The sequence below is a fragment of the Rhodococcus sp. 27YEA6 genome, from assembly GCF_044908235.1.
GTDB lineage: Bacteria > Actinomycetota > Actinomycetes > Mycobacteriales > Mycobacteriaceae > Rhodococcus_F > Rhodococcus_F qingshengii.
In genome coordinates this window covers 282631-511266 of sequence record NZ_JBIYCY010000001.1, presented here as the reverse complement: position 1 = coordinate 511266, position 228636 = coordinate 282631, and the positions used below count along the sequence as shown (strand labels likewise).

228 protein-coding genes and 1 pseudogene (2 of these 229 cut by a window edge) are annotated in these 228636 nt (G+C 62.2%); 97 read left to right on the top strand and 132 right to left on the bottom strand.

The features are described from left to right. Both ABH939_RS02555 and ABH939_RS02550 read right to left on the bottom strand, forming a co-directional pair. Window positions 1-554: the 5' portion of a cytochrome ubiquinol oxidase subunit I gene (locus ABH939_RS02555; RefSeq protein WP_003939875.1), read on the bottom strand. It extends 946 nt beyond the left edge of the window; 554 of the gene's 1500 nt are visible here — the first part of the coding sequence; it begins with the start codon at window positions 552-554; the stop codon falls past the left edge of the window. Window positions 555-708: 154 nt separating this feature from the next. Beyond that, window positions 709-1572, bottom strand: a complete 864-nt coding sequence (locus ABH939_RS02550) for an aminodeoxychorismate lyase (protein ID WP_007733829.1) — start codon at window positions 1570-1572, stop codon at window positions 709-711. 79 nt (window positions 1573-1651) lie between these two features. On the opposite strand from ABH939_RS02550, the gene ABH939_RS02545 reads away from it, so the two are divergent. The 4 genes from ABH939_RS02545 to ABH939_RS02530 all read left to right on the top strand — a co-directional run bounded on the left by ABH939_RS02545 (window position 1652) and on the right by ABH939_RS02530 (window position 4794). Then, window positions 1652-2773, top strand: a complete 1122-nt coding sequence (locus tag ABH939_RS02545) for a folate-binding protein YgfZ (protein ID WP_083056788.1) — start codon at window positions 1652-1654, stop codon at window positions 2771-2773. Next, on the top strand, window positions 2770-3438 hold the full coding sequence (locus ABH939_RS02540; protein ID WP_030535239.1) for an MOSC domain-containing protein: 669 nt from the start codon (window positions 2770-2772) through the stop codon (window positions 3436-3438). The genes ABH939_RS02545 and ABH939_RS02540 overlap by 4 nt, the downstream gene beginning before the upstream one ends. After that, window positions 3435-4388, top strand: coding sequence for an asparaginase (locus tag ABH939_RS02535; RefSeq protein ID WP_404649283.1), 954 nt, complete (start codon window positions 3435-3437; stop codon window positions 4386-4388). The genes ABH939_RS02540 and ABH939_RS02535 overlap by 4 nt, the downstream gene beginning before the upstream one ends. Before the next feature lie 202 nt (window positions 4389-4590). Next, window positions 4591-4794 carry a DUF3073 domain-containing protein gene (locus ABH939_RS02530; RefSeq protein WP_003940337.1) on the top strand — a complete coding sequence of 68 codons (204 nt, stop codon included), beginning with the start codon at window positions 4591-4593 and terminating at the stop codon, window positions 4792-4794. 150 nt (window positions 4795-4944) lie between these two features. Here the strand turns inward: ABH939_RS02530 and purM are convergent, their stop codons facing one another. From purM to purL, 9 genes are all read right to left on the bottom strand, one after another. Beyond that, complete coding sequence (purM, locus tag ABH939_RS02525) at window positions 4945-6024, bottom strand: phosphoribosylformylglycinamidine cyclo-ligase (RefSeq protein ID WP_003940225.1); 1080 nt, start codon at window positions 6022-6024, stop codon at window positions 4945-4947. A gap of 207 nt (window positions 6025-6231) precedes the next feature. Next, window positions 6232-6978, bottom strand: a complete 747-nt coding sequence (locus ABH939_RS02520; RefSeq protein WP_003939813.1) for an AIM24 family protein — start codon at window positions 6976-6978, stop codon at window positions 6232-6234. A 13-nt stretch (window positions 6979-6991) separates the two neighbouring features. Beyond that, the gene (locus tag ABH939_RS02515) at window positions 6992-7669 is read right to left on the bottom strand and encodes an AIM24 family protein (RefSeq protein ID WP_003939918.1); all 678 of its coding nucleotides are present in this window, start codon (window positions 7667-7669) and stop codon (window positions 6992-6994) included. 3 nt (window positions 7670-7672) lie between these two features. Continuing rightward, the gene (locus ABH939_RS02510; RefSeq protein WP_003940441.1) at window positions 7673-8281 is read right to left on the bottom strand and encodes an AIM24 family protein; all 609 of its coding nucleotides are present in this window, start codon (window positions 8279-8281) and stop codon (window positions 7673-7675) included. A 144-nt stretch (window positions 8282-8425) separates the two neighbouring features. Then, window positions 8426-10003, bottom strand: a complete 1578-nt coding sequence (gene purF / locus ABH939_RS02505; RefSeq protein ID WP_003940541.1) for an amidophosphoribosyltransferase — start codon at window positions 10001-10003, stop codon at window positions 8426-8428. Between the two features lie 170 nt (window positions 10004-10173). Beyond that, window positions 10174-10563 carry a sterol carrier family protein gene (locus ABH939_RS02500; protein ID WP_007733822.1) on the bottom strand — a complete coding sequence of 130 codons (390 nt, stop codon included), beginning with the start codon at window positions 10561-10563 and terminating at the stop codon, window positions 10174-10176. Further along, window positions 10563-11219, bottom strand: coding sequence for a CPBP family intramembrane glutamic endopeptidase (locus ABH939_RS02495; protein ID WP_065455262.1), 657 nt, complete (start codon window positions 11217-11219; stop codon window positions 10563-10565). Before ABH939_RS02495 ends, ABH939_RS02500 begins: the two co-directional genes overlap by 1 nt. Then, window positions 11216-13000, bottom strand: coding sequence for an alpha/beta hydrolase (locus ABH939_RS02490; protein ID WP_404649282.1), 1785 nt, complete (start codon window positions 12998-13000; stop codon window positions 11216-11218). Before ABH939_RS02490 ends, ABH939_RS02495 begins: the two co-directional genes overlap by 4 nt. Before the next feature lie 3 nt (window positions 13001-13003). After that, window positions 13004-15292, bottom strand: a complete 2289-nt coding sequence (gene purL / locus ABH939_RS02485) for a phosphoribosylformylglycinamidine synthase subunit PurL (protein ID WP_003940379.1) — start codon at window positions 15290-15292, stop codon at window positions 13004-13006. Between the two features lie 250 nt (window positions 15293-15542). Here purL and ABH939_RS02480 point away from each other — a divergent pair, with 250 nt between their 5' ends. Next, on the top strand, window positions 15543-16520 hold the full coding sequence (locus tag ABH939_RS02480; protein WP_404649281.1) for a Dyp-type peroxidase: 978 nt from the start codon (window positions 15543-15545) through the stop codon (window positions 16518-16520). A 27-nt stretch (window positions 16521-16547) separates the two neighbouring features. On the opposite strand, the gene ABH939_RS02475 is transcribed toward ABH939_RS02480, so the two are convergent. Together ABH939_RS02475 and ABH939_RS02470 are read right to left on the bottom strand one after the other, a co-directional pair. After that, on the bottom strand, window positions 16548-17867 hold the full coding sequence (locus ABH939_RS02475) for a M18 family aminopeptidase (protein WP_404649279.1): 1320 nt from the start codon (window positions 17865-17867) through the stop codon (window positions 16548-16550). Window positions 17868-17940: 73 nt separating this feature from the next. Then, window positions 17941-18294, bottom strand: a complete 354-nt coding sequence (locus tag ABH939_RS02470; RefSeq protein ID WP_020970627.1) for a VOC family protein — start codon at window positions 18292-18294, stop codon at window positions 17941-17943. Window positions 18295-18361: 67 nt separating this feature from the next. Here ABH939_RS02470 and ABH939_RS02465 point away from each other — a divergent pair, with 67 nt between their 5' ends. Next, a complete protein-coding gene (locus ABH939_RS02465) occupies window positions 18362-18529 on the top strand; it encodes a hypothetical protein (RefSeq protein WP_156888943.1) in 168 nt (55 codons plus the stop codon). A 12-nt stretch (window positions 18530-18541) separates the two neighbouring features. Here the strand turns inward: ABH939_RS02465 and ABH939_RS02460 are convergent, their stop codons facing one another. The 3 genes from ABH939_RS02460 to ABH939_RS02450 all read right to left on the bottom strand — a co-directional run bounded on the left by ABH939_RS02460 (window position 18542) and on the right by ABH939_RS02450 (window position 21887). Next, complete coding sequence (locus ABH939_RS02460; protein ID WP_404649278.1) at window positions 18542-19138, bottom strand: CatB-related O-acetyltransferase; 597 nt, start codon at window positions 19136-19138, stop codon at window positions 18542-18544. A 126-nt stretch (window positions 19139-19264) separates the two neighbouring features. Beyond that, window positions 19265-20494 (bottom strand): acyl-CoA dehydrogenase family protein, encoded by a 1230-nt coding sequence (locus ABH939_RS02455; protein WP_007733810.1) that lies wholly within the window; start codon window positions 20492-20494, stop codon window positions 19265-19267. A 91-nt stretch (window positions 20495-20585) separates the two neighbouring features. Continuing rightward, a complete protein-coding gene (locus ABH939_RS02450; RefSeq protein WP_003939993.1) occupies window positions 20586-21887 on the bottom strand; it encodes an esterase family protein in 1302 nt (433 codons plus the stop codon). 69 nt (window positions 21888-21956) lie between these two features. Here ABH939_RS02450 and ABH939_RS02445 point away from each other — a divergent pair, with 69 nt between their 5' ends. After that, complete coding sequence (locus ABH939_RS02445) at window positions 21957-22568, top strand: phosphoribosylanthranilate isomerase (protein WP_404649277.1); 612 nt, start codon at window positions 21957-21959, stop codon at window positions 22566-22568. Here ABH939_RS02445 and ABH939_RS02440 read toward each other — a convergent pair. Beyond that, window positions 22556-23467, bottom strand: a complete 912-nt coding sequence (locus tag ABH939_RS02440) for a hypothetical protein (protein ID WP_404649276.1) — start codon at window positions 23465-23467, stop codon at window positions 22556-22558. The two genes, ABH939_RS02445 and ABH939_RS02440, sit on opposite strands and share 13 nt — an antisense overlap. A gap of 209 nt (window positions 23468-23676) precedes the next feature. On the opposite strand from ABH939_RS02440, the gene ABH939_RS02435 reads away from it, so the two are divergent. Next, window positions 23677-24450: an SDR family oxidoreductase gene (locus ABH939_RS02435; protein ID WP_404649275.1), complete on the top strand. Its 774-nt coding sequence runs from the start codon at window positions 23677-23679 to the stop codon at window positions 24448-24450. 18 nt (window positions 24451-24468) lie between these two features. On the opposite strand, the gene ABH939_RS02430 is transcribed toward ABH939_RS02435, so the two are convergent. Both ABH939_RS02430 and ABH939_RS02425 read right to left on the bottom strand, forming a co-directional pair. Then, complete coding sequence (locus ABH939_RS02430) at window positions 24469-24900, bottom strand: nuclear transport factor 2 family protein (RefSeq protein ID WP_054781585.1); 432 nt, start codon at window positions 24898-24900, stop codon at window positions 24469-24471. Next, window positions 24897-25820 carry an alpha/beta fold hydrolase gene (locus tag ABH939_RS02425; protein ID WP_404649274.1) on the bottom strand — a complete coding sequence of 308 codons (924 nt, stop codon included), beginning with the start codon at window positions 25818-25820 and terminating at the stop codon, window positions 24897-24899. The genes ABH939_RS02430 and ABH939_RS02425 overlap by 4 nt, the downstream gene beginning before the upstream one ends. Before the next feature lie 111 nt (window positions 25821-25931). On the opposite strand from ABH939_RS02425, the gene ABH939_RS02420 reads away from it, so the two are divergent. Then, window positions 25932-26933 (top strand): NADP-dependent oxidoreductase, encoded by a 1002-nt coding sequence (locus ABH939_RS02420; RefSeq protein WP_003939765.1) that lies wholly within the window; start codon window positions 25932-25934, stop codon window positions 26931-26933. Window positions 26934-26987: 54 nt separating this feature from the next. Here the strand turns inward: ABH939_RS02420 and ABH939_RS02415 are convergent, their stop codons facing one another. Then, entirely contained in the window at window positions 26988-28136 is a 1149-nt protein-coding gene (locus ABH939_RS02415; RefSeq protein WP_003939934.1) for a CaiB/BaiF CoA-transferase family protein, read from the bottom strand. Then, on the bottom strand, window positions 28133-29305 hold the full coding sequence (locus ABH939_RS02410; RefSeq protein WP_003939770.1) for an acyl-CoA dehydrogenase family protein: 1173 nt from the start codon (window positions 29303-29305) through the stop codon (window positions 28133-28135). The genes ABH939_RS02415 and ABH939_RS02410 overlap by 4 nt, the downstream gene beginning before the upstream one ends. A gap of 159 nt (window positions 29306-29464) precedes the next feature. Between ABH939_RS02410 and ABH939_RS02405 the strand changes: the two genes are divergently transcribed. After that, window positions 29465-30535, top strand: coding sequence for a LacI family DNA-binding transcriptional regulator (locus tag ABH939_RS02405; protein WP_064073436.1), 1071 nt, complete (start codon window positions 29465-29467; stop codon window positions 30533-30535). Between the two features lie 4 nt (window positions 30536-30539). On the opposite strand, the gene ABH939_RS02400 is transcribed toward ABH939_RS02405, so the two are convergent. From ABH939_RS02400 to ABH939_RS02390, 3 genes are read right to left on the bottom strand one after another with little or no spacing between them, the layout of a single operon-like run. Then, entirely contained in the window at window positions 30540-31091 is a 552-nt protein-coding gene (locus ABH939_RS02400) for an SRPBCC family protein (RefSeq protein WP_003940599.1), read from the bottom strand. Between the two features lie 50 nt (window positions 31092-31141). Next, window positions 31142-31801: an alpha/beta fold hydrolase gene (locus tag ABH939_RS02395; protein WP_058037738.1), complete on the bottom strand. Its 660-nt coding sequence runs from the start codon at window positions 31799-31801 to the stop codon at window positions 31142-31144. After that, window positions 31798-32562 carry an MBL fold metallo-hydrolase gene (locus ABH939_RS02390; RefSeq protein WP_042922301.1) on the bottom strand — a complete coding sequence of 255 codons (765 nt, stop codon included), beginning with the start codon at window positions 32560-32562 and terminating at the stop codon, window positions 31798-31800. The genes ABH939_RS02395 and ABH939_RS02390 overlap by 4 nt, the downstream gene beginning before the upstream one ends. A 19-nt stretch (window positions 32563-32581) precedes the next feature. Here ABH939_RS02390 and ABH939_RS02385 point away from each other — a divergent pair, with 19 nt between their 5' ends. Further along, window positions 32582-33706, top strand: a complete 1125-nt coding sequence (locus tag ABH939_RS02385) for an alpha/beta hydrolase fold domain-containing protein (protein WP_404649272.1) — start codon at window positions 32582-32584, stop codon at window positions 33704-33706. Here the strand turns inward: ABH939_RS02385 and ABH939_RS02380 are convergent. Beyond that, the gene (locus ABH939_RS02380) at window positions 33642-34232 is read right to left on the bottom strand and encodes a TetR/AcrR family transcriptional regulator (protein ID WP_030535226.1); all 591 of its coding nucleotides are present in this window, start codon (window positions 34230-34232) and stop codon (window positions 33642-33644) included. The two genes, ABH939_RS02385 and ABH939_RS02380, sit on opposite strands and share 65 nt — an antisense overlap. A 130-nt stretch (window positions 34233-34362) precedes the next feature. Here ABH939_RS02380 and ABH939_RS02375 point away from each other — a divergent pair, with 130 nt between their 5' ends. From ABH939_RS02375 to ABH939_RS02350, 6 genes are all read left to right on the top strand, one after another. Then, complete coding sequence (locus ABH939_RS02375; RefSeq protein ID WP_042451435.1) at window positions 34363-35367, top strand: patatin-like phospholipase family protein; 1005 nt, start codon at window positions 34363-34365, stop codon at window positions 35365-35367. Between the two features lie 13 nt (window positions 35368-35380). Next, the gene (locus ABH939_RS02370) at window positions 35381-36913 is read left to right on the top strand and encodes an NAD(P)/FAD-dependent oxidoreductase (protein ID WP_054187715.1); all 1533 of its coding nucleotides are present in this window, start codon (window positions 35381-35383) and stop codon (window positions 36911-36913) included. Further along, a complete protein-coding gene (locus ABH939_RS02365; protein ID WP_404649271.1) occupies window positions 36910-37788 on the top strand; it encodes an SDR family oxidoreductase in 879 nt (292 codons plus the stop codon). Before ABH939_RS02370 ends, ABH939_RS02365 begins: the two co-directional genes overlap by 4 nt. Window positions 37789-37807: 19 nt before the next feature. Continuing rightward, complete coding sequence (locus ABH939_RS02360; protein ID WP_003940356.1) at window positions 37808-38326, top strand: GNAT family N-acetyltransferase; 519 nt, start codon at window positions 37808-37810, stop codon at window positions 38324-38326. 90 nt (window positions 38327-38416) lie between these two features. Then, a complete protein-coding gene (locus tag ABH939_RS02355) occupies window positions 38417-38836 on the top strand; it encodes a hypothetical protein (protein WP_404649270.1) in 420 nt (139 codons plus the stop codon). Further along, window positions 38836-39024, top strand: coding sequence for a helix-turn-helix transcriptional regulator (locus ABH939_RS02350; RefSeq protein ID WP_003940277.1), 189 nt, complete (start codon window positions 38836-38838; stop codon window positions 39022-39024). The genes ABH939_RS02355 and ABH939_RS02350 overlap by 1 nt, the downstream gene beginning before the upstream one ends. 57 nt (window positions 39025-39081) lie before the next feature. On the opposite strand, the gene ABH939_RS02345 is transcribed toward ABH939_RS02350, so the two are convergent. From ABH939_RS02345 to ABH939_RS02325, 5 genes are all read right to left on the bottom strand, one after another. Beyond that, window positions 39082-39309 carry a hypothetical protein gene (locus ABH939_RS02345; RefSeq protein WP_007733785.1) on the bottom strand — a complete coding sequence of 76 codons (228 nt, stop codon included), beginning with the start codon at window positions 39307-39309 and terminating at the stop codon, window positions 39082-39084. Between the two features lie 81 nt (window positions 39310-39390). Beyond that, entirely contained in the window at window positions 39391-40218 is an 828-nt protein-coding gene (locus ABH939_RS02340; protein WP_404649269.1) for an ABC transporter ATP-binding protein, read from the bottom strand. Continuing rightward, window positions 40202-41302, bottom strand: a complete 1101-nt coding sequence (locus ABH939_RS02335) for an aliphatic sulfonate ABC transporter substrate-binding protein (protein WP_003939802.1) — start codon at window positions 41300-41302, stop codon at window positions 40202-40204. The genes ABH939_RS02340 and ABH939_RS02335 overlap by 17 nt, the downstream gene beginning before the upstream one ends. Continuing rightward, complete coding sequence (locus ABH939_RS02330; RefSeq protein ID WP_003939782.1) at window positions 41299-42156, bottom strand: ABC transporter permease; 858 nt, start codon at window positions 42154-42156, stop codon at window positions 41299-41301. The genes ABH939_RS02335 and ABH939_RS02330 overlap by 4 nt, the downstream gene beginning before the upstream one ends. A 244-nt stretch (window positions 42157-42400) precedes the next feature. After that, on the bottom strand, window positions 42401-43327 hold the full coding sequence (locus ABH939_RS02325) for a bifunctional 2-polyprenyl-6-hydroxyphenol methylase/3-demethylubiquinol 3-O-methyltransferase UbiG (RefSeq protein WP_007733782.1): 927 nt from the start codon (window positions 43325-43327) through the stop codon (window positions 42401-42403). 88 nt (window positions 43328-43415) lie between these two features. Between ABH939_RS02325 and ABH939_RS02320 the strand changes: the two genes are divergently transcribed. The 4 genes from ABH939_RS02320 (at window position 43416) to ABH939_RS02305 (ending at window position 46820) form a co-directional block, all read left to right on the top strand. Beyond that, complete coding sequence (locus tag ABH939_RS02320; protein ID WP_404649268.1) at window positions 43416-44261, top strand: LLM class F420-dependent oxidoreductase; 846 nt, start codon at window positions 43416-43418, stop codon at window positions 44259-44261. 105 nt (window positions 44262-44366) lie between these two features. Further along, entirely contained in the window at window positions 44367-44939 is a 573-nt protein-coding gene (locus tag ABH939_RS02315) for a flavin reductase family protein (protein ID WP_161120086.1), read from the top strand. Beyond that, a complete protein-coding gene (locus ABH939_RS02310; protein ID WP_030535220.1) occupies window positions 44932-45558 on the top strand; it encodes a superoxide dismutase in 627 nt (208 codons plus the stop codon). The genes ABH939_RS02315 and ABH939_RS02310 overlap by 8 nt, the downstream gene beginning before the upstream one ends. Before the next feature lie 170 nt (window positions 45559-45728). Beyond that, window positions 45729-46820 carry an alpha/beta fold hydrolase gene (locus ABH939_RS02305; RefSeq protein ID WP_404649267.1) on the top strand — a complete coding sequence of 364 codons (1092 nt, stop codon included), beginning with the start codon at window positions 45729-45731 and terminating at the stop codon, window positions 46818-46820. 1 nt (window position 46821) lies between these two features. Here ABH939_RS02305 and ABH939_RS02300 read toward each other — a convergent pair whose 3' ends face one another. Next, the gene (locus ABH939_RS02300; protein ID WP_404649266.1) at window positions 46822-48090 is read right to left on the bottom strand and encodes a VWA domain-containing protein; all 1269 of its coding nucleotides are present in this window, start codon (window positions 48088-48090) and stop codon (window positions 46822-46824) included. A gap of 173 nt (window positions 48091-48263) precedes the next feature. Between ABH939_RS02300 and ABH939_RS02295 the strand changes: the two genes are divergently transcribed. Next, window positions 48264-49226, top strand: coding sequence for a sensor domain-containing diguanylate cyclase (locus tag ABH939_RS02295; RefSeq protein ID WP_058037733.1), 963 nt, complete (start codon window positions 48264-48266; stop codon window positions 49224-49226). A gap of 95 nt (window positions 49227-49321) precedes the next feature. On the opposite strand, the gene ABH939_RS02290 is transcribed toward ABH939_RS02295, so the two are convergent. Then, window positions 49322-50626: a DUF222 domain-containing protein gene (locus tag ABH939_RS02290; protein WP_404649265.1), complete on the bottom strand. Its 1305-nt coding sequence runs from the start codon at window positions 50624-50626 to the stop codon at window positions 49322-49324. A gap of 158 nt (window positions 50627-50784) precedes the next feature. Here ABH939_RS02290 and ABH939_RS02285 point away from each other — a divergent pair, with 158 nt between their 5' ends. The 4 genes from ABH939_RS02285 to ABH939_RS02270 all read left to right on the top strand — a co-directional run bounded on the left by ABH939_RS02285 (window position 50785) and on the right by ABH939_RS02270 (window position 53446). Then, complete coding sequence (locus ABH939_RS02285) at window positions 50785-51288, top strand: MarR family winged helix-turn-helix transcriptional regulator (RefSeq protein WP_007731489.1); 504 nt, start codon at window positions 50785-50787, stop codon at window positions 51286-51288. Between the two features lie 11 nt (window positions 51289-51299). Beyond that, complete coding sequence (locus ABH939_RS02280) at window positions 51300-52358, top strand: LLM class flavin-dependent oxidoreductase (RefSeq protein ID WP_047271106.1); 1059 nt, start codon at window positions 51300-51302, stop codon at window positions 52356-52358. Between the two features lie 8 nt (window positions 52359-52366). Then, window positions 52367-52933 carry an FMN reductase gene (gene msuE, locus ABH939_RS02275; RefSeq protein ID WP_312638902.1) on the top strand — a complete coding sequence of 189 codons (567 nt, stop codon included), beginning with the start codon at window positions 52367-52369 and terminating at the stop codon, window positions 52931-52933. Between the two features lie 180 nt (window positions 52934-53113). Further along, window positions 53114-53446 carry a CD225/dispanin family protein gene (locus ABH939_RS02270; RefSeq protein ID WP_007731480.1) on the top strand — a complete coding sequence of 111 codons (333 nt, stop codon included), beginning with the start codon at window positions 53114-53116 and terminating at the stop codon, window positions 53444-53446. A 33-nt stretch (window positions 53447-53479) separates the two neighbouring features. Here the strand turns inward: ABH939_RS02270 and ABH939_RS02265 are convergent, their stop codons facing one another. Beyond that, on the bottom strand, window positions 53480-54634 hold the full coding sequence (locus ABH939_RS02265; protein ID WP_042922323.1) for a lipase family protein: 1155 nt from the start codon (window positions 54632-54634) through the stop codon (window positions 53480-53482). Between the two features lie 38 nt (window positions 54635-54672). Between ABH939_RS02265 and ABH939_RS02260 the strand changes: the two genes are divergently transcribed. Next, complete coding sequence (locus tag ABH939_RS02260) at window positions 54673-55131, top strand: DUF5990 family protein (protein WP_058037728.1); 459 nt, start codon at window positions 54673-54675, stop codon at window positions 55129-55131. A 76-nt stretch (window positions 55132-55207) separates the two neighbouring features. Further along, complete coding sequence (locus tag ABH939_RS02255) at window positions 55208-56689, top strand: NAD(P)/FAD-dependent oxidoreductase (protein WP_214923758.1); 1482 nt, start codon at window positions 55208-55210, stop codon at window positions 56687-56689. 523 nt (window positions 56690-57212) lie between these two features. Here ABH939_RS02255 and ABH939_RS02250 read toward each other — a convergent pair. Both ABH939_RS02250 and ABH939_RS02245 read right to left on the bottom strand, forming a co-directional pair. Further along, window positions 57213-57983: an ABC transporter permease gene (locus ABH939_RS02250; protein ID WP_042452705.1), complete on the bottom strand. Its 771-nt coding sequence runs from the start codon at window positions 57981-57983 to the stop codon at window positions 57213-57215. A 50-nt stretch (window positions 57984-58033) separates the two neighbouring features. Further along, the gene (locus tag ABH939_RS02245) at window positions 58034-58471 is read right to left on the bottom strand and encodes a GtrA family protein (RefSeq protein WP_020908979.1); all 438 of its coding nucleotides are present in this window, start codon (window positions 58469-58471) and stop codon (window positions 58034-58036) included. A gap of 141 nt (window positions 58472-58612) precedes the next feature. Here ABH939_RS02245 and ABH939_RS02240 point away from each other — a divergent pair, with 141 nt between their 5' ends. Next, entirely contained in the window at window positions 58613-59320 is a 708-nt protein-coding gene (locus ABH939_RS02240; RefSeq protein WP_007731468.1) for a TetR/AcrR family transcriptional regulator, read from the top strand. A gap of 49 nt (window positions 59321-59369) precedes the next feature. On the opposite strand, the gene ABH939_RS02235 is transcribed toward ABH939_RS02240, so the two are convergent. Beyond that, complete coding sequence (locus ABH939_RS02235) at window positions 59370-60866, bottom strand: MFS transporter (RefSeq protein ID WP_404649263.1); 1497 nt, start codon at window positions 60864-60866, stop codon at window positions 59370-59372. A gap of 99 nt (window positions 60867-60965) precedes the next feature. Here ABH939_RS02235 and ABH939_RS02230 point away from each other — a divergent pair, with 99 nt between their 5' ends. Further along, entirely contained in the window at window positions 60966-61625 is a 660-nt protein-coding gene (locus tag ABH939_RS02230) for a TetR/AcrR family transcriptional regulator (RefSeq protein WP_080712681.1), read from the top strand. Window positions 61626-61634: 9 nt separating this feature from the next. Here the strand turns inward: ABH939_RS02230 and ABH939_RS02225 are convergent, their stop codons facing one another. The 6 genes and pseudogenes from ABH939_RS02225 to ABH939_RS02200 form a co-directional block, all read right to left on the bottom strand. Then, entirely contained in the window at window positions 61635-61838 is a 204-nt protein-coding gene (locus ABH939_RS02225) for a PspC domain-containing protein (protein ID WP_003939828.1), read from the bottom strand. A gap of 190 nt (window positions 61839-62028) precedes the next feature. Next, complete coding sequence (locus tag ABH939_RS02220) at window positions 62029-62877, bottom strand: alpha/beta fold hydrolase (protein WP_020970664.1); 849 nt, start codon at window positions 62875-62877, stop codon at window positions 62029-62031. A 543-nt stretch (window positions 62878-63420) separates the two neighbouring features. Beyond that, window positions 63421-64383: a DUF389 domain-containing protein gene (locus ABH939_RS02215; RefSeq protein ID WP_007731461.1), complete on the bottom strand. Its 963-nt coding sequence runs from the start codon at window positions 64381-64383 to the stop codon at window positions 63421-63423. A gap of 174 nt (window positions 64384-64557) precedes the next feature. Beyond that, window positions 64558-64902 (bottom strand): annotated as a pseudogene (locus ABH939_RS02210) (transposase); the annotation flags it as partial. Between the two features lie 23 nt (window positions 64903-64925). Further along, window positions 64926-65093: a hypothetical protein gene (locus ABH939_RS02205; protein WP_155277909.1), complete on the bottom strand. Its 168-nt coding sequence runs from the start codon at window positions 65091-65093 to the stop codon at window positions 64926-64928. A gap of 155 nt (window positions 65094-65248) precedes the next feature. Then, complete coding sequence (locus tag ABH939_RS02200; protein WP_007731459.1) at window positions 65249-65602, bottom strand: helix-turn-helix domain-containing protein; 354 nt, start codon at window positions 65600-65602, stop codon at window positions 65249-65251. A 109-nt stretch (window positions 65603-65711) separates the two neighbouring features. On the opposite strand from ABH939_RS02200, the gene ABH939_RS02195 reads away from it, so the two are divergent. The 5 genes from ABH939_RS02195 to ABH939_RS02175 all read left to right on the top strand — a co-directional run bounded on the left by ABH939_RS02195 (window position 65712) and on the right by ABH939_RS02175 (window position 70301). Next, window positions 65712-66332, top strand: coding sequence for a malonic semialdehyde reductase (locus ABH939_RS02195; protein ID WP_404649262.1), 621 nt, complete (start codon window positions 65712-65714; stop codon window positions 66330-66332). 300 nt (window positions 66333-66632) lie between these two features. Further along, complete coding sequence (locus tag ABH939_RS02190) at window positions 66633-67280, top strand: ABC transporter permease (RefSeq protein WP_019745160.1); 648 nt, start codon at window positions 66633-66635, stop codon at window positions 67278-67280. Beyond that, window positions 67277-68488, top strand: a complete 1212-nt coding sequence (locus ABH939_RS02185; protein ID WP_007731456.1) for an ATP-binding cassette domain-containing protein — start codon at window positions 67277-67279, stop codon at window positions 68486-68488. Before ABH939_RS02190 ends, ABH939_RS02185 begins: the two co-directional genes overlap by 4 nt. 2 nt (window positions 68489-68490) lie before the next feature. Further along, a complete protein-coding gene (locus ABH939_RS02180; RefSeq protein ID WP_003939758.1) occupies window positions 68491-69309 on the top strand; it encodes an ABC transporter permease in 819 nt (272 codons plus the stop codon). Beyond that, the gene (locus ABH939_RS02175) at window positions 69306-70301 is read left to right on the top strand and encodes a glycine betaine ABC transporter substrate-binding protein (RefSeq protein WP_003939988.1); all 996 of its coding nucleotides are present in this window, start codon (window positions 69306-69308) and stop codon (window positions 70299-70301) included. The genes ABH939_RS02180 and ABH939_RS02175 overlap by 4 nt, the downstream gene beginning before the upstream one ends. Window positions 70302-70328: 27 nt before the next feature. Here the strand turns inward: ABH939_RS02175 and ABH939_RS02170 are convergent, their stop codons facing one another. The 5 genes from ABH939_RS02170 to ABH939_RS02150 all read right to left on the bottom strand — a co-directional run bounded on the left by ABH939_RS02170 (window position 70329) and on the right by ABH939_RS02150 (window position 76276). Then, the gene (locus tag ABH939_RS02170; protein ID WP_030535206.1) at window positions 70329-71105 is read right to left on the bottom strand and encodes a trans-aconitate 2-methyltransferase; all 777 of its coding nucleotides are present in this window, start codon (window positions 71103-71105) and stop codon (window positions 70329-70331) included. A 75-nt stretch (window positions 71106-71180) separates the two neighbouring features. After that, complete coding sequence (locus tag ABH939_RS02165) at window positions 71181-72218, bottom strand: phosphatidylinositol-specific phospholipase C domain-containing protein (protein ID WP_037128603.1); 1038 nt, start codon at window positions 72216-72218, stop codon at window positions 71181-71183. Window positions 72219-72285: 67 nt separating this feature from the next. Beyond that, the gene (locus ABH939_RS02160) at window positions 72286-73980 is read right to left on the bottom strand and encodes a class I adenylate-forming enzyme family protein (RefSeq protein ID WP_065455242.1); all 1695 of its coding nucleotides are present in this window, start codon (window positions 73978-73980) and stop codon (window positions 72286-72288) included. 42 nt (window positions 73981-74022) lie between these two features. Further along, window positions 74023-74904, bottom strand: a complete 882-nt coding sequence (locus tag ABH939_RS02155) for an acyl-CoA thioesterase II (RefSeq protein WP_065455241.1) — start codon at window positions 74902-74904, stop codon at window positions 74023-74025. A gap of 10 nt (window positions 74905-74914) precedes the next feature. Further along, on the bottom strand, window positions 74915-76276 hold the full coding sequence (locus ABH939_RS02150) for an MFS transporter (RefSeq protein ID WP_050793956.1): 1362 nt from the start codon (window positions 76274-76276) through the stop codon (window positions 74915-74917). 299 nt (window positions 76277-76575) lie between these two features. Here ABH939_RS02150 and ABH939_RS02145 point away from each other — a divergent pair, with 299 nt between their 5' ends. From ABH939_RS02145 to ABH939_RS02095, 11 genes are all read left to right on the top strand, one after another. Further along, on the top strand, window positions 76576-77742 hold the full coding sequence (locus tag ABH939_RS02145) for a thiolase family protein (RefSeq protein ID WP_065455240.1): 1167 nt from the start codon (window positions 76576-76578) through the stop codon (window positions 77740-77742). A gap of 37 nt (window positions 77743-77779) precedes the next feature. Continuing rightward, window positions 77780-79312 (top strand): long-chain fatty acid--CoA ligase, encoded by a 1533-nt coding sequence (locus ABH939_RS02140; protein ID WP_065455239.1) that lies wholly within the window; start codon window positions 77780-77782, stop codon window positions 79310-79312. A gap of 163 nt (window positions 79313-79475) precedes the next feature. Then, on the top strand, window positions 79476-79928 hold the full coding sequence (locus ABH939_RS02135) for a MaoC family dehydratase N-terminal domain-containing protein (protein ID WP_054827131.1): 453 nt from the start codon (window positions 79476-79478) through the stop codon (window positions 79926-79928). Between the two features lie 36 nt (window positions 79929-79964). After that, window positions 79965-80768 carry an SDR family NAD(P)-dependent oxidoreductase gene (locus tag ABH939_RS02130; RefSeq protein ID WP_404649260.1) on the top strand — a complete coding sequence of 268 codons (804 nt, stop codon included), beginning with the start codon at window positions 79965-79967 and terminating at the stop codon, window positions 80766-80768. Between the two features lie 30 nt (window positions 80769-80798). Then, the gene (locus ABH939_RS02125; RefSeq protein WP_254593719.1) at window positions 80799-81926 is read left to right on the top strand and encodes a CaiB/BaiF CoA-transferase family protein; all 1128 of its coding nucleotides are present in this window, start codon (window positions 80799-80801) and stop codon (window positions 81924-81926) included. Window positions 81927-81945: 19 nt separating this feature from the next. After that, window positions 81946-82749, top strand: a complete 804-nt coding sequence (locus ABH939_RS02120) for an SDR family NAD(P)-dependent oxidoreductase (protein ID WP_003940160.1) — start codon at window positions 81946-81948, stop codon at window positions 82747-82749. 30 nt (window positions 82750-82779) lie between these two features. Beyond that, window positions 82780-83967 (top strand): lipid-transfer protein, encoded by a 1188-nt coding sequence (locus tag ABH939_RS02115; RefSeq protein ID WP_065455237.1) that lies wholly within the window; start codon window positions 82780-82782, stop codon window positions 83965-83967. A 1-nt stretch (window position 83968) separates the two neighbouring features. Next, window positions 83969-84349: a MaoC/PaaZ C-terminal domain-containing protein gene (locus ABH939_RS02110; protein WP_054827133.1), complete on the top strand. Its 381-nt coding sequence runs from the start codon at window positions 83969-83971 to the stop codon at window positions 84347-84349. A gap of 24 nt (window positions 84350-84373) precedes the next feature. After that, a complete protein-coding gene (locus ABH939_RS02105) occupies window positions 84374-85531 on the top strand; it encodes an acyl-CoA dehydrogenase family protein (protein ID WP_054825171.1) in 1158 nt (385 codons plus the stop codon). Window positions 85532-85580: 49 nt separating this feature from the next. Continuing rightward, complete coding sequence (locus ABH939_RS02100) at window positions 85581-86747, top strand: thiolase family protein (protein ID WP_081558385.1); 1167 nt, start codon at window positions 85581-85583, stop codon at window positions 86745-86747. A 1-nt stretch (window position 86748) separates the two neighbouring features. Then, entirely contained in the window at window positions 86749-88449 is a 1701-nt protein-coding gene (locus tag ABH939_RS02095) for a class I adenylate-forming enzyme family protein (RefSeq protein WP_099697566.1), read from the top strand. Between the two features lie 84 nt (window positions 88450-88533). Here the strand turns inward: ABH939_RS02095 and ABH939_RS02090 are convergent, their stop codons facing one another. The 5 genes from ABH939_RS02090 to ABH939_RS02070 form a co-directional block, all read right to left on the bottom strand. Further along, a complete protein-coding gene (locus ABH939_RS02090) occupies window positions 88534-89181 on the bottom strand; it encodes a GntR family transcriptional regulator (RefSeq protein ID WP_404649259.1) in 648 nt (215 codons plus the stop codon). Window positions 89182-89209: 28 nt separating this feature from the next. After that, complete coding sequence (locus tag ABH939_RS02085) at window positions 89210-89977, bottom strand: enoyl-CoA hydratase/isomerase family protein (protein ID WP_003940516.1); 768 nt, start codon at window positions 89975-89977, stop codon at window positions 89210-89212. Further along, window positions 89974-91044: an acyl-CoA dehydrogenase family protein gene (locus tag ABH939_RS02080; protein WP_404649257.1), complete on the bottom strand. Its 1071-nt coding sequence runs from the start codon at window positions 91042-91044 to the stop codon at window positions 89974-89976. Before ABH939_RS02080 ends, ABH939_RS02085 begins: the two co-directional genes overlap by 4 nt. Continuing rightward, entirely contained in the window at window positions 91041-92168 is a 1128-nt protein-coding gene (locus tag ABH939_RS02075) for an acyl-CoA dehydrogenase family protein (RefSeq protein ID WP_404649256.1), read from the bottom strand. The genes ABH939_RS02080 and ABH939_RS02075 overlap by 4 nt, the downstream gene beginning before the upstream one ends. Window positions 92169-92279: 111 nt before the next feature. Next, window positions 92280-93428, bottom strand: a complete 1149-nt coding sequence (locus tag ABH939_RS02070) for a TetR/AcrR family transcriptional regulator (RefSeq protein ID WP_404649255.1) — start codon at window positions 93426-93428, stop codon at window positions 92280-92282. A 200-nt stretch (window positions 93429-93628) separates the two neighbouring features. Here ABH939_RS02070 and ABH939_RS02065 point away from each other — a divergent pair, with 200 nt between their 5' ends. Further along, window positions 93629-94786: an acyl-CoA dehydrogenase family protein gene (locus ABH939_RS02065; RefSeq protein ID WP_404649254.1), complete on the top strand. Its 1158-nt coding sequence runs from the start codon at window positions 93629-93631 to the stop codon at window positions 94784-94786. A 65-nt stretch (window positions 94787-94851) separates the two neighbouring features. Here ABH939_RS02065 and ABH939_RS02060 read toward each other — a convergent pair whose 3' ends face one another. Continuing rightward, the gene (locus ABH939_RS02060) at window positions 94852-96297 is read right to left on the bottom strand and encodes an aldehyde dehydrogenase (protein WP_065455231.1); all 1446 of its coding nucleotides are present in this window, start codon (window positions 96295-96297) and stop codon (window positions 94852-94854) included. A 186-nt stretch (window positions 96298-96483) separates the two neighbouring features. Here ABH939_RS02060 and ABH939_RS02055 point away from each other — a divergent pair, with 186 nt between their 5' ends. Next, window positions 96484-97437, top strand: a complete 954-nt coding sequence (locus ABH939_RS02055) for a TauD/TfdA family dioxygenase (protein WP_081305339.1) — start codon at window positions 96484-96486, stop codon at window positions 97435-97437. 10 nt (window positions 97438-97447) lie between these two features. On the opposite strand, the gene ABH939_RS02050 is transcribed toward ABH939_RS02055, so the two are convergent. Then, entirely contained in the window at window positions 97448-98002 is a 555-nt protein-coding gene (locus ABH939_RS02050; RefSeq protein WP_003940253.1) for a TetR/AcrR family transcriptional regulator, read from the bottom strand. Between the two features lie 185 nt (window positions 98003-98187). Between ABH939_RS02050 and ABH939_RS02045 the strand changes: the two genes are divergently transcribed. Further along, complete coding sequence (locus ABH939_RS02045) at window positions 98188-99429, top strand: cytochrome P450 (RefSeq protein ID WP_404649252.1); 1242 nt, start codon at window positions 98188-98190, stop codon at window positions 99427-99429. Next, on the top strand, window positions 99413-99835 hold the full coding sequence (locus ABH939_RS02040; RefSeq protein WP_404649251.1) for a limonene-1,2-epoxide hydrolase family protein: 423 nt from the start codon (window positions 99413-99415) through the stop codon (window positions 99833-99835). The genes ABH939_RS02045 and ABH939_RS02040 overlap by 17 nt, the downstream gene beginning before the upstream one ends. A 7-nt stretch (window positions 99836-99842) precedes the next feature. Here ABH939_RS02040 and ABH939_RS02035 read toward each other — a convergent pair whose 3' ends face one another. Next, window positions 99843-100097 carry a hypothetical protein gene (locus tag ABH939_RS02035; protein ID WP_225320132.1) on the bottom strand — a complete coding sequence of 85 codons (255 nt, stop codon included), beginning with the start codon at window positions 100095-100097 and terminating at the stop codon, window positions 99843-99845. Between ABH939_RS02035 and ABH939_RS02030 the strand changes: the two genes are divergently transcribed. Beyond that, window positions 100084-100533, top strand: coding sequence for a hypothetical protein (locus tag ABH939_RS02030; RefSeq protein ID WP_225320133.1), 450 nt, complete (start codon window positions 100084-100086; stop codon window positions 100531-100533). The genes ABH939_RS02035 and ABH939_RS02030 overlap by 14 nt on opposite strands. Before the next feature lie 384 nt (window positions 100534-100917). Here ABH939_RS02030 and ABH939_RS02025 read toward each other — a convergent pair whose 3' ends face one another. The 8 genes from ABH939_RS02025 to ABH939_RS01990 all read right to left on the bottom strand — a co-directional run bounded on the left by ABH939_RS02025 (window position 100918) and on the right by ABH939_RS01990 (window position 108381). After that, window positions 100918-101529 carry a signal peptidase I gene (locus ABH939_RS02025; RefSeq protein ID WP_080726729.1) on the bottom strand — a complete coding sequence of 204 codons (612 nt, stop codon included), beginning with the start codon at window positions 101527-101529 and terminating at the stop codon, window positions 100918-100920. Further along, entirely contained in the window at window positions 101526-102131 is a 606-nt protein-coding gene (locus tag ABH939_RS02020) for a SipW-dependent-type signal peptide-containing protein (RefSeq protein WP_404649250.1), read from the bottom strand. Before ABH939_RS02020 ends, ABH939_RS02025 begins: the two co-directional genes overlap by 4 nt. 9 nt (window positions 102132-102140) lie before the next feature. Then, window positions 102141-102812, bottom strand: coding sequence for a signal peptidase I (locus tag ABH939_RS02015; RefSeq protein WP_404649249.1), 672 nt, complete (start codon window positions 102810-102812; stop codon window positions 102141-102143). Between the two features lie 65 nt (window positions 102813-102877). Continuing rightward, entirely contained in the window at window positions 102878-103420 is a 543-nt protein-coding gene (locus ABH939_RS02010) for a hypothetical protein (protein ID WP_019745195.1), read from the bottom strand. 26 nt (window positions 103421-103446) lie between these two features. Then, window positions 103447-103947, bottom strand: a complete 501-nt coding sequence (locus tag ABH939_RS02005; RefSeq protein WP_003939763.1) for an alternate-type signal peptide domain-containing protein — start codon at window positions 103945-103947, stop codon at window positions 103447-103449. A 218-nt stretch (window positions 103948-104165) separates the two neighbouring features. After that, complete coding sequence (locus ABH939_RS02000) at window positions 104166-105107, bottom strand: Ig-like domain-containing protein (RefSeq protein WP_003939877.1); 942 nt, start codon at window positions 105105-105107, stop codon at window positions 104166-104168. 722 nt (window positions 105108-105829) lie between these two features. Then, on the bottom strand, window positions 105830-107425 hold the full coding sequence (locus ABH939_RS01995) for an amidohydrolase (protein ID WP_404649248.1): 1596 nt from the start codon (window positions 107423-107425) through the stop codon (window positions 105830-105832). Further along, on the bottom strand, window positions 107422-108381 hold the full coding sequence (locus tag ABH939_RS01990) for a DMT family transporter (RefSeq protein WP_118606597.1): 960 nt from the start codon (window positions 108379-108381) through the stop codon (window positions 107422-107424). The genes ABH939_RS01995 and ABH939_RS01990 overlap by 4 nt, the downstream gene beginning before the upstream one ends. Before the next feature lie 51 nt (window positions 108382-108432). On the opposite strand from ABH939_RS01990, the gene ABH939_RS01985 reads away from it, so the two are divergent. Together ABH939_RS01985 and ABH939_RS01980 are read left to right on the top strand one after the other, a co-directional pair. Next, entirely contained in the window at window positions 108433-108990 is a 558-nt protein-coding gene (locus tag ABH939_RS01985) for a TetR/AcrR family transcriptional regulator (protein ID WP_021332048.1), read from the top strand. 208 nt (window positions 108991-109198) lie between these two features. Beyond that, on the top strand, window positions 109199-110839 hold the full coding sequence (locus tag ABH939_RS01980) for an ABC-F family ATP-binding cassette domain-containing protein (RefSeq protein WP_030535189.1): 1641 nt from the start codon (window positions 109199-109201) through the stop codon (window positions 110837-110839). Between the two features lie 68 nt (window positions 110840-110907). Here ABH939_RS01980 and ABH939_RS01975 read toward each other — a convergent pair whose 3' ends face one another. The 6 genes from ABH939_RS01975 to ABH939_RS01950 all read right to left on the bottom strand — a co-directional run bounded on the left by ABH939_RS01975 (window position 110908) and on the right by ABH939_RS01950 (window position 116377). Continuing rightward, window positions 110908-111396, bottom strand: a complete 489-nt coding sequence (locus ABH939_RS01975; RefSeq protein ID WP_030535188.1) for a nuclear transport factor 2 family protein — start codon at window positions 111394-111396, stop codon at window positions 110908-110910. Between the two features lie 26 nt (window positions 111397-111422). After that, on the bottom strand, window positions 111423-112736 hold the full coding sequence (locus ABH939_RS01970; RefSeq protein WP_007731424.1) for an MFS transporter: 1314 nt from the start codon (window positions 112734-112736) through the stop codon (window positions 111423-111425). A 76-nt stretch (window positions 112737-112812) separates the two neighbouring features. After that, window positions 112813-114270, bottom strand: a complete 1458-nt coding sequence (locus ABH939_RS01965; RefSeq protein WP_003940616.1) for an FAD-dependent oxidoreductase — start codon at window positions 114268-114270, stop codon at window positions 112813-112815. Next, entirely contained in the window at window positions 114267-115049 is a 783-nt protein-coding gene (locus tag ABH939_RS01960) for an SDR family NAD(P)-dependent oxidoreductase (RefSeq protein WP_404649247.1), read from the bottom strand. The genes ABH939_RS01965 and ABH939_RS01960 overlap by 4 nt, the downstream gene beginning before the upstream one ends. After that, the gene (locus ABH939_RS01955; protein WP_404649246.1) at window positions 115042-115878 is read right to left on the bottom strand and encodes an SDR family NAD(P)-dependent oxidoreductase; all 837 of its coding nucleotides are present in this window, start codon (window positions 115876-115878) and stop codon (window positions 115042-115044) included. The genes ABH939_RS01960 and ABH939_RS01955 overlap by 8 nt, the downstream gene beginning before the upstream one ends. Before the next feature lie 49 nt (window positions 115879-115927). Then, entirely contained in the window at window positions 115928-116377 is a 450-nt protein-coding gene (locus tag ABH939_RS01950; RefSeq protein ID WP_404649245.1) for a nuclear transport factor 2 family protein, read from the bottom strand. A 138-nt stretch (window positions 116378-116515) separates the two neighbouring features. Here ABH939_RS01950 and ABH939_RS01945 point away from each other — a divergent pair, with 138 nt between their 5' ends. The 6 genes from ABH939_RS01945 to ABH939_RS01920 all read left to right on the top strand — a co-directional run bounded on the left by ABH939_RS01945 (window position 116516) and on the right by ABH939_RS01920 (window position 121985). Then, on the top strand, window positions 116516-117238 hold the full coding sequence (locus tag ABH939_RS01945) for an IclR family transcriptional regulator (RefSeq protein ID WP_003939719.1): 723 nt from the start codon (window positions 116516-116518) through the stop codon (window positions 117236-117238). A gap of 114 nt (window positions 117239-117352) precedes the next feature. Then, the gene (locus ABH939_RS01940; RefSeq protein ID WP_209447946.1) at window positions 117353-118318 is read left to right on the top strand and encodes a pirin family protein; all 966 of its coding nucleotides are present in this window, start codon (window positions 117353-117355) and stop codon (window positions 118316-118318) included. Window position 118319: 1 nt separating this feature from the next. Beyond that, window positions 118320-119066 (top strand): pirin family protein, encoded by a 747-nt coding sequence (locus tag ABH939_RS01935; protein ID WP_003939960.1) that lies wholly within the window; start codon window positions 118320-118322, stop codon window positions 119064-119066. Between the two features lie 115 nt (window positions 119067-119181). Continuing rightward, window positions 119182-119964 carry a pirin-like bicupin family protein gene (locus ABH939_RS01930; RefSeq protein ID WP_003940511.1) on the top strand — a complete coding sequence of 261 codons (783 nt, stop codon included), beginning with the start codon at window positions 119182-119184 and terminating at the stop codon, window positions 119962-119964. Between the two features lie 44 nt (window positions 119965-120008). Then, the gene (locus tag ABH939_RS01925; protein ID WP_404649244.1) at window positions 120009-120935 is read left to right on the top strand and encodes a PaaI family thioesterase; all 927 of its coding nucleotides are present in this window, start codon (window positions 120009-120011) and stop codon (window positions 120933-120935) included. Between the two features lie 66 nt (window positions 120936-121001). After that, a complete protein-coding gene (locus tag ABH939_RS01920; protein WP_404649243.1) occupies window positions 121002-121985 on the top strand; it encodes a protocatechuate dioxygenase in 984 nt (327 codons plus the stop codon). A 13-nt stretch (window positions 121986-121998) separates the two neighbouring features. On the opposite strand, the gene ABH939_RS01915 is transcribed toward ABH939_RS01920, so the two are convergent. From ABH939_RS01915 to ABH939_RS01905, 3 genes are read right to left on the bottom strand one after another with little or no spacing between them, the layout of a single operon-like run. Next, window positions 121999-124359, bottom strand: coding sequence for an ATP-binding cassette domain-containing protein (locus tag ABH939_RS01915; RefSeq protein ID WP_404649242.1), 2361 nt, complete (start codon window positions 124357-124359; stop codon window positions 121999-122001). Window positions 124360-124411: 52 nt separating this feature from the next. After that, on the bottom strand, window positions 124412-124822 hold the full coding sequence (locus ABH939_RS01910; RefSeq protein WP_003940539.1) for a VOC family protein: 411 nt from the start codon (window positions 124820-124822) through the stop codon (window positions 124412-124414). Between the two features lie 5 nt (window positions 124823-124827). After that, a complete protein-coding gene (locus ABH939_RS01905; protein WP_030535180.1) occupies window positions 124828-125277 on the bottom strand; it encodes a helix-turn-helix transcriptional regulator in 450 nt (149 codons plus the stop codon). A gap of 112 nt (window positions 125278-125389) precedes the next feature. Between ABH939_RS01905 and ABH939_RS01900 the strand changes: the two genes are divergently transcribed. Next, the gene (locus ABH939_RS01900; protein ID WP_065351378.1) at window positions 125390-127348 is read left to right on the top strand and encodes a M13 family metallopeptidase; all 1959 of its coding nucleotides are present in this window, start codon (window positions 125390-125392) and stop codon (window positions 127346-127348) included. A 67-nt stretch (window positions 127349-127415) separates the two neighbouring features. On the opposite strand, the gene ABH939_RS01895 is transcribed toward ABH939_RS01900, so the two are convergent. The 13 genes from ABH939_RS01895 to ABH939_RS01835 all read right to left on the bottom strand — a co-directional run bounded on the left by ABH939_RS01895 (window position 127416) and on the right by ABH939_RS01835 (window position 140207). Next, window positions 127416-127742 (bottom strand): YnfA family protein, encoded by a 327-nt coding sequence (locus ABH939_RS01895; protein WP_003940244.1) that lies wholly within the window; start codon window positions 127740-127742, stop codon window positions 127416-127418. 16 nt (window positions 127743-127758) lie between these two features. Next, a complete protein-coding gene (locus ABH939_RS01890) occupies window positions 127759-128844 on the bottom strand; it encodes an ABC transporter ATP-binding protein (RefSeq protein ID WP_166502623.1) in 1086 nt (361 codons plus the stop codon). A gap of 15 nt (window positions 128845-128859) precedes the next feature. Further along, window positions 128860-130191 (bottom strand): ABC transporter substrate-binding protein, encoded by a 1332-nt coding sequence (locus tag ABH939_RS01885; RefSeq protein WP_003940485.1) that lies wholly within the window; start codon window positions 130189-130191, stop codon window positions 128860-128862. A gap of 37 nt (window positions 130192-130228) precedes the next feature. Then, entirely contained in the window at window positions 130229-131131 is a 903-nt protein-coding gene (locus ABH939_RS01880; protein WP_003939837.1) for a carbohydrate ABC transporter permease, read from the bottom strand. Then, a complete protein-coding gene (locus tag ABH939_RS01875; RefSeq protein ID WP_020970720.1) occupies window positions 131128-132057 on the bottom strand; it encodes a carbohydrate ABC transporter permease in 930 nt (309 codons plus the stop codon). Before ABH939_RS01875 ends, ABH939_RS01880 begins: the two co-directional genes overlap by 4 nt. A 119-nt stretch (window positions 132058-132176) precedes the next feature. Further along, window positions 132177-133100, bottom strand: coding sequence for an Ig-like domain-containing protein (locus tag ABH939_RS01870; protein ID WP_166502624.1), 924 nt, complete (start codon window positions 133098-133100; stop codon window positions 132177-132179). Window positions 133101-133316: 216 nt separating this feature from the next. Then, the gene (locus tag ABH939_RS01865) at window positions 133317-134999 is read right to left on the bottom strand and encodes an FAD-dependent oxidoreductase (RefSeq protein WP_116057893.1); all 1683 of its coding nucleotides are present in this window, start codon (window positions 134997-134999) and stop codon (window positions 133317-133319) included. Window positions 135000-135080: 81 nt separating this feature from the next. Beyond that, the gene (locus ABH939_RS01860) at window positions 135081-135962 is read right to left on the bottom strand and encodes a hypothetical protein (RefSeq protein ID WP_404649241.1); all 882 of its coding nucleotides are present in this window, start codon (window positions 135960-135962) and stop codon (window positions 135081-135083) included. A gap of 10 nt (window positions 135963-135972) precedes the next feature. Further along, window positions 135973-136191: a dodecin gene (locus ABH939_RS01855; RefSeq protein ID WP_404649239.1), complete on the bottom strand. Its 219-nt coding sequence runs from the start codon at window positions 136189-136191 to the stop codon at window positions 135973-135975. A gap of 15 nt (window positions 136192-136206) precedes the next feature. After that, window positions 136207-137418: a serine hydrolase domain-containing protein gene (locus ABH939_RS01850; RefSeq protein WP_003940004.1), complete on the bottom strand. Its 1212-nt coding sequence runs from the start codon at window positions 137416-137418 to the stop codon at window positions 136207-136209. Window positions 137419-137526: 108 nt separating this feature from the next. Continuing rightward, entirely contained in the window at window positions 137527-138042 is a 516-nt protein-coding gene (locus ABH939_RS01845; RefSeq protein ID WP_037128623.1) for a DUF6764 family protein, read from the bottom strand. A 78-nt stretch (window positions 138043-138120) separates the two neighbouring features. Then, complete coding sequence (ligD, locus tag ABH939_RS01840; RefSeq protein ID WP_003940248.1) at window positions 138121-139161, bottom strand: non-homologous end-joining DNA ligase; 1041 nt, start codon at window positions 139159-139161, stop codon at window positions 138121-138123. Then, on the bottom strand, window positions 139161-140207 hold the full coding sequence (locus ABH939_RS01835) for an ATP-dependent DNA ligase (protein WP_404649238.1): 1047 nt from the start codon (window positions 140205-140207) through the stop codon (window positions 139161-139163). Before ABH939_RS01835 ends, ligD begins: the two co-directional genes overlap by 1 nt. A 109-nt stretch (window positions 140208-140316) precedes the next feature. Here ABH939_RS01835 and ABH939_RS01830 point away from each other — a divergent pair, with 109 nt between their 5' ends. Continuing rightward, a complete protein-coding gene (locus tag ABH939_RS01830) occupies window positions 140317-140934 on the top strand; it encodes a hypothetical protein (protein WP_007731384.1) in 618 nt (205 codons plus the stop codon). Window positions 140935-141021: 87 nt separating this feature from the next. On the opposite strand, the gene ABH939_RS01825 is transcribed toward ABH939_RS01830, so the two are convergent. After that, window positions 141022-142173 (bottom strand): magnesium and cobalt transport protein CorA, encoded by a 1152-nt coding sequence (locus tag ABH939_RS01825; protein WP_007731382.1) that lies wholly within the window; start codon window positions 142171-142173, stop codon window positions 141022-141024. 302 nt (window positions 142174-142475) lie between these two features. Beyond that, window positions 142476-143093 carry a TetR/AcrR family transcriptional regulator gene (locus ABH939_RS01820; RefSeq protein ID WP_007731377.1) on the bottom strand — a complete coding sequence of 206 codons (618 nt, stop codon included), beginning with the start codon at window positions 143091-143093 and terminating at the stop codon, window positions 142476-142478. A 100-nt stretch (window positions 143094-143193) separates the two neighbouring features. On the opposite strand from ABH939_RS01820, the gene ABH939_RS01815 reads away from it, so the two are divergent. From ABH939_RS01815 to ABH939_RS01760, 12 genes are all read left to right on the top strand, one after another. Next, window positions 143194-144108 carry an SDR family NAD(P)-dependent oxidoreductase gene (locus ABH939_RS01815; protein WP_404649237.1) on the top strand — a complete coding sequence of 305 codons (915 nt, stop codon included), beginning with the start codon at window positions 143194-143196 and terminating at the stop codon, window positions 144106-144108. Between the two features lie 49 nt (window positions 144109-144157). Further along, window positions 144158-145759, top strand: a complete 1602-nt coding sequence (locus ABH939_RS01810) for a CdaR family transcriptional regulator (protein ID WP_007731373.1) — start codon at window positions 144158-144160, stop codon at window positions 145757-145759. Window positions 145760-145903: 144 nt separating this feature from the next. After that, the gene (locus ABH939_RS01805) at window positions 145904-147502 is read left to right on the top strand and encodes an ABC transporter substrate-binding protein (protein ID WP_003940579.1); all 1599 of its coding nucleotides are present in this window, start codon (window positions 145904-145906) and stop codon (window positions 147500-147502) included. A gap of 227 nt (window positions 147503-147729) precedes the next feature. Beyond that, entirely contained in the window at window positions 147730-149331 is a 1602-nt protein-coding gene (locus tag ABH939_RS01800; RefSeq protein WP_030535172.1) for an ABC transporter substrate-binding protein, read from the top strand. Between the two features lie 62 nt (window positions 149332-149393). Continuing rightward, entirely contained in the window at window positions 149394-150407 is a 1014-nt protein-coding gene (locus tag ABH939_RS01795; protein WP_003940249.1) for an ABC transporter permease, read from the top strand. A gap of 1 nt (window position 150408) precedes the next feature. Then, window positions 150409-152289 (top strand): dipeptide/oligopeptide/nickel ABC transporter permease/ATP-binding protein, encoded by a 1881-nt coding sequence (locus ABH939_RS01790; RefSeq protein WP_225320135.1) that lies wholly within the window; start codon window positions 150409-150411, stop codon window positions 152287-152289. Continuing rightward, window positions 152286-153077 (top strand): ABC transporter ATP-binding protein, encoded by a 792-nt coding sequence (locus ABH939_RS01785; RefSeq protein WP_003940215.1) that lies wholly within the window; start codon window positions 152286-152288, stop codon window positions 153075-153077. Before ABH939_RS01790 ends, ABH939_RS01785 begins: the two co-directional genes overlap by 4 nt. Then, the gene (locus ABH939_RS01780) at window positions 153074-156433 is read left to right on the top strand and encodes a serine hydrolase (protein ID WP_328599363.1); all 3360 of its coding nucleotides are present in this window, start codon (window positions 153074-153076) and stop codon (window positions 156431-156433) included. The genes ABH939_RS01785 and ABH939_RS01780 overlap by 4 nt, the downstream gene beginning before the upstream one ends. Next, entirely contained in the window at window positions 156430-157593 is a 1164-nt protein-coding gene (locus tag ABH939_RS01775) for a M20/M25/M40 family metallo-hydrolase (RefSeq protein ID WP_404649236.1), read from the top strand. Before ABH939_RS01780 ends, ABH939_RS01775 begins: the two co-directional genes overlap by 4 nt. Then, complete coding sequence (locus tag ABH939_RS01770; protein ID WP_404649235.1) at window positions 157571-158392, top strand: GNAT family N-acetyltransferase; 822 nt, start codon at window positions 157571-157573, stop codon at window positions 158390-158392. The genes ABH939_RS01775 and ABH939_RS01770 overlap by 23 nt, the downstream gene beginning before the upstream one ends. After that, window positions 158382-159515 (top strand): o-succinylbenzoate synthase, encoded by a 1134-nt coding sequence (gene menC / locus ABH939_RS01765; RefSeq protein ID WP_030535169.1) that lies wholly within the window; start codon window positions 158382-158384, stop codon window positions 159513-159515. The genes ABH939_RS01770 and menC overlap by 11 nt, the downstream gene beginning before the upstream one ends. Window positions 159516-159638: 123 nt before the next feature. Beyond that, entirely contained in the window at window positions 159639-160319 is a 681-nt protein-coding gene (locus tag ABH939_RS01760) for a 3'-5' exonuclease (RefSeq protein WP_047271154.1), read from the top strand. Between the two features lie 28 nt (window positions 160320-160347). On the opposite strand, the gene ABH939_RS01755 is transcribed toward ABH939_RS01760, so the two are convergent. After that, a complete protein-coding gene (locus ABH939_RS01755) occupies window positions 160348-161775 on the bottom strand; it encodes an amidase (protein WP_404649234.1) in 1428 nt (475 codons plus the stop codon). 115 nt (window positions 161776-161890) lie between these two features. After that, the gene (locus tag ABH939_RS01750) at window positions 161891-162757 is read right to left on the bottom strand and encodes a response regulator transcription factor (RefSeq protein WP_007731357.1); all 867 of its coding nucleotides are present in this window, start codon (window positions 162755-162757) and stop codon (window positions 161891-161893) included. 131 nt (window positions 162758-162888) lie between these two features. Here ABH939_RS01750 and ABH939_RS01745 point away from each other — a divergent pair, with 131 nt between their 5' ends. From ABH939_RS01745 to ABH939_RS01720, 6 genes are all read left to right on the top strand, one after another. After that, window positions 162889-164493 carry an acyl--CoA ligase family protein gene (locus tag ABH939_RS01745; protein WP_030535166.1) on the top strand — a complete coding sequence of 535 codons (1605 nt, stop codon included), beginning with the start codon at window positions 162889-162891 and terminating at the stop codon, window positions 164491-164493. Window positions 164494-164521: 28 nt separating this feature from the next. Beyond that, window positions 164522-165214: a TetR family transcriptional regulator gene (locus ABH939_RS01740; RefSeq protein ID WP_404649233.1), complete on the top strand. Its 693-nt coding sequence runs from the start codon at window positions 164522-164524 to the stop codon at window positions 165212-165214. Between the two features lie 159 nt (window positions 165215-165373). Then, window positions 165374-166531, top strand: a complete 1158-nt coding sequence (locus tag ABH939_RS01735; protein WP_003939784.1) for an acyl-CoA dehydrogenase — start codon at window positions 165374-165376, stop codon at window positions 166529-166531. 87 nt (window positions 166532-166618) lie between these two features. Further along, window positions 166619-167467, top strand: coding sequence for a 3-hydroxybutyryl-CoA dehydrogenase (locus ABH939_RS01730; protein ID WP_003940434.1), 849 nt, complete (start codon window positions 166619-166621; stop codon window positions 167465-167467). A gap of 164 nt (window positions 167468-167631) precedes the next feature. Further along, window positions 167632-168525 (top strand): oxygenase MpaB family protein, encoded by an 894-nt coding sequence (locus tag ABH939_RS01725; protein WP_054827072.1) that lies wholly within the window; start codon window positions 167632-167634, stop codon window positions 168523-168525. A 24-nt stretch (window positions 168526-168549) separates the two neighbouring features. Next, window positions 168550-168942, top strand: coding sequence for an RNA-binding S4 domain-containing protein (locus ABH939_RS01720; protein ID WP_029256216.1), 393 nt, complete (start codon window positions 168550-168552; stop codon window positions 168940-168942). A gap of 3 nt (window positions 168943-168945) precedes the next feature. Here the strand turns inward: ABH939_RS01720 and ABH939_RS01715 are convergent, their stop codons facing one another. Beyond that, window positions 168946-169575 (bottom strand): GyrI-like domain-containing protein, encoded by a 630-nt coding sequence (locus ABH939_RS01715; protein WP_007731353.1) that lies wholly within the window; start codon window positions 169573-169575, stop codon window positions 168946-168948. Between the two features lie 123 nt (window positions 169576-169698). Here ABH939_RS01715 and ABH939_RS01710 point away from each other — a divergent pair, with 123 nt between their 5' ends. Next, a complete protein-coding gene (locus ABH939_RS01710; RefSeq protein WP_054827071.1) occupies window positions 169699-170883 on the top strand; it encodes a metallophosphoesterase in 1185 nt (394 codons plus the stop codon). A gap of 6 nt (window positions 170884-170889) precedes the next feature. On the opposite strand, the gene ABH939_RS01705 is transcribed toward ABH939_RS01710, so the two are convergent. The 9 genes from ABH939_RS01705 to ABH939_RS01665 all read right to left on the bottom strand — a co-directional run bounded on the left by ABH939_RS01705 (window position 170890) and on the right by ABH939_RS01665 (window position 180546). After that, complete coding sequence (locus ABH939_RS01705; RefSeq protein ID WP_007731351.1) at window positions 170890-171576, bottom strand: TetR/AcrR family transcriptional regulator; 687 nt, start codon at window positions 171574-171576, stop codon at window positions 170890-170892. Window positions 171577-171601: 25 nt separating this feature from the next. Further along, a complete protein-coding gene (locus tag ABH939_RS01700) occupies window positions 171602-172354 on the bottom strand; it encodes a potassium channel family protein (protein WP_099697547.1) in 753 nt (250 codons plus the stop codon). Between the two features lie 46 nt (window positions 172355-172400). Continuing rightward, window positions 172401-173318: a diacylglycerol kinase gene (locus ABH939_RS01695; RefSeq protein ID WP_007731349.1), complete on the bottom strand. Its 918-nt coding sequence runs from the start codon at window positions 173316-173318 to the stop codon at window positions 172401-172403. Continuing rightward, window positions 173315-174895 carry an FAD-binding oxidoreductase gene (locus ABH939_RS01690; protein WP_042452763.1) on the bottom strand — a complete coding sequence of 527 codons (1581 nt, stop codon included), beginning with the start codon at window positions 174893-174895 and terminating at the stop codon, window positions 173315-173317. The genes ABH939_RS01695 and ABH939_RS01690 overlap by 4 nt, the downstream gene beginning before the upstream one ends. A gap of 92 nt (window positions 174896-174987) precedes the next feature. Then, window positions 174988-175527, bottom strand: coding sequence for a DinB family protein (locus tag ABH939_RS01685; protein WP_030535159.1), 540 nt, complete (start codon window positions 175525-175527; stop codon window positions 174988-174990). A 154-nt stretch (window positions 175528-175681) separates the two neighbouring features. After that, window positions 175682-177610, bottom strand: a complete 1929-nt coding sequence (htpG, locus tag ABH939_RS01680) for a molecular chaperone HtpG (RefSeq protein WP_020909088.1) — start codon at window positions 177608-177610, stop codon at window positions 175682-175684. 130 nt (window positions 177611-177740) lie between these two features. Then, window positions 177741-178874 carry an acyl-CoA dehydrogenase family protein gene (locus tag ABH939_RS01675; RefSeq protein WP_204855397.1) on the bottom strand — a complete coding sequence of 378 codons (1134 nt, stop codon included), beginning with the start codon at window positions 178872-178874 and terminating at the stop codon, window positions 177741-177743. 9 nt (window positions 178875-178883) lie between these two features. Then, complete coding sequence (locus ABH939_RS01670; protein ID WP_404649232.1) at window positions 178884-180056, bottom strand: acyl-CoA dehydrogenase family protein; 1173 nt, start codon at window positions 180054-180056, stop codon at window positions 178884-178886. A gap of 28 nt (window positions 180057-180084) precedes the next feature. Further along, window positions 180085-180546, bottom strand: a complete 462-nt coding sequence (locus tag ABH939_RS01665) for a MaoC family dehydratase (protein ID WP_042925055.1) — start codon at window positions 180544-180546, stop codon at window positions 180085-180087. A 93-nt stretch (window positions 180547-180639) separates the two neighbouring features. On the opposite strand from ABH939_RS01665, the gene ABH939_RS01660 reads away from it, so the two are divergent. Next, window positions 180640-181278, top strand: coding sequence for a TetR/AcrR family transcriptional regulator (locus ABH939_RS01660; protein ID WP_042925028.1), 639 nt, complete (start codon window positions 180640-180642; stop codon window positions 181276-181278). Window positions 181279-181299: 21 nt separating this feature from the next. On the opposite strand, the gene ABH939_RS01655 is transcribed toward ABH939_RS01660, so the two are convergent. Both ABH939_RS01655 and ABH939_RS01650 read right to left on the bottom strand, forming a co-directional pair. Then, window positions 181300-181746 carry a MarR family winged helix-turn-helix transcriptional regulator gene (locus ABH939_RS01655; RefSeq protein WP_042925031.1) on the bottom strand — a complete coding sequence of 149 codons (447 nt, stop codon included), beginning with the start codon at window positions 181744-181746 and terminating at the stop codon, window positions 181300-181302. A gap of 62 nt (window positions 181747-181808) precedes the next feature. After that, complete coding sequence (locus tag ABH939_RS01650) at window positions 181809-182162, bottom strand: EVE domain-containing protein (RefSeq protein ID WP_404649230.1); 354 nt, start codon at window positions 182160-182162, stop codon at window positions 181809-181811. A gap of 145 nt (window positions 182163-182307) precedes the next feature. On the opposite strand from ABH939_RS01650, the gene ABH939_RS01645 reads away from it, so the two are divergent. Next, window positions 182308-182985 (top strand): TetR family transcriptional regulator, encoded by a 678-nt coding sequence (locus ABH939_RS01645; RefSeq protein WP_404649229.1) that lies wholly within the window; start codon window positions 182308-182310, stop codon window positions 182983-182985. Then, window positions 182982-183902: a TIGR01777 family oxidoreductase gene (locus ABH939_RS01640; RefSeq protein ID WP_404649228.1), complete on the top strand. Its 921-nt coding sequence runs from the start codon at window positions 182982-182984 to the stop codon at window positions 183900-183902. The genes ABH939_RS01645 and ABH939_RS01640 overlap by 4 nt, the downstream gene beginning before the upstream one ends. On the opposite strand, the gene ABH939_RS01635 is transcribed toward ABH939_RS01640, so the two are convergent. The 6 genes from ABH939_RS01635 to prpD all read right to left on the bottom strand — a co-directional run bounded on the left by ABH939_RS01635 (window position 183899) and on the right by prpD (window position 189816). Then, on the bottom strand, window positions 183899-184375 hold the full coding sequence (locus ABH939_RS01635) for a MerR family transcriptional regulator (RefSeq protein WP_214924391.1): 477 nt from the start codon (window positions 184373-184375) through the stop codon (window positions 183899-183901). The genes ABH939_RS01640 and ABH939_RS01635 overlap by 4 nt on opposite strands. Window positions 184376-184385: 10 nt before the next feature. After that, a complete protein-coding gene (locus tag ABH939_RS01630) occupies window positions 184386-185246 on the bottom strand; it encodes an SDR family NAD(P)-dependent oxidoreductase (protein ID WP_042925046.1) in 861 nt (286 codons plus the stop codon). A 60-nt stretch (window positions 185247-185306) separates the two neighbouring features. Then, a complete protein-coding gene (locus ABH939_RS01625; RefSeq protein ID WP_404649227.1) occupies window positions 185307-186089 on the bottom strand; it encodes an enoyl-CoA hydratase in 783 nt (260 codons plus the stop codon). 189 nt (window positions 186090-186278) lie between these two features. Further along, window positions 186279-187400: a bifunctional 2-methylcitrate synthase/citrate synthase gene (locus ABH939_RS01620; protein WP_047269777.1), complete on the bottom strand. Its 1122-nt coding sequence runs from the start codon at window positions 187398-187400 to the stop codon at window positions 186279-186281. Continuing rightward, complete coding sequence (gene prpB, locus ABH939_RS01615; RefSeq protein WP_404649225.1) at window positions 187397-188314, bottom strand: methylisocitrate lyase; 918 nt, start codon at window positions 188312-188314, stop codon at window positions 187397-187399. The genes ABH939_RS01620 and prpB overlap by 4 nt, the downstream gene beginning before the upstream one ends. Next, window positions 188314-189816, bottom strand: a complete 1503-nt coding sequence (prpD, locus tag ABH939_RS01610; RefSeq protein WP_404649224.1) for a 2-methylcitrate dehydratase PrpD — start codon at window positions 189814-189816, stop codon at window positions 188314-188316. The genes prpB and prpD overlap by 1 nt, the downstream gene beginning before the upstream one ends. Before the next feature lie 167 nt (window positions 189817-189983). Between prpD and ABH939_RS01605 the strand changes: the two genes are divergently transcribed. Next, window positions 189984-191405, top strand: a complete 1422-nt coding sequence (locus ABH939_RS01605; protein WP_404649223.1) for a short-chain fatty acyl-CoA regulator family protein — start codon at window positions 189984-189986, stop codon at window positions 191403-191405. 67 nt (window positions 191406-191472) lie between these two features. After that, window positions 191473-192468 carry an endonuclease/exonuclease/phosphatase family protein gene (locus tag ABH939_RS01600; protein WP_404649222.1) on the top strand — a complete coding sequence of 332 codons (996 nt, stop codon included), beginning with the start codon at window positions 191473-191475 and terminating at the stop codon, window positions 192466-192468. Between the two features lie 70 nt (window positions 192469-192538). Here ABH939_RS01600 and ABH939_RS01595 read toward each other — a convergent pair whose 3' ends face one another. From ABH939_RS01595 to ABH939_RS01570, 6 genes are all read right to left on the bottom strand, one after another. Further along, window positions 192539-193777, bottom strand: a complete 1239-nt coding sequence (locus ABH939_RS01595) for a DUF222 domain-containing protein (RefSeq protein WP_404649221.1) — start codon at window positions 193775-193777, stop codon at window positions 192539-192541. A 114-nt stretch (window positions 193778-193891) separates the two neighbouring features. Further along, window positions 193892-195799 (bottom strand): alkyl/aryl-sulfatase, encoded by a 1908-nt coding sequence (locus ABH939_RS01590; protein ID WP_404649220.1) that lies wholly within the window; start codon window positions 195797-195799, stop codon window positions 193892-193894. Window positions 195800-195862: 63 nt separating this feature from the next. Further along, complete coding sequence (locus ABH939_RS01585; protein WP_003939954.1) at window positions 195863-196189, bottom strand: SHOCT domain-containing protein; 327 nt, start codon at window positions 196187-196189, stop codon at window positions 195863-195865. A 24-nt stretch (window positions 196190-196213) separates the two neighbouring features. After that, on the bottom strand, window positions 196214-196642 hold the full coding sequence (locus ABH939_RS01580) for a DUF6325 family protein (RefSeq protein ID WP_007732604.1): 429 nt from the start codon (window positions 196640-196642) through the stop codon (window positions 196214-196216). A 70-nt stretch (window positions 196643-196712) separates the two neighbouring features. Then, the gene (locus tag ABH939_RS01575; RefSeq protein WP_007732605.1) at window positions 196713-197984 is read right to left on the bottom strand and encodes a nitrate/nitrite transporter; all 1272 of its coding nucleotides are present in this window, start codon (window positions 197982-197984) and stop codon (window positions 196713-196715) included. A gap of 45 nt (window positions 197985-198029) precedes the next feature. Further along, window positions 198030-199025, bottom strand: coding sequence for an aldo/keto reductase (locus tag ABH939_RS01570; RefSeq protein WP_391591179.1), 996 nt, complete (start codon window positions 199023-199025; stop codon window positions 198030-198032). Between the two features lie 101 nt (window positions 199026-199126). Between ABH939_RS01570 and ABH939_RS01565 the strand changes: the two genes are divergently transcribed. Next, on the top strand, window positions 199127-199684 hold the full coding sequence (locus tag ABH939_RS01565; protein WP_007732609.1) for a TIGR03086 family metal-binding protein: 558 nt from the start codon (window positions 199127-199129) through the stop codon (window positions 199682-199684). Here the strand turns inward: ABH939_RS01565 and ABH939_RS01560 are convergent. The 3 genes from ABH939_RS01560 to ABH939_RS01550 all read right to left on the bottom strand — a co-directional run bounded on the left by ABH939_RS01560 (window position 199681) and on the right by ABH939_RS01550 (window position 202977). Continuing rightward, a complete protein-coding gene (locus ABH939_RS01560; RefSeq protein ID WP_404649219.1) occupies window positions 199681-200955 on the bottom strand; it encodes an alkaline phosphatase family protein in 1275 nt (424 codons plus the stop codon). The two genes, ABH939_RS01565 and ABH939_RS01560, sit on opposite strands and share 4 nt — an antisense overlap. Beyond that, entirely contained in the window at window positions 200952-202640 is a 1689-nt protein-coding gene (locus tag ABH939_RS01555; protein WP_064074308.1) for an alkaline phosphatase, read from the bottom strand. Before ABH939_RS01555 ends, ABH939_RS01560 begins: the two co-directional genes overlap by 4 nt. Before the next feature lie 103 nt (window positions 202641-202743). After that, window positions 202744-202977, bottom strand: coding sequence for a hypothetical protein (locus ABH939_RS01550; protein WP_225320137.1), 234 nt, complete (start codon window positions 202975-202977; stop codon window positions 202744-202746). A 75-nt stretch (window positions 202978-203052) separates the two neighbouring features. On the opposite strand from ABH939_RS01550, the gene ilvD reads away from it, so the two are divergent. Next, complete coding sequence (gene ilvD / locus ABH939_RS01545; RefSeq protein WP_003940201.1) at window positions 203053-204747, top strand: dihydroxy-acid dehydratase; 1695 nt, start codon at window positions 203053-203055, stop codon at window positions 204745-204747. Window positions 204748-204760: 13 nt separating this feature from the next. Here ilvD and ABH939_RS01540 read toward each other — a convergent pair whose 3' ends face one another. Together ABH939_RS01540 and ABH939_RS01535 are read right to left on the bottom strand one after the other, a co-directional pair. Continuing rightward, on the bottom strand, window positions 204761-205417 hold the full coding sequence (locus tag ABH939_RS01540) for a S1 family peptidase (RefSeq protein ID WP_007732621.1): 657 nt from the start codon (window positions 205415-205417) through the stop codon (window positions 204761-204763). Window positions 205418-205491: 74 nt separating this feature from the next. Then, window positions 205492-206211 (bottom strand): DUF6319 family protein, encoded by a 720-nt coding sequence (locus ABH939_RS01535; protein ID WP_312638343.1) that lies wholly within the window; start codon window positions 206209-206211, stop codon window positions 205492-205494. A 206-nt stretch (window positions 206212-206417) separates the two neighbouring features. On the opposite strand from ABH939_RS01535, the gene ABH939_RS01530 reads away from it, so the two are divergent. Continuing rightward, window positions 206418-207518: an adenylate/guanylate cyclase domain-containing protein gene (locus ABH939_RS01530; RefSeq protein ID WP_007732623.1), complete on the top strand. Its 1101-nt coding sequence runs from the start codon at window positions 206418-206420 to the stop codon at window positions 207516-207518. A gap of 4 nt (window positions 207519-207522) precedes the next feature. Here the strand turns inward: ABH939_RS01530 and ABH939_RS01525 are convergent, their stop codons facing one another. Further along, the gene (locus ABH939_RS01525) at window positions 207523-208173 is read right to left on the bottom strand and encodes a TetR/AcrR family transcriptional regulator (RefSeq protein WP_404649218.1); all 651 of its coding nucleotides are present in this window, start codon (window positions 208171-208173) and stop codon (window positions 207523-207525) included. 56 nt (window positions 208174-208229) lie between these two features. Between ABH939_RS01525 and ABH939_RS01520 the strand changes: the two genes are divergently transcribed. Further along, complete coding sequence (locus ABH939_RS01520; protein WP_058037678.1) at window positions 208230-209774, top strand: MFS transporter; 1545 nt, start codon at window positions 208230-208232, stop codon at window positions 209772-209774. Here the strand turns inward: ABH939_RS01520 and ABH939_RS01515 are convergent. Then, on the bottom strand, window positions 209762-210274 hold the full coding sequence (locus ABH939_RS01515) for an Lrp/AsnC family transcriptional regulator (protein WP_051649709.1): 513 nt from the start codon (window positions 210272-210274) through the stop codon (window positions 209762-209764). The two genes, ABH939_RS01520 and ABH939_RS01515, sit on opposite strands and share 13 nt — an antisense overlap. A gap of 195 nt (window positions 210275-210469) precedes the next feature. On the opposite strand from ABH939_RS01515, the gene hppD reads away from it, so the two are divergent. Then, window positions 210470-211675, top strand: coding sequence for a 4-hydroxyphenylpyruvate dioxygenase (hppD, locus tag ABH939_RS01510; RefSeq protein ID WP_211920888.1), 1206 nt, complete (start codon window positions 210470-210472; stop codon window positions 211673-211675). Window positions 211676-211681: 6 nt separating this feature from the next. On the opposite strand, the gene ABH939_RS01505 is transcribed toward hppD, so the two are convergent. From ABH939_RS01505 to ABH939_RS01485, 5 genes are all read right to left on the bottom strand, one after another. Beyond that, window positions 211682-212332 (bottom strand): NUDIX hydrolase, encoded by a 651-nt coding sequence (locus tag ABH939_RS01505; RefSeq protein ID WP_211921070.1) that lies wholly within the window; start codon window positions 212330-212332, stop codon window positions 211682-211684. Continuing rightward, window positions 212329-213618: an adenylosuccinate synthetase gene (locus ABH939_RS01500; RefSeq protein ID WP_047270739.1), complete on the bottom strand. Its 1290-nt coding sequence runs from the start codon at window positions 213616-213618 to the stop codon at window positions 212329-212331. The genes ABH939_RS01505 and ABH939_RS01500 overlap by 4 nt, the downstream gene beginning before the upstream one ends. A gap of 9 nt (window positions 213619-213627) precedes the next feature. After that, window positions 213628-214614, bottom strand: coding sequence for a hypothetical protein (locus tag ABH939_RS01495; protein WP_136470823.1), 987 nt, complete (start codon window positions 214612-214614; stop codon window positions 213628-213630). A gap of 5 nt (window positions 214615-214619) precedes the next feature. After that, window positions 214620-215651, bottom strand: coding sequence for a hypothetical protein (locus ABH939_RS01490; protein ID WP_211920890.1), 1032 nt, complete (start codon window positions 215649-215651; stop codon window positions 214620-214622). A gap of 84 nt (window positions 215652-215735) precedes the next feature. Further along, window positions 215736-216635, bottom strand: coding sequence for a LysR family transcriptional regulator (locus ABH939_RS01485; protein WP_054187448.1), 900 nt, complete (start codon window positions 216633-216635; stop codon window positions 215736-215738). 188 nt (window positions 216636-216823) lie between these two features. Here ABH939_RS01485 and ABH939_RS01480 point away from each other — a divergent pair, with 188 nt between their 5' ends. Next, a complete protein-coding gene (locus ABH939_RS01480) occupies window positions 216824-217462 on the top strand; it encodes a hypothetical protein (RefSeq protein ID WP_007732640.1) in 639 nt (212 codons plus the stop codon). Beyond that, the gene (locus ABH939_RS01475) at window positions 217459-218235 is read left to right on the top strand and encodes an SDR family NAD(P)-dependent oxidoreductase (RefSeq protein WP_007732641.1); all 777 of its coding nucleotides are present in this window, start codon (window positions 217459-217461) and stop codon (window positions 218233-218235) included. Before ABH939_RS01480 ends, ABH939_RS01475 begins: the two co-directional genes overlap by 4 nt. 15 nt (window positions 218236-218250) lie before the next feature. Here the strand turns inward: ABH939_RS01475 and ABH939_RS01470 are convergent, their stop codons facing one another. Further along, window positions 218251-219012: an SDR family NAD(P)-dependent oxidoreductase gene (locus ABH939_RS01470; protein WP_058226566.1), complete on the bottom strand. Its 762-nt coding sequence runs from the start codon at window positions 219010-219012 to the stop codon at window positions 218251-218253. A 198-nt stretch (window positions 219013-219210) separates the two neighbouring features. Between ABH939_RS01470 and ABH939_RS01465 the strand changes: the two genes are divergently transcribed. Continuing rightward, entirely contained in the window at window positions 219211-219987 is a 777-nt protein-coding gene (locus tag ABH939_RS01465) for an SDR family oxidoreductase (protein WP_054187449.1), read from the top strand. A 110-nt stretch (window positions 219988-220097) separates the two neighbouring features. Here the strand turns inward: ABH939_RS01465 and ABH939_RS01460 are convergent, their stop codons facing one another. The 6 genes from ABH939_RS01460 to ABH939_RS01435 are packed head-to-tail and all read right to left on the bottom strand — an operon-like array spanning window position 220098 to window position 225762. Then, window positions 220098-220919, bottom strand: a complete 822-nt coding sequence (locus ABH939_RS01460; protein ID WP_007732645.1) for a MaoC/PaaZ C-terminal domain-containing protein — start codon at window positions 220917-220919, stop codon at window positions 220098-220100. A gap of 14 nt (window positions 220920-220933) precedes the next feature. Continuing rightward, window positions 220934-222112, bottom strand: a complete 1179-nt coding sequence (locus ABH939_RS01455; protein WP_003940050.1) for a lipid-transfer protein — start codon at window positions 222110-222112, stop codon at window positions 220934-220936. Next, on the bottom strand, window positions 222112-222540 hold the full coding sequence (locus ABH939_RS01450; RefSeq protein ID WP_003940399.1) for a MaoC family dehydratase: 429 nt from the start codon (window positions 222538-222540) through the stop codon (window positions 222112-222114). Before ABH939_RS01450 ends, ABH939_RS01455 begins: the two co-directional genes overlap by 1 nt. Beyond that, window positions 222537-223652: an acyl-CoA dehydrogenase family protein gene (locus tag ABH939_RS01445; RefSeq protein WP_030537002.1), complete on the bottom strand. Its 1116-nt coding sequence runs from the start codon at window positions 223650-223652 to the stop codon at window positions 222537-222539. Before ABH939_RS01445 ends, ABH939_RS01450 begins: the two co-directional genes overlap by 4 nt. Continuing rightward, a complete protein-coding gene (locus tag ABH939_RS01440; RefSeq protein ID WP_054827060.1) occupies window positions 223652-224599 on the bottom strand; it encodes a bifunctional MaoC family dehydratase N-terminal/OB-fold nucleic acid binding domain-containing protein in 948 nt (315 codons plus the stop codon). The genes ABH939_RS01445 and ABH939_RS01440 overlap by 1 nt, the downstream gene beginning before the upstream one ends. After that, window positions 224596-225762: an acyl-CoA dehydrogenase family protein gene (locus ABH939_RS01435; protein WP_003940442.1), complete on the bottom strand. Its 1167-nt coding sequence runs from the start codon at window positions 225760-225762 to the stop codon at window positions 224596-224598. Before ABH939_RS01435 ends, ABH939_RS01440 begins: the two co-directional genes overlap by 4 nt. Window positions 225763-225892: 130 nt before the next feature. Between ABH939_RS01435 and ABH939_RS01430 the strand changes: the two genes are divergently transcribed. The 4 genes from ABH939_RS01430 to ABH939_RS01415 all read left to right on the top strand — a co-directional run. Beyond that, complete coding sequence (locus tag ABH939_RS01430) at window positions 225893-226351, top strand: nuclear transport factor 2 family protein (protein ID WP_030537000.1); 459 nt, start codon at window positions 225893-225895, stop codon at window positions 226349-226351. A gap of 114 nt (window positions 226352-226465) precedes the next feature. Further along, complete coding sequence (locus ABH939_RS01425; protein ID WP_003940478.1) at window positions 226466-227323, top strand: MetQ/NlpA family ABC transporter substrate-binding protein; 858 nt, start codon at window positions 226466-226468, stop codon at window positions 227321-227323. Between the two features lie 12 nt (window positions 227324-227335). Continuing rightward, window positions 227336-228337 carry a methionine ABC transporter ATP-binding protein gene (locus tag ABH939_RS01420; RefSeq protein WP_007732648.1) on the top strand — a complete coding sequence of 334 codons (1002 nt, stop codon included), beginning with the start codon at window positions 227336-227338 and terminating at the stop codon, window positions 228335-228337. Then, window positions 228334-228636: the 5' portion of a methionine ABC transporter permease gene (locus ABH939_RS01415; RefSeq protein WP_042448389.1), read on the top strand. The gene runs 366 nt beyond the window's last position; 303 of the gene's 669 nt are visible here — the first part of the coding sequence; its start codon is at window positions 228334-228336; the stop codon falls past the right edge of the window. The genes ABH939_RS01420 and ABH939_RS01415 overlap by 4 nt, the downstream gene beginning before the upstream one ends.

Here is a 228636-nt window from a genome sequence, read left to right as displayed (position 1 = left end):
TGCGGGAAGGCAGCGAGAGCGGTGTTGTTGGTCAGCAGCTCCCAGATACTGGTGAGCTCGGCACGACCCGTTTCAGGGTTGTACGTCGCACCGACCGGATGCTGCATGAACGAGTTGGCCGCGATGATGAAGAACGCCGACGCGTTGACGCCGATCGCCACGAGCCAAATGCACGCCAGGTGTACAAGTTTGGGCAGCCTGCCCCAACCGAAGATCCAGAGTCCGATGAAGACGGACTCCATGAAGAAGGCGACAAGGCCTTCCAATGCGAGCGGAGCTCCGAAGACGTCACCGACGAATCGCGAGTACTCGCTCCAGTTCATGCCGAACTGGAACTCCTGCACGATGCCGGTGGCTACACCGAGTGCGAAGTTGATGAGGAAAAGCTTGCCGAAGAACTTGGTGAGCCGATACCAGTGGTCCTTTTTGGTGACCACCCACATCGTCTGCATGATCGCGATCATCGGCGCAAGTCCGATGGTCAGCGGAACAAGGATGAAGTGGTAGACGGTAGTGATACCGAACTGCCACCTGGAGACGTCCAAAGTATCCATTGGCTACTCCGAGAGTAGGGCCCTGGGACAGGCTTCGGGGTTCGAGACGCGGGCAGTCGCTCGGCCCCTGCGGACACGGTACTGCTGTCCGGTTTGGACCGCAGGACTTTGCTACTACCAAATGTAGTAGAGACCTGTCGCGATTCCTATTCGCCTATCGCCCTGCTGAATCCGAATCAATTGCACGTTCAACCAATTCCGCGAATTCCCCGGAGACCTTCGGCTCTGGCAATGTGAGCCCGTCGAGTGTATGGACGCGTGCGGCCAGCGTGACGCTCGAAACCATCCACACTCCGTCGGCCGCAATCAAATCCGCAGGTCGGAGGGTTTCGTATCGGCAATCGAAGCGAGCACTGCCGGCAACGTCGAACAGGGCGCGCTGCGTAGTGCCCATCAAAATGCCCTGTGCGGGAGGCGGTGTGATCAAAGTCCTGTCCCGAACGATCACCACCGTCGAGCGTGGCCCCTCCAACACATTGCCCTCGGAACTGACGAAGATCACATCGTCAGCACCCAAATTCGCCGCATATCGAAGCGCTGCCATGTTGGTTGCGTACGACAACGTCTTCGCGCCCAGTAGCTGCCAGGGTGCCCGGGCAGAGAGATCGACAGAGAAACCTCGCTCGAGAGTCATCACCGACAACCCCGATTCGCGGACCTGTCTGACCCGATCGGCCACCGGACCGACCATCACGAAGGCTGTCGGCTTGTCGCCGCTCTCACGGCCGCGGGTCAGAACGAGACGAAGGGCGCCTTCCTTCTCGGTCCCCCATTCCTCGGCAGCCATCTCGATCGCCAGACGCCAATCATCGAGAACCGGAGCGGGCAGGCCGAGTGCCCGTGCGCTCAGAACCAGTCGACTCAGGTGTCCCTCGACCACCCGGGCGCGGCCGTCGCGTACCAACAGCGTCTCGAAGACTCCGTCGCCGCGCACCACCGCCAGGTCGTCGGCGTGCAGAAACGGTGCGTCAGCATCGAGCACCTCATGGTCGAGAGTCACCAATACGCGATCAGGCATGCCATCAACCCTAACGATCCGCCAAGCCGCCGGGGCCGCCCTGTAACCGCGATCCCGCCCACACTCCTAGACTGGTCTCGTGGTCGACAACGCTCTTGTGCCCAACAGCCCACTTCTGACTTCCCCCGGCGCGGTCACCGCACCGGACGGTTCGGCCGACATCGGTGTCGCGTGGCACTACGGCGATCCTCTCGGCGAACAGCGAACCGCGCAGCGCGCAGCAGTGGTGGTCGACCGCAGTCACAGATTCGTGATCGCCATTCCCGGCGACGAACGCCTCACGTGGCTGCACACGATTTCGAGCCAGCACATCGCCGCGCTCCCCGACGGCAAGAGTGCCGAGAACTTGAGCCTGGACGTCAACGGACGCGTCGAGCACCACTTCGTGCAGACGGACCTGGCAGGTGTCACCTGGATCGACACCGAGGCCGACCGCGGACCCGACCTTCTCTCCTTCTTGAAGAAGATGGTGTTCTGGTCCAAGGCCGAACCTCGAGACGGCAACGAACTCGCGGTCCTGAGCCTGATCGGACCCGAAGCGTCAACTGTCCTCGCCGCACTCGAGGTTCAGACACCCACCGAGGCCTACGACGCTCACGCCTTGGCCGACGGCGGATTTGTCCGCCGCATGCCGTGGCCTACCGAGAACTCTTTCGACCTTCTCGTCCCACGTGAGCAACTGGCAGCGTGGTGGACCAGGCTGACCGATGCCGGCGCCAAGCCCGCCGGCAGTTGGGCCTTCGAGGCACTGCGCGTCGAAGCGACGAGGCCTCGCCTCGGACTGGACACCGACGAACGGACCATCCCGCACGAGGTCCACTGGATCGGTGGGCCGGCCGAGCACGGCGCCGTCCACCTCGACAAGGGGTGCTACCGCGGTCAGGAAACCGTCGCCCGGGTTCACAATCTCGGCAAGCCCCCGCGCCATCTCGTCATGTTGCACCTCGACGGCAGCGCCGAAGCCGTCCCGGAACCGGGTGACCCGATCACGGCGGGCGGACGGGCCGTCGGACGCGTCGGGACCGTCGTCAATCATCACGAGCTCGGCCCCATCGCACTCGCTCTGATCAAGCGCAACATCCCGGTCGACACCGAACTGATGGCCGGCCCCAGCGCTGCGTCCATCGATCCGGATTCGATCGTGGCGGACGACGCACCCCAGGCCGGACGTGAGGCTGTCAACCGATTGCGCGGAAAGTGACGGGCACGGTCGACGCGGTCTGCGTCGTCCACACCGAACGTGACAGTGGCGTCAGGCGAGTCCCCCGTACCGCGATCGACAAGCGTCCCGTCGACGGCCGCGTCGCGGTCGGCCGACTCGGTCTGGGTGGCGACTACGTCTGCGACACCGAGTTCCACGGCGGCGCCTTCCAAGCTGTCTACGCGTATCAGCGCGACGAAGCGCAGCGCTGGTCGGACGAATTGGGCCGACCTCTCGGCCCCGGATGGTTCGGCGAGAATCTTCACATCAGCGGGATGCTCGTCACGGACGCCGTGATCGGCGAGCGTTGGCACATCACCGGAGCCGAGGCGTCGGACGTTCTCGAACTCGAGGTGACTGCTCCCCGCGTCCCGTGCGGCACCTTCGGCATCTGGGCCGCGGAAAAGGGCTGGGTCAAAAGATTCACCGAGCGGACCGACGTCGGCGCCTACCTTCGCGTCAACCGGACCGGCACGATCGCCGCGGGCGATTCGGTCACCCGAGTCCACGTACCGGATCACGGAGTGACTGTTCGAGAGGTCTTCGCCGGAACGGACCCTGAGCGGCTTCGACGGCTGCTCGCAGAACACACCGACCTTGCACCGAACGTCACCGCGCGCGTCCAGAGGTTCATCGAACAAGCAGAAGCGCAGGTGCACTCGTGAGTATCGAATTGGTGGAAGTGGTCCGCTCCGGATTCCGCGAATGCGTGCATCGCGGATCGGCCGTCATTCTCGGCGCCGACGGCGAGGTCGTTGTCGGACTCGGGGAAATTCACACACCCATCTACCCGCGCTCGGCGAACAAGCCGCTGCAAGCCGTCGCTGCGCTTCGTAACGGCTTTGCACCCACCAGTCCGGAAGAGCTGGCCGTCGCGTCGTCCTCACATGCGGGCGAGGCCGATCACATCGAACTGGTCGCAGCGCTTCTCGCTCGCTACCAACTCGGTGTCGACCAGTTGCAGTGCCCCTCCGATCTGCCGGGCAACGAACTGGCCCGAGCCGAACTGATCGCAGCGGGCGAGCTTCCCAGCCCGATCTACATGACCTGCTCGGGCAAGCACTCCGCGATGCTCGCCACGTGCGTCGTGAACGACTGGCCGCTCGAGACGTACATGGAGCCGACTCATCCCCTGCAGCTCGCGATCCAGGAGACGATCTTCGAACTCAGCGGCGAGGAAGAGCAGGAACTCGGCATCGACGGTTGCGGCCTCCCGATCGTGCCGCTCTCGCTCACGAACCTGGCGCGGGCATTCGGACGCCTGCCCTCAGCTGAGCCCGACTCACCCGAACGAGCTGTGGCCGACGCGGTCCGCGAGAACCCTTTCCTCGTCTCGGGCACCGGCCGCAACGATCAGCGCCTGATGTCCGCCGTGCCGGGTCTGTTCTCCAAGACCGGATACGACGGCATCTACGCCGGAGCGCTTCCCGACGGTTCCGCTTTCGCCCTCAAGATCGACGACGGTCACGAGCGGGCGCTCCTGCCCTTGGCGGCAGCTCTGCTCAAGCGGATGAACACCGAGTGGACCGAGGAGTTGGCGGCTCTCGCATCCGCTCCGGTCTTCGGCGGCGACGCCCGAGTGGGGACGATTCGCGCAATTCCCGGAAACTTCTGAGCAGTTCTCACAAAGTTCTGACGAGTTCTTTCAGCATCCTGGCAGCTCGCGGCCATAGTGAGAGCAATCAGACACGGCGGTGAGGCCTTCGTGGAAGCGGAAGCGACTTTTCCACGCTAGAGTGTGTGTCAGGAAACTTACACACTCAAACGGGGCCGCCAAATTCCCCAGGCCGCCCCGCGAAAGCGCGAGGGGGTCAGCCATGGGCCGCGGCCGGGCTAAGGCAAAGCAGACCAAGGTTGCACGCGAATTGAAATACAGCGTACCGACCACGGATTTCGACAGCCTGCAAAGAGAGCTCGCAGGTGGATCGACCAACTCGCATCGGAGCAGTGTCCGATCGGACCAGACTTCCGATAGGGAAGGGCATGCGCGAGAGGACGACTACGACGACTGGCGGCGTTGACCGCGCACTGCCACCGCGCAGACTGTGAAATGAGGAAGAGCTGATCGCTCTTCCTCATTTTTGCGTTCGATTTTCCGCCTCGCGCCTGCTTGTACGGACACACAAAACTGCCCCACCGGATCTCTCCGATGGGGCAGCTGACGTTGCGGTCTAGAAGCGCGGGTGGTCTCCGGCCAGGAACGCACGCTCTGCAGCGGCGTCCGACGCCTTCTTGACGCTACCGAGCGTCCAGCAGTCGATGTGGCGTGCGGTGAGGACGGCAAGTGCACGGTCGACGTCCTCGGGTGCGACGACGGCGACCATGCCGACGCCCATGTTGAACGTCTGCTCCATCTCGGCGCGCTCGACGCGTCCGCGCTGCGCGATCATGGCGAAGACCGGAGCGGGGCTCCAGGTTCCGCGATCGAGTTCGGCGACCAAGCCCTTGGGCATGACGCGCGCGAGGTTGTTGGCGAGGCCGCCACCGGTTACGTGGCAGAACGTGCGCACGTCGGTCTCGGCAGCGAGTGCCAGGCAGTCCTTGGCGTAGATCTTGGTGGGCTCGAGCAGTTCCTCACCGAGCGTGCGGCCGAACTCGTCGACGTGTGCGCTCAGGTTCATGCGGTCGATCTCGAGCAGGACCTTGCGGGCCAGTGAGTATCCGTTGGAGTGCAGTCCCGAAGAACCCATGGCGATGACGACGTCACCGGGGCGAACGCGATCCGGTCCGAGTAGCTTCTCTGCCTCCACGACGCCGACACCGGTGGCGGAAAGGTCGTAGTCACCGTCGGCCATGATGCCGGGGTGCTCGGCGGTCTCGCCGCCGAGGAGAGCGCAGCCGGCCTGGATGCAGCCCTCGGCGATTCCGCTGACCAATTCCGCGACGCGCTCGGGGATGACCCGGCCGACGGCGATGTAGTCCTGGAGGAACAGCGGCTCAGCGCCACAGACGACGAGGTCGTCGACAACCATGGCGACGAGGTCGAGTCCGACCGTGTCGTGCTTGTCCATCGCCTGCGCGACAGCGAGCTTGGTTCCGACGCCGTCAGTCGATGCGGCGAGCAACGGCTCCTTGTAATCACCCTTGAGGGAGAACAAGCCGGCGAAACCACCGAGGCCACCCATGACCTCGGGGCGGCTGGCCTTCTTGGCCAGAGGGGCGAAGAGTTCCACCGCCCGGTCGCCTGCGGCGATATCGACTCCTGCTGCCGCGTAGGAGGCGCCTGCGGTGCGGTGACTGTCCTCGGTCATCGGGTTACTACTCCAGCCTTGTATTTCTCGCGAGCACGTATTGCTCGTGCACAGGTAAGTGGTCTTGCAATGTGAAGTGTTTGCAATCCTCGTGACGCGAGATGGATCGTTCGACTCGAGACCCAGAGCGCGCACACAAATACCGACGATTACGCCCATACGCTACCGGACCGGCCCCCTCGGTGAGACCTCGCGTACCCCGAGACGTCAGTTCTGCAGCCGGGCACCGATCGAGGCGTGCAGTGCGCGCAGACTGTTCTGCCCGAGTGCGACCGTCTCGGATTCGATGTGTTTGAGGAGGTGTCCGTCGTGGACGACCTTCTCGCTCGACTGGATAAGTACCGTCCCGGCTCCGGTGAAATCGAACTGGCGTTCTTCGCCGGTGTTCGCGCCGAACATGCTTCCGCGAACCGCGCCCAGGAAGCTCTGCATCCAGTCGGCATCGAAGTGGTGGGACGGCGACGGGCAGTCGGCCCAACCCACCAACGCCTGCGGGTCGATGCGCAGCGGCGGCTCCGCGAACATGACCGGGCCATTGGACGACGCCAGGAACTTGCCTGTCCCCAGTAGCGTCAAAAAGCCTGGGACGATGGACTGTTTGAGGTCCAGGCTGGTCTCGAAGGCGAGGAGATTGGCCGCGCGAATCGTGAGGTTGCCGTCGTCGAGGTCGTAGGAATTGATGTTGAATCCGCGGTCCCCGAGGATCAACTTGCCCTGTCCCTGAGCGAGCACCCAGTCGTCCGCGTAGAGCGGTGAAGAAAACCTGGCCGCGACGATCGCCGTCATGCTCGTGCGCCCGAGCGGCTCGAAGTTGATGTTTCCGTAGTACGCGATCATCGCGCCCTTGGACGTGAACCACGGTTGTCCGGCCATCTCGACGCAGAAGGCGTAGTCGTTGCCCGGGACGTTGTCGTTGGCGGGCAGAGTTGCCGGATTGTGAATTTCGATACCCATGCTCTGTGCCCTCTCAGAACTTCTGCTCGGACGCCTGGACCCAAACGGTGCCGGCGCCGGTCATCTTCAGCTGGATGGACTCCCCCGAGCCCTTGCCGACGGCCTCGCGCCAGCCGACGTTCGCGGAGATGTCGACGTTGATCTGACCGATGTGGCACACGTATGCCTGCGGGTCGACGACGACCTGAGGATTGTTCGGACCGACCTGCAACGGAATCGCGCCCCCGTGCGAGAGGACCGCGACGCTTCCCTGTCCGTGCAACTGCGTCGTGAACAGCCCTTGACCGGTCATGGCGCCGCGTACTGCTCCGCGCACACCGCCCTGCGACGTGAGAGCGACTATCGAACTCTGGAGGTAACCGTCGTGTGCGAGGAGTCGGTCGGCTTCGACGGTGAGCATTGACGACCCGTCGAGGTGGATGACCTCGACGTACAAGCCGGCATGCCCGTAGAAGACCTCACCGTTTCCCTCGGCCGCCATCATGCGTGCATGCTCGCCGGACATCATGCGGCCGGCCATCCCGGCGATACCGCCCATGTTCGGCATGGCGCCGGGCCCACCGCCCATGCTGTGCGGGATGAAGCGGACGTCACCGGTGTAGTAGAGCATCGACCCGGTGCGGGCGAGCACGTTCTGGCCCGGCGCGAGGGTCGACTTGACGACCTTGCTGTTCACCAATTCCAACGGCATGGTTCAGCGCTCCTCGGGCTGGATGTAGACGACTCCGGATCCGTCGAATCGCAGCGAGAACGCTTCACCGCTGCCACCGCCGATCGCGGAGCGCCAGGTGACGTCGGTGACGAAGCTCTGGTTGAGCTGGCCACGGTGAGCGACGAATGCGTCGGGATCGGCAACCAGCGGATACTGCGGGCTGACTTCGAGCGCGATGATCGGTCCGCCCTTCGACAGCACGGCCACCAGACCGGTGCCGCTGACGACAGTCGTGAACAATCCCTGTCCGGAACCTGCGCCGCGGAGGCCGGCAAATTTCACGTCGGTTCGCAGTTGTCCGACCAATGCGAGCAACTGTGACGCTTCCACGTGCAGAGCGTCGTTGTTGAGCTCGATGATCGTGATGTCCTGGGCATCGACCGCGAAATAGACGGTGCCTTGACCACTGACTTCCATCAGGGACAGTGATTCACCTGCCGCCTTCTGTTTCAGCGCGGCACGCAGCCCGCCACCACCGCCCATTCCGGCGTTCTTGAAGGTGATCGCACCCTCGTACGCCACCATCGAGCCGTTGATCGCTTTGATGGTGTCCCCCACCAGGTCTGCGACCAGGACCCGGTGCCCATCCATTCTCAGTTGCGCCACGGAGGGCACTATGCCAGATGCTCACGACGTATGCCGTGTCGTGGAACAGAAAGTCGTGAACAGAAAATCTGCCGCCCACATGCTGTGGACGGCAGATTCTCGGCTGTCGAATTTCAACGATTCTGATGTTCAGGGGCGGCTGAGCGCGCTCGCATTGTCGTTGTCGCGAGTGGCCGTCGAACCTGCGGTGCTCTCGAGCATCCCCTCGAGGACGTTCTTGCCGATCGACGTTTCCTTGGGAAGCGCGATCGGGTAGGTCCCGTCGAAGCACGCGGCGCACAGACGGCTGGCCGGCTGCTCGGTGGCGGCGATCATGCCCTCGGTGGAGATGTATCCGAGGGTGTCCGCTCCGATGGAACGACGCACACCGTCGAGCATCTCCTCGAACGTCGCATCCTGTCCGCCCGCGCCGTTGGCAATCAATTCGGCCGGTGAGGCGAAGTCGATGCCGTAGAAGCAGGGCCACTTGACCGGCGGCGAGGCGATACGGACGTGAATTTCAAGGGCGCCGGCTTCGCGGAGCATCCGGATGAGCGCACGCTGGGTGTTACCGCGGACGATCGAATCGTCCACCACCACAAGGCGCTTGCCGCGGATGACTTCCTTGAGCGGGTTGAGCTTGAGCCTGATACCGAGCTGACGGATCGTCTGCGACGGCTGGATGAAGGTACGGCCCACGTAGGCGTTCTTCATCAAACCCTGGCCGTAAGGAATGCCTGAGCCCTGTGCGTACCCGACTGCTGCGGGGGTGCCGGACTCGGGAACGGGGATGACCAGGTCACCTTCGGCGGGATGCTCGCTGGCGAGCAGACGGCCGATCTCGACGCGGGTCGAGTGGACCGAACGGCCACCGATGACGCTGTCGGGACGGGCAAGGTAGACGTACTCGAAGACACATCCCTTGGGCGTCGGATTCGCGAAACGTGAGGAGCGAACGCCGTCGGCGTCGATCGCAAGCAGCTCACCGGGTTCGATGTCGCGAACGAACGACGCACCGACGATGTCGAGGGCTGCCGTCTCGCTGGCGACTACCCAACCGCGGTCGAGTCGACCGAGGCAGAGCGGGCGGATGCCGTGCGGATCGCGCGCTGCGTACAGCGTGTGCTCGTCCATGAAGGTGAGGCAGAACGCGCCCTCCAACGTGGGAAGCAATTCCATTGCGGCCTGTTCGATGGTGCTGTCGCCGGCAGCGTGTGCCAGGAGACCACCGATGAGGTCGGAGTCGGAAGTCGCTGCGTTGGGGCGCTTGTCGTTGACCAGGCCGGCTGCACGGGTGCGGCTCGCGAGTTCAGCGGTGTTGACCAGGTTGCCGTTGTGGCCGAGCGCGATGCCGGTTCCGGCAGTGGTGGTACGGAAGATGGGCTGCGCGTTCTCCCACGTCGTGGAACCGGTGGTGGAGTAACGGCAATGTCCGACGGCGACGTGACCTGGCATCGCTGCGAGGGTCTGCTCGTCGAATACCTGGCTGACCAGGCCGAGATCCTTGAACACCAACACCTGGGAGCCGTCGGCTACCGCAATGCCGGCAGCTTCTTGACCACGGTGCTGAAGTGCGTACAGGCCGTAATAAGTGAGCTTCGCCACATCCTCTCCCGGCGCCCAGACGCCGAATACACCGCATTCTTCGCGGGGCTCGTTCTCGTCCTCGTCGGACGGGTTCGAAGCGAGGAGATTTGGACTGTTGACCGACAGATCGGCACGAGTCACCGGGCGCTCCCTTTGTGGGCAGGGGTTGGGGGGCATCCACAGTCTACGGCCATTTTGGGACTCACTTCCCCTGAGGGCTGCCTTGGCTCTCAGATCACGCCGAAGCGAACCGGATGGTCTCTCACTGTTACTGCGTCAACCACTCTGTTGCTGCGCCAACCCCTCTGTTGCTAGGTCAACCGCAGCAGTGGGAGCCAGTGCGCAATTTCGGGAGCGCGGCTACCTGAGGCGTCGACTCTTCCGTCACCTGAGGCCTCGGAGAACTCGAGCAATCCGGTGACCATCTGCAACCACGTCCGAGCGTCCGTCTCGACGACGTTGGGCGGGGTTCCGCGCGTGTGACGCGGACCTTCGATGCATTGCACCGCAACAAACGGTGGGACCCGCACCTCGACGCTCGATCCGGGGGCGATCTGTTCGAGAGTGCGCGCACTCATCTTCACTGCCGCACCGAGTTCACTGCGCGAAGGCTTCGGCAGTTCCGGATCTCGAAGCCACGGGCCGACGGCCAGGACGGCGGCACGAAATTCGGCGGGGTCGACGGCGCGGCGGGGCGGCATCAGTTCACTCCCTGTCTGCGAGTAGCGATACGAACGGCAAGTGCGCCACCGGCATTCGTGGCCAGGTGCAGCAGGGCGGGGGCAAGTACGCTGCCGCCACGGCGGTGCAGCCACTCGAACAGCAATGCCGAAGCGCCGGTGAACGCCACTGCTGCGGGAACGTTGTCGCCGGCACCGCGAGCGGGAGCGACGTGCCACAGCCCGAAGGTCAGTGCGTGAACAGCCTGCGCGGTCGGCCTGTTCAGTTCGCGGCTCCAGACGGCCGACATCGCGCTACGGAACAACAGTTCCTCGGAGAGCACCGTCCCGAACGGGATGTGCAGGATGATCCATTCGAGGAAGTCTTCGCGGCCGTCTGCTCGCTCGTCGGCAGCGAGAGTCGCGCGCAAGGACGGAACGGCCAAAGCGACGCTGTAGCCGGTAAGGACCGCCCCCGCCGCGGCTCCGCCGAACTGAGCACCACCACGAATGCCGGTGTGCGCCAAGCCGAGTTCCTCGCGGGTGTAACCACGTGCGAGTAGGACTCCGATGGCCGACAGACCGGCCGCGGTGTTGACCACGGCGCGGGCTCGGGGCGAAAGACCGAATGCCGGAAGCACGACGTTGCTCCAGGTGATCGCGGTAGCGGAGAGCACGATCGAGGCGACTCCCCTCACTTCTCGGGGCCCTCTGATTTCACGGCGACAACCAATGCCGACCGCACTCGCTCGGTTTCTGCGGCCGTCCACCCCTCGGGCTGGGCAACGCTGATCCAGGCGTCCAGAACGGAGGTTCCGTAATTGTGACCATGGCCGTCCGGAACTCCCGCGGCGTTGCCGAGGTCGGCCGACACCTGCCAGAACGTCACGACCGGGAACCATTTCATCGACGGCGAGCGGTCGAAACCGGGCACTTCCTTGAGCCACTCGGGCCGATTGAACATGAGGTCGGGTGACCACCAAACCACTGGATCGGAAGGGTGCTGGACAAACAGAACCCGCGGCTGCGGCCACGTCATCCCGTCGGTCGGAATGTCTTCGGAGCGATCCGCGAACCGCACGCCGGCCAAGCCGTCCGCGTAGACAGGAGCTACTTCGGGAGTGCCTGGATCGCGCCTCTTCTCGATCGAACGCCACAACTGCGTCGCGTTCGGCGGGCCCACCCACAGAATTCCGTCGGCGGTATCGCGCGCCGCCTGCAGTGTGTCGAAGGCTCCGGCGCCGGCCATGACGCCGAGGCTCTCGCCGTAGACCATGAACTTCGGCCTGGTGGCTTCCGGTTCCTGGAGCCATCTTTCGTGTACCCGCTCGATCAACAGGCGTCCGGCAGCTTGCGCCTTCTCCTGGTCGGCGAGGAACGAGATCCAACTCGGCAAGTACGAGTACTGGCTGGCGACAAGAGCAGTGTCGCCGTCATGCACAAGTTCGATTGCCTGTGCCGCAGTGGGATTGACCCATCCCGTACCCGTCGTCGGAATGACCACGAGGACCTTGCGTTGGAAGGCGCCGGTTCGCTCCAGCTCCTTGATGACCAGATCCATACGCTCTTCGGGATCTTCGGCGCTTTCAAGTCCGGCATATACGCGAATCGGATCCATCGCAGGCTTACCGGTTGCCGCTTCGAGTTCCTGCGCGTCGAGTCCGCGCGAGACGAAGTTTCGTCCCTCGAACCCCAATGTGTCCCAGGGAGCGGCTGATTCGGGGCTACCCGATTTCATCGGATCGTGCGGTTCGACGACGCCGTCGCGAGTGGTCGAGTTCTGCAGACTGAAGATCGAGTTGGTCGCTGCATAGATTCCGCGGACCAGGACGCCGTCGACCAGCATGAAGAACAGGACGGTGACAACCAGGACACCGACGCCATTGGCCACCGACCGTGACCAGTGGAACCGCCGCATCAGCTGTCGGGCAATCAGTTTCACCAGATCATGGAGGACCCGCCAGATCGAGATGAGCAGGCCACCGACGAGCAGGCTCAGTCCGAGGGTTCGGATGTAGCCGGAAGTGGTCGTGCCTTCGGCATCGGTCAGTGCCGCGATTTCACGTTGCCACCCGGCCGCGTAGACCAGCATGATGATCGCCGCGACGATGGACGCGACCGGAACGAAGACCTTGATCGCGGAAGGCACCGGCTCGGGCAGTGGCCACCACCGTCGCCCGCTGAGCAGGTATCGCTCGACAGCCCAACCGATCGCAGTACCGACGCCGTAGCCGATGGCCGAGTTGATTCCGCCGATCAGACCTTGGAAAAGCCAATCGCGCGGCAACAGCGAAGGGGTCAACGACCAGCAGAAGAAGAACGCGGCAAACGCGATGCCGGTGAAGTCGAGTTTGAGGAGCCCCCACGCCCACTCGGTGAAGCGGTTGTCGAGCTTCTCGAGGGGTGCGGGAACAGCCAGCCGCAGGTGGTGTTCCTGCGGCTGGCTGTCAGAAGAAGTCAGTTCTCCGGAATCGACCATCTATCACCCGAACAGTGCGGGCAGCGTTCCCTCGAAGGCCTCACGGAGCTTGGCCATCGTGACGGAGAAGTGTCCCTGGACCTCGACGGAGTCGCTGCCCTCGTCGACGACCCCGATACGCGTCCACGGCAAGCCGCGGGCGGTGCACATACCGGTGAAACGAGTCTCCTCGGTACGCGGAACTGCAACGAGGACGCGTCCCGACGATTCCGAGAACAGGGTCACGAACGGATCTGCGCCCTCGGGAATCAGGATGCGGCAACCGGTTTCGCCGGCCAGCGCGGCTTCGACGACAGCCTGGGCCAGTCCACCCTCGGAGAGGTCGTGGGCTGCGGTGACGAGACCGTCACGCGAAGAGGCGAGCAGAATGTCGGCGAGCAGTTGCTCACGGGCGAGGTCGACCTTCGGCGGCACGCCACCGAGGTGACCGTGCTCGACCTGCGACCAGATGGAGCCGTCGAACTCGTCGTGGGTGTCGCCGAGCAGGATCAGCGTCTCGCCGGGCTCGAGTCCGAGGCCCGTCGGGATGCGGCGGTGAACGTCGTCGATCACACCGAGGACGGCAACCACCGGCGTCGGCAGGATTGCCGTGGATCCGGTCTGGTTGTAGAAGCTGACGTTGCCGCCGGTGACGGGGATGCCGAGGGTGGCGCAGCCGTCGGCAAGGCCGCGAACGGCCTGCTGGAACTGCCACATGACACCCGGGTCCTCGGGAGAACCGAAGTTCAGGCAGTTGGAGACGGCCTTGGGCGTTGCGCCCGTGACTGCCACGTTGCGGAAAGCCTCGGCCAACGCGAGCTGCGCACCGGTGTACGGGTCGAGCGCGGTGTAGCGGCCCGAAGCGTCGGTGGACAGTGCGATCCCGCGTCCGGTCTTCTCGTCGATGCGGATGACACCGCCGTCGGCGTTCTCGGCCAGGACGGTGTTTCCGCGGACGTAGCGGTCGTACTGCTCGGTGATCCACTTGCGGCTGCACAGGGCAGGCGAGGCGATCATCTTCAGCAGGGTCGCTTCGAGCTCGGCGTCGGTTTCGGGACGCTTCAGTCCGGCCGTCGTATTCGCGATCAAGGCATCCTGCGTTGCCGGACGCTCGACGGGGCGGTGGTAAACCGGACCCTCGTGCGCGACGGTGCGCGGGGGAACGTCGACGACGGTCTCGCCGTGCCAGGAGATGGTGAGGTGCTCACCGTCGGTGACCTCGCCGATGTCGGTGGCCAGGACGTCCCACTTCTTGCAGACCTCCATGAACGCATCGACGTTCTCGGGCGTGACCACGGCGCACATGCGCTCCTGCGATTCGCTCGAGAGCACCTCGGCCGGGGTCATTCCGGTGGCGCGCATCGGAACCTTCTCGAGGTTGATGTGCATGCCGCCGTCGCCGGCCGCGGCCAGCTCGGAGGTGGCGCAGGACAGCCCGGCGCCGCCGAGGTCCTGGATGCCGACGACGAGGCCGGCCTTGTAGAGGTCGAGACAGCACTCGATGAGCACCTTCTCGGTGAACGGGTCGCCGACCTGAACCGCGGGCAGCTTCTTACGTCCGCCGGTGTCTCCACCCTCGTCGTCGAACGTCGCCGACGCGAGGACCGAGACGCCGCCGATTCCGTCGAGACCGGTGCGTGCGCCGAACAGGATGATCTTGTTGCCCGCGCCAGAAGCGAAGGCCAGATGCAGATCCTCGACGCGCATGACGCCGGCAGCGAGAGCGTTGACCAGCGGGTTACCTGCATAGGACTCGTCGAAGACCGTCTCGCCGCCGATGTTCGGCAGGCCGAGGGAGTTTCCGTATCCACCGACACCACGCACGACACCGTCGACGACGCGACGGGTATCGGGGGCGTCAGCAGCACCGAACCGAAGCTGATCCATGACGGCGATCGGACGAGCACCCATGGCCATGATGTCGCGGACGATGCCGCCGACACCGGTCGCCGCACCCTGGTAAGGCTCGACGTACGACGGGTGGTTGTGGCTCTCGACCTTGAACGTGACTGCCCAGCCGTCACCGATGTCGACGACGCCGGCGTTCTCACCGATACCGGCCAGCATGTTGGCGCGCATCTCGTCGGTGGTGGTCTTGCCGAAGTATCCGAGGTGGACCTTCGAGGACTTGTACGAGCAGTGCTCGCTCCACATCACCGAGTACATCGCCAGTTCGGCGTCCGTGGGACGGCGGCCCAGGATCTCCTTGATGCGTGCGTATTCGTCGTCCTTGAGACCGAGCTCCTTGAACGGCTGAGCGGCATCGGGATCAGCCGATGCGTGCGTGACGGTATCGACCTGGTGAGCAGACACTGGAGAGTGGTCCCTTCCCTACGGGAGTCAAGAGGCAAGCCGGCGCGGAGCGGGACACCACGAATGTGCCCAACGAAAGAACGTGCCGGGGGACAGTCTATCGGTGTGGGCCGACTACTTCCGCAGACGGCAGCACCCGCAACACCTCCGGGCCTGCGAAGTATCGCCCGTCACACCCGCCCCGGTTGGGTGATCCGGTCGGTTTTCCTAAAGTCAGGGCCGGCCCACTCTCTCCCTCGAAAGGCCTCGCATGCCCCAGGATGTTCGTCAGTCCGACCTCACGGCACAGTCCCAGTCGGTGACCACTCCCCTCACTCCGGCTGCGATTTTCCTGGTCGCGACCGTGAATCCGGGTGGCGAGAACACCACACGAGAACTACTCGCCGACGTCGCCGGCCTGCAGCGCGCCGTGGGGCTGCGCGTCCCCGGATCAGGTTTGGATGTGGTGACAAGCATCGGTTCGTCGGTTTGGGATCGACTGTTCGCCGGTCCGCGCCCCGCGCTACTGCACCCGTTCACCGCTTTGCAGGGCGACGTTCACTCGGCGCCGTCGACTCCCGGCGATCTGCTCTTCCACATCCGCGCGATGAGCATGGATGCGTGTTTCGAGGTGGCTCGGCAGATCACGAAGCGACTGCACGGCGCAGCCACGGTGGTCGACGAGGTTCACGGCTTCCAGTACTTCGAGAACCGCGACCTCATCGGCTTCGTCGACGGCACCGAGAATCCGGTGGGCCGCGACGCCGTCGCCGCCGTGACTGTCGGAGACGAAGATCCTGCGTTCACCGGAGGAAGCTACGTCCATATCCAGCGCTACATCCACAAGATGCGGGACTGGGAAGCAATCACCGTCGACGAGCAGGAACGTGTGATCGGACGCAGCAAGCTCGAAGACATCGAGATGACGTCCGAAGTGAAGCCGGCCAACTCGCACGTAGCCCTCAACGCAATCAAGGACGAGAACGGCAAGGCTCTCGAGATCCTGCGTGCCAACATGCCGTACGGGCGCCTCGGTGACGACGAGATCGGCACCTTTTTCATCGGCTACTGCCGCACGCCGGCGATCACCGAACGGATGCTCGAGAACATGTTTCTCGGCAACCCTCGCGGCAATTACGACCGTCTGCTCGATTTCTCGACGGCCGTGACGGGCTCGATGTTCTTCACTCCGAGCGCCGACTTCTTCGAGGATCTACCGGCTACACCCGCTGGGCTCTCTGCCCGTTAACTGCCCGCTCCCCCAGCTACCCGCCCTCTAACTACGCGGCGTGAGGAACGCACCGAGCGCGTCGGCATACATGCGGACATCTGCCGCGCCCATCAGCTCGCGGGCAGAGTGCATCGCGAGCTGAGGCGCGCCGACGTCGACGGTGGACAGTCCGGTGCGTGATGCCGTGATCGGTCCGATGGTGGAGCCGCACGGCAAATCGGCGCGGTGGACGTAGCGCTGCATCGGCACTCCCGCCTGATCGCACGCGAGCGCGAATTCGCCGGCACCGGCCGCATCGGTGGCGTAGCGCAGGTTCTGGTTCACCTTGAGTACCGGCCCACCGTTGATCTCGATCCGATGAGCGGGCTCGTGGCGGTCCGGGTAATTGGGGTGCGTCGCGTGTGCCATGTCGCCCGACGCGCATACCGAGCCGGCCATCGCCTGCAGGAATTCTTCGCGGCCACCACCGCGTCCCAACACGATCCGCTCGAGCACGGTGTTCAGCAGGTCCGAGAAAGCTCCGCGATCGGACATGCTGCCGACCTCTTCATGATCGAAGAGTGCAAGCACTGGGACCTGCTGACCGGGCGACTCAGCCGCGGCCAGAAGTGCTTGTGTCCCTGCATAACACGTGCCCTGATTGTCGAGCCTGGGGGCGCTGACCAATTCCTTGTCCACCCCCACGACTGCGCTGGGTGCAAGGTCGTGTGTCATCAATTCCCAGCCGAGAACCGACGACGCGGCTACACCCGCACGCTCGGCGACAAAGCCGATGAAAGACTTGGGCTTCGAACCCACGCCCCAGATTCCGTTGACGTGCCTCTGCGGATCCAGCGTCACACCCTTGCGATCTTCGGACAGGTGGATAGCCAGCTGCGGAACACGAAGAATCGGGTCGTCGATGCGAACCAGCTTCTGCTCCACAGTGTTTCCCACCCGGACACTCAATCGTCCGGAGATACCGAGATCGCGGTCGAGCCAGGAGTTCAGCCACGCACCGCCATACGGTTCGAGGCCCACCATCTGCCACCCGGCCGAAGTGAGGTCGGGATGCTGTTTGACCCGCAGGTTGGGGCTGTCGGTATGACCTCCGACAATCCGGAACGGAGCGGCGTTTCCCACGCCCTCGGTGCTCCAGGCGATCAGCGAACCGCCTCGCACGAGGAAGTACCGTCCGGGCTCGGCTGCCCACGACTGCGTTTCGTGGACTTCGACGAACCCGCCGGCCGTCAGCTCGGTCGCCACCGTCGCGCACACATGGAACGGCGACGGTGACGAATCGACGAAGCTGCACAAGCCGTCTGCGTCGGCCCCGGTCAGAGAAGCCGCCCCGGCCCGAGCCGCCCGAGAAGTCTGAGAAGTCATGCCTCTCATCATGCCCGAACAGGTGTCCGGGACATCGGTGGCCACGAATCAGGTGAGCACAGAATCGGTTAGCTCAGGCGTGAGGACCGGATACGCAGAACTGATTCCCATCAGGATCGAGGAGCGTCACCCAGCGGAAACCGTCCATGTTCTCGCGGTGGTGCTCAGTTGCCCCGGCCTCGACGAGCCGCGCCACCTCGGCGTCGAGATCCGGACTCCCCAAATCGAGATGGATGCGATTCTTACCGGCGGTGGGGTCCGGGACCTTCTGGAATGCGAAGTTGGTGGCGCTGTCAGGGACCGCGACGATGTAGAACCAACCGTCGTTCTCCTCGACGATGTTTCCGCCCAACTGCGCCGCCCACCACGTTGCGAGCGGACCGGGATCGAGACTGTCGAAGGTGATCATGCCGAGTGTGAGAGTCATGCGCACACGCTAATGGAAGCCACCGACAAAGACTCTCGATCTCGGGCTGAGATGAGACGATCGTCGAGTGCGACTCACAACGCTGCGCGACCGTGTTGCAGAACCACTCTTCGCCGTTATCCACTTCGACCTCGAGCCGAACCTGATCACCTTCACCGCAACAGGTCTTGCCGTCGGCCTTCTCGCGGCCGCCCTGCTTTATGTCCGGAACTACTCGCTCACACGAACGAACTAGCGGGCGCGGAGATCACTCGACCGCTTCGAGTTCCGCGACACTCCCGTCCGAGATCACCCGGACGTGGCGGGTGATCTTCTCGATCGGCCAGTCCCACCATGCAATTCGCACCAACTTCTCGATGTCTTCGGCACTGAAGCGGCGCTTGATCTCCGTTGCCGGGTTGCCGCCGACAATTGCGTAGTCCGGGACGTCGCGCGTTACGACGGCGCCAGTGGACACGATCGCCCCGTGACCGATCCGGACACCGGGCATGACTGTCACGTTCCCGCCGAACCACACGTCGTTCCCCACGACGGTGTCACCGCGCGACGGCAAATCCTGCACCAAATCCATGTGCCTGACCCAATCGCCGCCCATGATCGGGAACGGGTAGGTGGAGACACCGTTCATACGATGGTTCGCGCCGTTCATGATGAAGGTGACACCGGTGGCCAGGGCGCAGAACTTTCCGATCACCAGTTTGTCGGGACCGTAGTGATGCAACACGTTTCGAGTCTCGAACTCTTCGGCGAACTCCGGATCGTCGTAGTAGGTGTACTCCCCTACCTCGATCAACGGGTTGTCGATCAACGGCCTCAGCAACACCACTCGCGGTTGCCCGGCCATCGGATGAACATTTGTGGGATCCGGCGCGTTCACTGTCTACTCCGATCCGTCGGCGCGGTGTCGCCGACCGCAGCAAGACTATCTGGTTCCTGCTGCGATCGACCGACAAGCGAAAACGTACCCGTGTCAGCCCAGGAGGCCCTTGGCGATATGGGTGACCTGAATTTCGTTGCTGCCCGCATAGATCATGAGCGACTTGGCATCACGCGCCAACTGCTCGACTCGGTACTCGGCCATGTAGCCGTTTCCACCGAACAGCTGCACGGCTTCCATCGCGACCTCGGTCGCTGCGCGCGAGGAGTACAGCTTCATCGCCGACGCCTCCGCCAGGCTCACTTTGTCTCCGGCTGCGGTGCGCTCGATCGCATTGAAGACCATGTTCTGCACGTTGATTCGAGCGACCTCCATCTCGGCGAGCTTGAGCTGGATGAGCTGGAACTGCCCGATCTCGCGTCCCCACAGTTTGCGGGACTTCGCGTATTCGATACTCAGACGGTGGCATTCGTTGATGATGCCGAGAGACAGGGACGCGATGCCGATGCGTTCGGCGGCAAAGCTCTCCTTGGCGCTGGATTTGCCGTCCGACTTTCCGCTGTCCTCGGTCTCGCCGAGCAGACGGTCCTTGGTGATGCGGACGTTGTCGAAGAACAGCTCACCTGTGGGTGAGGAGTTCATGCCCATCTTCTTGAACGGCGGGCTCTGGGTGAGACCCTCCATGCCCTTGTCGAGGATGAAGGCGAGCACCTTGCGATCGCGACGATCAACCGACGCATCGCCCTCGTCGAGCTTTGCGTACACGATCATCACGTCGGCGTACGGACCGTTGGTGATGAAGGTCTTGTTGCCGTTGAGAATGTAGTCGTCGCCGTCGCGGCGTACGTAGGACTTCATGCCGCCGAAGGCATCCGAGCCGGAGTCCGGTTCGGTGATCGCCCAGGCGCCGACGGTCTCGAATGTCACCAGGCCGGGGAGCCAGCGTTCCTTCTGCGCGAGTGTGCCGCGGCTGCGGATAGTTCCGGCGGCCAATCCGAGGCTGACACCCAACGATGCGACCAGGCCGAGGCTGACTCCGGCCAATTCGCTGTTGAGCACGACGCCCATGCTGCCGGCGCCGCTGAAGGCGCTCGACTTCTCACCGTCACCGGAGGGCGCATCGCCGCGCTCGCGTGCCAGCGACTTCTCGAGGCCCTCGCGTGCCATGTCGGCCAGACCGAAGGTCGAGTACAGCTTGCGAATGATGTCGAACGGCGGCAGCGCACCGCTTTCGAGCTCGTCGACGTGAGGTCGCACCTCTTTGTCGATAAAGCCCCGCAAGGCGTCGCGGAACATCAGGTCGGTGTCGGACCACTCGTACATGTGCCTGAACTCCAGTCGGTGAACGATCGAGAGACTGCCGAACGACAGCCACACACCGAATATAGAACACGTTCCAAAACCGGAACAGGATTCAGCTGATCAGTCCCATTCGCTGCGAGATCCACGTCAGCTCCTGCTCGACGCCGGCCGACCACACCGAAAAGCTGTGACCACCGGGAAGCTCGAGATACCTGGCGTCCATTCCGGCCGCTTTGGCCGCTTCGTACACCTTTTGCTGACCGGGCTTGAACTCATTGTCATCTGTTCCGACGACGAACACTCCGCCCGAGTTCGGGAACTTCCGAGTCGCCAGCAGGTCCATCGGATTCACCTTCACGAACGCCGCTTCGTCGCCGCCGAATATCTCGTCGACGGTTCGCTGTCGGTCACCGAGCGAAGGCTCCAATTGACCGGACAGATCGAGGAATGTCGGGTACACCTCGGGGTAATTGGTCGCCATCTGCAGTGAGCAGGTGCCACCGTAGGAGAGCCCGCCGATTGCCCACGCTCGCGGATTCGTGTCGATCTGGAACGCATTCGCCACCGCAGCGGGCAAGTCCTTTGCCAGATACGTGCCGACCTTGCCCTGTGACGAGTCGGTGCACAGCGGATTGGCCATCTGCGACCCTGTTCCATCGGCTATCACGACGACTGGAGCCAACCCCTCGTGATCTCGTGCAAAGGCATCCATTGTCGCGGTCAGCTTTCCGCCCTGGAGCCAGTCCTCGGGCTTGCCAGGCTGACCTGCCATGAGCACGAGCACGGGAAGAAGCGGACGCGGATTGGTGAAGTACGACGGCGGCAGATACACCTGCGCGTCGCGCGCGGAGAATCCTGAAATCGTCCCGGGGACAGGCAAAGTCGTGACCCGTCCGCGAATCGGCATGCCCTCCGGCGCTTTCCACACAGTGTCGGTGGGATCGCCGGTGACAACAGGATCGGTCGGACCGGGAACTTCACTGAGTGAGATGCGGTCGAAATCGTCGTGTCCGAACGCAATTCCCACAGTCGGGTAGGCAGCGAACACCAGGTTGATCTGCGTCGCGGCGGTGACGATGACCAGAACGGTCGCAACGACGGACACCACCGCCTTCGCGATCGTTCCGCCTGCCTTGATTCGCGGCCCGAGAAGTAGCAACGCGTAGATACCGATTCCGATCCACACGTAGATCGACATCTCGATGGGATCGGGGAACGGCACGATCACCTTTTCGACGGTGATCCAGACGGCGATCATGATCACCAGCGCGATCAGCCCCGCGATCGGCACCGCTCTGCGGTAATACCAGCGCACGTTCGAACCGAGCAGCCACACACCACCCAGGACCCCAAGGACAGTCAGGATCACCGGCAGCGGTCCCGAGATCAAACTGATTCGGTAGAGCCAGTCCACGTCAAGCCTCTCGCGCGTAGAAATGTCGCACGCACGAGGCTAGACGACGACGCTAGTACTCTGTATCAGGTGACATTCATCAAGGTCTGTGGCCTACGCGACGTTGACACGGTCGACCTCACGGTGGGCCTGGGCGTCGACGCCATCGGTTTCGTCTTCGCCGAGAGCGTCCGCAAAGTCGACCCCACACTCGCAGTCGCTCTGCTCGCGCGAGTTCCCGAACACATCCGTGCAATCGGAGTCTTTCTCGGCAACCCGATCGATCAGATCCTCGAGATCGCGAAGATCACCGGGCTTCGCACCGTACAGGTTCACGATCTTGTCGACGCCGAGCAAGTGCAGCGGCTGCACGATGCCGGCCTCACCGTCATCCGCGCGGTCGTCTCCAGCAACGTCCGCGACGGTTACAATCTCGACCTCGGCGAGGACGAACTCCTGATCGACGGCGCAGACGCCGGATCAGGGGTGCCGTGGAACTGGGCCCAACAGCAATCGCGCCCGCAAGGCCAGTGGATCCTGGCGGGCGGGCTGTCCCCGGACAACGTTCGCGACGCACTCGATGCCACCGGCGCCTGGGGCGTCGACGTCTCCAGCGGCGTCGAATCCTCCCGCGGCGTCAAGGACCACGCGTTGATCGAGAAGTTCGTGAGCGCTGTCCGCCAGACCGATCACTCGAAATAGGACGCGTAGTCACTGAAAGCGACTTGACCGGTGGGACTCGCTTTCACGGCGTCGGCAACGGCCGGCGGAATGGGAGCCCAGTGTGCAGGCATCGCTGCCGCCAGTGACGGCTTCAAGATGTAGAGCAGTGCGAAGTTCACTATCCAGAGCGGCGGCGCCATCGACATGCCGACTTCCGAACTCACATCGCCTTTGGTGTTGGTCACCAGCTGCGCTGCTCCCGAAATCTGTTGCGCTGCAAATCCGTAGACTGCCTGCACCGTGTATGCCGACTGATAGAGCGCAATCAGAGTGTGCGTCGCACCGTTGTTGCGCAACCAGGTGCCCACGAAACCGCCAGGGGCGATCAGCGTATTCACCTGTCGCGTCGGCGCATCCGCGTTGGCCGGACTCTCCAGCAATCCGTCTGGATTCACGTACAACCCGTAACTGGCCAGAACCGACGGCGTCGTGCCGGAATAGAGGGGCCGCCCGTTCGTATTGGTGAGAATCCGGGCGCATTCGTCGATCACCGCGGCGTCCTCGCGATTTCCGCCGACCCCTCCGCCGGAGATGAGATCGCGATACTGCTCCTCGGTCAAAGCGTCGGCTGGCTCGAGTCCGATCTGCGCGGCAATCTCTTCCGCAGTCTGCTGACCGAGCGGCTGGTTGAGTTGATCCGGAGTAGTCATCTGCGTGGGCGCGACGCTCTCGTAGCCAGGCGCCCCAGCAAATGGGATCACGAACCCGGTATCGACTGTGTCTGCAACGGGTTGCGCGCCGGCCATCTGAGTGGCGGCACACGAAAGTACGCACACCCCAACCAAAGCCAGCACCGACACGGTCCCGCGATGAGACCGTGCTCCACGTCTACAGCCCTCGTTTGAGAAAGCCTTGCCTGCAATTCCCTTGCCGCGCATAGGTCAACCTCCCGGGACACAGTCCGGCGAATCAACTCGAGCTTGCATCTCAGTCAAACGCTGTGACCAGCGCCGTGTCAAGACACTGGTCAGGTCGAGGCACGGCGACAGCTCGCTCGATACAGGCGACAGCTCGCCCGCTACAGTGATGCTTCCATCTGAAGTGACCTCACCCCATTTGAATTGCAGGACATCTCTGGAGGCGAGCAGTGTCTGACAAGCGCGGGACCGTATTGATCACCGGTGTCGGTCGGAGCAAGTCGATCGGAGCGAGCCTCGCATTGGGCCTTGCCGAGGATGGTTGGGATCTGGCTATCGGCTACTGGGAGCCTTACGACGAACGCGTCGGGTTCGGGCGCGGAGCGCACGATCCGCAAGACATTGCCGAGAAGTGTCGCGCGCTCGGAAGCCGTGTCGACCTCGTTCCCGGAGATCTGGCCTCGCCCGACGTGGCCGATCAGCTCGTTGACGCTGCCGCAGCGCGGAACGACCTCCGTGGGATGGTGCTCTCACATTGCGAAAGCGTCGACAGCTCGATCCTCGATACCACCGTCGAGAGCTGGGAACGACATTTCGCTGTCAACGCTCGCGCCTCCTGGCTGCTGATCAAAGCGTTCGCTGAACGGCTTCCGGAACAGCGCGACGTCAGTCAGGTGGCCGGGCGGATAATCGCACTCACCAGCGACCATGCGGCCCACAATCTTCCGTACGGGGCCAGCAAGGGCGCTCTCGACCGCATCGTCATCGCCGCCGCAGTCGAACTTGGATCACGCGGCATACGAGCCAACGTCGTCAACCCAGGACCTATCGACACAGGATGGATGACACCCGAGATCAGACAGGCCACAACCCTCCAGACTCCTGCCGGCCGGCTGGGTACTCCCGGCGACACTGCAAACCTCGTTCGGTTTCTGATGTCCGACGCCGGAGGCTGGATTACGGGACAACTCCTTCACTCCAACGGCGGATTCAGTACGAACTGAGCCTTGGCCGGACTCAATTCAGGCTTTGTAGGTCGGTAGCGTCTGGCCGAGCCTCTTACCCATTTCGGCAGCCAAAGCCGCGAGCCCGCTGGCCGGACGCACCATGACCTCGAAATCGACGATCTTGCCGTCCTCGTCGAATTCGACCATGTCGATTCCCTTGAGACTCTTGTCGCCGATGTTCGCACTGAATTCGAGCACGACCTGCCGACCGTTGGCTCCGGCGAACTGACGGTGGTACTCGAAGTTCTCGAACACCTGGATCACCGTATTGAGGATGAGCACAACGGCATCCGCGGACTGGTACGGCTTGAATCCCGTGGGCGATCGGAACTGCGCGTCGGGCGCGACGATCGTCGGTAGCGCCGACAGATCGCCGGTTTCGATCATGGTGTGCCACAACTTCAGTGCAGCTCCGACTTTCGGTTCGAGCGTCAATTCCGTGCTCATGCTTCTACCCTTCCCTCGACGTTACCTGCCGCTTGTTCTACCGGCACTTGACTTGCGACGGACCACGCACTCAACACAGTTCGCACCCCGGTCACGAGTTGCAACGGCTGATCGATCATGACGTGATGTCCGGCTTCGGGAATCTCCGCCACGATGGCCTCCGGCCCGAACAATCCGCGCATGTGCTCCATGAGTCGATCGGACACGATGCCGTTCTCAGCTCGGAAATAGGCTACGCGGCAACGTGGTTCACTGTCGAGAACATCTTCGGCGCCTACTCGGAGAAAGAAATTCGGATCGAACTTCCAGGACCAACCGCCCTCGACTTCCTCCATCGACGTGGCCGCCACATGGTCACGCACCGCAGGCAGACCCGAATCCTGCGGCGGAACGAAGCGGAACCGGCCCATCGCGTCTTCCCTGGTGGGATAAACCTTCTTGGGGCCGAACGCATTCTGGCGTCGAGCCGCCTCCTCTTCGGGCGTACGCGCCTTGAGCGGAGAATCGATGATGACAACCCCGTCCAACAGTTCGCCATGCAGATGCGAGGCCACGAAAGAAACAATCCCACCCATACTGTGCCCCACCAGAATCGGCTTGCCGTCGATTCCCCCCGCCTCGGCCGCCGCCAGCACCTCGCGAGCCCACTGGGACATCGCGTAGGCGTCGCGAGTGTGACTGTCGCCGTGGCCCGTCAAGTCGAGAGCGACGACGCGGCGCCCCTCGGCGAACTGCGGCGCAATGTGATCCCACCAGCGACTGTGGGCGGCGCCGCCGTGAATCAGCACGATTCCCGGCCCCGCCGGCCCCCAAGCCCGAAAGTGCACCGAGGCACCCTCGACCTCCACCGACCCCGTCTCGACCGGCGCTGCCAACGCCCGAGTGAACCAACCAGGCGCGTCTTCGACCACATTGCTCATCGATCGAACATACATAGTCGTCAATCGGTTCATCCAACTCTTCCCAGTTCGTGATCCATCACCTATATTGAATCCGGCCTCAAGTTCAATTCGTTTCGCCGAAGGGGAGAGATGACCAACCGCCAAGTACGCCTCGCCGCCCGCCCGACAGGACTTCCCGACGCTTCCACCTGGGAATACGTCGATGCCGAGATCCCGTCCGCCGGACCGGGCGAGTTTGTCGTCAAGGTCGAATACCTCTCCCTCGACCCCGCGATGCGCGGTTGGCTCAACGACGTCAAGTCGTACGTTCCGCCGGTCAAGCTCGGTTCCGTCATGCGCGCCCACGGCGTCGGACGCATCACCGAATCACAGCACCCCGATTACCAGGTCGGGGACATCGTGGCCGGATCCTTCGGCGCTTCCGAGTACGGCGTTTCCGACGGTACAGACGTCACTCGGGTCGACGAATCGATCGCTCCCCTGCCGACCTGGCTCGGCGCTCTCGGTTTCCCCGGCGTCACTGCGTATTTCGGATTACTCGACGTCGGAAAGCTGAAAGACGGTGACACCGTCGTCGTGTCCGGTGCCGCGGGTGCGGTCGGCAGTCTGGTCGGCCAGATCGCAAAGCTTCACGGATGCAAGGTCATCGGCATCGCCGGCGGTCCGGAGAAGTGCGCGTGGCTCACCGAGGACCTCGGCTTCGATGTCGCCATCGACTACAAGAACGAATCCGTATACAAGGCGCTCAAGTCCAACGCTCCCGACGGTATCGACGTGTACTTCGACAACGTCGGCGGAGAAATTCTCGACGCCGCTCTCTCCCGTCTGCGCCTCGGAGCTCGGGTGGTCATCTGCGGCGCCATCGCGGGCTACAACGCCACCGAACCTCAGCCAGGCCCTGCTCACTACCTGTCACTTCTCGTCAACCGCGCCACGATGGCCGGCTTCGTGGTCTTCGACTACCTCGATCGCTACGCAGAAGCACAAGAGCAGATCGGAAAGTGGATCAAGAGTGGCGAATTGACTGCTCGCGAGCACGTCGTCGACGGCGGTATCGACGCGTTCGGCGACAGCCTCAATCTTCTCTTCGCCGGAGCGAACACCGGAAAGCTGGTCTTGAAGGTCAGCTGAGTCGGCCACACACGCAGATCGGCCACCGGTATTCCGGTGGCCGATTCGCTTGGGTCAACTGACTCCGGACGGAGTGGGAACGCTGTCCTCCCCCAACCGCGGCGGGGCCGACCGATAGGTTGCCGGCGTGCCGCTCATCCGAATCGGATTGGCTACCTGCCGAGTCGGTGCATCGCGACGCGGGTCGTCGATGGACACCACCGGATCGAGATTCAGCCGTTCCGCCAGCGCTATCGCGTCGGCGATGTCGTTGAGAGGCCCACACGGAACACCTCGCTCGGTCAGTGCCTCGAACCACGAGTCCGCAGAGCCCTTGGCCAATGCAGCAGTGACGGCGTCGAACAGTTCTTCTCGATGCGCAACCCTGTCGCTGTTGGACGCGAAACGCGCATCAGCGGCAAGTTCGGAAACTCCGAGAACCTCTGTCAACGAACTGAATTGCCGATCATTGCCGACCGCGAGGACCAGCGGACGGTCCGCGGTGTCGAATACCTCGTATGGTGCGATGCTCGGATGCCGGTTGCCCATTGCCTGCGGCACCACGCCCGCGGCCACGTAGCCGGACGACTGGTTGGCCAGTGCGGACAGCAACGAGGACAACAGATTGACCTCGACGTGCTGCCCTTCGCCTGTGCGATCGCGATGGCGCAGCGCTGCAAGGATTCCCACGCTGGCATGCAGGCCGGTGATGACGTCGACCACCGCGACACCGACCTTGGTGGGAGTCTTGGGATCGGGTCCGGTGATACTCATCAATCCGCCGACCGCCTGAATCAACAGGTCGTATCCCGGCAGAGAGTTGTTGCCACCGAAGCCGCTGATCGAGCAGTAGACCGCACGCGGATTCATTTCTCGGACAGCGTCGTAGCCCAGCCCCAGACGGTCCATCGTTCCCGGCAGGAAGTTCTGCACCACGACGTCCGCATTGCGAACCAGCTCGCGTGCACTCTCCAGATCCTCGCGCTCGCGCAGGTCCAGAGTGACCGACTTCTTGTTACGGTTCACCGACAGAAAGTAGCTCGACTCGTCCCCCACCCACGGTGGGCCCCAGCTGCGAGTGTCGTCCCCGACACCCGGCCGCTCGATCTTGACGACCTCGGCACCCAGGTCGGCGAGAATCATCGTGGCGTACGGACCGGCGAGGACGCGGCCGAAATCAGCGATCACCAACCCGTCGAGCGCTCCGACAGCGTCTGCCGTCACCGGAAAGCTTCTTCACCGGTGAGAGCTCGGCCGATCACGAGTTGGTGAACCTCGGAGGTGCCCTCGTAGGTGAGAACGGATTCGAGGTTGTTGGCGTGCCGGATCACGGGGTACTCGAGCGTGATGCCGTTGGCGCCCAGAATGGTTCGGCATTCACGGGCGATCTTGATGGCCTCGCGGACATTGTTGAGCTTGCCGGTGCTGACCTGCTCGGGGCGAACCGTCCCGGCGTCCTTGAGGCGCCCGAGGTGGATGGCGAGCAACTGCCCCTTGCCCAATTCGACTGCCATGTCGGCGATCTTGGCCTGGGTGATCTGATACGCGGCGAGCGACTTGTCGAAGACCTTGCGATCACGTGCATATGAGATCGCAGTCTCGAGGCAGTCACGTGCTGCACCCATTGCCCCGAAGATGATGCCGAAGCGTGCCTCGTTGAGGCAGCCGAGCGGGCCGGACAGTCCGCGAGCCTTGGGCAGCATCGCCGAGGCAGGCAGACGCACGTCCTCGAGCACCAGCTCCGAGGTGACCGACGCCCGGAGCGACATCTTGTTCTTGATCTCGGGGGCGGAGAATCCCGGAGTGTCGGTGGGAACGACAAATCCGCGCACGCCGTCGTCGGTTCGAGCCCAGACCACGGCGACGTCCGCGATGGAGCCGTTGGTGATCCACATCTTGGTGCCGTTGAGGATCCAGTCGTCCCCGTCGCGCTTGGCGTTGGTTCGCATACCGCCGGGGTTGGATCCGAAATCGGGTTCCGTGAGACCGAAGCAGCCGATGGCTTCACCCGCCGCCATTCGCGGGAGCCATTCTTCCTTCTGCTCTTCACTTCCGTTGTGGTGGATCGCGAACATGGCGAGCGAGCCCTGGACCGAGACGAGGCTGCGAATGCCCGAATCGACAGCTTCGAGTTCCTGGCAGGCCAACCCGTACGCCGTGGCGCTCATCCCGGCACAGCCGTAGCCCTCGAGGTGCATGCCCAGTACGCCGAGCGCGCCCAGTTCCTTGGCCAGCTCACGAGCCGGCAGTGCTGCCGCTTCGAACCATTCACCTACGTGCGGGCGAATGCGATCGTCGACCATCTTGCGGACCGTGTCGCGGATCGCGATCTCCTCTGCGTCCAGCAGGGTGTCGATGGCAAAAAGCTCGGACAGGGACTGCGGCGTGGTCACGGGGCCTCCAGTGTTCTCGGGCGCAATCCTTTGCGAGAACGATTGCGCAATCGTTTGCATCGCCTAGAGTAGAGCCCGGTTGCGCACCCGTCAATCCCCGAACTGCCGACCGACACCGAACCAACTCAGAACCGACGCACACCAGGAGCCACGACGCAGATGACGCCCGATCCGTCGAACCGCAGCAACGGCCGTCCGCCGACGCTGCGCGAAATCGCCGACCAGGCCGGGGTCCACATCTCGACGGCGTCGCGGGTCCTCCGTCAGCCCGAGCCCGCCGACGGCTGGTCCGACTCCGCACTCCGGGTTCGTCAGGTTGCCGAGGAACTCGGTTACCAACCGAACCTGTGGGCAGCCAGCCTGCGTACCCGCAAGACCACCACCATCGGCGTCGTGATGCCGAGACTGACAGACGTTGTAGTGGCCACCATGTTCCAAGGCATCGAGGAAGCCGCCACCGCAGCCGGGTACTCCGTCTTGCTCTCCAGCCCGCCCGACGATCTGGAAGCGCAACGCAAAGCGGTCGAGTTCCTGGTGAGCCGACAGGTCGACGGTCTCATGCTGAGCAGCATCCACCTGCCGGGTACCGATTTCGTCGACTCGCTCCCCCTGCGCTCACTGCCGATCCTGCTGCTGAACCGGCACATCGACTCGGCGACGTCATCCGTCAACCGAAGCCTTCCCTTTGTCAGCGGCGACGACCGCCTCGGCGGCTACCTCGCGGGGAAGCATCTACTGGACTGCGGCTATCGCGATCTCGGAGTGATCGCGGGGCCGGATCACGCCAGCACGTCGAGGGAACGCGTCGCGGGTTTCCGCGATGCCCTGGCCGAAGCCGGTCTGGAACTGCCGCCGAACCGAATAGTGGCGTCCGAGTTCGAAGTTCAAGGGGGTGTCGATGCGGCGGCCACACTGCTCAGCGGGAACACGCGCCCTGACGCCGTTTTCACGGTGAGCGACACCATCGCGATCGGCGTACTCGGTGTGGCCCGTGATCTCGGGTTGAGCATTCCCGACGATCTTGCGTTGGTCGGCTACAACGACATTCCGGTTGTCTCCCAACTCCCGGTGCCCCTGACGACGGTCAGGTCCCCCGCCCGAAAGATCGGTGCGACCGGGCTCGAGCACCTACTCGCACTGATCTCCGGCAAGAACGTCGAATCCGTGAAGCTTCCCGTCGAACTGATCGCGCGAGCCTCCACCAGAAAGCCTGCCAGTCACAAACTCTGAGCAGCTACCAGACCTGAGATTCGTCGATGCCCAACTGTCGCGCGTAACCGGAGTTGAGTGCGTCCCAGCCGTACTCGCGCGCCCGTTCACCCACGATCGGCCCGAAGGGCTCGCCTGCCAGAAGGGCATCGAGTACGTCGAAGCACAGATGCCACCCCGCAGCGAGCGCCGACGCCATCCCCTCGGCGCGCGACCTCTGCGTCAGCACGACGCGGGTACCGCCTTCGATCGGGGTCAGGTCCCACACCAATTCGTCCGGGCCCCACTCGTGTTCGAGCCGCCGAGTGGTCTCCACGACGTGAACGGTGACCGGCAGCGACATTTCGGGGGCGCCGTCCTCGGTGAGCATGGTGATCACCGCATCACCGGTACGGCTCAGGTTCCGATCGGCGGTGTACGGCGTCCATTGCGCCAACATCTCCGGGTCGGTGATCGCCTCCCACACCTTCTCGACGGAATACGGCAGCACCCGAGGAAAGCTGACGACTGTGTCGTCACCGTCGACGCTCACCGTGACGTCGGACAGGGCACTGGGCTGATACGGCTGGGCACTCATGGTTCGATCTCACCAGGAACCACCGACACGGGCAACCGCCCGCTCGGCGTTCAGAACGCAAACACCGCCGATGCGGCCGCGACTGTCTCCTCCACCACCGGAAATTTCACCACGGACAAGTCGTGTCGAGCTCCTTCGAACTCCACCAGACGCGTCGCGGCGGGAATCAAGGCGAGTGCTGCCCGCATCTCCTCCGTTGTCGCAAACTCGTCCTTCGAACCGTGGACGACAACGGTCGGTGTGTTCAGTTCGGGCAGGTGTTCGGTTCTGAGCTTCTCGGGCTTCTTCGGTGGATGCAGTGGATAGGAGAGAAGGACCAGGCCGTCGACAAGTCCCGGGTTCTCCGCCGCAAGCATCGACGCCTGCCGACCGCCGTACGAATGTCCGCCGAGCAGAACGGGTCCGGGCACCGAGTAGTCCTTGCGAAGAGCAGCAATCACCTCGGCAATGCCCGCGCGATCCTCCGCAGCACGCGACGGATGCGGAGGCCCCGAAGCTCGACGCACCCGAAACGCGAGATCGAAGCGCAGAACTTGCGCTCCTGCCGCAGCAAAGCCGTCGGCAACAGCACGCAACAGCACGGTGTCGCAGTTACTTCCCGCGCCGTGAGTCAGTGCAAGCGTGGCGACGGGCGACGCGAAGGACACAGAAGCAGGTCGATGAAGGAAACCGTGCACCGCACCTTCGTCGACCGTTTCGACAGTAGTCATGGACGCATCCTTGTCCGACCCGCTCGGGCCTGTTCGACCGCGGCAGTCATGCTGCCCTCGTAAACCGGACCGTGTCCGGGAAACAGCACGCCGGCAGGTGCACCGGCGATATTGTCCAACGCCTGGTCGGTCGCTTCACGGTCATGATTGAAGGGGCACACCAGAAATTGTGGTCCGGCGACACTCGACGTCGCGTGTCCGGTCACCAGAGCGTCACCCGACGCGATCACTCCTGCGTCGGGAACAAGGTAAGCGCTGTGGCCGTCGGTATGCCCATGAGTGGGAATCGGCACGATCCGACCGGGAACGTCCAGCGCACCACCGGACGCAAAGGACTGTGCCCGAGGCAGTTCCGCACCTTTCAACGCGCCGACTCCGATCACGTCGCGAAGCCATTTCGGAGCACCTCGCCGCCACAACAGCAACGGAACTCCGGCCGGCGACAACTGTTGCAGATACTCCCTCTTCGCATGCGGCACTTCCAACGGATCCATCAGGACCGGAACCTCGAGCCGAGTCACGATGTCCGCGATCCCACCGATGTGATCGATGTGCGCGTGCGTGACGAGAATTGCCCGAACATCCCCGAGCTGGTGACCGATCTGTTCGATCGAGCGTTCGACGTCGGTGCCGTTGGCCGGATATCCGCCGTCGATCAAGGTCAGATCGGACCCCTCTTCGACCAGGACCCAATTGGCGTGACCGCACCGAACCAGATGTGTGTTCTCGATCTGCGTGATCGACAGTGCCGCAGTAGTCATGCTTGGTAGTCTGCGCCACGTGTCGGAATCCGTGAAGCAGGCCAGCAGCCGCAGCATTCGAGATCGCGCCGAAGCATCCTTGGTGGCAGCCGCATTCGCACTGCCCAGCGCGGTGAAACGTCGAATCACCGGACCACCCGTCGTCATCGAGGGCAACACGCTCGACGCCGACGCACACCTTCTGCTCACGCTCGCGAAGACGCGGCCACTCCCCTCGCATTCAACCGATCCCCAGTCACTCGCCGCTGCTCGCGCCAATCTCACCCGAACCGCGATCATGATGGGCGGCAGGCCCACGCCCGTCCACACCGAGGAGATCTCCGTTTCGGGTGCCGACGGCCCGCTTCGCGCCCGGCTCTACGTCCCGACAGCCGACACCGGCGCTCTGCTCGTCTACTTCCACGGCGGCGGGTGGGTACAGGGCAGCATCGAATCCCACGATGCCCCGTGCCGCCTGTTGGCCGAAACCTCCGGCGCACGGGTCATCTCGGTCGACTACCGGCTCTCACCCGAATTCGCTTTCCCCACACCGGTACACGATGCCTACGCCGCCTACCTCGATATCGTCGACCGCGCCGACGAGTTCTGCGCAGACCCGACGCGCATCGCTGTCGGGGGCGACAGCGCTGGCGGGCATCTTTCCGCAACGGTCGCGCTGCGTGCCCGCGACGACGGCAAGACCCCACCGGCGGCGCAGCTGTTGATCTACCCCGCGACCGACTTTCACGAGAAGGCCCCCTCGCGAACGACGTTCGGTGAAGGTTTCTTCCTGACCGAGGCCAACATGAACTTCTACGAGTCCAGCTTCCTCGGCAGCAATGCCGATCGACTCGATCCGATGGTGTCGCCGCTACGCGCCCCCGACGCGACCGGACTGCCGCCGGCCATCGTGATCACGGCGGGATTCGATCCACTCCAGGACGAAGGCGAAGCCTACGCAGCTCGATTGCGCGACAACGGTGTTCACGTGACCGATCGACGCTATCGCGGGTTCATCCACGGCTTCGTCAACGTTCTGGGACCGAGCGTGAGTTCGCGCACCGCCGTCGCCGAGATCGGCGGAATGCTCCGCGTTCTACTCACCCACCCAGCAAAATCTCCCGCAACGTATCCACCAGCGGATCAACCGGCAGCTCAGGGCTGATCGCACGCTGTAGCCCCAAACCGATTCCGACGCTGAGTATGCGCAGTGCCGCGGCGTTCGGGTCCAGTGCCGGCGTCACGCCGTTGGACTCGGCAAGATGTTGCACCACTCCGGCAATCAATCCGCGCACCTGATCGGCACCCGTCGCGATCTTTTCGCGGATCTCTTCGCTGTGCCGCGATCGCACCGAGAACTCGACTTCGAGCAACGTCCATCTCTTGTCCCCGATGGTTCGCTCGGCCCATCGCGCGAACTCGGCCACCGCGTCGTCGAGCGTCGAATTGGCTCCGAGCTGTGAGGTGATCTCGCCGACCTTGGTCAACCTGATTCGGCCGAGCACCTCGGCGCACAACTCGTCCTTGTTCTTGAAGTTCGAGTACACCGCACCTTTGGAATAACCGGCATCCTCAGCGATCTGATCGAGCGACGCGGCGGCGTACCCGCGATCGAGGAAATGTTCGACGGCCGTCGCCAACAAGGTCTCGCGGGTCATCGCCTGCGCTTCCTGCCTGGTCAATCGCGCCATCGGAACCTCCTCGCGGTTCTGAGTATCGAGATTCCAACGGTAGCCGAATACCGGAAGCGCACCGCAGGCGCACTCCCGAAACCCAAATTTGGGGTACCCACGTTATTCAGATACTGATAGTCTCCGAAATATGACTTCAGAAGTGACCGGCACCACCGCGCCCGGGTCCGGACGACACAGCGCGCCTAGACGGGGATTGGCAATCGGATGCGGCGGCACCCTCGGCTTCGCCTGGACCGTTGCTGCCCTCGCCTCGGTTCGGGACGCCCTCGACTGGGATCCCCGCGAAGCCACCGCCATCATCGGCACGTCCGCCGGAGCCGAGTTCGTGACAATGCTCGGCAGCGGAGTCGGCGTCGACGAGTTGGTAGCCATGCAACTCGGAGAGCCCGCCGCACGTCCCGAACTCCTCGCCCACACAGCATCGGCGCCCGGAAGAATCCCGCCACTTCCGAGTTTGGGGATCGGCAATCCACGACTGGTGACGCGTCGAGATCTTCCCGTTCTGAGCCGGATGAGCGGTATCGCACCGCGTGGTGGCGGCGACCCGTCCTGGCTCACCACGCTCGCCGAATCTCTCGCCCCTGGCGATTCGTGGCTCCCACATCCGTGCGCGTACATGGTATCCATGGACTACAGAACCGGGCGACGGGTCGCGTTCGGGGCACAGGGGGCTCCGAAAGCGACAGTCGGTGAAGCGCTTCGAGCGTCTTGGGCGATTCCCGGCTGGTTCCCACCTGTCACCATCGACGGCGTCAGGTACATCGACGGCGGCGCGGCGTCCACGGCATCGGTAGACCTCCTGCTCCCCCTCGAACTCGACGAGCTGGTTGTACTGGCGCCCATGGCATCTCGAACATTGAAGCCGGCGCGCGGCGCCGCCCGTATCGAACGCGGCGCCCTGCGGAACTCCATGTCCAAGGGCCTCGACCGGGAAATCGAACTGGTGCGCGCTGCGGGAACCAGGGTCTTGCGCATAGACGCCACCGACGACGATCTCGCCGTCATGGGCGCCAACTTCATGGACGGCCGACGGCGGCTCGCCACCTTCGAATCATCCCTACGTACAACACGTGCGAGCGTGAAACGCGAACTCGATGCGCGCCCGTTCCACTCCACCCCGTCCCACCAGTGAAAGCGCAGACTCAGTGAACAACAGAACTGACCACTTCGAGGTCGTGATCATCGGTGGCGGGATCTCCGGGATCGGTGCCGCAATTCACCTGCAGCGCCTCGGGATCGACAATTTTGTCCTGCTCGAGAAAGCGGACTCCCTCGGCGGCACCTGGCGCGCCAACACCTATCCCGGTTGTGCCTGCGACGTCCCGTCCGGCCTGTACTCGTATTCCTTTGCCGCCAATCCGGATTGGACCCGACTGTTCGCGGAGCAGCCGGAGATCCGCGAGTACATCGAGGACACGGCCGTCCGCCACGGGGTCGACAAGCACGTTCGCTTCGGGGTAGAAATGCTCTCCGCACAGTGGGACGCATCGCAATCACTCTGGAAGATAACAACTTCCAGCGGTGAACTCACTGCTCGTTTCGTGATAGCCGCCGCCGGCCCGTGGAACGAACCCCTGACGCCGGCGATTCCCGGGCTGGAAACGTTCGAGGGCGAGGTGTTTCATTCCTCGCAGTGGAATCACGACTACGACTTGACCGGAAAGCGCGTCGCCGTCGTAGGTACCGGCGCTTCCGCAGTCCAATTCGTGCCGCGCATCGTCTCCGACGTGTCCGCCCTTCACCTTTACCAACGCACCGCTCAATGGGTCCTTCCCAAACCCGATCACTACGTACCGCGGATCGAAAGGTCCGTCATGCGATTCGTACCGGGAGCGCACAAGGCTCTACGCAGCATCGAATACGGAATCATGGAAGCGCTTGGATTGGGGTTCCGCAATCCGTGGATCCTGCGTATCGTGCAGAAACTCGGGTCGGCCCAATTGCGCTTGCAGGTGCGCGATCCGAAGCTACGCAAGGCGCTGACTCCCGACTACACCCTCGGTTGCAAGCGACTACTCATGTCGAACTCGTACTACCCGGCCCTCGGCAGACCCAACGTGACCGTCCATGCCAACGCAGTCGAAGAGATCCACGGCAACACCGTGATCGGAGCCGACGGAGTGGAATCGGAAGTGGACGCGATCATCTTCGGAACGGGCTTCCACATCCTCGACATGCCCATTGCATCAAAGGTATTCGACGGAGAAGGTCGATCACTCGACGATCATTGGCAGGGAAGCCCGCGGGCGTACTTCGGTTCCGCCGTCAGCGGATTCCCCAACGCGTTCATTCTGCTGGGCCCGAGCCTCGGCACCGGACACACGTCGGCCTTCATGATTCTGGAAGCCCAACTGAACTATGTGGCACAGGCGATCGGCCACGCTCGTCGGCACGGCTGGAAAACCATCGACGTGCGCCCGGAAGTACAGGCAGCCTTCAACTCTCAAGTTCAGGAGGCATTGGGTACCACAGTCTACAACGCCGGTGGTTGCGAAAGCTATTTCTTCGACGTCAACGGCCGCAACAGCTTCAACTGGCCGTGGTCGTCAGGAGCCATGCGTCGACGGCTACGGGCCTTCGATCCATACGCCTACAACCACACGCTGTCCGACAACCCTGCGTCAGACGACACCCCCGCTGAGCCCACCACCACCCCCGAACCGGAGTACACCACATGAGCCTTTTCGGCACCACCTACCCGCCGATCGATCTCGACGGAGCAGTCGTCGTCATCTCCGGAGGTGGCCGCGGAATCGGCCGGGCCACAGCGGAGTTGTTCGCAGCTCGCGGCGCACTCGTCTGCGTCGGCGACCTCGACGAGGAGACGGCCGTCGACACCGCCGCATCCATCGGCGCACGGGTCCGCGGGTACGCTCTGGACGTCACCTCACGCGAATCCTGGGATGTGTTCGTCTCCACAGTGATCGGCGAATTCGGTCACATCGACATTCTGGTCAACAATGCGGGCGTGATGCCGCTCGGCAGCTTCCTCGACGAGTCCGACGCCACCAGTCGAGTAACCCTCGACGTCAATGTCTGGGGCCCGATTCACGGGATGCGCACCGTGCTGCCCGGCATGGTGGATCGGCGACGCGGCCACGTCGTCAACATCGCATCCATGGCAGGCAAGCTACCGGTGCCAGGAATGGCCGTGTACAACGCAAGCAAGTTCGGTGCGGTGGGCCTTTCCGCCTCTGCTCGTGTCGAATTCGCAGATTCCGGCGTCAGCGTCAGCGCCATCCTGCCCAGCGCGGTGCGCACCGGGCTCTCCTCCGGTGTGCCACTCGGAAAGGGCATGCCGACGGTTGAACCCGAGGTCGTGGCCGAAGCTGTCGTCGACACGGTCGCGCACCGGCGAGCCGAAACTACTGTTCCGCGTTACCTTGCGGGCTGGGACCTCATCGACGCTGTAGTACCCGAATGGATGATAAACATCGGACGCCGGGTGATCGACGATCGCCGCGCGCTGACATCGGTAGATCCGAACGGGCGTGCGGACTACGAAAAGCGAGTGGCACGTCAGGCCGAAAACGAGGAGCACGATCGGAGATGAAGCGGGTAGTTTCGTGGCCATGTACATCCGCCGCGAAACTTCTTCCGACCGTGACGCAATCTATTCACTGCTCGGGGCGGCGTTTGCCGACCAAGCGCCGCCCGGCGAGTCTCCCTACGAGATCGAACTGACACGTCAGCTCTTCGCCTCGAACGACTACTTACCGAAGTTGTCCCTTGTCGCCGTCGCCGGTGATGAGATCGTTGGTTTCGTAATCGGAACACGCGGATGGGTCGGTCCCGTTGAGGCGGTTGGCCTCGGCCCGTTGGCAGTCACACCGGACAACCAACGCAGCGGCGTCGGTTCGGCGCTGATGCACGCGGTGATCGGTGCGTCCGACGCTCTGGACGTGCCACTGCTCGCCCTCCTGGGCAGCACCGAGTACTACCCGCAGTTCGGGTTCGTCACCAGCACGGACGCCGGGATCGAGTCTCCGGAAGCCGAGTGGGGCGAGCACTTTCAGATCAGGACCCTCACCACGCACCGCCCCGATCAGACGGGGAAGTTTTCATACGCAGCGCCTTTCGGGGTCGCTTGACCCTCAGCGCGATGTAAGAGTTCTTTGACATCCAGCGCACGTAGACCTACGCTCAGGCATGTCAAAGAACTCTTACACCTGGGAGGCTTCATGAGCACCACGGCACGGTGGAGCCTGATCATCGGTATCGGCGTCGCAGCAACGCTAGCCTTCAGCTTTTTTGCAGCATTGACCGCCGATGATCGGAAGACGTTGGCCTTCATCGTCTTCGCAATCGTCCTGGCACCGGCTTGTATCGGGTCGGCGTGGGCCCTTTTTCCATCGGAGAACGACAAGGCCCCCGCCTACCCCGAGGACACCGTCGAAACAGAATGGAGTCGCAAGGCCGGCTTCGGCGCGTTCACCGACTTGATCACTGCCATGGGGATCGCGCTGATCGCGCACAATGTCTTCGGCGCTCCCGAACTGCCGCTCGTAATGTTTACAGCCCTCGGTCTGGCCGACTTCGGAATCCGGTACTGGGCAGTGTCGAGGGACCGCACCCCACATTCGAGATCTGACGAGATCTGATGCGCAACAACCTTCAAGAACTTCGTACGGCAGCCGGATTGTCACAGCAAGCGTGCGCCGACGCGCTCGGCATCACACGCCAGACCGTCATCTCGATCGAGAAGGGACACTTCGACCCACGCCTGTCACTGGCGTTCCGAATCGCCGAATACTTCGACAAACGCGTAGACGACATTTTCTCCAGCTGACGCCGTCTCGAACTGACGGAAGATCAGTCGAGCTGCGGTTTCAGTCGAGCTGCGGTTTCAGTCGAACAGAGTTGGCGATCCGTTTTCGTCGTTCCCGTCTTCGACGGCCGTTGCCTTCTTGCCCGAGCCCTTGCGGACGACGGTCAACGTCGTCGTTCGACGCGACAACCTGTGCCCGTCACTGTGTTCGAGCAGCGCCATCCCCTGGCGAACTTCGACTACCGTCCACGGACCAGCATGGCCGGCTGCCTGCACGAGGTCACCGGACTCCACCTCAGTTGCCATGACCACTCCTTGTTCGTCGTGTCCTGCACGTTCTCCTTCCTATTATCGACGCGGCCACCTGGTAGTCGACGCGCAGGGTACCTACGCTGCAGCTGCAACCTTGACCGCATGGCCGACTTCGGCTCGGAATGCCGCGTATTCGGGTGAGCCTCGGAGATCGTCGGGATCGACGCCGGTTCGTGGCAGATCGATTTTCAGGTCGAGCGCGACCTTGCCCGGTCGGCTTGTCAGAACTACGACGCGGGAGCCGAGAAAGGCCGCCTCGTCGGCACTGTGAGTGACGAAGACACTTGTTCGCCCCGATTCGGCACTGACACTGCGCAGGTCCTCCTGCAGACGCTCGCGAGTGAGGGCGTCCAGCGCGGCAAAGGGTTCGTCCAACAGGAGCAACGACGTTTCGGCCGCCAAGGCACGAGCAATTGCCACCCGCTGCTGCTGCCCGCCGGAGATTTCCCAGATACGCCGGTCCGCAGTGCCGACCAGACCGACGCGGTCGAGAAGCTCGTCGCGCCTTCGCCCGCGCTCGCTCTTTGCAACGCCGGCGTATTTGAGTGCCAGATCGATGTTGCCGCCCACCGATTTCCACGGAAAGAGCCGTGGCTGCTGAAACACCACTCCCGCACTCGACCCGGGAATCGGGTCGGATCCGGAGACCTGAACCGTTCCACTGGAAGGACTTTCGAAACCCGCGATCAGCCGCAGCAATGTGCTCTTGCCGCAACCCGACGCTCCGACGAGAACCAGAAACTCACCAGGTGTGACGTCGATCGATACGGGCCCGAGTGCCGTGACGGACTCTCGACCGTGGCCGTACCTGTGCGAGACGGTGTCGATTCGGATCGCGCCCGGGCGGTCGGCAGCGAATCCACCCGAGGCCTGCTGTGCGGTCACGCTACTGGTCAAGGACATCGGGAAGCCCCTTCACATAGAGGGCATTCTGAAAGACCGCCAGATCAGGCACACTGTCGATCTGCTTCTGCTCGGCCAGGAATTGCGCTGCACTCTGCAGGTTCACTGCCAGATTCCCGGGAGCGCCCTCGGTGCCCAACCATTCCGGCGAGGAGATCTGCTCCGGAGTGAGGAACACACCCTGTTTCAACTGCGCTGCCGCGTCTTCCTTCGAGGCGCCTAATTGTGCGGCAACAGCTTCCGCTGCCGCGTTCGGATCAGTGGCGATCGTCGTGAGCGCGCGGGCCTGAACCTGGCGCCAGGTGTCGACGATCTCGGGGTGATCCTTGGCAAACGCAGTCGACACCACACCAAGATCGAGTGTCGGCTTTCCTGCTGTCGCGAGCTCACGGCTGGCGATCAACTGTGTTCCGTCCTTACGGAGTTCGTCGAGCGTGGGCAGCCAGGTGTAGACGGCATCGATGTCACCGCGCTGCCAGGCTGCGAGGGATGCTTGCGGCTGGAGATCCACCAATTGGACGTCGTCGGCACTGAGTCCGGCCTGGTTCAGCGCTGCCAGCAGACTGTAGTGCGCGGTCGAGGCGAATGCCGTGGCCACTTTCTTGCCGCGCAGATCTGCGACGGTCTTGATTCCGGTTGCGTTGCGCGCCACCAGGGCTTCGTTGTCGCCGGCCACGTCCAGAACAAACGCGACCTGATACGGAATGTTCAGCGGTGCCGAGAGTCCACGAGCAACCGGACTCGAACCGATTGCGCCGAAATCGATTTCACCGGCGATGAAGGCGGTGTTGATGTCGGCTCCCGAATCGAACTTCGTCCACTTCACGTTGTACTCGGGCAGTGCGTCTTCGAGCCAGCGATTGTTCTTGACTATCAAGTCGCCGCTCGGGAACGACTGGTAAGCGATACGGATCGTTTCCTTGGACGAATCCTGGCCCGAATGATCAACCGAGCACGCACCGAGAACAAGGGCAAGGACGCCGATCAGCACCGTGAACGCCGTCCGGGCAGCCCTTCCTTCATTGCGCGTCGAATTACTGCTGCGCTTCAGATTGCTGCTGGCGTGTTTCTGATTGTCAGTCATACTTTTCCCCTCCAGGGAACGGCGCGGCGCTCTGCAGCCCGCAGCAGTCCGTCGATGATCAGGCCGGAGAATCCGATGGCAAAGATCCCCACCAGCACGACCGGTGTGTTGTTGTAATTGCTTGCATCCTTGACCATTCCGCCGATTCCGGGGATGCCGTTGAACAGTTCGGCCGCGACCACCGACGAGTACGCCATACCCACCGACAGCCGAATGCCCGTGAAAGTTTCCGGTAAGGCCGACGGGACGACGACGTCCCGGATCACCTGCGCCCGTGAGGCTCCCAGGGCCCTGGCCGCTTCGACCAGTCCGACCGGCGCCGCGACCACAGCAGCTGTGGTGGCCACCGCTGCCGGCGGAAGAGCAGCGAGCGCCAGCAATGTAATCTTCGGCGCCTCGTCGATTCCCAGCCAGATCACCAGCAGGAAGAAATACGCCAGGGGCGGCAGTGCGCGCAGGAACGTCAACCACGGTTCGAGCAGGCTCCGCAGCCATGTCACCGATCCCATGGCCAAACCGAGGATCACGCCCAATCCGACGCCGATGATCACACCGACCAGTACCCGTCGCAGCGTCATGTAGAGGTGCTCCCAGAGCAGGTAGCCCTGGTAGCCGCGCACTCCGTCGTGCGTGGTCATCGTGTTGACGAAGGCATGCCAGACCGTGCTCGGGAACGGCACGAAGGTCTCACTCCAGGTGCCGCTCGCGGCAGCGACCTGCCACAGGGCCAAGAATGCGATCACGGAAAGCACCGGCAGTCCGACAGTGGTCGCACTCGAAGTCCACGGCCGACGCGGCTCACGGTTCGGTTCCGTGACTGATGTTGGTTCTATTGCTTCGACAGGAGTCGACATCGCTGTTCTTCCTCGACGTACGGAAAATTCCGGCACACATGCAGCAACGGGCGCATATGCAGGGGCGAAGGCGCACAGAGCGGCGCCATTCTCACTCAGGAGAGTCGGAAGGAATCAACAGCAACAGCAGTTGGCACCAAGACGGCACAGGTCGACGGCGATGCGTCGTGTCAGTGGCGTCGAGGGCATGGGGGTAATTACTACCTGTGTCTGCAATTACCCGCAAATGCGGGGGAAATAGGCGTCAGTCGGCCAAGCGAACCGACAGCGAATACATGAGCGGGATCTCGGGTCGTCCGGCCGGGACTCCCCAACGCTTGCCGCCGAGTTCAGCCATCTCCTCGAATCCTTGCCAACCGTTGGCGTACGGGTACTCGTCGAAGGACTCGAGCGTCAATCCGGCGCGCCGCAAAGCTCCTAGCACCTCGGAAATGGACCAGTTGAATTCACATGAGGGGAAAGGATTTTCGAAGTTCTCGACTCCGTTTCCCTCAGCGCCTGGCAAGATGAGATCGGCCGAATCTGCCACGTAGTCGCCCACGCCACGGGGTTCGGTCACGGGAGTCCCGCCTCCGTACGGGTATGTCAGCGACCACTTCTCGTCGAAACACATGGCAAACGGATGAAACTCCACCAGAACGAATCGACCGTTCGGCGCGAGAACACCGGCAATCCCCTCGGCCCACTCGTCGAGATCGGGTAACCAGATCACCGTTCCGTACGAAGAAAAGACTCGGTCGAACTTTCTCTGGCCAGCGGCAGCAGCGCGGAGCCACGCAGATACATCGGCACGCTCGAAATCGGCGGCAATTCCGGATTCCGCGGACAAGGTTCGGGCGAAGTCGATCGCGGAATCCGCGATGTCGACGCCGGTCACCGCGGCACCGAGAGCGGCCAAACTCAACGAATCCTGACCGGAATTGCACTGCAGATGAAGAATCGAGGAGCCGTCGATCTCGCCGAGCAGCGCCAGTTCTTCCGGATACAAGGTCGACCCGCCGTTGCGAAAGAACTGTGCCTGGTCTCCTTTGTGACTGTTGTGAGCGACGGTCGCCGCATTCCACGACAACCGATTCATCTCCGCTGCATCCATCACTACTGCATCCACCTCTACTGCATCCACTTCTCGACCCACAACAAGTCCGCCCGAGTTCACCACGTCCCCGGTCACGTCGGCAATCGATTTACTGGGCTGGAAACCTATCCGAACGAAGATGCAACAGGTTACAGTTTTTCGACGGACCATCGAAGGAGAACCAGTGCGCTACGGACTCAGCCTGTTCACCAGTGATCGCGGCATCCGCCCTGCCGATGCAGCAAAGGCTGCGGAGGCGAATGGATTCGACGCCTTTTACGTTCCGGAGCACACTCACATCCCCGTCTCGAGGGATTCCGATCACCCCGGAACCCAGTCGGCCGAATTGCCCGACGACCGTTACATGCGCACACTCGACCCCTGGGTTGCCCTCGGCACCGCCGCGTCGGTCACGAACACCATCCGATTGGGCACCTCCGTGGCCCTCCCCCTCGAACACGATCCGATCACTCTCGCGAAAACCATCGCATCGCTGGACCATCTTTCCGGCGGACGCGTGGTCTTCGGCGTCGGATTCGGCTGGAATGCAGAGGAACTCGCCGACCACGGCGTACCGCCCAACAAACGCCGGACCGCACTCCGCGAGTATCTCGAAGCCATGGGCGAACTGTGGTCGAAGGAAGAAGCGTCGTACGACGGCCAATTCGTGAAGTACGGACCCAGCTGGGCGTGGCCCAAACCAGTTCAGAAGCCCCGTCCTCCCATCCTCTTGGGCGGCGGCGGCAACGAGAAGACTTTCAAGTGGATCGCAAAGTCTGCCGACGGGTGGATCACCACACCCATCGAGCAGGAGATCGACGGAAACGTGGAACTGCTCCGAAAGATCTGGGCCGAAGCAGGTAGAGTCGGCGAGCCTGAAATAACCGTCCTGGCAGGCAAACCCGATTCGGAGAAGCTCGCCCACTGGGCAGACATCGGTGTCACCGAAGCAATGTTCGGCACTCCGGACAAGAGCCCCGAAGAGGTTGTCGGATACATGGAACGTCTGGCAGCCAAGCTCGGACGGTGAGGTCCGCCACAGCATCTTGACCTCAACTGCACTCGAGGTTTTAACGTCGGTATTGCACAAGACAGTGCAACGGCAGCAAAACCCGAGACAGAAGAGGGGCGAGGAGTGACCACAAAACTGGTTGGCACCCAATCTGTTTCGGACGACTCTGTTGATGCGGAGCCGTCCATCCGAAACTCCTTCGTCGATGCGTTCCGGAACCATCCCGCCGGCGTCTCGATCATCACCGCAACGGGCGATGACGGCCCGGCCGGCATCACGTCGTCGTCGGTGATCTCGATCAGCGCCGATCCTGCAGTTCTGGCGTTTTCACTGCAGTCGTTGCGAGGCTCTGCGAGCGTCATCGCTTCCGCCCGCAGTTTTGTTGTTCACCTGGCAAATTCGGCGAACGAACGACTGGCTTCCACGTTCGCAACCCGCGGCGCTGTGCGCTTCGGAGACGATATGCCCTGGTCGTTTCTCTCGACGGGTGAACCGTTCCTACATGGGACAGGCCACGCCCTGCGTGCGGTTCCCTTGAATGCCACTACATGTGGCGCCGCAGTGATCGTCACTGCACGCGTCGTCGACGTCATCGATCCGCAGCACATGTCAGCGCCGCTCGTCTATCACAATCGAACCTATCGAAATCTCTCGACTCACAACATTTCCTCAAAGGAAGGCATGTCACATGACTGAATACGTTCTCCCCGAACTGGATTACGACTACGCCGCTCTCGAACCGCACATCTCCGGCGAGATCATGGAACTGCACCACAGCAAGCACCACGCCACGTACGTGGCGGGCGCCAACAGCGCAATCGAGCAGTTGGCTGCTGCGCGCGAAGACGGCACGATCACCGCGAAGGCGCCGCTGCTCAGCAAGAACCTCGCCTTCCACCTCGGCGGCCACACCAATCACTCCATCTTCTGGAAGAACCTCTCCCCCAACGGCGGTGAGCGGCCAGAGGGCGAGTTGGCAGCCGCAATCGACGAGCACTTCGGCACCTTCGACGCATTCGTCAACCACTTCTCCGCTGTAGCAACCACTTTGCAGGGGTCCGGCTGGGCGGTACTGGCCTACGACACGGTCGGGCAGCGCCTGGTCATCGAGCAGCTCACCGACCAGCAAGGCAACATCAGCATCGGTATCGTTCCGTTGCTCATGCTCGACATGTGGGAGCACGCTTTCTACCTGCAGTACAAGAACGTCAAGGCCGACTACGTGAAGGCCTACTGGAACGTCATCAACTGGGAAGACGTTGCACAGCGATACGCGACGGCCACAGCGGCGACGGGCTTGATCGTCCCCGCCTGATCGTCCCCACCCGATCACTGCCATATCACCCCGATCAGCCCAGCTCGGCACGGTGGCTCCGTTGCCGAGCTGGGTTTTTACACCCCCGAGATCGATGTATGTGAAGGCAGGTAACATACACCGAGCGCGGCTGACTCGGCCGTCCGCCGATTCGACTCCGAGGGGAACCAGTGCTCGATATCAGTGGTTTGATCGCGACGTGGCGTCCGACGCTGGACACCGCAGCACGCAATGCATGGGGACTCTCGTTCGGCGACGGTGTCGAGAAGACCGAACGCACCCCGTCCGTACTGATCAGCGAAGGTCCACACCGCGATCTGTATCGCTTCGGCGCATTGTGGAGGCCAAGAGGTAATCCGGTTCTCCTCGTACCGCCCCTCGCGGTTTCAGCCGACTGTTACGACCTTCGTGCGGGCCAAAGCCTCGCCGCGCACCTACTGGATGGGGCGAACACGCCCTACCTCCTCGACTACGGGACCATGCGGTACTCCGACCGCGGGATGGGTTTCGAGGCCTGGGTCGACGACATCATCCCGAAAGCGATCCGTACGATCTCGGACCTACATGACGGCGCACCGGTTTCGCTGATCGGGTGGAGCCTCGGCGGGACCATGTCTCTGCTCACGGGCTCCGCTCACTCCGACCTGCCGATCGCATCGATCACGGCAATCGGAACGCCAATCGATTACACGAAGATTCCCGCTATCAGCCCCTTGAGGCTGATCGGCAAATACACGGGCGACACCCCACTCACGTCCGCGACCAATCTTGTCGGCGGACTACCTGCTCCACTCGTTCAGGCGAGTTACAAGGTGACGGCGTTGCAGCGCGAAGTTCTCAAGCCATGGTTCATCATGCGCAACCTCCACAACACCGAGACACTGGCTCGCATGGAATCGATAGACAAGTTCATGGCAGCCATGCCTGGATACCCTGGCAAGGCTTTTCAGCAGATCTGCGAACAACTCATGCTCGGCAACAATCTCTACAACGACGCCGTCACGCTTGCCGGACGCGAGATCAAACTGTCAGCTCTGAGCGTTCCCGTTCTCGCGATCGGCGGCACCACTGACGTGATTGCACCCATCGCTTCGGTGGAAGCGATCACGTCGGTCCTCACCGGAGCGCCGTCGGTCCGGTTCGAGAAGGCGCCGGGAAGTCACCTCGGGCTCGTTGCCGGCCCCACCGCGAGAGACTCCACCTGGGCGCACATCGACGAATTCTTGAAAGAGAATGCACCGCAGTTGGTTTCGACCAGCTAAATCACGGCGTTGTGATGCCCGCGGCTACAGCTGCCTTGTGCCAATCCGGGAATTCACTCAGCAAACGGGTGTACAACTGGGCGTCGTCGACGGTGTCGATGTCGTCCAGCGCGAAGAATCCGGCATTGTCGACCACCCTGCCGTCGAGGTCGTCGAGCTTCTCCAGCACTCCGTAGTTGGCCTTGCCGATTCCGACGAACTGCCAAAAGGCCGGGAGCCCAGACGCTTCGCGCATCAATTTCGTGATTTCCTTGCGCTCGCTGAAGCCACCGTCGGTGAAGAACAGGACGAGCGTCGGCGCCGAACCACGTGTCAGGCCGGAAAGAATCTCAGTCATGATCGGCACTTCACGATTTGCGGCGCCGATCTTGTCGTAGTTGAATCCGCCGTGCGAGCCGCGCAAGTACAGGTAGGTATCCGACCACTCTTCCGCGTCATGGACAGAGATCTCGGGGAGTTTGACGAAGCTGACTGCATACAAGTACGGCTCCAGCTTGCCGTCGTCATCGAGTTGGATCGCAACGGGAATCATGCGTTCGACAACACGATGCACCACTCTGGTGCGGTACTGCTTGGCCATACTTCCGGTTTTGTCGATCACCAGGACCACCCGTGCCCGAATTCCGTTGCCACCCTTCGTCAGCAGGACCTTGGCCACTTCGCGCTTTCGGAGGTCCAGCTTCTCCCGCTTCACCATGGAGAGTTTGGCTTCGTCGGGCACGGTCCGAATGCCGTCTGTCGTTTCAGCAGAGCCGGCGGGTCGAGCCGGCGGTTCCTCGTCGACCGACACTCCGAATGCTGTTACCAGGTCCGCCAATCCGCTGTCCCAGCCAGCTGACACGTTTCGCAGCTTCCAGCCCGCGCCGCGGCGATAGATCTCGACGAGAACCGCTGCCCTCTCACTCGTCAACCCCAAAGCCTGAGCCACGATGGCGGTGGAACCAACCTGCTCCACCACGACACCAAGGCCCCCGACAGCAGACAGGGTTCCGTTTGCCGCCGCATCAAGTGCCACGGCAACACTCAGCTGATGGATGTCAGCGGGCAACCTCGCAATGTCGATTTCGATGACGCCGCCGGACTCCAAGCGCACCGCGCCTTCGGGTGAGACCGGCTGATTGAAGAAGACAAAATCTGCGTCGTCCCGTACTTTGTTCCGTTCGTCGAGCTGGAACACCATCAGGTCTACCGTGCCCGGGGCGCTACCGTTCACCGCCACCTTCAGCGAAGTTCCCTCAACGACTGTGTTCGCTCCACGCGCCAGCTCCATACCGGAAGATTAGCTGGCCACCAAAGAATCAACGGCCCCGCGGTCGGAAGAATCACAGCACACTTTCAGCAATCGCGAGGATTCTCGAGGCAGACTGTTCGTGGAAGATTTGTCGCACGCGGGACCAAGAGCCTGAACATCGACAGAATCCTAGGGTCGATCAGGAGGTCAAAATGCCGCACGGCCAGACGCGCACCATCCCGATGTTGCCACTCTTGCCACCTCTGACGAATTTCGACGACGCAAGTCGCTCGGTCGTGTCCTACCTCGACGAATATCTTCCGCTGGCACTGTGGTCGATCACGCGGTTCGACGGGTCCAATCAAATCTTTCTCACCGTCTCACCCAACCCACTTCACATCGAAGTCGGCGAGACCCGGGCTTGGCCAAACACCATGTGCAGCGAGGTGGTACTCGGAAATGCGCCGCCAGTCTCATCGAATCGCGCGCTCGTGCGCGCACTGTCCCGTGATGGCAGGTGGGAAGGCATTGGCGCATACGTCAGCATCCCAATCCTCCACAACGACGGCAGTCTCTTCGGCACTCTGTGTGGCGCCGACCCGAGTGCGGGCGACTCCGCACTCGAGGACAACCTGGCCCTCCTCAATCTCCTGTGCCGACTTCTCGGAACCATTCTCGATGTCGACTATCAGCGCGCGCAGTCAGTCCGACTGGCCGAAACTGCGCAACTCGATGCCGAGACCGACCCGTTGACAGGTCTTCTCAATCGGCGCGGGTGGAATCGCATCCTCGAGGCCGAGCAAACTCGGTACCGCCAATTCGCCGATCCGGGAGCTATCATCATCGTCGATCTGGACGGCATGAAGACCATCAACGACGAACTCGGCCACGCCGCGGGCGACGAATACGTTCAAAGGGCCGGCAAGATCTTGGCAGCGTGCGCGCACCCTGGTGCGGTGGTTTCACGGTTGGGCGGAGACGAGTTCGGAATCGCTCTGCCCGATACACAGCCGCGCGCCGTCGACTACCTGCTCGAGTGTTTGGAGAAGGCGTTCCGGAATGCCGACGTCTGTTGTTCGATCGGTCGAGCCGACTTTTCCATGACCCAAAGCCTTTCCGAGACTTGGGATACGGCCGATGCGGAGATGTACCGCCACAAGCGCTCGAAGCACTGATTCGACTCCTCCACGGCCGGTTGGCACCGCATCGGAGGATCCCTTCGATGCGGTGCTCGGTCCGTGTTCTGTTGTCGCCAAAGAGGTTTGACCTCTCAGGTTTTGAAGGTGGTGTTCGCCGGCCTGGGTTGCTGTCCGGGGTCGATCGAGGGCGGCGGGATGAACCAGGGTTTGTTGTCGACTCCGATTCGGATTTCCCATTTCCCGACGAACCCTGATTTTCGGTGCATCAGCCGGTGGTGTGAACGGCACAGCAGGACCAGGTTGTTCATCACCGTCGGGCCGCCGTTCGCCCAGTGCCGGATATGGTGCGCATCGGTCCAGGCGGGCACGCATGTGCAACCCGGGAAGGCGCAGCCTTTGTCCCGGGCGATCAACGCCACTCGCTGTTCGGCGGTGACCAATCGTTTTCCTGGTTGCGCATCCAAGGGCGCGCCGTGATCGTCGAGCAGAACGGTCGACAGGAAACAATCACACCCGAGAAGCCTGGTCTGCGATACGGACAGTGGTCCGAGCCAGGGCATGTGCCCGACATCAAGATCCGACACAGCCATTCCGTCATCAGCAGTGGAGGGTGTTGCGGCGCAGTCCCGATGCTCCGCGAGATCCCGAGCATTGATGTGCACATTCACGTGCGGACGCTGACCACCATCGGTTCCGGTCTTAGCGCAATCGAGATACCGGCGGATTAGTTCCGTGAACCCGTCCGCCGTCCGTTTCGCCGCCGACCGAGAATCCGGCGTCCCATCCGGTGCCGGGGTGGGCATCGTCAGATTCGACAACGCCGACAACAACATTTCACCGGTGAGGGCATCGAAATCCCCACGCACCACCACCCGACCGTTCAACGTCGACGCGATCCGCAACTCATTCCGATCCACATCCTCGGCGGGCGGAATCTCATCCGATTCGAAAATGCGCTCTAACGTCGCGATCACGTTCCGCACTTTCGTGGTTGTCGCTTCCACTCCGGACGCGGCAGCCAACAACAAATCGATACAGCGAGGGAGCGCTTCCTCCGGCATGCCCTTCGGTGGTGATTCACAGAACGCCACGATCAACACGGCATGATCGAACGAACAATCCCCGCCATCGAACCGAGCCGCCACCGCAGGAAACGGCCGCAACGCCGCACCCAACGCGGCGATCTTCTTCCCGTCCCGAACCTGCAGCATCGTGTTCGCCGCCAACCACGCACCCACCCCGCGGCTCGCAATCACCTGATCATCCGGCCGCATCGACAACTCGTCCACCACAGCCACTCGAACGGCTTCCAGGCGCAGAATCTCCGCACTCGCCTCGACAGCAGCAGCACGCAACTCGGCAGCAGTCAACCGCCACAGGCGTCCGCGTAACCCCACCGCAGAACCCGACACCACGTCCGACAACAAGACACTCATTGAATCCCCCGATCCCCTCCCCAAACAATACTCGAACATGCGTTCGAGTCAATACCTCGCTACCAGCGCAAATAAGAGCAGGGAATAGTTCGACGGTCGCACGCGTATTATTTGAGTAAGCAATACTTGCGGTCGCAAATAAATGGAGGGCGTCACCGATGACAACTGATGAACACGTACGTGGTCGTGTGTGGCGCGACCTCGTCGTCTCCCACAGCGTCATCCTCGGCAAGATGGAGGCGGATCTTCGAACCACCACCGGGCTCACCCTTGGCCAGTACGACGTTCTGCTCCGACTGCACGAAGCTCCGGGAAACACGATCCGAATGGGCGATCTGGCCGAACTGGTCCTGGTCACCACCAGTGGCGTGACGCGCGTCGTCGATCGATTGGTCGAGGCCGGATTAGTGGAGCGCGTTAGACCGGACAACGATCGACGCGTCGTGACGGTATCGATGACGCCTGCGGGCAAGAAGACGCTTCGAAAAGCGTCCGCCATACACACGCGAGGGATCGCCGAATACTTCTCCGATCTCATTGAAACCGAGGAGCTTCCGGTGCTCGAACGCTTCTTCTCCCGACTTGCCACACATCACACGAATCAAGGCGGCGCATGCGATGCGCACGTAGAACAGCTTTCCATCACCCCCACGAACAGATAGCGAGAAACAACATGGCTTTCGAATTGGGCGTCTACCATTTCGGTGAACTCACCCCAGATCCCACCACCGGCGCGATGATGAATCCCGGTGTCCACCTTCGTCATTTGGTGGAGCAGGCAACAGTTGCCGATCAGGTTGGACTCGATGTCTTCGGCGTCGGCGAGCACCATCGCACCGACTTCGCAGTCTCAGCCCCTGCCGTTGTGCTCGCGGCAATGGCTCAGGCTACCGACAACATCAAGCTGTCCAGCGCCGTAACCGTACTCAGTTCCGACGATCCCGTACGTGTGTTCCAACAGTTCGCGACAGTCGACCTGCTTTCCGAAGGCCGTGCCGAGATCATTGCCGGCCGAGGTTCGTACACGGAGTCATTTCCGCTTTTCGGGTACGACCTGTCCCAGTACAACGAACTCTTCGCCGAAAAGCTCGATCTACTACTGAAACTGCGCGACGAGAACCCGATCAACTGGGAAGGACAACTTCGCCCACCACTGATCGACGGTGACGTGACGCCCCGCCCGGACCGTCAGATTCCGGTGTGGATCGCAGTCGGAGGTACTCCGGCCTCTGTCGTCCGTGCCGCGAAACTGGGCCTGCCCCTCTCACTGGCCATCATCGGTGGAAGTTACCAACAGTTCGAACCGTTCGTCGATCTATACCGCAGGGCTGCAGCGGAGTTCGGACACGATCCGAAGAAACTGGCTGTCTCGATTGCTTCGCCAGGATTTGTCGATACCTCGAAGCAAACAGCACTCGACACGTCGTACCCGTACTTCCAGGCCGGGTGGATGCAGAATCATCATCAGCGCGGAAACGGAGTTCCCATGCCCCGCAGGGCATATGAAGCGCAGGCAACCACCGCGGGTGCGTTCTTCCTCGGCGGCCCGCAGGAAATCATCGACAAGACGATGGCGCAGTACGAACTGTTCCATCATGACCGCATCATGATCCAGATGGGGTTCGGCAACGTGCCACAGAAGGACATGCTGCGTGCGATCGAGATCCTCGGCACCGAAGTAGCCCCCGTTGTGCGTAAGGAAATCGAATCACTGAAGTCGTCCCAAGAATAGGAGTTTCGATGAGCACACCGCTCAAAATTGTTGCCGTTGTCGGCAATCTCCAAAAACCCTCCAAGACTCGTGCCCTCGTCGACCTGATCGTCGAAACCTTGGGAGACTTCGAGCAGATCGACACACGAGTTTTCGAGATCGTGGATCTGATTCCAGGTCTTGCAACTGCTCTGGATCGCGATCACGTCGACTCAGTGACCGCCGAAGCGCTGGCAGCAGTCGAGTCTGCCGATATCGTCATCGCGGCGTCACCGGTGTTCCGCGGTTCGTACACGGGAATGTTCAAGCATTTTTTCGATCTCGTCGACCAGTACGCGCTTGCCAACACTCCGGTGATTCTTGCCGCTACAGGTGGTAGCGACCGCCATGCTCTCGTGTTGGAGCATGCCCTGCGGCCACTGTTCGCTTTCTTCCAAGCGCTGACCGCTCCGGTCGGGATCTATCTCAGCTCAGGTGATTTCGACGGAACGACCATCCTCAATCCCGAGGTATTCGAACGTATCGAGATGGCAGCAAAGGACGTCCTGCCGGTAGCGAGGATGCTCGCGGAGCGGCATCGAGTTGCGCTGACGTGAACGCCCCTCGTCTGCACAACAATGACCCGGAACCACCACCAGCGGTCACGACTGGCAATGCGGCTGATCCAGCACACTTACGCCGCTGATCCACATCGCATCACCGAACACCGTTTTTCAGTGATTCTTCAGCTCCATCGCAGTAGCGTCGAAAGGGCCACCTCATGTCAGGAGCCCCCCATGACCACCCCGGATCAACCCACTGTCCAGCAATCCGTTCCTCAGCACCCGATTCGACCACCCGTCAATGCGGGCTGGGCAGTGGTCTCGCTGCTGTTCTTCTGGCCGCTTTCCTTCTCCGCTTTCACGCACGCCTTCAACGTGTATCCGCTGTGGGCTGACGGCGATGTGGCCGGGTCGCGGTATGCGTCCGATCGAGTGAAACGGCTCGGTCAGATCTCGCTGTGGATCGCAGGCGGCCTACTACTCCTGGTCTGCATCCTGTACGCGATTGCGGCAATCGTGTGGTTCGCCAACGGTGGCCACGATTACGGTCCGCGGCGTATGCGCTGAACAGCCACCCTGGACAACCACACCACCAGGACATCACCTCATCAATCGATCGACGAACTCCATGGTCTGGTCCATCGAAGCGACCGTCGTTTGACCGTGGCTGATTCCGGCGAGTTCTTGATACTCGAACTGCGTTCCCCGCGAACGCATGTCGACCAGTTGCGCCCAGGTAAGGGCGACAGGAACCGTTGTGTCCGACACGCTCTGCACCACGCGCAGTGGACGGTCGTAGCCGTCGACCGGCACCTGCATCATCTCGCGGAACAGGTCGTACATGCGCGGCGTCCATACCGACCGAGAAAACAACGAGCTCAACTGGATTCGTTCGGCTCGAATGTGTCGGCCGAGATCTCCGGCGCACAGTGTCCGAGCCTTTTCCATCCACTCGATCCCCTGCGGCGAGAGAACCTCGCGAATGTTCTCTTCGGGTCGTTGATCGTCGATCCCGGCCAGGACGTACAGCGCATATCCCACCAGCCCGGTGATACCGATGTCGGGAAACAGCGGGCCGCCCAACGGAAACAGCCCTTCCATGTGTGTGGGGCCTGCGACGACAACCGAGCCACGGAAATCCAATTCCGGTGCACGAGTGGTGGCATCGTGTCCCGCGAAGTACGCCGCATGACCACCTTCGGACAAACCCGCGACCATCCACCGCGGACTCAGCACATTGCCGTACAACTCGTGCGCGGCCCGCACGATGTCGACGGCATTCGCCCCGGCGGCATGTCCGTCGAGATAGGCCAGCACCCCGTCGGTACCAACTCCCGAGTAGTCGGTAGCGACCACCGCGTACCCCTGCTCCAACCAGCGTTCGATCGGTTCGATCTCGCCCGGACCGAATCCGGTCGACGAGGGTGCACACTGATCCGCACTGCCCAAAGTTCCGTGGGCATAGGAGATGACGGGCCAACCGCCCGCCGGTGGGGCGCCTTCCGGCAGAAACACGGACCCTGACGACTCTCCCCATCTGTCAGCGGTACGCAGAGTTCGATAAACGACCCGCTGCGTCTCACCGGCGCCGACCGGAAACACTGCGGCCGAGAGTTCGCCATAGGACTCCAGCGCGCCCGCGACTTCCGGTTCGTCCGCCGTCGCCACTGCAACACCTGACCCCCACCCGAGACCCGACAACAGAATGCTCGCCACCACGGCCGCAACAGAGGTTCTACCCGAACGACTCACCACGCCAACCCCTCCCGACCTGTGCAGAGCATGATGTCGATATGCAGATCATCATCACCGGTCACAGCCTGCCCGGACGTGAGTGTTCCGAAACCGCAACCTTCGAAGAGCGCAGCAACATCCACGTCGGCGTTCAGCGCCGAGGCAAGCCACACGAAATCCTCGACCTCGTACCGGGAGATACCGAGACAGTGCGATGGGAACTGACAGCGAGTCTGGAGCGAAAGTCCGGTGCCTGGGACTTACTCGGTCCATACATCCAGGGTCCACCTCGCGGACGCTTCATCTACCTGTCCTGGGTGACGGTATCCGATGACCAGACGTTCGAGATGTTTCGGCGCGCAAAGCTGATGCTCGACGCGATCCCCGAGCACATCGCCGAAGAGGCCGACGCTTCCGGCATGCTCCACGGAGACCTCGGCCTCACCGACGCCGCAGGTAAACCACTGTGTGCGGCTATCCGACCGCCGACGATCACATGGTCACCCTCGCCTTACTGAGCATCGTTCAGTAGTGTGGAGATCGAACACTTAGTCTGCCCGGTGGCCCCACACGATCGATACGGAGTCCGAACTGATGAGCACCGAACACCTCGATGTCCTGATCGTCGGCGCCGGCTTGTCCGGCATCGGTGCTGCGTATCGACTCCAGACCGAGCTTCCCGGCAAGTCGTACGCAATCCTCGAGGCCCGTGCGAACAGTGGCGGAACCTGGGACCTCTTCAAATACCCTGGCATCCGATCGGATTCCGACATGTTCACGCTCGGCTACCCGTTTCGGCCGTGGACAGATGCCAAAGCAATCGCCGACGGTGATTCGATCCTCCGGTACGTGCGCGACACCGCGCGAGAGAACGGGATCGACAAGAAGATTCGGTACAACCGGAAGGTGACGGCCGCATCATGGTCGTCAGCGGACTCGACGTGGTCAGTCACGGTCACGACCGGCGACGAAGACGAAACATTGACCTGCAACTTCCTCTATCTCTGCAGCGGTTACTACAGCTACGAGGGCGGATACACCCCCGACTTCCCCGGACGTGAATCGTTTGCCGGCGAGGTTGTGCACCCGCAGTTCTGGCCCGAAGAACTCGATTACTCCGACAAGAAGGTCGTTGTGATCGGAAGCGGCGCCACCGCAGTCACATTGGTCCCCACGATGTCACGGGACGCAAGCCACGTCACGATGCTCCAGCGATCACCGACATACATTCTGGCTCTGCCGTCCAGCGACAAATTATCGGACACCATTCGCGCAGTACTGCCGAATCAACTCGCGCACAGCATCGCTCGATGGAAGAGCATCGTAGTGAACCTGAGTTTCTACCAACTGTGCCGGCGCAGTCCTGCGCGCGCAAAGCGGTTGCTGAACCTCGCGATCAGTCGCCAACTCCCGGAAGAGATCCCACTCGATCCTCACTTCACACCCACCTACGATCCCTGGGATCAACGCTTGTGCGTCGTACCGGACGGCGATTTGTTCAAAGCCCTCCGATCCGGCAAGGCCTCGATCGAGACCGATCGCATCGACACTTTCACCGAGACCGGAATTCGTCTCGCGTCAGGTCGCGAACTCGAAGCTGACATCATCGTCACTGCAACAGGATTGAAGATGGAAGCGTGCGGCGGGATGTCGATCGAAGTGGACGGCGAACCCGTCACCCTCGGTGATCGTTACGTCTACAAGGGCATGATGATCAGCGACGTACCGAACTTCGCGATGTGCGTCGGCTACACCAACGCCTCGTGGACTCTGCGAGCAGATCTCACGTCGATGTACGTCTGCCGACTGCTGACGGAGATGGACAAGCGCGGCTATTCGAAGTGCGTGCCGCACGCGAGCGAAGAGATGGACCAGCGGCCGATCCTGGACCTGGCGTCGGGGTACGTCATGCGTGCTGTGGAACAGTTCCCGAAGCAGGGATCGAAGTCACCGTGGAACATGCGTCAGAACTACATCCTTGATCGTCTTCACTCGACGTTCGGGAGCATCAACGACCACATGACGTTCTCGAAGGCGCCAGCTCGACATTCGACACCGGTACCGAGCAAGAGTTGAGCGGACCACGAACAACCAGGTAGAGCAATCGGGCGAAGCCACCAATCGATCCGACGACAAAGAACACACCCGAACCTGCGACTACTGCACAGAGCGCACCGAGAACGATGATCGCCGACGCCTCTACCATTCGACCGGCGGACTCCGATCCGAGAACGTGTATTTCATCAACTCCTTCGTCCATAAAACTATTTTCAGCCAACCGTCCAGCCGGTTTGTAGGGACTTTAGTCGCGAGTCGGATCAAAATGGACTCATAATTGCAGGTCAAGCGTTCAGTTGGCCATTCCGGCCGGATGATCTCCAGTCCGTTCCGTTGTGATGGTCGGCAACAGAGTGCTGGTCGAATACATGGACGATTCACGAATCGACACGGTCGTATCAAATCTCCGTGCCTCTCCACCCACTCTTACGCAGGGTGTGGCCCAGCAGCGTGACCACCAGTGAAAACATCGGCAGGGCAATGATCACCCTCGCGGCAAACACCCCCGATCTTCCCGGCCGCGTCCTTCGCAGCGACAAGATCAACGAACTCGCGCAGGCCTGACAGCTTGACCTCGAAAGACGAAACCGCGGGCGACGAGTTCCAACGCCACGGCCACCGAGCAGGTTTGTGCCAACAACAACCCTGCCAATACAAGAATTTGCACAGCACCGGCCTGAACGGCCGATCCCGTCGCGAGCAACACACCGACAAAGGCTCCGGGCAATGTCACGAGGCCGACGGTGCGCGTCTGGTCGACTCCAGGCAGCAGAGCATCGGAGGCAGCGGTGCGGGCTACCTCCCACCGCGCATCGCGTTGGGAAAATCCAAGGCTCAGTGCTGCTTCCACTTCCCCGTACCGGTCGTCGACGGCGTCGAGTCCGCGTTTGGCTGCCATCGATGTTGCAGTCATCGCGCCACCCAGAACAATGCCGCCGATCGGCACCAGAGCGACGCCTTGCAGCGGAACCACTCCGGACAGCAGCATCAGTGGCAGAACCACACCGATTCCCGACGCCAACGCGATGGTCAGCCAAACTCCGGACGTCCCCGCGTTCGAGCGTCGTGCCGCGGTGAAAGACGCTGCAACGAACATGCCGACGAGCACGAGGAGCGCCGACCAGATGTGGGCCAAGGCGGCGGCAAGGATCAACGAAATCGCAGCCAACTGAAGAGCGCCACGAGCGAGGGCACCGGGGACCACCCGAACGCTACCGAGATAGGTGAATCGGTAGACGAGCGTGGCGACAAGTGCCATGACGATGCAGAGCACAGCCAGACGGATGCCGGAGTCGGCTATCGAAAGGCTCATGGGTCTCAGTGTTCCCTACGAGCCGAGTCCGATCCGAATTCGAGAACCGCTCAGAACACCCAACCGCGAAGGGCGACGAATCGCAGGCCACCGACAATTCCGCTCACGGCGATCACAAGCCCGGCTTGAAGAAGCCCGTCGGCGCCCGGGAGAAGGAAGCCGAGCGCACTGATGGCGGCAGAACTGGCGATCAACCCGACCAGTGCGAGTCCACCACCTTCCCACTGCGCGGTGAACCAGTTGACGCGATCCGCGGCATGGAAGGTGAGCCGGCGATGCAGCTCATTGGCCAGAATGGTGCTCAAGACCGCACCAACTGCGTTGGCGACCAGCGCTCCGTCACCGCGCAGCGCCAGAAAAGCGGCAAAGTACAAGATGTTGCTGGCTCCGCCGACGAGGGCAAAACGAACGAGCTGAGCAAAGGCGCCGTCGCCAGCAAGGGCGCGAAGCCTCGTTGCCGCGAAACCTGCACTCCGCGTACCCACCATCGAGATCGGATTGCTCCCGACCCAGATGTCAGACGTGCTCATATCGGCTTCTCTCATACGGACAATCGGAACCACACGTTCCGCTTAGTAATATAGCACTAACGGAATCGATCATTCCGCTTAGTGCCGTAGACTGTGAGGATGCCGACAACACACCCCGACGCTTCTCATGCGGGGACCTCGGCCGACTGCTCACAGCCGCGCCTTCGGTCCGACGCCAAGGCCAACCTCGAGCGCATCCTCAACTCCGCTCGCGAGGTGTTCGCTGCCCAAGGACTCGACGCCACGCTGGCAGACGTCGCGAAGCACGCCGGCGTCGGCGTCGGCACCGTCTATCGCCGCTTCGCCAGCAAGGACGAACTGATCCAGGCACTGTTCGACACGCGGTGTTCCGAGATCGAAACGATCGCCGCCACCGCCCGAGAGATGCCCGACGCCTGGGAAGGTCTTGTCTACTTTCTCGACGTGATCTCTCTGCGCATGGCAGACAACCGCGGATTCGGCGATCTCCTGATGGACGGACGCTTCACGTCCGACACCTTCGCTCGCGCGCGCGCCGGGATCGCTCGACACACTGCGGTACTTGTCAATCGCGCCAAGGAACAGGGCACCCTGCGCAGCGACTTCGAAGTCAACGACATTCCACTTCTCATGCAGGTCGTCAAGATGGCCCAGAAGTTCGGTGGCGACGAGGCCCCTCAGGCTTACCGCCGCGCACTCGGGTTCATGATCGACGGACTCTGCGCGTCCCGCACCGACCATCGGGAACTGCCCGTGCCGGCGCTGTCCTCCGAGCAACTCGATCACGTCCTTCATCGGTTTCAGGCAACGCCCGGGAAGAACTGCTGAGTCGATTTCGGGGTCGACGCCGTTGCGGCGTCGACCCCGAAATTTGCTGTCAGTGGGCGATTACCGGTTCACCTTCCGGCGAATCCGGAAGCAGTCCACTCCGAAGAACCAGTCCGGTCAAGACCGCACCGACCACGAATATGCCTGCGGCCCAATAGAACGTCGTGGTGTAACTCTCGACGGCGGCCTGCGCCTGAGTCAGCGGATTCATCTCGCGGCCCACCAGGTAGTTGGTGGAAGCCGAGGCGGCAATCGTGCTGAGCAGTGCAGTTCCGATCGAGCCGCCCACCTGCTGCATCGTGTTGACCGTGGCAGATGCGACGCCGGCATCTTCGTGATGCACGCCTGAAGTTGCTCCCTGCATCGACGGGGCGAAAATGCTGCCCATGCCGAGTCCGGTGACGACGAGCCCCGGCAGAATGTGGACTGCATAGGTGCTGTCCACCGAGATCTGGGCCAGCAGAGTCATTCCGATCGCCGCGATGACCATTCCGCTCACGATCAGCACTCGCGGACCGACGCGCGGCAGCAAAACCGCTGTCGAAAGCGTTGCCGCTGTCACGATTCCGAACACCATCGGCATGAATGCGAGGCCGGTCATGATCGGGCTGTACCCGAGGATCAGCTGCATGTAGTACGTCAGGAACAGGAAGACTGCGAACATGCCTGCGCCGGAAAGGAAGATCGCCAGGTACGAGCCCGCCCGGATTCGGTCGAGGACCACCCGCAGCGGAAGAAGTGGGTGCTCGGACTTGGTCTGCCAGTAGATGAACGCCGCCATGAACACGACGCCGGCAACGAGCCACGAGATAGTGGGAGTTGCACTCCACCCGTCCGACTCGGCCTTCGAGAATCCGAAGACGATGCTGAACAAGCTGATCGACACCAGGATCGTTCCGGGGATGTCGAGCTTGGGTCGCGAGTCACTGGTGTGCGGCGCGAGCAACAGGACTGCTCCGACCAGAGCGATCGCCGCGAAGAAGAGATTCACGAAGAGGCACCAGCGCCAGTCGACCCACTCGGTGAGTGCGCCGCCGAGCAGCAGTCCGATGGCGCCACCACCGCCGGCAACGGCACCGAAGATACCGAACGCCTTGGCACGCTCACCTGGATCCGTGAATGTCACGGACAGCAGCGACAGGGCTGCCGGGGCAAGGAGCGCACCGAATACGCCTTGGCCGGCACGAGCGGCAACAAGCATTTCGAAGTTGACGGCTGCGCCACCGATGGCGGAAGCGACTGCGAAGCCGATCAGGCCGACGATGAAAGTTCGCCTGCGCCCGAACAAGTCGCTCAATCGACCGCCGAGTAGCAGCAAACTGCCGAACGCCAATGCGTATGCCGTGATGATCCACTGGCGGTCCGAATCACCGAACTCCAGTGAGCGCTGCGCAGCAGGCAGCGCGATGTTGACGATGGTGGCATCCAAGACCACCATCAGCTGCGCAATTCCCAGAACCGCGAGAACCAGCCACCGCTTTGCGTGGTTGTCCCCTGAAGGCGCTGAGGACTGCTCGAATTCAGTCCGTTCAGCAATGTCTGACATAGTCCCTCGCCCAACCTATGCGGAGATGGCTTCTCCGGTTAGCAAAAACGCTACACGAAAACGGAGAGGCTGTCTCCACTTGGCGGGTAGAGTGGGGACATGAGTACCGCAATGGAGCGCCCCCTTCGCGCCGATGCTGCACGTAATCGGCAGTTGATCATCGACGCCGCACGTGAATTGTTCGCCGAAGAAGGGATCGACGTCACACTCGACGACGTCGCCCGGCGCGCGGGGGTCGGCGTCGGAACGGTCTATCGGCGGTTCGCCAGCAAGGAAGAATTGATCGACGGAGTCTTCCAGCAGAACTTCGCCGACATGGCAGCGGCCGCGGACGCGTCACTTGCCAATCCGGATCCGTGGGACGGACTTGTCACCTTTGCCGAATTTGCCTGCAGCCGTATGTCGGTCAACCGCGGACTCAAAGACGTCCTGAACGGAACCGACGAGGGATGCGAGCAAGTCGCATGCCAACGATCCATCATCGAACCGTCGGTCGAGAGGATCTTCTACCGGGCCCAGGAGGCCGGGATGCTGCGCACCGACGCCGTACCGACGGACCTGTTCGGCCTCATCTTCATGGTGGGCGCAGTCACCGAATTTGCTCAGCCCGTCAACCCGACCGTGTGGCGTCGATACCTCTCGGTAATGCTCGACGGCCTACGCACGGAGGGCTTGCACCGTGACGCACTGCCCCTTCCTCCACTGAGTTCGGAGGAATTGCACGAGGCCAAGCAATGCCTGAAAGACCGCCGCCGTTGAGCGGTTCGGTCAGATCTGCTCACGAGGAATGAAAATCCACATCACGATGTAGATCAGAAACTGCGGGCCGGGCAGCAGGCACGAGAGTACGAACAGCAAGCGGACAGTCGACGACTTCCAACCGAAGTACCGAGCGATTCCGGCGCACACCCCACCGAACATTGCTCCCGAGCGGGCGCGGGTGAGCTTGCGGGTATTCATCGGGGAGGTCATGTGTTGTTTCCTTTCAACGGAACTCGCGGTTCATCCGCGTCGACCTCCACTATCCGCTGCCGATCCACCTGTGCGCATCAGGCCATGGACCCATCTTTTCCGACGCGGTGTGTCCTCAGGTACGAGTCCGTCCCCGCGTCTGACTCAGGGTTCTCCCCCACACCCCGGCCTCGGACCTCAGCCTCGCACCTCAGCAGGGAAACATGCGTCGAAGCCGTTTCGGAGCCGCAAAAGGTTGCCAGTTGTCGACGTCCTGTGCCAGACGATCGGCAACGGTCCACAACGCCGACGGGTTGTGGGTCAACCCCATGTGACTGCCTTGCACCGCAATGCTTTCCGACAGGCCTGCCGAGGTTTCACAGCACGCTTGCCATGGAACGATACCGTCGTGCCTGGAGTAGACCGACGTGGCGGGAACAGAAATAGGCGATCCCTGTTCGGATTCGATGCCGTCGACCGGAGGCAGTATCGCGTGATTGCCGGACAAACGAGCGTAGAGAGATCCGACTCTCGTCTGCTCCAGACTGGTGAGACCGAAAGGACTTCCGAGTGTCACTACCTGACGCACCGAATCCGGCAGGTCCCTCGCCAGCTTTCGAGCGTAGATACCGCCCAGACTCCAGCCGATTACCGACACCTTCTGCTCGTATCGATCTGCTACCTCGGCCAATGCGGCAGGCAGTCCGTCGACCACCGTCGCCGTCGGACCGGTGTTCAGACCCAGATTCCAACCGTGAACCCGGTATCCGAGAAAGCTCAGGTATGTCCTCAAGGCGAGAGTCGACACGTCCGAAGTCAGCAATCCGGGGAGAACGAGGACCGGGTGCCCGTCCCCACGCGGCGATCGAAGCAACCAAGGAGCCGCGAGAAGCAGTGAAGCGATGTCGACCAGTCCGCGCGTCGGTTCGCTCAGACACATCGCCAAGGATGGTGGCCCCGGAACGAGTGGGTCGACTTCACGAATCAGCGTCGATCGCTGCGCCCAATCGAATTCGGTCTCCGCGAAATCGATCGCCGAGACTTCCGCAACTACGGACACCTGAACTCCTGTCGGCCGGTGCCCTCGTCGGGGCGTGTGGTTGGGCGGTTCCGCGAGCTGTGTGCTCAACCCGCGGAACCTTGTCCTCATCCACCACCGGTAGCGAACCAGGACCCGTTCTGCCCACAGATCCGTGACCAAAGGCCTCTCGACCACACGAACGCTGTGTGATCCAGAACACTAGTTTTGGTTACGTTGCATCTACGTTGCGTAGATGTTTCGTCGCTACCAAGGAGAACCTCGACAGGTCTTGTCAAGCACTGCGGCAGGCCGTTTCCTCCGGCAGAGCCGTCGGCGCTGCAGGTCCGAAGGGTCTGAGTGAAGTCACGCTGCCAATCGGTTGCGGCTCGATTGATCCCCTTTTCCAGTCGCTGCAACCAGCCTGGAAGCCACGATCGGTACAGACAGCGGTACCCAGATCCGACAGTTCGCATGCCGGATCTGTTTGTCGCGGCGTTTGTCGGCGCAGACATTCCCACCGATCCGCAAGACAGCTGTCAGCCTGAAGCCTCGAAAGTCCAGTTCCGGCAGTGGGTCAGGCGCCTACGGCGATGTGCCAGGCCTGGCGTCCCGGCGCGTGACTGATTTCCATTGGCGACCGGATCGGGGCAACGAGAACAGCAGCAGCACAACTACTCCAGCGAGCACGATACCGATCAGATTGACACCGAGCTGAGCCAGCGAACTCAGCACGACATTCCACTTACCTGCGAAGACCGCAACGACCGCCAATCCCGCAGCTGGCACCGTCGTCACCGAGATGAACACCCCCACCAGGACCGTAGAGGTAGAGGTGACCGTTGCCAGCATGCCAGCCGCTCCCGCCAGCAGTGCTACCACCAGTGAGAACGGCCCCACCTCGTAGATGAAGTCGAATGCGCGGGCGTTCTCGACATCGCCGATTCCGACCCAGCCCAGACGAATCCACAGCATGGTAGCCAGGCCGGTGAGGGCCATCGCGGCCGGAAACGAGATCGCGAGGGTACGAATCGAATTTCGCACGAGATCTTTGTCTCGACGTACCAGACCCACTGAAAGCGCTGCCAGCGGCCGGAACTCCGGCCCCACCACCATTGCACCGACCAGGGTCAGCGGCGACGCCGTGGCAACACCGACTGCCGAGAGCAAAAACGCGATCACCAGGAAGGCCAGGAACGCCGGAGTCAGTCGGGCACCTTCGCGCACCTGACCGAGCAACTGCTCCCACACCACTGTCTCGTCGGGTCTTCTCGGGGCCGCAGTGTCCGCCCGTTCTGCGGAGAAGGACAGCATGGTTCCCGCCGGCTCGAACGAAATACCGCCAGCCCTCACCAGGTCCAGAGCAGTCAACGCGGCAAGCACGTCGTTCGCGCATGCGCGGGCTACATCGGCCTCGATCACATCTCCCGGCGGATCGACAGCGGCTCTGAGTGCGAGTGTCACATGAGTAGCCCCAGGTTCGGCGGCCAACATGTTCAGCACATCTCCTGTCCGCTCACTCGGCGAGATGACACGCAGATGCAGCACAGTATTGTCTCCTTCAGCCGGCGGTGGCCTCGGGTGCAGGCAGCATCGACGGCCGGTCCATCACCGGAAACCATAGCGGGCTCGGACTGTCACAACACCGTGGATTCTCAGCGCTACGAGCCACACTCCCCCGGCGCACATACATCTACCGCACTGCGTCAGTCGCTAGGGCGCTCACGCAGCCGCGGCGGTAGTCGGTCCAAGTTGATAGATCGCGTTATCGCGGAGGAGCGCCCACCACACGTTCAGTCTCCGCCTCCCAACGCAAGAACCGCCTGCGTATGACACTGCTCCTCGGCCCGTTTGCGGGTACAAAAAGCCTACGACTGAGCGTTGTGCCGGATACTGTGCTGCGCGGACAGATAGAAGGCCCGCAACAGCCTGCGGTCGTACCTGCGCGGCCGGCGCAGATTTCCACTGACTCGGCCCGAATCTCGCGGCACAGGTGCTAGACCCTGAGATGCCGGCCAATCTGTCTGCGCTTCCGAACGCAGACACGTCACCACCCGTGGCGGCGACATCTGCCCAGCCACCCGCACCAACTACCCGTTTGCGGCCTCGACCGCGGCGTCGTCAATCCGAGAGGCGTTGTATGCCTTCTTGTTCCGGAACCACACTTCCGACTTCGTCCGGCCGAATTTTCGAAGTCCGTCAGGCGATTGATAGGTCGAGTCGTCGAGAACACCGGGCGGCCGTTCTCCTTCAGCCATGCGAACAGCAGCACAAAAAGAGCCATACCCGGCGTCCCCAGGCAGCCCCGAACCGACAAATGTTCGGCCAGTATCGCCCGCGAAAAACGGTAAGGAAATAACAACTGGCAGAAACAGGACCCGCGCAGTCGCTGAACTGCCGTTCGAGCTAGCGCTCAGTTCGAGCAACTCTCGGGTGGCAGATTTTCGGCGGCCCACGTTGTCAGTTCACTGAGAGCGGGGAGCAGCGCCTGCCCCGACGCTGTGAGTTCGTACTCCACGGCGATGGGCGGACCTGCATCGACGCTCCTCGTCACCAGGCCTGCCCCTGCCAACTCCGTCAGGCGTTCCGAGAGCACCGAATCACTGATCCCGCCCACCGCGCGCTTGAGTTCGGAGAATCCCGCCGGCCCGTTCAGCAGCGTGCCGAGAATGACGCCGTTCCACCGTTTGCCCAGGAAGCCGAACGCGCGGGCCAGAGCCCCGTCACATGCGCGGGGCTCGTGTCCCGCTTCGCTCTTGCTTGCCACCCCACCATCCTAGCCACAGTGCTAACGTATCCGTAGGCACTATTTTTTTACTAGCAACTAGCTTTACCGGGTGATGCTCGGTCGAGCTACCACGGAACGGAAACCCCCGATGTCTCTCGACGCAGCCACCCCATTCACCGCCCAGCAACTCGACGAAGCCGGCCGCGAACTCCTCTTCACTGCGGCTCGCACCGCCAACTCCTTCTCGAACGAACCTGTGACCGACGACGAACTGACTGCGATCTGGGAGCTCGCGAAGTGGGCACCGACCGCGGCCAACACCAATCCGCTACGTGTGCTGTTCGTCCGTACCGAGGAAGGCAAAGCACGCCTCGTCGAGCACATGGCAGACGGCAACAAAGCCAAGACCGAGGCCGCTCCTGCAGTTGCCGTTCTGGCGGTGGACACCGAGTTCTACAAGCACATCCCCAACCTGTTCCCCATTCGCCCGGAGATGAAGGACTACTTCGAATCCGACGAGGCTGCCGCCAGTTCGACGAGTCGGTTCAATGCCGCACTTCAGGCCGGCTACGTGATCCTCGCGATTCGCGCACAGGGTCTGGTCGCCGGCCCGATGGCCGGGTTCGACGCCGACGGCATCGACGGCGAATTCTTCGCAGACGGACGTTTCAAGACGATCCTCGTGGTGAACATCGGCCATCCCGGTGAGAACCCCTGGTGCGATCGTCTGCCGCGCCTCTCCGATGAGGATGCGCTCAGCTGGGCCTGAGGACAATTCGGACAAATCAAGCAATGCGGGAGAGTTCTGCGGAACTCTCCCGCTTTGCCATCTCCAGCGCGTTTCAACTCTGCCCGCAGTGGGTACATACCCGCGTCTCGCAAAATCTCACGTCCAGAACAACATCCGACACGCTGCAATCGGAATTAGTTGCAGTATCTCAGTTTTTGGACGACAGTCGAGGGAAACCCCTCGGCCTACGGAGGCTGCGGGGAAAGCCCTTGTGCGCCGGTCGGTGTCGAGGGAAGACGTTCGAGCGAGCAGAAGTCCGAAGAAAGTGGGTTCGGAAATATGGGCGCCCTATGGGATTTTGTCGTTGCACGACGACAACAATTGATGACCGACTCGTACCTACATGTTTCAGCAGTTATCCAGTCCGTGATCATCGCGACGATTGCCGCCGTGATCATCGGCATTCTCGTCTACCGGAGCCCGGCGGGATCCTCCATCGCTACGGCGTTGGCCAGCACGATCCTGACGGTTCCTTCATTCGCCCTCCTCGGACTGCTCATTCCGATTCTCGGTCTCGGCGTCGCTCCCACGATCACCGCGTTGATCTTGTATGCCCTGCTCCCGATCATTCGGAACACGATCATCGGTCTGGATGCAGTCAACCCGGCGATCACGGACGCAGCCCGCGGTGTCGGAATGAATCGTATGCACGTACTGAGTCGAATCGAGCTACCGATCGCGTGGCCGTCGATCCTCACCGGCATGCGGGTCAGTACACAGATGCTCATGGGCATCCTCGCCATCGCGGCGTACGCCAAAGGTCCTGGTCTGGGAAACCTGATCTTCTCCGGACTCTCGCGTGTCGGTAGCCCGAATGCTGTTCCGCAAGCGCTGGTCGGCACCGTACTGATCGTCATTCTCGCTCTGATTCTCGACGGAATCTACGTCGTCATCGGTCGTCTCACTACTTCGAAGGGGCTGCAATGACTGAAACCATTCCGTCTGACGTATCCACAGATCAGAAGGTATCCGGGGTCGAGATCGTCCTGGAGTCCGTCACCAAGCGGTACCCGGGCCAGAAAGCTGCAGCGGTGGACAATGTTTCGCTGACTGTTCCGGCTGGTGAGATCGTGGTCTTCGTCGGACCTTCGGGTTGCGGCAAAACAACGACGATGCGCATGATCAACCGCCTGATCGAACCTACCTCCGGCAAGATCACCATCGACGGCAAGGACGCGCTGTCGATCGACCCGGACAAGCTCCGCCGTGGCATCGGGTACTCGATCCAGCAGGCAGGCTTGTTCCCGCACTTCACGATTGCGAAGAACGTCGCGACCGTCCCGGGTCTGATCGGTTGGGACAAGAAACGTATCGCAGCGCGCACCGACGAGATGCTCGACCTCGTAGGCCTCGATCCCGATACCTATCGCGACCGCTACCCTCGCCAATTGTCCGGTGGGCAGCAACAGCGTGTGGGCGTGGCGCGGGCGCTGGCTGCCGATCCTCCGGTGCTGTTGATGGACGAACCTTTCGGTGCCGTCGATCCGATCACCCGCGGCCTGCTCCAGGACGAACTGATGCGTCTGCAGTCGGAGTTGGGTAAGACCATCGTCTTCGTCACGCACGATTTCAACGAGGCAGTCAAACTCGGTGACCGTATTGCCGTGCTGGGCAATCAATCCAGCATCATGCAGTACGACACTCCAGAAGCGATTCTCGCCAATCCCGCAAACGACATGGTCGCCGGATTTGTCGGGGCGGACGCCTCGCTCAAGCAGCTGACCCTGACACGCGTGCGCCAGATCAAACTCAAGCAGTGCCTCACCGCCCGCGAAACCGATTCGGTCGATGATTTGAGAACCGCACTCGCAGCGCGTAAGTGGAAGTGGGCCCTGATTCTCGATCAGCGCGGACGGCCGCTTCGCTGGGTCTCGCCCGGCCACCTCGCCCATGCGTCGACTCTTCGAGGTGTCGGTAACGAGATCGGCGAAGCCGTGTCCATCCAGTCCACCCTGCAGGATGCGTTGGAAGCTCTTCTCGCAGAGAGCAATGCGTCCACCGTGGTCACCGGACGGCGTGGCGAGTACGTCGGTCTCATCACCATCGACACACTGGTCAGCCATCTCTCCGAAATGCGCGAGGAGCATGCGCACGACCACGACGAAGAGCCAGACACCGAGAACGTCGAGGGTTGAACATGACTGCCACGACAGAGGAGCGCGTCTCCGCGCCTGAGATGGAACCGGACGCCCCCGATCTGGGTGCGGCCGAGAACGCCGCCACGCGCCGTGCGGAACGGATGCGACTGTATGTGCAGCCGGTCATCGTCCTGATCCTGGTTGCGGGCGTGTTGATCTGGGCATTCAGCCGAGATCTCAACGCGACGCAGAAGGCGAGCATCAACCTCGACAACATCGTCACTCTGACCTGGCAGCACGTACTGATCACCGCCGCCGTGGTCATCATCGTCGTCGCCATCGCGGTTCCACTCGGAACCCTGCTGACCAGGCCGAAATTCACCCGCCTGGCACCGTTCTTCGTGGGAATAGCCAACATCGGAGCCGCAGCGCCTGCCATCGGCCTGCTCGTGCTGTTCTATCTCGCGACAAGAACGACCGGCTTCTGGATCGGCGTGTTTCCCATCGCGTTCTATTCGTTGCTTCCGGTGCTGCGCAACACCATCCTCGGCTACCAGCAAGTGGACAAGACCTTGATCGATGCGGGGCGCGGGCAGGGAATGTCTTCGCTCACGGTCCTACGTCAACTCGAGTTCCCGATGGCCGTCCCGTACATCCTTGCAGGACTGCGTACTTCGCTCGTTCTGGCCGTCGGTACCGCGACGCTGTGCTTCCTGGTCAGTGCCGGCGGACTCGGCATTCTGATCGACACCGGATACAAGCTCCGCGACAACGTCACCCTCGTTGTCGGTGCCGTACTGGCGGTGTCGTTGGCCTTGCTGATCGACTGGCTCGGCGCGCTCGCCGAAACCTATCTCGGGCCCAAGGGATTGCGATGACCAAGACTTCGATCACCAGAACGTGGGGCTGGAAACTCGCGGTTGCCACGATCGGCCTCACACTTGTCGCTTCATGTGGTCTCGAGTCCGGTGGCGCACTGCCCCTGGCCGTCGGCCCCGGCAGCATCGAGCCGGTTCCGGAGCTCGAGGGTGTGAAGATGACCGTCGGCTCCAAGGACTTCACCGAGCAGATCGTGCTCGGGTACGTCATCGAATTCGCGATGGCCGCTGCGGGCGCGGATGTTCGAGACCTCACGAACATCCAGGGCTCGAACAGCACCCGTGACGCACAGTTGAACGGCCAGATCGATCTTGCGTACGAATACACCGGAACCGGCTGGATCAACTACCTCGGCAACGAGACACCGCTTCCCGATTCGCAGGCGCAGTTCGAGGCCGTCCGCGATGCGGACCTTGCTGCGAACGACATGGTGTGGACCGATCCGGCGCCGATGAACAATACGTATGCATTGGCGATGAGCAAGGAGACCGCTGAGAAGACCGGTGTCAAGACCGTTTCCGACTACGCGAAGTTGGTCGAATCCGATCCCGGAGCTGCGGTGACATGCGTCGAGACCGAGTTCAACGTCCGCCAGGACGGATATCCCGGCCTGGCAGCGAAATACGGTTTCGACGCCTCTCGTGCCCAACGCCAGATCCTGCAGACCGGCATCATCTACCAGGCGACAGCCGATGGCGATCAGTGCAAGTTCGGCGAGGTGTTCACCACCGACGGTCGCATCATCGCACTCGATCTCGTTCTGCTCGACGACGATCTCCAGTTCTTCCCGAAATACAATCCGGCACTGGTGATGAAAAAGGACTTCGCGGAAGCACATCCGCAGGTAGCAGAAGTCATGGCACCGATCTCGGAGCGACTGACCAACGAGGTGATGACCGAGCTCAACCGGCAGGTCGACGTCGACGGCAAGGAGCCGGCGGACGTGGCCCGCGACTGGCTGGTCTCGGAAGGCTTTGTCACGGCGCAGTGATCGGCTGACCGCAACCCAGCCGAGTAGTTACCGTTTGCGTCCGACGCAGAACACCCGCCGGAACGGAAAGAGCGTTCCGGCGGCTGTTGCGGGGTAGGCCTCCCGCAGCAGATCGGAATACTGACGCTCGAACTCCGGAGCGTCAGCTTCGCCGAGAACGTCGAGCACGGGCCGTAACCCCGTCCCCCGTACCCATCCGAGCACCGGGTCGGCACCTGCCAGCACGTGTACGTACGTCGTCTCCCAGGCGTCGACGTCGAATCCGTGTTCTTGGAGACGCTGCGCGTACTGAACTGGACTGTCGACGCCTTCCGGGCCGCGTAGGACGCCACCCAGTCGCTCACTCCATTCCGCTGATTCCGCGAGATCTCGCATGAGCGCATGGGACGGAGCATCGAAGTTACCCGGCACCTGCCACGCCAGCCACGATCCGGATTCCAGGGTGTCCGCCCACTGGTCGATCAGCTCGCGATGGCTCGGAACCCACTGCAATGCAGCGTTACTGACGACCACGTCGTAACCGGTGGCGTCGAAGGACATGATGTCCCCCAACTCGACGGTGACGTTTCCCGGTAGGTCTGTAGGGGCCTGCGCGACCATTTCGGGAGACGAGTCGAATCCGGATACCGAGGCGTCCGGCCATCTTTCCCCGAGCATCGCGGTCAGGGTGCCTGATCCGCAGCCGAGGTCGGCTACCCGCGTCGGGTCTTCGGTGGCCACCCGTGACACCAGGTCCACGAACGGGCGTGACCGCTCACCCGAATAGCGGCCGTAGACTTCGGGATTCCACGTGACAGTGCGCATGAACCCATCCTGCACCCTGTTCCTGAGAATTGCCGCCCGTCAGATCTCGCTCTTCACGATCCGGCCATTCGAAAATCACCGACGCGGCACCACGGTGGACAGTACGTTCGGCAACCTCGACCAGTCCGCGGTGATGTAACTTGCGTGCTGCCCGGCCAACAGGTCGAGACGCTCGCTCGCCTCGGTTTCGGTGGCATGGGTTCCGTCGATCTGCGGAGCGACCTTGTGCGCGTCGGTCATGACGAGCAGGTAGCCGCGATCGTGGTACCAACTCGGATCCACGACTCCGGCGGTGTAGTCGAGAGCGTCGCCGTCGAAAATCACGAACCACGGACGGATCCCCGGGTCGGTATAGCGGTCGAGACGTGGGTCTCCCGGTGATGCACGGTGAACAGCGGGAAAGGCGGCGCCGAGTTCGACGAGCCCGGCGGAGGACAGATCTCGCAGGTGCGTCGCATACTGCCGGTCCGTCCACTCCGTATCGAGAGGGTTTCCCTCCTCGATCGTTCCCGGTATCAGCTCGAACAGAAATTTCCCGGTCATTTCGGAATTGCTCGGCCATCCACGCTCGGTGACGGCGGCATCCGGGGTGGAGTAGGACTCCCCCATCAAATCGGCCGGCGTGAAAACCGCGTCTCCGAGTGTCCCGAGAATCAGGGCGTCGAGATCCGCGGGCCCACGCCCGTACCCGGCAGTGAACCCGTCCTTGATTTCCAACTTGATCATCACCGGCGGGTGCTCGGGATTGGCCTCGTGCCACGCCCGCATATCTGCCAGGCATCCACGGAATCCCTGATCTCGTAGACCGCTTCGCAACCCGGATGCGTCCTGAGCGCCGACGCAGTTGCTGTCGCTCACCACCGGATTCATGTGCGACACACGCCAGTCCGGACCGCCCCCGTTGGTCCACAGGTCCAGCTCGAGCAACGACGCCCCGGAATCCAAAGCGTCGGCGAAGTACGGAAACGTCGCCTTCTCGTAGGAATTGTGGACCCCGACTGACGTGGTCTCGGAAAACGAGCGCACTTGGTTCGTAGTCGTCTCGGCGCCGGCAGAGGGCGCCGAGACGACCGCCACGAACGCACTCATACCGGCTACCAGGATTGCTCGCATGTTCGACACTCTCGCAGAAATCACCCCGCGGCAGGATGGAATCGTCAGAGTTAACTGGACGATCGTCCTAGATTGCGTCGGCGGCGAGACTTTTCCGCAGCTCGTTCTTCTGTATCTTTCCCGTTGCGGTGACGGGTAGCCGCTCGACGAACCTGATCGAACGCACCTTCTGATACGGGGCCACCTTCGCAGCCACGTAGTCCGTCAATTCCCGTTCCAGCAATTGCAAGTCCGACGCAGATTCGGACGCGAAGTCGCGGTTCAATTGAACGAAGGCCGTCACACGCTCGCCGACCACCGGCACCGTTTCGCCGACGACGGCCGCCTGCGCAACAGCGGGGTGCGAACACAGAATCTCTTCGAGCGGCTGCGGATAGACGTTGTAGCCCTTGTAGATGATCATGTCCTTCGACCGCCCCACCAGGAAAAGGTGCCCCGCCTCGTCCAGTCGCCCCATGTCGCCGGTCGCGAGCCAACCACCGCGGAACTGAACCGCAGTCAGTTCCGGCTGATTCTGGTACCCGTCGGTGATCTGCGGCCCGCGAGCCCAGACCTCACCGACCTCGCCGGGCTCGAGGACCGCCGAATTCTCGTCTCGGATCTCGAGTTCGGTGTCGAAGATCGCGACGCCGACGCTGTCCGGCGGCGTCGCGACAAGACTGTTCAAAGGCGCACCGGTCAGGCCCATCGTCGCTTCGCTCAAGCCGTAGCCCTCTGTGACCCAGGCATTGCCGAAAATCGATTGCAGGCTCCGCAGCGAAGTCGTGTCGAACGGGGCTGCACCGGAATTGATCGCACGCACGGAGGACAAATCGTGCGCTCCGATCTTGCTGCTCGCCAACAACGCGTAGTACATCGCGGGCGAGCCGGTGATGTGCGTGACGCCGAGGCGCTCGATGTCTGCCAACATCCGGTCCGGATCGAAGCGCCCGGTGAAGACAACGGTCGAACCGAGCAGTGTGCTGACGTTCTGTCCGACCAAGCCCAGACCGTGAAAGAGTGGCGCCACTGCGATGTTGACGCCTTCGCCCGGGACCAGCGCATGCGGACCCCGATCCGCGGCCGACTGCATTCGAAGCCCACCGAGTTCGTCGAGTTCGGTGAGTAGCCCGGATCGCCAGGACGCCATCTGGATCACATTCGAAACGAGGTTACGATTCAGTACGCGAACAGCTTTGGAGCGTCCGGTCGTACCACCGGTCAGCTGCAGATGAGCGACGAGTTCCGGATCCACGCGGTACGACGCCAACGGTTGCGCTTGCAGTAAATCGTCGAATGCAAGGACTCGCTCCGGCAGAGCCGTTTCAGTCGCCGGCGCTGAGGGTGTCGTGGATACACACACCACTTCATCGACACACTGTGTATCCGCCGCCAGAACGATGCCGACGGATTCGGGATGCGAGATGACCATCCGCGCCTTCACATCATCCAACTGATCGTGGAGACCGGCGGGCGGGAGAGTCGGATTGACCGGCGCCACAGCAGCACCCGCGCACAGCACCCCGTAGTACGCCACGACATACCACAGGTTGTTCTGCATATGGAGCGCCACGACGTCTCCCGGTTGTACTCCCAGTGCACGCAATCCCCCGGCCGCTCGTCGTGCTTGGTCGTGTAACTCGGCGAAGGTTAGTGCAAGATCGCCGTCTTGCAGCGCAATTCGGTCAGGGTAGGCGCGAGCAGCTCCTGCCAGAACTGCGTCGATCCCCACCGTCGGATAGTCGAGGCATCGAGGCATATCGGTCGGCCAGGCGAGCGTCATGAGTAGAACCTCCAGCTGTTCGGTATGGATGGAATGAATCTTCTAGTCGATCCGGCGGACCAGCGACTCTTGAACGACAGTGGCTACCAAATCTCCTTGCCTACTCCAGAAGTGCCCACTCGACAGCCCCCGACCGTCACAGGACGATGGGCTGCTCTGAGAGAAGAGCATCCAGTCGTCAGCACGGAAGGGTCGATGGAACCACACAGCGTGATCGAGGGAAGTCACGATCGCCCTGGATTGCCCCTTGAGCATCGAGCGATGCGGTTGGATGTCCAATGACGCTGTCGACGCCAATGTCATGTCAGAGCCGTACGTGAGGGCGCAGACGTGAAGCAACGGATTGTCGGGCAAGGCCTGAGCGGGTTTGAGCCACACCGTCTGCTCTGAAAGTCCCTGTACTGCACGGTGGTCCGATATCCGATCCTGCGGAACGAAGCGCAGGGACATCACTCGCACTGTTGTCGCGGCGTGGTACTCCTCAGGCCGCTCTTGCGCCCAGTGCTCGTACGGATCCGGAAGTTCCTCGGGTGGCGGCACTTCGGGCATCTCCAACTGCCGATCCGCGCCGCCTTCGGGCAGTTTGAAGGAGGCCGACAACGTGAAGATCGGTTCGCCATCTTGTCTCGCAGTGACTCGACGGGAGCGATACGATCGCCCGTCTCGGAGTCGCTCCACCTCGTAGACGATCGGTTTGGTGGGATCGCCCGCGCTGAGGAAATAACCGTGCAGCGAGTGCGCAAGATTCTCTGCTGGAACGGTACTGCCCGCGGCGGTCAGCGCCTGAGCTGCCACCTGCCCGCCGAACGCCCTCCTCGGATGCCCGGCATGGCAGTAGCCGCGAAACTCGTTGCTGCTCAATTCTTCCAAAGTGAGTAGGCTCTCGAAGTCAGGCGATACATGATGATCGAGTACGAAGGTCATCGCGATCGGCCTATCTGGCAGCAACAACGGGAGCGTTGGGGCGCACCAAGTTCTTGTCACGGGCAGGGTCGATGATGACGATGCCGACAACGGCCACGACGAGCGCAACCCCACCGAGGATCTGGAAGGCGGTTGCGTAGCCGTCGCCACCGTCGCCGGCCGCGTCGACGATGCGTCCCATCATGTACGGCGCGATGAAACCACCGAATGCCATGAGCGACAAGAACACCCCGAGTACCCCGGAAATTTGCTTCGGCGGGCACAATTCGCTCACACAGGCATTGAGAAGCGGTAGTACCGGAGTGCATATCGCGTAGCCCAAGGACACCATGAACACAGCCATGACAGGCGTACTGACGAACGGCAGGAAGACCAACATCGTACCGCCGATCAGCATGCCGACCGCAGGAAAGACCACCCGAGCAGCCCGCATGCTGACGCCTTTGGTGATGAGCCTGTCGCTGAGCCACGTGCTGCTCAACATGATCGCAAGGCCGATGAGGCTGGGGATGGAGAACATCGATCCAGCCTGGAGGCGCGAATAACCGAGGCCCAGTTCGAAGTACGACGGCAACCAGGTGAGGACTACCGCTGCCAGTGCATAGGCGGCTGCAATGAGCAGAACACCGCCGATGAAGGTGCGGGTGCGGAAGATGTGCAACCAAGGCACAGCCGGCTCAGCGTCAGTCACGGGCGCCGATGCCGTTTCGCGATCCGAGCCGTCAGGGCTCGAGTCGGCATCATCGGCCTTACCCGAGTTGCCAGTTCGTCCGTACGGACCCTCCTTCCACACCGCCAGCCACAGCGCAGCCCACAAGACCCCCGCGATCGCCAATGCGACCAGCGCAGAGCGCCAGCCCCAGGTGACCGCGACGTACGCGAGAATGGGCGCGATCGCAATCTTCGCGATCGATGCCGAGCAAGTCAGAACTGCTCCTGGCAGCCCGCGCCGCGCCGGCGCATGCCAGGAGTACGCGGCGGAGAACAGCAGGGGCGAGTTCGGCCCTTCGGCGAAGCCGAGAATCATTCGACTCACCAGCAGGGTCACGAAGCTGGCCGAAAGAATGAGCGGCAACATCGCCACGGACCACAGGACCACCAGCAGGACGAGCGCCCAGCGCAGTCCGAGCCACTTGTCGAGAGCGCCCGAGAACAAGCCACCGAGCGAGAGCATCAGAAAAAAGGCACTACCGGTCAGACCGATGTCGGAGGCGGAGAGTCCCAACTCCTTGGCCAAGGGCTGAGCGATGATGCCGAGGACTGCTTTGTCGGCAAAGTTGATGACATACATGGCGACCAGCACGCTGGTCATCCCCCAGGCCACTGTCCTGGATTCGCCTGCTTCTCCGAGCTTGGCCCGAGGCCGGTTCACCTGCTGTTCGAGTACCACTAAATCTCCTTGAACTGGTAAGGGAAGATTCGCCACGGCTTTGCCTTCGACTCCCGAGACGACCGGGTCGGTGATGGGCATCACATCGTGAACTGAGCAGAATTCAACCACTGAAATCGCTTCCCAGCAAGCAATTCGGTAGATAATGTGAATTTGCCATAACTTGATGAAATGGCAAGTATCAAATCTGGTCGCTATCGATTCCATAGTTAGCGCATATTCACTTACGCACATCCCACACGAAGATGCCGACCTCGAAGTCGGTAACGAAGGAGCACGCCATGAACGACGCCGTCATCGTCGACGCAGTTCGCACACCGGTCGGAAAGCGGAACGGAGGGCTGTCCGGGGTCCACCCGGTCGACCTGTCCGCACATGTCCTTCGCGCCCTCACCGAACGCAACGACCTCGACCCGAGCACAGTCGACGACGTCTTGTGGGGCTGCGTCAGCCAGGTCGGTGAGCAAGCCGGCGGCGTCGGCCGATACGCCGTACTGGCCGCGGGCTGGCCCGAATCGGTCACCGGTGTGACGGTGGATCGGGCATGCGGATCCTCGCAGCAGTCCTTGCATTTCGCTGCGGCCGGAATCATCAGTGGCCACTACGACATCGCCGTCGCCGGCGGCGTCGAAAGCATGAGCCGCGTCCCCATCGGCTCCGCACGCAGCGCCACCCAGTTCGGCAAGCCGTTCGGCCCGCTGGTCCGCCAGCGATACAACGGAGTGGAGTTCAACCAGGGTGTGGGCGCAGAAATGATCGCCGAGAACTTCGGGTTGACCAGAACCCAACTGGATCAGCATGCACTCGACTCTCACGAGCGAGCAGCCGCCGCCATCGACTCGGGCGCCTTCGAGAATCAGATCAGCCCGGTCAAGACGACGGCCGAGGACGGCACGGTATCCGTCGTCGACACCGATGAGGGCGTCCGGCGCGGGTCGACTCTCGCGCGATTGGGCGCACTCCCCACACCGTTCAAGGACGAGGGACGTATCACCGCTGCCAACTCGTCACAGATCTCCGACGGCGCCGCTGCGCTGTTGGTCACCAGTAGCGCATTGGCGGCACGCAGAGGGTGGAAGCCGATCGCCCGAGTCCACACCGTGGCATTAGCAGGCGTCGATCCCATAACCATGGCTACCGGCCCCATCCCGGCCACCGCCAAGGCGCTCGAGCGTGCGGGACTGTCACTGTCCGACATCGGGGCATTCGAGATCAACGAGGCTTTCGCTTCGGTCACTCTGGCTTGGCTGCAGGCGACCGGCGCCGACTATGCCAAGCTCAACCCTCTCGGCGGCGCGATGGCACTCGGTCATCCTCTCGGCGGTTCGGGCGCACGTCTGACGACGACCCTCGTACACCACATGCGCGACAACGGCATTCGGTACGGATTGCAGTCGATGTGCGAGGCTGGCGGTCAGGCCAATGCCATGATCCTGGAACTGATCTGAATCAGGCCACGCGCCCCGGACTCCTTGGAGGAAGCACATGCAACTAACTCAATTCGTTCACCGATCCATGCGAGCAGCCCCGGAAACCCCGATGACAGTGTTCGGAGATCGAGTCCGAAGCTGCCGACAATCGGTCGAACGAATCACGAAGCTGGCGGGCGGAATGCAGGCGATGGGTTTGCAACCCGGCGATCGCGTCGCGATTCTGGCATTGAACTCGGACTGGTACCACGAGGCGCTGATCGCCTGTTGGTGGTCGGGAGCAGTGGCCAGTCCCGTCAATACTCGTTGGAGCCCATCGGAAATCACGTACGCGCTCGAGGATTCCGGCTCGACCTTCCTACTGGTCGACGACAACTTCGCTTCCATCGCGATCGCCCTTCGCGAATCGTGCTCGAGTCTGGCAACCGTGATCTACTGCGGCGAAGGACAGGTTCCCGAAGGAATGCTCGACTACGAACTGGTGATCTCGGAATCGACTCCCGTTGCCGATCTACGCGTCGGTGGCGAGACCTTGGCGCTTCTTCTCTACACCGGCGGCACGACGGGCGTGCCGAAGGGTGTGATGGTCAGCCATCAATCTCTGATCACTTCGGCTCTGGGCACACTCGCCGCGGGAAATGTCGCCGTCAGCGGCGGAGTGAACCTCGCGGTCAACCCTCTGTTCCACATCGCCGGGATAGTCGGATGGTTGGCCCAGTCGTTGATGGGCGGCACTCAGGTCTTCCTGTCGCGATTCAGTCCGGGCGTATTCCTCGAAGCAGTCGACCGCCATCGGCCGACGACTGTCGGCCTGGTCCCGACGATGCTCCAGATGTTGATCTCGCACGAGGACACGACTTCCTACGATCTGACCAGTGTTCGGGTCCTGAGATACGGTGCATCCCCCATTTCTCCGACGCTCCTGCGGCAAGTCATGCACATGTTCCCCAACAGCGCCTTCGCGCAGGGCTACGGGATGACGGAAACCGCCCACATCAGTGTTCTCAGCCCCGCCGACCACCTCGAAGGCGGCGAGTTGCTCCGAAGCGCCGGTCGCATTCTCCCGCACTGCGAAGTCCGGATCGTCGATCCGACCGGAACGGAACTGTCTCCGGGAGAGATTGGCGAAATCGTCACGTTCGGCAGTCACATCATGCTCGGATACTGGAACAAACCGACCGAGACCGCCGAGGTACTACGCGACGGATGGATGCATACAGGCGATGCTGGATACCTCGACGAGCGTGGTTACCTGTTCATCGTCGATCGCATCAAGGACATGATCGTCACCGGCGGCGAGAACGTGTACTCCACCGAGGTCGAAAACGCCTTGGCTCGGCACGAATCCGTGGCAGCGTGCTCTGTCATCGGATTACCCGATTCCCGATGGGGAGAACGCGTGCACGCCGTAGTAGTTCTTCGAGCGGAATCGAACGTCGACGCCGACGCACTGCGCGCACATGTGAAGACCCTCATCGCCGGGTACAAAGTTCCTCGCACCTTCCAGTTTGTCGACGCGTTGCCGGTCAACGGTGCCGGCAAGGTACTCAAACGCGATCTGCGCGCGTTGGCCGCAGCGCCGGAGTAGCCAATCTCCCAGTCAGGCTCGGGAACCATCCATCACTTGCAGGGAATTTTCAAATTCCTTGACAACTGCACCTATCTCGGCCAAAGTGAATATGCGCTAACCGCGATTCGAAACTCATTCATCAGCTGGCGGACACTTTCGCCCAGATTCCGAGGAGTTTGTCATGACCAGCCTCGACGCCGGAGTCATCGGCACCCGAATTCCCGAACACTCGGTGGAGGTCGAGCGCGGACGGCTCGCCTTCTTCGCCCGTGCCACCGGTCAGGACGACCCGATCTACACCGATCGGAGCGCCGCCGAGCAGGCCGGACACCGCGACATCCCCGTCCCGCCGACGTTCTTGTTCTGCCTCGACATGGAGCGGCCGAATCCGTCCACGTTCTACGCAGATCTCGGAATCGACATCCGGACGATCCTGCACGGCGAGCAGGAGTTCACCTATCTCCAGACCGCTTACGCAGGTGACACCCTCCATTTCTCCACTGCGGTCACGGATTGCTACGCGAAAAAGGGTGGTGCACTGCAGTTCCTGGTTCGCACCACCGAGGTGTCACGTGACGGAGAAGCGATAGCAACCCTTCGCTCCACCACGGTCATCCGTGATCCCCGAGCTTGAAACACTCATTCAACCTAGACTGCAAGGACATTGAACATGGGCACTCTCGACGGCAAGGTCGCCATCGTATCCGGTTCCGGCCGCGGTATCGGCCGTGACATCGCACTCCGCCTCGCTTCCGAAGGCGCATCCGTAGTGGTCAACGACCTCGATCCCGAACCTGCCCACGAAACGGTCGAAGACATCAAGGCCGCCGGTGGACACGCAATCGCTTGCGTCGGATCTGTGACGGACGACGATTTCGCAGAACGTTTTGTCGGCACCGCGATCGATGCATTCGACGGACTGGACATCATTGTCAACAATGCCGGATACACCTGGGACACCGTCATCCAGAAGATGACCGACGAGCAGTGGGACACCATTCTCGACGTCCATCTGAAGGCGCCTTTCCGCATTCTTCGGGCCGCCCAGCCTTACATCAAGGCCAACCCTACCGACTACCACCGCAAGGTCGTCAACGTCTCTTCGGTGGCCGGCCTCTACGGAAACCCCGGACAGTCCAACTACGCAGCTGCCAAGGCCGGAATCGTCGGTCTGACAAAGACTCTCGCCAAAGAGTGGGGTCGATACAAGGTCAACGTCAACGCGGTTGCCTACGGGTTCATCCTGACTCGCATGACCGAAGCGGTTGCCGGCGACGATTCGTTTGTCGAGATCGGTGGCCGCAATATCAAGGCCGGTGTCAGCGCCGCTGTCATGGAACGAGTCAAGACGTCCAACCCGCTCGGCCGTCCAGGTACTCCCACAGAAGCTGCCGGCGCTGTGTACGTGCTCTGCACGCAGGACACCGACTACGTCAGCGGACAGTGTCTGACCGTCGATGCCGGCTCACGCTAGCCTCCCAACCAGCGAAAGATGCTTACTTCCATGACGACTGACGCCAGTCCAAGCGGCCCACTCGCGGGCCTTCGCATCGTCGAACTCGGCGGTATCGGTCCCGGACCGTTCTGCGGAATGATCCTTGCAGATCAAGGCGCCGACGTGATTCGGATCGACCGAAGCACCGAGGCTGGAAACCAGTCCGGACATCCTGTCCTGCATCGCAACCGGCGTTCGGTAGCTCTGAACCTCAAGGATCCGTACGACGTCGACACCGTCTTGAAGCTCATCGACACCGCCGACGCGGTCATCGAGGGGTTCCGGCCGGGAGTCACCGAGCGTCTGGGGTTCGGCCCGGACACTTGCCTGGCCAGGAACCCGAAACTCGTGTACGGCCGGATGACCGGGTGGGGCCAGGATGGGCCGCTGGCGCATGAACCAGGCCACGATCTCAACTACATCGCTCTTACCGGCGCACTCGGGGCCATGGGAGCCCCCGGGGATGTCCCTCCGGTTCCGCTCAATCTGGTCGGAGACATGGGCGGTGGCGGAATGCTGCTGGCACTCGGTATCACGACCGCCATGCTGCGAGCACGAATCGACGGCCGCGGACAAGTGGTCGACGCGGCGATGACCGACGGCACCGCCCTCCAGTTGGCCTTGATCCACGGGCTACTCGCGCGTGATCGCTGGGTTGACGAGCGGGCATCGAACATGTTCGACGGCGGCGCTCCCTTCTACCGGAACTATCGTTGCGCCGACGGCGGATTCATGGCTGTGGGTTGCGTGGAGCCACAGTTCTACGCCGCAACCATGAGAGTGCTCGGTCTGACCGAGGATCCACTGTTCGCACAACAGCACAACAGAGATGCGTGGCCGGCAATGGCTGACCGACTCGCCGAATTGTTCGCGACCCGTACCCGCGACGAATGGGACTCTGCATTCGACATGCAGGGTGCCTGCGTCTCCCCGGTGTTGAATTTCAACGAAGCAGCGGCACACCCGCACAACGCCTTCCGTGCCACGTTCGGCAAGTTCGGCGACGGGCACATCCAACCGAATCCAGCTCCTCGCTACTCCGATACACCGGCCGATGACCCGCGTCCCGCACCCGTCATCGGTCAACACACCGACGAAGTGCTCGCCGAAATCGGCGTAGTCACCGCCACACGCTGAAACCGAAAAGGATCGCATCATGGGAACACTCGACGGCAAGGTTGCCATCGTCTCGGGCTCGGGCCGCGGCATCGGCCGCGAAATCGCTCTCAAGCTCGCCTCCGAAGGCGCCTCGGTAGTGGTCAACGACCTCGATCCCGAGCCCGCCGCTCAGACTGAACATGACATCAAGGCCGCAGGCGGACAGGCCGTCTCGTGCATCGGCTCCGTTGCCGAGGACGGATTTGCAGAACGCTTCGTGGACACTGCTGTCGAATCGTTCGGTGGACTCGACGTCATCGTCAACAACGCCGGTTACACCTGGGACAGTGTGATCCAGAAGATGACCGACGAGCAGTGGGACACCATCCTCGACGTCAACCTCAAGGCACCGTTCCGGATCCTGCGTGCCGCTCAGCCGTTCGTCAAAGCCAATCCCACCGGCTACCACCGCAAGGTCGTCAACGTTTCGTCCACCTCGGGTGTCTTCGGCAATGCAGGACAATCCAATTACGGCAGTGCAAAAGCCGCCGTCGTCGGTCTCACCAAAACGCTGGCCAAGGAGTGGGGCCGTTACAAGGTCAACGTCAACGCTGTCGCCTTCGGCTTCGTCGTCACCCGAATGACCGAGGTGACTGCCGATTCCGACACCAAGATCACGATCGACGGCCGCGACATCCGTGTCGGAGTCAATCCCGACCGCATGGCAGCCATGGCAACCACCATCCCCTTCGGCCGTGGAGCAACTCCGGTTGAAGCCGCAGGCGCCGTTTACCTGCTCTGCACACCGGAGTCCGACTACGTCAACAGCCAGTGCCTGGTTGTCGACGGCGGACGAGTCTGACACCGCTCCCCTCGATCATTCGGAGAAACTATGAGCCGCAGAGCATTTGTAGCCGGGGTCGGCATGATCCCGTTCACCAAACCAGGTAAGAGTGACGACTACGACGTCATGGGCGCAAGAGCGGCCACAGCGGCGTTGAAGGATGCGGGCCTCGAGTACTCGAAGGTTCAGCAGGCCTATGTCGGGTATGTGTACGGCGATTCCACGAGCGGCCAGCGAGCGCTGTACAACCTCGGCGAGACCGGCATCCCGGTGATCAATGTCAACAACAACTGCGCCACCGGTTCGACTGCACTCTGGCTGGCCCGTCAGGCAGTCGAAAGTGGCGCAGTGGAATGTGCTCTGGCGCTTGGCTTCGAGCAGATGCAGCCCGGAGCCCTCAAAGGCGCCTGGACTGATCGCCCGCGTCCGCTCGGCCGCTTCGACGAGGTCCTCGAGGCTGCCGCCGGGATCGACACATCAGTTCCGCGGGCTGCGCAGTACTTCGGTGTGGCGGGTATCGAATACATGGAGAAGTTCGGCATGAGGGCCGAAACCTTCGCCAAGGTCCAGGTCAAGGCACGCAAGCACTCGGCCGACAACCCGTACTCGGTGTTCCGCACACAACTCACCGAAGAAGAAGTGATGGCAGCGCCGACACTCTTCGGCCCGGTCACTCGATACCAGGCGTGCCCACCCACATGTGGCGCCGCAGCAGCGATCATTTGCTCCGAAGAGTTCGCCCGCGCCAACGGACTTCGCACAGACGTCGCGATCAAGGCGCAGTCGATGACGTCCGATCTACCCAGCACTTTCAACGAAGGAAGCATGATCAAGGCCGTCGGCTACGACGTCACCGCTTCGGCGGCTCACAACGTCTACGAGGCCTCGGGCGTCGACCCCCGCGATATCAAGGTCGTCGAGCTTCACGACTGCTTCACGGTGAACGAGGTGCTCTGCTACGAGGCTCTCGGACTCGTGGAAGAGGGCGGCGCAGAGCAGTTCATCCTCAGCGGCGACAACACCTACGGCGGACGAGTGGTGGTCAACCCGTCCGGCGGCCTTCTGTCCAAGGGCCACCCACTCGGTGCCACCGGTCTCGCCCAATGCACGGAGTTGGTATGGCAGCTTCGCGGCGACGCCGGTCCACGTCAGGTGGACGGTGCAACCCTCGCTCTGCAGCACAACCTCGGCCTCGGCGGTGCCGGAGTCGTCACCCTCTACGAAAAGGTGAGCTGAGATGGATACCGGAGACACCCTGGACCTGACGGTCCCGAAGATCACTCGCACCACACTGGCTCTGTACGCCGGGGCTTCGGGTGACCACAATCCCGTCCATATCGACATGGATGCCTGTGCGGCAGTTGGTATTCCCGACGTCTTCGCCCACGGCATGTTGTCCATGGCGTACCTCGGACGACTTCTCACCGATAACTACGAGCAGGAGCGCATCCGTTCCTTCTCTGTCCGGTTTTCCGCGATCACCCCGGTGAACTCGACGCCGCAGTGCACCGGCACGGTCGTCAAGGTCGAAGACGGCCTCGGTCACCTCGATCTCACCATGACGCTGCCCGACGGCACCGTGACACTGCGCGGTTCCGCAGTCGTCGCGGTCAACTAACCCTCCACGAGAAAGCAGAACGAGATGAAGCGCAACCTCTTCACCCAAGAGCACGAGGACTTCCGCGAAACGATCCGCACGTTCATCGCCAAGGAGGTCACTCCGTTCTACGCAGACTGGGAACGTGACAACCGCGTCCCACGAGAGTTGTTCAACAAGCTCGGCGATCTCGGTGTCATGGGTTTCGACATCCCCGAGGAGTACGGCGGAACCGGCACGATCAGCTACAAGTTCCAAGCGGTGATGGACGAGGAAACCTCGCGCGCGGCGGTGAGCTTCGGCCACTACACGGTCAGTACAGGCATCGTCCTGCCGTACCTCTTGCGTCTGGCGAACGAAGAACAGAAGCAGCGCTGGCTCCCGTCGATCGCCACCGGCGAGAAGACGCTGTGCATCGCCATGACCGAACCCGGCACCGGTTCCGATCTGGCCGGCATCCGTACCACTGCCAAGCTCTCCGAAGACGGCACGCACTACGTGCTGAACGGGGCGAAGACATTCATCACGGGAGCGGTCAATTCCGAACTGTGCGTGGTGGTTGCACGCACGTCCGCGCCTGCAGAGGACGACCGCCGCTTCGGCCTGAGCTTGATGGTGGTTCCCACCGACGCACCCGGCTTCGAATACGGTCGCAAACTCGAGAAACTCGGCCTGCGCGCCAGTGACACCAGCGAGCTTTCATTCACCGACGTCAAGGTTCCGGTTGCCGATCTCCTCGGCGAGCAGGACAAGGGGTTCTCGTACCTGGGGCAGAACCTGCCGCGTGAGCGCCTCTCGATCGGCAGTCGTGGCGTGGCATCTGCCCGTGCTGCAATCGAATTCGCGAAGGCATACGTCCAGGAACGCCAGGTGTTCGGCAAGCCCGTCGCAGCGTTCCAGAACACCAAGTTCGTTCTCGCCGAGTGCTCTGCCGAGGTCGAGGCCGCGCAAGCACTCGCCGATCGCGGCATCGAACTCGACGATTCAGGCGAACTCACTGCCGCCGACGCGGCGCGCATCAAGCTGTTCGGTACCGAGGTCGCCGCGCGCGTGATCGACAAGTGCCTGCAATTGCACGGCGGCTACGGCTACATGCTCGAGTACCCGATCGCACGCCTGTACGCGGACACTCGTGTGAGCCGCATCTACGGCGGTACAAGCGAAGTCATGAAGACGATCATCGCCAAGGACATGGGTCTGTAGAGACCAGAGCCAAATCTTCCCAGTCACACGAACGATCGAAGGAGTTCCCATGCGTGACGCAGTCATCGTCGACGCCGTCCGGACCGCAGTCGGTAAACGAAACGGTGCACTTTCCCGAATGCATGCAGTCTCACTGTCTGCACATGTTCTCGAGGCCTTGGCCGATCGAGTAGATCTCGATCCGGCGCTCGTGGACGACGTGATCTGGGGCTGCGTCGGCACGCTCGGGATGCAGTCCGGTTGCATCGCCCGGTCTTCGGTCCTGGCGGCCGGTTGGCCCGAACATGTGCCCGGGGTTACCGTCGATCGCCAGTGCGGGTCGTCTCAGCAGGCAGTTCACCAGGCGGCTGCCGGCGTGATCTCCGGCCAGTACGACGTCGCGATCGCGGGCGGCGTCGAGATGATGAGCGCTGTACCGATGGGCTCCGCGCGTGCGGACGCACGTTTCGGTGAGCCGCACGGGCCGCTTGTCTGGGAGCGCTACAACGGTATCCGATTCAACCAGGGCGTGGGCGCCCAGATGATTGCCGAAAAGTACGGCATCTCGCGAGCCGAACTGGATCAGCATGCGCTGGATTCGCACGAGCGCGCCGCCGCCGCCGTCGACGAAGGTCGCTTCAAGGATCAGATCACTGCTGTGACGGTGACCGACGCCGACGGCCGCAGCAGTGTCTTCGAGAAGGACGAGGGTGTGCGCCGCGGTGGCACCCTCGAAAAACTCGGATCGCTCAAACCTGCTTTTTCCGAGGATGGTTCGATTACCGCTGGTAATTCGTCGCAGATCTCCGACGGTTCCGGCGCGCTGCTCGTGACCACCAGCGAGTTCGCGAAGTCTCAGGGTTGGACACCCATCGCGCGTATTCACACCGCGGTGGTCACCGGTACGGATCCGGTCACCATGCTCGAGGGTCCGATTCCGGCTACGGCGAAAGCTCTTGCAAAGTCCGGTCTCTCGATCGGTGACATCGGCGCATTCGAGATCAACGAGGCTTTTGCCTCGGTGTCGCTCGCGTGGCTCCGTGAGACCGGCGCCGATTACGAACGCATGAACCCAAACGGTGGCGCGATGGCACTGGGTCATCCGATCGGCGGTTCCGGCGCACGTCTGATGACCACTCTGGTACATCACATGCGAGAGAACGGCATCCGCTACGGATTGCAGTCCATGTGCGAAGGCGGCGGAATGGCCAATGCGACGATTCTCGAGCTGATCTGAGATGACGGCTACAGAGATCCAGAGCCCTGACATGAGTTCGAGTTGGCCACTCGGGCTGCCCCGCAGCTTGGAATATCCCGACTGTGGTGCCGATGCGATCCTGGCCGGAGCGGCCCGCTCGTACCCGGACCGCCTCGCGCTCGTCGACGGCGACACGTCACTGACCTACTCGCAATTGCGTGATCAAGCGCTGCGCGTAGCGCAGGGCCTGCGGGAGCGCGGTGTCCAGCCGGGTGACGCCGTGGGACTGCACATGCCGAACTCGATCTGGTTCATTGTCGCGTACTACGGCGCACTGTGCGCCGGAGCAGCAGTGGCTCCGATAAATCCGGCCCAGCCCGTGGCCGAATTGAAGCGCCAACTCGACGACGTCGACGCCAAGGTCGTCTTCACCCATCCATCTTGTGCTGCAACGGCAATCGAGGTCAACGCACTGTCCACACCGCCTCGCATCCTGGTACTGGTTCCGGGAGCCGGCGCGCAGTCCGGCCATTGCGAAGGTCTCACCTCCATCACAGACCTCGCCTCGTCGAAACCGCTGGCCGACTACCGGGTGGATCCCGAACTTGTTGCTCACCTGCAATTGACCGGCGGCACGACCGGAAAGTCCAAGGCCGTACGAGTGCTGCACCGGAATCTCGTGGCCAACGTGCTCCAATCCGCCTGTTGGCGCTCCGGTCATCGAACCGAACTAGTCGACGGGGCACTTCTCGTTCGGCCGATCGACGGCGCGTTGACGCGTTACTCCATCGTTCCGGGTGAGGGCGCGTCGATCTCGATCGCGCCGCTGTTTCACGGACTCGGTCTGGTCAGTCACAACTTCACCACCTTGCTCGGTGGCACGGTGGTACTCGGGACGCGCTTCGATCCGGACCGATTTCTCGCCGACGTCGACAGGTATCGAGTGACGTACATCGGCGGGTCTCCCACCATGTACTACGCGTTGCTACGCGCACGAACCCTGCGTGAGCACGATCTGGGTTCGGTTCGGATTCTCGGATCCGGAGCAGCCCCACTCGACACGACGGCGATCCGTACACTGCGAGGGGTCTTTCCGAACGCACTCGTCACCGAAGGCTACGGGCTCAGCGAAGCAACAATGGGTCTGACGATGGGTTCACCGTGCGAAGAACGCCCCACCCCGTTGGGGAGCGTCGGCCTCCCCTTCCCCGACACCGAGATTCAGATCCGCGACGAAGTCACCGAAGCTGTACTGGCAGCGGGCGAGACCGGTCAGATCTGGGCCCGAGGTCCGCAGATCGCCGACGGATATCACAACGAACCGGAACTCAGCGCCGGCCAGTTCATCGGCGGTTGGCTTCATACCGGAGACATGGGTTGGCGTGACGAGCAGGGCAACCTGTTCATCGGTGGGCGCTCCAAGGACTTGATCATCTACAAGGGGTACAACGTCTACCCGCAGCCACTCGAAGAGTTGGTGTGCTCGCACCCCGACGTATTGCAGGCGGCTGTAGTCGGCGCCCCCGACCAACTGGCCGGGGAGATTCCGGTGGCCTTCGTCGTGGTCGACTCGGAGTCAGTCGATCGGGTCGAGCAGATTGCCACCGAGATCATGGAGCACGTTGCCACGCAGGTTGCTCCGTACCAGAAGATACGTGACGTATACGTACTCGACGAGTTGCCGTCGACCCAGACGGGGAAGATCCGTAAGAACGAACTTCGTGACAGTCTGGCGCCCTGAGCGTTCGTCCCTCACACGACTACAGTTGCGCGGTATCCGAGAGTTCTACGGATACCGCGCAACTGTTCGCTCTTTCGTCAGGGTTCAGCCAGGTTGGCCACGGCCGAGCCTTCTCACTACCAGAGCTTCGGTAGCAGATCGGTGTTCGTCGCTGGCGCGAATCAGTTCGGCCGAATCCTGATCCCGGACGGCCTGGAGAATCCTGCCGTGGTCCTCGGAAACCTGCCGCCTCGACGACGGTTCGTGAATGTACAGGGCGCGGTAGAAGTCCGACATATACCAGAGCCGATCCACTTCCTGCAGCACGCGCTTCAGGGGCGAATACGAGAACAGGCGGAAGTGGAACTGACGGTTGGCTTCCTGAAACTCGGGTCCCTCCTCGCTCGGTTCGGCCTGGTCGACCCGCTCCTGGATTCCTTCCAACTCGGCGACGTCGACGCCACCGAGATCGATCGACGCCAGGATCTCCGTTTCGAGCAGACGTCGCATCAGGTAGAGCTCTGAAAGATCTTCACTGCTGAATCTGGCGACGGTGTACCCGGTGTTGGACTTGTGTTCGAGGACCCCCTCTGCCTGCAGGGTCGAAAGTGCCTCGCGGACCGGAATTCTGCTCACGTTCAACCGCTCGGCGAGCTCGCTTTGGTGAACCTTCTGTCCAGGCAACAGCTCGCCCGAGACGATCATCTGCCGGATCTGTTGCAGGCAGCGTTGTGCACCGGTTGGTTCCTTCACGGTGGACACGATAGTGGTCGCGTCGACCTCACCTCGCTTTGAACTGCGGTTGCACTCGTGCGAGGTTGGCCTCGATGCCGGCGACGCAGTCTTCGGTCCCCCACAGAACAACCTGCTCCGCCAACTCTCGCTCGAGCACAGTGGCGACCTCGTCCCGCAGCCCTGCGCGCAACGTCGCCTTCATGGAGCGGACGGCCAACGGTGCGCTCGAGGCAATTTCGTGTGCGTACGCGAGCGCCTCCTGCCGAATGTTCGCATCCTCGGCCAGACGGTCCACCAAGCCGAGTTCGTGCGCCTGTGTGCCGGTCAGCCGCCGCGCCGTGTACAGCAGATCGGCTGCGCATTGTGCCGAGACGATTCGGGGCAAGGTGACGCTGAGCCCGAATCCCTGATGAAACCCCAACGCAGCGAAGTTCGCGTGCAAACGCGTCGAGGGCCCGGCAACGCGAAAGTCCGCCGCGCAGGCGAGGCCGAGCCCACCACCCACCGCGGATCCCTGCACTGCCGCAATCACGGGAACCGGAATCTCGAACAACCGCAATGCCTCTGTGTAGATCGTGCGTACCGTGTCGGCACGATCGGGCCCCAGTCCGCCCTCACCGAAGTTCGCGCCGGCGCAGAAGTGTTTGCCTGCCGATGCGAGAACGATCGCTCGAATATCTCCACCGTTGACGAGATCGTCTGCCGCATCGGCGATCTGCTGCAGGAGTGCCTGATCGAAGTAATTGGCGGGCGGACGTGAGAACTCGATGGTTCCTACGTGTCCGTCGATTTCCAGGTACACGGCGTCGGTCATGATTTCAGCTCCAAGGTCGGTTGAGGGTCGGTGATCAAGCGGGGCAGGGAAGGCATTGCCGCGACGGCCGTTCCGAGTTGCTTCGCAAGCGCGATCTCGTCCCCGAACTCCGATCTCCAGGCATGCAGTCGACGCGTGAGTTGTTGCAAGCGGTATTCGCGGGTCATGCCGATCGCACCGTGCGCCTGGTGGGCGGCGCGCACGCTCGCGAGCGCATTTTGCGAAACCACCAATTTGGTTGCACACACTTCGAAGTCGGCGTCGCGACTGGTGAGCGCATACGCAGTGCGATCCACGGCCAGCGTGGACATCGATGCCATCTGAGCGAGGGTGACGATGTGCTGCTGGACGGCTTGGAATTGCGCGATGGGCCTGCCGAACTGCACCCGCTCCGACACGTAGCGCCGGGTCAGCGTCGACACCGCCTCCATGGCTCCCGCCATCTGCACCGATCGCAGGAAGGCGCCGAGTCTACCGAGAATCCGGGGATCGACCGGGTTGTCACCGTCGACGGTCCGCGCTTCGGAGAACGTCAGGCTCTGACGCGGTTGCCCCGCAAAGTCCGTCCCGGAACCGATCTCGGCGTCAGAGATGTTCAGGAGTACAACTCGATCACCGAGAACTGCCGCCAGCACTGACGCGGCGCTCCCCCACGGCACATCGTGAAAGGTTCCCGATACCAGGCCGTCGCTGGTCCGACGCGCATCGTCGTGCTGCGATCTCGGCGCGACGGTTGCGATTCCGGAGGGCACCGGTAGCCCAGCCGCTGCTGCCAGTCTGCCGGCAAGGTACGTCTCGGCGAGGGGCAACGGCGCAGCGTGCCTCGCGGCAGCGCGCTGCACAGTCACGGCGTCGAGGAGCGAGCCACCGGAACCACCTGCAGATTCGGGAAGACCGACCAGTGGCAACCCCAGTTCCACTGCCGCGTCCCATAATCCGGTTGGCAGACCGTCGATCTCGGCCTCCGCTACCACCTCGGTGCCGGACTTCTCGGCGAAAAATTGCTCGACCATCGCTTCGAGGTCGGCGTCGAATGTGTACGCGTTGATCTCTGACCCCGAATTCATCGGTTCAACCCTTTCATGATCACGGTGCGGAGAATTTCGTTGGTGCCGCCGCGAATCGACCACGACGGCGCCACCAGCACGGCCCGGGCGAGCAGTGACTCGTACGGATCGTCGGATGCAAGGTCGGGAGCCCGGCCGAGGTGCCGCGCGACGGTCGCAACACAGTCCTGTTCGAAGCGTGTTGCCATCTCCTTGATCAGCGCGGCCGCTGTGACCGGCGAGCGACCGGCGTCAACCATCCGTGCGATGGACAGCGACATCCCGCGAAAAGCCCAGCAGCGTGCGGTAATCGAGCCCAGATCGGCGAGGGCACCTGGACCGCCTTGCGCTGCTTGGTTGGCCGCCCAGTTCTCGAGGACCGGCATCAGCGACATCCAACGGTCGACGCCACCTCGCTCGAGTGCGAGTTCGCCGGTGTTTTGTCCCCAGCCCGCTCCGACGTCTCCGAGGCGACGCGAATCCGGCACGAAAACGTCCTGGAACGACACCTCGCAGAAGTCCTCACTACCGTCGATGAACGGAATGGGTGAGACGGTCAGGCCCTCGCTGTCGCGATCGACGATCAGCTGAGTGAGTCCGTTGTGCTTGTCTGCCGAGGTTCGAAGCAGGGCGAGTATGTGTGTGGCGTGGAAGGCGCCGGTGGTCCAGATCTTGGTGCCGTTGACTTTCCAGCCACCATCGACACGTTCGGCGCGAGTGCGCACTGATGCCAGGTCCGACCCCGAGTCGGGCTCACTCATCCCGATCGAGAACGAGAACTCACCGCTCGCGATACCGGGAAGGAAGTACCGCTTCTGTTCTTCCGTGCCGTTGGCGGCGATGCTCGGACCCGACTGTCTGTCCCCGATCCAGTGATACCCGACCGGTGCTCCCCGCGCGAGAAGTTCTTCCACGACGACCAATCGATCCACTGCTGACCGTCCGCCCCCACCGTATTCCTTCGGCAGCGACATGCCGAGCCACCCACGGCTACCGAGATCTCGCGAGAACACCGGATCCACCGCCCCCGACATCCCGAGTCCGAGTGGATAGCTACCGGGGGTGAGCCGCTTGTCGAGGTATTCCCGTACTTCTGCCTGAAGTTCGAGTTCCTCGATCGTCAGCTCTGTTGCGTCGAAACGCATGGACGTCTCCGATCAGTTGAATTCATCGACTAGGTTCTTGAGGAACGTATGCAAAAATGTATACAATCTTGAATATGACTGTCTGCCAACAGTACCCGGCTGATTGTGCGGCTAACTGGCCAGCAAGACGGCGGAGCCGATCTCGAACAGGCGCTCAGGCAGATCGTCACGACGACGTAGTCGGCCGATACGCACGGCGTTCTCCACAACCGTCAGAGCAGCATTGACGGTGATTCTGGCCGTCGCGGGTTCCAGTCCCGGACGAACGGCGTCGAGCATCTTGACCCACAACGCGACGTACTCACGCTGATTCTGTTCACACGTGCGGCGGAACTTGTCCGGCAATTGGTCGAGTTCACTGATCAACAACCCGATCAGATGACGCTCGTTGATCGCGAAATCGATATGTGCCGCAAGCAATCCGGACAACGCGTCCTCCGGCCCGGTTGCCGCAGCGAGCGCCTGCGCGACACCGATCCGGCGCCGCTCGCCGCCTCTCGAGACCGCCGCGATCAGTAGGTCGATCTTGGCATCGAAGTGGTTGTACACATTGGGGCCCGTGGTTCCGGCAGCCTCACCGATGTCCTCGGTGTTGACCGCCTGATACCCGCGCTCATCGAACAGACGAATGGCTTCGGTCAACAAGAGTTCACGTCTCGGCATCGCCACCGGAACGTGACCGGTCGGCGTCTCCATCTTCCCCTCGGAGTGACCGAGTTCCGTATGCACCGCCCGCTCCGCCAACTCTGCCAGCAGCAGTTCCATCTGACGTCTCGGTAGTGACACCCGATGCGAGGACACGCTGTTGAAGACGGCAATGAGAGCCCAGGCGAGCAGATAGCTGTCTTCTTCGTCGAGCTCGGGACGTTCCGTTCTGATCAGCGCAGCATCGCGTGCGGCAGCGCTCTTGAGCGTCGCGCGCATTTCCTCCCGTTGCTCGTCGGGTAGGTAGCGAGCTTCGCGTTGCCACAGGAGAGAGAGCCCTCGACGACGAGATACCGACGCCGCAAGCTCCGCGATCAGCGATTTCAGATCCTCGGACCCGGCGACTCGATCGTAGAGAGATTCGATACCTGCGTTGACCGCTGCGTAAAGCAGATCCGGCTTGTTCTTGAAGTGCCGATAGAGGGCCGGGGCCGTGATTCCGACTGCCGCAGCGACCTGCGCAACGGACACATTGTGATACCCGTGCTCACGGAAAAGTTCGCCTGCAGCAGCAAGAATTTGCTGCTTACGGTCGTGGGGCCTACGTACGACCATCGTGACTCTCTCCTTCGCGACAACCGGAACTCGAACAACCTGGGTTGCATCGTCAAACGCATACCTATGAGTTATTATTCACTTATTGCTGTAAAACAACAGCTCATTCCGCAATTTTCTCTCAACATCTGGTTAGAGAACCTTACCTCACCGCAGAACCGGATACCTGACTTCAGGGTACCGAGCCCAAGGAGAATCGCGTGCAACGAACCGTCTACAACAGCGATCACGATACGTTCCGTCACATGATTCGGACGTTCATCGCCCGTGAGGTCGTCCCACACTTTCCAGAATGGGAGGAAGCCGGCATGGTTCCTCGATCACTGTATCGACAGTTGGGTGACCTCGGAATATTCGGAATCGAACTGCCCGAGGAGTACGGCGGCGGCGGCGAGGCGAGCTTCAAGTATCAGGCCGTGATCCGCGAGGAGACCGCACGGGCAGGGGTCACGTTCGGCGCCGACGTCGTCCATACGTGCCTGGTCCTGCCTTATCTGGTGGAGTACGGCAACGACGAACAGAAAGCGCGATGGCTTCCCGGTTTCCTCTCCGGCGAACTGATGACCGCCATCGCGATGACCGAGCCTGGCGCCGGTTCAGACCTTGCCGGGATCAAAACAACGGCGCGACTGTCCGGCGACGGCAGCCACTACGTCGTCAACGGATCCAAGACGTTCATTACCGGCGGAGTACAGGCTGACCTGATTCTCGTGGTCGCTCGCACCAGTCCGCCGAGCGAAGTGAACCGCCGCGCCGGTCTGTCGATTCTCTGTGTCGACACCACGTCGGACGGCTTCGGCGTCGGTCGCAAGCTCGAGAAGTTGGGGCTGAGAGCGCAGGACACCGCCGAACTCTCGTTCACCGACGTCCGCGTGCCTATCGAGAACCTCCTCGGCGAGGAGGGTGCTGGTTTCGGCTACCTCACCCGAAATCTCGTCCGGGAACGACTCGGCGCCGCCGTGGGGTCCTACGCGAATGCCAGCGCAGCAATCGAGTTCACGACCGAATATGTCAAAGAGCGCGAGGTCTTCGGTGCCCCCGTGGCTCAGTTCCAGAACACGAAATTCGTATTGGCCGAATGCTCGGCAGAAGTCGCGGCCGCGCAAGCTGCGGTCGACCGCGCACTCGATCTGGACGAGATCCGTGAGTTGACCGTCGCGGACGCCGCGAGGATCAAGCTCTTCTGCACCGAGATGGCCGGCCGCGTCATCGACAAATGTCTGCAACTACACGGTGGATACGGCTACATGCGTGAGTACCCGATCTCTCGCCTGTATGCGGACACACGGGTCAACCGAATCTATGCGGGCTCGAGTGAAGTGATGAAGACGATCATCGCTAAGGACATCGGCATTTGACACGAGCTGATTCGGCCCCACCTCGACAATCGAAGTGGGGCTGAATCTTTTGCGACTTCGCCGGGTCAGGCGGGGAGGAAGATGCTCTTGGCTTCGAGGTACGCCGCCAGACCTTCAGGGCCGAATTCGCGCCCCACACCGGAATTCTTGTAACCGCCGAAGGGACCAACGACGTCGAATCGTTGGCAGTTCACCGAGAAGGTACCGGTCCGGATCTGCCGTGCCACCTCGATGCCGCGCGCAGTGTCCGCAGTCCAGACCGCTCCCGAGAGTCCGAGGTCGGAATCGTTGGCAATCGCGATCGCGTGAGCTTCGTCCTCGAACGCAATCAGGCAGACGACCGGCCCGAAGATTTCCTCGCGAGCAATCCGCATGGAGTTGTCGACGTTGCCGAAGACCGTGGGTTCGACGTACCAGCCTGTCGAAAGCCCCTCCGGCACAGACCCTCCCGTCAAGATCTTCGCACCCTCTGCCTCACCGATTCCGATGTAGTCAAGCACTCGTTGCTGCTGCGCCGCACTGGTCATCGGGCCGATCACAGTCGCCGGATCGGTCGGATCACCAACTTTCATCACCGCGACCGCAGCCGCAAACTTCTCCGCAATCTCGTCATACCTACTGACCGGCAACAGAATACGCGTCAACGCGACGCAAGCTTGACCACTGTTGGCAAAGGATCCCGCCAGGATGTTGGGCAGCGCCTGATCGATATCTGCGTCTTCGAGAACTATCGCAGCCGACTTGCCACCGAGTTCGAGTGTCACTCGTGTGAGATTCGTGGCTGCAGCAGCCATGATCGCCTTACCTGCTACCACCGACCCGGTGAAGGCCACCTTGTCGATTCCGGGGTGGGACACGAGATGAGCGCTCACGTCCCGGTCGGCAGGCAAGACGCTGAGCACTCCCTTCGGAAGTCCTGCCTGTGAACATATTTCGGCCAGCAAGTTCGAATCGAGCGGCGTCTCCGGAGCCGGTTTCAAGATCACCGCACATCCGCTCAGAAGTGCCGGAGCAAGTTTCGCAGCGATCACTAACTGCGGCACATTCCACGGAACGATTGCTGCGACGACACCCACCGGTTCGTGACGGATCAACATCGGGCCGCCGACGCCCGCACGCGACTCTTCGAACGGAAACTGCGCCGCAACGGCACACGCCGTGCCGTATGCCGCAACGGCTCCCAATACCTGCGTGCGCATCGCCGAACTGGCCGGAGCACCGTTCTGCCGCGAGATCAGCGCTGCGAATTCCTCACTCCTGGCGAGGATCGCGTCCTTGATGCGGGTGACCACCGCAATGCGGTCAGTGAGGGGCGTCTGCGCCCACACTCCGGAATCGAATGCCGCCCTCGCGATCTCCACTGCGCGGTCGACATCTGCCGTCGACGCGGCTGGAACCGAACCGATCACGCTCTCCGTATGCGGCGATATCACCTCGATGACGCCGCTACCGGACGGTGTCACCCATTCTCCGCCGATGAATAGTTCCGTGTACTCGACACGTGCTTCCATGCTCGCCCACTCCTCAGGTTTAGTGTTCAACCGATCAGGACCCTGATCACGTGAATCTTCCTTCGACCATCTGATTCAGATCATAAAGTTAATTTGCAATAACGCAACCACGCGTCTTGCCAACCCTTGACACAGTTAAGGATTGAGCCTTACCGTAGCGGAAGACCCCCACCCGAACGAGTAAGGATGACGGACATGACGGCATTCGTGAGCGGACAGATCTACCCGGTAGCAACCGATCCACTCGCTGCTTACGGGCCACTCGTGGCCTCACGCACCGCCGAGGGATTCGACGTATTGCCGTACACGCGTTTCACACTCACTCCGACGACGCCCACCATCGGTGCGGAGATCTCGGGAATCAGCCTGAGCGGACAACTCTCGGACGAGACGATGTCGGAACTTCGCCGAGCGCTACTCGAATGGAAAGTACTCTTCTTCCGCGATCAAACTATCGAACGCAGCGAACACCGAGATTTCGCGAGCCGATGGGGCTCACTGGAGCAACATCCGTTTTTCAAGTACACCCAACCAGGCCAGAGTGAAGCCGACATTGTCACTCTCGCCAAAGACGCGATGACCGGCGGTGTGGAGAACAACTGGCACAACGACGTCAGCTGGCACGAATTCCCCTCGTTCGCAGCGGTCTTGCGTGCAGTCGAGGTTCCGTCAGTCGGCGGCGATACCTTGTGGGCCGATACCGGAGCGGCATACGAACTACTCCCGGAGGGCATCAAAGAACGTATCGATAACCTTGTTGCCGAGCACGATTGGATCAATTCGTTCGGCAAGCACATGGATCCGTCAACAGTGGCGAAGTTACGCCCACAGTTCCCTGCCGTTCGACATCCGGTGGTGCGGGTGATCCCCGAGACCGGGCGGAAGGTACTCTTCGTCAATCTCAGCTTCACTCAGAGGATCGTCGGGGTGCCCGAAGCCGAGTCCAACGAGCTACTCACCCTGCTCTACCGACACGTGCATCGCCCCGAATTCCAAGTACGACTCAAATGGCGGACGGATACGATTGCGTTCTGGGACAACCGAACTTGTCAGCACTATGCGGCCAGCGACTACTTTCCCGCTCGCAGAGTGATGGATCGAATCTCGATCGTCGGCGACAGGCCCGTGGGCACTCGCTGACGCGGGAGCCTCAGGAGCTGACGAACGACTCGACCATCCGTCGTTCGGCGGCCCTGTCTGCGAGAGGCCACGCCAAGAGCATCAACACGATCCGAACCACCCACTGCGACTCTTGACCTTCAGGATCCAAGCCCGCAAGTTCCAGCGCAGTACGCGGCAGCAACGGCGAGGACACGAGATACTCGTCGATTCCGTTGGCCCGCGCCGCCGCAAGGCCGTGGCTCATGGCAGCGTCGGATCTGATCGCGTCGACGGCGACGAGGATCGACTCCACGATGCGCTCGTCGCCGTGCAGTGATTCGACGGCAGTCGCGACCTGGCTCGCCACGGATGCCGCGCCTCGTGACAACAACCCCTCGCGGATCGCGGACTTGCCACCTACGTAGCGGTAGAGCGTTGCCCTCGAACAGCCTGCGCGGGCAGCGACGTCGTCGGCATTGAACCGATCGAATCCCTGTTCTCGAATCAGCTCCGCCGCAGCCGCGAAGATGCGCTCGGTTGCGAGTTCACTGCGGTTACCGCCGGCCAACCAGTCGGCGGCGCGACGCTCGTTTGCACCGGTCACTCTCCGTCACCTCGTCTCACTCTGAGACAGATTCAATCAGAAATCTCTATGCCAAGGAAGGCGGTGGGCCTCTGACCAGGGAGAAGCCTTGAAGGCCCAACGGGCGTGAGATTTTCACAAAATACCAGTTCAGAGGCCTTTTCCACCTGTTGACTTCTCCTTCCTGGCCGTGAAATCTTCCCTTCGTGACACCATCGACGCTCGACATCAACCCTTTCCTGCCGTCGAACATCGACGACCCGTACCCGCTATACGACGTACTCCGGCGCGAGCACCCCGTGTACCGAATTCCTGATACCGACTTCTATCTGGTGTCCACGTGGGAATTGGTCACCGAAGCCGTTTCCCGTACCGACGACTTCTCCAACAACCTCACCGGCGTGCTGGTTCGAACACCGGACGGTTCGGCAATGACCTTCGACATGAACGGCGGCGGCCAAGCTGTTCACGTTCTCGCGACTGCCGACGAGCCCGACCATCAACACCAGCGCAAACTTGTCTTGCCGACACTGGTCGCCAAACGTATACGAGCACTCGAGCCGGTGATGACCGAGTACACGCAGCAGTTGTGGGACAACGGCTTCGACGGTCGACGGATCGAATGGGTCACGTCGGTAGCGGACACGCTGCCGCTACAGATGGTTGCCACGCTGATCGGCCTGCCGGCACACGACGTCCCCCAATTGCTGGCGTGGTCGTACGACAACACCGAACTTCTCAGCGGCATCGTGACGTCGGAGCGTTTGACAGGCGTCGTCACCTCGGCGGCCGAACTCACCGGGTACCTCTACAGCAAGTTTCGTGACGCACGGGCTCACCCGGTGGATGATCTCCTCGGAGACCTCGTCCGTTGCTGTGACGCAGGCGAACTCAGCGAAGACGTGGCCGTGCTGATGTTGGTGCAACTCGTCGGTGCGGGTGGCGAATCGACCGCCGGACTGATCGCCAACTCTGCGCGGTTGCTCGCCGAGCGCCCTGAGATTCAGACGCAGCTGCGCGAGGACCCTCTACTCGTGGGCGCGTTCCTGGAAGAAACGCTCAGGCTCGAGTCACCCTTTCGCGGACATCACCGACATGTCAACGCGGACACGACACTCGGTGGCATGACACTGGCCGCCGGCAGTCATCTCATACTGCTGTGGGGTTCGGCGAACCGCGATCCTGAGTCATTCACCGAACCACAGGTGATGAACCTCGACAGGGTCAATCCCCGAGCGCATTTCGCCTTCGGTAAAGGAGCACATTTCTGTGTCGGGGCCGCGCTGGCTCGTCTGGAAGCAAAGACCGCGATCGCAGTCCTTCTCGAAAACAGTTCGCACGTCACAATCGATTCCGAATCCCCACCACGTTGGGTCCCCAGCATGTTCGTGCGCCGCCATCAAAGCTTGCACCTGAACGTCTCACCCTGTCGTGAGGTCACACCATGAGCCCGAAGAACTGGTCACTGCCTTCTGCGCCGAGTGGAAGCTCGGTAGTGCCGAGACAATCGCATCGTATTTCAGTGAAGATGCTGTTTACCATAATATTCCGATGGAACCGATCGTCGGACGCGTCGAGATCCTGACTTTCCTGGAAGGCTTCATCTCGGCCTTCGGTGGGATCGAATTCACGATTCATCACCAGTCCGCCAACGGTGCGACCGTACTCAACGAACGGACCGACCGATTCGACCTCGGCGACAAACACGTAGTCCTGCCGGTCATGGGAATCTTCGAGATCATGGACTCGAAAATTGTGGCATGGCGTGACTATTTCGATCTCGCACCGATCAACAAACTGTTGGCCGTGCCCCCGGGTCCGGAGATCCGGGGGCACAGTCGAGAGGTCGAGTGATGAGCCGCTACCCGAAGTCAGGCATGTTCTGCCCGCTGTCCTTGTAGAACTTCCACGTGCCGTCCTGCGGCGACTCCATGATGCGGTAGACCTCGGTTGCCCCCACAATCCACAACTGGCCGTTGTACCAGTGCAGAGTGGAACCCGATTCGACACGGCCGCTTGCGAGTTCGTTGCCGTCGGCGTCGACGACCGCAACCTTGTTTCCACCCGCGGTCCAGCCTCCGGTGAGACCACCATTCTCGACTGTGTCAGTAAGCACCGGCTTCGGGTCCGCTGTCGGAGAAGTCTCCGGCGACGTGGTTCCCGGCGTAGTCGGTGCCGAGGTTGTCGTGTTCGGTGTCGTCGTGTTCGGTGTCGTCGTGGTGGTCGGGGCCTCGGTTGTGCTCGTCGGCTCGGTAGGCGTTGTCGGAGAGGCGGTCTCGCTCGTCGACGGAGCTTGTGAGGTGGTCGATTCCGACTCGACAGCTTCCGGCTCGGTCGCAACCATCGCTTCGGCCTGCATCCTGCTCAGAGGGTTCGCGCCGTTCGGCGCCGGGGTGCTCGGATCCCAGGTGGAGACGTTCTCCCAAGCCTGGTTTGGCTTGCTTGTGCTCGAACTACCCTCGCACGCGGTGCGACCACTAACCCAGTCTTTGAAAGACATGCCGGCGCCGGTTGTATATCCCGACGAGGTCATCGGGCCATTTATGGTGTAGACCCTGATGTAAAGTCCCGAGCGATCCGAGTCAGATACGCTCGACCACTGAAGTTGCGTAGCGGTGAAGGTCCTTGTGTCCTTGACGGTGTTGTTACTTCTGTTCATCAGTTCGACCTTGTAACCCGTTGCCCCGGGTACAGCGCTCCAATAGGGGTTTCCACGCTGGCTCGTGACAGAACCTGAGGTCGAGCACCCGATACTTGCGGTCAGCGGCGTCGGATAGAAGTTGCCCGTCGCCACCTGTGCGCCAGTCGAATTGACCACGTCAGTTGGATTTGCCAACGTCCCAGTGGCCTGAGCCAGACCGAAAGCCATTGCAGCAGCGCCGCCGACAGCGATCAACGACCGCAGCGACTTCATGCGGGTGCTAGCCCGTCGCATTTCAATCATTATGAGCCTCCTGAAGCTCCCCGCAGGTTTCGTCAGCATCGACGCGGGCGTCATTTGTAGTGGCGGCGCGGGCATTCTCCAGACGCCGGTCTTTAGTTCGTCCAAATGCGATGACCAGCACCGCGCCTACCAATCCGCCGCCAAGGAAGGTTGCGAGCGGGCTGGAAAGCCAAGCAACGACATAGCCGAGCCCGCCGACGCTGATGAACACTCGGTCGGCCTCGGTGATGGTGTAGGGCAGTCGATCAGCCACATTGTTGGCATCGCCCTTGAGCGTGGCGAGCACGGTGTCCGCTCCTGCCGATTCGAGTTCGACCACGCGGTGGGTGATGCGCACGCCTTGGTCGTTGTCGACGCTGATCACGTCGCCGACAGCCAATTCAGTTGCAGGCACGGTCTTCGCCAGCGCCAGCGCACCGGTGGAAATTGCAGGTTCCATCGAACCCGAGCGAAACACCAGTGGTTTGATCCCGAATATCAGGGACGCGAGAGTGGCGATTATGCAGATGAGCCCGGCGACCGCAGCCACATTCAAGGCAATTTCCTTGCCACGACTGCGTCCCACGCTCACCTCCTCATCGGTGCTGTCCATCGCGATGATCACTGCCCCGTTGCGGTGAAGTTGAAGCCCAGATCGGCGATCTTGAACTGCTCCGTCTGACCCGCGGTCGAATCGACGGTCACCTTGATGCACACCTGCTCCGAAACACCGGCAGCGAGTGATCGGCCAGAGACGAGTGTCGGGTTCCCGGAGAACGCTTGCTGCGTCCCGATGATCGGTCCTGAACAGGTACTGCCGTCGTTGGCGCCGGTCTGATGTAGGGAAACCTTGAGCTTCCCGATCAGCGCGGACGAACCCGTGGCCGTTGCCGATACCGCCCACTGGAAGTTGGCAGTTCCGGTGTTCTGAACCGTCAATGCCCCGGCCTCACTCTGGCCTGGCAGCATGCTGCTGCGCTTGAGTTCGGTGAATTGGTGTGCGGGCCGCTGGTTGTCGACTTTCAGCTGGACCGACGAAGTGCTGAACATGCCGGTGGTCGCAGTAGCGCTGTCGGACCACGCCGCCATCGTGCCGACCGCTCCGAGGCCCAGGACCATGCCCAGTGAGAGCACGGCCCGGGTCCGTATCCAACCGGTCTCGCCCAGACGGCTTCGCATCCGCGCCCCGAGACGCGCGTCGCCGCCCGATTTCTGTTCTGTAGACATTCTGCTGTCCTATTTCGATTCGGAGGTTGGTGCCGATGGATCGGCGGGCAATACCGGCGCGCCGAGTTCAGGGCCGGAAAGAGTCGGGTCTGTGCCACTTTCGTCGTCACCGGCCTTGCCCCGCTTGTCGCGGATGCCACTGACGACCATCCACACGGCATATACAGCCAGGCCCGCAGCTACGCCTGTGGTGAGAATCGAACGCGATTGCCCTTTGATCACCGAGTTCACCCGGCCCAGATACGGCGCCGAGTAGATGACCCGACCACGGATCTGCTCGGGCACCAGCGACCACGAGTCGGCGACGGGGTTGTTGTCGCCGCGAGTGTGGATGCGACGCTCCCCTTCCCCCGTGTAATAGATGCCTTCGATGCGGTGGGTGACCACCGCTGGATCGCCGGAGACGGGCTGGAACGTGATCACCTCCCCGGTGGTCAGATCCTCGTTGGGGGTCGGCTTGACCACGATGAGCGTGCCAGGGGGCATGGTCGGTTCCATCGAACCGGTGAGAACCGTGTACGCGGTGGAGCCGGTGAGTCGAGGGATAACGACCATCACCGCGAGAATGCCGACCATCAGCAGCAGCAGTACCCACGAGACGATGGTGCGAGTCCACCACCATAGGGTGGTCTTGTCGTCTCCGCCTTGTTCGGGATCATGTTGCCGCTCAGATGTTTCCACGTGTGCGCTGTGCCGGGGTCGATACTCGGCACGTTCGCCTGCACGCCGGCTTCTCGCGGTGACGGTCATGACTGGCTCACTGAGCTTGCGTCGAAAGTGAACGTCGCGTTGGACTGCTGGCTCGCTGCCGCGCCCTGGCCCAACGTGGCCCGCAGGCACAACACCTGCATCTGCCCGGCCGGAACCAGCTGTTCGGAAAAGGCCGCGCCGTCCATGGCACCGTTGTAGAGCTCAGTGCCCACGTCGCCAGTGGCGGTGCAGGCCGCCTCGTTGGCTACCTTGGCCACGCGCAGGCTCAGCGGCGGTGGGGTCGCGCCGTTGAGTACAACATCGGAAAGCACGTAGTTCATTTGCACGTTGCCGGAGTTGATCACCGGCAGAGGCATCTGAATGCTGTCGCCCGGGCCCTTGTTGTCCAACTTGAACCCATCGAGGTTGAACTGCTTGACCCCTTCACCGCCGGCAGAGATATCGAGCATGCCTGCCTGGATAGTGCCGCCGGTCGATTCTGCGGTATCGCGCCACAGCGCGCCGGTCTGCTGCACCGAGACGAACCCGATGAGCAGAACCGACGACGCTGCGATCGCCCATTTGTATTGGGTCTTCACGTGACCTTCTTCTGGTTACGGATTAACTACGGGGTGAGCGTCTGCTCGAGGGTGACCGAGGCTCCCGACAGCGTGGCTGCCTGGCCAGCGCCGTCCGTGTTGGTGGTGTCCGGCTTGAACGTGATCGTCGTGGTGATATCGCGCGTGCCAGTGCCCGCGGAGACGCTCGCGTTCTGACCACCGGCAGTCGCGACCTCCAGCTTGCTCGCGAGAGCCCCGGAGATTCCGCCGACGGTAGGTGTCAGCGTCGCCTTCAGGTTGGTGCCGACGAGGGTGTAGTTGTACGTGGCGGTGTAGGTGAGTACGTCACCGGGGACAATTTTGTCGCTGGCCGGGTTGAACGTGTTCGCGCCGAGCTTCCATACGCCGGAGCCGGCCGCTTCGCTGATCGTCATCGAGCCGGCATTGACGGTCTGGCTTCCGCCAGCGCCGGTCGACGCGTTCCACGCAGCCATGGTTCCGGCACCACCTGCGAGCAGAACAGCAGCCGCACCTGCGGCGATGGCACCCTTTGTGGTCTTGTTCATCTGGTATTCCTCCTGTGCAGTTCGCGGCGGGACATCCGACGCGCTTGGTTGAGCCCGGGCCGTGCGGATGTGCACTCCGGTGAAACAGCCCCAGGAAGGGGCATGGGAAATGAAGCCGCCGAATTGAATTCGGTGACCGAGAAGGTTGGCGATGCGCGGAGATGGTCGAGATCGCCCCGCGCATCGCGAGGTCTAAGTGGCCGGTTGGGCCGGAGTGGTTATCCGCCGAGGCTGCCGAACAGGTCGAGACTTCCGAGCGAACCGGTGCTACTTCCGAGCGAACCGCTACTGCTGCCACCTGGATCGGTGGTTTTCGCCGTGACCTTCACCGTCACCGCGGTAGAGGCCGGGCTGGTCCCACCCTCATTTGTCGCAGTGGCGGTGATCGGATGACTGCCGGGCGTGGTGATCGTCAGGTTGCAGCTGAAGTTCCCACTCGTATCCGCGGTGGCGGTGCAGGTGGCGCCGCCTCCGGTCACGGTGACGGTACTGTTCGGCTCTGCCTTGCCGGAGACCTTGACGGGTGTGCCCGCCTCTACTTCGGCCGAACCCAGAGTCAAACCGGTCGGCGCACTGGGAGCAACAACGACGGGCTCGCCCTCCACCAGGACGAGACCCCAGCCGGGGTTGATCTCGTATCCCTGCAAAACTTCGCCGGCAGGGATGCCGATCATGAAACCAGCCATCACGTTGGCGTTCTGTGCGAGAGGCGTTTTCACCAGCTCGATCCGCGTCGACGAATTCGCATTCGGCCCGATCACGAACTGCTGGCCGACCTGACCGTCGAGCTTGCCCCGCACTGTCGCAGTGCCGCCGCCCGAGACGGACCAGCTCTCACTGAAAAGAGTGAGCGTGGCAGGAAGGTCGCAGACATTACGAACATTGAAGGCCAACTGCGTGCCCTCGTCACCGGGGATCGGGATGTAGTCGGTTCCACTGGGATCGAAGGCCGCCGGCTTCACCCAGGGTCCACCGTTCTGGGACATCTCCAGGCACTGGTCGGTGATGTCGTCGCCCGGGGCGGCCGCGGCGCTACCAGGTGCAAGCAGCGCACCCGAGGTCGCGAGGAGCAGTGCAGCCGGCAGAGCCGCCAACACAGCAGTGGCGCGCCGGGGGAGACGGGATTCTCGTCCGTCCCCGACCGGGAAAAATCGAGGCATGTGAAGACTCATTTCGTCTGTCCCGTTGCCGGGCATTGGGTGAAGAGATGGCGGAACGAGGTACATCCGCCATCGGTGCCAAACATGTTGCAGAAAGCTTGCGAGCCGAACCGTGACGCTGTGCATGCCCTCGCTCATACATAGCAACCGCTCCGCTTCGGATCAATTTTTATCACACGTATCAGCTTTTGTGGCGGTTTTACTGGTCAAACGTTCAGAAGGAATTTCGACATCCCTCAAGGGCTAATTCTGCACCCTGACCAGTACCGTTAGAAATAGTTAGCTGTGCATCACAACTATTTACCAAAAAGTGTTCTGCGATCGAACGGGCGATTCATTCCGATCCAAACAAGAACAAGTTCTAGATACTCTTGGTATGTCCGGGAATCCACGAACGAACTCGCCGAGAACAGCGACCCTCGAGCAAACAGAAGGATCGAGCCGTTTCGAGACCCCCGCATTTCGTCCACTAGCGCCACGGACACGGGCGCCATCGATCGCTGCGCCCCGCCGGATCGGCCGGCCAGGACAAACTCTCGCGCGCTCCGAAACCAGCACTCCACCAATAACTTTGTCCGACCATCGAATCGCGACTGCCCGTTCTGCATCCAAAGCTGTGGGCCGGGAAGCAAATTCGCTCCCCGGCCCACGTGCATCTACAGTTGCGAAGCCGGTAAGGATTTGACTACCGGCACCCAATCCCAAGGTAAAACGACGAGCATCTACGCCCCGAAGACGGTCTCACCTCCGACAACCGTGCGCAGGACCGACAGTTCATTCAAGTCTGTCGAATCGCTGCGCAGCGGATCTCCGTCGAGCACAACAAAATCCGCCAAAAGTCCCACCGCTATCCGACCTTTGTCCGATGACTCACCGGTGAGACGAGCGGCTGCGCTTGTGTAGCCGGCCAGCGCCTCGGACGCGGAAACCCGTTGCTCCGCACCCAGAACGCGACCTTCTCGCGTCACACGATGTACGGCGGTGTTCATCGTGAAGAGCGGGTTCACTGGAGTGACAGGGCAGTCGCAATGCAGCGCGTAGGCAAGCCCCGCCGCCACGACCGACGCCACGGGGCTGATACGCTCGCCGCGACCCGGTCCGAGAAAACGATCGCGGTGCCGGTCACCCCAGTAGTAGACGTGGTTCACGAAGATCGACGCCACCACCCCGAGTTCGACCATCCGCGCGATCTGATCTTCCCGCAACGTCTGAACGTGCTCGAGTCGATGCGAAACTTCGATGTCCGGGTGCGCCGTCCGTGCCGCTGCAATTGCGTCCAATGCAAAATCGATGGCCTGATCACCGTTGGTATGAATCGCAACCTGTCGGCCGACAGCGTGATGTTCCTCGACGAGTGCCCCGAGCGCGCCTGCCGGGATTGCCATTCCGCCGCAGTGGCATCCGCCCAGATCGTGGTACGGCGCGGTCAGCGCAGCGGTGTGCAACTGAATCGACCCGTCCGAAATGAGTTTGACGCCGCCCACACGAACTCGCTCGGTCGGATCGGCGAGTTCACCCAACTGATCGTGCACCCCGTGGCCGAGATAGAGGCGCGCACGCAGCCTCAAGTCACCATCGGCGTCGAGTTGCCGGTACGCCTCGTACATCTCGGCCGTGACGTACATGTCGTGGAAACTCGTCACGCCCACCGACGCCATGACTTCCTGCGCGCGCAGCATCGCGATCTTGGACGCGTTCGGGTTCATATCCGGAACAAGTCCGTGCACCAGAGACATTGCCGGAACCTCGCACAGTTCACCGGTGGGTACACCGTCGCTGTCCCGAACGATGACACCACCTTCCGGATCGACCGTGGTGGCATCGATTCCGGCCTTCTCCAGTGCGACCGAGTTGACATAGATCCCGTGAGCAGACAAGTGCCGCACCAGAATCGGATGATCGGTGGAGGCTTTGTCCAGATCAGCTACGGTCAGGCCTCGATCTTCCGCCACGAGGCTGTCGTCGAAGCCCCACGCTTCGATGGGCTCGCCAACTGGTGTGATCGCGGCCCGCGCGGCCAACGCCGTGATCAACTTCTCGATGGTCGGGCACGTATTCGTCGTTGCGTCGACCCCACTGAGCATCAAACCCCACATCATCGGATGAAGGTGCGTCTCGATGAACCCCGGAACAACCACCGCTCCGGCGAGATCGACAACGGAGGTTTCGGAATCGGTCAGCGCCGAGATCTCGGCGTCAGTTCCGAGGGCGACAAATCTGCCGTCCTTGACTGCCACAGCGGTCGCGTTGTCGCCGACCGCACCGTCCATGGCCCTGATTTCGCCGTTGATGTAGATGTGGTCAGCCGCCATGGTCATACGCTTGTCTCCATTCGTTTTCCGACAACAGTCGTCGAGGATTTCTTCGCGGGTATCCGCGTCGCCACAACCACTCCGGCCAAAATCATTCCGGCACCTGCAAGTTGGACGAGAGTTGGGGTCTGCGCAAGCATCACCGCGCCGAACAACAGTGCTGACGCCGATTGCAACACGAGGCTGGCGGCGACTGCACTGGCAGGCAGACGCTGACTGGCGCTGGCTACCAGCAGCCACCCGATCACCTGAGATACCAACGCGAGCAGCACAAGCCAGCCTTGAGCTACGAGCGAAGGGGTCAGATCCAAAGTTCCACTCACGAGGCCGTATGCACCTGCCGTGAGGGCAGTGGCTCCCGTCGAGACGAACATCGGCAACGCCGTTCTGCCCGCCGCCCGAGTAGCCAGACCCATGAGGAAGATGTAGACCGCGTACGCGCCTGCGGCGATCACGGCAAACGACACTCCGACAGCAGGATTCGACCCGGTGAGCGTTGTGCTCGTCCCGGCTACCAGAGCAACTCCGACAAAGAGCAACGGAAGGCTGGCGACCAGTTCCCGGCCGATCCGTTGGCGCAGGACAACGTAGCCGAGGATTGCGACGAACAGCACCTGCAAATTCAGGATCACAGTCGAAAGACCTGCCCCGATCGAATGAATCGACTCGTGCCAGAGCACCAGATCGATTCCGAGGAACGCGCCGGCAAGTAGAGACTTCACGATCCAGGGCGCCGAGACCGAAGGCCGGGGTGACCGACGACGCTGAACGAGCACGAGCATGCCGAGAGGGATGAGCGCATAGAGACACCGAAAGAATGCACCCGTCGACGGAGACACTCCTGAGAGTTCGTAGAGCACCGAGGTCAACCCGAGGATGCATGCACCGGTGACGACTACGCGCAGGTCACGACGGCGTAGTTGATCGCCGGACAGCTCGCGTGGCGATACTTCATCACTCATGGTGATAATGTATCACCGACGCGAAGCCTGTCATACAGGGAAGATGCGTGCATGAGAACTCCGGTTACCCGTGAACGCGTGATCGCTGCCGCAGCCGATCTGGTCGACAGCAAAGGCGCCGACGCTCTGGTACTGAGTCAACTCGCCGAGACCCTCGACGTCCGGCAGTCAGCGCTGTACAAACACGTCGACGGGGTCGACGACGTCCACCATCAACTCAGCCTCCTCGCACGCAGCCTTCTCGCCGAACAACTGCGTGCCGCCGCGGTCGGTCTCTCGCGCGACGACGCCGTCATGGCGCTCGCGGACGCATGGCGTGCGTTCGTCCGAGTACACCCCGGGCTCTACGCCATCACCGACCGCTACCCCACTGCTCCGCATCCCGATCTGGTCTCCGCCGTCGGCGAGGTGGTCGACGTCATCAACAAGGTGATCGCGGGATACGGTCTGAGCCCGGATGATTCGGAGCAGGCGGCGTGGTCTCTTCGCAGTGCGCTGCACGGCTTCTGCATCCTCGAATCGGTAGAGGGACAACCGGCCGGCACCGACCCGGATCGGGTGTATCGACGACTGGTCGAACTTCTCTGCGCCGGTATTGCTCGTATGTAGATACCGGCTCCTGTTATCGTCGGATGAAACAACACAGACCAAAAAGGATCAGACATGGTTGGTGAACTCGACATCTCCGGATAAAACCGGGCATGACGGCCACCGGCAGACGCCTCGGAGCGCTGCCGTCGTGGCCATGTTGTCGTTCACTTACCCGACTCTTCGCGGAGCAGCGTTGCCGCGCCCGCACAACACCTGAGGTCTATTCATGTCCGATACCTACATCGTTTGCTCGAATCTGTCTTTTGCCTGGCCGGACGACACTCCGGTCTTCGACGAATTGTCATTCACCGTGCCCGGCGGCCGAACCGGGCTGGTGGCCCAGAACGGCGTCGGGAAAAGCACTCTGCTCAGATTGATCGCCGGCCAGTTGCGGCCGCGCGCCGGCAGTGTGTCCGTCGACGGCGTTCTCGGATACCTTCCGCAGGACCTGCCACTGACGGGCGATCTGACCATTGCCGAGGTCTTGGGCATCGCCCCGACGCTCGCTGCGTTGGACGCAGTCGAATCCGGGGACACACGAGAAGAACACTTCACGACAATCGGGTCCGACTGGGATATCGAGGAACGAACGCGAGCCCAACTCGGTCGACTCGGTTTGGCCGACATGACGTTCGATCGTCGCCTCGACACTCTGAGCGGCGGGCAGGTCGTCTCGCTCGGACTGGCGGCGCAACTCCTGCGACGCCCCGATGTCCTTCTCCTCGACGAACCCACCAACAACCTCGACCTGGACGCGCGCCGCAGGCTTTACGACGTTCTCGACGACTGGAGTGGTTGTCTGTTGGTGGTCAGTCACGATCGAGGACTACTCGACCGCATGGACCGCATCGCCGAACTTCACAGCGGCGAGATCAGCTTCTACGGTGGCAATTTCACCGACTACGAAGCCGCGGCACGCTCGGCTCGCGAAGTGGCGGAGAAGAACATCCGCAACGCCGAGCAAGAGGTCAAGCGCGAGAAGCGCGAACTGCAGCAGGCCCGAGAACGTGCTTCGCGACGCGCAAGTAACGCTGCCCGCAATCTCGGGAACGCGGGCTTGCCCAAGATCTTTGCGGGGACCATGAAGCGCAATGCTCAGGAGTCGGCAGGCAAGGCCAACGAGACACACCTCGCCCGGGTCGACGCGGCGAAGGACCGACTCGACAAAGCGGGCCGCGCTCTTCGAGACGACCAGACGATTTCACTCGAATTGCCTGGCACACATGTACCCGCCGGCCGGACGGTGTTCCTCGGTGAGCGAATGCAATTCGCGTTCGGTGATCATGCGATCTTCGCCGACTCCGGAATCGACCTGGCCATTCGAGGACCGGAGCGTATCGCGTTGACCGGGCCGAACGGCGTCGGAAAGTCGACGTTGCTACGCATCGTCAACGGGGATGTGGCGCCGACTTCCGGTGAGATCACGCGAGCCGACGGTCGAGTGGCATACCTGTCGCAGAGGCTCGACCTACTCGACCCCGCACGCACCGTCGCAGAGAACTTTGCCTTGTCTGCTCCAGGCCTACCGGCACCGGAACGCATGAACATCCTGGCGCGCTTCCTCTTTCGGGGTGCGGGTGCTCATCTTCCCGTCGCTGCACTCTCGGGCGGTGAACGACTGCGGGCTACATTGGCGTGCGTTCTCTTCGCCGATCCGGCCCCGCAGCTGCTTCTTCTCGACGAGCCGACCAACAACCTCGACTTGGTGAGCGTTGCTCAACTCGAAAGTGCCCTGAATGCATATCAGGGGGCGTTCGTGGTGGTCAGCCACGACGAGAGATTCCTGGCCGAGGTCAAGGTCGAACGCTGGCTCAGGCTCTCGGACGGCCGTTTGACCGAGGTCGCCGCACCAGGCGCAGTGGGCTGACACGAGAAGTGAACAGGCGAAAGGCCTTCACACACGATGTGTGTGAAGGCCTTCGTCTGCACTACTGGTCAAGGCGTCCTGGTGTACACCGGATCGTCGAAGGATCGACGTTGCGTCACCCAGTCCGTGGACAGGATGTTCTCGATCACGTCTTCACGGGATTCGTCGAACACGACAATCCGATCGGCGATTCGCCATTCACCGTGGCGCCTTTCGAACCTGTCGACGTAACGGCATTTGATCGTCGCAAGCGTCTGCACCGTATCCGTACCGGAACGCTCTTGCCGCAGAAAGCACAAACAGTACGACTCGCACTGAGCGACATCGCCGTTGACGTCGATCAGTATGTTGGAAATGCAGTGAATCGACGAGTCGATCGTCTTGTGTCTGAGCTTCATGTCTTCGATCAGCCCGTCGACGGTTCCGATGTAACCACCGTGGTTGTCTATCGCGTCGTCGAAGTAGCAGAGGGCCACGCTGTCGAAATCCTTCCGATCGACGGCCCGAGCGTAGCGATACAGAACTTCGGTGATTTCTTGCTTGTCAGCGAGGGACACGGTCAGGCTCCTGTTCTACCCGATGATCAATCAACCTGCAGTTCAACACCCTTGGTCTCCTTGATGAAGAAGACCGTGACGAGGGTGATCACCGCACAGAAGACGAAGTATCCAGCCGGAGCGAGAGAGTTACCGGTCAGGCTGATGAGATAGGTGGCGATGAAAGGCGCGGTGCCACCGAGGAACATGTTGGTGACGTTGTTACCCAATGCCAGACCGCTGTACCGCACAGATGCTTTCAGCATTTCGACATAGGTCACGTACGAAGCACCGTTGACAACGGAAACGCAGATGAAGAGCACTGACTGACCGACAACCGCCTGCCAGATGCCAGAACCGGCCATCATCATGAACATCGGGATTCCGAGAACCACTGCGGCGGCACTACCGGCGAACAGCACCGGCCGACGCCCGTACTTGTCTGCCATGTATCCCGAGATCGGCAACGTGATGACGCCGAGAACCAGTGCAAGAGAGGTGGAAAGGAAAGCAACGCGCGACGAATGACCGCCGGTGGTCTGCAGGTACGTCGCGGCATACACCGAGGCGATGTAGTAACCGCCGGTGATGAGTGCGCCCAGCAGGATGATCTTGACGACGCTGCCACCGGAGGTGCTGAGCAACTCACGGATGGGAAGCTTCTTGGTCTCACCCTTGTCCTGCAGTTCTTCGAACTGAGGAGTGTCTTCCATCTGGCTGCGGATCCAGATACCGATGCCACCGATCAGCAGGCTGAGCAGGAACGGGATACGCCAAGCCCATTCGAGGATCTGCTCTTGCGAGAACACCGACGTCAGGCCGAGGGCCATGAGCGAAGCTGCCAGCGAACCCAGGTAGGTGCCGGTATTGACCATCGAGGTCTGCGTCGCACGCCACCGTTTGGGAGCGGACTCGGAGACGAACGCGTTGGCGCCGCCGAGTTCACCGCCGGCCGCGAAGCCCTGCAGGCAACGAGCCAGAACCAGGATGGACGTCGCCCACACACCCAACGTGGCGTAAGTCGGCAGCAGGCCCATTCCGGCTGTCGCGAGAACCATCAGGAGGATGGTCCAGGACAGCGCGTTCTTGCGGCCGTACTTGTCGCCGATGTGGCCGAAGAAGATGCCGCCGGGCACGCGTAGGAAGAAGGCCACGGCGAATGCTGCAAAGGTACCGAGCAGTGCTGCGTTCGGGTCATGGGAAACGAAGAACAGCGCGGCGATCGTCGTGGCCATGTATCCGTAGATACCGAAGTCGTAGTACTCGACGACTGTACCGACGATGGCCGCGCGAATTACCTTCGTCGTCGACTGTCGTTCGGTTGCCACGCTGCTGCCCTCGGTGGATTCGGCTCTCGCCATGGTCTCATTCTCTGACATGTTGTTCCCTGCCTGGATTGGATACTGACTGGATTCGGTGCCGCGCAGACGTCGGACGTCAGGAGTGCGCGATGGAATGGACCGGTGCGCTCTCAGCGCTGGTCCTGGTGTAATTCGCCGCATTACGTCCCGCTACGCGGCCCATGGTCAAAGCGTTGGCAACCGCATTGCCGCCGCCCACGTATCTCAGTCCGAGGATTCCGGCGCCGGCCTCACCTGCGGCGTACAGACCCTCGATAGGTACTCCGGTGCTGCCGAGCACGGCCGCATCGGTGTTGATCTCCATTCCCGCATGCGTACAGACGAGCTCTGCCGGAAGGATTTTCGCGGCATAGAACGGAGCTGTCGCAATAGGATCCGGATTGCCGACGGCACCCTTGTTCCGCAACGTGCGATGGCGGAGGAAGTCGTCGTCGTGACCGCTGGGCAGTTGGTCGTTCCATCGACGCAGGGTTTGCGCCAACGTCGCAACCGGAACACCCGTAGCCACTGCGAGGTCTTCGATCGTGTCCGCACGAATCGTGCCACCGGCGGCAACTTCTTCCTCGATGCGTTCGGGATTCCAATCCGCATATCCTGGAGCCAGATTCACGCGAGCGTTCTCGTCGAAGATCATCCAACCGTATCCACCCTGATGGTCGATGATGCCGGTCGAGACCGCGTACGAGCTGTCCTCGTCCATGAAACGACGGCCGTCCTGGTTGACGTAGATCCGCGACTTCGGCGGAAAGCCGGCCTGCCAGTGGTGGAATCGCTGGAAGTAGACGGTGGGCAGCATCAGACCCCAGCCGTCGCCCGCCAGGGAAGCACCGAGGTCTTCGGCAAAACGAAGATGGTCTCCGCGGCTCCCCTCGGCTGCGACGACGAACAAGGCCTCTCCGGCCTTGTTCGCGTCCGGGAAGTGGCGTTCCACCAAACCCGGATCTTGCGCGAATCCACCGGAGGCAACAACGACGGCGCCCGCAGGCACCTCGATGTCGTCGGCGACAACACCGACAACCCGACCGTCTTCCTCGATCAGCTTCTGCACCCGTGTTCCGAAGATGACCTCGATCCCGTGCTTACGACGAGCCTTGTCCAGCACCTGAATCAGTCCGTATCCCTGATCCTTGGGCACGTGGCCGCGCCAGACGTCCTCGACGCCGGCTTGGGCGAGTCCCGGCTGGTGAGCGTTACCTGAGATCGCCGCGGGAATCTCGACGCCGAGTCCGATGAGCCATTCCAGTGTCGGACCGGCGTTTTCGCAGAATGCACGAATCAATCCGGGTGAGAGCATCCACTGGTTGAGGTCCATGTAGTGCTGGAAGAACTTCTCTGCCGAGTCGTCGACTCCGAGGCCGGCCTGCACGCTCGTTCCGGCGGCCGTGAAGATACCGGCCGACAGCGCGGTGGATCCACCGAGTTCGGTTTCGGATTCGAACAGCAGAACGGATGCGCCTTCTTCAGCTGCCGACACCGCAGCGGCGAGACCTGCTCCGCCGCCACCGATGACAACGACGTCCCAGTGTTCGGTCATGAAAGTTCTCCAGTCTCCGCGATGATGCGGTGGTAAAGACCGTTCGACACCAACCCGCCGTCGACAGTGAGTTCCGTACCGGTGGTGTAGGTCGAACTGTTCGAGAGCAGGAACAGCACTGCTTCGGTGATCTCGTCGAGAGTTCCCATGCGTCCGAAGGGAACCGACTTCAGTGACGCGGCGACGAAGTCGTTCGCGCCGCCGAGCAGCGCCGTACCGACCAGTCCCGGGTGCACCGAGTTGACGCGAATCCCCCACTGCGCGAAGTTACCTGCGGCCGACTTCGACAGACCGGTCAGACCCCACTTGCTCGACGAGTAAGCCGGAGAGAAGTATCCGATCTGACCGGCGATGGACGAGATGTTGACGATCGATCCGCCACCACTCTCGCGCATCAGCGGCGCCACCGCCTTCATACCGTAGAACGGGCCGAAGAGGTTGATCTTCATGGTCAGCTCCCAGATGTCGTTCGGGGTGTCCATGAATTCGAGCCGACGCGAGATACCGGCATTGTTGACCAGTCCGCCGAGTTCCCCACGGGTGGTCCGAATTTCGTCGACAACCCGGTCCCAGGCCTCGGCATCGGTGACGTCGAGAATATGAGCGGATGCCGATCCGTCTGCGGCGACGATGTCGTCGACCACGCCGGATGAATCCGAAACATCGGCAATGCAGACATGCGAACCGCGCGCGGCGAGAGTGCGCGCGTGATGCGCCCCCATCCCGGCAGCACCGCCGGTAACGAGAACGACGCCGGGATATGTCGTGGACTCAGACATGCCGCGAACCACCGTCCACCGCAATGCTGTGCCCGGTGACGTAACGCGCGCTGTCCGAGAGCAGGAACAGCAGCGGGCCGAAGACCTCTTCGGGCGAGCCCAGACGATGCAGCGGTACCGAGTCGAGTGCGTTCGCGAGCGCGATCGGATCTTCCTGGACCCACTTCGTCATCGCCGTGTCGATGTAGCCGGGTGCAATGGAGTTGACCCGAATACCCTTGTCGCCGAACTCCACTGCGAGAGACTCCGTGAGGTGCGCAACGGCAGCTTTCGACGTGCAGTATGCGCCCCTCCCCTTCCGCACACGCAGCGCAGACACCGAAGACATGTTGACGATGGCGCCGCCGGGACCGAGGTGACGTGCCGCCGCCTGAGCACCGTAGAGCACTCCCTCGACATTGACACTCAGCGTTGCGCCGATCTGCTCCGGGGTGATCTCCTCGGCCAGCGCAAACGGGAAGATACCCGCATTGTTGATCCAGAAATCAACCCGGCCGAACTCCTTCAACGCCAACTGCGCAAGCAATTCATGCTCGTCGGGCTTGGTGACGTCGACCCGAGCTCCGACGACGCGACCCGGCTTGTCCGCCAGTGCATTCGATTCGAGGTCCGTGTTGATTCGTGCGGCCGTGGCGAGCATCTGCTCTTCGTTGATGTCGGCGCCGACGACATGTACGCCGCGCGTTGCCAGTCCTTCGACGAACGTCGCACCCATACCCTGAGCCGCGCCGGTCACCACTGCGACCTTGCCTGCCAACTCCGGGTACACCGCCGACATCTGCGTCACAACGGTACGGCCCGGGTTCGTCTGGTCAGAGCTTTCGGTCATGATGTACTTCTCCTACTGAATATTGTTGTGCAAGAAACATTTCGGTACTTCAAGCTTGTTCGGACGCTCGGGGCGCGTCGTCGCGGGAAACGGTGCGGCGGGCGATCTTCAACTCCTCACCGACCCGAACCACGTGATCTGTGACAGTTGTCATCCGCACCAGTCGCGAGTCTCCGCCGCGAGCGGTGGCAACGATCTGCAGGTACCCGTGCACTGTGAGAGCACTCTCGTCCACCGCCTCGACGACGAGATTGGTCAGAACGTGGCGATGCACCTCGTCGGCAGCTTCCGCCGCCGCGAAGAAGCGAGCAGCAAAAGCCGCAAGGTCGTCGAAACCGACCACGGGTTCCGGATAACTGGGGGAATGAAACTCACCGCCATCGGTGAATGTCTGCGCCCAATCCTGCTGGCGCCCAGAGTCTATGCAATGACTCTGGTGGCCGTACAGCTGGTGGATTGCGGCAACGTCCTCCGTTGCCACGACGCTGTAGTTGCTCATGAAGGTTCTCTCCGAACACGCTGCGCTGCATCCACCCGAAGGTTGTGCAGCTTCGTAAAGTGTGCGATAATCGCACACACTGTGCGATATGTTCAAAGCGTAGGTGGCATACCTCACAAACGTCAAGAAAGGGATTTGATGTCAGAGCTGAGCGAGGAACACCGACCGCGCAAAAGTGCAGTTCAAGTGGACTCCAGCATGTCGAAAACGCTGCACCACGGACTCGAGATCCTGGAACTCCTGACGTCCTATCCGCACGGCTTGTCGGTCACCGACATCGCCGACGGAGTGGGAGTCCACCGAACCGTCGCACATCGGTTGATCCGCACGCTCGAGGCTCATCACCTGTGCCGCAAGGACTCCTTCAAGCGCGTCACTCTCGGCGCCGGCCTGGTCACCCTTGCCGAACCGGTGGAACAGGATTTGCGCACTCTCGCTCGCCCGATACTTCAAGAACTTGCCGAGGCCACCGAGGCGACAGCGCACCTGGTGGTCCGCGAGAGCGATACCGAAGTGCGCGCGCTGATGGTGGTCGAACCGCGCAGCGCCAAGGTTCACGTCGCGTTTCATCCAGGGCAGGTCGATCCGATCGACCGCGGCTCCGCCGGGCTTTCCATCCTTGCCTCACTCCCGCCGACGAGCGGGGAACGAGAGGAAGTGACGGCGGCACGCGCACGCGGCTACGCAGTGACCGTCGGCGAGGTCATCCCGTCCGTCCTGGGAATCTCGGCGGTGATCCCCGGCCGACGCCGCGACGCCATCTCCAGCCTCGGAATTTCGGTCTTCGACTCCGAGGACCAAGCAGCGCTGGGCGCCGAGGTCATGGCAGCGGCAAAAACCCTCGGCAGCATGTTGCGCTGATCCGAACACCAGTCGAGCCCCGGGAATACCCGGGGCTCGACTTTGTTGACTCCGAATGAGATAGTTGAACAATCAACTACCTGACATCAGCTTCACGGATACAAGGAGTACGACATGCCTGCTGTGACAGTCGAGAACATCTTGGCCCTGCCCCGTCTCGACGAGCCGGCAGAGTCAGCAGTCGACCGCCCCGTCAAGAGCATCACCACCGCACCGGTCGGATACGAAGGTGAAGGCTTTCCCGTTCACCGCGCCTTCGCCGGCATCGACCTCTCCGCCCTCGATCCCTTCATACACATGGACCAGATGGGCGAGGTCAACTACGCACCCGGAGAACCCAAAGGCACACCGTGGCACCCGCACCGCGGCTTCGAAACCGTGACCTACATGATCGACGGCATCATGGAGCACCAGGACTCCAACGGTGGCGGTGGCATTATCGGCGGCGGCGACACCCAGTGGATGACCGCGGGTGGCGGCATCCTCCACATCGAAACTCCGCCGGAGCACCTCGTCCTCAGCGGCGGCCTTTTCCACGGCGTCCAACTGTGGGTCAACCTGCCTCGCGACAACAAGATGGCATCTCCGCGGTACCAGGACATCACCGGTAACAAGGTGGCCCTGCTTTCCTCGCCGGACGGCGGAGCCTTGGTACGCGTCATCGCCGGAGACATCGCCGGCCACGCCGGACCTGGTTCGACGTACACACCGATCGCGCTCTCCCACACGACTGTGGCCCCGGGTGCGAGCCTGACGCTTCCGTGGAACCCCGAGTTCAACGCGATCGTCTACGTCCTCGCCGGCGAAGGCACGGTCGGGGCCGAGCGTCGGCCCATTCGTGTCGGACAGACAGCTGTCTTCGGACGCGGTGACTCCATCACCGTCGCCGCTTCCGATCGCCAGGATTCACGGACCGAATCTCTCGAGGTATTCGTCCTCGGCGGCAAACCGATTCGTGAGCCCATCGCGATGGCCGGGCCGTTCGTCATGAACACCAAGTCCGAGGTCATGCAGGCCTTCGAGGACTTCCAGGCCGGACGCCTGGGATCCATCCCGGCGGCACACGAGACGCTGAGCTGACATGTCGTCGGTAGTCGTCCAGCGAGCTGACGAACGTGCGCATCTCAACTACGGCTGGCTCACGGCGCGTCACAGTTTCCCCTTCGCCGGAAACTTCGATCACGCCGCGTACGCGCACGGACTTCTGTTGGTGAACAACGACGACATCATCGAAGCCGACTACGGTTTCGACACTCATCAGCACCGCGACACCGAGATCGTGACGTGGGTGCTCAGCGGATCTCTGGTTCACCAGGATTCCGCTGGGCACTCCGGAGTCATCCATCGCGGACTCGCGCAGAGAATGAGCGCCGGTACCGGAATCCTGCACTCCGAGCGCAACGATCGCTTCCGGGCCGACGGCTCACGTGTCACCGAGCCCGTTCACCTCGTCCAGATGTGGATACCCCCGGACGAATCCGGAGTGACTCCGAGCTATCAGGAACTCGACATCAACTCCGAACTCGACGGCGGTGGCCTGATCACCCTCGCGTCGGGGATGCCCGCGCATCGCGATCACAGCGCGATCAGCTTGCACAACAAACATGCGGCACTGCATGTTGCTCGCCTCGAGACCGGTGGGTCGGTATCTCTCCCGGATGCGCCGTACGTGCACGGCTTCATCGCCGGTGGCACTGTCGACGTCGAGGGAGTCGGATTGCTCGGTCCGGGAGATTCGTTGCGACTCAAGGATACTGGCGGTCAACGAGTCGAGGGAATCGGCGATGCGGAGATACTCGTGTGGGAGATGCACGCGTCGACGAACTGACGACACCACCGAGTACGCCCAATGTTCGGACTACACAGCAGGTTCGTCGTAGGGTGGATGCCGGTAGTGGCGGATCCCGATTGTGGTGGATCCCGGTGGTACAGAAGGAGGAGCCATGGCATCTGGTCGAGCACAGGCCCCACGGACGACACCGCACATCGATGTGCACCGCTCCGGCGATCGCTTGAAATCCCGCGTCTCCTGGCTGGATTCGAAACATTCGTTCTCGTTCGGACAGCACTACGATCCGGACAACACTCATCACGGATTGCTGCTCGTCAACAACGACGACACCGTACTGGCGGGAACCGGTTTCGACACCCATCCGCACAAGGACATGGAAATCGTGACCTGGGTGCTTCGCGGTTCGCTCGTGCACCAGGATTCCATCGGCCACACCGGCGTCATCTATCCGGGACTCGCCCAGCGCATGAGCGCCGGTACCGGAATCATGCACAGTGAGAAGAACGATTCGTGGCGTATCGGCGGCGAACAGCATTCCGACCCCGTGCATTTCATCCAGATGTGGGTGGTACCGGACGAAGGTGGACTGACCCCCGGTTACGAACAGCTCGAGATCGACGACGAGTTGCTGCGCGGCGGTCTGATCCCGGTTGCCTCCGGGATGGAGCGCTACAAGGATCATTCGGCGATTCGCATCAACAACAAGAACGCCGCCATGCATGTCGCACGCATTCTGCCGGGCACCTCCGTGAATCTTCCGGGCGCACGGTTCCTGCACGTCTTCGTCGCGCAGGGCACTGCCGAGATGGAGGGCGTCGGCACACTGTACGAAGGCGATGCTGTCCGGTTGAGCGATTCGGGTGGCCAGCAGCTGACCTCCGACGCCGGGGCCGAAGTCCTCGTCTGGGAGATGCATTCACGTATCGGTGGTTGAGACCCGGTCTCGGCAGGACTCGGCGCGCTGGAGATACTCGACAGATGAGCATCGACAACTCCGCCGCGCCCGTCAAGAAGCTTGACCCACTCAACACATTGATGGGTGTGCGCGCCGTTTCGGTCGAGCCCGGGGACCTGGCCTTCGCGCAGGCCGTCGGCGAGCGATTCCACGATCACCGTGGCAAGACCGTGCTCGGTTCCATCGGAGTCATGATCGACGGTGCCATGGGTGGCGCGGTGTACTCGGGACTGACCTCGGGCCATCAGTCCGTGCTCGCGCAGGTCACGGTCAGTGCGGGCGCCGACATCCCCGACATCGCGGACGTCGGTGCCACCGGAACACTCGTGCATCTCGACGACGGCGTCGGACTCGCATCCGGGCAACTTCGCGACGAGAACGGCACCCTTCTGGCAGTGATGGCCGGTCGCGCCATGGTGGTCTCGCGTCCCCCCGTCGTGGGAATCGACGACTACGTAGAGGGCGAGCCGCTGCCCGTCCCGACGCCGGAGAAGACAAGCAACCTGAGCGGGTTGTCCGGGTCCGACGTCGTCGAAGGAATCCGCGACGGCAAACTCGAACGCGGTCCACTCGCCGGTCTCCTCGATCTTGCTGTCGTCGACGTGACCCCGGGTTCCGTCGTCGGTGAGTTCGCAACCGTGGCCTGGATGGCCAACCCGTTGGGCGCCGTTCAGGGCGGTGTCCTCATCTCGGCAGTCGACGCCATCACTGGCCTGTCTGCCCAGACCCTGACCAGCGTCGACCAGGACTATCGCGTCCTCGACCACAAGATCGACTTCCTGCGCTCACCCGACATCGGCGGGCCGGTCTTGCGCGCCGAGGCCTCCGTGATTCGTGCCGGGCGCAGGCTCGCGCTGATCGAAACTCGCATCGTCGACGCCGGCGGACAGGTCTATGTGCGGGCCACTTCGAGCGTTCAGATGCTCTCCCAGCAAGTTCACAGCGGATAACCAGTTCCGCACCAGGTCGCCCGTCCACCATTGAGACAACAGCCCACACAATGGAGGTACAGCGGCGTGAACAAAGACATCGAAGCGAGCAGGTTGCGCGTGAGCCGTCGGCGGGCTCTCGCCCTCGGCGGAACCATCAGTCTCGGCGGGCTCATCGCAGCGTGCTCCGGCAACAGTGGCACCGCCACGACGACTTCGGCTGCGGCTGCGTCGACGACAACGACTTCCGGCACTTCCGCCGCGGCCACGTCCGGCGACGCTGTCACCGCACTTCTGGCCAAAGCACCGCAGTGTGTCATGAGCAAGGAAGAGACACAGGGCCCCTACTGGTTCGACGTCGACTCCATTCGCGGCGACATCCGCGAAGACCGTCCGGGCACCACGCTGCAGGTTGCGATGCGCGTGCAGGACAACAGCCAGTGCAACGTCGACGGCAGCATCGGCGCGGTCAGTAACGCCGTCGTCGAGATCTGGCACTGCGACGCCGGCGGCGTGTACTCCGGCTTCGAATCCGGTTCGCTGAGCGCCAACGGCGGCGGTGGCGGCGGAACTCCCCCGGCCGGCGGGATGGGTGAACCTCCGTCAGGTGCACCCGGAGGCGGAATGGGCGAACCACCGTCAGGCGCCCCCGGCGGAATGGGCGGCGGCATGGGAGGGTCCGGTGAGACCTCCGACGGTTCGTACAGCGTCGGCGACACCGAAGCCACCACCACCGACGACGGTACCTATCTGCGCGGGGCGCAGACCACCGATGCAAACGGCATCGCACAGTTCACCACGATCTTCCCCGGCTGGTACATGGGCCGCACCACCCACATCCACGTCAAGGTTCACATCGACAAGAAGACGGTCCTCACGTCGCAGACCTTCTTCGACGAGACCCTTCTCGACGAGGTGTACTCGCAGTCCCCGTACAGCGAGCACACCGGTCGTGAGAACAACACGAACAACGCCAGTGACAGCATCTACGACGACACCGGCCTCATGACCGTCGAAAAGCAATCGGACGGGTCCTACCTCGCCGTCATCAACCTGGGTATCGACGCCTGAGGTAGGAGCCCGGTCAGTTGCCGACGTATGCCGCGAGGTGCTTTCCGGTGAGTGTGGAGCCGTCGGCGACGAGCTCCTCGGGAGTGCCTTCGAAGACGATCCGACCGCCGTCGTGACCGGCTCCAGGGCCGAGGTCGATGATCCAGTCGGCGTGCGCCATCACGGCCTGGTGGTGCTCGATGACAATAACGGACTTACCGGAATCGACGAGTCGATCGAGCAGGCCGAGCAACTGCTCGACGTCGGCCAGGTGCAGTCCGGTGGTCGGCTCGTCGAGGACGTACACGCCGCCCTTCTCACCCAGGTGGGTTGCCAGCTTGATGCGCTGACGCTCACCGCCCGACAGCGTCGTCAACGGCTGGCCGATCGTGAGGTATCCGAGCCCCACGTCGACCAGTCGGACGAGGATCTTGTGCGCAGCGAGGGTCTTGGCCTCACCCTCGCCGAAGAACTCCTCGGCCTCGGCCACCGACATCGTGAGAACCTCGTTGATGTCCTTGCCACCGAATTTGTATTCGAGTACCTCGGCTTGGAAGCGCTTGCCCTCGCACTCCTCGCAGAGAGTGGCAACGCCGGCCATCATCGCCAGGTCGCTGTAGATGACGCCGTTGCCGTTGCACGTCGGGCAGGCGCCCTCGGAGTTGGCACTGAACAGCGCCGGCTTCACGCCGTTGGCCTTGGCGAATGCCTTGCGAATCGGGTCGAGCAGCCCCGTGTACGTCGCCGGGTTGCTCCGACGCGAGCCGCGGATCGCGCTCTGATCGACCGACACCACGTCTTCGCGTTTCGCGAGCGAGCCGTGGATCAGCGAACTCTTGCCCGACCCTGCCACACCGGTCACCACGACCAGTACGCCGAGCGGTACGTCGACGTCTACATCTTGGAGGTTGTGTGAGTTCGCTCCACGAATCTCGATTGCTCCGGTGGACTCCCGCACGGTCTCTTTGATTGCGGCCCGGTCGTCGAAGTGACGGCCGGTGACGGTGTCGCTGGCACGCAAACCGTCGACGGTGCCCTCGAAGCAGACGTTTCCGCCGGCGCTACCCGCACCCGGACCGAGGTCGACGATGTGGTCGGCGATCACGATCGTCTCCGGCTTGTGCTCGACCACGAGCACGGTGTTGCCCTTGTCCCGCAGGCGCAGCAGTAGGTCGTTCATCCTCGCGATGTCGTGCGGATGCAGGCCGGTGGTGGGCTCGTCGAAAACATACGTGATGTCGGTGAGCGAGGAACCCAGGTGACGAATCATCTTGGTGCGCTGAGCTTCACCGCCGGAGAGGGTTCCCGACGGCCGATCGAGACTGAGGTAGCCGAGTCCGATCTCCACGAACGAGTCGAGCGTTTCACCGAGCGTCGTGAGCAACGGCGCGACCGAAGGCTCCTTCAGTCCGCTGACCCATTCCGCGAGATCGCTGATCTGCATCGAGCAGGCGTCGGCGATGTTGACGCCCTTGATCTTCGACGACCGCGCCCCCTCGCTCAGTCGCGTCCCGTCGCATTCGGGGCAGGTGGTGAACGTGATCGCCCGCTCGACGAACGCCCGGATGTGGGGCTGCATCGCGTCGACGTCCTTGGCCAGGAACGACTTCTGAATCTGCGGAATCAGACCCGTGTACGTCAGGTTGATGCCTTCGACCTTGATCTTGGTCGGCTCTTTGTAGAGCAGATCGTTCAGTTCTTTCTTGGTGTACTTCTTGATCGGCTTGTCGGGATCGAAGAAGCCGCAGCCTCGATAGATCCGGCCGTACCAACCCTCCATGCTGTAGCCGGGGACCGTGATCGCACTCTCGTTGAGCGACTTGGTGTCGTCGTACAACGCGGTCAGATCGAAATCGTTGACCGCCCCTCGTCCCTCACACCGCGGACACATGCCGCCGGTGATCTTGAAGCTGCGACGCTCTTTCGTCTGGCGGCCACCACGTTCCATGGTGACCGCGCCCGCACCGGAGATGGAGGCGACGTTGAACGAAAACGCCTGGGGCGAACCGATGTGAGGCTTTCCGAGACGGCTGAACAGGATGCGAAGCATCGCGTTGGCGTCGGTTGCGGTTCCGACGGTCGAGCGAGGGTCGACGCCCATCCGCTGCTGATCGACGATGATCGCGGTGGTCAGGCCGTCGAGAACGTCGACGTCCGGCCGCGCGAGCGTCGGCATGAATCCTTGAACGAAAGCGCTGTAGGTCTCGTTGATCATCCGCTGCGATTCCGCGGCGATCGTACTGAACACCAGCGAACTCTTCCCCGAACCGGAGACGCCGGTGAATACCGTCAGCCTCCGCTTCGGGATCTCGACACTGATGTCTTCGAGGTTGTTCACCCGCGCGCCTTGCACGCGGATCAAATCGTGGCTGTCTGCGGTGTGCAAGGCAGTCATCGTGTCTCCATCTGTCAGTCGATCGCCGACGGTCTCAGCGCAGTTGACGGGCTCAGCGCAGTTCTTGAATACGGATCAGGTTTCCCGCTGGGTCCCGGACGGCGCAATCGCGAACGCCGTACGGCTGCTCGGTCGGTTCCTGGACGACGTCGATGTCGCCGGCCTGAAGCCGCTCGAACGTGTCGTCCAGATCTTTGGTGGCCAGGAGAAGTCCGCCGTAGGTGCCCTTGGCCATCATCTCGATGATGGTGCGGCGCTCCTCGTCGGTGATTCCGGGATCGACGGCCGGCGGATGCAGCACGATGGAGGTGCCGGGCTGGCCGGGCGGCCCCACCGTGATCCAACGCATCCCGTCGTAGCCGACGTCGTTGCGAACCTCGAAGCCGAGCGTGTCGCGATAGAAGTTCAGGGCGGCTTCAGGGTCGTCCTGCGGAAGGAAACTCGAGTGAATGGTGATGTCCATGGCGATCACGTTAATTGCGGCTGCGCGGTCTGCGCTTCTCGATTCCTGATCGGTCTGGTGACTTGTTTGGACACGCAGGACGGCATTCCTGCCGTCGACTGCTCGGCCTCGCGCCGATAGACACTGGGCGGAACCCCCACCAATTCGGTGAACTTGCTGCTGAAAGTGCCGAGAGAGCTGCAACCGACCTCGAAGCAGACGTCCGTGACACTGAGGTCTCCGCGCCGCAGTAACGCCATCGCTCGCTCGATTCGCCTGGTCATCAGGTAGGCGTACGGCGGTTCTCCGTATGCCTGACGGAATTGGCGACTGAGATGCCCCGCAGACATGTTCACTCCCCGCGCGAGCGCCTCCACGTCCAGAGGCCGCGCGTACTCCCGGTCGATACGGTCTCGCACACGTCGTAGTCGCGCGAGGTCCTGCAGGTGCGGATCTGCGGCAGGTCTGCTGGTCACGTATTCGATCGTGCCATGCCATACCGACGTTGCCCAGCACAAGAGATGAACTCGGCGTGGAGCGATCGCGCACACACCGAGCAGTTCGTCATGATCGTGTAAGGATGGAGAAATGACCACGGCTCATCGCTCAGGCATCGACCTCACCCACCTCGACGGCGACACACGGGCGCAGGACGATCTGTTCGTCCACGTCAACGGAAAATGGCTCGCCGAATACGAGATTCCGGCAGACCGCGCAGTCGACGGGGCCTTCCGGACGCTCTACGACAAGGCCGAAGAAGACGTACAGACCATCATCACCGAAGCCGCGGAGTCCAACTCGGCCGCCGGTACCGATGCACAGCGCATCGGCGACCTGTACTCGAGCTTCATGGACGCCGACGCCGTGGAGGCCGCAGGCCTCGGCCCCATCGACGACGAGCTCGACGCCGTCGCCGATGCGCCGGACCGGTCGTCGCTGGCCACCGTGATCGGACGCCACCAGCGCGTCGGCGTCGGCGGTGCCATCTCGCATTACGTCGACACCGATGCCAAGAACTCCGAGCGGTACCTGATCCACTTCAGCCAGTCGGGAATCAGCCTCCCCGACGAGTCGTACTACCGCGAGGACAACTACGCGGAGATCCGCGAGAAGTACGTCGCGCACATCGACAAGATGTTCACCCTCGCCGGCGTCGGCTACGACGCCCAGCGTGTGTTCGAGCTCGAGAAGAAGATCGCGGCCGGGCATTGGGACGTCGTCAAGCGTCGTGACGCAGATTTGAGTTACAACCTGGTGGGCTTCGAGGAACTGACCGAGCAGAACCCCGGTTTGGACTGGGCGGCATGGCTGTCCGGTCTCGGCGCCGATTCGGAGAAGTTCGCCGAGATCGTGGTCCGCCAGCCCGAATTCCTGCACACCTTCACCGCACTCTGGGCGTCGGAGTCACTGGACGACTGGAAGGCATGGGCGGCGTGGAAGGTGCTTCATGCCCGCTCCCCTTACCTGCATTCGGCCCTGGTCGACGAGACTTTCGCTTTCTACGGCACCACACTGTCCGGGACCGAAGAGAACCGTGAGCGCTGGAAGCGCGGGGTAAGCCTGGTCCAGGATCTGCTCGGCGAGGCCGTCGGCAAGCTCTACGTCGATCGACACTTCCCCGCAGAGGCGAAGACCCGCATGCTGGAACTGGTCGCAAACCTGCAGGAGGCGTACCGCCGCAACATCTCCGACCTCGAGTGGATGAGCCCGCAGACTCGTGAGGCTGCATTGGCCAAGCTCGAGAAGTTCACCCCGAAGATCGGTTACCCCGACAAGTGGCGCGACTACGCCGGACTCGAGATCTCGGCAACCGACCTGGTGGGCAACTACCGTCGCGGATACGCCGCCGAGTACGACCGTGACCTGGCCAAGCTGGGCGGCCCCGTCGACCGTGACGAGTGGTTCATGACGCCGCAGACCGTCAACGCCTACTACAACCCGGGCATGAACGAAATCGTGTTCCCCGCAGCCATTCTCCAGCCGCCGTTCTTCGACGCGGCAGCCGACGACGCTGCCAACTACGGCGGCATCGGCGCCGTCATCGGCCACGAGATCGGTCACGGGTTCGACGATCAGGGCGCCAAGTACGACGGCGACGGCAACATGGTCGACTGGTGGACCGACGAGGACCGCAGCGAATTCGGCAAGCGCACAAAGGCTCTCATCGAGCAGTACAACGAGTTCGAGCCCAAGGAACTGCCGGGCCACCACGTCAACGGCGAGTTCACGATCGGCGAGAACATCGGCGACCTCGGCGGCCTGTCGATCGCGATCGCGGCGTACAAGATCGCGACCGAGGGTATCGAACCTCCGGTCATCGACGGACTCACCGGCTTGCAGCGCGTGTTCTTCGGGTGGGCGCAGGTATGGCGCACGAAGGCCCGTGAGGCCGAAGCGCTTCGCCGTCTGGCCGTCGACCCGCACTCGCCGCCGGAGTTCCGGTGCAACGGCGTCGTCCGCAACCTCGACACGTTCCACGAGGAGTTCGACGTCAAGCCCGGTGACGCACTGTATTTGGAGCCGGAGAAGCGTGTGAAGATCTGGTAGCAGGGGCAAGCCCCTGTGCGCGCTTAGGGACCCCCTGGACTCCCTGAGCGCGCACGGGGCCGAAGGCCTACCGGGCGTACATGATCACCCCGACGCCGACCAGACAGATCAGCGCACCGGCGATGTCGAAACGATCCGGGCGGAATCCGTCCATCACCACCGCCCACAGCAGTGAACCTGCGACGAAGATCCCGCCGTACGCGGCGAGGATGCGCCCGAAGTTCGCATCGGGTTGCATGGTGGCGACCAGACCGTAGAGGCCGAGCGAGATGACGCCGAGCCCTACCCAGATCCATCCCTTGTGTTCGCGAATTCCCTGCCACACCAACCACGCGCCCCCGATTTCGAGCAGCGCGGCGAGTACGAACAGCAAGAGCGAACGTGCGACGGTCATGCCGCACACAGTATCGCTACAGACGTACTCCGGTCTCCGCGGAAAAGAAGTACACCTCGCCGGCCTTGGGCAGCAGATGAAGCGACTCCCCCGGTGCCACCGACATCTTCCGGTCGACGCGAATGACGATTCGACCGGATCGGCTCTGCCACTGGCAATCCGGTGAGCCTTTCGCGTACACGAACGATTCGGCTCCCAACTCTTCGAGCAGGTCGGCATCCACGGCCAGCGAGCCCTTTCGCCACGCGCCCACCAGATCCCACGACTCCGGGCGCACTCCCACGACGACCCGCTCCCGCTCGGACGCCCCGGTGGGCAGCGGAATCCGCAGGTCACCGAGCACTGCGACGGTACCCTCGACCGGCGCTTCGATCAGGTTCATGCCGGGCGATCCGATGAAGGCGGCCACAAAGGTGTTGACGGGGTTGTCGTAGAGTTCGCGCGGCTTCGCCACCTGCTGCAAGCGACCGTCCAGCATCACCGCCACTCGGTCCCCCATCGTCATCGCCTCGACCTGATCGTGGGTGACGTAGACCGTCGTGGTGCCGAGTCGACGCTGTAGGGCGGCGATCTGCGACCGTGTGCTGACGCGTAGTTTGGCATCCAGATTGCTGAGCGGCTCATCCATGCAGAACACCTTGGGATGGCGAACGATGGCTCTACCCATGGCGACTCGCTGGCGTTGCCCACCGGACAGCTTGGCCGGTTTACGTCCGAGCAGCGGTTCGAGCTCGAGCATCCGCGCGGCCTCGAGTACCCGCTCCCGGCGCTCGGCCTTTCCTACTCCGGCATTCTGCAGCGCGAAGCCCATGTTCTGCTCGACGGTCATGTTCGGGTACAGCGCGTAACTCTGAAACACCATGGCGACGTCACGTGCTCGCGGAGCGAGGTGCGTGACGTCCGTGCCGCCGATCTCGATCCGACCGTCCGACGCGGACTCGAGACCGGCGAGCATTCGCAGGCTGGTGGACTTACCGCAACCGGAAGGTCCTACGAGTACCAGGAACTCACCATCGGCGATGTCGAGGTCGAGACGGTCGACTGCCGGTCGATCGGTTCCTTCGTAGCGGTGCGTGACTCCCGCGAATTGCACGTTGGCCATGAGTGTTCTCTCCTACTACTTCGGCAGCTTGGGGGTGATCTGCCGGTCGATGATCTGCTGCAACTGCGTGGCAACGCCGGCGAATGTCGATGCGACGTCGGCCTTCTGGAGAGCGATCTGCTCGAGTCCGGTGCCGATGATCTGATCCCCACCCGGGACGAACACGCGTGCGTAGTCCTGCGAGCGCGTACGCGAGAGCTGATCCACAGCGGTACGGGAGTTGGGGTTCGCGTCGAGGAACGCCTTCATGCTCGGCTCCGAGGTTGCCGACTTGCGGACCGGCATGTAGCCGACGTTCTGCGAGAAGTACGCCGTGTTCTCACCATTGGTGATGAAGTCGATGAACTTGAGCGCGTTCTTCTTACGCTGATCGGAGATCTTGGACGGGATGGCAAGCCCGGCACCGCCGGTGGGGCAACCGGGAGTTCCGTCCACTGCCGGGAGGAAAGCGGTGCCGAAGTCGAAGTTGGCAGTCTTCTTGATGCCGGACAGATCGCCCGTCGACGCGATGGTCGACGCCAGAATGCCGGTACCGAATTCGTTTGCGATGTCAGTGGAGACCGCGGCGTACTTCTTGTCGTGAATCATGCTGGAGAGGAACTGCCCTGCGGCAATGGTCTTCTCGTTGTCGAGCTGCAGATTCCACTGGTCGGAGTACGAGCCGCCGAACGTCCAGATTGGGCCTTCGTAGGTCCAGCCGAGGTAATCCTTCGCGTTGCCCCACCCGTGTGCCAACTTGCCGTTGCCCACGACCTTCTGCAGCTCGGGTCCCCACTCGTCGAACTCCTGCCATGTCGCCGGCCCACGGTCGGGAAGACCTGCCTGCGACCAGACCGCCTTGTTGTAGTAGAACAACGGCGTCGACCGCGCGTAGGGAAGCGCATAGTGCTTGCCCTGGAACAGGTAGTCGGCGAGCAGTGAATCGACGTAGTCGGCCGAGTCGACCCCCACCTCGGAGAAGAGTCCGTCGAGCGGCTCGATTGCCCCGGCCAGTGCATAGTTGAACCACCAGACATCCGACAGCACAACCACATCGGGCACATCTCCACCGGAGAGGGCAGCGTTGAACTTCTGTGCCACCTCTTCGTAGTTCTTGCCGCCGTCCACCAAGTTGACCTTCAGGTCCGGGTACTTGGTCTGGAAGCGGTTGATCAGTTCCTTCTCCACGTCGGTGGACTTACCCGGATGGTTCGACCAGAAGGTGATGGTGTTGGAATCACCCGACGCACCGGATGTTCCCGCAGCATCAGCGCTCGACCCGCCGGATCCCGCGCACGCGGTCAGTGCGGCTCCGGCGGCGATTGCACCGCCGAGGCTCAAGAATCCGCGCCTGTTCATGTTTGCCATTACTGCTCCTCGAGAAAGAAATGTGACGGGAAAGCTGTCAGCCCTTGACCGCACCGGAGGTGAGGCCCTTGATCATGTGTCGTTGCAGCAGAAGGAAAATCACCAGGATTGGTAGCATCGTCAGCACCGTTCCTGCCATGACCGGACCCCAGTTGGTAAGTCCGTCGTTGTTCTGCAGTTGGGTCAATCCGATCGGCAGCGGCGCTACCGAGGAATCGTCGGACATGAGGAACGGCCACAGGTACTCGTTCCATTCGTTGACCACCGTGATGATGCCGAACGCCACCATCGTGGGTCCGGAAACGGGGAGCACCACGCGCCAGAGCAACCGCCAGTGGCCGGCTCCGTCCATCCGCGCCGCCTCGACGATCTCCGAAGGGATCGAGAGGAAGTGGTTGCGCATGAGGAACGTACCGAAGGCTACACCCGCGAGCGGAACTATGATGCCCTGGAACGTGTTACGCCAGCCCCACTCTGCCACGAGCGCGTAATTCGAGATCACGGTGATCTGGTTCGGAACCATCAATGCGGCGATGATTCCGAGAAAGACGAAGTTCTTCCCCGGGAAGCGCAGGAAAACAAGCCCATAGGCGCTGAGAGTCCCCAGAACGAACTTCGCCGCCGACAGAATCGTCGTGATCACTATCGAGTTCCGCAAGAACATCCAGAACGGGACCGATGTGGTTGCTTCCGAATAGTTTTCGGGATGCAGCGACGACGGCCACCACGTTGCCGGCTGCGTGTAGATCTCCGGGCGCTCCTTGAACGAGGTCATCACGATCCAGTAGAGCGGCAGGACGATGATGACCAACGCGATCACCATTGCCGCATAGCCGAGGATCTTCACACCGACCTCACGCCGGTCCACGTTCTTGCGGTCCGGCCCCGGCCTAACGACGGAAGTCGGAGCAGCGCTTTTCTTTTCCTCTACCGCTGTCATTTCTCTTCTCCCCGATCCATGGCACGAACCTGGTAGACGGTGATGATCAGCAGGATCAGGAACATGATGGTGGCAACCGTCGCACCGTAGCCCGCCCGGAAGTTTCGGAACGTCTCGTTGTACACCTGGTAGACCATCGTCGTCGTCCCCGTACCCAGCGGGCCACCACGGGTCATGACGTTGATGATGTCGAAGACCTGGAGCGAGTTGAGCATGACGGTGATGGAGAGGAAGAACGTCGTCGGGCGCAACTGAGGTAGGAGAACCCGGCGGAACTTGGTCCACGGCTTGGCACCGTCGATTTCGGCGGCTTCGTTCAACTCTTGCCGAACTCCTTGCAGCGCAGCGAGATAGATGACAAACGTGTAGCCGAGGTTCTTCCACATGTATGTCACCGTCACCATGAACAGCGCCCAGTGGGGGTCCTGATAGAAGTCGGGCGATTGGAGTCCGACGCGGTGCAGGAGATCCTGGATCAGACCGAAGTTGGGGTCGAAGACGAACTGAAACGCGACACCGATCGCTGCACCGGAGATGACGAACGGAGCGAAGATGGCCGACCGGACCAGGTTTCGCCCGACGAGCTTGCGATCGAGAAGCATGGCCAACGCCAAACCGATGACCATCGAACCCACCACTGTGACCAATGTGAATACCACTGTGTTGGTGACGATCTGCCAGGTGTCGCTTCGTCCGAACCACTCGCGGTAATTGCTCAGCCCGATGAACGTCGCCTTCGGGTCCGCAATGTTCCAGTCGAAGAACGAAAGTCGGATGTTGTCCACCAGCGGGCGATAGGTGAACAAGATCAGCAACGCGAGATTGGGACCTACCAAGAGCGCGAACAGCGCGTAATCACGCCATGGTCTGCCCCACAGACCTGGCTTGCCTGAAGTGGGCAGCGTTCTTTCCGGACTCGATCTCACTGAGGCAGTCTGACCGCCCGCAACGAATGAATGGTGAACGTAAAAGACACTCGAGCTGAACGCGACACGAAAAAGGCCCTGCGCGAATACTTCTCGCGCAGGGCCTTCCTCGTCGATGTCTAGCGGTTCCAGTCACCCAATCCGTCGGCGCCGCTGAGGACTCCACCTGCGGTGTTCTGCACGATCACCGGGTCGCCCTTGCCAGCGTTCTCGAAGAACCACTTGGCATCCTCGGTGCTGACATTGAGGCAGCCGTGGCTGACGTTGGTGAAACCCTGTTGCGCAACCGACCACGGAGCTGCATGGACGAAGATGCCACTGTAGGAAATTCGTGTCGCGTACTCGACGTAGGTGCGGTAACCCTCGGGAGAATCGATCGGGACGCCGTACGTGGACGAATCCATGTACATGTCGCGCAGCTGCTCGCCGACGATGTACGTGCCGTTCGGTGTTTCGTGACCCGGCTTGCCGAACGACGTCGGCATGGTGCGCACGACCTCACCGTTGCGGGTGACGGTGACCTGCTTGGTGTTGTCGTCCGCGACGGTGACGAGTGCGTCACCGATGTTGAACGTGGAGTGCGAATCACCGGCGTCGACGGTCACGGAGATGTTCGCCGGCCAGAACTGTGCCGGCTTCCAACGGACCTGGCTGTCGTTGATCCAGTAGAAGCTGCCCTCGACCGGAGGATCGGTGGTCACGCGAATCGCGCGCTCGGCCGTAGCACGGTCGCCGACGGCCTCGTTGAAACGAATGATGATCGGCTGCGCGATGCCGACTGTCTCACCCGCGGACGGATTGAGCGACGGCGCGGAGAAGTTGGGGACGCCGATGGGCGCCTGGATCGGCGTACCCGGGATGCCCGGAACCGGAATTGCCGGGTCGAGGTACGGAACGCCGGGGATCACGGGCAACGGAATGTCGGGTCCACCGGGAAAGAGCGGAACAGCCGCGGAGGGTCCGGCCAGAGCGAGGCCGGCGGCCACTGCTCCGACGATTGCCACGGCAACCCGTGACGTCCGACGACCCTGTTTGCTGCCCATGTCACTACCTTCGCTCGACTGACCACGTACTCACGTGGATCGTGCGCGGCCGGCATCGATACCCGCCTGGTACCGATGCCGATGCACCATTCGGACGCACCCGCTCGGAGCACACCTACACACCCGAGCACGCCGAAGAGAGCAAACCGCACATTTCCATAGTCATTAACACACAAAAGCGGCAATCGAGCAATTCGGATGTTCGCCCAAACGTTGCTATCCCTCGCTCCGGGCAGCCGCCAACATGGATTCGATGGAGATGAGTTTGGTTCGCGGCCGTCCGGTTGCGGCACCGGATGCGCGTTCTGCCTTGTCGATCCGCTGCCAACCTTGATAGTCCACCTGATCCGGCGACCGGTCTGCCAACAAAACCTGCAACTTGTCGGCATCCTCGGTCGGGGTGGCGAGGCGCCCACCAGCGAAGTCGTCGAAGATCATCGACACGGTCTCGGCGGAGCAGTACTTGTTGGTGCCGATCACGCCAGTCGGTCCGCGCTTGATCCAACCCGCGACGTAGACACCCGGGATCGGCGTGCCGGTCTCGGTGTCGATTACTCTGCCGTTCTCGTTGGGGATCACGCCGCGAGCGTCGTCGAAGGGCAAGTCGGCCATCGGTGTGCCGCGGTATCCGACCGACCGAAGCACCAGTGAAGTGTCGATCGTCTCCTCGGTTTCGGTAGGCCGGGCGGAGAGCTGACCGGTCGGCGTTGCCACCAATTCGTTTTTCACGATCCGCACCTGTGAGACTGCACCGTCGCCGAGGACCTCGACGGGAGAGGTGAGGAACCGGAGAACGATCCGCTTTCGAGAAGGATCTGCGGTACGCGAAGCAAATTCCTGCGCCTGCTTGACCTTGAGCAGGACGGACGGCTCGGCGGCATCGCTGTCCACGAACGCCTGACTGGCCTCGTCGAGTTCGGCTTCGATCGGGTCGACGACTACGTCCACGTTCGCCATCTGTCCGAGCGCCAACAGTTCGGGATTGGTGTACGCGGCCTGCGCCGGCCCACGACGCCCGAGAATGACCACCTCACGAATCTTGCTGTTCCGCAGCGCTTCCAATGCATGCTCGGCGAGGTCCGTCTTCGCAAGCTGGTCAGGGTCGGTCACCAGGATGCGTGCGACGTCGAGTGCGACGTTGCCGTTTCCGACGATCACCGCTCGCTCGCCGGACAGATCGAAAGTCCGATCGGCATATCCCGGGTGGCCGTTGTACCAGGCGACGAACTCGGTGGCGGCGTGACTTCCCGGCAGATCCTCGCCCGGGATCTCGAGCTTGCGATCCCCGGCAGCGCCCACCGCGTAGATCACTGCGTGGTGATGGTCCAAGAGTTCCGAATGCGAGATGTGGGTGCCCACCTCGACGTTGAAGTGGCAGCGCACAGTCTTCTTCGCGACGACGGCGCGGAACTGATCGGTGACCCCCTTGGTTCCGGGATGGTCTGGCGCCACGCCGGCGCGCACCAAACCGTATGGAGTGGGAAGTCGATCGAACATGTCGACCTCGACGCGAGGCTTGCCGGTCAGTTCCATCGCCGCATAGCAGGCAGCCGGGCCGGAGCCGACGATCGCCACTTTCAGCGTTCCCAGTTCGGGATCGATCTTGGCCATCGTGATCGGCTCGGGCCAATCCGGGCCCATCGGATGCTTCTCGAAGTACGAAGCGTTCATCTGCAGGTACGGCGCGTCGTCCTCGTCGAGTTCGTTGTCCGGGAAGATCGCCTCGACCGGGCATTCGTCCACACACGCACCACAATCGATGCAGGTGTCGGGATCGATGTAGAGCATTTCGGTGGTCGCGAACTGAGCTTCGTCCGGTGTCGGGTGAATGCAATTGACCGGACACACGTCAACACACGAGGCGTCGTTGCAGCACGGCTGCGTGATCACATACGCCATGACATTCCCCTATCCCTGAAACACGAAGCTCGAACTGGTTCCCAGACTATAACGTGTTCCAATTTGGCGCGAGAATCGTTTTCAGATCACCCCATTGCGCTTCAGCAGCCATACCGCCTGCACGGTGGCGTGACCTCGCCATTCCAACGCCGCGGCGGGTGAATAGCTGTCGAAATCCACCGCCCAACCGCCGTCGCCATGTTGTCGCGCAGCGAGCGCAGACAGTTCGGACTCGATCACTGATGCGTCGAACAACGCGCGGGTCGGGCCGCCGGGAAGCGGTGAGAAATCGAGGGGCCGCATGAATTCGCCCTCGGCTCCCCCGTCCACGTGAACCAAGCCGTCAGCCGGGACACGCGAACCAAGAGTGCTCACCAACGACGACGCTTCGGGACTGTTCCGGTGAACCGCGTCGAGAAACTGCAAGGCAAAGGCCAGCTCGAGGGCATGGAGAGAATCCGCCCCGTCGATCGCGTCGAGGCAATATCGAACGGCAGAGGCGAACCACGGATGTTCGGCGACGGCCTCGTCGTATTCGGCAACGCGAGCCGCTGCAGCACACACGATGCTGGTGATCTGCAACGACGGCGCCAACGGATCCGCATCCACCCAGAAGGGCGCACAACCGGCCGGGTCGGCGATCGGGAAGGCGAACGGCAAACCGCCGTCTGCCAGCGACTTGGTCTGCAACCAGTCGCACAGCTCGATGGCTCTGGGCGTCGGCGTTCCGATGTCGGCAAAGGCTTCGAAGGCGTGCAGCGCGCCGCCAGGTTGGCTCGATGCCGAGCGAAGATCCGGTTCGAGTCCCCAGCCGTACCCACCGTCCGGGTTGCGATAACCGTCCACGGCCGCACAAACCGCGGTCCGGTCACCCTGTCCGAGAATCAAATTCAGTCGATGCCGATCGAGAGTTCTGGCATGTCCCGCCATGAACCCGACGGCCGCCCTGAGATCAACACTCATGAACGACGACTCAAGAGTCGTCGCCGTCGAGCCGGAAGCCGACCTTCAACGTGACCTGGAAATGCGCCACGGCGCCGTTCTCGATGTGACCGCGAGTTTCCACCACCTCGAACCATTCGAGGTTGCGCACCGTCTCGTTCGCCCGGGCGATGGCGGTGCGAATTGCCGCGTCACTGCTCTCGGTGGACGAGCCGACGATCTCGGTCACCCGGTACACGTTGCTGCTCATGGCATTCCCTTCGTGTCAGATTCGACGAACCAACTCCTGCGCCTCGGCGCCGAGCCTCGCAAGGCGAAGATCACCGAGAGCTGTCACAGCACTACCCAACCTGTTGGTGGTGAAACCGAGCGAGAGTCCGCTGGACAGGTCCGCATACGCGCCTGAACCGCCGACTCCGTAGTGGCCTATCGCATTCCGCGGCTGCCGCCGCGCGGCAATGATCGGCGGGTGGTAACCGAGAGTCCAGTTGGGCCGCACCGCCAGCACGTAATCCCGATCGCGAGTCTGGATGGTCGACATCTGGTCGATGGTCGATTCCTTCAGGAACCGCTTCCCGTCGATCACGCCGCCGTTCGCGATGGCGCCGTACATCTTCGCGAGAGCACGCGCGCTGAACACTCCGTTCCAGCCCGGCATGACGGCGTCGTGGACAGCCGGGTTGCGCACCATGACGTCGAAACCGTCCGGCATCGCGGCCTCCGCGAGTCCGCGAGTCGGACCGACGTGTGAGAGCACGGTCGACGCGAAGGCCCAGTTCAAGCCGGCAGGGTTGATATGTGGGAACAGCTTCGCGATCCGTGGACGTTCGGTTTCGGGTACGCGGTACCAGAATTCGTCGACTCCGAGGGGCTTCGCTATCTCCGCTTGTACGACGTCGATGAACGGCTGACCGGACACCCTGGCCACAAGTTCGGCTACCAACCAGCCGTAGGTCACAGCGTGATAGCCGGGGCCTCGAAGCCGACGCGGATCCGGTTTCTCGGCAGCCAGGGCGGCAACGACCGCGTCGTAGTCCATCAGGTCGAGAGGATGCGGCATCAAGCCGCGAACTCGGTGAAGGCCCGCGCGATGTGACATCAGTTCGCGGACGGTGATCTTGTCCTTGCCGGCCGCCGCGAATTCAGGCCAGTACCGAGCAACCGGGGCGTCGTAGTCGATCAACCCACGTTCGGCGAGTCGGTGAACGACGGTGCTGGCGACGCCTTTGCCGGTCGAGAACGACAGCGACACCGTGTCGTGGTCCCAGCGCCGATCACGATCGGCATTGCCGGCCCAGATGTCGAGCACTTTCTCGCCGCCCAGGTACACGACCAGCGCGCCGCCGCCTTGTTGCGGTTGGCGATACATCGCGAAGAAGCGGTCGGCCAAGGGAAGGAATCGCCGGTCCACGTACAGCTCGGTGCGCGAAGGCACCTCCACCCGGGCGAGTGAACCCCGTCGTGCACTGGGAGTCATCGCGTCCTCCGATCCCCGCTGATCAAGTTGCCCGGTCACCCGATCGGTGGCAGGAGCTTGACACCATTGTGACCACTGTCACGCAAGAGGCTCAGGGCCGGGGTGCCCTCACGGGGTGACCCACGTCGAAGTGCCGTCGCTGAAACATCCCTGACCTGTGGCGATATTGAAAACAAGGGTGGGACCACCTGAGCAGATCGCCCCGACGTCCGCGTCACCCACTGCCGCTCTGCCGCCAGGTCCGCTGAGCACCACGGCAAAGGGTGAGGAGTCGGTGCGACCGAGTGCGAGCGAACCCGGGCCGTACGCGACCGCGGCAAGTAACCCACCGCGCGACTCCGCCGCAGCAACGCCGCCGAAGAGTCCGACGCCCGCCGACCTGCCACCGTCTCGAGAATCCGCGACGCCGACACCGTCGCCCTCGACGTGTGAAATCGCGTAACTGGAGGGATCTGCCACCGCTCGGCATGCGGATGACCCGTCGACGATCGTCTGATCTTGCCCGCGCGCCGAACAATCCAACGTCGCGGCTGACGCTGTTCCGCTACCGAGTGACAATCCGAAGGCGGCAAGAATCACACCGCCCGCCGCTAAGCTTGCTGCTCGCATTTTCCGGCGATCCATATCCAACCCCCACAGTGCATTCGACGTGACCGTACATTCGACGTCTGATCGAATTACCCGATATGTCCGCCTCTGACGCTACCCGTCTTTGTTCTTCCGATCGCGGTCCTTGCTCGGTTGAACACGTTTGGGTTCACCGGGCATTTTGGGATAGTTCGGCGGGTACGGCAGATCGCCCAGTCCTGCCGCCAGATCCTTCTCCCACATCTCCAACAGAACATCGAGGGCAAAGGCCTTGTCGTGCATGGCTTCCATCGGATCACCACGATCGGCGAGCAAGCCGGGAACCGTGGCGATGGTGCAGTCGTCTGGATGCACGTCGCGCAGTTCGTCCCAGGTCACCGGCGTCGACACAGTTGCGATCGGCGTCTTACGAGCGGAATACGCCGCCGCGATCGTCCGGTCACGGGCATTCTGATTGAAGTCGATGAAGATCCGTTCACCCCGCTCTTCCTTCCACCACGCGGTTGTGGCGCGATCGGCACTACGACGCTCGACTTCACGAGCAAGGGCGATACCCGCGTGACGGACCTCGACAAAATCCCAGCGCGCCTCGAGCGGGATGTAGACGTGAAGGCCTCGGCCACCGGACGTCTTGGGAAATCCTTCCAATCCCAACTCGGCGAGCAGAGGGCGAAGGACCTCGTCCGCGATGGCAACGGCCTCGTCGAACCCGGTCCCCGGTTGCGGATCGAGATCGATGCGCAGTTCGTCCGGGTGGTCGGTGTCCGGGCACCGCACGGCCCAGGGATGAAACGTGACAGTCCCGAGATTGGCGGCCCACACGATGTTCGCAGCACTTCGCACTCGAAGGACGTCGGCCTTGCGACCCGACGGGAACGTGACCTCGCAGGATTCGACGTGCTCGGGCCGTTTTGCCGGCAGCCGCTTCTGGTAAACCTCTTCGCCCTCGATGCCGTCGGGGAATCGCTGAAGATGCGTGGGCCGATCTTGGAGCGCCCGCAACGCTGCACCCTGCAGCGCCACCGTTCGGTAGTACTCGACAAGATGCCGTTTGGTTCCGCCGTCCTCACCCAACTGCGGATAGTAGATCTTGTCCGGGCTCGACAATCGGACCGCGATCCCGTCGACGTCCAGTTCCTCTGCCGGGCTCGCCATCACTTACCGCCTGCAAGAACATCCGCGAAGTCGTATCGCACCGGAACCTCCAACTGATCGAATGTGCATTCGTCGGGCACCCTGTCCGGACGCCAGCGCAGGAATCGTGCAGCGTGCCGAAAGCGTTCCCCTTCCATCTGGTCGTACGCCACTTCGAGCACCCGCTCAGGACGAAGCGGAATCCAGGAGCGGTCTGCGGCCGATCTCCACCGGCTGGCCTCTCCCTCGGCTACAACGTCGTCCCCGAGGCGCAAAGGTTCGAGTTCGGCCAACAACTCGATCCGCCGCGCCGCGGTGAAAGCAGAAGCGCCACCGACCATCTTCAATTCGGAACCGTCGTACAGACCAAGAAGCATCGACCCGATACCTGGCTGACTCTTGTGGGGACGGTAGCCCAGCAGTACGACATCCGCGGTCCTGGCGTGTTTCACCTTGATCATCTCGCGCTTGTTCGGCAGGTACGGTCCCGCCAGCTTCTTGGCGACAACCCCGTCGAGACCCGCGCCTTCGAAGGTTTCGAACCAGGCCATTGCTTCGGCGCTGTCGGCCGTCGCTGCCGTGACGTGGCAACTCGGCCCGCCACCGATGCAACCGAGGAGCAGCGCACGTCGGACCCCGAAGTCCTCGATCGAGACGTCGCGATCGCCGAGCGCCAGTAAATCGAACCCGACAAATTGCGCTGGCGTCTGTTCCGACAACAATGCGACGCGGCTCGCGGCGGGATGAATCCGCTCGGAGAGCGCTTCCCAACTCAGACGCGTCACACCGTCGATCTCACGGGGAACCACCAGTTCTCCGTCCACGACACATTTTTCGGGCAATTCAGACTTGACAGCTTCCACCGCTTCGGGAAAGTACCGCGCCAGGTCCTTTCCTCCTCGCGACCCGAGCACCACTTCGTCACCGTCACGAAAGATGATTGCTCGAAATCCGTCCCATTTCGGCTCGTACGACCACGTCGGGTCACCGGACTCGGGCTGAGGCGGCACAGTGGCCGCGGCCTTCGCGAGCATCGGGGCAAGCGGCGGCATCAGGGGTAGCTCCACCTACCCATACTGACAGTCCGGTTGGCAATTCGACTACCGATGTATTGGAATAGGTCCCGAACAATCCACGAACCAACAGAATTATCCAAGAATCAACAAAGGGGTCCTTATGTCCGGAATCGTCCGGCGACTTTGCACTGCGGTGATCGCAACTTCTGCAATCGCCGCCTTCACCGTCGGTTGCGGTTCCGACATCGAGCCGAAAGCCATTGCGGAATCATCTTCCTCGGTTGCCGATTCGACCACTACCTCCGCGGCCCCGACCACCTCGAAGATCACCGGCCAGGAGGGTTCGGACGACGGCGGCGACGTCGACATCGACGTGTCGATCGGTGATTGCGTCAAGCTCGGAGGCACCACGACGGCCGCAGAAATCGACAACGCGGACTGCGGTAGCAAGGATTCCAACTACAAGGTGGTCGCCAAGGTTCCCACCTCTGATCTGTGTGCCTCCGACGTCGACTCGTACTACTACGAGACCCTCGCGGGTGACGAGCAGGGCGCTGTCTGTCTCGACGTCGACTGGGTAGTCGGCGGATGCATGGACCTCGGCAGCGGAATGGATGAACCCGCCCGCATCGAATGCTCGGATACCAGCGGCACCAACGTCGTCGAGGTCGTCGAAATCCTGCAGAACTCCACGTCGATCGACGAATGCGGTTCGGGGGCAGACTCGGGATTCGAGCACCCGGAACGTAAGTTCACGGTCTGCGTCGCAACGCTCTGATTCGAGCGCCCTCCCGAAAAACACCTGTGCGCCTTGACAACCGATCTCGGTTGGCAAGGCGCACAGCGCTTTCTACACCAATGCTTTCTACAACCAGCCCCGACGTTTGAAGATCGTGTAGAGACTTCCACACGTCAGGAACATCATCGAGAGCGCAAACGGATAGCCCAAGTGCCAGTGCAGTTCCGGCATGTCGTCGAAGTTCATCCCGTACACGGTTCCGATGAGCGTCGGCGCGAAGAGAATTGCCGCCCACGCCGAGACCTTCTTGATCTCCTCGTTCTGCGCGTAGCTTGCCTGCGTCAGATTGCGCATCTCCTCGTTCTGGTTCTGCGACACCAGAGTTGCGTTCACCGTGAGGATGTTTCCGAGCAACTGACGAAAGCCGTCGGCCCGCTCCACCACAGTCGTCGCATGGTCGGTGACGTCGCGCAGGTATCGCTGGAGTTCCTCGTCCGTGTGGTACTTGTCGAACCCTGCCGACAACCCACGCAGCATTCCCAGCAGCGGACGCGTCGCCCGCTGGAATTCGATCACCTCACGGGTCAGTTCGTAGATGCGACGCGAAACTCCGGGATCGCCACTGAATACTTCGGTTTCGATCTCGTCGATGTCGTTCTGCAGTCCGGCCACCACCGGGGCGTACCCGTCGACGACTGCGTCGAGAATGGCATAGAGAACGGCCTCGGTACCCAACCGCAACAGGTCAGGATCGTTCTCCATGCGAGTCCGCACCGCCGACAGATCCGGCGATTCACTGTGACGGACGGTCAGAATGAAGTTCGGACCACAGAAGATGTGCAACTCGCCGAATTCGACCCGCTCGGTCTCGTCGCGGTACCGCGCAGCACGCAGCACCACGAACAGTGTCTTGCCGTAGCGCTCGAGCTTGGGGCGCTGGTGCGCGACGATCGCATCCTCGACCGCCAGTTCGTGGAGGTCGAAATGTTGTGCAGCGGCATACAACTGGGCGTCGTCGGGCCGGTACATGCCGATCCACGCCATCGACTGCGAATCCGGAAGGCATGACAGCGCTTCCGCCAGCGTGGACGGTGACGCTATCCGCTCGCCGTCGCGGTACACGCCGCTGTTGACGACGGTCGATTCGACGGGCGCCACCGCCTCGGGCGGGGCAGCCTTGACGACGGTGCGTGCGGCACGCGAGTGTCCGGGATGTGAGTCACCGAGCCCCGCGGAACGACGCGGCAGTACCGAACGTGAACGACGAAATTCGCGCATGCTGAACAGCTTTCGAGGGAAGAGTGAACGACGACGCTTGCTTCACAGCAAAGCCGAAGCCGATGAACACACGATGAAGCTGCAGCAAAATACCGGATCAACCCGGGCGGCTACAGCTTCAGTTGGTACTCGGAGGTTGGCCACGCATTACAGCCACACCTCCTCTTCCCTGAATTCCTACGCAAGTCCGCGCACGACGCCAACATGCTACCCCGACTGTCAGAGCACGACAAACCGAACGACAAGCCGCAGGACAGCACGAACCGGTCGGAGAAAACCCGCTCGACGAATGCAGCTTTCAGTCAGTTCGCAGCGCGCAATCCGCCGATCAACAGTTCGACGATCTGGTCCGCCAACGACTCCGTCTCCGCCAACGTCTGCCCTTCACGCCTTCGGTACCAGAGGTCGATGCCGTTGAGACTGCTGAGGAGGACTTTTGCCGCCATTCGAGGTGAGCCCGCACGAATGGAACCATCCGCGACACCTTCGGTCATCACGTCGACGAACAGATTCTCGTAGTCGAGTCGCAGCGAATTCAGTTCCACGAGGACTTGCTGTTGCCTCGGCTTGAGCGCGGAGTTCATCTGACCCCGGACACCTTGGTGGATCGTGTGGTGGTACCCGAGATGTGTCATGAGATTGACCAGGTGGGCGTGCGACATCGCTTCGAGACGGGCGAGGCCGCTTTCTGCCCCGCCCATCCGAGACTCGACCTCAGCGCGGAGCAGGCTCATCCCGCGCTCGTAGATTGCCAGGTAGATGTCGAACTTCGAACGAAAGTGGTAGTAGACAAGACCTTTGGTGGCGCCGATTCGATCGGCCAGTAAATCTACAGTCGTGGCTGCGTAACCGTCTTCGGCAAAGGCGTCGGCGGCGCTGGTGATGATCGCGGATCGCACGTCCGGAAGATCACTACTCATTCGACTTCCACTCCCATTCACACTGCCTGCCGGCCCTTGACTGTTTCCACGCCATCGCATAGTAATACTGAGTAGTATCCCAGATCAGAGAGGTTTTCCAATGTCGTTGGATTTTTCCGGCAAGGTAGCGATCATCACGGGCGCAGGCGGCGGACTCGGCCGTTCACACGCATTGGCCCTCGCCGCACGCGGCGCACGCGTCGTCGTCAACGACATGGGTGGCTCGGTCAACGGCAGTGGCGGCGCTGATACCGCAGCAGCCAAAGTAGTGGCGGAAATCGTCGAGCTGGGCGGCGAGGCCATCGCGGACCACTGCGACATCACCGACGTCGACGCCGTTGCCGCCATGGTCGCGACGGCCGTGGACAAGTGGGGCCGCGTGGACATCCTGATCAACAACGCCGGAATCCTGCGCGACAAGTCGTTCATCAAGGCCGAGCTCGACGACTTCCGCAAAGTCATCGACGTGCATCTGATGGGTTCCGTCATCTGTTCCAAGGCAGTCTGGCCGCACATGGTCGAACAGAACTACGGACGCATCCTCATGACTACGTCAGCATCGGGAATTTACGGCAACTTCGGCCAGGCGAACTACGGCGCCGCGAAGTCCGGCGTCGTCGGCCTGATGAACGTTCTCGCCATCGAGGGCGAACGCAAGGGCATCCGCGTCAACTCGCTGGCCCCGACCGCCGCGACCCGCATGACCGAAGACCTCCTCGACGAGAAGACTCTCGCTCTGCTTGCACCCGAATCGATTTCACCCGGCGCACTGTTCATGGTCTCCGATGACGCACCGACGAAGACCATCCTCAGCGCCGGCGCCGGCGTCTTCGCGATCGCTCGCATGGAGGAGTCGCAGGGCGTCTACATCCCCGAAGGCGCACTCTCCCCCGAGGTCGTCGCCGAACGGTGGTCCGAGATCAGTGACATGACCGATTCCGTCCAGGTGCCCGCGGCGTTCGATCAGACCCGCCGGTTCGTCGAGAAGGCCGTGTCGGAACAGCCCAGCAACTGAGCAGGGCAACCAGACAACTGATCGACCCCGCTCCCCCTAAGGTGTGGTGGTGACCACACCTACGGGAGTATCGATCGTCGACATCGTCGACAGACTGGGAATGACGTTCCTCAGCGGTGGCGACACCGTCGACGGCGCCCGCACTGTCAGCCGCGTGACCCTGCACGAAGGGTCCGAAGCTACCCAGGACAGTGCGGGCGCCGTCGTACTCGGCGCAGGTCTCGCAGGTTCGGCCGATATCGCAACGGCGGTAAGAGAATACGGCTCGGCAGGTGCGGTAGCGCTGATCGTCAAAGAGCCCCTGGACTTCGACGGCCTCGTCGAGAAGGCGGTGGCCGACACCGACGTCGCACTCCTCGGAATGGTCAAGGATGCAAGCTGGCTGCAAAGCGCGTCGTTGATCAACGAGATCCTCGAATCCGGCAACAACGGGGACCGCACGTCGGCCGCCGACGCCGACCTGTTCGATCTTGCCAACTCGATCGCTCAGGTATTGAACGGCCCGGTCACCATCGAGAATCAGTCGAGCCGGATCCTCGCGTTCTCGGCGGATCAAGCCTTCGGCGACGAGGCACGTAAGCAGAGTGTCCTCGGACATCAAGTGCCGCAGCACTATTCCGATCGGCTCAGGTCAATGGGGTATTTCAACAAGATCTACGGCTCTACCCTGCCGGTATTTCTACCGGGTATCGGGCCGGGCATCAGGCCCCGCGTCGGCATGCGAATACATGCGGCATCGCAGATCCTCGGTTCGATCTGGGTGATCCTGGACGAGGAGCCGAACGAATTGCAGGTCAAAACGCTCGTCGAGGCGGCGGGCGTGGCCGCGATGAGTTTGCTTCGCGCCAAGCTGGCAGCCGATTCCGCACGACGGCTGAGGTTGGGCGAGGTGATCACGTTACTGAGTGGCGGCACTTCAGCGAAGGAAGCGGCCGAGCGACTGGGCTACGGCCGCTCGAAGGCAAACGTACTTGCGGCCGGCTTCCGTAGCGGCGCCGGTGCATCGTTGGAGGCCGAAGCCGATGTCGATCAACTGGCCCTGACACTCAATACCTATCTCGACCAAGTATTTCCGCTGTCGGTGGCGGCAGCGATCGGCGGCACCGTCTACGCCGTCATCCCACACACCCGGCACCAGACCGACGACGACTACGTGCGTCGGATCGCGTCGGAGTTTGCAGACCGTTCCCGTTCGGAAAAGTCGGTGGTCATCGGAATCGGTGCGACAGTGGCCGACGTGATGACGCTGGAGAAGTCACGCGACGAAGCCGACCGAGCACTTCGCGTTCTGAGGTCGACGTGGAATTCTTCGGGCCGGACCGTCGCGCGCGCCGACGACGTGCAGATCAATTCCCTACTTCTGCGCCTCTCCGACGCCCTTGCGGACGAGAACGAGACCGCATCGGGTCCGCTCGCGGTACTGCGTGAGTACGACCGCAGTCACGACATCAACCTTGTCGACACTCTCCGCGCCTGGCTCGACACGTTCGGCGACATTCCGGCTGCTGCGTCCTTGGTTCACATCCACGTCAACACGTTCCGGTACCGCCTCAAGAAGCTTGCCGGGATTGCCGGCATCGATCTCGATGATCCGGAAACTCGATTCAGCCTGATGCTCCAGCTTCGTCTCTTCCATCCGACAATGTTGTAGCGATCTACCAAGTCTCACGAAACATTCGTAAATCCGGACGATGTTCTCGTTCTTTTGTTGGGTGAAGATTCAAGCAATCGTCTTTTGCTCCTGACCCGACAGACCTCGCGTCACTCGGGCGGGACCACACCTTCCGGAGGCACCATGAAACAACGGTCCTACGCACTACTGGCCGCGGCAACCGGCACTGTCCTTGCCCTGACCGCATGCTCGTCGGGTGGATCATCAGGTTCGGGTGGGGGTGAGCCGCTCACCGACGGCACCTTCAAGTTTGCACTCGTGGCCGACCCCGGCGCTCTGAATCCGCTGATGACTGCCGCTTCACCGGCACACGCACTGGCACGTCTGAGCTACGACTATCTGCTCAACCCAGATCCCGATACCGGCGTCACCAAGCCGTGGCTCGCCGAAAAATGGGAAGAGACAACTACTTCCGCGTCGTTCACCATTCGCGACGGCGTCACCTGTACCGACGGATCCGCCCTGACTGCTCAGACTGTCGCAGACACCGTCAACTTCATCACGAACGCCGCAAACAAATCCGCTCTCCGCGGGGTGTACGCACCGGCAACTGCAACTGCCAACGCCGACCTGGCAACACGGACAGTGACTGTTACGACTCCGGAGCCCTCGCCCTTCCTGCTCCTCAATCTGGCGCGGATTCCGATCATGTGCGAGGCAGGGTTGAAGGATCCGACGGCGGCAAACAAGACGACCTTCGGATCGGGCATGTTCCAGATGACCGAGGCAGTCGCCAACGATCATTACTCCTACGTTCGGCGCGACGGATACAACTGGGGACCTGACGACACCACCTCCGACACTGCCGGAGTGCCCAAGAATGTCGTCGCGTCCATCGTGACCAATACGAGTACGTCTGCGAATCAGCTGTTGTCCGGTGATCTGAATGCCGCCGCCGTCTCCGGCGCCGATCAGGACCGATTGAATGCCGCGAACCTGAACACGGTCAAGCAGCCGGCTCCGGCAGGCGAGATGTTCTTCAATCACAGCCCGGGTAATCCGACCAGCGATCCGGCCGTGCGCAAAGCCCTTGTCCAGGCGCTCAATCTCGACGACCTCGCCGAGATCTTCACCGCCGGCCGCGGAACCCGGTCTACCACGATGGTGTCCATCGAACCGAGGGCCTGCATCTACGACTCTGTCGCCGGAAACCTGCCGGCCTTCGATCCCAGCGCAGCCGCAGAAACTCTCGAATCAGCGGGCTGGAAAATCGGTGCCGACGGTAAGCGCAGCAAGGACGGCACACCGCTCCGACTTCGGATGGTCTACGAAACGTTCGGTGACTCGACCGATGCTGCCGCCGACGTCGCACTCAACGCTTGGAACAATCTGGGCGCAACTGTCGAACTCACCAGCGGAGACTCGAACAAGATCCTCGATGTAGCACTCAGCGGCAAGGACAACACCGCGTGGGATGTTGCGTGGGAGCCGATCAACGTCGCGCTGCCCAGCATGCTCGTACCCTTCCTCTCCGGTCCGGTGCCAGCTGCGGGACTCAATTTCTCGTCGATCTCCAACCCTGCCTACGACGCAGCCGTCGCCAAGGCTTCGGGACTGACCGGCGAGGATGCTTGTGCCGCTTGGGCAGACGCCGAATCAGAGATCATCAAAGCAAACTCCGCGGTACCTTTTGCCGACAAGATCACGACTCTCTACTTCAACAATGCGGGTCTCGCATTCGGCCGTAATTTCACCGGTTCGGCCCTGCGCCTGTACCAGTAGACCGCCGGTAGCGACCGGGGAAATCGTCGTGTTTCGCCGGTCGCTGTCGGTATACGGACAGGTATTCACTGATCCTGACGGTTTTCGTGGGAGCGGACGAAAATCGACCCGATTTTCGTGAGGATCGACAGAGATGCGCGTCACGTCATGCGCCAAGATTTAGCAGTCAACACTCAACCGCGCCCTCACGTTTTTCGCTCGGGCCCCTGCTCCATCACGGAGGCACCATGAAACACCGCTTCTATCCAACACTTGCGGCAGCCGCAGGGCTCACGCTTGTGTTGTCTGCTTGTGGCTCGGGAGGCACGTCCTCGGGCGCCAGTGGCGGTGAACCGGCCACCGACGGGACCTTCCGTTTCGCCCTGCAGGCCGATCCGGGTGCACTCAACCCGATCATGTCGGCCGCCTCGGCGACCGCCGAGTTGTCTCGTTTGGCGTACGACTACCTGATCTACCAGGATCCCGATACCAGTGAAGTCGGACCGTGGTTGGCGGAGAAGTGGGAGGAGACCCCGACCTCGGCGTCCTTCACCATCCGTGACGGGGTGACCTGTACCGACGGATCGACGCTGACACCGCAGACCGTCGCGGACAATATCAACTTCGTGGCCAACCCGGACAACGGTTCACAGTTGCGCGGGTCCTCCGTACCGACCGGCGCCACTGCGACTGCCGATCCGGCAACGCGCACTGTCACGGTGACCACTCCGGCGCCGAGCCCGTTCCTTCTTCTCAACGTCGGTCGCCTGCCGATCCTGTGCGAGGCCGGATTGAAAGATCCGACAGCGTCGAACAAGAAGTCGCTCGGCACCGGCATGTTCGAAGTCACCGAAGTTGCCGCCAACGACCACTACACGTTCCAGCGTCGCGAGGGCTACAACTGGGGCCCCGACGGCACGACCTCCGACACCCCGGGCGTCCCCAAGACGGTCGTCGCCGCCATGTCGCCGAACGTGAGCACCGCCGCAAATCAGCTGCTCTCGGGTGAACTCAACGCAGCTCCGATCGCCGGTCCGGACAAGGACCGCGTCGCGGCAGCCAATCTGGACTCCGTCGGTCGGCCACTGCCGGCAGGCCAGATGTACTTCAACCAGATCGCGAGTAATCCCACCAGCGATCCCGCAGTGCGCAAGGCCCTGATCCAAGCGGTCGATCTCGACGACCTCACTCAGGTCATCACCGCCGGACACGGGGTCCGGGCAACCAGCCTCGTCGCCGTCGAACCGCGCGCCTGCGTTTACGACTCTGTCGCAGGCAACATTCCGGACTTCGACCTCACTGCCGCCAAGGCAACACTGGACGGCGCTGGTTGGACCGCCGGCGCTGACGGCAAGCGAAGCAAGGATGGCAAGCCGCTCAATCTCCGTCTCGTGTACGACGGCACCGACGATCCGCGCAACGCGGCGGCCGAACTTGCTCAGTCGGCGTGGTCCGAACTCGGCGCAAACGTCGAGGTGACCGGGGGCGACTCGAACAAGATCATCGACGTCATTCTGAGCGGCAAGGACAACTCTGCCTGGGACATCGCCTGGGTCCAGGTCAACTCCTCGCTGCCCAGCACCTTCACTGCGTACTTTGCCGGGCCGGTTCCCGCAGCAGGCAAGAACTTCGGATCGGTCAGCAACCCCGCCTACGAAGCAGCAGCCACCAAGGCTTCCGGTCTGACCGGTAGCGACGCTTGTGACGCCTGGGCCGACGCCGAGTCGGAGCTCACCAAGACGATCGCGGCCGTGCCCTTCGCAGACTCCGTCATGAACGTGTACTTCAACAAGGCCGGACTCTCATTCGGCAAGTCGCTCAACGGTTCTGCGCTGCGTCTCTACCAGTAGGCCGTCCGCCCACTCTGAAATATCTTCCCGCCCCAGCATCCCGCCCTCCGGAAAGACAGCCCATGAGTCAAACTATTGAAGCCGCGAAACCAGAAGCGGCGCCTCAGGCTCGAGCAAAGTGGCTCGAGTCCGACAGCTGGCCCGCATATCTTCTGCGTCGTTTCGGCACCTTCGTGATTTCACTCTGGGCGCTGGTGACTGCGGCGTTCCTGATGCTCCAACTGATTCCGGGAGACCCGGTTCGGTTGGCACTGGGAATGAACGCACCGGTCGAACTGGTCGAGACAACGAGGTCTCAGCTCGGTTACGACCTTCCCTTGTGGCAGCAGTACTTCCGATTCGTCGGCGGGTTGCTGAGCGGGAATCCCGGTGACTCGATCACCTTGAGGACTCCGGTCTTCGAGGTGATCGCGTCCCGCCTACCGGCAACACTCGAACTGGCTGTACTCACAGTCGTCACGGTGCTGCTAGTGGGCATTCCGATCGGCCTCATCTTCGCTGCACTGACCCGCAACGGTCGACGACGCGGAGTCGAGATCGGTTACACCGCAACGTCGGGCACCATCGCCGTGATCCCCGAGTTCATGTTCGGTACGGCGCTGGTCTACCTCTTTGCCGTCACGTTCCCTGTTCTGCCCGTCGCCGGCCGAGGTGGACCGGAAAGCTACATCCTCCCGGTCGCGGCCATGTCGATCGGTGCCATCGCCTCGATGTCGCGCATCGTCCGTGCAGAGGCGCTCGGCGTGTTGGACATGGACTATATCCGTACGGCGCGCGCCAAGCGAATGCCCGTGGCACGAATCTACTTCCGTCATGCAATGCCCAACCTCATGACGTCGACGCTGACGCTCGCCGGACTCCTCCTGGGTGGTCTGATTGCCGGCACCGTGCTCATCGAGAGCATCTTCGCCTGGCCCGGCATGGGCATGGCGCTAGTCAAGTCCATCACCGAGAAGGACTACCCGCTCGCCCAGACACTGGTCGTGATCTACGGCGCCATCGTCCTTCTCATCAATTTCATCGTCGACGTGGTGCTCGCTCTCATCGACCCACGATCCACAATTCGGGAGAACTGAGTTGAGCACCTCACCTACGGCCCCCACTGCGGCCCCCAAGACGCCCCCGCGACGACACTGGATCGTCGGAACGTTCCGCACCCCATTGGGAATCCTGGCCCTCACCTTCCTGACCGCTCTGATCGCCCTCGTCATCTTCGGACCGATGATCTGGGGTGACGCCGCTGTCGCAGCCAACCCGAAGGCACTCTCTCAGGGACCGAGTTCCGAGCACATCTTCGGCACCGACGCCGGCGGGCGTGACGTCTTCGCCCGCACGATGACCGCCGCGAGACTGTCGGTGCTCATGGCTCTCGGAGCCGTCGCACTCGGTGTCACAATTGGCCTGATACTCGGTACGCTCCCGACGCTCGCTCCCCGCTGGGTCGGACGAATGGTCGTGGCATTCCTCAACTTCGCCATCGCATTCCCCGGACTGCTCCTCGCGATCTTCCTGTTGGTCGTTCTCGGACAGGGTGCTGGCAGCGCGGTGATCGCCATCGGTCTCGCCCTGGCCTCGCCGTTCGCGAGGTTGACGTACGCACTGGCTTCGTCGGTCAACGGACGCGACTTCATCGACGCAGCACGCATCCTCGGGGTTACCAAGCCGGGGCTGCTGTTCCGCCACATTCTCCCCAATATCCGTGAACCACTCATCGTCAATGCCAGCATCGCTGTCGGCAGCGGCCTGGTGGTCTTCGCCGGACTCTCGTTCCTCGGCTTGGGCATTCAGCCGCCTGCATTCGACTGGGGCCGGATGCTCAACGAAGGTCTGTCGAAGATCTTCGTCAACCCGGCCACCGCACTCGCCCCCGGCATCGCCGTCGTGCTCGCCGGCTTGACCTTCACGCTGCTCGGCGAGGCCATTGCTCGCGGCGCGGGAGTTCGCAGCCCGATCAGCAGTCGCCTGCCGAAGTGGAAGCCGATCAACCGGAAAACTGCCCAGGCCGATTCGGCGCCCACCGACGAAGACGCGGTACTGACCGTCCGTAACATGTCCGTCGCAGTCCCCGCGGGTGACGACTGGCGTCGCCCCGTCGACAACATCAGTTTTACAGTTCACCGCGGCGAAACCGTGGGCATCGTCGGTGAATCCGGGTCCGGAAAGTCACTGAGTTGCATGGCAATCGCGCAGCTGACCGACCACCCCACCGTGGTCGACGCCGGGCTCATCGAGTTCGACGGCACCGTGCTGATGAAGGACGGCAAGCGGCCGGACGACGCGGCTTCGCGCAAGGTTGCCCGCCAACTCGGCACACGTATGGCGATGGTGTTCCAGGATCCGATGTCGTCCATGAATCCGTCTCTCAAGGTCGGATACCAGGTCGCCGAGATCGGTTGGCTCCACGAAGGTATGAGCAAGGCCGACGCGAAGAAGGCGGCAGTCGAGCGACTGAACGCCGTCAAGATCCCCGACGCGCCCAGGCGTGCGAAGCAGTACCCCCACGAGTTCTCCGGCGGTATGCGTCAGCGCGCGATGATCGCCATGGGTCTGATGGGTAAGCCCGCTCTGATCATCGCGGACGAACCCACCACTGCGCTCGACGTGACCGTTCAGCGTGAGGTCCTCGGGCTGCTCCACGAGGTTCGCGAAGAAACCGGCGCCGCAATCCTTCTCATCTCGCACGACATGGCCGTCATCACCGGCATGTGCACCCGTGTCCTGGTCATGTTTGCCGGCGAAATCGTCGAAGACATCGCAGTAGACGATCTGATTGCCGGCCGTGCAAAGCATCCGTACACCCGCGCGCTGATCGCCGCGGTCCCCACCATGAGCACCGATCGCGACAAGCCGCTTGCCACCGTCGACGAAGCCTGGCAGGTGGAGAGCCTCGACGCCGAGGAGAGCACCGCCGACATCGAGTTGGAAGAACTGTTGGCTGTTGCAGAGGAGATCCGATGAGCAGACTCGAATTCCGTGACGTCAACGTCCACCTCGGTAGCGGTTCGAAAAAATTCCACGCCGTCAAGAACATCAATCTCGACATCCCCTCCGGATCGGTGGTCGGTCTCGTCGGTGAATCGGGTTCCGGAAAGTCGACACTGGCGCGAGCAACTGTCGGCCTGGCCGAGCCCAGTTCCGGCCAGATCCTTCTCGACGGTGTGGACGTCGCTCACGCCCGCGGCGCGACGGCTCGTCTGCGCCACCGGATCCAGATGGTCTTCCAAGATCCGTACTCGTGCCTCGACCCGCGAATGACCATCGGCCAGTCACTCGCCGAGGCGCTGCGGTCCACCGAGCGTCGTGACAAAGCTCGGCGCAGCCGCGGCGACCGCGCTGCCGAGGTCGCTCGACTCCTCACCACCGTCCAACTGCCGGTGGAGAAGGCGCACGAATACCCATCGTCGTTGTCGGGTGGTCAGCGCCAACGCGTTGCCCTCGCGCGGGCTTTGGCAGCCGCACCGGCAGTTCTGCTTGCCGACGAAATCACCTCCGCTCTGGACGTGTCCGTGCAGGGCGCGGTTCTGAATCTGTTGGTGGATCTGCAGAAGCAGCTTGGTCTGACGGTTCTGTTCGTCAGTCACAACCTGGCGGTGATCCGCTACGTCTGTGACCACGTCGCAGTCATGCTCGGCGGCGAGATCGTCGAGCACGGGCCGGTTCTCGACGTGATCGATTCGCCGAAGGAGCCGTACACGGCAAAGCTGTTGTCCGCGATCCCGACATTCGGGGAGCCGATGTTCCAATGACAACGCCGACCACTCTCGACTCCCCCGCTGCCGTAGCCCGTGCCGAAGAACGTCGTTCGGCGAGAATCCAGGATTACGCGTCCGTGGTTACACCGACCAGCATCGCCGTATCGGCGTCGGGACGCATTGCATACGTACGTACCGAATCGAATCCGGCTGCGGATACCAACGAGCACTCGATCTGGTTGGCTTCCCCGCAACTACAGCTCACCGCGGGACCTGCCGACACCTCGCCGGCTTGGCATCCCGTTTCGACGCTGTTGGTCTTCGTTCGGCCGGATTCCTCGGGCACACCACAACTGTGGAAGGTCGACGCCACCGGGGGCCCGGCAACACAGCTGACCACCACGGCGCAGCTCCCGCTCGGCGCGGGGGCACCGGTGTTCTCTCCCGACGGCGCTCGGATCGCCTTCAGCGCCCCCGTCGACCGCACTGCCGCCGGATCGTCATGCCTCTTGGTGGCGAAGCGCCTCAACTACAAGGTCGACGGATCCGGTGTCCGGGGCAGCGTTCGGGCGCACTTGTTCGAGTTCGATCTGGCCGCCGGCTCGCTTCGGCAGCTGACGGACGGCGATTGGGACGCTTCGCATCCCGCGTACAGTCCCGACGGCACCGAACTGGCTTTCACCGCGGCGATGGACGGCGACGCCGATCTGACGCGGGCGAGTTCCGCCTGGACCGTATCGCTGACTGATCTCGCCTCCACTCCGCGGATGTTGGGGCACGCACGCGGCATCGCAGGACCACTTGCATGGACACCTGCCGGCGACGCGGTCGTAGCCGTCGGTTGGCACACACCGATCATTCACAACAACGAACTTCTTGTCCTGCACCGCGACCAGCGAGTGGAAGACCGCAGCCTGACGTCCGGACTCGACCGAAACGTCATGCCGGGCGGAACCGGTTATCCCGGTGGCGCACCGAGTTTCACCGCCGACGGCGACATCGTCTTCTGCATCCGCAACCACGGCTCCACCGAACTGCACAAGGTCGATTTCGGATCAGGCTCCGTCTCACCACTTCTCACCGGCGAGCAGACAGTGGTCTCAGGCCTTGCCCTGACGTCCGGGCGAGCCGTCGTCGCGCTGGCAACGGCGACATCCTTCGGCGAGGTCGCCGTCATCGACCTCGAGACTCGTGCAGTCGAAACGGTCACCGAATTGAACACGGAACTGACAACTTCCGTCGCGTTTCCAGTCGCCTCCGAGCGTTGGTTCGACATCAGCGACGGCACCCGTGTTCAGGGTTGGATCCTGCGCGACCCGAACGTCACGGGCGCCGGTCCGCTGGTTCTGGACGTCCACGGCGGACCACACAATGCCTGGACCGGAACGCCCACCGTGATGCACGCATACCACGCGGAACTGGTCGCGCTGGGATTCACGGTCTTGATGATCAATCCGCGCGGAAGTGACGGCTACGGAAACGACTTCTTCGACGGTGTGCGGGACGGCTGGGGTGAGGCGGATCGTGCCGACCTGCTCGAACCGGTCGAAACCCTTGTCGCCGAGGGGATGGCCGATCCGAAGCAACTGGTACTCACGGGCTACAGCTACGGCGGATTCATGACGTGCGCCCTGACGTCCGTCACCGATCGGTTTGCCGTAGCGGTCGCCGGTGGTCTCGTTTGCGACATCGCGAACACAGCCGGCCCCTCGGACGAGGGCATCTTGCTGCAGACGGTCGAATTCGACCCGCAGTCATCTCGGGTACGGGAACTTTCGCCGCTGGGGCGAGTCTCCCAGGTGACGACACCGACGCTTATCCTTCACGGCGGCAGCGACGTCCGTTGCCCGGTCAACCAGGCCGAACAGTGGTTCGGTGGACTGCGTTTGGCCGGCACCCCGACCGAGTTGGTGGTTTTCCCGGACGCGTCACATGCCTTCGTGTTGACGGGTCGGCCGTCCCACCGACTGGAGTACAGCACTCGTCTCGTCGACTGGATCGAACGGCACCTCTCCCCCAAGCCCGCACTGACCACGGTCGATCCCGACTACTGGCAGTACCGACTCGACACCCTGAGTGCGAAGTACGGGGTGCCCGGCGCCTCACTGGGAATTCTGACCACAACCCGCAGCGGATTCTCCCGCACCGTGGTCACGTCCGGTGTCGTCAGTACCCGCACCGGCGTCGCGGCTACGCCCGACACGCTGTTCCAGATGGGTTCGATCAGCAAGGTCTGGACGGCCACCCTGATCATGCAGCTCGTCGAAGAAGGATTGCTGGATCTCGACTCACCTGTCCGGAACATCCTGCCGGACTTCGCAGTTGCCGACGCGGTAGCCACCGAAACGGTCACGACTCGCCACCTGTTGACTCACACCAGTGGCATCGACGGTGACGTTTTCATCGACGGCGGGCGCGGCGACGACTGCGTCGAGCGATACGTCGCATCACTGAAATCAACGGTGCAGCTCTTCGCCCCCGGCACCGATTGGTCGTACTGCAACACCGGCTTCGTGATCGCCGGACGAATCATCGAGGTTCTCCGAGGTAAGAGTTGGGACGCGGTTCTGCGCGAGCGGATCATCGAACCGCTCGGCCTGACCAAAACCACGACCCTGCCTGAGGAGACGGCACTGCACCGCGCTGCAGTCGGGCACGTCGGCGCTGCCGACGACCTCGAGCAAACACCACAATTCCTCATCCCTCGCTCGATGGGCCCCGCCGGTCTCATCAACAGCACCGCCGAGGACCTTCTTCTGTTCGCGCAGGATTCGATGCGCGAGGATCCGATTCTGCTTCAGCGGTCCACCCATCTGGCGATGCTCGAGGAGCGCCGCCAGATCGGTGACGTGTCGTCAGCGGACATCATGGGAACCACGTGGCTGCTGCATAATTGGGGCGGGGTACTGGCTCATGGCCACAATGGCGGAACTCTCGGCCAGCAGTCGTTCTTGCGAGTGGTGCCGTCGTGCGGTCTAGCCGTGGTCCTGATGGCCAACGGTGGAGCAATGGACGCTCTCTCCGGCGATCTTCTGGCTGAAGTAATCGGTTCCATAGGCGGCGTCAGTGTGACACCGGCATTCTCGCCTGGTGACCCCCACACCCGCGTCACGTCCTCACCTGAAGAACTCGATGCGCTGTGCGGCCTGTACCGCGATGCCGCAGCCGATTTCGTCTTGGAAAGGACCGGCGGTTCCCTGACCGCCCGCCGCACCGATCACATCGACCCTTCGGTCACCGCCGAAAGCGCAGAGTCCGTCTCTCTCAGCCTGATCGAAGTTCACCCTGGAGTATTCGCGACCCAACTACCTCAATCAGCGGGTTGGATCCGGATCACTTTCTCCGACAACGGGAGTACACAATTGCTACACGTCGGAAGCCGCGCGTATCCGCGAGTGAACAACCGATGACCATTCTCCGCGATCTGGCCGAGCGCCAACTTCCTCAGATCCTCGAGGACGCCATCGCGCTCATCGAAGTCGAGTCGCCGTCACACGATCTCGAAGCTGTTGCCCGCAGCGCGAAGTGGACGTCAGACCTTGTCCACGAACGACTCGGCGTGACACCGGAGTCGATAGTGACGGAAGGCCGTACCCATCTGGTGACCCGTTTCGGCAGCTCACCGACGCGGCTGATGCTGCTCGGTCATCATGACACCGTGTGGCCGATCGGCACCCTGACACGCCTGCCCGCAGCCGTCACCGACGGAGCGCTCCGAGGTCCGGGCGGACTCGACATGAAACTTGGTGTCGTTCAGGCAATCCACGCCCTCGCTATCGTCCGGGAGCTGCACGGCGACGATGCACTCGACGGAATCACACTCCTCGTGACCGGTGACGAAGAAATCGGTTCACCCACGTCGCGGTCCCTCATCGAGGAACTTGCGGCAGGCGCGGTACTGGTTCTCGAGGCCGGCGGTGACGGTGGCGAACTGAAGACTGTCCGCAAGGGGGTGTCGCTGTATCGGATCCATGTTGCCGGTCGCGCCGCCCACGCCGGGCTGGAGCCGGAAAAAGGCATCAACGCTGCAGTAGAACTGGCTCGTCTCGTGATCGCGATCAACGACTTGTCCTCGCCGGCACAGGCAACCACCGTCACCCCGACTGTCATTTCAGCCGGAACCACAACCAACACCGTTCCGGCAGAAGCCTTCGTCGACGTGGACGTGCGCGCAACCAGCGCCGCCGAGCAGGAGCGCGTCGATGCGAATATCCGAGCCCTGCAGGCAATCCACCCCGAAGCCGTAGTCACGGTCTCGGGTGGTGTCAACCGTCCACCTCTCGAAGGGACGATGTCCGCACCGTTGCTGGCGTTGGCGGAACGCGTTGCGCTCGAGCATGATCTGACTCCGCTCGTCGGCCTCGCCGTAGGCGGAGCCTCGGACGGAAACTTCACTGCCGGTATCGGTATCCCCACCCTCGACGGCCTCGGTGGCGTCGGCGGCGGTGCACACGCCGAGACCGAGCATGCGCTCGTGTCCGCAATCGCTCCGAGGACGGCGTTGGTTGCGGGCCTTATTCGTTCGATCACGTCTGAAGGGGGCCCTCGTGTCGAAAAGCAAAGCGGTTGAGTTTCGAGAACTGGTCGATACCCGCGAAATAGCCGATCTATCCGCCGTTTTCGACGAGATCTGGGCTACCAGTCCCGGACCGGCTCATTTCGGCACTGCGATGTTGGTTGCGCTTCACCACGGTGGTCACTACGTGGTGGGAGCCTTTTCCGAAGGCGAAATGATCGGTGGTTGCGTCGGATTCTTCGTCGAGCCTCTCGGCGAGGTTCTGCACTCACACATCGCCGGAGTACTACCGGGACACGCAGGCAAGGGAATCGGCCGCGCCCTCAAGCATCATCAGCGAGACTGGTGCATCGAGCGCGGCGTCAGGACGATCCGGTGGACCTTCGATCCACTGGTCGCACGAAATGCCTATTTCAACATTCAGCGTCTCGGAGCCGAACCGGCCGAATACAACCCGGATTTCTACGGGTCGATGGCAGACGGAATCAATGCAGGCGACGCCAGCGATCGTATGCTCGTCAGTTGGGACCTCGACGTCGGTGGATCTCCGAGTTCTACTGTGGCCGTGAATGATACATTCAAGGTGCTTCAACCCACCGAAGACGGTACGCCTCGAATGCTCCCGATCCCACCCGACTGCGTCGATATCGCAGTCGGAATACCCAGAGACATCGAGCATCTGAGAACAGTCGACCGCGCCTCTGCCTTTGCCTGGCGACACGCGCTTCGCGAGTACCTCGAACCACTGATCGCCTCGAAGGAATGGCAATCGACCGGCTTCGACCCCAGCGGCTATTACATGTTCACGAAAATCTGCGAGACAACCGGAGAAGAGCAAGTCCATGCACATTGAGTCCGTCGAATTGCGCGAACTGCGCATCCCTCTCGTCTCCCCCTTCACCACGTCATTCAGCACCCAGCTCGAGCGCAACACCCTCGTCCTGAAAGTGAGCGGCACCACCGACGGCCCCAACGGTCCGGTGGAGACCGTCGGCTGGGGCGAGTGCGGCTCGCTCAGCGATCCGTACTACAACTCCGAATACACCGCTGGTGCGCGGGCGATGCTTCGCGAGTATCTCGTTCCGACGCTGCGTAAGTCGCAGTCGGATCAGCCGCTCTCGGCCGAGACGGTCGGCAGCGTACTTCACCACGTCGTGGGTCACCAGATGTCGAAGTCGGCTATCGAAATGGCAATCCTCGATGCTGAATTGCGGGCTCGTGGACAGTCTTTCGCTCGGTACCTCGGTGCCACTCGCACTCGGGTGCCCTCGGGAGTGTCCGTCGGCATCCAGGACAGCATTCCGCAGCTACTCGAAACCGTCGGCAACTATCTGTCGCAGGGTTACGTGCGAATCAAGCTGAAGATCAAGCCGGGCTGGGACATCGCTCCCGTGGCTGCGGTGCGCAAGGAGTTCGGCTACGACGTTCCTCTGCAGGTCGACGCGAATGCCGCGTACACCCTCGTCGACGCGCAGTTGCTGCGCCGCCTGGACGAATTCGCATTGCTCCTCATCGAACAGCCGCTGGCCGAGGACGATTTGGTGCAGCACGCCAAGCTCGCCCAGTCCCTCTCGACTCCGATCTGCCTCGACGAGTCGGTCGAGTCGGCCAAGGATGCGGCGGATGCCATCACGCTCGGTGCCGCTTCGGTCATCAACATCAAGCCGAGCCGTGTCGGTGGATATCTGGAAGCCAAGCGCATTCACGATCTCGCCTCGGCACACGGTATTGCGGTGTGGTGCGGCGGAATGCTCGAGACCGGAATCGGCCGCGCCGCCAACGCGGCCCTCGCGGCGCTGGACGGGTTCACGCTGCCCGGCGACATCTCGGCTTCCGATCGCTTCTACAAGGAGGACATCACCGAACCGTTTGTCATCGAGGACGGCCACATCGCTGTGCCGCAGGGACCGGGCTTCGGTGTGACTCCGCGCGAAGACGTCATGGATCGCTTCACGGTCGGAACCGAGATTCTGTAGGTCCGTCACACAGTCACGCAGCAGCCACCTCCACCTTCACCCCGGAGGTGGCTGTTCGTCGTTTGTGTCGGTAGGGAGGTGCATAGTGATTCGGACATGACGTTCTGCACCGAAAGGCCCCCGATGAGTAGCTGGTCCGATCGCCCGATCTGCGCGTTCGACCTCGAGACCACGGGGCGGGATCCGTCGACCGCTCGTATCGTCAGTGCCTGCGTCGCGGTGATCGACGGTTCGAGTGTCGAAACACGCACGTGGCTACTCGATCCCGGCGTCGAGATCCCCGCCGGCGCCTCGGCTGTTCACGGCATCAGCACCGAGTTCGCGGCGCAACACGGCCAGGATTATTCCGAGGGCTACGAAGAGATTCGCGAGGCTCTGCACAATTCCTGGGCGCGCGATCACGCCGTCGTGGCGTTCAATGCCTCCTATGATCTGACGGTCATGCATGCCGAGGGTCTGCGCATCGGCAAGCCTGCATTCGTTCCGGGGTTGGTGATCGATCCGTACGTGATCGATCGGGCGATGGATACGTTCCGCAAGGGCAAGCGAACGCTTGCGGCCGTGTGCGAGCACTACGGAATTTCATTGGAGTCGGCGCACGAAGCCGAGGCCGATGCCAAAGCTGCGGCAGCGTTGGCCCGCGAGTTGGCCGTGCGGTTCCCCGACATCCTGGGGCTCGATCTCATGGTCGATCAAGCCGATTGGCACGCAGAGCGGCAACGCGATTTCGCCGAGTACCTTCTCAGCCAAGGGAGGGACGTGGCAGATGTGAACGGCCAGTGGCCGATTCGCATCATCGCCTGACGTCCTCCCCGGCTCGGACGACCGCGCGCTACGCCGGGACCGGCGGCCACACCGGCGCAATGGACCACGGACGGGCTGTTTCGAGCTGCGACGCAACCTGAATCAGCAGATCTTCACGGCCGAACGCGCCGACCAACTGCACGCCTATCGGAACGCCGGCCGAGTCATGACCCATCGGCAAGGAAATCGCCGGCTGACCTGAACTGTTGAACGGACTGGTCAAGCCGCTGTACCCGGCCGAATGCTCCCAGATCGACATAGGATTCGCCGTATCGAGCAGACCGAGCGGAGCTGCCGGCCGAGCCATCGTCGGAGTCAGCAACAGGTCGTGATCGACAAAGAACGCACCGATCACCTGGGCGGCCCGCTCGAGTTCCTGCAATGCCTTGACGACGTTCGTCGCACTTTCGGACTTCGCGCGGTCGTAGATCATCCGCGCCATCGGCTCGAGGTCGTCGTCGCGGATCGCGCGATTCAGGGCGGCGAGTCGTTCGTCGACCTCGATCGTCATCGGAATGCCCATCAACACCGAAAGCCCGGCAGTGAGCGCATCGAGCGGAAAGTTCGGGGCACCCTCGGTGACATCGTGACCGAGTTCTTCGAGCAGGCCGCCAACACCGGTCGCGACGGCCGAGCACTCCGGGTCCACCGGGGTGCCGTCAGGAAGAGCGTTACTCAAACCGATCCGCAACCGTCCGGGATCGGCACCCACTTCCTCGATGTACGGCCGCTTCGGCGCCAGGATCACGTAAGGATCGCCCACTGTCGGCCCGGCGGACAGATCGAGAAGCAACGCAGTGTCGCGGACACTTCGGGTGAGCGCGTGATGAGCACTCATCGGCGACGAGAAGAGCGTGCGCGCCGGTGCCGTCGGAGTACGTCCTCGGCTCGGCTTGAGGCCTACCAGGCCGCAGGCCGATGCGGGAATACGGATCGATCCACCACCGTCGCTGGCATGCCCGCCTGGCACAATCCCGACGGCAACAGCTACAGCCGTGCCACCCGAAGATCCGCCGGGCGAACGATCAAGGGCGTAAGGGTTACGGGTGGGTCCGAACAGCGCAGGTTCGGTACTCGCGTTCTTGCCGAACTCCGGGGTGTTCGTCTTGCCGATGACAACCAGACCAGCCTGGCGGTAGCGCTCGACGAGCGTCGAATCTTTTTCTGCCACAGCGTCGGCGAACAATCGAGATCCATTGGTGCTCGGCAATCCTGCGACGTCCATGCCGAGGTCTTTGATCACGAACGGGACGCCCTGCAGTGGACCATCCGGCAGGCCGCCTGATACCTCGTTGCGCGCTTCCTCTCGGCGCTCACTGATCACCGCGTTGACTGCCGGGTTGCGCTCGTCGAGCCTGTCCAGACTGAACTCGAGGACTTCCTTGGCGGAGACGTCGCCGCTCTTGATCGCTTCGGCCAGGCCGGTCATGTCGTTGTTGTCGAACAAATCCTGCATCGATGCCCTCATCACTCGTGTCGAACTCTGCCGATAGTGAGGTCCGTCATATCAACCGGAGTGGCGACGCAGTTCCGAAATTCCGCTTGGCGGGACCGATCAGAGAATCAAGCCCTCACAGAATCAAACCTTGCCGCCGCGCTTCCACGACCGCTTCGTGACGACTGCGGACGTCGAGCTTTCCCATCAGATTCCTCATGTACGTCTTGATCGTTTCGACGCTCAGGGACAACCTCTCGGCGATCTCGGCATTGCGCAGTCCGAGAGCGACGTACCCCATCACCTCCCGCTCGCGTGGCGACAGGACAACGGTGTTCGCGACTGGAGTGTTCGCGGAAGGTTTCGGCGACGCCAACGCCCGCAACTTTGCCTCGACCGCGAGGACCTGCGCGCTGAGAGCCATGTCCTCGAGGTTCGCCGCGATCTCGCCGAGCGCCAGGACGCTCTCGGTCAACCCTTCGGATATCTGGGCATCGCGGTTCGAACCATGTTCCACCGCAGCGGTATCGAGCATCGCCACCCGACGATCCACTTCGTCGCGAATCTCGAATTCTCGGGCCAACGCGTACGACGATCGCATCATCGTCTCTGCGATCACGTCGCCGATCGGCAGGTTGGCACGCAGTCCTCCGTAGATCGCTCCGCGAGTAACCCCGCGTACGACGATGGGGACTGCCATCAAGGATTCGATCGCTTCGGTGCCCACTTCGTAGTCGTAGTCGTGAGTGATGTGCGACGAGTTCGCGTAGTCCTGGACCGCGCCCGGTCGTTGTTCTGCGATCGCCCGACCGCCGAGTCCGCATTCGGCGTCGATCCGCAGGTTTCGCAGGATGTTGCTGCGCGTGCCGACGTGACCGGTGATGGTCAGCGACCGATCGCTGACGCAGCCGCCGAACAGAACCGGCAACTCGGTTTTGGGGTGCAGCCGACGCAGTTCGGCGCGCAACGCGTCGTCGTCGCTCGGTCTCAGTACCCTGTTCACTCTCACCTCCACGTACCCAATTCAGAGGGTAGCGGCACCTTTGGCTGGGCAATAGCGTGCATCCAGGCCATTTGTAGTGCCGATCACACTTATCGTGATACCAACCGTGCCACGTCGCCTTCGGAGGAACCGTGTCTGTCCCGACAGCTGTTGCAGCCAACAACACCCCGCTCAGTCCGCTGCGTTTTCTCGAGCGCAGCGCCGCGGTGTTCCCCGAGCGCACCGCCGTCGTTCACGGCGACCGGACCTACTCGTACCGAGAGTTCGGTGACGAGGTCGCGGCTCTGGCCCGCGTCCTGCGTGAACGCATTCAGCCCGGTGACCGCGTTGCATACCTGGCGCCGAACGTACCCGAGATGCTGTTCGCGCATTTTGCCGTTCCCCTCGCCGGCGGGGTCCTGATCGCCCTGAACTCACGCCTCGCCGGTCCCGAACTCGAATACATTCTCGATCACTCGGGAACCACGATCCTGTTCGTGGACTCCGAATTCGTCGGTTCGGTCACCTCGTCCAAGGCAAACGTGGGGAGCCTGCGTGAGATCGTCGAGATCCCGGACTCCACCGTCCCCTATCCGGACGTTCCCACCGGAATCGTCACCGGGCAGTACGCCGATCTGATTGCCGAAGGCGAAGCTCTCTCCGATCAGCCACTGCACTGGGGCGTCGACGACGAGCAGCAGTGTATCGCCATCAACTACACCTCGGGTACCACCGGAAAACCCAAGGGCGTCATGTACTCCCACCGCGGGGCGTACCTGAACTCGCTCGGCGAGACATTCCACAACGGCTTCGACGGAGCGACGAAGTATCTGTGGACACTGCCGATGTTCCACTGCAACGGGTGGTGCACGCCGTGGGCCGTCACTCAGGCCGCGGGCACACATATCTGCCTGCGAGCGGTCCGCGCCGATGCGATCTGGGACGCCATCGACAATCTGGGCGTGACACATCTGTGCGGCGCTCCTACCGTCTGCTCCACCATCGCCGACGCAGACCAGGCCCACAAGGTCGACGCCTTGCGCATCACCACCGCCGGCGCTCCCCCGTCACCGACGATCATCGGAAAACTCGAAGACATCGGTGTCACCGTCGTTCACGTCTACGGCCTCACCGAGGTATACGGCCCCTACACGATCTGCGAATACCAGGAAGCCTGGGACGACAAGCCGCAGTCCGAGCGCGCCGCACTTCTCTCGCGTCAGGGAGTCGGCATGGTGCAGGCCGAAAATGCTCGCGTTGTCGATGCCGAGATGAACGACGTCCCCGCCGACGGCCAGACCATGGGTGAGATCGTGCTCCGCGGCAACAACGTGATGCTCGGGTACTACCGCGACGAGGCCGCGACAGCCGAAGCATTTGCCGGTGGTTGGTTCCATTCCGGCGACCTCGGCGTCATGCATCCCGACGGATACATCCAGCTCAAGGACCGCGCGAAGGACATCATCATCTCAGGCGGCGAGAACATCTCCACCGTCGAGGTCGAGCAGGCGATCATGAGTCACCCCGCGGTGATCGACGTGGCAGTCGTCGGCGTTCCGGACGAGAAGTGGGGCGAGCGCCCGAAGGCATTCGTGGTGCTGGGCAAGGGATTACAGGCATCCGCCGAAGACATCGTCGAGCACACCCGCACTTTGCTGGCCGGGTACAAGGTTCCCCGCGACATCGTCTTCCCGCTCGACCTTCCTCGCACCCCCACCGGCAAGGTTCTCAAGTTCCAGCTACGCGCCGACAACTGACGCCGACGAAACCTGGATACTTGCATCCATGACCGAGCGCTCCGATGTACCCGGAACTGACCCCGCACAGTTTCGGGTACACGTCGCGTCTCAAGCGATCCGGTTGTTCTCGGAGAACGGGTACGAAGCCACCACCGTCGAGCAGATCGCCGCTGCCGCCGGTGTGTCGCGTCGGACGTTCTTCCGGCAGTTCCGCTCCAAGGAAGACGTGATCTTCGCCGATCACGAGTCCCTCCTCGAACACGTCGCAGAGTTCCTCGCGTCCGATTCCGCCGACCCCTGGGCGTCCGTGTGCGAGGCCGCGGGACTGGTGTTCGATTTCTTCCGCAGGAACCGAGACCTGTCGATGCGGCGATACCGCGTCGTACAGCATGTTCCGGCTCTTCGCGACCGCGAACTCGTCACCGGATTCCGCTACGAGCGCCTCTTCGTCGACTACCTGCGCAGCGCTGTGCCCCGCGAACCTGTCCTCGAGGTTGTCGGTTTTGCCGCAGCTGTCACCGCGTGCCACAACTACCTCTTGCGAAGCATGATCAAAGGCGACGAGGACGCCACAGCTGATGCACTAAGTCAGGCATTGCTCGACGTTCGGCGGACGTACGGCGTGGCACCCGGGTACAAGACCAGCACGCCAGAATCGAAGTCCGTGCTGGTAGTAGCCTTTCCCCCGGGCACGTCCGCTGATGAGATCACCAGAAAAATCCACGAACAACTCGGCTGACACTGCTCGTGCACCGAAACTTCACACACCCATCCCTTGACCTGGCACTCAGTGCCGTGTTTGACTGGGGTCATGGGCACCGGTCTGTCCGCGAATCTCGCTGGTAACGCCGGAGCCGCACCGACCGCCTTCAAGCCACCTTCACCAAGGAGCGTTCCCATGGCAGGAAACCCGGATTTCAATCTCTTCGCACTGAACGAAGAGCACGACGAACTGCGGGCTGCTATCCGCGGACTCTCCGAGAAGGAAATCGCGCCGTACGCCAAGGACGTCGACGAGAACGCACGTTTCCCCGAGGAAGCGCTCACCGCTCTCAACGCGTCCGGCTTCAACGCCATCCACGTTCCCGAGGCTTACGACGGCCAGGGCGCCGATTCCGTCGCCACCTGCATCGTCATCGAGGAAGTCGCCCGCGTCTGTGGATCCTCCTCGCTGATCCCCGCTGTGAACAAGCTCGGCACCATGGGCCTGATCCTCAAGGGTTCCGAAGAGCTCAAGTCCAAGGTGCTCCCAGACCTCGTCAACGGCGGAATGGCGTCGTACGCACTGTCCGAGCGTGAAGCCGGATCCGACGCCGCTTCGATGCGTACCCGCGCAAAGGCTGACGGCGACGACTGGATCCTCAACGGCTCCAAGTGCTGGATCACCAACGGCGGCAAGTCCACCTGGTACACCGTCATGGCTGTCACCGATCCCGACAAGGGCGCCAACGGCATCTCCTCCTTCATGGTCCACAAGGACGACGAGGGCTTTGTCGTCGGACCGAAGGAAAAGAAGCTCGGCATCAAGGGCTCCCCCACCGCCGAGCTGTACTTCGAGAACTGCCGCATCCCCGGGGACCGCATCATCGGCGAACCGGGCACCGGCTTCAAGACGGCACTCGAGACCCTCGACCACACGCGTCCCACCATCGGTGCTCAGGCTGTCGGCTTGGCCCAGGGCGCACTCGACGCGGCGCTGGCGTACACCAAGGACCGCAAGCAGTTCGGCAAGTCCATCAGCGACTTCCAGGCTGTTCAGTTCATGCTCGCGGACATGGCGATGAAGGTCGAAGCCGCACGTCTGATGGTCTACACCTCCGCTGCTCGCGCCGAGCGCGGCGAGAAGAACCTCGGTTTCATCTCCGCTGCGGCGAAGTGCTTCGCTTCGGACGTTGCCATGGAGGTCACCACCGACGCCGTGCAGCTGTTCGGTGGCGCCGGCTACACCACCGACTTCCCGGTCGAGCGCATGATGCGCGACGCCAAGATCACGCAGATCTACGAAGGCACGAACCAGATTCAGCGCGTCGTGATGTCGCGTGCGCTGTTGAAGTAAGGCACTTCGCGCCCCTGTGCGCCTTTCTGGTAGTTCTGACTACCGGAACGGCGCACAGGGGCTTGCCCCTAATTTTTGAGGAGAATTGTGGAACTCGTAGGCGTAATCGGCGGCGGCACCATGGGTGCCGGCATTGCCGAAGTTTGTGCAAAAGCCGGTAGCTCGGTACTGGTGCTCGAAACCAAAGAAGAATTTGCCGCCGCTGCCCGCGAACGGATCGCCAAGTCGATCAACCGCGGCGTCGCCAAGGGCAAGATCACCCAGGAAGAAGCCGACGCCGCGATCGCACGCGTCCGCGTCACCTTGGACATGGAAGAGTTCGCCGATCGCGATCTGGTGATCGAAGCTGCTCCCGAGATCGAAGCTCTCAAGTACGAGATCTTCGGCAAGCTCGACAAGATCGTCAAGCCTGCAGGCATTCTGGCGACCAACACGTCGTCGATCCCCGTCATCAAGATCGCCAAGGCCACCTCGCGCCCCGGCCAGGTTGTCGGCGTTCACTTCTTCAACCCCGTGCCGGTCATGCCGCTCGTGGAGATCGTGGTCAGCCTGACGACGTCCGAAGAGACCGTTCTCGCCGTCACCGACTACGCCAAGAACACCTTGCGTAAGAAGACGGTTCGCGCGGGCGACCGTTCGGGCTTCATCGTCAACGCTCTGCTCATCCCGTACCTGTGCCAGGCTGTCCGGATGCTCGAATCCGGCTACGCCACAGCAGAAGACATCGACGAGGCCATGAAGGGCGGCTGCGGCTACCCGATGGGCCCGCTGACGCTGCTCGACACCGTCGGTCTCGACATCGCTCTCGCAGCAGCGGAGTCGCTGTACGCGGAATTCGCAGAACCGCACTACGCTCCGCCGGCGCTGCTTCGCCGCATGGTCGACGCCGGTCGCCTCGGCAAGAAGACCGGTCGCGGCTTCTACGAATACGCCTGAGTCCGACCGCTTCACTCTTCCGGCCCCTCACCTGTTGCAGGTGAGGGGCCGGAGTTGTTTTCGGGCAGATCTAGCCGAATCCATTGACAAATTCGCGCGGCGCAGCAAAAGTCATCATTTGACAACAACCGTTGTCACATGAGCGCAGGCGGAGGGTCAACCAGATGAGCAGCGATCCGGACACCGATACTCGTCGACCTAAGCCCCAGGCGCGACCAGAGCCCCGGGAACTACGAGCCGATCCGATCGGCCCCGGTTCCCTGACGTGGACACACTTCGGCGACGTTCGCGGTCTGCTGTATCTCGGACGCGCAGGCACGCTGCAGAACATGCATCCCGCGGTAAGTGGAGCGCTGCAGGACCATTCGAATTTTTTCGACAACCCGCTCGACCGCCTGTTCCGCTCACTGCCGCCCATCTACGGCGTCGTGTACGACCGGACCGAAGAGGGCACAGGCACGCTCGTTCGCAACTTCCACACCGATCTCAAAGGAATCGACGAAACCGGCGGGCGCTACCACGCCCTCGCTCCTGACACTTTCTGGTGGACACACGTCACGTTCTTCGAGGTGATACTCGATTTCAACGAGCGATTCGCGTACAAGAAGTTCACGGCGGAGCAGAAGGACCAACTTGTCCGTGAGGCCGTAACTTGGTGGCGCTGTTACGGACTCACCGATCGACCGGCTTTCGACGACTACGTCAGCTTCCGCACGTATTGGGAAGACATGCTCGACAACCACCTGATCAACACCCACACCACAAAATGGTCGACGCGCATCGCCGAGCACGACATCGCACCGGCTCCGAAGGTTCCGACGTGGCTGTGGCGTCTTAGCTCTCGCCCCACGATGGCCGTGGCGAACTGGATCGGCAAGGCACTGATGCCGGAGAAGGCACGCAAGACCCTTGAATGGGAATGGACGCCGCGCGACGAACGGATGTACTTCTGGTTCGCCCGCTTCCTGACATTGACAGATCGGTTCTGGCATCTGCTGCCGCTACGACTGCGGTATGCGCCGCGCGCCTACTCGGGCATCCGCGCGCAGGGTCTGTGAGCACTCGTCGGTAGGCTGGAGTGCGTGCCAGCCCAACTCCCCTCCGACGCGATCAGTGTCCGCGTGGACAGCTGGACGTGGGCGGTTCGGCTGTTCAAGACACGCTCGCAGGCGGCGACGGCCTGCCGATCGGGACACGTTCGGGTCAATGGAACGTCGGCAAAGGCGGCTCAGCAGGTGAAAGCCGGCGACGAGGTGCGGGTGCGTGTATCCGGCATCGAACGCATTGTCGTCGTGGTCAAGCCGATCACGAAACGAGTCAGCGCGGTGCTGGCCGCCGATTGCCTGCAGGACAATTCGCCGCCCCCACCACCGCCCGAACTGATCGCGTCCATTCCGCGACGTGATCGTGGCGCCGGCAGACCGACCAAACGCGAGCGACGCGACCTCGAGAAGTTGCGCGGCCTCGAGCCCTGATTGCTACCTCGAAACAGGCTGACGCAGAACCGTCTTCAGTTTCTCGGGCGGTGTACGGCGAGCGTCGCTGAGATAGATCTCGTGATGATCGCCGTTGAAGCTCAGGCCGTTCGACGGGATGAACGTGTTGTGCAGCCGGTCCAGGGTAGGAGCTTCGTCGTCGTACGAGCCGACGTGAAGAATCTGGACGGACAGACCTTCCTCCAACTCGAGAAACCTGACCTTGTCGAGAGCGGCAATCTCCTTCTTGGCCCGCACTGCCTTGGCCCGGACTGCGTCAATCGACGCAGACAGTTCGGTCTCCGTGATCCACTCCGGTTGCGAGATCATCATCGTCCAATCCCACGACGACTTGTCCCGCGTCACGAACACCTCGGGGTCATCTGCCCGCCACAACCCTTCCAGCGGGCCCACGACGAAGTCGCGATCCAGTTCCTTCTTGCTCGCGAATTTGGTCGCGTAGGACACCGAATACAGCGCTTCGAGCGCCTCGGAGTACTCGGTGGCAGTGTTGGGATCACCGTGACCGTCGACGGCGAAGTAGCCGAAGCGCGGGACGGTCACGAGGGCAAAATCGCGGCGCCCGGGGGAATAGAGATCCTTGTATGCCTTCTTGACGTCGTACTTCTCCATACGCCACCCACCTGATCACTGGCCGAGTTTCAACGTTCGGAAACCTATCCGAGAACACCGACATTCCGATAGCGGACCACCGTCCCCTTGTTAATAGACCAGTGGACCTTTACTCTGGACGGGGTGACTACACCCCAGGCGACCGACGTCGCTCGAGTTCCGCGCCGCAGACCGTTGCGGATCGTTGCCATATCCGCGATTGTCGCGTCGATCTTGGCTCTGTTGTTCGTGTACCCGTGGTGGAGCTTGTTCGTCCGGCCGGACTGGCCGACAGCGGTGGCAGTTTTCGGCACCGTTCTATTTGCCGCCCTCCTGATCACCCTGCCTGCCACCATGATGCTCAGCCACGGACACACTGACCGCGATCCAGTTCGCCTGGTCGGCGACGCCCTCCTCGGAATCATCTGGGTCGTGTTCGTGTGGACCCTGCTCGGTGAAGTCCTGAGGCTCGGACTGCTCGTCGGCGGCGTGGATGACCCGCTTCGATCGAGGATCGTCGCCGTTGCGGCACTGATCACCTCGGCCGTTCTGCTGATCTGGGGCTATCGGGAAGCCATGAGACTGCCACGGATCAAGCAGGTCGACGTCACCATCCCCCGCCTTGGTGCGGGGATGGACAAACTTCGGGTAGTCGCGATCACCGACACTCACTTCGGGCCGATCAATCGCGAGAAGTGGTCCGAGCGCGTGATCGCGGCAGTCAACGATCTCGACGCCGACATCGTGGCCCACGTCGGTGACATTGCCGACGGAACAGTGGAGCAGCGCCTCGGCCAAGCCACCCCACTCGCGTCGGTGGAAGCCAGACTCGCTCGTGTCTACGTCACCGGGAATCACGAGTACTTCCACGAGGCTCAGGAGTGGCTCGACTACATGACCTCGATCGGCTGGGATGCCCTGCACAACCGGCACCTCGTCGTCACCAAGGGCGGCGACAACCTGGTCATCGCCGGAGTCGACGACGCCACCGCTCTGGGATCGAAGCTCGACGGTCACGGCGCGAACTTCGATATGGCCCTTGCCGGCACCGACCCCGATTTGCCGATCCTGATGCTCGCCCATCAACCGAAGCAGGTAACTCAGTCCGCTTCCGCGGGAGTGGATCTGCAGCTCGCCGGTCATACCCACGGCGGACAGATCTGGCCGTTCAACCTTCTGGTCAAACTCGATCAACCGTCGGTGCACGGGCTCACCCGTCACGGCGACCGCACGCAGTTGTACACAAGCCGCGGAACCGGGTTCTGGGGTCCACCATTCCGCGTGTTCGCACCGAGCGAGATCACCGTCCTGACGCTGCACAGCGCCTGAACGGGCTCAGCTCGTTCGGGTTGCCGCTCGCGCCGACAGCCCGACGAGCTGATTGATCAGACCTTCACGTAGGCCGGTTGCGAACATGTCGGCAGCAGGGGGCGCCTGCATCTCGTTCAGTACGACGACCATGGATTCGGCAGGCTCGGCAGTCGGCCACAAGCCTGCAACAATCACCAGGGTTACCTTGGCGAATTGAGCCGCGTCGCCCTCCGAGAGGTGAGGCAATTGCGAATGAATCAGCGACGCAAACCTTCCCGAGTTGACCGTTGCCCGCTTCTTGAAGTCACGGGCGAAGTCGACGGAGATGTTTCTTTCGAGGACACCTGCCATGACGCTCATCAACTCACACAGTAAACGCTGTGCGACAAGCGATTCCGCAACCGTCGATGCCACATGGATTTCAGTGGCGAACGGCGAGTCGTCACCGGTCGGGGTCAACGACTCGGACAACCCGTCCAACCACGCAACCCAGTTCTCGTCGAGCACTTCGAGAAAGATGGCTTCGCGACTGTCGAAGTAGCGAAGCACGTTGGATTTCGCCAGTCCGACGCTCTCACTGAGCTCACGCAGGCTGATGTCGGCGACAGGCCTGGACCCGAGCATCGCGCGGGCCGCATCGAGAATCGCGCACCGACGTGCTTCGATCTGCTCAGGCCTGCGCGCGCGCTGAAATCCGTGGGTCGCCACCATCACGCAAGATTATCAGACTATCGTTCTATTGTTCGCTGCGATGCATGTCAGTTGTCCGAAGACGCGTGCTGCGCCACGACAGGTCCGCCACCTGCTTACGCGTCGCGGCCTGGGATGCCTCGTCCTGTTCCGCCACGCGCTCGACCAACCAGGAAGCGAGTGTGGCAGTCACGATGCCCAGCAACGCAATTCCGCCGATCATCAATGCTCCGGCGATCATGCGCCCGGTCGTGGTAACGGGCGCCATGTCTCCGTAACCGACGGTCGTGACCGTCTCCATCGCCCACCACAATGCCGTTCCGTACGACGTGATGGCAGCGCCCTGCGCGTGACGCTCGGCATCGAGCATGGCCAGCGCCGCGACACCGATCAGCAAGGCCGTGGCACCAGTGGCGTAAATAACCACCCGTCCACGCAAGCTTTGCCCGCTCGAGCGGTGAACTATCGCAAGCAGTGTGACCAACCGAAGTAGGCGCAGCGGACGCAGCATGGGCAACACCACCATCGCCAAGTCCAAGAGATGCCTGACGAACCAGCGACCGCGGGCAGGTGCCAACCACAGGCGAACTGCGTAGTCGACGGCAAAAACGACCCACGCAGCCCACATCGTCCATTCGGTCAGACGATGTGGAAGGCCCGTCGGTTGCGCCAGCACTTGGTACGCGTACGCCACCAAGAACAGGCAGGCCGCAGCGGTCAACGGGATGTCGATGGCTAGCTGCCATTTCTCCAACGTCCACGCAGCGCGGCGGTGCGCCGACTTCGTCGATTCGTTCATCCGAGAAGTCTGACACCACCGCTACCTAGTGCCCGGCAGAACCGACTCAGATCCGAGTGTGCGTCAAGATGTTGAGCGCCGTGGGAACTGCCTCGATCGTGATGGGCAACGGCCCCACCCGATCACCGTCCGCGTAGGCGATGATGCCCTCGGAGACCAACCGCACCTTCTTCGACCGATACGTCTGCACCGCATCCAAGGAGACGTGAGTTCCCTTGTACACCCGCGGAAACAGGCGCACCAGACGCAACCTCGAACCGTGCCCGACGACGGTCAGATCCAGCAACCCATCAGACTTCGACGCGCCCGGAGTGATGAGCATGCCGCCACCGTACGAGCGGCCGTTGCCGACAGCCACGAGCGTCGCGTCCACCGTGATGACCTCGTCGTCGAGTTCGATCCGGTACGGCAGCGGCTTCATCTTCGCCAACTCGGCGAGCATCGCCAAGTTGTAGCGCATCGGTCCCTTGGGCCACGACATCCGATTGGCCCGTTCACTGACCAGCGAATCGAATCCGCTCGCGATGATCGTTCCCGACCAGACGACGGAACCGTCGGCCAGCGTGATCTTCGCCAGGTCGGACTGCTGCACGACGCCGTCGGCGATCACATCGGCGGCTGCCTCGGGATCGCCTGTGGGAATGCCGAACTCACGGGCGTGATCGTTACCGGTGCCCGCCGGGATGAGCCCGATAGGAGTATCGGTCAACGCGGCAGCCTGCAATCCGATGCTGATGGCACCGTCACCGCCGACCACCACCAGCGCGTCGGTACCCTCCTCGATCGCACGACGGGCCAATTTCTTGGCGTCGTCGGCGTCGGTTCCGATGATCTCGGTGACGGCAACTCCCCGAGCGCGCAGTCGCGCAACACCTTTGCGTCCTGCCGCAGGCGCGTGACCATGTCCCGCCATCGGATTGATCAGGACGGTAACCTTCTCGATCTGACTGCGGGTTTCGGTCACGGAATCAGCTTTCCAGGATTGAGGATGCCGGCAGGGTCCACTGCATTCTTCACTGCGCGAAGGATGTTCGCGCCCAGTTCACCGATCTCGTCCTTCATCCATGGGCGGTGATCGGCGCCGACAGCGTGGTGATGGGTGATCGTGCCACCGGCGGCGATGATCGCATCGCCAGCGGCAGTTTTCGCCTTGTGCCACTGAGCGATCGGATCCTCGGTCTGCGCGCTGACGACGGTGAAGTACAGCGAAGCACCGGTCTTGTAGGTGTGCGAAATGTGGCACATCACGAGCGGCTGAGTCCCCTGCTCGACGAGAGCCTTGGTCAGCGCCTCGGTGACCGAGGAGCGCAGGTTCGCGAGGTTACCCCAGGTGGTTGCCGTCTCGAGGGTTTCGCACAGTGCGCCGACGTCGAGCAGAGCGTCACGCAGATACGGCGCATCGAATCGCCCGTGTTCCCAGCTGTTTCCGGGCTCCTCACCGAGCGACGTGCCGCCGTGAGCGGTGAGAATTGCGCGGGCCTCCGCCATCCGTTCAGCGGTGTGCGAAGCGGTGCCCTCGTAGGTAGTGATGCCGAGGCAACCACCGGTGAAGGCGTTCTCGCCGATCTTGTCGGTGGTCGCCAAATTCACGCCACTCTCGGCCTCGTCGGACAACCGCAGCACGGTCGGAGCCGATCCTTCCTGGACAAGCTCACGCAATGCAGCTGCGCCGGTGGCGAAGTCGGGGAAGCTCCACCCTTCGCGCACGGTGGTCTCGGGCAGACGGTGAACCCGCACACGCACGTGCGTGATGACGCCGAAGGTGCCCTCGGAGCCGACAAAGAGCTCACCCAGATCGGGGCCTGCAGCGGATGCCGGCGCACGCCCGGTCTCGATCACTCCACTCGGGGTGACAACGGTGAGGCCCTGAACCATGTCCTCGAAGCGCCCGTATCCAGCCGACGCCTGCCCCGAAGACCGGGTGGCGGCAAACCCGCCCAGAGTGGCGAACAGGAAGCTCTGCGGGAAGTGCCCGACCGAGAAACCGTGCTCACGCAGAAGCTCCTCGGCCCGTGGGCCGGTAGTTCCGCCGCCGAACGTCGCAATGCCCGATTCCTCGTCCAACCCGACAAGCTGATCGAACCTGCGCAGATCGAGAGAAAGAACTGCGTCGAACCCGTCACGAATGGGATCGAGCCCGCCGACGACGCTGGTGCCACCACCGAACGGGACCACTGCGATCCGGTTGGCAGAGCAGTATCGGAGAACCTGCTCGACCTCTGCGTCTGTCCCTGGAGTGACGACTGCGTCCGGTGCGTCCTGCGGCTCGACGCTACGACGGCGAAGCAGATCCGGGGTGCTCTTGCCACCGGCCCGAAGGATTCGATCGGAATCCTTGGTACTGACGTACTCGGCCCCGACCAGCCCGGACAGCGCTTCGACATGCGACTGGGCCATAGCGGACGGAGCCACCTGGACGTCTTCGATGGCGAGACGCGATCGAGTCGGTGCGGAGACACCGAGAAATCCGGTCAACAATGATGTGACTGCGTCCGACAGTTCACGCTTCTTGGCCGGATCGCCCCAGGCGTCCCACTGCATCGGCGGTTGCAAGGCAGACTTTTCGGTGCTCATAGACACTAGTGTTACATATTTGTGTGATGTGTAAACATCTCGGTGGATCAATCCATCCATCAACCCATCGTCTTGGAACCGTCGATGGCTTCGCGAAGCATGTCCGCGTGGCCCGCATGCTGGGCCGTCTCGGCGATGATGTGCAGCAATGCGCGCCGCGCTGACCAGCGAGCTCCCGCTTCGAACCACGGCGCCGACGGCAGTGGATGCGAGATGTCGAGGCTGTCCAGCGAGGCCACCAACTCGTCGGTCCTGGCCGCGATCCCCTCGTACTCGGAAACGATGCCTGCCAAGGTTTCACCCTCGACCATGGCGAATTCGTTCGCCCGTTCCTGTTGCATCTCTTCCGACCACTGGGTCGGGTCGAAGTCCCCACCAAGTCCGGCCGGCCCTTCCAGAATGAAGTCGACCCATCCCTTTTCCGCCTGACCCACATGCTTGATCAATCCGCCGAGGCACAGTTCACTCACGGTCGGCCTCGAAGCGGCCTGCTCGTCGGTGAGGTCCTTGACGGTGAAGAGAAGGAATTCACGATGCCGACGCAGGCTCTGGAGGAGATCCGCGCGCTCGCCGGTGACGGTGGTGATCGGTGCATTCATGATGTTTTCCTTCGCTCGTGGGTTCGTGCCCTGTGAGAACTACGTTAGAAGTTATTGCGGACAGAAACGGTCCTCATTAGAAAACGATCAAGAAAAAACTCCCGGCACCCACCGATGAAGGTGAGTGCCGGGAGTTCGAGCGAGCTAGACGAGATCAGACTGTGCGAGCCAAACGATCGGCCAGCAGGCGCGTGAAGTGCGCCGGATCGCTCAGTTCACCGCCCTCGGCAAGCAACGCCATGCCGTAGAGCAACTGAGCCGTCTCCGTCAGGTTCTCTGCATTGTCATTGGCGGCCTGCGCCTCCCGCAGACCCGAGACAAGCGGATGCTCCGGGTTGAGCTCGAGAATGCGCTTGCTGTGTGGAACAGGCTGACCCGAAGCCTTGTACATCTTCTCGAGCGTCGGAGACATGCTGAACGCGTCGCCGACGATGCAGGCAGCCGACGTGGTCAGGCGCGTCGAGAGACGCGTTTCCTTGATGTCGTCGGACAGGGTTTCGGTCAGCCACGTCAGCAGCTCGCCGAATTCCTTCTCCTTCTCTTCGCGCTCGGCCTCGGCCGCCTTCTTCTCGTCCTCGGTGTCGAGGTCGACCTCGCCCTTGGCGATCGACTGGAAGGTCTTGCCGTCGAAGTCCGAGACAGCGTCGACCCACATCTCGTCCACCGGGTCGGTGAGAACCAGAACCTCGAGGCCCTTGGCCTTGAAAGCCTCCATGTGCGGAGAGCTTTCGATCAGGTGACGAGATTCGCCCGTCATGAAGTAGATCTGTTCCTGACCGTCCTTCATGCGCTCCACGTACTCGGCGAGAGTGGTCACGCCCTCTTCGCTGTTGGTCGAGGCAAACGACGAGATGTCGAGCAGCGTCTTGCGGTTGTCGGCATCGGCCATCAGGCCTTCCTTGAGCGCGCGTCCGAACTCGGTCCAGAAGGTCGAGTACTTCTCGGGCTCGTTCGCCTTCATGTCCTTGATGGTCGAGAGGACCTTCTTGGTCAGACGACGACGGATGGCAGCGATCTGCCGGTCCTGCTGCAGAATTTCACGAGAGACGTTGAGCGAGAGGTCTTGTGCGTCGACGACACCCTTGACGAAACGCAGGTAATCGGGCACCAACTCTTCACAGTCGTCCATGATGAAGACGCGCTTGACGTAGAGGTGGATGCCGGCCTTGCGCTCACGCATGAAGAGATCGAACGGCGCCGTCGACGGAATGAACAGCAGCGCTTGGTATTCGAAAGTACCTTCGGCCTTCATCGGGATGACCTCGAGAGGCTCGTCCCAGGCGTGGCTGACGTGCTTGTAGAACTCCTTGTACTCGTCCTCGGACACCTCGTCCTTGGAACGAGTCCACAGAGCCTTCATCGAGTTGATCGTCTCGGTCTCGATGGTGACCTCGGGCTCCTCGCCCTCGGCCGGCGTCGACGTACGAGCGACATCCATGCGGATAGGCCACGCGATGAAGTCGGAGTACTTCTTGACCAGTTCCTTGATCTTCCATTCCGACGTGTAGTCGTGCAGGCCGTTCTCGGAATCCTCGGGCATCAGGTGCAGGGTCACGGAGCTACCCTGAGGCGCCTCGTTCACATGCTCGAGCGTGTACGTGCCTTCGCCGGTCGATTCCCAGCGCGTCGCGTGATCTTCACCGGCGCGGCGGGTCAGCAGCGTGACCTTGTCCGCGACCATGAACGTGGAGTAGAAGCCGATGCCGAACTGACCGATCAGTTCTTCGGATGCCGCTGCATCCTTGGCTTCCTTGAGCTTGCGACGGACCTCGGCGGTGCCGGACTTGGCGAGCGTGCCGATCAGGTCGACGACCTCGTCACGCGACATGCCGATGCCGTTGTCGCGGATGGTCAGGGTGCGTGCTGCCTTGTCGATGTCGATCTCGATATGCAGATCGGAGACGTCGACGTTGAGGTCTTTGTCCTGGTAAGACTCGAGGCGGAGCTTGTCCAGCGCGTCCGAAGCGTTGGAGATCAACTCACGAAGGAAGCTGTCCTTGTTCGTATAGATTGAATGAACCATCAGATCCAGCAGCTGACGTGTTTCTGCTTGGAACTCGAGCTGCTCGGTATGCGCGGTCACTTCGATCCCTTTCTCTTCTCGGACTGATCACAGGAATTTTACTTGACCGCGAATACCGCGGGTCGGCCCCCGCACAGACAAGGGAGGCCACGCGACCTGCGCGTGACCTCCCGTTATCTTCACCACCGATCTACTCGGTGACGTTCACCATCGAATAGTTCGAGACGCCGGCGGCCAGCACCCTGAGGTGATCGTCAGATGCGCCCAAAGTGTGTTCGATGGCCACCAGCCGCGAGACGTAGTGCCCGACCGGATACTCGGCTGTCATACCGATACCACCGTGCATCTGAATTGCTTCCTGACCGATCTGATGCGCGGCGCGACCGACAGACAGCTTCGCTCGCGACGCGATGGTCGGATCGATCACTCCGTCGGCGATGGCCATGGTGGCGTACAGACTCATGCTGCTCGCCAGTTCGAGCGCCACGTACATGTCGGCCGCACGATGAGTCAGCGTCTGGAACTTCGCGAGCGGAACACCGAACTGCTTGCGCTGCTTCAGGTATTCCGTCGTCAGTCGCAGAGCTTCGGTCATGATCCCGATCGACTCGGCGCACAGAGCTGCCTGCGCCCGAACCTCTGCTTCGACGATCGCGGCCGTGACATCGCCGCCCTCACCAAGTGGTTCGGCCGCGGCATCGGTGAACGTGAACTGCGCACCGCGACGGCCGTCGTGGGTGGCGTACGTGCTCCGTGTGACACCTGGGCCCTCCGCATCCACCAGGAAGAGCCCGGGGCCGCCGCCTGGAAGTGTGGCGCTGACGATCACGACGTGCGCGCTGTCGCCCTGCAGAACTGGGTTCTTGACGCCGGTGATCGTCCACCCCGATCCCTCCTGCGATGCATTGGTCGTGACAGTGGCGACCGGCCAGCGCGTGCCGGGTTCCGTATGCGCGAAGGCCGACAGAGTGGTCCCGTCGCTGAGCGCCGGCAGGAGCCGCGCCCGCTGATCTGCCGAACCAACAGCCGCGATCAAACCGCCGGGGATCAGAACACCACCCAGATACGGCTCGGGTGCAAGCGCGCGGCCCAGTTCGGTCATCACGACCATGGTCTCGACCGGCCCAGCGCCCATCCCGCCGTCGGCCTCCGCGAATGGCAGGCCGAGCAGCCCGAGCTCGGCGAACTGCTTCCACACCGAGGCATTCCATCCCTCGTCAGTGGCCGAGGTGGCGTTACGCTTCTCCGCGTCGTAGCTGCGGTTGAGCAATTCGCGCGTCGTGTCGCGAAGCATCGTCTGCTCGTCATCGAGTTCGAAATTCATGTCAGATGCTCACAATCCGAGAATCGAGGAGGCAATGATGGAGCGCTGCACCTCACTTGATCCGCTGTAGATGGAAACCTTCCGGTAGTTCAGGTAGCGCGGCGCCGCTTGCTGCGCCCACTCCGGCGAGTCGATCTCGACCGTATTCACCGGCAACGAGTCCGGACCCGCAACATCCATCAGCAATTCCGTTGCTGCCTGCTGCAATTCGGAGCCGCGGAGCTTGAGCAGCGAGGACGCCGGGTTCGGCTTGCCGTCTGCCGAACTCGCCACAACTCGCAGTTGAGTCAGATCCAGTGCAAGCAGTTCGTTTTCCAACTCAGCCAACCGAGCCGCGAACAACGGATCCTCGAGGAGTGTGCCTTTTCCGACGCGGACCTCCCGCGCCTTCTCTTTTGCCGTGGCGACAAGGGTTTTGGAGAACCCGACCCGTGTGACCCCCGTGCGTTCGTTGCCGAGCAGGAACTTGGCGTAGTCCCAGCCCTTGTTCTCCTCGCCGACAAGATTCTCCGCAGGTACGCGGACGTTGTCGAAGAACACCTCGTTGACCTCGACGCTGCCGTCGATCAGTTTGATGGGGCGAACCGTGATGCCGGGAGTTGCCAGATCGATGAGCAAGAACGAAATTCCGGCCTGCCGCTTCTGGGCACTGGCATCTGTGCGAACCAGACAGAAGATCCACTCGGCGTGCTGAGCGAGAGTAGTCCACGTCTTCTGACCGTTGACGATGTAATCCGCGCCGTCACGGACAGCGGCCGTCTTGAGTGAAGCGAGATCCGAACCGGCTTCTGGTTCCGAAAAACCCTGGCACCACCAGATATCGGCGTTGGCCGTAGCGGGGAGAAATTTCTCCTTCTGCTCCTGCGAACCGAAGGCAGCGATAACGGGCCCAACCATGCTCACGTTGAACGGCAACGGGTTGGGTACCGACGCCAACTGCATTTCCTCGGAATAGATGTGGCGCTGAACCGGAGTCCAGTCCTTGCCACCCCATTCGACCGGCCAGTGTGGAACCGCCAACCCGTGTGCGTTCAGAATCTGTTGACCCGCAACGATGTCCTCACGAGTCAGCTTTCCGAATCCGGCTGCACGTGCTCGAAGTTCGGGCGAGAATTCGGTGGTGAAGAACTTTCGCATCTCCTCGCGGAACGCAACTTCCTCAGTGGTCAGTTCGAGATTCATGTGGAGTCTGCTTTCTTCTTGCAGGATTTCAGAACAAGATTCGCGCGACGGTCTGCGCAACGACGGCAGGTTTGCCCACGCCTTCGATCTCGACGGTGTTGGTGATCTGACTCTGTAGTGAACCGTTCGGCAACTCTTCAATCGCGGAGAGCACTGCAGTGTTTCGAACCTTGGCTCCGACCGGCACCGGACTCGGGAATCGAACCTTGTCGGACCCGTAGTTGACGACCATCTTCGCCCCATCGATGCGGTACACGGACTTCGACAGAAGCGGCAGGAGCGAGAGAGTCAGATACCCGTGGGCAATCGGACCGCCGAAAGGTGATTCACGCTTTGCCCTTTCGTCGTCGACGTGAATCCACTGATGGTCACCGGTCGCGTCGGCAAATTGATGGACCATCTCGCGGGTGACCTCGACCCACTCGCTCGAGCCCAGCGTTTCACCGACCGCCCCCAGGAGATCGGCCTTGTTCTCGAACACCCGCGTCATCTGATCCTCCACGTTCCCGAACACTGTTAGGTTAATTGGATAATAAACTCACGGTGTAAGGTTGTCCAGTACTTTCACACGAAAGGGTGTGCGATGGCGCGACCGCGGATTCCACTACTGAGCAAGCCGATCATCAGGGACACCGCCCTGAAATTGGTCGACGAGCACGGTTTGACCGACTTCTCGATGCGCAAACTCGCCACCGTTCTCGGCGTGCAAGCACCATCGCTGTACAGCCATTACGCCAACAAGGACGAGCTACTCGACGACGTCGCGAACGTCATCATGGAGTCCGTCGACGTGAGCGGCTTCGACTCTGACGATTGGCGCGGTGCGCTTCGCACGTGGGCGCGGTCCTACCACGCTGCCCTGGGCAAGCATCCCAATATCGTTCCCTACTTGGCCTACGGTCCGAGCGTCAGGCCCATCGCCCTTGACCGCGCCAACGCCATCCACGGCGGGCTGGTGCGCGCCGGATGGCCGCAGCGCACGGCAACGCTGATCGGCGCTTCCGTCAAGTACGTGGTCATGGGCGCTGCGACAGCGACGTTCTCTGGCGGATTCGTGGACGATCCGGCGATCTACGCCGAGCGTTACCCGCACCTCACGCGAGCACATCTGTTGCGCGAGCGTGCTACGGAAATCGATGGTGCCAGTTTCGAACTCGCGCTGGAATCCCTATTGGACGGGCTGGAAGCCAAATATGCACTGCTGCAGACCACTTCAGAGTAATCCCCTGAAAACTGTAGGTCGCTACTTTCGGTCAAGCACGCCGAGCATCGCAACAAAGGCCGCCTGACGATCCCCGAGAGCGGCAAAGAATTCCCGATCCGATGCTTCGACCGCACGATTTGCCTTGCCTGCCAGGGCCGCACCCGCCTGGGTCACCACCACCGAGCGTGCCCGAGCGTCCGTCGGGTGTGGACGTCGTTCGACCAATTTCTTGGATTCGAGGGTCCGAATCACCTGTGACGTCATCATCGCGTCGGTGCGCGCATACTCGGCAAGATCGCGTTGAGTTATCGGCGTCTCTGCATCCAGCCAGGTCAGTGCTGCGAGCAGAACGAACTGCACGTGAGTCAGGTCGAAAGGCCGCAGCGCCGCGCGAATCGAGGCCTGCCACGCGTTGGTGACACGCCACAACATCAGACCCGGACTGTCGCCAGCATCCTCGAAGTCGGTTTCCAGTTTCTTCACCACAGCGTCAGTGTGTCAGCTCGTTGTCGAGCGCAGAATCTCGACGTCGTTGCCATCCAACGGAATCAAGCCTCGGCGGAGCTGATACCCCCAGTCGGTGTCGAGGTCAATGCCAATCGACTCCGTACGTCGCCGAGAGGAACGGGCGTGAACGGCTCGTATCGCACTCGACGCCGAAACGGCTTGAAGCACCCCTCGTCCGCCTGCCAGATCTCACCCTCTTCGATCACACCGAGGGCTGTGAACTCGCGCAACGGATCTCGATCACCAATGGACTCGACCGGCGAATAGTAGACAAGCACATCGCCCGCCTTCATCCGCGCCAATCCGGACCTCTTCCCGTGCCCGATCTGCGCGATCCCAAGATCCACTGCGCGACGCACATGTTCGGCAGAGACAACCCCTAACCAGGCGTTCATCGCCGACCACCAGGCGAACCGAGCGCAAGTTCAATCATGATTTTAGTATGCGCGCTTATTATATTCCTCGCAACAGATCGACTCTTGAACGTGTTCAACTTCAAGGCGTACGCTGAACTTGAACACGTTCAAAGGAAGGGAGCCCATGAGCAGTCGCGGGATCGAAACCAGGGAAAAGCTGGTGGCAACAGCTTTGCGGCTCTTCCGCGACGAAGGCTTCGCAGCGACGACCATGCGCAAGATCGCGACCGAAGCGGAGATCTCCCTCGGGAATGCCTACTACTACTTCGCCAGCAAGGACGAACTGGTTCACGAGCTGTATCTCGTCATCCAACGTGATCACCGAGAGCGTGCGCTTCCACTCCTGCGGCAGGGTGCCTCACTCGCGGAAAATCTCGCGATCGTTCTGCACACCGGACTCGATGTCATGGGGCCATATCACGGGTTCGGTGGCGCGTTTCTGCACGTTGCCCTACCAACCGCATCGCCGTCCAGCCCGTTCTCGGCCGAGTCGAGCGATGCGAGATCGATGGCCGTCGAATTGATGCGCGAAGCACTGGCGGCGTCGAAGCAGAAGACGCCGGCGTCCTTGGAGACCCAGCTCCCAACACTCTTGTGGCTTAGCTATCTGGGCGTGACGCTGCACTGGGTCACCGACTCGTCTCCGGGGCAAACTCGTACCCGATCCCTCGTCGACGGCCTGGTACCGATCATCGCCAAAGCGCTCACACTCGCCCAGCTGCCAGTGGCACGAGGTCTGGTCGGCGATGTCGCCGCCCTGATGACAAAAGTCGTTTCTGCAGAGGGGAACACAAAACCATGAAGACCGTTGTTGTCTGTGGTGCGTCGGGTTACGTAGGCCAACACCTTCTTCGAACGCTCGAATCCAACGGGGTCGACGTTCGGACGATCGGCCGGGGAGGAACGAGCGATGCCACGTGGTCCGACGAGCACGGCGTCGCCGATGTACTCAGCGGCACGGATCTGCTCGTCAACCTCGCCGGCCGCTCCGTGAGCTGCCGCTACAACAAGTGCAATGCCGACGACATCTTCTCCTCCCGAGTGGAAACGACTGCACTGTTGGGTCGTGCGCTGACCCGCACGCCGCAGCCACCCTCACTCTGGGCGAATGCCAGTACCGGCACGATCTACCGAGACGCACGAGATCGACCGATGGACGAGAAGAACGGAGAGCTGGGTAAGGGATTCTCCGTAGCGGTCGCGCGAGCGTGGGAACACGAATTGTTCTCAGCCCCGACGCCTGTTCGCAAAGTGGCACTTCGGATGTCGATCGTCCTCGGAGCCGGCGGTGGGGCGATCAATCCGTTCGTCAACCTCGCCCGAATGGGCTTCGGCGGACGAATGGGCGACGGCCGACAGATGTTCAGCTGGATTCACATCGCCGACGTCATTCGCGCGATCATCCACGTCTACGAGAATCCGGAGATCTCAGGCCCGGTCAATATCGCATCCCCGTATCCCGTAACCAACACCGACATGATGCGGATGGTACGAGCGAAACTTGGCCGACAATATGGGTTTCCGACGCCGGGCTGGATGCTCGAGTTCGGCGCACGAATCATCCGCACCGAGGCTGAACTGGTAACGAAGAGTCGCTGGGTTTCACCAGGGGTGCTCGCGGACAGCGGCTTCCAGTATCAATTTCCGACGTTGGAGTCTGCGCTGAACCAGATCGCTCAAGAGATCCCGCGAGGGTTGCTTCCGGTTTCACTCGGCTAAATATCCTGCTCTCCGGTCCGCCCGCCGTACGTCGCAATCTTGTACTCCGTCGCAGCCAAAGACAACGTGAGCTCCTTGATCTGCCGACGAACGGTGTCCCGGTGTTCGAGCAGCATGTCGAGCCTCTCCGGAACTGTCCCTTCACCGGCGTCGACCAGTTCGACGTAGTGCTGCAGGTCGCGAATCGCCATACCCGAGATGCGCATGCGGGTCAGAAACACCAGCCTGCGAACAGATTCCGGACCGTACACACGATGTCCGCTCGAGTCACGATCGACCTCGACCAGACCGATCTTCTCGTAGTAGCGCAGCGTATGTGCCGAGACATCCAGCAGGTCCGAGACTTCGGCGATCGACATCGGCTCCTGAACGTCCCCTGCATCGACGAGTCGGTGAATCACCTCGATCGACATTGGCCCGTCCACTTCCCCAAGTGCCTCGAGTGCCTTACGCATCAAGTCTTCCGTAGCCATGACTCTCAGCCTAGAACGGGCGGACGGGTCCGGCAGCATCCGCGAAGTCTGCACTGCGAGCCAGGTCGGCCCAGACGCATACCTCGGCGAGATTCTTCCGATACGACGCGGAGACACGCTCCACGGCTTCCTTTCCGAGTGGCAGACGAAGTGGCACATTCTCGCTGTGCACAAGCGAGGTGATGATCTCTGCTGCTTTCTCCGGATCACCCTCCTGAACACCGTCTGCGGCCGCCATGTCCCGCAGAACGGGATCCAGCAAATCACGGTATTCCGATGATGATTCGGCGAAGCTCAGAACGCCAGGCGTGTTGAATGCTGTACGGAATCGGCTGGGCTCGACGATCATCACCCGAACGCCGAACTGCGCGACCTCACCGGCGAGAGCCTCCGACCAACCCTCGAGAGCGAACTTCGACGCCGAGTACGCCCCGACACCGGGAAACGACATACGGCCGCCTTGACTGCTCATCTGCACGATCGTCCCGCTGCCCTGCACTCGCATCGACGGGAGGACGGCGCGCACCAACGCGGCGGGTCCGATCAGGTGCAGTTCCATGAGATCCCGCAAGGTCGAATCGTCCACCATCTCCGCCGCGCCGACCATCCCACGACCGGCATTGTTGACCAGCACGTCGATGCGACCGAAGCGCTCGAGCGCATATTCGACGACGCCCGGAGCCGCTGCGGTGTCTCTGACGTCGAACGTCACCGCCGAGAACCGATCCGGATTCGCCGACGCAATATCTGCAACGGACTCGGGACGACGAACTGCAGCGACTACCGCGTCCCCCGATCGAAGTGCAGACAGTGCGAGTTCACGGCCGAAACCCTGAGAAACTCCGGTGATGATCCAGGTCTTTGTTGTCATGGTCGGCAACGCTAGGGGTTAGAGCGCGCTCCAACGCAAGCCTGTGGTTCTACCGCCGAACTACACGCCGGCCCACACCGGTCGTTCCCCGCGAAGGAAACCGTCGACGCCGGCTTTGAAGTCGTCACTGCTGTAGATCATGCTCATCAGATCATCGTTGTCGGCAATCACTCGGGTTCTGATGCGTCGCAGGGACTCCCGAATAGTCCAGACGGTCATCGGGGCGGCGGCAAGTAGATCGCGAGATACCTGGGCAGTCAGGGGCGCGAACTCGGACTCTGTTGCACAGTCGCTGAGGAAGCCGCTCCGCAGAGCCTCGCCACTCGACATCACCCCAGCCCGAGCGATCAACGACATCAGACGCGAACTGCCGATCCTGTCCGCCAGCAACGCCACGGAATGGATCGACAACGAGTTTCCGAGTGTGCGCGCGATCGGTAGGCAGAAGCGTGACCCCTGCGTCGCGATCCGCACATCGCACGCTGCCGACAGCAACAGCCCTGCTCCCGCGCACACACCGTCGATGACCGCGAGGGTGGGAACCCTCACTTTCTCGAGTTCGGTCAGTACGCCGACGAACCGGCTTTCGTAGTCGAGCCCGTCCTGAAAGCTCGAGAAGGTTTGAAAGTGGCCAATGTCGGAGCCCGCCGAGAACGCCTCTCCCCCAGCACCTCGGAGAGTGAGTAACCGAATCTCGCGGTCGGAGTCGGCGCGCCGGCAGGCTCCGGCAATGGCGTCGTACATCTGCGGGGTCAATGCGTTGCGCTTTTCCGGCCGGTTGAACACGACGTCGAGGGTCTCGCCACGACGGATGATCAAGATTTCTTCGTGCGTTTCAGTCATGACACTCACGTTATTTCCGGTAGAGAAGAGTCGAAACACATTGCACTTGAATATCTTTGCGAATTCTCGATGCAAAGTTGCAGATAGTGCGAACGGAGAAGCGTCGACGAGGCCAGGAGACGGTGATGCCAGAACCGAACCTCGCCGACGCAGTATCAAAGGGGCGTCATGCCACGACAGCAAAAAGTGTCATGCCACGACAGTGCGCTGCGGCACGCCCGAATACTGGCTCAGCGGCCTGATCAGTGCATTCGACTGCCCCTGCTCGATGATGTGCGCCGTCCATCCGGTGATGCGGCTCATCACGAAGATCGGCGTGAACATCTCGACGTCGAAGCCCATGAGGAAATATGCAGGGCCCGTGGGGAAATCGAGATTTGGCTTGATTCCGGTGGCACTGACCATGGTCTTCTCGAGGATCTCGTACATCTGCACCCACTTCTCGCCGTCGGTCGCTGCCGCGACGTCGAGGAGGGCCTGCTTCATGGTCGGAACACGCGAATCACCGTTCTTGTAGACGCGGTGCCCGAAGCCCATGACCTTCTCCTTGGCAGCCAACTTCTCCGACATCCAGGCTTCGGCGCGGTCGGGGTCGTCGATCTCGAGCATGTCGTGCATGACAGCTTCGTTTGCACCGCCGTGCAACGGGCCCTTGAGCGTGCCGATAGCAGCGGTCACTGCGCTGTAGATATCCGAAAGTGTGGACGTCACAACACGAGCGGCGAACGTCGAGGCGTTGAAGGAGTGCTCTGCGTACAGGATCAGCGAGACCTCGAAGGCCTTCACGATCGCCGACTCCGGAACAGCACCGAAGCACATGTTCAAGAAGTTTTCGGCGAAACCCAGGTCCGACTGCGGCGCGATGGGATCCTGACCGCGCCGGCGGCGGAAATCGGCTGCGACGATGGTCGGCAGCACAGCCGTCATCCGCAGCGCCTTGGCCAGATTGGCCTTCTCCGAGTTGTCGTCCTCCGCCGGATCCTCGGCGCCGAGGTAGCTGATCGCCGTGCGGACAACATCCATGGGGTGGCAGTTGTCCGGCATCTTGGTCAGGAGTGAGAGCAGTGAGCGGTCGGCACGACGGGCCGCACGCTCACGCAGGCAGAGTAATTCGAGCTGCTCGGGAGTCGGCAGTTCGCCGTACCAGAGCAGGTGCGCAACTTCTTCGAAGCTGCAGTTCGCGGCAAGGTCCTGCACTGCGTAACCGCGATACGTCAACGAATTCGTCTCGGGCACTACCTTGGAGATAGCCGTCGTATCGACGACAACTCCGGCCAAGCCCTTGTAGATCGTCGGAATCTGTTCGGTCATGTCCTACTCCCCTCCAAGCTGAAATTGAAAATGCCACTGTCGAATTCGTTGTAGCGCTCGTACTCGAGAATCTCGTACAACCTGCTGCGATGCTGCATTTCGCCGAGCAGTCCTTCTTGCGTGCCCTCCGCAAAAATCTCGCGCAGACCCTTTTCGATAGCGAACATCGCCAGCCGAAGGGTGGTCACGGGGTAGATGACGGCGTTGAAACCGATCTCTTCCAATGTCTTCGCCGAAATGAGGTTCGACTTCCCGAACTCGGTCATGTTGGCGAGGAGCGGAGTGTCGACTGCTGCGCGGAACTTCTCGAAGTCTGCTTCGGTGGCAAGAGCTTCGGTGAAGATCAAATCAGCACCGGCATCCGCGTAGGCCTTTGCTCGCTCGATCGCCGCGTCGATACCGTCGATTCCGGCAGCATCGGTGCGCGCGCAGATGACGAAGTTCGGATCACGGCGCGCCGACACTGCAGCACGAACACGGCGAACCATGTCTTCGGTGGGCACAATCGCTTTGCCGTCGAGGTGCCCGCAGCGCTTCGGGTTGATCTGGTCCTCGAGATGCAGACCGGCTATGCCGTCGTCCTCGAAGATCGTGACCGTGCGGGCCGCGCTCATGGGTTCACCGAATCCGGTGTCGGCGTCGATGAGCGTCGGGAGGTCCGTGACGCGCGCGATCTGCTTGCTGTGGCCGGCGACCTCGGTCAAGGTGGTCAGTCCGATGTCGGGAAGCGCCAATCCGGCGGAGTACGCACCACCTGAAACGTAGACACCCTCGAACCCGATTTCCTGAATCAGTCTGGCTGTCAGCGGATTGATCGCACCCGGGAGTCGTTGAATCTTTCCGGACGTCAGCCCCGCCCGGAAGGCAATCCGCTTGTCGGCTGCAGACGTCGCTGCTGCGATGAGGCCCGACATCAGAAAAGTCCCTTGGCGACCTTGGGAGCCCGAGCGAGAACGTCTTCGGAAACGGTGAAGGTCAGCTGATCGAGTTCGCCTGCCTTCAATTCGGCGGTGCGCTGAGCCGCATCGAGGAAGCGGTCCTGTTCGCTCGGCTCGATGACGCCCTCGGCGAGGGTGCGGAATTTCGCGACGTACTGATCGCGAGCGAACGGACGTGCGCCGAGCGGGTGCGCATCGGCCACCGCAAGCTCGTCGACGATGACTTCGCCGCTCTTCAAGGTGATCTCGGCGCGAGCACCGAAAGCCTTCTCGTCCGGATCCGTCGAGTGGTAACGGCGTGTCCATTCGGGATCTTCGCGCGTGGAGATCTTGTTCCACAGCTCGATCGTGTCCGCGCGCTGTGCACGCTCGGACGCGTAGGAATGTTCGTGGTGCCACGTACCGTCCTGTAGCGCAACGGCAAAGATGTACATCACCGAGTGGTCGAGGGTTTCACGCGAGGCGGTCGGGTCGAACTTCTGCGGATCGCCGGAACCGGTGCCGATGACGACGTGGGTGTGGTGACTGGTATGCAGGACGATCGACGCGATCTGGTCGAGATCACCGACACGAGAACGCATTCGGCGAGCGAGGTCGATCGGCGCCTGGCTCTGGTACTCCGCGGAGTGTTCTTTGGTGTACGAGTCGAGGATGGCGCGCTTCGCCTCACCCGAACCGGGCAGCGGAACGTGGTACTCCTTGTCCGGGCCACCGAGTAGCCAGGCGATGACGCCGTCTTCGCCTTCCCAGATCGGTGACGGTGCGCCCTCACCGCGCATCGCGCGGTCGACCGCCTCTACGGCAACCTTGCCTGCCAGCGCAGGCGCGTACGCCTTCCAACTGGAGATCTCGCCCTTGCGGGACTGACGTGTCGCCGTCGTGAGGTGCAGCGCCTGGCCGATTGCCTGGTAGACCGTCTCGGTGTCCAGGCCCAGCAAAGTTCCGATACCTGCCGCAGCCGAGGGGCCGAGGTGTGCGACGTGGTCGATCTTGTGCTCGTGCAGGCAGATAGCCCGAACCAGGTCGATCTGGATCTCGTAGCCGGTCGCCAGACCACGAATCAGGTCTCGACCGTCACGGCTGGTGTGCTGAGCGACGGCGAGGATCGGCGGGATGTTGTCTCCGGGGTGCGAGTACTCGGCGGCGAGGAACGTGTCGTGGAAATCGAGTTCACGAACCGCGACACCGTTGGCCCAGGCGGCCCATTCAGGCGAGAACGTACCGGGGATACCGAACACGGTGGAGCCCGGCGTATACGGATGCGACTGTGCTTGCGCCCGCGCATTCACCACGGGACGGCGCACCAGGGAAGCTGCGGCAACTGCCGCGTTGTCGATGATCCGGTTGACGATCATGTCGGATGTGGCGTCGGTGACGTCGACGGAATCCGTCGCAACTTCCGCGATCTTCCACGCGAGGTGGTCTTCCTTGGGGAACTCTTCGGCAGAGCGGTGAGTGCGTACGAGATGCGTCTTCATCGGTCCTCTTCTCACGTTCTTCGGTATCTATTTGCACGCTACGCAGCTCATTCACCTCGGGATAGGCCCTCGCAATTGCCTATTTGTGCAATGACAATGCTGCAATGTTGCGAATGTTGCGAATAGCTTCTCGGTAGGGTGAACGCGATCGGCACCGAGGAGATTCGATGAAGAAGATGTACGCGGGAGCGCGGCTGCGACGGCTGCGGGAGGAACGAAACCTGTCACAGTCCGCACTGGCGAAGGCACTCGAACTCTCCCCCAGCTATGTCAATCAACTGGAGAACGATCAACGACCGCTGACGGTGCCCGTCCTTCTCAAGCTCAACGCCGAGTTCGATCTCGACGTGCAATTCTTCGCCTCCGATTCCGACGCACGCCTGGTTGCGGACGTTCATCACGCCTTGGCCGAAACTTCGGAATCTGGAGACGTATCTCTGGCCGAGGTGGACGAATTGGTGGCCCGCATGCCGGCGGTCGGACGCACCCTCGTGATGTTGCACCGCCGCCTTCACGCCGCGACAGAGCAGTTGGACCAGTTCTCGACGCAGTTGTCCGGCGAACCAGCGTCCGATGTGTCACTCGTACCGATGCCCTACGAGGAAGTTCGGGACTTCTTCTACGACCGAAAGAATCACATCACCGTTCTGGACGACGCTGCCGAGCAGATGTTTCTGGACAACGGATTGTCCGTGGGCGCAGTGGATTTGCAACTGGCACGACTACTTCGCGATCAGCACGGCGTCACCGTGACGATCCGTACCGACGAACCCGACAAGCTCGGCCCCAAGCGTTACTACGATCCGAACAAGTCGGTCCTCACACTCGCCCGTCGTCTGTCGGCAGGACAACGCGCGTTCCAGATCGCAATGCAGTTGGCCTTCTTCACGCAGGCCGACGTAATCGATTCCCTTGTCGCCGAGGATGAATCATTGAGCGCCGAGTCCGCAGCGCTGGCTCGCGTCGGACTCGCACACTACTTTGCCGGCGCACTACTACTCCCGTACACCCAATTCCTGCAATCCGCTGAGGCCTTGCGGTACGACATCGACCTGCTCAGCCTCAAGTTCGAGGTCGGCTTCGAGACAGTCTGCCACCGGTTGTCCACTCTCCAACGACACGGCCAACGCGGCATCCCTTTCTTCTTCGTCCGAACCGATCGCGCCGGAAACATCTCGAAGCGTCAGTCTGCTACCGCCTTTCACTTCTCCAGAGTCGGAGGCAGCTGCCCGCTGTGGGTCATCCACGAGGCATTCGCGAGCCCAGGTCGCATCCTCACTCAGGTCGCGAAGATGCCCGACGGCCGGACATACCTCTGGGTGGCGCGCACTACCCACAGCGGCGGACTCGGGTACCTCGCACCCGAGCGCAACTTCGCCGTCGGACTCGGTTGCGACATCGGCTACGCCGATCGCATGGTCTACTCACACGGAATTCAGACGGACGACCCCGCGACCATCGTGCCGATCGGCGCGGGGTGCAAAGTCTGTGACAGGCCAGCGTGCTCTCAACGCGCCTTCCCCCAACTCGGCCGCTCGATCTCCGTCAGTGAGAACAGCAGCAGCCACCTTCCGTATCCGCAACAATAGGGCGCAAACAATAGGGCGCACCGACTCCACCTGCAGTTTCCCGGAGCTATGACGCTCTTCTGCTTCCATGGACGTCATGCAACCCGATGCCGTGACCCCTCGTCGACTGGTTCTTCGCCGCCTTTCGGCCGTGGCCGGTGTGGCCGGCATCGTGACTGGTTTGGTTGCCTTGATCGCAACTCAGTTGGACGTCGATCACAACATCGTGATCGTTCTGGCGTCAGTGGCGCCCTTGTTGATGATTGCTCCGCTGATCGGTGCCGTCGTCTCGGGTATCGGGCGTCAGTGGATCGTGTGCGCCGCCTCGATCCTCGTCCTTGGGTTGTTCGGATGGTCTGTGAGCCCGCTGTACATCGGCGGAACTGGGGAGTCGACGTCTGCGAACGGTCCATCGATTCGAATCATGCAGGCCAACTTGATGGTCGGTGCAGCGGATCCGGAGTCGCTTGTGGCGATGGTCCGCGAACGCGAGGTCGACGTGGTGACGGTCCAGGAGTTGACGTACCAGGAAGCCGACGCGCTCGAAGCCGCCGGGCTTGACGAGGTTCTGAGCCACCAATTCCTCGTCCCGTACACCGACGGTGGTGGCGGGGCAGGAATCTACAGTCGCTTTCCACTCTCCAATCCGCGTAGCCTCGACGGATTCTCACCCGAAACGCTGTCCGCAGAACTGAATGTCGGCTTGGCGCAGCCAGTCACATTGTTCGCCGTGCATCCGGCACCGGCGTACATCTCACCGGCCTCGGTGTGGGCGGACGAGCAGCGAAGGCTCGGGTCTTACATGGACAAAGTCGCCGGGCGGGACAACGTGATAGTGAGCGGCGACTTCAACGCGTCGTACTCGAACAAACAGTTCCGGAATCTTCTCACGAACGGATACACCAGCGCCGCCGACCAATTGGGTTCCGGCCTGATCCCGACCTATCCGACCGACAAGCGGTATCCGGCGGTGGTCGGTATCGACCACATCATCACGAAAGGCGCCGTGGCGACATCCTTGGAACGGATCGAGATCAAGGGATCCGATCACCACGGCCTGATTGCCGACATCACGTTGTCTTGAGTAAATACTGGATTGAGCAAGCACCAGGGCATGGTTGTGCCCCGGTGCTCACGTCTTCAGTTGTCGCGATTCACGCCGCGGTGGGCGGACTGTTCCCGCCGATCGGCTGCTGATACGGATCAACCGACATCGGTGGATAGAACACCGATTTCCGATCCGGTCCGATCTCCACCCGCCACTCGGTGTGATGCAGCGTCCGATGATGATGACCGCACAACAGAATCAGATTATCGAGATCCGTTGGGCCACCATCGTTCCAGTGAACAATATGATGGGCATCGCACCACCCCGACGGAGTCCCACATCCCGGAAACGCACACCCACCATCCCGAACCGCAAGAGCCCGCCGCTGCGGCACCGTCGCCGTTCTCGCTTCCTTACCGCAGTCGAGCGGAACACCACTCTCATCCAACAAAATCCGCGTGACCGTGCAATCGCACGCCAACATCCGGGCAGTGTCGATACTGATCGGGCCCACCCAATCCGCCCACGCGAAACCCAGTTCTTCGGTAGACGGCAACAAATCCTTGAGCGCCTGCATATCCGTCAGGTCTTTCGCGCTGGCCGTGACCGTGACGTGCGGTTTCACCCCGCCCTCGATCGGACCCAACCCCGCCCGCTCGTACCGCCGCAGTAGTTCGCAGAACCCGTCCGCCCGTCGTAGCGCCGGCGTACGGATGTCTTTGACGCCGTCCTTCTCCGGCGTCGGCGCCGACAGGCTCGACAACAACGTGATCAGACGCGCCCCGTTCACAGCATCCAGATCACCCTTCACCGTCACGCGCCCGTACAAGCCTTTCGAGGCGTAGAACTCGTTACGCTCCGAATCCTCACCGACCGGAACGCCGTCCTCACGCTTGCCGTACTGCTTCTCGATCCGCCGGATCGCCGCCCGCACCGCATCACAATCCGCGATGTTCTTCGACGCCAGGCCAAGCAAGATCCCGCGGGCCTTGTCCACATCCGCCAGGGTCATGTTCTTGGGCGGATGCTGACAAAACGACGCAACCTGCCGGGCTTTCAACGCATCCACGTCACCGCGATGAAACGCATCGCCCACCACGGGTTCGAGCATCAACAACCGCGCCAACCCGACCAGCAGACTGCACTCACCGATCTCCAAATTCGTCGAACCATGCAACCACAGCGCGATCGCCCGAAAACCCTTCCCGCCAAGAACCTCACGGGAAAACATCTCCACGATCAACAACACCAACCGCGACTGCAACTCGTGCCGGACACGCACCAGATCGAGAACCTCACTCTTGAGGTCCTCGCCATCCAGCTGCCACGCTCCCCGACTATCCATGCCGAAAGTTTAATCGAACATACTTTCGAGAACCAGAGACAAAACGGACAACTTCAAAAAGGTGCGCGACTCGAGACCTGTTGAATTACAGGCTCGTTCACGACTGATACAGCGCTAGGTCGGAGTGACTATCGCAAAGTTCGGATCCGGCTCGTCGAGGTATCCGGCAAGTTCTGCGAGCTTCGCCGGGTCGCCGGAAACCGAGATGGTTCCATTCGCAATCTCGGCACCCAAGTCCACACCACCGAGCAGCACACCGAGTAAGTCGCGCCGACTCAAACTGAACATCGCATCCACAGACCCAGCATCTGCAGACCCACCTTTCACGTCGAAATGGATCAGAACTCCGTTGCTGAGTTCCGTTCGGTGAACGATGTTTTCGTCAGTGATGTTCCAATCGACGACGATGTGCGAGCCCGCTGCGCGCACTCCATCCACGCGCAGCGATACTGCATCGAAGACTTGACTTACCGACAGCGCTGCGGTGATGTCGGGCGCCGCGGCAACCGTGGGCGTCCCCACTGAGCCGTTGCGCAGTTCGTATGCACCGGTGAGGTAGAAGTTCCGCCAGGTGCCGTTCTCGGCGCCGTACCCGAGTTGCTCGAAGGTATCGGCCTGCAGATTCTTGGCCTCGACGTTGTCCGGTTCAGCGAAGACCACGTAGTTCACCACCTGCGCAACCCAGCGAAAGTCGCCGCGCTCGTACGATTCCCGAGCTTTCCGTAACAATTCTGCTGATCCGCCCATGAACTCCACGTGACGCTTGGCCGATTCGACGGGTGGATGCTCCCACAGATGCGCAGGGTTACCGTCGAACCAACCCATGTATCGCTGGTAGATGGCTTTGACGTTGTGACTGACGGAACCGTAGTACCCGTGCGTGTGCCACGCTTGCGCCAATGCAGGTGGCAGCTCGATCGATTCGGCGATCTCGAGACCGGTCCACCCCTGATTGATTCGACGAAGTGTCTGATCGTGAAGGTACCCGTAGAGGTCGCGCTGCAATGACAGGAACTCGGTGAGCCGTTCGGTCCCCCACGTCGGCCAGTGGTGGGACGCAAATAGAACGTCGGATCGTGAGGCGTAACGATTGATCGATTCCGTCAGGTACGCAGACCAGACGTGAGGATCTCGTACCAGGGCACCGCGAAGCGTGAGCAGGTTGTGGAGAGTATGAGTTGCGTTCTCCGCCATACACAGTGCGCGCAAATCCGGGAAGTAGAAGTTCATCTCGGACGGGGCCTCGGTTCCGGGCGTCATCTGGAATTCGATCCGAACGCCGTCGATCGTCTCCGTGTGACCTGTCTTCGAGATCGACACCGTCGGCGAAATGAGCGTCGGTGTGCCGGTTGAGGTGGTCTGCCCCAACCCGGCTCCGACGCTACCTCGGGGACCTCGGGGTAAGGCCGCTCCGTACATGTAGGCCGCACGTCGAGCCATTGCCGTTCCCGCATAGACGTTTTCCTCGACCGCGTGCTCCACGAGCCCGGTGGGTGCGACGATCACGCATCGCCCGGCGGCGACGTCGTCGTCGGTGGTCACACCTTTGACCCCGCCGAAGTGGTCGATGTGCGAATGTGTGTAGATCACCGCGACTACTGGTCGATCACCACGGTGTTCCCGGTACAACGCGAGCCCGGCAGCAGCGGTTTCCCGGGAGATCAGTGGATCGATGACGATGATTCCGGTATCTCCCTCGATCAACGTCATGTTCGACAGATCAAGTCCGCGAATCTGATAGATCGAATCCGTCACCGCAAAGAGTCCCTGCTTGGCGACCAACTTCGACTGACGCCACAAGCTCGGATTGACCGTTGGCGGGCAGTCCTCGTCAAGGAAGGCGTAGGAATCGTTGTTCCACAGGACTTTCCCGTCCGAATCGGCAACCAGCCCCGGATCGAGCGCGGCGACGAAACCCCGCTTCGCCTCGGTGAAGTCGGCGTCGTCGGAGAACGGTAGAGTCTCGGCGACTCGGGCGTTCGCGGCTTCGATTGCGGCCGATGCCGCACGTGGGTCGATCATAAGTCAGCCTTTCACGCCGAATTGCGGCAATGCGCATTGCCGCAATTGAAGAGAACAGCAGGGCTAGCTCAGCAACTGCGCCTTTGCCGCCGCGAACTCGGCATCGGTCAACACGCCGGACTGATGAAGCTGTCCCAACTCCTGCAGCTTGGAGACCAGATCGTCCGCGCCTGAAGGGGGAACGGACTGCACGGGGGCGACCTGCTGCTGCGGCGGCGGCTGTTGCTGCTGGTACTCCTGCTGATATTCCTGCTGCTGCTCGCTGGCCTTTCGTTGACTCCGTCGATCCATGGCGTTGGACGTCGCCTTTGCGGTTCCAGCCACTACCGCCGTGCGCGCCACCGTGCCGAGCAACCCCGGCCGCCCTCTGCGTCCACCTCGAAAAACCATGCCGAACTCCTTGGGTAATTGTCGCTACTGAAATGCTGCTTCGACCGCTGCGACGACTACCTCGCGCGGTATCTGAACGTGAAGGACTACGTCGCCGCCGCCACCGCGAACCGTCGACGCGAGCTCACGCGCCCACGTCTGCTCGTAGACGATGACTGCGGCGGACGTTCCTGGTTCGAGTGACTCACGGACCACGTCCAGGTCCTCGTCACTGATCAATGCCTTGGCTTCGATGGACAGAATCGCCAGTCCGATGTCGGTGAGATCTTCGTCGACATCGATCTGCGACACCTGTCCGTCCGCGTCCTTGGCGATGTACACGAGGTCGAGCAGAGTGACAAAACCTCGTTCCACCACGTTCTGCAGCGCGGCGACAGCTTCAGGATCCACAGTTGAACCTGGGAATGCCAGCACCACGAGCTCGACCGGTCCGATGTTCATTGCGTCGTTCATCCATCAAGCCTGGTGGCTCGGACGCTTGGGAACCTCACCCGCAGGGGATGAATTACCCGATGCGATCGAGTTATTTGTTGCGACGAATGACTTCGCGAATCGGCCGTACGTGTACGCCTTCTGCTGCGAGGGCTCGCCGGGCTTTGCCTCGGGTGACGAGCACACCGACGATACCGAGAATCCAAACCGGATATTGCACCATCCAGGCGACACGGAATCCGTCGAACGTGTACCCGCCCATGTGTCCGAGGATGACGCCCATCACTTGAATCACGATGAGGGAAGCGAGGAATCCCCCGATGTTGACCATGCCTTGCGCGGTGCCCATCGCCGAACTCGGGTTCGACGTACGCGCGTAGTCGAAGCCGATCACCGAACCCGGTCCACCCACCGAGATGACGACCACCAGGATCGTCAACAACCAGAGCGGAGACGGTTCGCTTCGTGAAAGCACGATCGTCCACATGAGCGCGCTGGCGACCATGATGGTGAGAACCAACCACGATCGACGCATGGGATAGCGACCGGTGAGAATACCGAGGATCGGGCCGGCCACGATTGCCGAGATGACTGACAGCGTCAGCAGCGAGCCGACCGTCGTGGAGTCGAGGCCTTGAGCCGATTTCAGGTACGGCACACCCCACAGCAGCGCGAACGTCGTGATCGAGAACTGAGTCCCCATGTGGCTGAAGAACCCGAGTCGGGTGCCGGGCCGCATCCACACCGTCTTGATCTGTCGCCCGATCTCCTTGGCGCCGGCCGGCACGGCGACCACGTCGGCACCGGGAGGCGCGTCGCGGATGACACTCAACGCCAGCGCAAACGCCAACAGTCCGACAGCGGCAGCGCTGCCGTAGGCAAAAGTCCAGCCCGGTCCGGACAACAGCAACATGAACGGAAGCGCAGACATCACCTGGCCCAGCTGACCGAGGATGCCCGTGAACTGCGAGACCAACGGCACCTGCCGGGGCGGGAACCACTGCGGTACCAACCGCAACACCGAGATGAAGGTGAGTGCATCCCCGGCACCGACGGCAATACGTGCACCGATCGCGACGGGCAGCGATTCGGTGAAGGCGAGAGCCAACTGCGCGGACATCATGATGAACGCACCGACTGCGATCATGATCCGCGAACCGTAGCGGTCGAGGAGGACTCCCGCCGGAATCTGCATGCCGGCGTACACGACGATCTGCAGCACGACGAAGCTCGACAGAACGCTGGGCGAGATCGAGAACCGATCAGCAGCAGACAGACCCGAGACGCCGAACGAAGTGCGGTGAAGCACGGCGATCACGTAGGCAAAAACACCGACACCCCAGACCAACCACACTTTTTTCATCGGGTCTGTATGTTACTCCTGTCTTTCGCAAGGCTCAGGACATGATTATTCGCGGCCCTGAGAGACCCAATTCAAATCAGCCGAACGGAAGCCTTCGGTAATCGCGGCGAGGGAGTCGAGGCGAGCGATCTGGTCTTCGCTCAGAACGATGTCCAACGCTCCGGCGTTTTCCGTGACTCGTGCAGCGAACCGCGTGCCGGGAATCGAAACGGAAGGCAACCCGTGCTGACGGCCCTTGGCATCGAGCCATGCCAGGGAAACCTGTGCAGGCGTCGCGCCGAGCTCCTCACCGACGGCGCGGACCACGTCGAGAACCTTCTGATTGGCAGGAAGTGCTGAGTCCGAGAAGCGGGGGAAGCGTCGGCGTAGGTCGTTGTCACTGAGCGTCGCCGCATCGAACGATCCCGCCAGGAAGCCTCGGCCCACAGGTGAAAAGGGCACGAACCCGACTCCGAGTTCCGCCGCGGTGGGTACTACCTTGTTCTCGACGTCACGGCTCCAGATGCTCCATTCCGACTGGATCGCCGCGATCGGATGTACCCCGTACGCACGACGCAGTTCGTCACCGGTCGCCTCGGACAGTCCGATGTTGCGGACCTTGCCCGCCTTCACCTGCTCCGCGATCGCGCCGACGGTGTCTTCGATCGGCACGTTCGGGTCGACCCGGTGCAAGTAGTAGAGGTCGACATGATCGACGCCGAGTCGTCCCAGAGACTCGTCGAGTGCCCGCGGCACGTAAGCCGGGTCTCCGTTGATCCCGCGCTGACCGTTGGCGATGTTGCCGACCAGACCGAACTTGGTCGCCAACTGCACTTCGTCCCGGCGGTCTTTGAGAAGCTCTCCCACTGCCCGCTCACTCGAGCCCTCGCCGTACACGTTGGCGGTGTCGATGAACGTGATCCCGATGTCCACCGCATGGTGCAGCGTGGCGAGCGCCTCGGCCGGATCCACCGGGCCGTAGACCGGGGCGACGGACATCGCGCCGTATCCCTGGGCGCTGACAGTGAGACCTTCGGCCAGAGTGACGGTGGGCACGGTCATGAAAACTCCTCGATTCGACTGAGCGACAACCCCGACAGTCTTCACCGAATCGAAGCCTCACGCACCGATTAACGTCACGCTGATCGGGTTACCCTCGAGTGATGGCATTCGATTGGCTCGAACTCGTACTCACCGCCCACCGCGAATTCGGTTCACGACTCGCTGCGGTCGAGGACTGGAACGCACCCACGCCCGACTCCGACTGGCACGTCGAACACCTCGTCCGCCACGTCATCGAGGAGCAGCAGTGGGTACCGCCGCTCCTGGCCGGACTGACGGTCGGCGAGGCGACACCGGACATCGTTCCCGTCGGGGACGACCTGTGGACCGAATGGCAGAAGTACTCCGATGCCGCAATCAAAGCGTGGAAATCGACGGACCTCAGTGCCCACGTTCACCTCTCGTACGGCACGGTGAAGGTGGAACCCTATCTGCGCCAGCAGACCTCGGACGTCACGATCCACACCTGGGACCTTGCGCGAGCGGTCGGAGCAGACGAGCGGCTCGATCCAGACCTCGTCGAGGCCGTCTGGTCCGACCTCGACGGGCAGCGCGACATGCTCGCCGAGAGCGGACTCTTCTCCGATCCCGTCGACCTCCCGGACGATGCGTCGTTGCAGGACAAGCTGATTGCCCTGACCGGTCGCGATCCTCGTTAGACGTTCAGCGACACACCCGTCGTGCGAGCGACGCCGTCCCAGCCGCCGGCAGGTGCACCGAGGCCGAGCAGAGCCGCAACCGTCGGCGCGACGTCGATCGTGCGAGCCTGCGTGTCGATCTTCCGTCCACCGTCCAGAGCGGGATGTCCGCCGCTGAGGAAGAACGGAATGGGCAGTGTCACGAAGTGGCCGTGGTTGCCGGGAATCGGGTTGGACAGTGGAGTCGGATCACTGAACCGCCAGCCCTGAGCGCAAAACGCAACGACGTCACCGGCATTGGTGCCGAGATCGAATTCGGCGGGGAGGTGGCTGGATTCGACGCCGTCCACACCATCCACGATCTGCTGAATCCGGCTGACGGCTTCCGCCCGTTCGCCATCGGGTCCGATGAAGTAGATCAGGTCTGCGCCACCGTTCTGGGCGATTCGAATCTTGCCTGCCAGCAACGGGTCCGCGTTCAGCGGTCGATCCAAGCCGATGAGCCGCGCGGGCTCCGACCAGTCCATGGAGTGGTCGGCCAACACGATCAGAATGCTCCGATTCCAGCGACCCGTGTCATGAAGGAAGTCGACGAAACGGCGAACCTGGTTGTCGGTGTTCTGAAGTGCAGCCGTGCGGGCGATACGGATGGACGGACCGGACAGATCCAGGTGCCCGACCCGATCGACGTCACCGAGGTTGGTGAACGAGAGCCGCGGCGAGTTCCCGCCGACGATACGGATCAAGGCGTCGATCGTGAAGTTGTCCGGCGCATGCTCGGTACCGGGAACGAGCGGCTGAGGATCCCACACCAATGAGGCGCGGTCACCGAACAACCCGTGCAGGTAGCGCTTCGACAGCACACTCGCAGTGGTCAATCCGAGTTCGGTGCGTACCCGATCCAGGACCGTCGATGCCTGCAGGTCGGAAGGCCGATCGAGGTCCCGCTTCTTGTCGATGGACGAATCGTAGACGGAGTTGGCGGGTACACCCGAACGCGCCGGCAGCACTCCCGTCATCATCGCCGTGTGGTTCGGCAGCGTCTCTGCGATCGTGATGGCACTGGCGTCCGGGTAGTGGATACCGCCGGCCGCAAGCCCGGTCAGCGTCGGGGTGAGCTCCGATCGCAGCTCGTCCGGCCGCATGCCGTCTACGACTATGACATGCACGTCCAGGTCTGGGATTCCGGCGCTGGTGGGAACACTCGCGCGAGCGGGCGTTCCGAGCAATGCCGTTCCGGCGACAACACTTCCACCGATCAGAACGCTACGACGCGAAACTTCGATACTCACTGGTCGACTCCTGGTCGGTACGAGGCCTGATCGAGGGCGGCCGAGGTGGGTGAGACTCTACTGCCCGCGCCTGCCGGCAGACGGTAGCTCACGGCGTAGTGCGCATTGCTCTGCGGATTGGTGAGATCGTCGACGTAGTACCAGTCCATCTGAGTACCTTCGCGGGCGATTTCGAATACGCCGTAGCCGTGCGAATCCAGTTCGACGTACCGCACGTGGCGGTTCACGGCCTTGAATGCTTCTTCTGCCGCAACGGTTACCGTGCGCGGTGGCACTTTCAGCATGTCGTCGATATTGGGCGACGTCACCGACGGGACGACGAACTCGGCGCCGACGGTCGGCCCACCCGGATAGTTGGCGGCGTTGGTCGGTAGGTCGCAGGCCCATGACGTGTGGATGTCACCGGTGATGAAGACGGTGTTGTCCACACCGTTCGAGGTGATCGCGTCGAAAAGCCTGGTGCGGTCGGCGGTGTACCCGTCCCACTGATCCGTGTTGTACGGGACACCGGCCTGCGGCACACCCACCAGTTCGGTCAACGCCGCGGTGGTCGCCGGTTCCAGCGGCGGGAACACGCAGGGCGTGATCATGACCGGATTGCCGACGACCTTCCACTGCGTCGGGGAGGTGACGATTCCGTTGGTCAACCAATCCATCTGTGCGCGTCCGGTAATGGTGCGCGACGGATCGTCGACCTGCTTCATGGTCGGTTGCTCGTCGCGGTAGGTACGCAGATCGAGCATCGAGATCTCGGCCAGATTCCCGAAGCGGAACCGACGATACAGCTGAACGCTCGAACCATTACCCGACGGGCGGACGGGCATCCACTCGAAATATGCCTTGGCCGAGTTGGCCTTTCGATCTGCCCAGTCACCTTCGACACCGGGAGTGTGGTTTTCGGCGCCGTCCCGGTACGCGTTGTCGGCCGATTCGTGATCGTCCCACGTGGTGATGAACGGGAGCTTCAGGTGCAGAGCTGCCAGATCCGGGTCTGTCTTGTACTGCGCGTGCCGAATTCGGTAGTCGGCCAGCGAAATGATCTCGTGGGCCGGCTCGTGAAGGCGAACGGATCCGTTTCTCGCGCCGTACTCCCCCTGCCCGTACTCGTAGATGTAGTCACCGAGGTGGATGATCGCGTCGAGGTCTTCGCGGAATGCGAGGTGACGATAGGCACCGAAATACCCCGCCTCCCAGTTGGAGCAGGACACCACGCCGAAGCGGAGACGATCGAGATCTGCCGAGTTCGACGGAGCCGTGCGGGTGCGGCCCACCGGAGAAACAGCCGAACCCGCAGTGAATCGGTACCAGTACGTCGTCGACGAATCGAGTCCGGTGACGTCGACCTTCGCGGTGTGATCGGAATCCGCCGAAGCAGCAACACTTCCGGACGCAACGACGCTCGCGAACCCCTCATCGGTCGCGACCTGCCAGTTGAGAGTCACCGCCGGCCCGACGCCGGAACCGGGCGTCGCGTCTGCCGTCGGGGTGATGCGGGTCCAGATGATCACCGCATCCGGCAACGGGTCACCGGATGCCACGCCGTGCGCGAAGCCCGGGCTGCCACCCGGAACCTCGGCACCGGCGTGACTCGCCGAAGCGACACCGAGACCTACTGCGCCGGCGAGGGCCGCCGATCCCTGCAGCAGGCCACGTCTGGATATTCGATCGAAGGCATTCGTGTGCACGCTAGGAGTGAACCCGCACCTGAACGGGCGTTCAAGAGAGCTTCGGGATGTTCACCCAGGCTTCGCCTGCGCTTCTCTGGAAGTTTGATCGAGTCGATCCCGATTACAACCGGTAATCGAGGGCCGAGCCTCGAACCACACCGACCTTGACTCCGATGTAACCGCCGAGTGCACCCCCGGCCGCGATCAGGATCCAGAACGCCGGCGGAAGCAGAGCCTCGGACCCGTCGACCTCGGAGAACGCGGAATAGCCTGCGATCAACGCGCCGAACAGGATGGGCAGTATCAGCAGAGCGGCAAAGAAAGTCACCCACACCGATACGACGAGTCTATTCACGACGGACGGCGTTTGTCGGCAAGTCGAGTCGCTCGTCTGCCGGAAACACACCCCGCTGACGCCTATGCTTGGAAAATGACCGAACCCGACATCAAGCCCAGAAGTCGTGACGTCACCGACGGACTCGAAAAGACCGCAGCGCGCGGCATGTTGCGTGCAGTAGGAATGGGCGACGACGACTGGGTCAAGTCGCAGATCGGCGTCGCCTCGTCCTGGAACGAAATCACGCCATGCAACCTGTCCCTCGATCGCCTGGCCAAGGCCGTCAAGGAGGGCGTACGGGAAGCCGGCGGGTTCCCTCTCGAATTCGGCACTATCTCCGTCTCCGACGGCATTTCGATGGGGCACGAGGGCATGCACTTCTCCCTCGTCTCCCGTGAAGTGATCGCGGACAGCGTCGAGACCGTCATGCAGGCCGAGCGTCTCGACGGATCGGTCCTTCTCGCCGGCTGCGACAAGTCGTTGCCCGGCATGATGATGGCGGCGGCCCGCCTCGACCTCGCCAGCGTGTTCCTCTACGCCGGCTCCACCCTCCCCGGCGTCGCCAAACTTTCCGACGGCAGTGAGCGGGAAGTCACCGTCATCGACGCGTTCGAGGCGGTTGGCGCCTGCTCGCGTGGGCTGATGAGCCGCGCCGACGTCGACACCATCGAACGGGCGATCTGCCCGGGCGAAGGCGCGTGCGGCGGCATGTACACGGCAAACACGATGGCCAGCGCCGCCGAGGCCATGGGAATGTCGCTGCCCGGCAGCGCTTCACCGCCCGCACCGGATCGTCGCCGCGACGGCTTCGCCCGCGAGAGCGGCAAAGCCGTTGTCGAGCTCCTGCGTCGAGGCATCACCGCCAGGGACATCCTCACCAAGGAAGCATTCGAGAACGCCATTGCAGTCGTCATGGCATTCGGCGGATCCACCAATGCGGTGCTCCATCTCCTCGCGATCGCGCACGAAGCGTACGTCCCGCTGACGCTCGACGACTTCGCTCGCGTCGGCGCGAAGGTCCCGCACCTCGCCGACGTCAAGCCTTTCGGAAAGCACGTCATGACGGACGTCGACCGTATCGGCGGCGTCCCCGTGATCATGAAGGCATTGCTCGACGCGGGACTCATGCACGGAGATTGCCTGACCGTCACCGGTAAGACCGTGGCGGAGAATCTCGCGCACATCACCCCGCCCGATCCGGACGGCAAGGTCCTGCGGGCGATGAACAAGCCCATTCACCCCACCGGAGGCATCACGATCTTGAAGGGGTCACTCGCGCCCGGCGGCGCGGTGGTCAAGTCGGCAGGATTCGAGTCTGATGTATTCGTCGGCACTGCACGGGTTTTCGAACGCGAGCGCGCCGCGATGGATGCTCTCGAGGACGGCACCATCACCGGCGGTGACGTTGTCGTCATCCGCTACGAAGGCCCGAAGGGTGGTCCCGGCATGCGCGAGATGCTGGCCATCACGGGCGCGATCAAGGGCGCGGGTCTCGGCAAGGACGTCCTGCTGCTGACGGACGGACGATTCTCGGGCGGCACCACCGGCCTGTGTGTCGGACACGTTGCGCCCGAGGCCGTCGACGGCGGTCCCATCGCGTTCGTTCGCGACGGCGATCAGATCCGGCTCGACGTGGGTACCGGACAACTCGAATTGTTGGTCGACGACTCCGAATTGGAAGCCCGCAAGAAGGGCTGGGAGCCGTTGCCGCCTCGCTACACACGTGGTGTGTTGGCCAAGTACTCCAAGCTCGTGGGATCAGCCTCGGGTGGAGCAGTGTGCGGCTGATCCCAGCCCGCCGCTAGATCGGCCGGTACCCGGCGCCGACACCTCCGTGGGCATTGATCGTGTCCACGATGGAGGTCATGTTGGTGCCGAGTTCCGGCCCCAGGCACGGCACCCAGAGGTAGGCGTTGACCATCGCGACCAGCGTCGTCCCGACCGTGACCGGGGCTCCCGAATCACCGTGGTCGACGCAGATCTGAGTCCAGGTGGATGCGTCGGCGCTCAGGTCTCCCCAGACGACGCCGCAGGTCGTGCCCGTCGTACGGCCTTCCTTGCAGGCTGTAGCCGGGAAGCTGGCTGGAGCGCCGATCGAGGTGATGGTTGCCGCGCCCACCGTTCGAACTGGTGTGACCTTGCCCGGATCGAACTGGATGACCCCGTAGTCCAGGTCCGGGTTCGACTCGACGAACGTGCCGACCACGCCTGCGTCCTCGTTGCTTTCCGGGATCACGAACGATCCAGGACCACCGCAGTGACCTGCGGTGATACCTACGAGTCTGCCGCCGTTGTCGTGACCGATAGTGGTCAACGTACAGACCAGCTGATTGTCGATGATGATGCCCGAACCACCACCCATGGGCGTGGGTGCAGCAACCGCATTGCTGCTGACGATGAACCCGAGTCCGAGTGCCAAGACCAACGCTGCCAGAGCCGAAACAATTCGCTGCAACATCACAATCTCTCCGCCGGTAATCTCCCCGCTGCAAAAAACGCATACCCCGGAAAGTGCGGACCTACGCAGCGTTTCTAGTCGGTAGCTCCGAGCGCTTCGAGCATCTTGCGTGCCTCCTCGAGCTGACGACTCAACTCGTCGACTCGCGCTGCAGCCATGTCCCGTGCAGCGACGATGATGGACTCGACAGCCTCGATTGCGGTGGGCTCACCCAACTCGCGGACAGCTCGCTCGACCGCATCGGGTGCGACCGGAACTGCTTTGCCCGGACGCTTGGCGCCCTGTGTGACCGTCACGCTCCAGTCGTTGTCCGCGCCGGCATGGATGGTGACGCTGATACCGGCCGGCAGTTTCTTCGCACGCTTGACGGCCGGACGAGGTGTCGCGGCAGGGGCAGCAGTGGCAGTCGGTACCGGAGCGGGTGCAGGCTGCGCACGCGGCTTCGGTCGAACAGGCTCTACGAGTGGCTCCATCAGGGGCTCGGACTCCACAACTGGTTTGGGCCGTGGCGCCGGTTTGGCCGGTGCCGCGGAGACGCGGTTTATGCGCAATTCCTCTGCCTCGAAAGGCAATTCGTCGTTGACGCCTTTGGGGCGGATTATCACGGTGTTGCCGTCCACCGACACGACTTTCGCCGAGGTACCGGCTTCGATCCCCAGGCTGGGAGTCGCCTCGCGCAGATAGACGGTGGCGCGCTTGCCTTCGGCGACAGCCGTGGCGAGCGCTGCCAGATTGTCCGCAGTGAGGTGATCCGGCGTTGATGCGGCAGCGCCGGAACGTCTACGGGGTGGCATGCGCAGGTCCTTTCAGAAGTATCTCGTGCATTTCGGTATCGACAGTGCTTTTCTCGGGGCAACTCTTGCACAAGCCACCGACGTGTTGACTCTCACCGCCCGCCTGAGCCCGAGGATCCGTAGACGGTTCGGCCAATTCAGTACTGTTCTCGGGGCACCGCGTGGAAGATGGTGGACAGAAATTCGTTGCGGCAATAAGGAGCACGGTGAGCAGTTCGGAGTCAGAGTGGATCGACGAGGTCACCGAACCCGCCCCTGCTGAATCTCACGTTGCCGAACCTCACACCGCTGATCCGGTCGACGTCGATGCTCATCTGCTCAGCCGGATTCAAGCCGACATCGAGGAGTCCCTCCTCGGCGGACCGCGCTGCTTCACGCAATCGCAGATCGCGGAATTCGCCGGTGTGACACGCGAGCGTGCCGATCGTTTGTGGGTCGCGATGGGCTTTGCCGTCGACGAGGATCCCGACGCCGTCATGTTCACCCAGCAAGACGCCAACGCCCTCAAGACGATCATCGACATGGTCAATCGAGGAGTCATCTCGCAGAGCAGTGAGGTGGCTGCCGCCCGTTCACTGGGGCAGTCGATGTCGAGGTTGGCTGAGTGGCAGGTCTCGCTGATCAGCACACACATCATCGACCAGCTCGCCGACTCGGCAGATCACGAGCCCGAAGCGATCCGGAAGATCGTTCTGCGCCTCGGCGCCGAGATCATTCCCGCTGTCGAATCTCTGCAGACGTACGTGTGGAAGCGCCACGTCGCGTCGTCGACGGGCCGCAACGTCGGAAACCCGGGCGAAGAAGTAGCGAGTCGTGTTCTGGTCGTGGGTTTCGCCGACATCGTCGGGTACACCTCGCTGACCCGCGGCCTCGACTCCGCCGAACTCAACGATCTGCTCGAGCGGTTCGAGTCCGCGTCCACCGAAATCATCGGTCGCAACTACGGCTGGGTGGTCAAGACCGTCGGTGACGAGGTCATGTTTGCCGCCGAGAGTCCTCATCACGCCGCCGAGATCGCTTTGCAGATCCAGCAGGCGGTCCTCGCCGATCACGACGATCCGCAGCTTCGGGTGGGTCTGGCCATGGGGCCGACGTTGGTTCGCTTCGGAGATCTCTACGGTTCGGTGGTCAACAAGGCCGCGCGTCTCACCAGCTCTGCTCGTCCCGGCACTGTGCTGATCGACTCCGAGCTGGCCACCCAGCTCGGCTCGGACGCCAATTTCAAACTGCGACACCTTCGTCCGCGACGAGTGCGCGGCATCGACAGGCTCGAGCAGTACGTGCTACGCCGCAATCTGGAGCCGTGAGCTCTCAGCTCGACACTCCGCGTGCAGCCAGAAAGTCGTCCACGATCTGCTCACACGCAGCCTCCCCGAGAGGCGTCAGCGTGGCCAGCTTGGTGAGCACCAAAGGTCCGACCAACTGAGCAAGTGCGACGTCGTAGTCGTACTCCCCCAACGCGTCGATCGCGTCCGGCGAGCGCAGGATCCGATCGAACGCGTGTCGGTACTGCTCGAAAACCGTCTGGCGCAGCGATCGCAATTCGGGCTTGTCCGTGGACAGGGCATCGACGCTCGAATAACCCTTCAGTTCCGGCCCCAAGCCGAGCCAGCACATCGCCGTCACCTGGATCGGTGCGCTTTCGATGGCCTTGGCCTGACTGGTCAACAACTCGAGCAACTGCGCGCGGAGATCGCCTTCACCGGACATCTCCGGCACCGGCGGCAGTAGACGTGCAAATGCCGCGGCGAGTAACTCCGTGCCGCTGTCGAAATGGCGGTACAGCGTCGCACGCGCGACGTTGGCCAACTTGGTGACGGCATCGATCGTCACGGCGTCGACGCCGCCTTCTGCCAGCAGCGTGGTCGCTGCGTCGAGCAACCTGGACCTGGAACGATGTTTGCGCGGGTCCTCGTCGTTTCCCTGCTGTTCGATTCCCTGCTTGTCGATTCCCACCGTCACAACTTCAGTTATACCCACTTGGGGGTTGTGGAACTGCTGTTCTTGTAACGATACTGATGGTCTTGTTTCTATCGGGAGGTTTCGTGAGTAGCGATACGACGCTCGAACAGTCCACGTGGACCATCCGACAGATCTGGATGCTGACGGTCGCGTGCTGCGCCGTCGCGCTGGTCGTCGCAGCGATGGCCGCTCTCAACACGGCCCTTCCCGACTTGGCCCGCGATACCGGTGCAACACAGAGCCAGCTCACGTGGATCGTGGACGGGTACACGCTCACGCTGGCTTGTCTCTTGTTGCCGGCGGGCGCACTCGGCGATCGATACGGTCGACGAGAACTGCTCATGTTCGGACTACTCGTTTTTGCTGCCGGCTCGTCGATTCCGGTCTTCGCGGACGAACCGTCGTGGGTCATCGTCTCCCGCGTGATATCCGGCGTCGGCGCCGCATTTGTCATGCCGGCGACGCTGTCTCTACTCACTGCAGGTTTCCCGCCGGCGCAGCGTGCCCGCGCCGTCGGAGTCTGGTCCGGCGTCGCAGGGTCCGGTGCAATCGCCGGACTCGTCGTCTCCGGGCTACTCCTCGAAAAATGGTCCTGGCATTCGATTTTCGTCAGCCTGGCCGTCGTCTCGGTCCTCATCCTCGTGGTGTCGTTCACGATCGTGACGTCGAAGGACACGGAGGCAACTCCACTCGATCTACCTGGTACAGCGCTGATCGCCGGCTCGATCGGACTGTTCGTCCTGGGGATGATCGAGGCGCCGGCCCGTGGTTGGCTCGATCCGGTAGTTCTCGCGTTGCTGGTCGGCGGAATTGCCATGACAGCAATCTTCAGCTGGGTCGAATTACGCACTCGCCACCCACTTCTGGACGTCAGACTGTTTGCCAATCGTGCATTCGGCAGCGGCGCAGCGTCACTGACCCTGCAATTCCTGGCGACTTTCGGCTTGTTCTTCCTGATCGTGCAGTATCTCCAACTGGTGCTCGACTACTCCCCCCTGCAATCGGCGCTCGCCCTCATGCCGATCGCCGTGCCGGTGATGGCGCTGTCCGTGGTTGCTCCCCTGCTGATTCCGCGTATCGGCCTTCGCGCCCTCACCGCCACCGGGGTTGCCTTCCTCGGAACCGGAATTGCGCTCTTGACGCGCTTGGACGCCAGTTCGACCTATGCCGAAGTCTGTGTTCCCTTGGTAGTGGCCGCTATTGGATTGGGTTTGTCGACAACCCCCGCCACTGCTGCCATCGTCTCCAACGCACCGGACTCCAAACAGGGTGTTGCATCAGCAGTCAACGACGCAACCCGTGAGATCGGCTCCGCCATCGGCGTTGCACTGGCGGGAAGTATCCTCGCCGCCGGCTACGGAAATCACGTCCAGCCCGCGGTCGACTTGCTACCCGAACCGGCCAAGGAGCCGGTATCCGGTTCTCTGGCCGCCGCTCTCCACGTCGCCGAAGCAGCCGGGCCGCAGGGTGCCCAGTTGGCCGAATTCGCCCGTGAAGCCTTCATCAAAGGCATGGATCAAGGAGCACTCACGCTCGCTGCGATCATGTGGGTATCCGCGATCGTTCTGGGATTCTGGGCTCCGGGTCGTCAGCGAGACTGACCGCCTCGTCGGTACGCCGGGGCCTTGGTTGTCTGCTCCGACTGCAGAGTCTGCAGGAGGGGCATCGACCGGAGCGGCACCACAACCGAGAGAACCATGACGCTGGTCGACCGGGTGGCTATCCCCGACCGATTCAGTTCGAGCAGCGTCGCTTGCAAATCCTCGTGCGACGCAGCGGCAATCCGGCACAGCACGTCGCCGGAGCCGGTGGTGGCAAAGGCTTCGAGCACACCGGGGATCGCCTCGAGTTCCGCGGTGACGGTGTCGAGCGCCCCCTGGGCGATCTGCAAAGTCACGAATGCCTGTACTCCGAAACCCGCTGCAGCCAAATTGACGTGCGGCGCGTATCCGGCGATGACGCCCGCATCTTCCATCCTTTTCAATCTCGCCTGCACTGTCGCCCGCGCAACCTTGACCTGACGCGAAAGCTCCAACGCACCGGCTCTCGGGTGCTTGTTCATCGCGTCCAACAGAGCCAGATCCACTGCGTCGAGATTCACGTCTGCTCCACTCGTCGTTCAACTATGCAAATTGCCTACAAAACAGTGCCACCATCTTCGCATTCCGGCGCTGTGTCTACTTTCAACTACCTCCGTTGACTACCCAACCTCTCAAGGACTTATCTGTTTGTACTGGCAGTGCCGAACATAACTCGCGCACCGCGCTGTGTACATCGCACTCAGAGGGGACTCATCATGACCGTCGAACAGACTCTCACCGACGACGAACAGCTGGCCGGCCTGGATCTGGAGCAATTGCGCCAGTTGGTCGGCTTGGTCGAGTACGACAGCGATCACGATCCCTTCCCCGTGAGCGGTTGGGACGGCCTCGAATGGATCGTCGGAAATGCCACGCAGACTTCACATTTCTTCCAGTCCGCATTCGGCATGGAATTGGTGGCCTATTCAGGCCCGTCGACGGGAAACCGCGACCACCACGCGTTTGTACTCAAAAGTGGGGCCGTGCGGTTTGTCGTCAAGGGCGCTGTGGATCCGGCAAGTCCGCTGATCGAACATCACAGCCGTCACGGCGACGGTATCCGCGACATCGCGCTCAGCGTCCCCGACGTGGACAAGTGCATCGCACACGCCATCACCCAAGGCGCGACAGTGTTGAGCGAACCGCACGACGTCACCGACGAGCACGGCACCGTTCGCCTGGCCAGCATCGCGACGTACGGCGAGACTCGGCACACCCTCGTCGACCGTTCCCGCTACACCGGCCCTTACCTTCCCGGATACGCCGAACGGACGTCGTCGTACCGCAAGCGTGACGGCGCGCCCAAGCGAATCTTCCAGGCCCTCGACCACGTCGTCGGCAATGTCGAACTCGGCAAGATGGACCAGTGGGTCGACTTCTACAACCGGGTCATGGGATTCACCAACATGGCCGAGTTCGTGGGCGGCGACATAGCCACCGACTACTCCGCGCTGATGAGCAAGGTCGTCTCGAGCGGCAATCACCGAGTCAAGTTCCCACTCAACGAACCTGCCATCGCGAAGAAGCGGTCACAGATCGACGAGTACCTCGAGTTCTACCAAGGTCCCGGCGCTCAGCATCTCGCACTTGCGACCAACGACATCCTCGGAGCAGTCGATGCTCTGGTCGACGAAGGAATCGAGTTTCTCTCTACTCCGGCTTCGTATTACGAGGATCCCGAATTGCGCGCGCGTATCGGAGAGGTTCGAGTTCCGATCGAGGAATTGCAGAAGCGAGGCATCCTCGTCGACCGCGACGAGGACGGCTATCTTCTTCAGATCTTCACCAAGCCGATCGGAGATCGTCCCACCGTGTTCTTCGAGATCATCGAACGCCACGGCTCACTGGGATTCGGACTGGGAAACTTCAAAGCCCTGTTCGAAGCGATCGAGCGTGAGCAGGCCGCGCGGGGCAACTTCTGAGGTAGGTCAGCTGTTTTCGGTCCACGCCCAGACCACCGCGGGTCGCCCGGTGGCACTGACCCGGACTCGTTCGTCCGTACGTTCCAGCCCTGGCAACGCTTTGAGCGTCCGGTTCAAGTTGCCCGGGTCCGGACGCACACCGGAAAGCTCCTCCGCCACGGCCAGCGCGTACGACGCCGGAAACAACGGACCCAGTAGTGCCCGCGTGAATGCCTGATCTCGCCACAACAGGGTGTCAGCAAGGATCGGGCGGGTATCGGCGACTATCCGATTGTGGTCGAACGCAAGGTCCCCCGGGTTGTCCCAGCTCACCCATTCGGCCGAACCCGGCACCTCGTCCGACGAGATCACTGCCCACATCGTCACCGAGAGCGTCGGACCGCGGGGGTCTCGATTGGGTTCGTCGAACACGGTCAATTGACCGCTGACGAGGATCTTCTCGTCGGGAATTCCGAGCTTGGTGGTCACGGCTCGCCTGGCGGCGTCCTGCAACCGCTCACCGGCGCCCAGCAGTACACCGGGCAGCGCCAACTGCCCGGTGTACGGCTCCGCTTGCCGCGGAGTGACGGCAAATCGCAACATCCCGGGTTCCGGATTGCCGAACCGGAGCGCGATGACATCGATCGAGACAAGTGACTGGTCCACACCGTCCATCATGCAGGCACTGGGCATCGCATCTGACGATCGACCCGGTCGGCACCGTTCGCGGTCAGCACTACCGGCGCACCCATTTCCTCGCTCAGATACCGGGCGAAATCCTCCGGGTCGGCCGGAAGTTCCTTCGGCACGACCCCTACGGCTTTCAGGGAATCTGTCAGCGCCTGCTGGTGATCGAGATCCTTCCACTCTCCGACGGGAACGAACGGCAATCCTTCGTACGCGTGCACCCCGTGGATCGGGACGCCTGCAGCCCGCGCGCGATCCATCGCGTCGAGATGAGTAAGCGCCAAACCGTCGACGCCACCGCTCACCTCGATTGCGTAGTGCAACAACAACTCGTCGAGGTGGCCCGTCCGGAATCCGCCTTGATACTCACCCGTCCCGTTGTGCAGCTCGGGCAACACCTTCGCCAGCTCCGGATCCTCCGTCGGGAAGGGCCCAGCTCCGTGTCGTGTCATGTACGTGCGGGTGACGCCGAGTACGTAACTGTCCCGGCCCAACTCGTCGATCATCGCTCGCGCGTTGGACGGCTCGACCGTCGACCACGTGGTGTGTGGGTGAAACCCCCGCCACTCGTCGAGAAGGACACCTTGTGCCCCCTCGAATACCAGACGACCACGGGCACCCAACGCGCCCAGCGCATCCGGGTCGGCGATGTCCACGACGGCACCGAATTCCGCGTACATGTCGACCATGTCGTCGATCGGCGGAAAACCGTGGCGACTCTCCGCGATCAACGGTCCGTAGAATGTGGCCAACGCCGACAACTTACGACGCAAGGAATCAGGTCGCCGGCAGTCTCCCACCGTAGGCGCATTCGCAACTTCGAGCGCATACGCCGCGGTCTCACCGATCCCCTTGCCACACGAGCCGTGTCGGTTACCGCCGCGAGCATCCTCACGGGCCCTGTTGGCGGCCACGTGAATCGGCGTCGTCAACAATGCGCGCGCGTCGATCCGTATCAGATCGAACGGATTTCGAACTCCGAGCGCTTCCAGAGCACGCGCCTCCCGGGCGAGGGCGATGGGCTCGACCAACACGAATCTCGAGAGAAACGTCGGGACGCCGGACAGCGTTCCCGAACCGAACTGCGAAAACGTGTGGTGGCGCTCGCCGACCGTCACGTTGTGCGCTGCCTGTGCCCCACCGTTGAACCGGACCACTGCGGCCACACCCAAATCGGCTTGGTCGGAGCAAAGCCAATCGACGGTTGCTCCCTTCCCCGCATCTCCGAACCCGAGGTCTACGACGACGATATCTCGGTCTTCGAACGGCTCCATCATGCTCTCCTTCTATGCGAAATCAACATCGTCCGTATCGGTTCCGAGATCGTGGGGCAACCCGGCCACCGTCGCGGTGCTGCGCCCTGGAATTAGAGCGAGAGCCTTGCCGACGGTCTCGGCTTCAGCTCTTGAACCGATGTCGCGGAGATCCGCCAGTCCGTCACGCAGGTCGATGCGGTCCTCGCCGATTCCGACCGTCAGCGCGATCAGTTCGCACACCGCAGCGGGGTCGTCGAGTTTGACGAAGCGTTCACCGAGCAACTTCTTCCAGTGATCCGCGATTTCCGGATCGTTGAAGTACGACGACTGATCTGGCAGAACGAAGTAGACATTCCATCTTTCTTCGAGTTCACGGTAGATCGACGGGACCGATACGTCCTGACGTACCTTGTCGCCGATCACCGAACGGATGTGACGAGCCGAGAGTCGCGGCTTGTTCAGCTCGTCGCCGATGATGAAGAGGTAGCCTTTCCTTCCACGCTTCTCCCAGGCATCCGTACTGGTGTGGCGCGCCATGAAATATGCTGCCAATTCATAGCTTTCCGACTTCTGTCCACCACCGTTGCCCTCGAGGAAGATGGTCCGAAGCTGCTCGTCCATCGCGTTACCCGACTCGAACTGGCCGACTTGTAGTGGCACCTGATCGGAATCGGCGTCGCCGATACCACCGAACAGAATCTGCGGATCATCCGCGTATCCCTTGCGTTGCAGCAGCCCGTGCAGCTTTCCGAGCTTGTCCTGCATGATTCGAGGAACAGCGCCCATCGAGCCGGTGACATCGAAAAGCACTGCTATCGGGAGAGAATCGGGGTGCCCGGCCGAGTCTCGGCATTCACGCTTGTCGACGCCGAAGGGGTCGAGGGTCGGGTCCGCTTTCCAACTGCTTCGCGGACGCGACCGAAGCGAATCGGTGTAACCGAAATCGTCGACACCGCGTGCGGCACGAAAAGTCTTGCCCGCCAAATAGGTGTTGTCGTCCCAGTATCCGTAGCCCATGACAATCACTGTCCTTTCGTGGATGGAACGGCGAACGGACGAAATGTCCGCTGGCCATAGAGAAGATCGAGGAGTTCGTCGAACTCACCCAGTAGGTCGACCGCGTCGGGACGCAATCTCGGGTTGTCCTGCATGCAGCCGTCGGCAAACACCTTCATCCGTTCGTGGGTCTGCTCGCCCAGCATTCGGAGCATCAAATGATGAGCCATGTAGACGTCCCAGGCCGGAGACGCTCCTTCGCCGAGTTCCGGTGGGTACGAATCACGATCGGAACCGATCGTCGCCACCGGGCGGCTGCCCGTACGGGTGGCAAAGGACCAGCCGACCAGCACCACCCCGTGCCGATCAGGCTCGATCAGCACGTTCTCCGCGGTAATCGCCGTGTGCACCCAACCAGTCGCATGCGCTGCTGCCAGAGCCCGAAGTAGCCGTCGGTGCATCCACGCCCAGTCCCGTGGATCGAGGCCACCTGGATACGCCTCACGGACGTCGGCGAGACTCACAAAACCTTCGGTCAGATCGTCCAACACATCGATCTGACGTCTCGTGCCGCTGCCCACATGGGTGATTTGATCGATCAATCGCGGGAAGTACGAGACTGCCCAACCGGCTTCGCACGAATTCTCGATGTCCGTCAACACATTCCGTTCGGCCTCGATCATCGAGTTCGCCCGAGGGTCTCGCGGAATCTTCAGTACGACACCGGCATCGGACCGGTACAGGTTAGCGACCGAGCCGCGCGCTACCAGTCCACCCAACGTGTACTCGCCCCGCTCGCCGACATAAACGGGCCGAGAATCTGCCGGCTCGAACTCCGCTGTCCAACTGCGGTATAGCTCGTTCAACCGAGATGTTGCGGCCGAGTATCGCACCCGATCTTCGGGCTTCGCCCGGTCCGGATGAATGGCGGAGGCGAGCCGATGAAAACGACGCTTCGCAGCGCGACGGGTGTCGAGATCGCTGGAGCCTCCCCCGAACACATCGGCCGAAACTCGTGCTGCCTCGACGATTTCAAGTGCCGTGCTGATCGTTTTCATGGTTTTAGTCTATCCGACTAAAACGAAGACGGCAAGAATGCGTATTTCATCCGAGTACATGCGCATCACATCAGGACACGGCAATCACCTGGCGGTACCGAGGGCTGAAACAGCTTTGCGTAGCTCGATCACTGCCGGACTGCTGTCGCCCTCGCGGGTACACAGATCGATCGAACACTGCTCGATGTCGGAAATGCGCACGAAACTGATATCCGAGCGGGTGTAGTACTCGGCAATGGTTGCTGCCGTTATCACCACCGCCCGACCGTTGGCGACAACCTCGAGCGCTTCGTCCATCGTGCGGACAGAGGGACCGTACCGGACGGGTACACCACTCGGGCGCGGGTCCACCGACCACCATTTCACCCATTCGGGTGGTGCGCCGTCACTCGAAACCTGCACAGTCCCATCTATTTCAGAAATCTCGATGCTCGCGCGACCCGCCAGTCGGTGCCCTCGAGGCAGAGCCAACACCCGCGGTTCGACGCCTATCCGTTCGAGCACCACACCGTCGAGCACCGGCAGTGGCGGTCGCACGAAGGCCGCGTCGACGGTCGCGCTCGCCACCGCGGAAACCTGTTGGGACCAGTCCAATTGGACCAGCTCCACCTCCGCATGCAACGAATCGATCACCGCACGTCCCAAACTTCCGGCCGCCCCGTTGATGAATCCGATCCGCAACCGCCTGGCCCGCCGACGCTCGAGTGCGTCGAGCCCGTTCATCGCGCGAACGGCGAACTCGAGAGCGGGCCGCGCATCCGCGACGAACACCTCACCCGCGGCGGTGAGCACCACCGGGTGCGAACTGCGATCAACCAACTCGACACCCACCTGTTCCTCGAGTCGACGAATCTGCTGACTGAGAGCAGGCGCCGTGACGAACAACCGGTCTGCCGCTCGGCCGAAGTGCCCTTCCGCCACGACGACGAGCAACGAGGACACCAACCGCAGATTCAGATCTTCACCTCTTCTCGCCTTTTTCATTACCGTCCATTCGGTTGTCTTAGGCCGCCGTTCGCCAGCAAAGTGATGACCATCACGGTATCTGAACAGCGGAGTTAAGCAAACCGGCAATTGTCGAACGAAGTTCTACATGTACAGCGAATGCCACGTCAGGTCACAGTTGTCGCAGATCCGGACAGCCCGCCGAATCCGCGAAACCAGGAGATGTGATGAGCAAGTACGAGCACGAATTCGTCCACATGATGGATGGCGTCGAAAAGCAATTGGAAACCATCGACAATCCGCGGCACCAGAAGATCCTCCGAAACTACCGGCGCCACGCATTGCTCGAGGTCTCCGGTCGTTACAAGGAAATCCTCTCGCCCGACATGACCGTCGAAGAACCCGTCTACCGGTTGTTCGAAGACGGGCAGTCGATTGTTCTGGACGGCATGGACGCCGTCACCAACTTCTACCAGTCACTCGCCGAGACGGACACCCTTGTCATGTGGACCGGACAGTCCGACTTCGCGGTCTCCGACAGCGGATTCTCGGGTGAGACTCTCTTCAGTCAATTCGTCCCAGGATCGATTCTGGGAGACGGGGTGTTCGGCGCGGTGCACGAATCGGGTGGATCCACCCCCGCAGCCCCCGAACAGTCGTCGGACATCGACCCCGACGGTTGGTATCTCGTGCGTCGGACCTTGGCATTTGTCTGGCCGTACGACGAGCAGGGGCGACTCATCGGTGAGCATGTCTACGAAGATTCTGCTTCGAAAGTCGTGACCAAGGTGGACCCGAGCGAAGTCATCACGGCGGCGCGCGCAGCCGAACTGCTTGCCCCACTGCTCGAAACGCACCTGCCGTGAGCGCGCCCGTAGCCATTGTCACCGGCGCAGCTGCCGGGTTGGGCGCCGCTATTGCCGAGCGCCTTGCGGAGGACTTCGGCACCCTGCTTCTCCTCGACATCGAAGAGGCCGCACTCGCCGACACCGCAGCACGCCTGGAAAGCCTTGGCGTAGCAGTCCACACGGCACGATGCGATGTTCGACGTGAAGGTGACGTCAAGAACGCCTTCGACGTGGCTGCATCGGCCGGAAGCCCGACTGCACTCGTCAACGGCGCCGGAATCGGCGTCTTCACTCCGTTCCTCGAGATCACCGAAGACCAGTGGGACAACACCTTTGCGGTGAACACCAAGGGCAGCTTCCTGATGTGCCGCGAATTCGTGAGCAGAACCGAGGGTCCGGCAGCGATCGTCAACATCGCGTCGATCGGTGCCCGCTTGGGCGGTGACATGCTCGCGCACTACGGACCGTCGAAGGCCGCCGTGATCGAGATGAGTCACAGCGTCGCCCGGATCGGTGCGACTCGAGGACTTCGCTCGAATACGGTCATGCCCGGCCTGATCCTCACCGACATGTGGCTTCGAACCATCAAGGAACTGCGTCGACGCGATCCCTCGCTCACAGATGTTTCCGATGCTGACGTCTTCGATTCTTTTGTCGCACAGATGGTTCCGATGGGTCGAGCTCAGACGCCCGGAGACATCGCCGAGATGGTCGCCTTCTTACTCAGTGACAAGGCTCGCAACGTCACCGGCCAGACGATTGCCGTCGACGGCGGCGCCGTGATGACCTGATCGGGTCGATGACGGTCAGCCCCAGCGCGACTGGCCGCCGTCGAGCGGGATCGTGGCACCCGTGAGGTACCCGGCGTCTTCGCTGACGAGGAAGACGACGGCACGACCGATGTCGGTCTCGGGGTCTCCGACGCGTCCCAGCGGAATACCTGCGACAAATGCCGCTGCCTCTTCGGGATTCTTGTCCATCCACCACTGCAACGCGGGAGTCTTGGCGTGCGGGGCAACATTGAGAACGCGAATGTTGTCCTTGCCCCATTCACAGGCCGCAGCGCGGGTCAACGAGCGCATGCCTTCTTTGATGGAACCGTAAGCGCCGTAGTTACTGGCATCCCAGCGCACCGCCGCCGAGGTGACCATGTTGATGATGACGCCACCGCCACGACTGTTCATGTGGGGGTACGACGCCTGCATCATGCGCAGGGTGGCGAGCGGCCCCGTCGCGAAGGAACGCTCGAAGTCTTCGTCGAGCACGCTCGAGAGTGGGCCGGGCTTGCAGTCGTTGGCGTTGTTGACCAGGATGTCGATTCCGCCGAACAGTTCGACGGTACGGTCCACGGCGTCGGTGATGTCGTCCTTCTTGCTGACGTCGCAGACCACCGCCTCACCGCGCGCACCGATGTCAGCCAGTAGTCCGCACGTGGTGTGCAACTTGGATTCGGTGCGGCCGGCAACGGCGATCACGGCGCCCTCTTTGGCCAAGGCCAGGGCAATCCCCTGCCCGATTCCCTGACCCGCACCCGTGATGAGTGCAACTTTGCCTTCGAGCTTGCCCATGTGACTACTCCAATGTCCGTCGACGCAGAGGTCCCTTTGCGGGAGGGACCGGTCGATTCTGGTGACTGCCGCCGTTTGTCGTCTACACTCGACCTACAAAACAACCAAGCACTTGCTTGACCCTAAGGTGTGCGACCACGTCGCGTCAATCACATTGGGCGGCAATTCAGCTCGGCACCGCACCAGGAAGGCTCCACCGTGACACTGCCCAACCCCGTCGATTTCAGCGGACGCTCGGTGATCGTCACCGGCGGCACCAAAGGCATCGGCTACGTCATCGCCGAAACCTTCCTCGCCGCGGGTGCGAACGTGCTGGTCTGTGGCCGTAACGAGCCCGAAAACCTACCCACCGCCGACGGCCGTAGCGCAGCCTTTCGCGCCACTGACGTCCGCGATCCCGCCGACGCCGCAGCCCTCGTCCAGGATGCCGTCGAGCGCTTCGGCCGTCTGGACGTCCTGGTCAACAACGCCGGCGGCTCCCCCGATGCCGATGCTGCGACGGTGTCACCCCGCTTCGTCGAGAAGATCGTGGCCCTGAACCTGTTGGCACCCTTCAACGTTGCCCAGGCCGCAAATGCAGTGATGCAGACTCAGGACGACGGCGGTGCCATCATCAACATCGGCAGTGTCTCGGCGATCGACCCGCAGCCCGGAACCGCGGCGTACAGCGCAGCCAAGGCAGGCCTCCTCGTTCTGACCAAGGCATTGGCCCTCGAATGGGCGCCGAAGGTCCGGATCAACCACATCACCACCGGCCTGATCCGTACCGAGGCTGCCGCCGAGGTCTACGGCGCCGACGGCGGCGTTGCGGTCACCAGGACCATTCCGATGGAGCGCATGGCCGTGCCGGCCGATATCGCCAACTCCTGCCTGTTCCTGGCGAGCCCGCTCTCCTCGTACGTGAACGGCGCCGACATCGCCGTTCACGGCGGCGGTGAGTACCCGGCTCGCTACATGGCGACCCACCAGGATTGAAACAAATACGAAGCAGCCCCTGAGCGGATTCGCTCGGGGGCTGCTTCTTCGTGTGAACAACTGCGGGGCGCGACGAGGGGTCAAGCACCCCGCAGTTGAGTCTGGAGGGACTAGCGAGCGGAGAAGCTCACTCGTGCACCGGAAATCGCTACCTGATCACCCTTGGTGACCTGGAAGGCCAGGTCGTCGGGAGTTCCCCACGCAACGATGGACGGCGCCTCACCCGGATGGATCGCCGCAGCGAATCGACCTTCGAGACTGACAAGATCAGCCGGATGCACTCCGGCGACCCGAGCAAGCTCGAGTGTGCTGGCGGCCAACGTGCACAGGCCGTGCATGATCGGACGCGGCTGGTTGATCCGCGCCGCAGCCTGGGGATCGATGTGGATGTGGTGCTTGTCGCCCAGGAGCCGGTACATCGCCGTCTGGTTCTCCGCTGTGGTCAGCACACCGGTCAACGAAGGCTCGCCGGTCGGCTCCGCCGGACGTGAGGGTCCACGTTCTCCGCCGAATCCACCGGCACCGGGGGCAAAAAGTGACCAGGTCGCGACGAAGTATTCGCACTCCACCTTCACTTCGAACACGGCCGCTGCGCCCTTGTCCCACACCTCGCCGACCGAAGCCTTCAAGGTCACGTCACCGCTACGCGGAAGCGGAGCAAGCACTTTCAGCTCTTGCGAGCCGTGCAGTGCCGTCGAGGTGTCGAAGGCGCCCGCCGAACCCAGAGCGTCGGGAGCCCACTGCGCCAGCGTCAGAGCAAAGGTCGGCAGTACCCGAAGCTGATCCTCGAAGACGAGGTCCAGCTCGGTCGCCTTGGCGCCCACGGCAAGTGCGTACAGGATCGCGTCGCGCTCGGTGTACGACACGGTGCGGGTCCCGAGATCGGCTCCACGCCAATCGCCGGCGGTCTTCGCAGCTTCCGAAGTTGTCACTGTCTTTTCCTCTCTCAAACAGCGCCGAGAACGAGACCGCTGGTGGGTACTGCTGTTCCGGCTGTGACCAATACGTTTTCGACGCCCTCGGGCTGGTTGGTCGACGTGCCTCGCACCAGTCGCACACCTTCGGCAATTCCGTTGACACCGTGCAGGTACGCCTCGCCGACCTGACCACCGTGAGTGTTGGACGGCAGGCGTCCACCGATCTCGAGGTTGCCTTCGCGGATGAAGTCCTTTGCTTCGCCTGGCTTGCAGAAGCCCAGTTCTTCGAGCTGGGGAAGCACCAACGGAGTGAAGTGGTCGTACAGGATCGCGGCGTTGATGTCGTCCGGTGTCAGGCCGCTCTGGCCGTACAGCTGACGAGCAACCAGGCCCATCTCCGGGATACCGGAGATGTCGGGCCGGTAGTAGCTGGTCATCATGTGCTGATCCTTGCTACTGCCCTGAGCGGCGCCCTTGATGACGACGGGCTTGTTGGCCAGATCCTTTGCGCGCTCGGCAGAGACGATGACCAATGCCTGGCCGCCGTCGGTTTCCTGGCAGCAGTCGAGCAGGTGCAGCGGCTCGGCGATCCAGCGCGAGTTCTGATGGTCCTCGAGCGTGATCGGACGCTCGTAGAACCAAGCAGCCGGGTTGTTGGCGGCATGCTTGCGCGCCACCACTGCAACTCGTCCGAAGTCCTCACTCGTCGCACCGTACTGGTGCATGTAGCGGCGGGCGAACATGGCGACCCACTGAGCGGGAGTCGACAATCCCTGAGGAGTCATCCACGCATACGCGGCGCGGTCAGCCGTGCTGTCCATCGGTCGATCGTGTTGGCCCAGGCCGTAGCGCACACCGGAGCGCTCGTTGAAGGCGCGGTAGCAGACCACGACGTCGGCAACACCCGTCGCAACTGCCATGGCTGCCTGCTGCACGGTGGCACACGCAGCGCCGCCGCCGTAGTGAATGCGCGAGAAGAACTTCAGCTCGCCGAGACCACAGTTGCGAGCCACGATCGCTTCGCCGTTCGTCTCCGACGTGTAGGTGGACAGACCGTCGACCTCGGACGGATCGATACCGGCGTCAGCGAGTGCCGCGACGATGGCCTCACACGCCAACTGCAGTTCGGTGCGGCCGGAGTTCTTGGAGAACTCGGTGGATCCGATGCCGACGATGGCGGCGGCTCCCGAGAGTGGGCTGATCGCCATCAGGGCCTCTCCTCTTCCTTGAAAGCGACTGCGACGGTGCCGGATGCATGGTTGCCGAGGCTGTTTGCACCCTGCACCTTGACCACGACCACTCCGTCTTCCTTGGACACGACCTCACCGGTCATCGTCATGGTGTCACCCGGGTAGTTGGGCGCCCCGAGACGAATGGCGATGCGGCGCAGGGTCGATGCAGATCCGGCCCAGTCCGTGACGTATCGACCGACAAGACCGTTGCTCGTGAGGATGTTCATGAAGACATCCTTCGAGCCACGCTCCTGGGCCAGGCTCGGATCGTGGTGCACGTCCTGAAAATCGCGAGTGGCGATTGCCGTGGCGACGATCAACGTGCGGGTCAGCGGGATCGCCAACTCGGGCAATGCCTCTCCGACAACGACGTCTGCGTAACTGCGACCGGCAAGTACGGTCATGCGAGCACCTCCACACCGGATGCGAGCTGCGCACCCAGACGCGCTAGATCGGAGCTGGAACCACCGAGGGTGGCAGCAATCTGCTTGCCCCACAACAGGTGACGGTGAACCGGGTAGTCGGTGTCGACGCCCATGCCGCCGTGAACATGCGTGGTGCGATGCACGACGCGCTGTCCGCCGTCGGTAGCCCACCACTTGGCGACCAGTACCGAGGTGCCGAGATCCAGTCCCTCGGAGATGCGCCAGGCGGCCTGCCACAGTGTCACGCGCATCGCTTCGAGATCGATGTAGCAGTCAGCGAGTTGATGATTGACGGCCTGGAAGGTCGCCAGCGGACGGCCGAACTGCTTGCGGCCGTTCAGGTACGTGACGGCCTGCGCGACTGCACCCGACCCGACGCCCCATTGGATTGCGGCCAATGCCAGCTGAACGCGGTCGATCAGCCACGGAACCGTGGTGCCGTCAGCCGCACCGATCAGCTGCGCGGGGGCACCGGCAAAGGTGACGTTGGCACAGATCTCCCAACTGGTGGACTGCGTCTGTTCGAGCGTCACTCCCTCGGCACTCAGGTCGACCAGCAGCAGTGCCGTACCAGTGGAAGCGGTTGCCGAAACGAGAGCAAGGTTCGCGACGTGAGTCATCGGCACTACTGCCTTCTCACCCGTCAGAGTCCAGTTGCCGTCGGCGTCCTGCTCAGCCGTGGTCAGTGGGTCGCCGCCAGTGTACGGACCGAACTCTTCGAGACCGACGGTCAGGAATCGACTGCCGTCGGCAACTCCCGGAAGGAGTTCGGCGCGAAGGGAATCAGAGCCGAATTCGTTGACAGCCAATGCTGCAAGGGTCGTTTCCCAGATCGGCACGGCCGCAACGTGACGTCCCTGCTGTTCGAGCAGTGCGTACAGCTCGGACAAGCCGAGGCCACCGCCGCCGAACTCCTCCGGCAGGGCGATACCGAGCAGGCCGGTGCTCGCGAGTTCGCGCCACAGTTCACGGTCGACGCGCTCAGCGGAGAGTTCGATCTCCTTGGTGCGCTCGATCGTTGCCTTGCTGGTGAAGACCTCGTCGGCCAGTGCGCGAATTGCTTCCTGCTCTTCGCTGAAATTGAAGTCCATCAGTGCTCCTCGCGTACGGCCGGCCGGAACGCGGGAAGCGTCAGATCCGGGTCGGCGTCGATCCAGTCAAGTTCCACGGGCATGTCGACCACGACATCTTCGGGCGCGATACCCACCATGTTGGCGATCAATCGGGTTCCCTCTTCGAGTTCGATTACCGCAACGATGAGCGGGTAGTCGAACGCGTCGATCTTGGGGTGGTGATTGACCACGAAGCTGTACACCGTGCCACGACCCGACGCGTTGATCGTGTCCCACTCGAGTGACCGGCACTCCCCGCACATCGGGCCGGTGGGATGACGCAGCGTCTTGCAGGACGTGCAGCGCTGGATCACCAGACGGTGCTCCTTGGCTGCTTCGAACCAGAAAGCGTTGTCCGCGTTGAGAGCCGGACGCGGACGCAGTGCACGAGGAGCTTCGGGCGCAGCAGATTCCTGAGGTTTGAACCGCAGCGTCCGCCACCGCTGGGTGCCGACAACCTGATCGTCACCGTTGCGGTAGGTCTTGAGCGTCGTGACGAAGTGTCCGACACCGAGGCCGGTCTTCTTCTCCGGCGAAATCGACTCGATGACCTCGGTGTAGTTAACGCGATCGCCTGGGCGCAGTTCGGCGAAGAACTCCTGATCGGAATCGGTGGCCACGACAGAGCTGTAGCCGGCTGCGTCGAGGGTGGCGATCAGATCGGTCCACACCTGCGACGGGTCGTTGCCCGCCATCTTGTCGGTAAAGGTCCGCATGATCCAGACCTGGAGCATCTGAGCGGGAGCGACGACGCCGTCGCGTCCGGTGGCGCGGGCGGCGTCGTCGTCGAGGTAGACGGGGTTGGTATCGCCCATGGTCTCGGCCCAATGCCGGATCATGGGGATGTTGACCTCGTCGGGTCCCCAGGTGGTGGGAACAAGCGTCTGGCCGACAAAAGCGTCGAGTTGCGCTGAAATGTCGCTCACTTGACCCTCTTTTCGCGAACGAGTCCCAAGCCGATGGTGCCGACCATGTCCCGCAGAACTTCGTTGACGCCGCCGCCGAAGGTGTTCACGACACCCTGACGCGAGATCTGCTCGATCTGACCGGCAAGCAGAGCGCCCGGAGACTCGGGGCGGATGCGACCGGCGGAGCCGAGAATTCCGAGCAGGGTGCGGTAGACGTCGACGTGAGTCTCGGTCCCGTACGTCTTGGTGGCACCGGCGTCGGCTCCGGAGAGCGTGTCCTGTGCGACGGCTGCCGTCATCTTCCAATTCAGCAGTCGCATGGCCTCGAGCTTGGCGTGTGTGCGAGCGAAGTCCTGTTGCACCCACGGGATGTCGATGGCGCCGTTTTCCTTGGCCCAGTCCAGGACCAGGTTCCACAGACCGTACGTGCGACCACCGATGGCCGCCAGGCCGATTCGCTCGTGGTTGAGCTGAGCCGTGATGAGCTGCCAGCCGCCGTTGACCTCGCCCACAACGTCCTTCGACGGAACTCGAATGCCGGAGTAGTACGTGGACGTCACCATCAAACCGCCGACGGTGTTGATCGGTGACCACTCGAAGCCTGCATCCTCGGTGGGGACGATCAGGATCGAGATTCCCTTGTGCTTGGGGGCATCCGCGTCGGTGCGGCAGGCCAGCCACACGTAGTCGGCAGTGTTGGCGCCACTGGTGAAGATCTTGTTGCCGTCGACGATCCACTCGTCACCGTCGAGAACCGCACGAGTCTTGAGTGACGCAAGGTCGGTGCCGGCCTCGGGCTCGGTGTACCCGATTGCGAAGACGATGTCGCCGGCCAGGATGCCGGGCAGGAAACGTTCCTTCTGTTCTTCGGTGCCGTACTTCATCAACGTCGGTCCGACGGTATTGACCGTCACGAAGGGAAACGGCAGACCTGCGCGCTGAACCTCGTCGAAGAACACGAACTGCTCTTCGATGGAGCGTCCCTGTCCACCGAATTCCTTGGGCCAGCCGATACCGAGCCAACCGTCCTTGCCCAGCAACTTCACGATCTCGCGGAAGTACTCGCCACCCACACCTTGCTCGCCGGCCGCGCGACGCTTCTCTTCCGGCAGCAGCGCCGCGAAGTACGCGCGCAACTCCTTGCGGAGCTCCTGCTGCTCGGGCGATTCCCTCAGATCCATCGCTGTTTCTCCTATGGCATTCATGGCTGGCAACTCTTGGCCTGGACGCTAACCAGATGCCCAGGTGGGCGCTGTGAGTGTCTCGATGAGCGGGAAGCCGAAACATGAGCGGCGTCACATAGGGTGAGATATGCGCATGGACTCCTCGGATCGCGTCGCTCTCACCGACTTGGCCGCCAGGTACGCACAGGCCGTCGACCGCCGAAACACCACTGCACTTGCGGCTCTCTTCACTGACGACGTGGCATTCGTCTTGCCGCCGGCACTGAACGGAACGGGTGCGCCGACGGAGATACGTGGGAACTCCGTCGTCAGCAGTTCGGTGGTCGATGCCGTCTCACATCTGCACTCGACCCGGCACATCGTCGAGCAGCAGATCCTCGACCTCGACGGCCCCACCACCGCACACGGTGAGGCTTACTGCTCCGCTCACCACATCTATCCGCGGGGCGAGGGCCACCGGGACAACCGGATCGAGATTCGTTACCAGGACAGCTTCGAAAAGATCGACGGCACCTGGCTGTTCTCGCGTCGCGAACTGGTAGTCGATTTTGCCGAGGACGTTCCGGTCATCCTGCTCGGACAATAGGTACATGAAAAAATCGCGGTGATTCTGTATCTCCTCACGGGAGGTTTACCGGGCTAGCGTTCAGCAACTGTCACGCCATCTCGGCGTGCGTTCGGCTATGTCTTGGAGATTCACATGTCACGCTCGCGCACCAGAAGATTCCTCGCTGCCTTCGCAGTGGCCGCCGTCGCAGTCGGAACCGTAGCCGCGTGCTCGAGCGACAACTCCTCCGACGAGAACGCACCTCTTCGCATCGTCGCTTCTTCGGTTCCGCACGCCGAGATCCTGAAGTTCGTCGAAGAAAAGGGCCTGCTCGGTGACACCAAGATCGAGGTCAGCGAGATCACCGGCGATCTCGACGCCAACGAGGTGCTCGAAGCCGGAGACACCGATGCCAACTTCTTCCAGCACGTGCCGTACCAGGAATCGTGGTCGAAGGAAAAGGGTGTCGACGACCTGGTCGCCGTGGCGAAGGTCCACGTCGAGCCCCTCGGTGCATATTCCAAGAAGGTCACCAACGTGGCCGACCTGCGCCAGGGCGCAACGGTCGCTTTGTCCAACAACGTGACGAACTTCGCCCGTGGGCTGTACCTGCTGCAGCAGGCCGGTTTGATCAAGCTCGATCAGCAGTTGGGCGCCCCCGGCACCGACATCACGCAGATCAGCGAGAAGAACATCATCGACAACCCCAAGGGACTCACGTTCACCCAGGTCGATCCCCCGCAGCTGCCGCGCACGCTCGACGACGGAAATGTCGATCTCGCAATCATCAACGGCAACTACGCAATCGAAGGTGGCCTCAACCCGGCCAAGGACGCCCTGGTGCTCGAGAAGGCCGAGGGCAACCCGTACGCCAATGTCCTGACCGTACGCACCTCGCTCGAAAACGATGCGCGAGTACAGAAGTTGGCCGAGGCATTGACGTCCGCCGACGTCGCGACGTTCATCGAGCAGACCTATCAGGGCTCGGTCATTCCGGCCAGCGCTACCTGATCGAGACCCGTCATGGTCTTCTCGATCGAATCGGTCTCCAAGGAATACCGCAGCGGCACACAAGTTCTGCATGCACTCGATTCCGTATCCCTGAAAATCGAAGACGGCGAAATCTTCGGCATCATCGGCAAGAGCGGCGCCGGCAAGTCGACTTTGCTGCGCTGCCTCAACCTGCTCGAACGCCCGACCAGTGGCCGGATTCTGTTGGGCGACACCGATCTGACCGCGTTGAGCCCAGCGCAACTGCGCGACACACGCAAGCGGATCGGTGTCGTGTTCCAGCATTTCAACCTGCTGCATTCCCGTTCGGTCGCCGCCAACATCGCCTTCCCTCTCGAAGTGGCGGGATACTCGCGGGCAGATCGACGTGCCCGCGTCGACGAGCTGATCGAGTTGGTGGGCTTGGAAGACCGACGTGACGCCTTCCCCTCGCAACTGTCCGGCGGCCAGAAACAACGCGTCGGCATCGCGAGAGCCTTGGCGGCTTCACCCGACGTCCTCCTGTGCGACGAGGCCACGAGCGCCCTCGACTCGGACACAACCGATTCGATCCTCGACCTGCTCGCCGATCTCAATCGACGACTCGGTGTGACCATTGTTCTGATCACCCACGAGCTCAACGTGGTTCGACGGATCTGCCATCGCGCTGCGCTGATCGATCAGGGTCGCATCGTCGACGAGGGAACGCTCACCGAACTGGTCGCAGACCCGGACTCACCCCTCGGAGAGGCGCTACTGCCGACCGGAACGGTACGAACGTCCACGACCGGAATTCCGGCGCTCCTCACCTTTGTCGATTCACTGTCCACCTCACCCGTGATTTCCCAACTCTCACGAGATCTCGACGTCGACGTCACCGTGATCTCCGGCGGTATCGAGGACATCGGATCCCATCAGGTCGGTCGCCTTCGCGTGGAGTTCGCCTCACACACGGGACTCGTCAGCAACGAAGAGACAAGAAAGTCTGTCGAAGAACATCTTTCGCAGCGCGGAGTGAAGGTGACGTTCTCATGAACAAGACGTCCTGGCAGGATTCCCTGGGCGAAGCATGGGAAGCCCTACTCGACACGCTCTACATGGTCGGTGTCTCGTTCGTGCTCACCGTGATCATCGGTATCGCTCTCGGTGTTCTGTTGCACGCGAGCGCGCCTGACGGAATCCGTCCCAACCGCGTCCTCAATTCGGTTCTGGGCACCGTGGTGAACGTCGGCCGTTCGCTGCCGTTCGTCATCTTGTTGGTGCTCCTCATCCCGGCAACGAGGGCGATCGTCGGAACAGCGCTCGGCGCCACGGCAGCGATCGTCCCGCTGACC

What these genes read in the sequence shown, in the direction of transcription:
- ABH939_RS02550 (WP_007733829.1), bottom strand. Translation starts at nt 1,572, where the DNA reads ATGCCTGATCGCGTATTGGTGACTCTCGACCATGAGGTGCTCGATGCT.
- ABH939_RS02530 (WP_003940337.1), top strand. Translation starts at nt 4,591, where the DNA reads ATGGGCCGCGGCCGGGCTAAGGCAAAGCAGACCAAGGTTGCACGCGAA.
- purM (WP_003940225.1), bottom strand. Translation starts at nt 6,024, where the DNA reads ATGACCGAGGACAGTCACCGCACCGCAGGCGCCTCCTACGCGGCAGCA.
- ABH939_RS02520 (WP_003939813.1), bottom strand. Translation starts at nt 6,978, where the DNA reads ATGGGTATCGAAATTCACAATCCGGCAACTCTGCCCGCCAACGACAAC.
- ABH939_RS02515 (WP_003939918.1), bottom strand. Translation starts at nt 7,669, where the DNA reads ATGCCGTTGGAATTGGTGAACAGCAAGGTCGTCAAGTCGACCCTCGCG.
- ABH939_RS02510 (WP_003940441.1), bottom strand. Translation starts at nt 8,281, where the DNA reads ATGGATGGGCACCGGGTCCTGGTCGCAGACCTGGTGGGGGACACCATC.
- ABH939_RS02500 (WP_007733822.1), bottom strand. Translation starts at nt 10,563, where the DNA reads ATGCCGCCCCGCCGCGCCGTCGACCCCGCCGAATTTCGTGCCGCCGTC.
- ABH939_RS02490 (WP_404649282.1), bottom strand. Translation starts at nt 13,000, where the DNA reads ATGGTCGATTCCGGAGAACTGACTTCTTCTGACAGCCAGCCGCAGGAA.
- ABH939_RS02480 (WP_404649281.1), top strand. Translation starts at nt 15,543, where the DNA reads ATGCCCCAGGATGTTCGTCAGTCCGACCTCACGGCACAGTCCCAGTCG.
- ABH939_RS02475 (WP_404649279.1), bottom strand. Translation starts at nt 17,867, where the DNA reads ATGACTTCTCAGACTTCTCGGGCGGCTCGGGCCGGGGCGGCTTCTCTG.
- ABH939_RS02470 (WP_020970627.1), bottom strand. Translation starts at nt 18,294, where the DNA reads ATGACTCTCACACTCGGCATGATCACCTTCGACAGTCTCGATCCCGGT.
- ABH939_RS02460 (WP_404649278.1), bottom strand. Translation starts at nt 19,138, where the DNA reads ATGGCCGGGCAACCGCGAGTGGTGTTGCTGAGGCCGTTGATCGACAAC.
- ABH939_RS02455 (WP_007733810.1), bottom strand. Translation starts at nt 20,494, where the DNA reads ATGTACGAGTGGTCCGACACCGACCTGATGTTCCGCGACGCCTTGCGG.
- ABH939_RS02440 (WP_404649276.1), bottom strand. Translation starts at nt 23,467, where the DNA reads ATGCGCGGCAAGGGAATTGCAGGCAAGGCTTTCTCAAACGAGGGCTGT.
- ABH939_RS02430 (WP_054781585.1), bottom strand. Translation starts at nt 24,900, where the DNA reads ATGAGCACGGAATTGACGCTCGAACCGAAAGTCGGAGCTGCACTGAAG.
- ABH939_RS02425 (WP_404649274.1), bottom strand. Translation starts at nt 25,820, where the DNA reads ATGAGCAATGTGGTCGAAGACGCGCCTGGTTGGTTCACTCGGGCGTTG.
- ABH939_RS02420 (WP_003939765.1), top strand. Translation starts at nt 25,932, where the DNA reads ATGACCAACCGCCAAGTACGCCTCGCCGCCCGCCCGACAGGACTTCCC.
- ABH939_RS02405 (WP_064073436.1), top strand. Translation starts at nt 29,465, where the DNA reads ATGACGCCCGATCCGTCGAACCGCAGCAACGGCCGTCCGCCGACGCTG.
- ABH939_RS02400 (WP_003940599.1), bottom strand. Translation starts at nt 31,091, where the DNA reads ATGAGTGCCCAGCCGTATCAGCCCAGTGCCCTGTCCGACGTCACGGTG.
- ABH939_RS02395 (WP_058037738.1), bottom strand. Translation starts at nt 31,801, where the DNA reads ATGACTACTGTCGAAACGGTCGACGAAGGTGCGGTGCACGGTTTCCTT.
- ABH939_RS02390 (WP_042922301.1), bottom strand. Translation starts at nt 32,562, where the DNA reads ATGACTACTGCGGCACTGTCGATCACGCAGATCGAGAACACACATCTG.
- ABH939_RS02380 (WP_030535226.1), bottom strand. Translation starts at nt 34,232, where the DNA reads ATGGCGCGATTGACCAGGCAGGAAGCGCAGGCGATGACCCGCGAGACC.
- ABH939_RS02375 (WP_042451435.1), top strand. Translation starts at nt 34,363, where the DNA reads ATGACTTCAGAAGTGACCGGCACCACCGCGCCCGGGTCCGGACGACAC.
- ABH939_RS02365 (WP_404649271.1), top strand. Translation starts at nt 36,910, where the DNA reads ATGAGCCTTTTCGGCACCACCTACCCGCCGATCGATCTCGACGGAGCA.
- ABH939_RS02360 (WP_003940356.1), top strand. Translation starts at nt 37,808, where the DNA reads ATGTACATCCGCCGCGAAACTTCTTCCGACCGTGACGCAATCTATTCA.
- ABH939_RS02355 (WP_404649270.1), top strand. Translation starts at nt 38,417, where the DNA reads ATGAGCACCACGGCACGGTGGAGCCTGATCATCGGTATCGGCGTCGCA.
- ABH939_RS02350 (WP_003940277.1), top strand. Translation starts at nt 38,836, where the DNA reads ATGCGCAACAACCTTCAAGAACTTCGTACGGCAGCCGGATTGTCACAG.
- ABH939_RS02345 (WP_007733785.1), bottom strand. Translation starts at nt 39,309, where the DNA reads ATGGCAACTGAGGTGGAGTCCGGTGACCTCGTGCAGGCAGCCGGCCAT.
- ABH939_RS02340 (WP_404649269.1), bottom strand. Translation starts at nt 40,218, where the DNA reads ATGTCCTTGACCAGTAGCGTGACCGCACAGCAGGCCTCGGGTGGATTC.
- ABH939_RS02335 (WP_003939802.1), bottom strand. Translation starts at nt 41,302, where the DNA reads ATGACTGACAATCAGAAACACGCCAGCAGCAATCTGAAGCGCAGCAGT.
- ABH939_RS02330 (WP_003939782.1), bottom strand. Translation starts at nt 42,156, where the DNA reads ATGTCGACTCCTGTCGAAGCAATAGAACCAACATCAGTCACGGAACCG.
- ABH939_RS02310 (WP_030535220.1), top strand. Translation starts at nt 44,932, where the DNA reads ATGACTGAATACGTTCTCCCCGAACTGGATTACGACTACGCCGCTCTC.
- ABH939_RS02300 (WP_404649266.1), bottom strand. Translation starts at nt 48,090, where the DNA reads ATGGAGCTGGCGCGTGGAGCGAACACAGTCGTTGAGGGAACTTCGCTG.
- ABH939_RS02295 (WP_058037733.1), top strand. Translation starts at nt 48,264, where the DNA reads ATGCCGCACGGCCAGACGCGCACCATCCCGATGTTGCCACTCTTGCCA.
- ABH939_RS02290 (WP_404649265.1), bottom strand. Translation starts at nt 50,626, where the DNA reads ATGAGTGTCTTGTTGTCGGACGTGGTGTCGGGTTCTGCGGTGGGGTTA.
- ABH939_RS02285 (WP_007731489.1), top strand. Translation starts at nt 50,785, where the DNA reads ATGACAACTGATGAACACGTACGTGGTCGTGTGTGGCGCGACCTCGTC.
- ABH939_RS02280 (WP_047271106.1), top strand. Translation starts at nt 51,300, where the DNA reads ATGGCTTTCGAATTGGGCGTCTACCATTTCGGTGAACTCACCCCAGAT.
- msuE (WP_312638902.1), top strand. Translation starts at nt 52,367, where the DNA reads ATGAGCACACCGCTCAAAATTGTTGCCGTTGTCGGCAATCTCCAAAAA.
- ABH939_RS02270 (WP_007731480.1), top strand. Translation starts at nt 53,114, where the DNA reads ATGACCACCCCGGATCAACCCACTGTCCAGCAATCCGTTCCTCAGCAC.
- ABH939_RS02260 (WP_058037728.1), top strand. Translation starts at nt 54,673, where the DNA reads ATGCAGATCATCATCACCGGTCACAGCCTGCCCGGACGTGAGTGTTCC.
- ABH939_RS02255 (WP_214923758.1), top strand. Translation starts at nt 55,208, where the DNA reads ATGAGCACCGAACACCTCGATGTCCTGATCGTCGGCGCCGGCTTGTCC.
- ABH939_RS02250 (WP_042452705.1), bottom strand. Translation starts at nt 57,983, where the DNA reads ATGAGCCTTTCGATAGCCGACTCCGGCATCCGTCTGGCTGTGCTCTGC.
- ABH939_RS02245 (WP_020908979.1), bottom strand. Translation starts at nt 58,471, where the DNA reads ATGGTGGGTACGCGGAGTGCAGGTTTCGCGGCAACGAGGCTTCGCGCC.
- ABH939_RS02240 (WP_007731468.1), top strand. Translation starts at nt 58,613, where the DNA reads ATGCCGACAACACACCCCGACGCTTCTCATGCGGGGACCTCGGCCGAC.
- ABH939_RS02235 (WP_404649263.1), bottom strand. Translation starts at nt 60,866, where the DNA reads ATGTCAGACATTGCTGAACGGACTGAATTCGAGCAGTCCTCAGCGCCT.
- ABH939_RS02230 (WP_080712681.1), top strand. Translation starts at nt 60,966, where the DNA reads ATGAGTACCGCAATGGAGCGCCCCCTTCGCGCCGATGCTGCACGTAAT.
- ABH939_RS02225 (WP_003939828.1), bottom strand. Translation starts at nt 61,838, where the DNA reads ATGACCTCCCCGATGAATACCCGCAAGCTCACCCGCGCCCGCTCGGGA.
- ABH939_RS02205 (WP_155277909.1), bottom strand. Translation starts at nt 65,093, where the DNA reads ATGGCTGAAGGAGAACGGCCGCCCGGTGTTCTCGACGACTCGACCTAT.
- ABH939_RS02195 (WP_404649262.1), top strand. Translation starts at nt 65,712, where the DNA reads ATGTCTCTCGACGCAGCCACCCCATTCACCGCCCAGCAACTCGACGAA.
- ABH939_RS02190 (WP_019745160.1), top strand. Translation starts at nt 66,633, where the DNA reads ATGGGCGCCCTATGGGATTTTGTCGTTGCACGACGACAACAATTGATG.
- ABH939_RS02185 (WP_007731456.1), top strand. Translation starts at nt 67,277, where the DNA reads ATGACTGAAACCATTCCGTCTGACGTATCCACAGATCAGAAGGTATCC.
- ABH939_RS02180 (WP_003939758.1), top strand. Translation starts at nt 68,491, where the DNA reads ATGACTGCCACGACAGAGGAGCGCGTCTCCGCGCCTGAGATGGAACCG.
- ABH939_RS02175 (WP_003939988.1), top strand. Translation starts at nt 69,306, where the DNA reads ATGACCAAGACTTCGATCACCAGAACGTGGGGCTGGAAACTCGCGGTT.
- ABH939_RS02170 (WP_030535206.1), bottom strand. Translation starts at nt 71,105, where the DNA reads ATGCGCACTGTCACGTGGAATCCCGAAGTCTACGGCCGCTATTCGGGT.
- ABH939_RS02165 (WP_037128603.1), bottom strand. Translation starts at nt 72,218, where the DNA reads ATGCGAGCAATCCTGGTAGCCGGTATGAGTGCGTTCGTGGCGGTCGTC.
- ABH939_RS02160 (WP_065455242.1), bottom strand. Translation starts at nt 73,980, where the DNA reads ATGACGCTCGCCTGGCCGACCGATATGCCTCGATGCCTCGACTATCCG.
- ABH939_RS02155 (WP_065455241.1), bottom strand. Translation starts at nt 74,904, where the DNA reads ATGACCTTCGTACTCGATCATCATGTATCGCCTGACTTCGAGAGCCTA.
- ABH939_RS02145 (WP_065455240.1), top strand. Translation starts at nt 76,576, where the DNA reads ATGAACGACGCCGTCATCGTCGACGCAGTTCGCACACCGGTCGGAAAG.
- ABH939_RS02140 (WP_065455239.1), top strand. Translation starts at nt 77,780, where the DNA reads ATGCAACTAACTCAATTCGTTCACCGATCCATGCGAGCAGCCCCGGAA.
- ABH939_RS02135 (WP_054827131.1), top strand. Translation starts at nt 79,476, where the DNA reads ATGACCAGCCTCGACGCCGGAGTCATCGGCACCCGAATTCCCGAACAC.
- ABH939_RS02130 (WP_404649260.1), top strand. Translation starts at nt 79,965, where the DNA reads ATGGGCACTCTCGACGGCAAGGTCGCCATCGTATCCGGTTCCGGCCGC.
- ABH939_RS02125 (WP_254593719.1), top strand. Translation starts at nt 80,799, where the DNA reads ATGACGACTGACGCCAGTCCAAGCGGCCCACTCGCGGGCCTTCGCATC.
- ABH939_RS02120 (WP_003940160.1), top strand. Translation starts at nt 81,946, where the DNA reads ATGGGAACACTCGACGGCAAGGTTGCCATCGTCTCGGGCTCGGGCCGC.
- ABH939_RS02115 (WP_065455237.1), top strand. Translation starts at nt 82,780, where the DNA reads ATGAGCCGCAGAGCATTTGTAGCCGGGGTCGGCATGATCCCGTTCACC.
- ABH939_RS02110 (WP_054827133.1), top strand. Translation starts at nt 83,969, where the DNA reads ATGGATACCGGAGACACCCTGGACCTGACGGTCCCGAAGATCACTCGC.
- ABH939_RS02105 (WP_054825171.1), top strand. Translation starts at nt 84,374, where the DNA reads ATGAAGCGCAACCTCTTCACCCAAGAGCACGAGGACTTCCGCGAAACG.
- ABH939_RS02100 (WP_081558385.1), top strand. Translation starts at nt 85,581, where the DNA reads ATGCGTGACGCAGTCATCGTCGACGCCGTCCGGACCGCAGTCGGTAAA.
- ABH939_RS02095 (WP_099697566.1), top strand. Translation starts at nt 86,749, where the DNA reads ATGACGGCTACAGAGATCCAGAGCCCTGACATGAGTTCGAGTTGGCCA.
- ABH939_RS02085 (WP_003940516.1), bottom strand. Translation starts at nt 89,977, where the DNA reads ATGACCGACGCCGTGTACCTGGAAATCGACGGACACGTAGGAACCATC.
- ABH939_RS02080 (WP_404649257.1), bottom strand. Translation starts at nt 91,044, where the DNA reads ATGAATTCGGGGTCAGAGATCAACGCGTACACATTCGACGCCGACCTC.
- ABH939_RS02075 (WP_404649256.1), bottom strand. Translation starts at nt 92,168, where the DNA reads ATGCGTTTCGACGCAACAGAGCTGACGATCGAGGAACTCGAACTTCAG.
- ABH939_RS02070 (WP_404649255.1), bottom strand. Translation starts at nt 93,428, where the DNA reads ATGGTCGTACGTAGGCCCCACGACCGTAAGCAGCAAATTCTTGCTGCT.
- ABH939_RS02060 (WP_065455231.1), bottom strand. Translation starts at nt 96,297, where the DNA reads ATGGAAGCACGTGTCGAGTACACGGAACTATTCATCGGCGGAGAATGG.
- ABH939_RS02055 (WP_081305339.1), top strand. Translation starts at nt 96,484, where the DNA reads ATGACGGACATGACGGCATTCGTGAGCGGACAGATCTACCCGGTAGCA.
- ABH939_RS02020 (WP_404649250.1), bottom strand. Translation starts at nt 102,131, where the DNA reads ATGTCTACAGAACAGAAATCGGGCGGCGACGCGCGTCTCGGGGCGCGG.
- ABH939_RS02005 (WP_003939763.1), bottom strand. Translation starts at nt 103,947, where the DNA reads ATGAACAAGACCACAAAGGGTGCCATCGCCGCAGGTGCGGCTGCTGTT.
- ABH939_RS02000 (WP_003939877.1), bottom strand. Translation starts at nt 105,107, where the DNA reads ATGCCTCGATTTTTCCCGGTCGGGGACGGACGAGAATCCCGTCTCCCC.
- ABH939_RS01995 (WP_404649248.1), bottom strand. Translation starts at nt 107,425, where the DNA reads ATGACCATGGCGGCTGACCACATCTACATCAACGGCGAAATCAGGGCC.
- ABH939_RS01990 (WP_118606597.1), bottom strand. Translation starts at nt 108,381, where the DNA reads ATGAGTGATGAAGTATCGCCACGCGAGCTGTCCGGCGATCAACTACGC.
- ABH939_RS01985 (WP_021332048.1), top strand. Translation starts at nt 108,433, where the DNA reads ATGAGAACTCCGGTTACCCGTGAACGCGTGATCGCTGCCGCAGCCGAT.
- ABH939_RS01980 (WP_030535189.1), top strand. Translation starts at nt 109,199, where the DNA reads ATGTCCGATACCTACATCGTTTGCTCGAATCTGTCTTTTGCCTGGCCG.
- ABH939_RS01970 (WP_007731424.1), bottom strand. Translation starts at nt 112,736, where the DNA reads ATGGCGAGAGCCGAATCCACCGAGGGCAGCAGCGTGGCAACCGAACGA.
- ABH939_RS01965 (WP_003940616.1), bottom strand. Translation starts at nt 114,270, where the DNA reads ATGACCGAACACTGGGACGTCGTTGTCATCGGTGGCGGCGGAGCAGGT.
- ABH939_RS01960 (WP_404649247.1), bottom strand. Translation starts at nt 115,049, where the DNA reads ATGTCTGAGTCCACGACATATCCCGGCGTCGTTCTCGTTACCGGCGGT.
- ABH939_RS01955 (WP_404649246.1), bottom strand. Translation starts at nt 115,878, where the DNA reads ATGACCGAAAGCTCTGACCAGACGAACCCGGGCCGTACCGTTGTGACG.
- ABH939_RS01950 (WP_404649245.1), bottom strand. Translation starts at nt 116,377, where the DNA reads ATGAGCAACTACAGCGTCGTGGCAACGGAGGACGTTGCCGCAATCCAC.
- ABH939_RS01945 (WP_003939719.1), top strand. Translation starts at nt 116,516, where the DNA reads ATGTCAGAGCTGAGCGAGGAACACCGACCGCGCAAAAGTGCAGTTCAA.
- ABH939_RS01940 (WP_209447946.1), top strand. Translation starts at nt 117,353, where the DNA reads ATGCCTGCTGTGACAGTCGAGAACATCTTGGCCCTGCCCCGTCTCGAC.
- ABH939_RS01935 (WP_003939960.1), top strand. Translation starts at nt 118,320, where the DNA reads ATGTCGTCGGTAGTCGTCCAGCGAGCTGACGAACGTGCGCATCTCAAC.
- ABH939_RS01930 (WP_003940511.1), top strand. Translation starts at nt 119,182, where the DNA reads ATGGCATCTGGTCGAGCACAGGCCCCACGGACGACACCGCACATCGAT.
- ABH939_RS01925 (WP_404649244.1), top strand. Translation starts at nt 120,009, where the DNA reads ATGAGCATCGACAACTCCGCCGCGCCCGTCAAGAAGCTTGACCCACTC.
- ABH939_RS01915 (WP_404649242.1), bottom strand. Translation starts at nt 124,359, where the DNA reads ATGACTGCCTTGCACACCGCAGACAGCCACGATTTGATCCGCGTGCAA.
- ABH939_RS01910 (WP_003940539.1), bottom strand. Translation starts at nt 124,822, where the DNA reads ATGGACATCACCATTCACTCGAGTTTCCTTCCGCAGGACGACCCTGAA.
- ABH939_RS01900 (WP_065351378.1), top strand. Translation starts at nt 125,390, where the DNA reads ATGACCACGGCTCATCGCTCAGGCATCGACCTCACCCACCTCGACGGC.
- ABH939_RS01895 (WP_003940244.1), bottom strand. Translation starts at nt 127,742, where the DNA reads ATGACCGTCGCACGTTCGCTCTTGCTGTTCGTACTCGCCGCGCTGCTC.
- ABH939_RS01890 (WP_166502623.1), bottom strand. Translation starts at nt 128,844, where the DNA reads ATGGCCAACGTGCAATTCGCGGGAGTCACGCACCGCTACGAAGGAACC.
- ABH939_RS01885 (WP_003940485.1), bottom strand. Translation starts at nt 130,191, where the DNA reads ATGGCAAACATGAACAGGCGCGGATTCTTGAGCCTCGGCGGTGCAATC.
- ABH939_RS01880 (WP_003939837.1), bottom strand. Translation starts at nt 131,131, where the DNA reads ATGACAGCGGTAGAGGAAAAGAAAAGCGCTGCTCCGACTTCCGTCGTT.
- ABH939_RS01870 (WP_166502624.1), bottom strand. Translation starts at nt 133,100, where the DNA reads ATGGGCAGCAAACAGGGTCGTCGGACGTCACGGGTTGCCGTGGCAATC.
- ABH939_RS01865 (WP_116057893.1), bottom strand. Translation starts at nt 134,999, where the DNA reads ATGGCGTATGTGATCACGCAGCCGTGCTGCAACGACGCCTCGTGTGTT.
- ABH939_RS01860 (WP_404649241.1), bottom strand. Translation starts at nt 135,962, where the DNA reads ATGAGTGTTGATCTCAGGGCGGCCGTCGGGTTCATGGCGGGACATGCC.
- ABH939_RS01855 (WP_404649239.1), bottom strand. Translation starts at nt 136,191, where the DNA reads ATGAGCAGCAACGTGTACCGGGTGACCGAGATCGTCGGCTCGTCCACC.
- ABH939_RS01850 (WP_003940004.1), bottom strand. Translation starts at nt 137,418, where the DNA reads ATGACTCCCAGTGCACGACGGGGTTCACTCGCCCGGGTGGAGGTGCCT.
- ABH939_RS01845 (WP_037128623.1), bottom strand. Translation starts at nt 138,042, where the DNA reads ATGGATCGCCGGAAAATGCGAGCAGCAAGCTTAGCGGCGGGCGGTGTG.
- ligD (WP_003940248.1), bottom strand. Translation starts at nt 139,161, where the DNA reads ATGGCGAGCCCGGCAGAGGAACTGGACGTCGACGGGATCGCGGTCCGA.
- ABH939_RS01830 (WP_007731384.1), top strand. Translation starts at nt 140,317, where the DNA reads ATGTCCGGAATCGTCCGGCGACTTTGCACTGCGGTGATCGCAACTTCT.
- ABH939_RS01825 (WP_007731382.1), bottom strand. Translation starts at nt 142,173, where the DNA reads ATGCGCGAATTTCGTCGTTCACGTTCGGTACTGCCGCGTCGTTCCGCG.
- ABH939_RS01820 (WP_007731377.1), bottom strand. Translation starts at nt 143,093, where the DNA reads ATGAGTAGTGATCTTCCGGACGTGCGATCCGCGATCATCACCAGCGCC.
- ABH939_RS01815 (WP_404649237.1), top strand. Translation starts at nt 143,194, where the DNA reads ATGTCGTTGGATTTTTCCGGCAAGGTAGCGATCATCACGGGCGCAGGC.
- ABH939_RS01805 (WP_003940579.1), top strand. Translation starts at nt 145,904, where the DNA reads ATGAAACAACGGTCCTACGCACTACTGGCCGCGGCAACCGGCACTGTC.
- ABH939_RS01800 (WP_030535172.1), top strand. Translation starts at nt 147,730, where the DNA reads ATGAAACACCGCTTCTATCCAACACTTGCGGCAGCCGCAGGGCTCACG.
- ABH939_RS01795 (WP_003940249.1), top strand. Translation starts at nt 149,394, where the DNA reads ATGAGTCAAACTATTGAAGCCGCGAAACCAGAAGCGGCGCCTCAGGCT.
- ABH939_RS01785 (WP_003940215.1), top strand. Translation starts at nt 152,286, where the DNA reads ATGAGCAGACTCGAATTCCGTGACGTCAACGTCCACCTCGGTAGCGGT.
- ABH939_RS01780 (WP_328599363.1), top strand. Translation starts at nt 153,074, where the DNA reads ATGACAACGCCGACCACTCTCGACTCCCCCGCTGCCGTAGCCCGTGCC.
- ABH939_RS01775 (WP_404649236.1), top strand. Translation starts at nt 156,430, where the DNA reads ATGACCATTCTCCGCGATCTGGCCGAGCGCCAACTTCCTCAGATCCTC.
- menC (WP_030535169.1), top strand. Translation starts at nt 158,382, where the DNA reads ATGCACATTGAGTCCGTCGAATTGCGCGAACTGCGCATCCCTCTCGTC.
- ABH939_RS01760 (WP_047271154.1), top strand. Translation starts at nt 159,639, where the DNA reads ATGAGTAGCTGGTCCGATCGCCCGATCTGCGCGTTCGACCTCGAGACC.
- ABH939_RS01755 (WP_404649234.1), bottom strand. Translation starts at nt 161,775, where the DNA reads ATGCAGGATTTGTTCGACAACAACGACATGACCGGCCTGGCCGAAGCG.
- ABH939_RS01740 (WP_404649233.1), top strand. Translation starts at nt 164,522, where the DNA reads ATGACCGAGCGCTCCGATGTACCCGGAACTGACCCCGCACAGTTTCGG.
- ABH939_RS01735 (WP_003939784.1), top strand. Translation starts at nt 165,374, where the DNA reads ATGGCAGGAAACCCGGATTTCAATCTCTTCGCACTGAACGAAGAGCAC.
- ABH939_RS01725 (WP_054827072.1), top strand. Translation starts at nt 167,632, where the DNA reads ATGAGCAGCGATCCGGACACCGATACTCGTCGACCTAAGCCCCAGGCG.
- ABH939_RS01715 (WP_007731353.1), bottom strand. Translation starts at nt 169,575, where the DNA reads ATGGAGAAGTACGACGTCAAGAAGGCATACAAGGATCTCTATTCCCCC.
- ABH939_RS01705 (WP_007731351.1), bottom strand. Translation starts at nt 171,576, where the DNA reads ATGGTGGCGACCCACGGATTTCAGCGCGCGCGCAGGCCTGAGCAGATC.
- ABH939_RS01700 (WP_099697547.1), bottom strand. Translation starts at nt 172,354, where the DNA reads ATGAACGAATCGACGAAGTCGGCGCACCGCCGCGCTGCGTGGACGTTG.
- ABH939_RS01690 (WP_042452763.1), bottom strand. Translation starts at nt 174,895, where the DNA reads ATGCAGTGGGACGCCTGGGGCGATCCGGCCAAGAAGCGTGAACTGTCG.
- ABH939_RS01685 (WP_030535159.1), bottom strand. Translation starts at nt 175,527, where the DNA reads ATGAATGCACCGATCACCACCGTCACCGGCGAGCGCGCGGATCTCCTC.
- ABH939_RS01675 (WP_204855397.1), bottom strand. Translation starts at nt 178,874, where the DNA reads ATGAATTTCGAACTCGATGACGAGCAGACGATGCTTCGCGACACGACG.
- ABH939_RS01670 (WP_404649232.1), bottom strand. Translation starts at nt 180,056, where the DNA reads ATGAATCTCGAACTGACCACTGAGGAAGTTGCGTTCCGCGAGGAGATG.
- ABH939_RS01665 (WP_042925055.1), bottom strand. Translation starts at nt 180,546, where the DNA reads ATGACGCGGGTGTTCGAGAACAAGGCCGATCTCCTGGGGGCGGTCGGT.
- ABH939_RS01660 (WP_042925028.1), top strand. Translation starts at nt 180,640, where the DNA reads ATGGCGCGACCGCGGATTCCACTACTGAGCAAGCCGATCATCAGGGAC.
- ABH939_RS01650 (WP_404649230.1), bottom strand. Translation starts at nt 182,162, where the DNA reads ATGAACGCCTGGTTAGGGGTTGTCTCTGCCGAACATGTGCGTCGCGCA.
- ABH939_RS01645 (WP_404649229.1), top strand. Translation starts at nt 182,308, where the DNA reads ATGAGCAGTCGCGGGATCGAAACCAGGGAAAAGCTGGTGGCAACAGCT.
- ABH939_RS01640 (WP_404649228.1), top strand. Translation starts at nt 182,982, where the DNA reads ATGAAGACCGTTGTTGTCTGTGGTGCGTCGGGTTACGTAGGCCAACAC.
- ABH939_RS01635 (WP_214924391.1), bottom strand. Translation starts at nt 184,375, where the DNA reads ATGGCTACGGAAGACTTGATGCGTAAGGCACTCGAGGCACTTGGGGAA.
- ABH939_RS01630 (WP_042925046.1), bottom strand. Translation starts at nt 185,246, where the DNA reads ATGACAACAAAGACCTGGATCATCACCGGAGTTTCTCAGGGTTTCGGC.
- ABH939_RS01625 (WP_404649227.1), bottom strand. Translation starts at nt 186,089, where the DNA reads ATGACTGAAACGCACGAAGAAATCTTGATCATCCGTCGTGGCGAGACC.
- ABH939_RS01620 (WP_047269777.1), bottom strand. Translation starts at nt 187,400, where the DNA reads ATGACCGAACAGATTCCGACGATCTACAAGGGCTTGGCCGGAGTTGTC.
- prpB (WP_404649225.1), bottom strand. Translation starts at nt 188,314, where the DNA reads ATGTCGGGCCTCATCGCAGCAGCGACGTCTGCAGCCGACAAGCGGATT.
- prpD (WP_404649224.1), bottom strand. Translation starts at nt 189,816, where the DNA reads ATGAAGACGCATCTCGTACGCACTCACCGCTCTGCCGAAGAGTTCCCC.
- ABH939_RS01605 (WP_404649223.1), top strand. Translation starts at nt 189,984, where the DNA reads ATGAAGAAGATGTACGCGGGAGCGCGGCTGCGACGGCTGCGGGAGGAA.
- ABH939_RS01600 (WP_404649222.1), top strand. Translation starts at nt 191,473, where the DNA reads ATGGACGTCATGCAACCCGATGCCGTGACCCCTCGTCGACTGGTTCTT.
- ABH939_RS01595 (WP_404649221.1), bottom strand. Translation starts at nt 193,777, where the DNA reads ATGGATAGTCGGGGAGCGTGGCAGCTGGATGGCGAGGACCTCAAGAGT.
- ABH939_RS01590 (WP_404649220.1), bottom strand. Translation starts at nt 195,799, where the DNA reads ATGATCGACCCACGTGCGGCATCGGCCGCAATCGAAGCCGCGAACGCC.
- ABH939_RS01585 (WP_003939954.1), bottom strand. Translation starts at nt 196,189, where the DNA reads ATGGTTTTTCGAGGTGGACGCAGAGGGCGGCCGGGGTTGCTCGGCACG.
- ABH939_RS01580 (WP_007732604.1), bottom strand. Translation starts at nt 196,642, where the DNA reads ATGAACGACGCAATGAACATCGGACCGGTCGAGCTCGTGGTGCTGGCA.
- ABH939_RS01575 (WP_007732605.1), bottom strand. Translation starts at nt 197,984, where the DNA reads ATGAAAAAAGTGTGGTTGGTCTGGGGTGTCGGTGTTTTTGCCTACGTG.
- ABH939_RS01570 (WP_391591179.1), bottom strand. Translation starts at nt 199,025, where the DNA reads ATGACCGTGCCCACCGTCACTCTGGCCGAAGGTCTCACTGTCAGCGCC.
- ABH939_RS01565 (WP_007732609.1), top strand. Translation starts at nt 199,127, where the DNA reads ATGGCATTCGATTGGCTCGAACTCGTACTCACCGCCCACCGCGAATTC.
- ilvD (WP_003940201.1), top strand. Translation starts at nt 203,053, where the DNA reads ATGACCGAACCCGACATCAAGCCCAGAAGTCGTGACGTCACCGACGGA.
- ABH939_RS01540 (WP_007732621.1), bottom strand. Translation starts at nt 205,417, where the DNA reads ATGTTGCAGCGAATTGTTTCGGCTCTGGCAGCGTTGGTCTTGGCACTC.
- ABH939_RS01535 (WP_312638343.1), bottom strand. Translation starts at nt 206,211, where the DNA reads ATGCCACCCCGTAGACGTTCCGGCGCTGCCGCATCAACGCCGGATCAC.
- ABH939_RS01520 (WP_058037678.1), top strand. Translation starts at nt 208,230, where the DNA reads ATGGTCTTGTTTCTATCGGGAGGTTTCGTGAGTAGCGATACGACGCTC.
- hppD (WP_211920888.1), top strand. Translation starts at nt 210,470, where the DNA reads ATGACCGTCGAACAGACTCTCACCGACGACGAACAGCTGGCCGGCCTG.
- ABH939_RS01505 (WP_211921070.1), bottom strand. Translation starts at nt 212,332, where the DNA reads ATGATGGACGGTGTGGACCAGTCACTTGTCTCGATCGATGTCATCGCG.
- ABH939_RS01500 (WP_047270739.1), bottom strand. Translation starts at nt 213,618, where the DNA reads ATGATGGAGCCGTTCGAAGACCGAGATATCGTCGTCGTAGACCTCGGG.
- ABH939_RS01495 (WP_136470823.1), bottom strand. Translation starts at nt 214,614, where the DNA reads ATGGGCTACGGATACTGGGACGACAACACCTATTTGGCGGGCAAGACT.
- ABH939_RS01490 (WP_211920890.1), bottom strand. Translation starts at nt 215,651, where the DNA reads ATGAAAACGATCAGCACGGCACTTGAAATCGTCGAGGCAGCACGAGTT.
- ABH939_RS01485 (WP_054187448.1), bottom strand. Translation starts at nt 216,635, where the DNA reads ATGAAAAAGGCGAGAAGAGGTGAAGATCTGAATCTGCGGTTGGTGTCC.
- ABH939_RS01480 (WP_007732640.1), top strand. Translation starts at nt 216,824, where the DNA reads ATGAGCAAGTACGAGCACGAATTCGTCCACATGATGGATGGCGTCGAA.
- ABH939_RS01470 (WP_058226566.1), bottom strand. Translation starts at nt 219,012, where the DNA reads ATGGGCAAGCTCGAAGGCAAAGTTGCACTCATCACGGGTGCGGGTCAG.
- ABH939_RS01455 (WP_003940050.1), bottom strand. Translation starts at nt 222,112, where the DNA reads ATGGCGATCAGCCCACTCTCGGGAGCCGCCGCCATCGTCGGCATCGGA.
- ABH939_RS01450 (WP_003940399.1), bottom strand. Translation starts at nt 222,540, where the DNA reads ATGACCGTACTTGCCGGTCGCAGTTACGCAGACGTCGTTGTCGGAGAG.
- ABH939_RS01445 (WP_030537002.1), bottom strand. Translation starts at nt 223,652, where the DNA reads ATGGACTTCAATTTCAGCGAAGAGCAGGAAGCAATTCGCGCACTGGCC.
- ABH939_RS01435 (WP_003940442.1), bottom strand. Translation starts at nt 225,762, where the DNA reads ATGGATCTGAGGGAATCGCCCGAGCAGCAGGAGCTCCGCAAGGAGTTG.
- ABH939_RS01430 (WP_030537000.1), top strand. Translation starts at nt 225,893, where the DNA reads ATGCGCATGGACTCCTCGGATCGCGTCGCTCTCACCGACTTGGCCGCC.
- ABH939_RS01425 (WP_003940478.1), top strand. Translation starts at nt 226,466, where the DNA reads ATGTCACGCTCGCGCACCAGAAGATTCCTCGCTGCCTTCGCAGTGGCC.
- ABH939_RS01420 (WP_007732648.1), top strand. Translation starts at nt 227,336, where the DNA reads ATGGTCTTCTCGATCGAATCGGTCTCCAAGGAATACCGCAGCGGCACA.